The organism is Pseudomonas sp. JL27(2026) (assembly GCF_056933555.1).
The window spans coordinates 5,312,501-5,537,359 of record NZ_CM167794.1 but is presented as its reverse complement, the minus strand read 5'-3'; the positions used below and the strand labels follow the sequence as shown (position 1 = coordinate 5,537,359).

The window sequence follows — 224,859 nt, the reverse complement described above, 5'->3', positions numbered from 1 at the left end:
TTCTGGCGCAGTGCCTGGGAGGTGCGGCCGGCGGATAGGCTCGCGGTCGGTGGCGGTAGCTGGCTCGCCCTGATCGGCGTCATCGTCCAGTGGGCGCGAAGAGTCCCGAGACGTTTTGCCCGGCTCGCGGATGTCGAGCTTGCGCGACGCGTCGGTACGGCGTTTTTCGCCCGCATCGGGTTTGCTGTTCAGCGCCTGTTCGAACTCGGCCTGGCTGGTTTTATCGGCAGCCAGGCGTGCCGGGGCCGGTGAACGTGCAAGGACATCTTGCGTGATGTCCGGTGGGGGAATTCTGTTCATGAAACGGCCTCGACACGACGGAACTCTTCGAGCTCCTGTTCTTCTTTGAACTCAAGCAACATCCGCTCCTCGGCGAGGGCGTGACGGTTCAATTCGTTGAATTTTTCGACCTGCTGCTGAGCCTCCAACAACTGACGCCGGCTCAGGCGAAGGCGTTCGCGTTCCTGGGTCAGGTGCTGGGCGTGCTCGGCAATGGTCTGTTCCAGCGCGGCTTCCTTTTCCCGCAGGCGGGCAACCTGCTGCTGCCATTGCTCAAGCTTTTTGCGGTTCATGGGTTCAGCCTTGCAGAGGTCGAACAAACGGCTTTCTTCTGCCTGGCGCCACTGCCGGTATTCATGGTGTGCAGCTCTCGCGGATTCATGGGCGCGGTGTGCCTCGGCGACCCGCAGCTCCTGGCGTTGCAGTTCCTGTTCGGCGCGCTCGACACGCAAGCTCTTGATGCGCAGCAAGGTGGGCAGGGTCATCGGGTCAGGCTCGCGAGTTGTTCAAGGCAGCGCGGCAGGTCGCTGGGTTCGTGCGTGCCTTGGCGCAGCCAGGCGCGGATCGCGTCCATCTTTTCGATGGCACGGTCGGCCACGGGGTCCTGGCCTTTCTGGTATTCGCCGATCTTGAGCAGCAACTCGACCTCTTCGTACCGGGCCAGCCACTCGCGCAACTGGCTGGCGGCGTTGCGGTGTTCTGGGGTCACAATCTGGTTCATCACCCGGCTGACTGAGCGCAGCACGTCGATGGCCGGGTAATGGTTGGACGCGGCCAGCTTGCGCGACAGGATGATGTGCCCGTCGAGAATCGAACGGGTTTCATCCGCCACCGGCTCGGTCATGTCATCGCCCTCGACCAGCACCGTGTACAGCGCGGTGATGGAGCCTTTGTCCGATTGGCCGGCGCGCTCCATCAACCGGGGCAGGGCCGCGAACACGGAGGGCGGATAGCCGCGTCGGGTCGGCGGTTCGCCCGCGGCCAGGCCGATCTCGCGCTGGGCCCTGGCAAACCGGGTGACCGAGTCCATCAGCAGCAGCACGCGTTTGCCCTGGTCGCGGAAATACTCGGCAATCGTGGTGGCGACAAACCCGGCCTTGGCGCGTTCCATGGCCGGCCGGTCAGAGGTGGCGACCACCAGCACCGAGCGTTTGAGGCCTTGCTCCCCGAGGTCGGACTCGATGAATTCGCGGACTTCACGTCCCCGCTCACCCACTAGCGCCAGCACGATGACGTCGACGTCCGCGCTGCGCATCAAGGTCGCCAGCAATGTACTTTTACCGCCGCCGGCCGCCGCAAAAATCCCCATGCGCTGGCCTTCACCGCAGGTCAGCAGACCATCGATGGTGCGCACACCGAGGGAAATCGGCCGCTCGATCAGGTTACGGCTCATGGGGTCGGGCGCATCGCGGTACACCGGGTACCAGGCGGCGGGCTCACCCAGGCTGATGCCGTTGAGCGGCTGGCCGAGGCCATCAAGCACCTGCCCCAGCAAGTGATCACCGACGCCAACCTGGTGCATGGTGCCGGTCGGGCTGACTTCGGTGTTCGAGGAAATGCCGAGCATTTCACCCAGCGGGGTCAAGAGCGCCTGGTGCTGCTGGAAACCAATGACTTCAGCCATCAGCGACAGCGAATGATCCGGGTTACGCAGTTGGCACAGTTCACCCACGCGCACACCCGGCACCACTGCCTTGAGCAGTGTGCCGGTGACTTGGGTGACCCGGCCGCGAATTTGAATCAGCCGACATTTATCGATGGCCTGCTGCATCTGGCCGGTGATGTGTTCGAGTGAGAGGTGCATGGTCGGCTTGGGTGTAGGACTGGTGGCCACTATAGATAAAGGCCCGCTTCGGTAATTTCAGTCCCGGTCGCAAGTTTTTAGAAATTGGTTGGTGCAAGGCCTAAAAAAATGCGACCGATTTTGGCAGAGGCCCCGGCGGACGAATTTCTACAATGGCACCCACACCACCGTTGTCTGCAAGTGAGTGCCCCTATGGCCAATATTCAGAGTGTCGTCCCTGCGGCGTCGTTGCCGGATCGACAGACCGAACCGACCATTGCGCGCGACAGCCGGCTGACCGGCAGTTTCCAGGGCGAGCGTGTGCAGTACATTTCCACCAGCCAGTCCATGGCCGACTCCGCGGAAGAGCTGACGTTCGTGTTCTCCGAGCGGGTCGAGAAGTCGCTGGCCAAGCGTAGCGTCAGCGATGGCCAGGCGCGGCTGAGTGAAATCCTCGAGATGCTCGAGGAGTACCTCAAGAAAGTCCCGGATCTTGAGTCCCAACAAAAACTCGAAGCCCTGGTCGCGCACCTCGGCAGTGGCCAGTTGAACAACCTGGCGCAGCTCAAGGCTTACCTCAAGGGGTTCTCCCGCGAGATCAGCCACCAATTTGTTGCCCTCTCTCATGCGCGCCAGGAACTGGCCGGCAAGACCGACGCTCGCGCAATGGTCGAACTGATTGACCAGGCGCTGTTGGAAATGGCCCAGGAACATGGCCACGCCATTGAGCTGGGCTTGCAGATCGGGCCGTTGGCCAAGGAAGCGGCAGAGCAGGGTATCGGCGACATCCAGTCGCTGCGCGACACCTACCGCGATGCCGTCATGGACTATCGCGGCCTGGCTGCCGCCTGGAACGACATTCATGCGCGCTTCGGCAGTTCGACGCTCGAAGGCGTGACGGGATTCCTGATGAAAGCCTTGAGCGCCGACCTCGACAGTCAACAGACCCGGCTCGACCCGATCAAGCTCGAACGGGTGATGAGCGACATGCACAAGCTGCGGGTGCTGACGGGCATGTCGGATCAGGTCAATGCATTGTGGCAGGCGCTGGTAACGGGGGAACGAGGCCATGGCATACGGGCCTTCTGACCTGATGGGCGGGCTGATCGGCCTGATCGACAAGCGCTGGGCCAATGTTCAGGACGTGCAGCGACTGATCGTGCCGCTGGCGATCAAGGACGCTGCACGCCAGATCCATTTCTTTCGCGAGATCAAACGCCTGATCCGGCTGATCCCCACGGAAATTTTTACCGATGAGGAGCAGCGTCAAAACCTGCTCAATGCCTGTCAGCTCGCGCTGGACCTGGCCATCGACCAGGAAGAAGACGAATGGCGAGCACAATGAGTAAACGACATGCACTGGATTGACCAAGCACTGGCGCAGTTTTGTCAGGACCTGGGGGTGGCCGTACCGGCTCCGGCGGGGGCGCTGATTCAGCTGGAGTTTGAGGAAACCGGCACGCTGCAACTCGAACAGCATGATCGCAAACTGACCCTGTGGTTGGCCGTGGACCTGGAGTGGCATCAGGTTCACCAGGGCGCGATTCGAGCCCTGGCGCTGACGTTCAGCCGCACCGGGCCGGAGCTGCCGCTGCGTTGCGGGTGGGCAGCCGACACGCGCCTGTTGCTGCTGATTACCCTGGATGAGCGTCGTGTCACCGCCCCGGTGTTGCACCAGGCGTTCCGCACCTTGAGCTCGGCGCGCCACGCGGTGCTTGAGCAGTGAGTCGGATCAGCGCCCCGCACATTGGTATCGAGCACCTGACCGAGGTCGGCGATCAGCATCAGGCATCGGGCCTGCCCGAGCGCTATGTGCTGCCGCCCGACGGCCATTCCATCGAGGCCCACCTCGACAATCTCTACCCGGCAGACCTCGCCGGGCGTCGCCTGCTGGCGTTTGCCTGTCCCCACGAAAGCTTTCACGAGTTGCTCCGGCCACAGGCATTTCGCCAGGCCCTGACAGACCTCAAGCAGCAGGTCTCTTCATCCGATGCGCCCGAGTTTCAGGCGGTGTCGGCGCTGCTGCAAGCGCGCAGCGAAGATGAGTACTTGCTGCAGATGGCCCTCCATTTGCTGCACAAGGTATGACCCCCATGATGTTGAAACCGGTACAGCAAAATGTGCTGCTACTGCTCGGCTGGCTACAGCTGCAGTGCGCCCAGCCAGGTCGTGCGCGGATATTCCTTGAAGCCTTGCTGGCCGTTGAACCAGCTCACCGCCAGGCGCGTCGGGCGCTGGTGGTGGCGTTGTTGCAACTGGAGGAGGGCGAACTGGCCGAGCGTCAGTGCGACCGGTTGCTGGCCGAAGGCGAGGACGACCTTGCGCTGTGGGGCTGTGTCAGCCGTGCGTGCCAGTTACAGGGGCGAATTGCCGATGCGCGCCTCGCTTACGAACGATTCTTGAGCCAGCGGGAGTCCCATGAAGGAGCTCTCTGATTTTCTGAGGCGGGTGGGCGAGCGCCAGGACATCATGCTGGCGGTGATGCTGCTGGCCGTCGTGTTCATGATGATCCTGCCGCTGCCGCCGTTCCTGCTGGACATCCTGATTGCGATCAACATCACGGTTTCCGTGGTGTTGATGATGATGTCGGTCTACATCAGCTCGCCGTTGCAGTTCTCGGTGTTCCCGGCCGTGTTGTTGATTACCACGTTGTTCCGGCTGGCGTTGTCGGTCAGTACCACGCGGATGATTTTGCTGGAGGCCGACGCCGGCCAGATCGTCTACACGTTCGGCAACTTTGTCGTGGGCGGCAACCTGGTGGTGGGCTGCATCATCTTCCTGATCATCACTATCGTGCAGTTCCTGGTGATCACCAAAGGTGCCGAGCGTGTCGCCGAGGTGAGTGCGCGGTTCTCCCTGGACGCCATGCCCGGCAAGCAGATGAGTATCGACGGCGACATGCGGGCCGGCGTCATCGACGTCAACGAGGCGCGTGACCGGCGGGCGGTGATCGAGAAAGAGAGCCAGATGTTCGGTTCGATGGACGGCGCGATGAAGTTCGTCAAAGGCGATGCGATTGCCGGCCTGATCATCATCTTCATCAACATTCTGGCGGGTATCACCATCGGCGTGACCCAGAAGGGCCTGAGCGCCGGCGATGCGTTGCAGCTCTATTCGGTGCTGACCATCGGCGATGGCATGGTCAGCCAGGTGCCGGCCCTGTTGATCGCCATCACGGCCGGGATCATCGTGACCCGTGACTCCTCGGACGGCACCTCGGACCTGGGCAATGACATCGGCGACCAGGTCGTGGCGCAACCCAAGGCGTTGCTGATCGGCGGTGTGCTGCTGGTGTTGTTCGGGCTGATCCCGGGGTTTCCGACCGTGACCTTCATGCTGCTGGCGGCGCTGGTGGGCGGGGGCGGTTACTTCATGCTGTTGCGTCAGCGCGGGCTGGCGGCCGAGGACAACCCCAGGGATTTGCCGACCTTGTTGGCGCAAGGCGCGGGTGCTGCATCTTCGGCCAAGCCCAAAGCCAAGCCGTCGGGCGGTAAGCCCAAGGGCACGCGGCTGGGGGACAAGGAAGAGTTCGCCATGACCGTGCCCCTGCTGATCGATGTGGATGCGAGCATGCAGCAGGAACTGGAGGCGTTCGCCCTCAATGATGAACTGGTGCGGGTGCGACGTGCACTCTACCTGGACTTTGGCGTGCCGTTTCCGGGTATCCACCTGCGCTTCAATGAAGGTTTGAAGGACGGCGAGTACCTGATTCAGTTGCAAGAGGTGCCGGTGGCCCGTGGGCGTTTGCGCAGTGCGCGGTTGCTGGTGCAGGAGCGGGCCAGCCAGTTGGAACTGATTGGCGTGCCGTTCGAAGAAGGCGAACCGGTGCTGCCGGGCCAGCCTACTTTGTGGGTTGGTGCCGAGCACGAAGGGCGGCTGGAGCGATCCGGTTGCGCGTTCCTGAGCATGGACCAGGTGCTGACCTGGCACCTGTCCCATGTGTTGCGCGAGTACGCCGAGGACTTCATCGGCATCCAGGAAACCCGTTACCTGCTGGAGCAGATGGAGCACAGCTACTCGGAGCTGGTGAAGGAAGCCCAGCGCATCATTCCATTGCAGCGCATGACCGAAATTCTCCAGCGCCTGGTGGGCGAGGACATCTCGATCCGCAACCTGCGCGCGATTCTGGAGGCCATGGTGGAGTGGGGCCAGAAAGAGAAGGACGTGGTGCAACTGACCGAGTACATCCGCAGCAGCCTCAAGCGCTACATCTGTTACAAATATTCGAGTGGCAACAACATCCTGCCGGCCTATCTGCTGGACCAGTTGGTGGAAGAGCAGATCCGTGGCGGCATCCGCCAGACCAGTGCCGGCAGTTACCTGGCGCTGGACCCGGCCGTTACCCAATCCTTCCTTGAACAAGTCCGGCAGACCGTCGGCGACCTCTCGCAGATGCAGAGCAAACCGGTGCTGATCGTTTCGATGGACATCCGCCGCTACGTGCGCAAGTTGATTGAAGGCGACTACTACGGCTTGCCGGTGCTCTCGTACCAGGAGCTGACCCAGCAGATCAACATTCAGCCATTGGGCCGGGTTTCGTTATGACCCACGACCCGTTGACCGGCTGGCTGCAAGCGCGGGGTTATGACATCCATCCACATTTTCTGCGCCAGAGCGCGCTGCCGCTGGGCTGGAAGTTCGTGCATGGCGGCTGCGAACTGGCCTGGCGCTGTGAAGGCGCGCGGGTCTGGATCGTCATGCTGCGCCGTGCCGATGGGCGCCATGGCCTGGGCAATTCCTTTGCGGCGCTGTATGTGCTGGCCGAGGCGGTCCTCGCGGTGCTGGGGCCGCAGGCCTGTCTGTACGGCCAGGTGCAGGCCATGGCGGACAGTCCGTTGGAGGGGGCACGGATGGAGCGCTTCTATCGCCACTGGACTGGCGCCGCCGAACCGCAATCAGGTTGGTTCGAATTGGCGGCCGGTCGAGTGTGTTCGCTGCAATCAATGAGAAAACGACAAAAAATCGACCGTACCTGACAGGAAGCCAGGCGCCCTGTCCCTACTATAGGAGCCATGGACATGTACGACGAAACCTACGCCAAAACCCTACAGGCTGCCGAGCAGGCCATTGATGACAACGATCATCGGGCGCGCTTGCTCACGGAAATGTGGGAGGGCCTCGGGCTGCCCGATGAGGTCTGTGACCGGGTCTTTCGGTCACGGGATCAGGCGCTGGTCCAGGTAGCGGAACAGGAACTGTTGCAGGAAGTGCAACGGATGCGGATCAACCGTCCACCGGTTGCCGATGAAGGAAAACGACTGCGTCGTCCAGCGTCGATGCGTGGACTTCTGGTGTAAGGAACCCTTATGGATATCAGGCTTTACCGGCAAGACTTGTCGGCTTTTCTGAACGAATTGCAGACACTTCCCAAAGACCAACTGCGCGGCAGCGGGACCCCTGCCCTGGCAGAGCTTCAGGCGTTGATCAAAAAGCACAACATCACGTTTACCCATGCCACGCAGACCTTGTCGCAAGCCCAGGTCGAAAAGCTGTTGGCCTACTTTCTGCCGCCTACCCCAAACACCACGGGCGGGTTGTATGAGCTGCAGGTCAAGTCCGGGATCGAGTCAGCCAAGCAACTGATCACCCAGTACGCCGATGCGAAACCGGGGCAGCCCTGGCCGCTGAAAGAGTTCTTGGCCAAGGCGCATTTCGGGTTGACCGGTGACCGGATCGACGATGACGTCCGGGGCGTTTATGAAGAGGTTCTGCTGATACAGGACGGCAAGCGCACCGCGCTGCGTGACGACCTCAAGGCACTGACCGCCGAGCTCAACATCTACAGCAAGATCCAGTCGCAGATCAACGCGAAGCTGTCCGCTAAAAAAGAGATCGAGATCGAGCCGGGGCTCAATCTGTTTGACCGCACCTTGTACGGCTACCCCGACGACAAGAGCTGGCAGGCCAGCGCGGAGTACAAACTGCTGACAGGGCTCGACACCTACCGCGCTGGCAACCCGCTGAGCATCAAGAGTTTCCTCAGTGGCGCACCGAAGGAAAGTGGTGCGATGAAACCCGGTGACTTGCTCAACAAGTACGAGTTCAAGGACGAGAACAATCCCATTGCCAACTTCGCCACGACGGTGGGCGACCGCTCCCGCCCGATCAACGACAAAGTCAGTGAAAAAACCACGCTGTTGAACGATGTCAGCTCTCGCTACAACTCGGCCATCGAGGCTTTGAATCGCTTCGTTCAGAAGTACGACAGCATGATGCGCGACATTTTAAATGCCATATAGGAACGGTTGATGAGCCAGCAAGAACACGATGTGTCTGAGGAATACGAGAAGGAACTGGAAGCGTTTTTGCGCGATGGCGGCACGCTGGCCATGCTCAAGAACATCTCCAGCGACAGCCTGGAGCAGCTCTATTCCCTGGCGTTCAATCAATACCAGGCCGGCAAGTGGGATGACGCCCACAAGATCTTTCAATCGCTGTGCATGCTCGATCACTACGACGTTCGGTTTTTCCTGGGGTTGGGCGCATGCCGGCAGTCCATGGGGCAGCTTGAGCAGGCATTGCAGAGTTTCAGTTATGGCGCGCTGATCGATATCAACGAGCCCAGATTTCCGTTTCATGCTGGCGAGTGTCACCTGCAACTGGGTGATCTCGACGGGGCCGAGAGTGGCTTCTACTCGGCTCGGGCCTTGGCCGCAGCACAGCCGGCGCACGCGGTTTTGGCCGAGCGTGCCGGCGCCATGTTGGAAGCCGTATTAGCGAGAAAGGATCAACACAATGAATCCGATAACGTTTGATCGCGTTGCGCTGACCACAGGGAATGTTCTTGCGAACGACCCGGTGGTCCGCCCACGCAATGACCGGGGGGACGCGCTTACGGTCACCCGGGTCGAGGCGGATGGCCGACCGGCCGCCCCGTCTCAGGGTGTGCAACTGACAGCGCCACTGGCGGCCAGTCAGCAGCGTCTGGACGCCAGCAGTCGGGCGGACATCAACCGCCTGGTGCAGTCCGTGCGTCAGGACAGTGTCCTGGCCCAGCGCTTTATCGCCGAAACCTCGAGGCTTGGGGTGGCACGGCTCAGCTCGGTCGAGGATTTCGAAATCGAGCTGGCCAAGCTGACCGGCGAACTGGAGTCCACGCAGAAGAAGCTCAAGCTCGAAGAAATCACCCGGGCGCGTGAGCAGAACCTGCAAAAGATGGACGAAAACCAGAAGAAGATCAAAGAGTCGACCGAGGCTGCGAAAGAAGCCCAGAAGTCCGGTCTTGTGGGCAAGATTTTTGGCTGGATCAGCGCCATTGCATCGATCATCGTCGGCGCAATCATGATCGCGACGGGCGTCGGTGCGGCCGTCGGTGCACTGATGATCGCTGGTGGCCTCATGGGCATCGTTTCCCAGTCGGTACAGCAAGCGGCAAAAGACGGATTGATCAGCAAAGAAATGATGGAAAAGCTCGGACCGGCTCTGATGGGGATTGAAATCGCCATCGCCGTGATCGCTGCAGTAGCCAGTTTTGGGGGGGCTGCCGTCGGGGCAGTCGCCAAGTTGGGGGCGAAAATCGGTGGCAAGGCCGCCGAACTCACTGCCAGCGTCGCCAGCAAAGTGGCGGAGTACGGCAGCAAGTTCGGCAGCGTCGCGAGCCAGTCGATTTCCCATGGCGCCAAGCTTGGGGTGCAGATTTCCGATGTGACCCTGGATGTCGCCAACGGTGTGGCGCAAACCGCCAACTCGGCGCTGCAAGCCAAGGCTGCGGACAAACAGGCCGATGCCCTGGAGGCGCGTTCCCAGCTCACCCAGTTCCAGGCGGTCCTGGACAAACTCAAGGAAGAGCTCAGCCGCATGATCGAGTCCTTTTTGCAGGTCATGGAGCTGATATTCCAGATGATCAATGCCAAGGGCGACAGCCTGCATAACCTATCCAGCCGTCCTGCGGCTATCTGAGGAATACACCAATGATGATTGAAACACGGAATGGCACTCAGGGCCCGGGGCAGATCGACAACGTTCAGCCGCTGGAAAAAACCAAAGTGAATGTGCCGGCTGAAACGCCCCACGCTCCAGGCAAGACGACGCTCGGCGAACAGAAAAAAAGCTCGGGTGTCGACCTGGTTGAACCGCGCCAGCTGTTCAAGCCCGATGGCCTGGGCAAGGTCAACAGTGAGCTCAATGGCAGCGTGGAACTGATGGTGTTGCTGTTTCGCATCGCGCAGAAGGCCCGCGAGTTGGGGATCATGCAGCGTGACAGTGAAAACACCTCGATCATCAATGCGCAGCAATCCCAGGTGGACGAAATGCGCAGCGGCTCCAAGCTGATGATCGCCATGGCGGTGATCTCCGGGGTGATGGCCGTGGCTTCGGCGGTTACCGGTGCTATTGGCGCGGTCAAGAATGGCAAGGCGATCAGCCAGGAGAAGATGCTGGAGAAAAACATCGCCGGACGTAACGAGCTGATCGACGCGAAGATGCAGTCGCTGGGCAAAACCTCTGACGCCGACCGCATCGAAATTGGCAAGGTCTGGGCCAAGGACCAGACTGCGGACACCAGTACGCTCAAGTTGGCCGGTCAGGGTGTGGATAACCGCAATGCCAAGCTGCAAAGCATCAACGGTGTGAATCAGGCACTTGGGCAGATGGCCAACACCTCGGTGCAAGTCAAGCAAACGGCGATCCAGGCCGATGCCAAGGAAGATGAAGTCAACGCGTCGGTTGCCCAGAGCGAAAAGCAAAAGGTCGAAGACCAGTTGAGCTACAACGCCAACTTCATGAAAGAGATGCTGCAGTTGCTCCAGCAGTACACCCAGAACCACAACCAGGCGTGGCGTGCCGCCGCCGGCGTCGCCTGATGTGATTTTGTTGTAGGAAAAAAGCCGCAGTGATGTGGCTTTTTTCTTAAAAGAAAAGCCCGTCAGTGACAAAACCCCAGCATGGCCGGGTGCTAGCATTCGCCTAGCTCGAGGAGACATGCATGGATTTGAGTATCAGGGTCAATCGGCTGCTTGCCGAATTTGCCAACCGCAGTGGCCTTCCCGCTTTGTCGCTGGATGAAGAGGGGGTAGCAAGCCTGCTGTTTGATGATCAGTTGGGTGTGACGCTGGTATTGCTGGCCGGACGTGAGCGACTGGTCATGGAGGCGGACGTGGCGGGAATCGAAACCTTCGGCGACGGAATCTTCCGGCAACTGGCGAGTTTCAATCGACGCTGGTATCGCTTCGACCTGCATTTTGGTTTTGACGAGGCATCGGGCCTGGTGCAGCTGTACGCCCAGATTCCAGCGGCCGAGTTGACCCTGGAAAGCTTCGAAACCACCTTGGCCAACTTGCTCGATCACGCCGAGTTTTGGCAGCAATTGCTGCCCGGACATGACAGTGCCGCCCAGGCGACATCCAGACCCGCCGGTATGAGGGTTTAAGCAGAGCCATGAAGATAGACAGCGCTGGCATTTCACCAGCAGCCACGATCGACTGCGCGCAAGTGCCTGGAAACTTTGCCGGACGCTCGCTCAGTCAGGTGCCCAGTCGTCAGGAAGGGGTTGCCAGTGTCGCAGAGCTGGGTCGCTGGCTGGCGACGCAGGTCGATGCGGGTCAACAGAGTGAGCGACAGTTGCAACGATTGGTCGATGGCGACACCGCGCCTCTTTATGAGCGTCAGGTTCGTCAACCATGATGAGGGCGCTGCTTTGCAGCGTTTTTTTGGCCGTGGGCGGCTGTGTCAGTGTGCCGCCAACGCCCGTGAACAAGATTGATGTCAGGGGGCAGGTGCGTACGCCATCGCCGGTCACGCGCCCGGCCTATGTCAGTGTGCGGCTCTATGCCTTGGCCGGGGGGCAGCCGCGGCTGATTGCCCAGGCCCGCTACCGGGTGACGGCGCTGCCGTTGCACTTTGCTTTTCGTTTGACGCCGACGCAGGTGGCCGGTGACGGGTTGTTGCTGCGCAGCGAACTGGCTTGGTCCGATGACGGTCCTGTCCAGGCGCGCAGTTGGCAACCTGCGGTACCTGGTAACGATATGAATGTGCGTCTTGGACAGTTGTCCTGTTATCCGAAGTGCACTGTTTCGGCGACGCCGGAACACCTCTGAAATACTTTGTATCAATATTTGGCTTATTGATTTTGGTGAGTGTTCCGATACTTCGGCGGCTATATAAGAATATCGAGGGTTTCATTAAATAAGAGTAATTAACCTAATTTCAGGTCAATCATTCTCGTTAATGATAACTGTCGTTGAATTAATCATCGTTCATAGCGTCACGCAGTAGTACGTAGAGGGTGCGTTTTCGTACGGCGCCTGCCTGGGCGGCGTACAAACGGTATGTGCAGGTTCGGGGTCACTATAATATGCAAGGTGCCAGCACACTTGGCCGGAAACAGATAAAGCTGTGCCGATGGTCTATCCCAACGTTTGAGTTTGTATCGAACTGCGAAGAAGGGATTTATATCCTTATCGAGGGACAGCTCACGGTTCAGGATTGTAATGCGACACTTTGTCTCATGCCGGGCGAACTAATGTTTGCGCGCAGAGGTAACTATGTCGTGAGCACGGGTGAACATGATTGTCGTTTACTTTGGATCCCATTATCCGTTGGTTTTTTGCAAAACTTCATTCAGCGTTTCGGCGCGCTGTTGAGTGAGGTTGAGCGTTGGGAGGAGCCTGGGGTCAGCCTCATCGCGTTCGCCAGTACGCCGTTGTTGGCCAATTGCGTCAAAGGGCTTGAAGGGTTGCTGGTGCATGAGCACCCTCCCATGCTGGCGTTGTTGCGGATCGAAGAGTTGTTGATGTTGTTTGCCTTCAGCCCCCAGGGGCCGGCGCTGATGTCGGTGTTGCGTCAACAGGGCAGCCGGCATGTCGAGCGATTGCAGGCTTTCATGGAGCAGCACTATCTCAAGGAGTGGCGGCTCAGCGAGTTTTCTCGGGAGTTCGGCATGGGATTGACGACGTTCAAAGAGTTGTTTGGTTCGGTCTACGGCGTTTCTCCTCGTGCGTGGATCAGCGAGCGGCGTATCCTGTACGCCCACCATTTACTGCTTAACAGTGAGATGAGCATCGTGGACATCGCGATGGAAAGCGGCTTCTCCAGTCAGTCCTACTTTACCCAGAGCTATCGTCGCCGTTTCGGGTGTACGCCCAGCCGTTCCAGACAAGGAAAAGAATAGCGTCGGACTAAAAAAAAAAGACGTTTTTTGCAAGTTTGGTCCGTTGCCCCTCAGTAAGATTGGTCGCAGTGAAAGACGCTGACGGGTGTGCTACGAAACGAGATAGTCAAGGCAGAGAATGAGCCAGGAAGACCATAATCAAACCCCTCAAGCAGGCATTTTTGCTGGCCGTCGGGTATCCGTAGTGGGTCAGGACGCCCGCTCTCGGGGCAGAGCCGCAGGTTGCATATCAGGCAGTTTGTATCGTGAATCGGGAATCATCAGCGCGCGACAGTTGAGCTTGTTGCAGCGCCTGCTGCCGCGTGTGCAACTGGAGCAGTTGTTCCAGTCCAGCTGGCTGCAACAGCGCCTGGCGCGCGGAATGGCGCTTGAGCGTGGGGACCTTCAACTGGTGCTGCGCCAGGCCGCCGCACAGGGTAACGACTGGTGCAACTGGCTGGGCGACCGAATCAACCTGGCTTCGCCCCAGGCCATGATCGACTGGGTCCTGCTGCCCGTATACAGCTGGTGGGAAAGCCTGTTCGACGAAGCGATCCCCAACTGGCGTTCTGCGCTGATCGAGTACGAAACCCAGGCCCGCCAATTGCGGATCAAGGCCGAGTTCTGGCGTCAGGTAGGCGAAGCGGATTCGCAGCTGGTGCAGCAGGAGTTGGCCAACATCGTCCGCTGCCAGGCAAAGACTGAAGCGGACACCGCGAACATGGTCCGCACGCTGAGTGCCATCTCCGAACGGGCCAGAGAAGCCTGGCCCAATTGGCATCAGGGCATGGCTGTGTTGCTGGCCGACGGCAAGCTCGACGGTTTCGCGCCCGTGCCGGTGGTGCTGGCTTCCCTGTGGGAGCCGCTGGCCAAACTTGACGAGGACGCGCACGCCGCGGACGCCGTACAGCATTGGTTGCATGAACGCAGCCTGTGCCAGGCCCACGACCACTTTTACTGGCAGAGCCCCTGACTGCCGGATACGCCGAGGAATCATGGAACATTTACTGACTGGATTGGCCGCACGAACGGGCCAAGGGCCTTTTGTGGCCGATCAAACAGGTCGCTATCACCTGCGGATCGACGGCCATAGCCTGTTTTTACAGCGCCAGGGTGCAGACCTTGTGCTGTCCAGCCCGCTGAACTGGCAGGTTCAGGGCCAATCCCCGGCGGATCGCGAGGTGTTGCTGAACCTGCTGGGGCAGGTCACCCGTTGGAGTCGGCGTCATCCCCAGGCGCTGGCGACCGATGAACAGTCAAACCTGATGCTTGAGGCGCGCCTGGAGCTGGGCGCCCTTGAACTCGACGAACTTGAGCGGGCGCTGGCGGCTCAGGTCGGGATTCTGGAAACGATCAAGCCAGAGCTGCTGCGTGCAGGCCTGGAACCGCAGTGGAAACAAACTTTATGGCGTCCCTGAGAGTCTCGCGGTGCTTGAGCCTGGTCTTTGCGTTGGCGCTGACCGGGACGGTTCAAGGCCAGGATCTGGACTGGCCCGTCATCCCCTACAACTACGTCGCCCAAGGCGAAAACCTGCGTGATGTATTGGCCAACTTCGGCGCCAACTACGACGGTTCGGTGATTGTCAGTGACAAGGTCAATGACCAGGTCAGCGGGCGTTTCGACCTCAAGGACCCCCAGTCCTTTCTGCAACTGATGGCCTCGCTCTACAACCTCATCTGGTACTACGACGGGGCTGTTCTGTATGTGTTCAAGTCCACCGAAATGCAGTCGCGGCTGGTCAAGCTGGAACAGGTCAGCGAAACCGAGTTGAGGCAGGCGCTGGAAGCGGCAGGCGTCTGGGAGCCACGTTTTGGCTGGCGACCGGACATGAGCGGGCGGCTGGTGTATGTCTCCGGCCCTTCGCGTTATCTGGAGCTGGTGGAACAAACCGCCATGGCCCTTGAGCAGCAACACGCGCTGCGCAGTGAGAAAACCGGCGACCTGGCCGTGGAAATCTTTCCGCTCAAGTACGCGGTCGCCGAGGATCGGCGGATCAAGTACCGCGAAGACGATATCGACGCGCCGGGCGTGGCGACTATCCTGGCCCGAGTGCTGGGTGACGCCAATGTGGTGTCGGTCGACGGCGGGCAGGACAGCCCACGGTTACCGGCGCAGTCCGGGCGTGCGGTGGTCCAGGCCGAGCCCTCGCTCAATGCCATTATCGTGCGCGATACCAAGGACCGCATGCCGATGTACCGGCGCTTGATCACGGCACTGGACCGTCCTTCGGCGCGAATCGAAGTCGGGTTGTCGATTGTCGACATCAACGCAGAAAACCTGGCCGAACTGGGGGTGGACTGGCGCGTCGGCATCAGCGTTGGCCCGCGCCAGTTGATCGACATCCGCACCACCAGCCAGAACCTCGGCGGCCAGGGCAACGCCAGCCCCGGTACCACGCGCGAGGCCGGCGCCAGTCTGGTGGACAGTCGCGGCCTGGATTACCTGTTGGCCCGAATCACCTTGCTGCAGAGCCAGGGCCGCGCCCAGGTCGGCTCGCGGCCGACCGTGCTGACCCAGGAAAATACCCTGGCGGTGATCGACCACAGCGAAACCTACTACGTCAAAGTCGTCGGTGAGCGGGTGGCGGAACTCAAACCCATCACCTACGGCACCATGCTGAAGCTGACACCGCGCGTCATCCAGTTGGGCGACAAACCGGAAATCAGTCTCAGCCTGCACATCGAAGACGGTAACCAGAAACCCAACAGTACGGGGGTGGATGGAATTCCCACCATCGCCCGCACCGTGGTCGATACCGTGGCGCGTGTGGGGCATGGCCAGAGCCTGTTGATCGGCGGTATCTACCGCGACGAGCTCAACGAGTCGATGCGCAAGGTGCCGTTGCTCGGCGACATTCCGTACCTGGGCGCGCTGTTTCGCTTCAAGTCCAACTTCACCCGCCGTTCGGTGCGGCTGTTTCTGATCGAGCCGCGGCTGATCGACAACGGCGTTGGCCACTTCGTGGCGTTGGGCAGCAAGCGTGGCTACATGGATGGGTTGCTCCAGGTGGATGAGCTGTCGAACCAGAGCCTTTCGTTGCAGAAATTGCTCGGCACTTCGCAGTGTCAGGTTCTGGGCCAGGCCCGCGAGCTCCAGCAAATACTGGCGCAGACCGGCAAGGATTCTTCGCTGACGGCGTGCAGCCTGGGCAATGACACCACTGGCTGGCGCATTTCCGAAGGTGCCTGCGTCGAAGGCGTTGACCAGTGCGTCCGCGCGCCGAAGAAGCCCTGACATGAGCTGGAAAATCCGTTTTTACAGTGGCCTCAACCAAGGGGTCGAAGTGCCGCTGGCCGAAGGCCGGGTGGTGATCGGCTCCGACCCCTTGCAAGCCGATCTGGTGCTGGTCGATGAAGGTATTGCGCCGGTCCACCTGGTGCTGGATGTCGACCCGCAAGGCGTACGCCTGTTGGAGTGGGCCGAGGGCAACCAGCCACTTCAGGAAGGTCAGCCATTGACCGGCGGCAGCGCGTTGCAGGCGCTGGTCCGGCAGGCCTGTGGGCCGTTGCTGTGGGCCTATTGTGCCCAGGAGCGACAGTTTTCCGAGCAGTTGCCGCTGGCTGCCGGCCCTCAGGAGCGCCGCACGGCGGTGCCTCGGGCCCATTGGGGTGGGCGACTGATGCTCGGGGTCAGCGTGTTGTTGCTGATCGGTGTGGTCGGTTTGCTCGGCGCCCCGTGGTCGGGCGGCAGCGGCGGCATGACCGGCGAGGACCCGGTCGTGGCTTTGCGCAGCTTTCTGCGTGATCGCCAGTTTCAGCATGTGCAAGTCGGCGAACGGCAGGGCAACGGCAATGTTCCGCTCACCGGTTACCTGGAAGACAACCGCACGCGGTTGGCGTTGCAGCAGTACCTGGAGCGCAGCGGCCTGACCTATCGGCTCGACGTTCGCAGCATGGAAGAGATTCGCCAGGGGGTGGAATTCATCCTGCAGAAATTCGGCTACCGCCAGGTGCGTACCGCTAATGCGGATCAACCCGGCTGGATTCGCCTGACCGGCGAACTGGCGCTGGAGGATGAACACTGGTTGCAGATTGAAAGCCTGCTCAAGGCCGACGTGCCGGGGTTGCTGGGCGTGGAAAACCGCGTTCGGCTGGCCGGCTCGCACCTCAAGCGGCTCGACCAGATGCTCGCCGATTTCGGGCTCGAGGCCGTGCTGGCCTACCAGGACAAAGGCGAGCGTATCGAGTTGCGCGGGCAACTCGATGAGGCCCAGCTCAATGAGTTCTATAAGTTGCAGCGCGAATTCCGTCAGGAGTTCGGTGCTCGTCCGGCACTGGATCTGGTGAGTCGCAACAAGCGCGGCAGCACCGATGAGCTGGAGTTCGTGGTGCGTTCGGTGTCCTTCGGCAAAGTGCCGTATGTGGTGCTGGGCGACGGTCAGAAGTACCCGGTCGACGCGTCGACCCCGCAGGGCGTGAGGGTGCTGGCAATCAATGCCGACGCGGTGATCGTCAGCCGCGGCAAACAACAATTCATCATCAATCTCAAGGGAGAGCCACTCAATGATGACGGCTTTGGAGGAGCGTCTGTGCGCCGCTGACGTGGACTTTGAACGGCAGGTGCGCGCGCAACTGGAACAGGCCCAGGCCAGCGGCAAGCGTCGCTTGATGGGCGGCGGTGATCCGCAGCAGTACCGACAATGGCAGATGGAAGCCCAGGCAGTCGAGGCCGCCATCAGCATTCTCAACACCCTCAAGGGAGCTTCGTGATGGCATCGATCTTTACCAATGACAGCAGCGTCAACACCCTCGACAAAGTCGCGGAAAACCTCAAGGAACAGGCCAACAACGCCAACAAAGAAGTCGGCGACGCCATCGCGGCCCTCAAGGACTCCGCAGACAACCCGGCGCTGTTGGCCGAACTGCAACACAAACTCAACAAGTGGTCGGTGATCTACAACATCAACTCGACCGTCACCCGTTCGATGAGAGACCTGATGCAGGGCATCCTGCAGAAAATCTGATGATGGACAGTTCACTGAAAGGGCTGATGGCAGAACTAGCCCTGGCCGGTAGCGGCCATCACTGCCACGAAGAAGCCCAGCAGATTGCGAACTGGCTGGAACAAGTCGAGGGGCAGGAGGAAGCCGCGTGCCTGATCCGGCTCTCCAGCCTGATGAACCAGGGGCACTATCAACAGGCACTGGTGCTGGGCGAAGGCAAGCCGTGGCCGGCACTTGCGCCCTGGTTGGCGCTGTGCGAATGGCGGTTGGGGCTTGGTACGGCGCTGGACCGTCGGCTGGCCGAACTGGCTGCGAGCGAGGACCCTCGGCTGGTGCAGTTTGCCCACGGCATGCGTGACCCGGAGGGGCCATGAACCGGATCGACTCGTCGCCTTCGGATCTGCCGCTGCGCCATGGTCTGGATGCACGGCCCATGGCGCCGGTCGAGCCCGGTCAGACACAAGCCTTCGAGGCGGCGATGAAAAGCCCGCCGGTGTCGCCCAAAGCGGCACCGACCGACGCACCCTTGCAGCTCTGGTTGCAGGGTGCGGACCTGACGACGGCCCTGGCGGGCATGGACCCGCGCCAACAGCGTGACACCGTCTGGAAGTGGTATCGCCAGGACCTGCCGGAGTCGGCCGAGGGGCGTCGTGATGAGTTGCGCAACTGGCTGATGCAAGGCCTGTCGGACCGCTTGCTGGTGCGTTTCCCGGAGCAGCAACTGGGGCTTGAGCAGGATCGCCTGGCGCTCAAGGACCTGCTCAGGGAACAGGCGCCGTTTGGCAAGCAACAGGAAACGCTGTTGCTCAACGTGCTGGGCGAGATCAAGGGGGTTGAGGGCAGTGATTACCTGGCGAGCATCGTGCGCCGCGAGTTGCAGGTCCTGATCCCCACGAACGCCATGATCGAAAACTTGATGCGCTTCACCCACTCACCCGATTTGGAGTCGTGATGGACGTTAGTCAGATAAGTCAGGCCGCTGTCACCAGTCTCGATGAGCTCAAGGCACCCCAGGCCAGTGCCGGGCAAATCGCCGATTTCGAGCAGGCGATGGGCAAGGGCACCGAGAGCCTGGGGGGCAACCTGCTCAATGAAATCGGACAGATCAAAGAACGTTTTTCCCAGGCCAAGCATGACCTTGAGGTCGAGCTTTCGACCCCCGGCGATGACCCCGGCAGCCTGATGCAGATGCAGTGGTCGTTGATGCGCATCAGCATGCAGGAGGAACTGATAGCCAAGACGGTCGGGCGAATGAGTCAGAACGTCGAAACGCTGATGAAAACCCAATAAGGTGTTGCGTGAAGAGACTCAATCCAATCCTGATGTTGTTGGTCGTGTTGCTGCTCGCCGGTTGCAAGGTCGAACTCTATGCCGGCATCAGCCAGAAAGAAGGCAACGAAATGCTCGCGTTGCTACGCACCGAAGGGATCTGGGCGGCCAAGCAACCCGATAAGGACGGCAAGATCAAATTGCTGGTCGAGGAGTCCGATATCGCCGAGGCCATTGATGCGCTCAAGCGCAAGGGCTATCCACGCGAGAGCTTTTCCACGCTCAAGGATGTGTTCCCCAAGGAAGGCCTGATCTCCTCGCCGGTCGAGGAGCGAGCCAGGCTCAATTACGCCAAAGCCCAGGAAATTTCCCGGACCCTGTCGGAAATCGACGGCGTACTGGTGGCCCGCGTCCATGTGGTGTTGCCCGAAGACCGCGATGGTCTGGGCAAGAAGTCTTCGCCAGCCTCGGCGTCGGTGTTTATCAAACACGCGGCTGACATCCAGCTCGACGCCTACATTCCACAAATCAAGCAACTGGTGAACAACGGTATCGAGGGCCTCAGTTACGACCGCATCAGCGTGGTGCTGGTGCCTTCGGCCGATGTCCGGCAAGTCCCGCTCGCCCCGCGTTACGACACGGTGTTCTCGATTCAGGTGACTGAAGAATCCCGGGGTCGGTTGCTGGGGTTGTTCGGGTTGCTGGTCGCGCTGTTGTTGGTCAGCAACCTCGGCCAGTACTTGTGGCAGCGCAGCAGGCTTTCGTGATGACGTTGTTGCTGACGCCGTATCAATTGAGGTTTTGCCCGGCCCGTTACATCCACCCCACGCACGTCCCGCCCTCGCTGACGGGGCTGGCCGACACGCTGGGCCATTGGCGTCGGCACAGCGGGATCAATGCCTGGTTACTGGCTGAGTGCAAGCTGGATATCGAGTATGAGCTGCCGCCGACACTTGGTGGCCTGGCGTTCTTTGAACAGGCCGCGCTGGAGAAAACACTCGGTTACCTGGGCGCGTTGCTGCATGGCCACGCCATTCGCCAGGTGCTGGACGCGACACACCTGCGGCGGGTTCACGCCGCGATTGGCGAGGCTGGGCATCGCTACTGCCTGGAACAACTGGAGCTGATCATTGGTGCCTGGCCGGACGGCTGGCAGCAAGCGTTGCCTGAGGGCGAACTCGGTGATTGCTTGCGCCAACGTGCGTTGGCCTTCTGGCTGCTGGCCTGCGGTGACGCGCCACCGGGATTTGCCCGCCGCCTCGCCTTGCGCCTGACGCATTCCGAATCCCGGCTGTCCGAGCCTCCGGTGCAGTGGACGGTGAGCAGCAACCAGCGTCCATTGGCCCAGGCGTTGTGCCTGAAAATCGCCCGACAAGTGAGCCCGCAATGCTTCCATTTATTGAAATAAAAGCCAGTGAAGTCCGACTGGCGCCCGACCAGGTCCTGCTGCGCAGTGCCGACTATCAGGACTACCTGACGGCGGGCGAACTGGTCGAGGTAGCCCGCAAGCGTGCCGAGGAGATCGAGCAGGCGGCCCACGATGTCTATGAGCAACAGAAGGCGTTGGGCTGGCAGGCCGGCATCGAAGAAGCGCGCAAGCGTCAGGCCACGTTGATTCAGGAGACGCTGTTGCAGTGTCATCAGTATTACCGCGAGGTCGAGCAGCAGATGAGCGACGTGGTGCTGCAAGCGGTGCGCAAGATCCTCCAGCACTACGACAATATCGAGCTGACGTTACAGGTGACGCAACAGGCGCTGTCGCTGGTCAGCAACCAGAAACAGGTGATCCTGCATGTGCAACCCGATCAGGTGATTGAGGTGCGCGAGCAGATTTCCCGGGTGCTCAAGGACTTCCCGGAAGTGGGCTATGTCGAGGTCATCGCCGACGCGCGGCTGGATCAGGGCGGGTGCATCCTGGAAACCGAGATCGGCATCATCGATGCCAGTGTCGATGGCCAGTTGGGTGCCCTGGAAGCGGCCTTGAAGCAAACGTGGATGCAGGGTGGCCGAGCCTCTGCGCCATTGATTGGCAGCGCAACCGGGGAGCAATCGCTTGAAGTTCTAAATTGATAAAAATGCGCCCGATACTGGAAAAGCCAAAAAACCGATTCCCTTAGTATTTGCTCCAGGAAAGAACCTACGTTCTACAGGAGCCTTTTATGCACATTCAGTCGTCAGTCAACCCGCTTGCCAGTGCCAGCCAGCCGCAGGAAATCACCCCGCCGAAGGATCAACAACCGGCCAAGGGCGCGTTGTCCACGGACCCTGTGGGTCAGGGTTTGACGGCGGCGCTCAAGAGCACGATCGGCATCGCGGTCAGCGCGCAACTGCCGGACATCGGCCGTGCGAGCCTGGTGAAACCGCAGCCCGAAGGTGCGTCGCAGTTGATCGCCGAAGGGGCGGGACAGCGGCAAGTCACACTGCGCAGTTTCGAGAATGGCGTCACTGAGGTGCAACTGACCCGGCCACCCCTGACCAGCCTGGTCCTCAGCGGCGGGGGGGCCAAAGGCGCGGCGTATCCGGGGGCGATTTCTGCACTTGAAAACAAGGGCGCACTGGAAGGCATCAAAAGCATTTCCGGTTCTTCGGCCGGGGCTATCACTGCTGCATTGCTGTCGTCCGGCATGAACGCCGGCTCGTTCAAGAATCTGTCGGACGGCATGGACCTGATCTCCCTGCTCGACAGCGGCAACAGCTTCCATAAGAAAATCCAGCATGCGGTTTCCGGCTACGGCAACCTGATTACCGGGGGCAAGTTGGGGGTGATCGGCAGCATCATTCGCTTGCTCCATAACATCCTCCCGCGCCTGGGGTCCGAAGCTGCGCCGTTGGAGAAAGTCCTGCGCACCGAGTCCAGCAAGTCCGTGCTGAACCAGATCGCGGCTCATCCCGAGATCGCTCGGCAACCCGCCGTCAGTGCCATTTCGCAAAAACTGGAAAAGGGCGGCGTGGTGACCTTCGGTGACCTGGCCGTGCTCAGCAAGCAGATCCCGCAGATCAAGGAACTGAACATCACCGCCACGGCGATGTTTGAAGGGCGTCCGCAGTTGGTGGTATTCAACGCCGAACTGACCCCCGACATGGACATCGCTCGCGCCGCGCACATCTCCGGCTCGTTCCCGATTGTCTTCAAGCAGATGGGTGAAACCAGCCATCCGTTTCAGGAGAAGGGCGAGCGTACGTTCTTCCAGGATGGCGGCGTCATGCTCAACGTCCCGGTGCCGGAGATGATCAACCGGCAGTTCGCGAGCAGCCCGTTGCGCCAGGCCGACAACCTCATTCTCAAGTTTCCCGAGGAAGCGGCCGCCGAGCGCGGTCCCGGCGCGGGCTCCCTGAATTTGAAGGAGTGGCTCGTGGGGGCTCCGCTGGGGGCGCAAGCGGCGTTGCAGGAGCGCGGGCTCGCCGCGTTCGAAGACCAGACCGTGGTGGTGCCGCTCAAGACCGAGTCGGGCGATTACAGTGGCATGCTCAGCGGAACCCTGAACTTCACCATGCCCGATGACGTCAAGAACGAGCTGCAAGCGTTGTTGCAGGACGAAGTCGGCAACCACCTCGACAACCGTTTGCAGGCCCGCGAGGCCCACACGTTTGCGACGATGGAAGGCGCGCTGCTGGCGCTGGACGACGAAATGCTGGCCAGCGTCGCGGCACAGGACCCGGTTCGCACGGCGGACGTGGTGCAGTTTCGGCGAGCGGCGGCCGACGTATTGTCCGAGCTGACGGTGGCCATCGTCTCGGCCGACGAGATGAAGCTGACGGGCGACATGAATTCGGCCTTCGCGCGCCTGGATGCGTTGGCGTCGACCCCGGATCGTCAGGAATGGCTGACCCACACGTTGAACAAGACGGATAACGTCGATCATCAACGCTTGCTCGGCGCCCTGCGCAATACGCCCGTGGAGTCGCCGGTGTTGAAGGCAGCGGTCGACGAGATGCGCAAGCGTGACGTCGCGGTGATTGCCGACAACATCCGCAAGGAAGTGATTCTGCCGTCCCTCTACCGTGTCGGGCAGCCGGACTCCAACCTGGCATTGCTGCGTCGCGTCGAGCATAGCCTGATGCGTGCCGCTACCCCGGCCCAGATTAATCAGGCGCTGGACGACCTTGCCGACAACTACGGTGCGCGCAACAAACCCTGGAGCAAGCCGCTGAACTCCACCACCATTGAAATGGCCAAGGCCTGGCGAATCACGGAGTAAGCCCCATGACGTTGAAAACCTGGCTGGACCAATGGGACCTGGCGTTGCCGTCAGAGGATCAGCACACCTGCCGTCTGCGCATTGGCGAAGGCCCGGAGTTGCTGTTGGAGCGGATGCCGGACGGCTGGTTGATTGCCTTGCGCCTGGGCGCGTTGCCCAAGACCCTGCTTCAGGGCGTGGTGCTGCAGTTGTTGCAGGTCAACAGTCCATTCTCGCCGCTTGCTCCCGTGCGGCTGACGGCTGATGTCGCGGGCGACTTGGTGCTGTGGGTCGAGGCGCTTGAAGGGCGGGCGGATGTTGAGGCCTTGAACGCCTGGTACGGCAAGTTGCTACAAGGCCATGCCTTGTTCAACTCGTTGACAGCGCAAGGGGCGACCCTGTCCGAGGCACCCGCACGGGGCGGGATTTTTGTCTGAGCTGACGGCGCCGAGTGATCGCTGTCACGTGTGAAACGTACCGGGCCCTTGAGGGGCCCGGTGTCATTTCAGGGCTGCGGCAATTCAGTTCGAGGCCGTGGCGGCGACGCTGCGGCTTCGCTGCAGGTAGATGAAAAACAGCGCGGTCAGCACTGTCAGGCCACTGACCAGTGCACCGGTCCACGGCAGGTCCGCGAGGTCCGCCCCGCTGGCCACCACCAACCCGCCGATCCAGGCCCCCGCCGCGTTGCCGAGGTTGAAGGCGCTTTGGTTCAGCGTCGAGCCCAGGTTCGGTGCCTCAAAGGCCTGATCAATGATCAGCAGTTGCAGGATCGGGCACAGCGCGAACGCGAACACGCCCCACAACACCAGCGTAATCGCCGCCGGAATCACCGAATGGCTGGTCTGCGTGAAGGCCGCCAGCACCAGCACAACCGCCAGTGCCATGCCCACCAGCGAGGGCAGCAAACGACTGTCGGCCAGGCGCCCGCCGAGCATGCTGCCGACGGTCAGGCCGACGCCGAACAGCAATAGCATGAGGGTCACGCCATGTGGGCTGACGCCAGTGATGTCTTGCAGGATTGGCGCGATGTAGGTGAACACACTGAACAGGCTGGTGGACGCCAGTACGCTCATGCCCAGTGCCAAAAGTACGTTGGCTTTGCCCAGTACTTTGAACTCGCTGGCCAGGTTGGCCTTGTCCATGGCGATCTCTTTGGGCAGCCACAGCCATTGTGCGATGGCCGCAATCACGCCGATCACCGACACCGCCCAGAACGTCGAGCGCCAGCCGGCGTATTGCCCGAGCGCAGTGCCCAGCGGAACACCGAGCACGTTGGCCAGGGTCAGGCCGGTGAACATCATTGCAATCGCCTGGGCCCGTTTGTTCGGCGCGACCAGCCCAGCCGCCACCACCGAACCAATGCCGAAGAACGCGCCGTGGCACAGGGCGGTGATCACCCGTGCGGCCATCAGCGTGGCGTAGTTGGGCGCCAGGGCGCAGAGGATGTTACCGAGGATGAACATTAGCGTCATGCCCAGCAGTGTGGCTTTGCGCGGCATGTTGGCGGTGCCGATGGCGAGGACCGGCGCACCGAACACCACGCCCAGGGCGTAGCCGGTAATCAGCAGCCCGGCGTCGGGAATGCTCACGGCCAGGTCGCGGGCGACATCGGGCAGCAGACCCATGATGACGAATTCAGTGGTGCCGATGCCGAAGGCGGCAACAGCCAGTGCAAGCAAGGCGAGTGGCATGCGCAAGGTCTCTGTCGATGGTCTTGACGCTCTGATCAGGCATACGCATGCCGGCGCCCGAATTCGAAGGGTCGGGTCGCAGCATATTTTTTTGGAATAAGTATGTGCGCAACTGAGTGCGGCGTGGTCGGTTGCAGTATAAACAGCTGCTGACATATGGCGAATCAATTCGATTGATGTGAACAAGGAGAGTTTTAGTGCTCGCGACGGCTCTGGTGTTGGTGGCGGCGTTGTTGCACGCGGCGTGGAATACGCTGATCAAGTTCAGTGCCGAGCGGTTGCTGGTGGTGGCGTGCATGGACAGCGTGGCCATGCTGTTTGTCGTGCTGATGCTGGGTTTCGTCGAGCTGCCGCCCCTGGAGATCTGGCCATGGATTCTGGCCTCGGCGGCGTTCGAGTTGCTCTATCGCTACCTGCTGATTCAGGCCTACCGGGTCGGTGACCTGGGTTTGGTCTATCCGTTGATGCGCGGCCTGTCACCCTTGGTGGTGTTGGCGTTGACGCTGATCTTTGCCGGTGAAGTGCTGACGACCCAGCAGATCCTCGGCATTTTGTTGATCCCGCTCGGCATGTTGTGCCTGCTCTGGCAGGGTGGCGGCGGAGATCGCTTGCCCTGGTCGATGTTGCCGGTGGTGGCGCTGATCGGCTTGTGCATCGGCTGCTACACCTTCATCGATGGTCAGGCGTTGCGGCGCTGGTCGCACCCGATCGATTACCTGGTCTGGGTCACGCTGCTCAGTGCCTGGCCCTTCCCGCTGCTGGCGCTGGTGCGCAAGCGGCCGGCATTCATGCGGTTCTGGCGCGAGCAGTGGCGGCTGGGATTGAGCGTCGGATTTTGCGTGTTATTCAGCTACGCTCTGGTGCTTTGGGCCATGCAAATCGGGTCGATTGCCGAAGCGGCGGCGTTGCGCGAAATCAGCGTGATACTGGTGGTGCTGTTCGGCATGCGTTATCTGAAAGAACCCTTCGGCAGACCACGGCTCTTAGCCTGTGGGTTGGTGCTGGTTGGTATGCTCGTGATGAAACTCTAAAAAAGGAACCTGCAATGACTGTCGCTTTCTGGTGTGTATTGATCGCTATTTTTCTGCCCTACCTGTGCATCGCCATCGCCAAGTTCAGCGGCGGCACGTTCGGGCCGAAGCAGAACCACGACCCGCGAGCCTTCCTCGCCACCCTGGAAGGTTTTGCCAAGCGGGCTCACTCGGCTCAACTGAACAGCTTTGAAGTGACCCCGGCCTTTGCGGCGGCGGTGATCATCGCGCACCTGGCAGGCAACGCCGAACTGGTGACGATTAACGTGCTGGCGGTGTTGTTCATCACCAGTCGCCTGCTCTTCATCATTTGCTACCTGGCCGACTGGGCGATGTTGCGGTCGCTGGTGTGGTTTGTCGGCATGGGGCTGATTGCCAGCTTCTTTTTTGTGTCGATCTGAGGCGCTTTAGCCAGAGTCTGCGGTGCTTGTTCTGGCTTCTTCGCGAGCAGGCTCGCTTCCACATTGGAATGCATTCTCCTGTGGGAGCGGGCTTGCTCGCGAAGGCTATCTATCAGCCGAAGCAGGACTCACGGATTGGCTTTAACCGCATCGGTCACCTGCGGCAGTTGCGGCAACGCCGCGCCTTTTGGCCATAGCATCCAGATCTGCCCTTGCTGCTTCATATCACCTGCCAGTTGCCCGGCGGCATCGCCGGTGCCCCAGAACAGGTCGACGCGAACTTCGCCGGTAATCGCGCCCCCGGTATCTTGCGCGGCCACCGGACGAACCAGAGCGCTGCCGTCGGGTCGTGTGGTGGACAGCCACAGCAGGCTGCCCAGCGGAATCACCTTGCGATCCACCGCCACGCTGTAGCCAGAGGTCAGCGGGACGTTGAGCGAGCCGCGCGGGCCTTCGTTGCTGTCGGGGTTGCGGGTGAAGAACACATAGCTCGGGTTGCTGCCCAGCAGTTCGGGGATGCGCGTGGGGTGAGCCTTGGCCCAGGCGCTGATGGCGCCCATGGTCACGTCTTCTTTTTTCAGCTCGCCCTGATCCACCAGCCAGCGGCCAATAGGACGGTACGGGTGACCGTTCTGGTCCGCATAAGCGATGCGCAGTTGCCGGCCGTTTTCCAATTGAATGCGGCCCGAGCCCTGGATCTGCAGAAATTGCAGGTCCATCGGGTCGGTCAACCATGCCATCACCGGTGCCTTGACCCCTTTGGTCTCGATGGTGGCAGCGTCGTCGTAGGGTTTGAGTACGCGACCTTCGAGCCGGCCTCGCAGGCGTTTGCCTTTGAGTTCCGGGTAAATGCTGTCCAGCGAGACGATGATCATGTCATCGGGCACGCCATACACCGGCACTGTCGCCGCGTTAGTCTGCGTGAGGCTGCCGGGGTAGACCGGTTCGTAGTAACCGGTGATCAGCCCATTGGCATTGCCACCTGAAGACCGCAGGCCATAGACCTGAAGGTTGTCCTTGAGAAACCCGCGCACCTCGTCGGCGCTCAGCGGCACGTTGGCGGCTGCGGCGCAGGTGCCACCCCAGACCGGGTCGGCCTTGAGTCGGGTGCAGGCACTGCGCCATGAACCGAAACCGGCCAGCAGGTCGTTGTCGGCCACGGCCGGCAGGTTCTCCCAGGTCGCATTGGCGTAGGTGGCGATGGCGTGGGTCTGCGGTTGTGTGTTGTCGCCCCCGTTGCAACCGGCAAGCAGGGCAACAAGTGGCAGGGTCCAGGTCAGGCTCGGGCGCCAGGCCTTGAAACGGCTGTTCATGCGGTACTTCCTTTGCGGGGTGTTGGGGCGCTTCCAGCGTTCCAGCAACCCTTATTGTTAATAGGGCTATTGGTCTTGGCGGATAACGCGAGGATACTGGCCGCCGTTTCCCGTGACCTGAAGCCACCATGACTCTTAAAAGACTTTCTGTTGTATTGCTGGCCTGCCTGACACTGTCCGCCTGTGGCGGCGTCGATCCGAACTCGCCGCTGGGTCAGCGCAAGGCGATTTTCAAGCAAATGCTCAAGACCGGCGAAGATCTGGGCGGCATGTTGCGCGGTCGGATCCCGTTCGACGGTGCACGTTTTACCGAGGGTGCGGTCAAGCTTGACGCCTTGTCCCATGAGCCGTGGAAGCATTTCCCACAGATTCGTGAAGAAGACCATACCAGCGCCAAGGATGATGTCTGGCAGCAGCAGGCGCGTTTCCAGGAAATGGCCCGTACCCTGGAAACGGCCACCGGTGAACTGGTGATCGCCAGCCAGGTTCAGCCGTACAAGGCCAGCAACCTGGGGCCTGCCGTGCAGAAAGTCGAAGACGCGTGCAGTGCGTGCCATAAACAGTTTCGGGATCATTGATTCTCAGATTCAACTGATAACGCTGTGGCGAGGGAGCTTGCTCCCGCTCGGCTGCGCAGCAGTCGTAAAGTCAGCCGTCGTGCAAGTGCTGACACTGCGCGGCGGTCGGCTTGGGGCTACTTCGTAGCCCAGCGGGAGCAAGCTCCCTCGCCACAATGAGTGTCGGGTTGTAACGGTCTTACTTATCCAACTCATCCAGCGCCTGCTGCAACTCCTTGCGGGACTCGGCGAGTTTGTCTTTGCGTTTGTTGATCTTCTCGGCATCGCCCTTTTTCATGGCCTTCTCGAGGTCTGCCTGACGGCGGCTGACTTCGTGCTTGGCATCCAGAACGTTGTTCTCGCGTTCTTTCTTCAGGGAGGCGTCGGTGCAATGGGCGGTGACTTCGCTCAGGGCTTTTTCCAGGCCTGCCTGTTGTTCGGCATTGCCGTGGGCCTTGGCTTGTTCGATCTGGGCGCTGATGGACTGGCGCTTGGCGGCGCAACCGGTGAGTTCCGGGGCTGTTTCGGCGGCCATCAGCGGTGCAGCCATGACACTGCACAGGGTCAACAGGGCGAGCGGTGAAAGAAATTTCATAAAGGCTCCGGGTAAATAGGCAATCGTGTCGAGGTGCAGATAGGCTGTTGGAGCGCCTCTGCCACCTTCAGGTTCAACCCTGCCGGGCATGGGCCTAAAACCCCTCGATCCCGGCAGCGCGTAATTGTTCACTCAGAGCCAGTACCTGCGGGTCGCGGAAAAAAGCGCTCAGTTGCGTGGCGCGACCCGGGCCGACTCCGGCCTCGTTTTGCCAGTGTTCGGTGTCTCTTTGTGCCAGCGCCTGCCATGAATCACCGAGGCTGGCCGAGCCGGTCGGCGGCAATCCCAGGGCTTTGAGCCAGCGTACGAAAGGGCGCTGCCTGGCGGTATGCAAACTGTCGAGCAGGCGCGCGCTGCTGCGCGGGCCGAAGCCGTCAATGTTAGCAAGCTCTTGCGCATCGAGGGTCAACCAATCGAGCAGACCATTGAGATGCCCGGCGCTGATGAGCTTTTCCCAGGTGCCGGGGCCGACATGGTGCAGGGCCAGCCCCTGTTTGCCACTGAGCCAGGTCAAGCGCGCAAGAAACTGGCCCTCGCAACCGGTGGTCGGTTGCCAACAGCTCAGCGGATGAAAACTATGTGCTTGTGGTGCGATCACTTCTGGCCGGTCGGTGGCGCGTAACACCACGCTGTCGAGGCGCGGGATGGTCAGGCCGGCGAGGCTGATGGCAACCTGGTCGCCGGGGCGGATGTCCATGGCTTGCCAGCGTTGCAGCGAGCTGACGCTGACCCGTTTGATCTGCCGGTCATCCAGTGTGACCGGGACAAGTTCCAGAACCGGGGTGATACGTCCGGTGCGGCCGATCTTGAAGTGAACCTTGCGGACCTCGGCCAGTGCCTGGGCGAAGGGGTATTTCCAGGCCACGGTCCAGTAAGGCGGTTTGGCCTGCCAGCGCTCGGCGGACGGGCGCTGGCCTTGGCGCAAGACGATGCCATCGCTGGCGAACGGCAGGGGTGAGCGATACCAGTGCTCACGCCAGCGCTCGGCGTCGGCAAAACCTGTAATCGGCTGGCTGTAGCGTGCGCTGTCGGGGAAACCTGACTCCTTTAGAAAGGCCAGGCGTGCCGGCAAACTGGCCGGCCCCTTTGGCCAGTCCCAAATGAACAGGCCAATCCCGCTGGCATCTTTTTCATCGAGCGCTTTGCGTGCCATCAAGCCCGCCACGGTGCTGCGCGCGTTGAGGCTGCCTGCCTCGGCCTGCACGTGCTCGTCCAGTCGCCAATAGAGCTCGCCTTGCAACAGGAGATCCAGCGGCTGCGGCAGGTGCTGGGGAATCGCCGCAATCCTGCGCGCCGAGGGCGTCCAGTCATGGCCATGGAGGCCGTCGCCACGGCTGATCACCTGCTGCAACTGCCCGTTGCGGTAAATCAGCGTGACGGCGACACCGCCGACTTTGGGCTGAACCCAGACGTCGCTGCGGCTGTTGAGCCAGGTTTTGACTTTGTCGCCATCGGGGAGTTTGCCCAGACCGGTGTGGGCAATCGGATGGGCGACCGTACCGCCCGCCGTGCGCAGTGGGTTGCCAGGTGTCGAGGCTGGGTTGAAGCAGGTGCGCCAGGCGCCGAGACGAGCGCGGGACTGGTCGTAGAGTTCGTCGGTAACCAGTGCGTGGCCCTGTCGATGGTAGCTGTCGTCCCAGCGGTCGATTTGCTGTTGCAGGGCGCTGATCTCGCTCAAGGCACGGGCGGGCGGCCAGTCGGGGCACTCGGCGGCCTGGGTGCCCAGGCTGGCAGATGCCAACAGAAAACCGAGTAACAGGCGCAGGTAGGGCAGCATCGTGAGCGTCCTTGCTCAAGGGGGTGTGTGAAGGCTAGGACGGATTTCAGAGGCGAGGAGAGTGGCTGTTTTTCAGCGTGTGTCGACGAACGCCAGCAGGCGTCAATCGAAGGCAATAAAAAGCCCCGCACGGCGAACCGGGCGGGGCTTTGTGTGCAGCCAGGAAAGGCTTACAGGCCGGCAGCAGCGCGCAGGGCGTCGGCGCGGTCGGTTTTTTCCCAGGTGAAGGTGGTGAAGGTATCGCCACCCACAGTCTTGGTTTGCGGCGTACGACCGAAGTGGCCGTAGGCTGCGGTTTCCTGGTACATCGGGTGCAGCAGGTCGAGCATGGTGGTGATCGCGTATGGACGCAGGTCGAACACTTCGCGGACCAGTTTGATGATCTTGTCATCGCTGATCTTGCCGGTGCCGAAGGTGTTCAACGAGATCGAAGTCGGTTGAGCGACGCCGATGGCGTAGGAAACCTGAATCTCGCAACGCTCGGCCAGGCCAGCCGCGACGATGTTCTTGGCGACATAACGACCAGCGTAGGCGGCCGAACGGTCAACCTTCGATGGGTCCTTGCCGGAGAACGCGCCACCACCGTGACGGGCCATGCCGCCGTAGGTGTCGACGATGATCTTGCGACCGGTCAGGCCGCAGTCGCCCACCGGGCCACCGATGATGAACTGGCCGGTCGGGTTGATGTGGTACTGGGTGTCTTTGTGCAGCAGTTCGGCAGGCAGTACGTGCTTGACGATCAGCTCCATCACGCCTTCGCGCAGGTCTTTGTACGACACTTCCGGGTTGTGCTGGGTCGACAGAACGATGGCGTCGATACCCACAACCTTGCCGTTTTCGTAGCGGCAGGTGACCTGGGACTTGGCGTCCGGACGCAGCCATGGCAGCAGGCCGGATTTACGGGCTTCGGCCTGGCGCTGCACCAGTTGGTGCGAGAAGGTGATCGGTGCCGGCATCAGTACGTCGGTTTCGTTGCTGGCGTAGCCGAACATCAGGCCCTGGTCGCCGGCGCCCTGATCTTCAGGCTTGGCGCGGTCGACGCCCTGGTTGATGTCGGGGGACTGCTTGCCGATGATGTTCATCACGCCGCAGGTCGCGCCGTCGAAACCAACGTCGGAGCTGGTGTAGCCGATGTCGGTGATCACGTCCCGAACGATCTGCTCCAGGTCAACCCAGGCCGAGGTGGTGACTTCGCCAGCGATGATTGCCACGCCCGTTTTCACCAGAGTCTCGCACGCCACACGGGCGAACTTGTCTTCAGCAATGATGGCGTCCAGCACCGCATCAGAAATCTGGTCGGCGATTTTGTCCGGATGCCCTTCAGACACGGACTCGGAGGTGAAAAGGGAGTATTCGCTCATCTCGATTTTTTCCTGAATTTACCGATGGTGAGTGTCGCCAGCCGGTCGCTGAAAGTGGCGGACCTGGATCTGGAAACCATTACGTAAGCCTACATAGAGGCTTTCCCCGGGAACGAGTCCCGCAGCGGTGGCCCAACGGGCCAAATCGTCCTGTTCAAACCCCAACCAAAGATCACCGCAGGCCTCCCTGGCCCAACTTTGGTTGTGGCTACATAACTCTGTCACGAGCAGGCTACCGCCCGGTTGCAGCAAACTGGCCATGTGCTTGAGCGCATCGGCCGGTGCGGCAAAATGGTGCAAGACCATGTTCAGTACAACGCAATCGGCCGCAAGGCTCACGCCATTCAATGCATCGGCCAATTGCAGGCTGACGTTAGCCAGCTTTTCACGCACGCAAACCTGACGCGCCAGTTCGAGCATCGCCGGGCTGTTGTCCAGCGCCGTGACCTGAGTGAAGCGGCTTGCCAGTTCCGGCAGGAAACTGCCGTCGCCGGGGCCGACTTCGATGGCCGTGGCACCTTCGTTGAAACTTAACTTGTCGAGCAGCGCCAACACGCTTTCGCGGTACTGGGGCAGGCCGGCGATCAAGTCCTGCTGGGCGCGAAACTTCTCCGCAACCCGTGAAAAAAAGTCCTGGCTGGCCGCGGCTCGTTGCCCATGGACCTGACCGATCCGCGTCTGCACATCGCCGGGCAGGGTCAGGTTATCCACTTCTTCGAGCAGTGCAGCGTGCAGCTTGCCCCCCAGCAACTCGGTGTGGGGCAGGGCGCGACGGTAAAAAATCGCATTGCCTTCGCGGCGAGTTGCCACCAGATCGGCCTGGGCCAGCACCTTCAAGTGGTGGCTCATGCCTGACTGGCCGATGGCGAAAATCTGCGCCAGCTCCAGTACACCAAACGAATCGTTGGCCAGCGCGCGCAGAACATTCAGCCGCAAGGGATCGCCGCCGGCCTTGCACAGGGCCGCCAGCTCATCGCAATCGTCATGTCGAATGGAAGGCACGCGTAAATTCATAAGGCCAGCAGTCTAGTGAGGCGTCGAAATACCCGCAAGGGCAATATCAAAAAGTTTTGATATTGCTCGATAGATGGCACTTATCAGGCCTGGCTTCACTCTACAAACGAAGCGCGGAAAGGTTTCACCCGCCGAAACCGCCACTAACCATGGGAAAAACGTCCTCAGATGACTATCTGTCATTGCCCCGAGGCCGGTCGGTGAGGGAAAATGCTCGCCTTTTTTCCGTTTCGTTTTATTCACTCTCGATTCAATATCCGCAGGAGAACAGCGATGCCCAGCCGTCGTGAGCGTGCCAACGCCATTCGTGCCCTCAGCATGGATGCCGTGCAAAAAGCCAACAGCGGCCATCCCGGTGCCCCTATGGGTATGGCGGATATCGCCGAAGTACTTTGGCGTGACTACCTGAAGCACAACCCGAGTAATCCATCGTTTGCCGACCGCGACCGGTTCATCCTGTCTAACGGTCACGGTTCGATGTTGATCTACTCGCTGCTGCACCTGACCGGCTATGACCTGTCGATCGATGACCTGAAAAGCTTCCGCCAACTGCACAGCCGTACCCCGGGCCACCCGGAACTCGGTTACACCCCGGGTGTTGAAACCACGACTGGCCCGTTGGGTCAGGGCCTGGCCAACGCTGTGGGTTTTGCCCTGGCAGAAAAAGTCCTGGCGGCGCAGTTCAACCGTCCAGGTCACAACATTGTCGACCACCACACCTATGTGTTCCTGGGTGATGGCTGCATGATGGAAGGCATTTCCCACGAAGTCAGCTCCCTGGCCGGTACCTTGGGCCTGGGCAAACTGATCGCCTTCTACGATGACAACGGTATCTCCATCGACGGCGAAGTCGAAGGCTGGTTCACCGATGACACCCCGAAGCGTTTCGAAGCCTACAACTGGCAGGTGATCCGCAACGTTGACGGTCATGACCCTGAAGAAATCAAGACCGCGATCGACACTGCACGCAAAAGCGAGCAACCGACGCTGATCTGCTGCAAAACCACCATCGGTTTCGGCTCGCCGAACAAGCAAGGCAAGGAAGACTGCCACGGTGCCCCACTGGGTGACGCGGAAATCGCCCTGACCCGCGCTGCGCTGAAGTGGAACCACGGTCCGTTCGAAATCCCGGCCGATATCTACGCCGAGTGGGACGCCAAGGAAGCCGGTCGCGCTGTCGAAGCCGAATGGGACCAGCGTTTCGCTGCCTACTCCGCCGCGTTCCCTGAGCTTGCCAATGAGCTGGTGCGTCGTCTGAGCGGTGATCTGCCAGCGGACTTCTCTGAAAAAGCCGCTGCCTACATCGCTGAAGTCGCGGCCAAAGGTGAAACCATTGCCAGCCGTAAAGCCAGCCAGAACGCCCTGAACGCGTTCGGTCCGTTGCTGCCGGAAATGCTCGGCGGTTCGGCTGACCTGGCCGGTTCCAACCTGACCCTGTGGAAAGGTTGCAAAGGCGTCAGCGCTGAAGATGCCAGCGGCAACTACATGTATTACGGCGTTCGTGAGTTCGGCATGACCGCCATCATGAACGGCGTTGCCCTGCACGGCGGCCTGGTGCCTTACGGCGCGACCTTCCTGATGTTCATGGAATACGCCCGCAACGCCGTGCGCATGTCGGCCCTGATGAAGCAGCGTGTGATCCACGTCTACACCCACGACTCCATCGGTCTGGGCGAAGACGGCCCGACGCACCAGCCAATCGAGCAATTGGCCAGCCTGCGCTGCACGCCGAACCTCGACACCTGGCGTCCAGCCGATGCCGTTGAATCGGCCGTGGCCTGGAAGTGCGCCCTGGAGCGTAAGGACGGTCCTTCGGCCCTGATCTTCTCGCGTCAGAACCTGCAGCACCAGACCCGTGACGCGGTGCAGATCGAACTCATCAACCGTGGTGGTTACGTGCTCAAGGATTGCGCAGACGAGCCTGAGCTGATCTTGATCGCGACCGGTTCGGAAGTTGGCCTGGCGGTTCAAGCCTTCGACAAACTGACCGAGCAGGGCCGTAAGGTGCGTGTGGTTTCCATGCCGTGCACCAGCGTGTTCGATGCCCAGGATGCCGGCTACAAGCAAGCGGTTCTGCCGTTGCAGGTCAGCGCCCGTATCGCCATCGAAGCCGCGCACGCGGACTACTGGTACAAGTACGTGGGCCTGGAAGGTCGCGTCATCGGCATGACCACCTACGGCGAGTCGGCGCCTGCGCCAGCCTTGTTCGAAGAGTTCGGTTTCACCCTGGAAAACATCCTGGGTCAGGCTGAAGAGCTGCTGGAAGACTGATCCAGAAGTTGTTTTGTCTGGACTGCCGTCTTCGCGAGCAAGCCCGCTCCCACATTGGAATGCATTCTCCTGTGGGAGCGGGCTTGCTCGCGAAGGCGGTGGTCCAGTCAACGCTGCAATAACGGATTCACCCAGGTATCGAGAACCCCATGCCTCAACCGCGTCCTTACAAAGTTGCACTCAACGGCTATGGCCGGATTGGTCGTTGCGTCTTGCGTGCATTGTTCGAGCGAGGGGCGGCTGCCGGGTTTGAAATTGTTGCAATCAACGATCTGGCCGACATGGCCAGCGTCGAATACCTGACACGCTTCGACTCCACCCACGGGCGTTTTCCCGGTGAGGTGAAGGTCGATGGCGATTGTCTGCACATTAATGGCGACTGCGTGAAGGTCCTGCGCAGTGCCACCCCCGAAGGCATTGATTGGGCGTCGCTTGGCGTCGATCTGGTGCTTGAATGCTCCGGTGCCTATAACACCCGCGTAGACGGCCAGCGGTTCCTCGACGCCGGCGCGCCGCGCGTGCTGTTTTCCCAGCCGATGGCCAGCGAGGCGGATGTCGACGCCACCATCGTCTATGGCGTCAATCAGGATTGCCTGACCGGCGATGAGCTGCTGGTGTCCAACGCGTCCTGCACCACCAACTGCGGCGTGCCGCTGTTGCGTCTGCTGGACCAGGCCTTTGGTCTGGATTACGTGTCGATCACCACCATTCACTCGGCGATGAACGACCAGCCGGTGATCGACGCCTATCATCACGAAGACCTGCGCCGCACCCGTTCGGCGTTCCAGTCGGTGATTCCGGTGTCCACCGGTCTGGCGCGGGGTATCGAACGCCTGTTGCCGGAACTTGCCGGGCGAATTCAGGCCAAAGCCGTACGCGTGCCGACGGTTAACGTGTCTTGCCTCGACATCACGATGCAGACCGTGACCGACACCGATGCGGGCGAGGTCAACCGGATACTGCGCGAGGCCGCCACCAGCGGCCCGCTCAAAGGTCTGCTGGCCTACACCGAGTTGCCACACGCCAGTTGTGATTTTAACCATGACCCGCATTCGGCCATCGTCGATGCCAGTCAGACCCGCGTTTCCGGCCCGAGGCTGGTGAACGTGCTGGCCTGGTTCGACAACGAATGGGGGTTTGCCAACCGAATGCTCGACGTTGCAGAGCACTATCTGCGCGCAGCCTCACCACTTGCTGTCTCTAAAAAACCTGCTCTCTAAAACAGTACAACCAGGAAATGCGACCCATGACCGTGTTGAAGATGACCGACCTCGATCTGCAAGGTAAGCGCGTATTGATCCGCGAAGACCTCAACGTCCCAGTCAAGGACGGTGTTGTCACCAGCGATGCGCGAATCCTGGCCTCGCTGCCGACCATCAAGCTGGCCCTGGAAAAAGGCGCGGCCGTGATGGTCTGCTCGCACTTGGGCCGCCCGACCGAAGGCGAATTTTCGGCCGAGAACAGCCTCAAGCCCGTTGCCGACTACCTGAGCAAGGCCCTGGGCCGTGAAGTGCCGCTGGTGGCCGACTACCTGGGCGGCGTTGCCGTGAAAGCGGGCGACATCGTGCTGTTCGAGAACGTGCGCTTCAACAAGGGCGAGAAAAAGAACGCTGACGAACTGGCCCAGCAATACGCCGCCCTGTGCGACGTGTTCGTGATGGACGCCTTCGGCACCGCTCACCGCGCCGAAGGTTCGACCCACGGCGTGGCCAAGTTCGCCAAAGTCGCGGCGGCTGGCCCGCTGCTGGCGGCTGAACTGGACGCATTGGGCAAGGCTCTCGGTGCCCCGGCCCAGCCAATGGCGGCCATCGTTGCTGGCTCCAAGGTTTCGACCAAGCTCGACGTACTGAACAGCCTGAGCCAGATCTGCAACCAGTTGATCGTTGGCGGCGGTATCGCCAATACCTTCCTGGCCGCTGCCGGTCACCCGGTTGGCAAGTCGCTGTACGAACCTGACCTGCTGGACACTGCCCGCGCCATCGCCGCCAAAGTCAGCGTGCCGCTGCCGGTCGATGTGGTAGTTGCCAAGGAGTTTGCTGAAAATGCTACCGCGACCGTGAAGTTGATCGCCGACGTGGCGGCAGACGACATGATCCTGGACATCGGTCCACAGACTGCAGCGAATTTCGCTGAGCTGCTCAAGTCGTCGAAAACCATCCTGTGGAACGGCCCGGTCGGTGTGTTTGAATTCGACCAGTTCGGCAACGGCACCAAGGTCCTGGCCCAGGCCATTGCAGAAAGTTCGGCGTTCTCCATCGCGGGCGGCGGCGACACCTTGGCTGCCATTGATAAATATGGTGTTGGGGAACAAATCTCCTACATTTCTACCGGCGGTGGCGCGTTCCTCGAATTCGTCGAGGGCAAAGTGCTGCCTGCCGTTGAAGTCCTGGAAAATCGGGCCAAGGCGTAAGCCACCCATTGACCAGGCAAAGGAGTGTTTTCATGGTCAAGACGTTACCGCTGTTGATCGTCGCGGCGTTGTTGGGCGGCTGCGGGAGCACCCCGAATGCCGCGTCGGCGCCCGGGACGGCGACGCCTGAAAACGGTTGCTACCAGGCCGAGTGGCAGGCAGAAACCAACCCGGTGCTCAACAAGCGTTCCGGGCCTGATGGCCTGGATAAATACGAGACGCGGACCCCAGCCAAGGAACAGGGTTGCCCTTGACGGGTCTGACTCACTAACTCCCAGGGCTGGCGGCGTGTGCCGTCAGCCGAGGAACACCGATGAAAGGCTTTATCGCCGTTGCGGCACTGGCATTGCTGGCAGGTTGCACCAACTTGAACCTGCTTCAGTCGCCCAAAACGGACAACTGGACGACCTGGACCTGTGACAGTGAGGCCAAAGTGGTCTGGCGCTTTACCGATGACAGCCGCAAGGAAGTCGACGTGCGTCTGGGCGGGGCCGATCAGGTCTATCGCTTGAAGCTGGAGCCAAGCGGCTCGGGTTCGCTGTACAGCAACGACATGCTGGCGTTTCACGTAAAGGGTGAGGAAGGCCTGGTGTACTGGGTCGCCACCAATGATTTGATCGGCCGCGGCTGTAAAGCGCAGTAAGCATACGAAATTGATACACCACAGATCGACTGTGGGAACAGATCCAAATGTGGGAGCGGGCTTGCTCGCGAAAGCGGCGGGTCAGCTTGCCTCAACGTTGAATGTTAAACCGCATTCGCGAGCAAGCCCGCTCCCACAGTGGGTCTGTGTCGTTCTTGAGATTTATGTTGTACCGAATTCGCAGCCCGGCCTTACCCCCGATCTGCAATAACTTGAATAGCAGCCGCCGCTACGGCAGGCTTGCACGATTAACGACCCTCAACCGGGAGAGACACACACAATGGCACTCATCAGCATGCGCCAGATGTTGGACCACGCAGCCGAATTCGGCTACGGCGTTCCAGCTTTCAACGTCAACAACCTTGAACAGATGCGCGCCATCATGGAAGCCGCTGACAAGACTGACTCCCCGGTGATCGTCCAGGCTTCGGCCGGCGCCCGTAAATACGCAGGCGCGCCATTCCTGCGTCACCTGATTCTGGCGGCAATCGAAGAGTTCCCGCACATCCCGGTGTGCATGCACCAGGACCACGGCACCAGCCCTGACGTCTGCCAGCGCTCGATCCAGCTGGGCTTCAGCTCGGTGATGATGGACGGCTCCCTGGGCGAAGACGGCAAGACCCCGACCGACTACGACTACAACGTGCGCGTCACCCAACAAACCGTAGCCCTGGCTCACGCCTGTGGCGTATCGGTAGAAGGCGAGCTGGGTTGCCTGGGTTCGCTGGAGACCGGCATGGCCGGTGAAGAAGACGGCATCGGCGCCGAAGGCGTTCTGGATCACAGCCAGATGCTGACCGACCCGGAAGAAGCTGCTGACTTCGTCAAGCGCACTCAGGTCGACGCCCTGGCCATCGCCATCGGCACCAGCCACGGCGCGTACAAGTTCACCAAGCCACCTACCGGCGACGTGTTGGCCATCGACCGCATCAAGGAAATCCACAAACGCATCCCGAACACCCACCTGGTGATGCACGGTTCTTCTTCGGTTCCGCAAGAGTGGTTGGCGATCATCAACCAGTACGGCGGCGACATCAAAGAAACCTACGGCGTGCCGGTTGAAGAAATCGTCGAAGGCATCAAGCACGGCGTGCGCAAGGTCAACATCGACACTGACCTGCGCCTGGCGTCCACCGGTGCAATGCGCCGCCTGATGGCCACCAACCCGAGTGAGTTCGACCCGCGTAAATTCTTCGGTGCCACCGTAACGGCCATGCGCGACGTGTGCATCGCACGTTACGAAGCTTTCGGTACGGCGGGCAACGCTTCGAAGATCAAGCCGATCTCCCTGGAAGCGATGTACCAGCGTTACCTCAAAGGTGAGTTGAACGCCAAGGTCAACTAAGCCTGTCAGCGTATTAGTCGCATGAAAAACCCGCAGAAATGCGGGTTTTTCATGGGTGAAGAATTTGTAGTCACCAAGGTCATTGTGGGTGCGGGCTTGTCGTCACTTGTCGTGATCAATGTCCAGCTTGCTGAACGTGACTTTCCCGCCCTCATTGGTGTAACCAGTGTTGTCCTGCACATACACCCCGGCCTTGAAGTACAGCGGCTTGTCGCGCCAGGTGGCGCTGATTTTCGTGTCCCACTGGTAGCCGGCGGCGCTGATGCCCAGGTTTCCGCCGGGGCTGAGGTGGATCAGGTAGGAAAAGCTCTGGTCCAGTTTTACCCCGCTGGCAATGGTGATCACTCGGCCTTCATCGTCATCCGGGCGCATGCGCACCTTGGCGACGATGTTGCCGGTCAGCGTGCTGGCCTTGTACTGGTACTCGACCTTCACCAGCGGCTTTTGACTGTTGTAGGCATGGATCTGGCCGATGACGATCTTGCCGGAGCTGGGCACCTGGTTCACTGACAGGGTCGCGCGCAACAAGTTATCGGCTTCGGGGTAGAGCCAGTTGCGCAGGGTGCCGTCGCTGTAGGTTTCGCGCAATTCGCTACGCGGGTAAATCGCATTTTCGGTCCGTGAGCCGGTCACCGGGGACCAGAAAAACAACGTGCCGGTGTCGGAATGAAAGTACTGATCCTTGAAGCCGCTCACCAGTTTCGGGGTGTCGATGGTTGCTGGTGGGCTGCCGACGGGAACGCTCAGGTTCCAGGTTGCCAGATCGATCATGTTCAAGCCTTCCGCGGTTTTTTGCCGTGCGAAGTGAGCCAGAGGCTTTAGTCCGCACGTTAGAGGGCGGTCTTTATAAGCGTAGAAGGCTTCCTTGTTAACGCCCGTCCGGCGGACGGCTGACGTCAACCTTCTGTCGAATGGCCATCCTTCCCGGTTTCACGGGGCTTGATGAGTGACCGTTAGTCGGTTGGCCGTGGCTTTGGCAGGGTGATGGCGTCCTGATGCCTACTGCTTTCGCAGAACCGGGTCTAGAGTGAAGGCTCAGTAATTGTCCGGTTTTTCACGGCAGCCGGCCTGACGTTCCCGACAAGAGAAGCAGCATGGAATGCGCGCAACCGAAGCCAGGTGAAGGCAGCTCAGTCCTATTGATCGTCGATGATTACCCTGAAAACCTGCTCAGCATGCGCGCCTTGTTACAGCGCCAGGACTGGCAGGTGATGACCGCGGCCTCGGGTATCGAGGCACTGAGTCTGCTGCTTGAACATGAAGTCGACCTGGTGCTGCTGGATGTGCAGATGCCCGGCATGGACGGTTTTGAAGTCGCCCGCTTGATGCGCGGCAGCCAACGGACCCGCCTCACCCCGATCATCTTCCTGACCGCCAACGAGCAGTCCCAGGATGCCGTGATCAAGGGGTATGCCAGTGGTGCGGTGGATTACCTGTTCAAACCCTTCGACCCGCAAATCCTCAAACCCAAAGTCCAGGCGCTGCTTGAACACCAGCGCAATCGTCGGGCGCTGCAACGCCTGAGTCATGATCTGGAGGTGGCGCGAGCCTTCAATGCCTCGGTGCTTGATAACGCCGCCGAAGGCATTCTGGTAGTGGGCGAGGACGGGGTGATACGGTTCGCCAACCCGGCCATGTCGCGCCTGCTCAATGCGCCAGTTGCGCAACTGCAAGGTGCGCCGTTTCTGGAGTTCCTGCAAAAACCTCATATTCCCCAGTGGAGTGACTCGCCGATCAATGCCAGTTACCGCCGCGGTGAAACCTGGCGCATGCATGACGCACTGCTGCGCACGGTACCCGGCCAACAGGTGCCCGTGGCGTTGTCTTGTGCGCCGCTGCCCTCTGAGCAGAAGGCCATGGTGGTGACCGTGCTGGACATGTCGGTGGTGCGCCACTTGCACCAGCAACTGGAGTTCCAGGCCGTCACCGATCCGTTGACCGGGCTGCTCAACCGGCGCGGGTTTTACCAGACCGTCGAAAACCTGCTGTTGCGCGGCGAACGTTCGGACAGTTCATGGGTGTTGCTTTACCTGGACCTGGACGGCTTCAAGCGGGTCAATGATTCCCTTGGGCACGACGCGGGTGACCGCGTGTTGCGTTGGGTTTCCGAGCAGTTGAAGGCGTGTTTGCGGCCCTTCGATATCCTGGCGCGAATGGGCGGCGACGAGTTCACCGCGTTGCTGGACCTGGAGTTTGCAGAGCAGGCGGCCAAGATTGCCGAGAAGCTCATCGAGCGGCTGTCGATCTGTCAGCAGATCGAAGGAATGGACGTGGTGCTGGGCGCCAGCATCGGCATTGCCACCTATCCCGATTGTGGTTCCAACCTCGACGGTCTGCTGCGCGCGTCTGACATCGCCATGTATGAAGCCAAGCGAGCAGGGCGTCAGCAGTATCGCTTTTACGACCATGAAATGAATGGCCGTGCGCGTTCACGCCTGATGCTCGAAGAGAGCGTGCGCACGGCCATTGAAAACAAGGATTTCAACCTCGTCTATCAACCTCAGGTGTCGATTGCCGACGGCCGTCTGCGCGGTTTTGAAGCGCTGTTGCGCTGGCAGCATCCCAGCGTGGGCGATGTGCCGCCGGGGTTGTTTTTACCTTTGCTGGAAGAGGTGCGGTTGATCAGCCGCCTGGGCAGCTGGATTTACCATCGCGGCGCGGGCCAGCGAAAAGCCTGGGAGGGGGTGTTCGCCGATGACCTGGTGCTGGGCGTGAGCCTGAGCAGCACCCAGTTCGGCATGCCGAACCTGGTGACGGAGTTGCGCCAGGTACTGGAGCGCCATGCGTTGCAGCCGCGTCAGCTTGAGGTCGAGATCACCGAAGATGCCCTGATGCAGAACCTCGATGAGTCCCGCAAGCAACTGCGTTTGTTGCGCAACCTGGGGGTGCGGGTAGCGCTGGACGATTTTGGCTCCGGGCCGTGTTCGTTGGCGTATTTGCGCGACCTTGAGTTCGACACCCTCAAGCTGGACCGGCACTTGATCGCCCGGTTGCTGGAGTCGCCACGGGATGCGGCGATCGCCCGCAGCGTGATCGATTTGTGCAAGGAGTTCAGTGTGTTGGTGATCGCCGAAGGGGTGGAGACTGTCGCACAGTATCAGTGGTTGCAGGCCAACGGCTGCGAGCATGTGCAAGGGTTCCTGGTGGCGCGGCCATTGATGGCCGAGGACGCCGACAAGTTTGCGCAGCCTTTCGACTGGAGCGCGCTGGGCACCTGAATTCGTTACACTGGCGGCCTTTTGTGACTCTGCTGCCGCCCCATGACCGCGCTCAAATACCTCCAGGCTTATCCCCACGCATTGCAAGAGCAGGTTCAACAGCTGATTGCTCAAGGTCGGCTGGGTGACTACCTCACTCAGCGCTATCCAGAGAAACATGCGGTGCAGAGCGACAAGGCGCTGTACAGCTACGCTCTGGATCTCAAGCAGGAGTATTTGCGCAATGCGCCGGCCATCGACAAGGTGTTGTTCGACAACCGCCTCGATCTGACCCACCGCGCGTTAGGCCTGCACACGGCGATATCCCGGGTGCAGGGTGGCAAGCTCAAGGCCAAGAAGGAAATTCGCATCGCGTCATTGTTCAAGGACGCGGCGCCCGAGTTTCTGAAAATGATCGTGGTGCATGAGTTGGCGCATTTCAAAGAGTCGGATCACAACAAGGCGTTCTACAAGTTGTGCGAGCACATGCTGCCGGGGTATCACCAGGTGGAGTTCGATCTGCGGGTGTACCTGACCTGGCGGGATATGCAGTAGACATTGCAACAAGGAGTGTGTGGATGGACGTGAGCAAGACCAAAAGCAGCTTTTACCGCCGATTGTACGTGGCGTACCTGATCGACAGCGGGCTGGCCAGCAGTGTCCCGGCGTTGACCGAAGTGACCGGCATGCCCCGGCGCACGGCCCAGGACACCATCGCGGCATTGGCGGACCTGGATATTGTCTGCGAGTTCGAACAGCAAGACGGTGCGCGCAACCATGCAGGCCGTTATCGGATTCGCGAGTGGGGGGCAATTGACCGGGGATGGATCGAGCGCAACCTTCGGCAGATCAAAGCGGTGCTCGAGTATCCCTGACGTTTTGTGGCGCCTGTACTGGCGCCTTCGACGTGCTCGCGAAAGGGCCCTCAGGCCCGGCGCATACCGATGTGCGGAATGTCGTCCTCCAGGTATTCTTCGCCCGCCACCACAAAACCGTACCGTGCGTAGTACGCCTGCAAATGTGCCTGGGCGGACAAGTAGATCGATATCTCCGGCCAATGTTTTTCGGCCTGTTTCAGGCCCTGGCTCAGCAACTCGTGGCCCAACCCGGTGCCCCGCGCTTGCGGTGCGACGATGACCCGGCCAATCACCACGTCACCACCCTGTGAGGTCGGGTCGAGCAGGCGCAAGTACGCCACCAGCCGATCACCGTCCCAGCCCATCAAATGACAGGTGTCGCCATCCAGGTCCTGTTCATCGAGGTCTTGATAGGCGCATTTCTGCTCGACCACGAACACTTCGGCGCGCAAGCGCAAAATGGCGTAGAGCTGTTCCTTGCCCAGATCGCTATGATGTTTGCAGACCCAATCGATTGTCATTCTTTTCGTCCTGTCAGAAGTCTGGTTTCGATACTAAGCGTCCTGCCGTCGGAAGTCTTGCCTGCATTGGCGACGCAATGTGTGATAGAGGCCAAAATGCCATCATTCATTTCTCGCCAGATTGTCTTCTTTGTGTAATCTGCGAGGTAGCTCCGTGCACTGGCTTCAATGAGCTAATGTTAGGACCGGGCTTGTGACCGTTTGTCGGTACACCGGCCTTTGGGAATTGGCTAAAAACACGCTGGGCTTCCCGCCCGCTAAGGATTTTTTAGCATGCCGCGATTGCATCGAGCCTGTGCTTTGATTGGATTGCTGTTGCTGACCCAGAGCGCTGCAGCGGAAAAATTGCGTCTGGTTGCCGATGCCTGGCCGCCGTTCACCGACGCGACGCTGGTTAATGGGGGGCTGGCCACCGATATCGTCAGTACCGCGCTGGCGCGAGCGGGGTACGCCAGCGAGTTCGAGCAGGTGCCTTGGGCACGGGCATTGCTGGGCGTGGGCGAGGGGCGCTACGACGTGCTGGTCAACGCCTGGTACGACAAGGCGCGCACACAACTGGGGCAGTTCTCCAGTGAGTACCTGCTGAACCGCATACGGTTCATCAAGCGCAAAGATGCACCGCTGGAGTACAACACCTTGCAGCAACTGCACATGTACCCGATTGCGGTCGTGCGGGGGTACGCCTATTCGGCGGAGTTCGACGCCGATGCGGCGCTGCAGAAAGTCCCGGTGCATAACTTCGCGATGGCCGTGCGCATGCTGGCGGCTGACCGCGTGAAGCTAACCCTGGAAGACGAATACGTGGCCCGTTATTACCTGGCCCGGGAATCATCCAAGGTACGCAACGCGGTGGAGTTCCTGCCCAAGCCCTTGAGCGAAAACAGCCTGCACATCCTGGTCAGCCTGAAGAACCCCGAGCATGCGCAAATCGTTGCGGGTTTTGACCGCGAGATTGCCAAGATGAAGGCGGACGGCAGCTATGACCGGTTGCTCAAGCAGCACGGGATGTGAGGCTTGCTGTTGTGGCGAGGGAGCTTGCTCGCGCTGGGTTGCGAAGCGGCCCAATACAAACCACTCGATGTGTCAGGTAGAAAACCATTTACCGGTTTACGGTTGCTGCGCACCCGAGCGCGAGCAAGCTCGCTCGCCACAGGGGCGCGCGCGAGCCCTCAATCCTCGCTCGTATCCTTGATCAGGTGCGCCGCCAAGGTCCGCAACGGTCCCAATTGCCGGCAGATCAGCGCCAGTTGGGTTTGCACCAAACGTTGGCCTTCATCGATTTCATCGGGCATCTGCTCCAGCGTCGTGGCCAGTGCCTCTTCCTCATCGCTCTGAATCGCAATCGGCAGTTTGCTCGCCAGCCCTTGGGCGATTTCGTCGATGCTGGCCGCCAGGCTCACCCCGGCACCGTCGATCAACTGTTCACGCACATCGGGCGGTAGCTGGGTTTCGCGGTGTGCACCCAGGCCCGACAAGTAGCTGAGCAAGGTGTGGGAGAGCACCAGGAAGCGGAACCCGACATCGGCCTCTTTACGAAAGTGTCCCGGCTCCATGAGCATGTTGGCCAGGGTAGTCGACAGCGCCGCGTCGGCGTTATGGGCATTGCGTCGTGCCAGTCGATACGCCAGGTCATCACTTTTACCCGCTGCGTATTGCAGCATGATTTGCCGCAGGTAAATGCTGTTGCACGTCAGGGTGTTGGCGAGCACTTTGTTCAACCGACGGCCCTGCCAGTCCGGCAGGAACAGGAACACCGCGAGCCCCGCAATCAAACTGCCGAGCAAGGTATCGAACAGCCGTGGCAGGAACAGCCCGTAACCGTCGCCGACCTGGTTGAAGCAGAACAGCACCATCAAGGTGATTGCCGCCGTGGCCAGGGTGTAGCGAGTGGTGCGGTTGATAAAGAACACTACACCGGCGGCGATGGCGAAACACGACTGCACCAGTGGGTTGGGGAACAGGTCGAACAGCGCCCACGCCACCGTCAGGCCGATGGCCGTGCCGACAATCCGCTGGCCGAGTTTGCGCCGTGTAGCACCGTAGTTTGGCTGGCAGACAAACAGTGTGGTGAGGATGATCCAGTAGCCTTGCGACGGGTGGATCAAATGCACCATGCCGTAGCCGATGGTCAGTGCAAGGGGCAAGCGCAGGGCATGCCGGAACAGCAATGAGGTCGGCGTCAGTTGGGTGCGCAAGCGGCTCCAGACATCCTTGAGGTTGCGCGGCGAGCGGTCGAGCAGGCTGCTGTCGGTGGCGTCGGCGAGGCTGTCGGGGTTGCTGGCATCGCTGAGCAACCGGTCGAGGGTGCCGAGGTTTGCCGCCAGGGCCCGCAACGAGCGCAGCAATCCGCGCCAGGCCGGGTTGCTCTGGATGCGCAGGTGTTCGAGGGAGGCGTGCAGGTCGTTCAGGGCTTCGGCGAACGTGGCGTCGTAAACGAACGGTTGGCGCATCTGGATCGACTCGGCCAGCGCTCGGCAGGCCTTGCCTTGCTGGCGCAGCAGGCGTTGGCAGCGGAACAGCACGTCGCTGTGGAAGAAGGCTTCAGCCAGGGCGTTGTAAGGGTAGTGCGAGGAACTGGCGCGTTCGTGGATGTCTTGCGCCAGGAAGTACAGCTTCAGGTAGCGGCTGACTTTCGATCCCGGCCGGCCATTGCCGACCCGGTGCAGGATGATTTCCTTGGCCGCATTGAGCGCGGCGACTACCCGGCCATTCTGCTGCGCCAGTTCCAGTCGACGGGCTTCGACGTCCATCTGCCGGATCGGTTCGAACAATGACGATTTGAGCTTCAGGTAAAAACCCAGTTCGCGGAACAACCGCGCCAGGCTCTGTTGCACCGGCTGGTTGGAAAACAACGCCTGCCAGAGTACCGAAAGCAAGCCGTACCAGGCGGCGCCGGCCACCAGCAGCACCGGTTCATGCCAGAGGTCGGTGACCGCGCCACCGCGCTGGTCCACGCCAATCATGGTGTAGACCGAGAGGATCAGCGTCGCCGAAGCAATCGCCCCATAGCGTTCGCCCAAGGCGCCGAGCATGGTCAGGCCGAAACTGGCAAGGGCCAGGGCGAAAACGAAGACGTACGGGTAGGGGAATAACAGCTCGACCGAGAAGGCGGCGACGCTGAAACACACCAGCGTCACGGCGAGTGCATTGAGGCGGCCCTGCCAACTGTCGTCGGTCTCGGCCAGGGCGCTGGCGATAATCCCCAGGAACAATGGGATCAACAGGCCCATTTCATCCTGATACCAGCACAGCGCCATGCTGCCGGTCAGGGCGATGAACACCCGCACGCTGTAACTGAATTTATCCAGTGCCCAGAGGCGACGCAGAGACTGACGAAATGGGGTCGATGGCATGAAGTGCGAAGGCCTTCCGGGGCAATGCAGCTAAATTGAGCCAGTAATGACGACGGCGCAATGGCGCCGATCACATCTGACAGCAAAAACTGTTCCTTATGGATCAACACATAACCAATGTGGGAGCGGACTTGCTCGCGAAGAGGGAGTGTCAGTTGGCATCAAGTTGCCTGACACACCGCTTTCGCGAGCAAGCCCGCTCCCACATTTTGTTTTGTGTACGACTTTGGATCAGACGTACTGCGCAGCCGCATAGCCCGAGGCCCAGGCCCATTGGAAGTTGAAGCCGCCCAGATGGCCGGTGACGTCCAGCACTTCGCCGACAAAGTACAAGCCGGGGCTTTTCAGAGATTCCATGGTCTTGGACGAGACCTCATGGGTATCGACGCCACCCAGCGTCACTTCGGCGGTGCGGTAGCCTTCGGTGCCGGCCGGCACGACTGTCCAGCTCGAGAGTTTTTCGGCAATGTCCGCCAGCTCTGCGTGGGTGTACTGCTTCATCGGTTTGGAGGCGAACCAGTTGTCGGCCAACAGGTTGGCCATCTTCTTGGTGAAAATCTCGCCCAGCAGGGTTTTCAGCTCGCTGTTCGGGCGCTCTGCCTGCTGCTGTTGCAGCCAGCCGGGTACGTCGTGGTCGGGCAGCAGGTTGATTTCAACCGTGTCGCCGGATTGCCAGAACGAGGAAATCTGCAAAATCGCCGGGCCGCTAAGGCCACGGTGAGTGAACAGGATGTTCTCGCGGAAACTCTGGTCGTTGCAGCTCACCAGGCAATCGACCGATGTACCGGACAACTCGCCACACAGTTCTTTGAGCTGATCGGTGATGGTGAACGGCACCAGGCCGGCACGGGTCGGCAACAAGGTGTGGCCGAACTGCTTGGCCACTTGATAACCGAAACCTGTGGCGCCCAGGGTCGGAATCGATAAACCGCCCGTGGCGATCACCAGCGACTCGCAGGTCACCTGGCCCAACGTGGTTTCCAGCAGATAGCCGTGTTCGAGTTTTTCGATCTGCTGGATCGAGGTGTCGAGGTGCAGGCTGACGCCGACCTGATCGCACTCGTTGAGCAGCATCTCGAGGATGTCGCTGGATTTGTTATCGCAGAACAACTGGCCGAGTTTCTTTTCGTGGTACGGCACGCCGTGTTTGGCGACCATCCCGATGAAATCCCACTGGGTGTAGCGCGCTAGCGCGGATTTGCAGAAGTGCGCGTTTTGCGAGAGGAAATTGCCAGGCTCGGTATACATGTTGGTGAAATTGCAGCGCCCACCGCCGGACATGAGGATTTTCTTGCCGGCCTTGTTCGCGTGGTCGAGCAACATCACCTTGCGCCCACGCCCGGCGGCGGTCAGCGCACACATCAACCCTGCGGCGCCAGCGCCAATGATCACGACTTCGGTAGAGCGCAAAACGGTGTCCTCATACAAATTTTAAATTCACCGGTGGACCAATGTGGGAGCGGGCTTGCTCGCGAAAGCGGTGTGTCAGGCAACTTGATGCCAGCTGACACTCCCTCTTCGCGAGCAAGCCCGCTCCCACATTTGATCTCTGTCAGCCAGACGATCCTTTACAAAATCCGAACGCGCAGCGAGCGGCCCTTGATCTTGCCGTCGCTCAAACGCTGGACAGCCTGTTTGGCGACGCTGCGGTCGACAGCCACATACGCCTGGAAGTCGAAAATTGCGATTTTGCCGACCTGGGCGCCTGGAATACCGGCATCGCCGGTCAGTGCGCCAAGGATGTCGCCCGGGCGAACCTTGTCTTTACGACCAGCGCCGATGCACAGGGTGCTCATGGCCGGCAGCAGCGGACCACCGCCCTGGGACGTCAGGTTGCTCAGTTGATCCCAGCTCAGCGGCGACTTCTGCAGTTGTTCGATGGCTTGGGCGCGGTGGGCTTCGGACGGAGCAACCAGGCTGATGGCGATGCCTTTCTCACCGGCGCGACCCGTACGGCCTACACGGTGAATGTGAATTTCCGAGTCGCGGGCCAGTTCAACGTTGATCACCATGTCCAGTGCATCGATGTCCAGACCACGGGCGGCGACGTCAGTGGCCACCAGCACCGAGGTGCTGCGGTTGGCAAACATCGCCAGGACCTGGTCGCGGTCACGCTGTTCCAGGTCACCGTGCAGGCCAACGGCCGAGATGCCTTTGGCGGTCAGGTGGTCGACGGTTTCCTGGACCTGCTGCTTGGTGAAGCAGAAGGCCACGCAGGAGGCCGGGCGGAAGTGGCCGAGTACCTTGGTCACCGCGCTCATGCGCTCTTCCGGGGAGATTTCGTAGAAGCGCTGCTCGATCTGCGTGTCGTCGTGGAACGCCTCGGCCTTCACTTGCTGCGGGTTGCGCATGAACTTCGACGCCAACTGCTTGATGCCCACCGGGTAGGTGGCGGAGAACAGCAGGGTCTGGCGACGTTCCGGGCACTGGGCGATGATTTCTTCGATGGAGTCGTAGAAACCCATGTCGAGCATGCGGTCGGCTTCGTCGAGGATCAGCGTGTTCAGGCCGTGGAGCACCAGCGAACCCTTGCGCAGGTGCTGCTGGATACGCCCCGGGGTGCCGACGATGATGTGCGCGCCGTGTTCCAGCGAGCCGATCTGCGGGCCGAAGGACACGCCGCCGCACAGGGTCAGGACCTTGATGTTGTCTTCGGCACGGGCCAGACGACGGATTTCCTTGGCCACCTGGTCGGCCAGCTCACGCGTTGGGCAGATGACCAGCGCCTGGCAACCGAAGAAGCGCGGATTGATCGGGTTCAACAGGCCGATACCGAAAGCCGCGGTCTTGCCGCTGCCGGTCTTGGCCTGGGCGATCAGGTCCATCCCCTTGAGGATCACCGGCAAGCTTTGCGCCTGAATCGGCGTCATCTGGGCATAACCGAGGGAGTCGAGGTTAGCCAGCATGGCGGCGGACAGCGGCAAAGTATTAAAAGCGGTGGCGATGGTGGTCACGGGACTGGCCTGCAAAACAAAATGTCGCGCAGTGTACCAGTCCTGTGGCCATTCGCCCGCAGTTTCCAGACGAGAAGCCGCCGAGCGACGACCAGGCAAGGCGAAGGGAGGTGAGAAAGCGGAGTTGACTTTAGTCAATGAGCATTTCGAACCTCTTTTCAACGCAGCATGGGCAAGCGGAGGCACTTATCGTCTGGAAACTAAGGCTCGATGTGTTGTTCCGGGCTCTGGACCCGCCGTCCGTCTTTTGGTGAGAGCTGCAAAAAGATTGCCGCCGCCAGCATCGCCATGATGCCGACTGTCAGAAAGGTCAGTTGGAAGGCTCCGAGGACGCTGCCCACGCCATTGCTTCCGATCTCTGCCGTGAAGCCGCCGAGCAGGGCGCCAGCGCAGGCAACACCCAGGCTCAGCGACAATTGCGCGACCACCGACAACAGGCTGTTGCCGCTGCTGGCACTGGCATCGTCGAGGTCGATGAGTGTGACCGTGTTCATTGCAGTGAACTGCAAGGAGTTGATTGCTCCCAGGATGGCGAGTTGCGCCAGCAACAGCCAGTAAGGTGTTTGTTCGCTGACCAGGCCCATGCTCGCCAGCATGATGCCCAGCGCCAGGGTATTGCCGGTCAGGATGATGCGATATCCCAGGCGTTCGATCAGCGGCCGGGCGACGGACTTGGCGAGCATGGCGGCCGCAGCGAGTGGCAACATGCTCATCCCGGCCTGCGACGGCGAATACCCCAGCGCCACTTGCAGCAACAACGGCACCAGAAACGGCAGGGCGCCGCTGCCCAGTCGGGCGAACAGATTGCCCAGAATGCCAACGGCAAAGGTCCGGGTCTTGAACAGCGCTGGCGGGAACAATGGATTATCGGTGTGCACTGCCCGCAGCCAGTACGCCGCCAGGCACGCCATGCCACCGAACAGCAGCAACATCACGCGCAAGTGCGGCAGGTGCAATTCGCCCAGGCCTTCCATGGCAATGGTGATCAGCACCATTGCTGCGCCGAACATTAGAAAACCCGGCCCATCGAAACGGGTGCGCTCGGTGCCGCGCAGGTCCGGGATGAATTTCCACACGGCGTAGCAACCGATCAGGCCGACCGGCAGGTTGATCAGGAAGATCCAGTGCCACGACAGGTACTGAACCATCCAGCCGCCCGTGGTCGGGCCGAGCAAGGGGCCGAGCAGGCCGGGAATGGTGATGAAACCCATGGTGCGCACCAGTTCCGAGCGCGGGTAGGCGCGCAACACCACCAGCCGCCCGACCGGCAGCATCAGCGCGCCGCCCAGGCCCTGAATGACCCGGGCGCCGATCAGCAAGCTCAAGGTGCTCGATAACGCGCAGAGCAATGAGCCGATGCTGAACAGCAGAATTGCGCCGAAGAAGATTTTCCGGGTGCCAAAACGGTCGGCAATCCAGCCCGACGCCGGAATCAGCAAGGCCACGGTGAGCATGTAGGCGATGATGACGCCCTGCATGCGCAACGGGTTTTCCGCCAGGTCCCTGGCCATGGCGGGCAGGGCGGTATTGAGAATCGTGCCATCGAGGGACTGCATGAAAAACGCAATGGCCACCACCCACGGCAACCAGCGGGCAGTGGTGGCATCGAGCGCAGGGCGATTGGGCATGGGGCCTCTGAGGTTTGGAGTTAACGCAAGGTCATGGCTGGCACTGACCCCTGTGGCGAGGGAGCTTGCTCCCGCTCGGCTGCGCAGCAGTCCTAAACCGGGAAAATGCAGTCTGTCCGATGAACCGCGTTTGCCGGTATTGGGGCCGCTTTGCGACCCAGCGGGAGCAAGCTCCCTCGCCACAGGGTTTTGTGTTTACAGGGTCAGGGTCAATTGACTGACCAGTGCTCCCGGCAGTAGCGCGGACGCGGTGGCCCGTTGGCTGTAGGTGCTGGCCGACAGCATCAGCTCTCGTTCACTCGTCAATGCTTCCAGCTGTGAACCCAGCAGGCTGTAGGCGCTGTCATCAAACCGCATGGTGCTGACCGGGGCCTGAATCTCGCCGTTCTCGACCCAGAAGGTCGCGAAACGGGTCATGCCGGTCATGCGCGCTGCCGGTTGGTCCGAGTAGTTCAAATACCACAGGTTGCTGATGTACAGACCGGTGCCCAGTTGCTTGAGAATCTGCGCATCAGGCAACGTGCCAGCCGCCATATTCAACGCACTCGGCGACTCACCGCCCCCCGCGCCGTTGGCCGTCAGGCCGTATTCGGCCGCACTGCGCGAATTCACCAACCGTTCGCCTGCCTTGCCTTCAACGATCAGTTTCAGGTCGCTGCGTGGGTAACCTTCGCCGGAGAACGTCGGGCTCAGGGAGCCGCTGACCTTTTCATCCAGCGAGACAAGAGGGCTGAACGTGTTGTCGCCCGCGTAGAGCTTTTGCAGCGGGCTGTTTTTGCTGGCAATCGACTGCGCCGAAAAGCCACCCCAACAGAGCATGCCGACAATCTCTTCGAGCGCCGCCGGTGCCAGGTACGCGCGGTACTGACCCGGCGCCAGGGTGCGCAGCGGCCGCCCCAGAAACGCCAGTTGCTCGCGTGCTTGCTGGAAGCGTTTGGCAAAACCTTCGCTGTTCCAGTCGTGCCCGGCGTAGCTGGCCTTTACGGCCTGGCCGTTGGCGTGGAACAGGCTGAAGTCGAAGTTGAAACTGTTGGCCTGATGCCAGCCGAACGCGCCGCAGGCACTGGCAAAGCCCCGGCTGATCGGACCGGCCGCGTAGAAGCCGACCAAATCCAGACCTTCGGCGGCACGGGCAATCTCGGCGACCACGCGCTCGGTGTCCGGCAGCGGATGGTCCTGCACGTTCTTGCTTTGCCAGTCGTCATGGTTAAGCAGCAGGTAAGGATCCTGCGGCAGCAACGGCAGGGTTTCGCGCAGCTGTTGCAGGCCTTCGGCCAGGCGCTGCCGGTCAACCTCAGGGTCGCCGGCGAGGGTGATGTTCAGGTCGGCATGCCGACCGTCATTGATCAGTTTGAAACCCAGGCTGGCCTGTTGAACCTGACCCGCCTGGCGGACCTTGGCGTGGTTGAAACGTACGAACGCCGACGATTCGGCGGCGTAGCTCAAGGTGAACTGCTCAGGCTCGCGCACTGCATCACGCAGCCACGCCACCAGTCCTTTGAATTGTTCGACCTGACTCAAGACCGTCCCCATCAGGCGTCTCCTCCGAATACGTCAATGTTGCTGAAAACGCAGGCTGGCGAGGCGTGGCCGACGCGAATGACCTGGTTCGGCTCGCCCTTGCCGCAATTGGGCGTCCCCAGGACCTTGAAGGTGCTGGCGTCGCCGACTGCGCTGAGGTTGCGCCAGAAGTGGGAGGAAACCCCGCGGTAGTTGGGGTTTTTCACCACGCCCTTGAGCTCGCCGTTTTCGATCAACTGGCCCCATTCGCAACCGAACTGGAATTTGTTGCGCGCATCGTCAATCGACCATGAGCGGTTGGTAGACATCAGCACCCCGTGTTCGATGTTGCCGATCATGCGCTCGAGCGGTTGGTCGCCGGGCTCGATGTTCAGGTTGGCCATGCGGTCGATGGGCGGACGGTTCCAGCCACAGGCGCGGCTGTTGGCGACACCGTCCAGGCCTGCGCGAAATTGCGAGAGCGCGCCGCCCAAAGGACGCTGAAGCACGCCTTCGCGGATCAGGAATTGCTTGCTCGCGGCGGTGCCGTCGTCGTCATGGCCGTAGCTGGCGAGTTCTTCCGCAATGCCCGGATCGAAGGTCACGTTGAGCAGGCTGGAGCCGTATTGCAGGCTGCCGAAGTCACTGGTTTTGACGAAACTGGTGCCGGCGTAGTTACGCTCGTCGCCGAGGATGCGGTCCAGTTCCAGCGGATGGCCGATGGACTCGTGAATTTGCAGCATCATCTGGTCGGGCATCAGCAGCAGGTCGCGTTTGCCTGGCGGAGTGTTCGGTGCCAGCAGCAGTTGCAGCGCCTGATCGGCGACATTCGGCGCGGCGCCGATCAAGCCGCAGCGGCTGATCACATCGCCACTGCCTTGCTGGCCGAAGTTCTCGCGGCCCAGGCTACGGGTCTGGCTGTCGTTGCCGTCGTAGGCGGTGACGTCCAGCCCCGGATAGACAAAGCGTTGCGCCTGGCGCAGTTCGGCACCGGCACTGTTGAGGTAGATCTGCTCGAGGTGAGTGATGCCGATGCTGACTTCCCAGTTCACCAGCCGCTCATCCTTGGGCACGGCGGCCGATTCGGCGCCGAGCAGTTGATAGCAGTCGCTCAGGGATGGGAAGGGTTGTTCCAGGTTCGGCGAAAAGTAGTCGGCGCGGTCGCTGGACACCGGTTGCTGGCGTAGGTCGAGCAGGGCGTGGGCGGCGATCGAGCGGGCCTGTTGTTCGGCGCGGTCGAGGGCGGCTTGCAGACCGGATGGCGACAGGTCGTTGGTCGCGGCGTAGGCTTCGACGCCGTTGACCCGGGCGGTCAGCATTGCGCCTTCGTCACGGCTCAGGCTTGGCGGTTCTGCGACGTTCTTGCGCACCGACAGGTACTGGCCGGATTCACGGACATAACGCAGCGAAAAGAATTCAGCGCCCGTGCGCAAGGCGGCAAAACGCTGCTTGAGCTGGGGGTGGAAATCGAACATGCGGGGACCTCCTTGTTATGGAGTGGCGGCGGATGGGACCACCCCTCACCCTAGCCCTCTCCCCAGAGGGGCGAGGGGACTGACCGTTGTGTACTCGCGAAATATTGCGACCTGAAAGATCCGGTCGAACTCAGGTTTTGAACAGCATGAAGATCGGCCCCCTCTTCCCCCCTGGGGAGAGGGTTGGGGTGAGGGGGCGATCTCAAGTCTTACCAATTCAGACCGGGCAACCCTTGGCGCGCAATATGGCGTCGAAACGGTCCGGGTCCAGCGTACCGGCCTCGATAGCCGCAAGCGTAGCCTTTTCTCGTGCCAGCAGGTCGTGGCAACGCACCAGCAGTTCTGGCAGTTCGCTGCGCGAGGCAGCCACCACGCCGTCACCGTCGCCGATCATCAAGTCACCCGGTGCCACCAGCATGCCGGCGCAGGAAATCGGGACGTTGATTTCGCCGCCGCCGTCGGTGCTCGGGCCACGGTGTACGCCGCCAATGGCGTAGGCCGGCAGCTCACCGGTTTGCCATTCATCGAGGTCGCGCAGGGCGCCGTTGATCACCACGCCAACAATCCCGGCCTTGAGGGCCATGGCGCGCATGATGCCGCCGAACACGGCACGGGTCAGGTCGGCGCTGCCGTCGATCACCAGCACATCGCCGGGGCGGGCCATCTGCATGGCTTTGAGGATCATCAGGTTGTCGCCGGGGCGCACGCGCACGGTCAGCGCGCTGCCGAGCATCGGTGCATTGCCGTGGAAAGCTTTCAGGCCCAGGCCGCCGACGTTGCGCCCCAGGCAGTCGCTGACAGCGGCGGCGGGGATCTCGCTGAATTCTTTCAGCCATTTCGGATCGAGGGGTTCAACGTTGGGATTGATCAGGTAGCCGGTGGGCCATTTGCTCGAAGAGACGACATCAAACATGAGAAAGCCTCGTGGCCAGCCAGGTGGCGGCGTGTCGGTTGGGGCGGGGAGGTGAAACGTTTGCGCGGTGACTAGAGTAGGCCGGTGCGGGGGGTAGGATCAAGGGTGAAGCGGGTTACAGCCGGAAGTGATGTGTTGTTTGGTCGGGCGCCATTCGCGAGCAAGCCCGCTCCCACATTGGATTTGCGTCGAATCACTATTCAGCGTTCAACACAGATCAAGTGTGGGAGCGGGCTTGCTCGCGAAGGCAGCGCCGCGGTGTAGCGATTACTGCGCGGTTGGGCCCACTTCACGCAGCGGCTTGCCACGTACCGGGGCTTGGCCTGCGACGTAGTACTTGGCCTGGCTGCGTGGCAGTGGCTGACGGCCGCGGATCTTGTCGGCGATTTTCTCGGCGATCATGATCGTTGGGGCGTTCAGGTTGCCGGTGGTGATCAGCGGCATGATCGAGGCATCGATCACACGCAGGTTCTGCATCCCGTGGACGCGACCCTGGCCATCGACCACGGCCATCTCGTCGGTGCCCATCTTGCACGAGCAGGACGGGTGGAACGCGGTTTCAGCGTGTTCGCGGATGAACGTGTCCAGTTGCTCGTCGGTTTGCACGTCGATGCCCGGGCTCAGTTCACGACCACGGAACGCGTCGAGTGCCGGCTGCTGCATGATTTCACGGGTCAGGCGGATGCCGTCACGGAATTCCTGCCAGTCTTGCTCGGTGGCCATGTAGTTGAACAGGATGCTCGGGTGCTGGCGCGGATCCTTGGATTTGACCTGGATGCGGCCGCGGCTTGGCGAACGCATGGAGCCCATGTGCGCCTGGAAACCGTGCTCTTTCACACCGTTGCTGCCGTTGTAGTTAATCGCGACCGGCAGGAAGTGGTACTGAATGTTCGGCCATTCGAAATCCGGACGCGTGCGGATGAAACCGCCGGCTTCGAACTGGTTGCTGGCGCCGATGCCAGTGCCGTTGAACAGCCACTCGGCACCAATGGCCGGCTGGTTGTACCAGAGCAGCGACGGGTACAGCGAAACCGGCTGGGTGCACGCGTATTGCAGGTACAGCTCCAGGTGGTCTTGCAGGTTCTCGCCTACACCCGGCAGGTCGTGAACCACTGGGATGTCCAGGCTCTCCAGCAGCTTGGCCGGACCCACGCCGGAGCGTTGCAGGATTTGCGGCGAAGCAATCGCGCCGCTGCACAGCAACACTTCTTTGCGCGCACGGGCTTCAACGCGTTCCTCAGCGCTGCCCACCAGGTAACGCACGCCAACGGCACGCTTGCCGTCGAACAGAATCTTGTCGGTCAGGGCGTGGGTGACGATGTTCAGGGTCGAACGCTTTTTGGCCGTGTCCAGGTAACCGCGAGCGGTGCTGGAGCGACGGCCTTTAGGCGTTACGGTACGGTCCATCGGGCCGAAACCTTCCTGCTGATAGCCGTTCAGGTCTTCGGTACGTGGGTAACCGGCCTGTACGCCTGCTTCAACCATCGCGTGGAACAGCGGGTTGTTGCCAGCTTTAGGGGTGGTCACGCTGACCGGGCCTTCGCCGCCGTGGTAGTCGTTCGGGCCGATGTCACGGGTTTCTGCCTTGCGGAAATACGGCAGGCAATCCAGATACGTCCAGTCTTCCAGCCCCGGGTTTTTCGCCCAGCCGTCGTAGTCCATGGCGTTACCGCGGATGTAGCACATGCCGTTGATCAAGGACGAACCGCCCAGGCCCTTGCCACGACCGCATTCCATGCGGCGGCCGTTCATGTGTGGCTCTGGATCGGTCTCGTAGGCCCAGTTGTAGCGACGGCCTTGCAGCGGGAACGCCAGCGCCGCAGGCATTTGCGTGCGGAAGTCGAAACGGTAGTCCGGGCCGCCGGCTTCGAGCAGCAGGACGGTGACGCCTTCGTCTTCAGTCAGACGGGTCGCCAGGGTGTTACCGGCAGAGCCGGCACCGATGATGATGTAATCGTATTCTTGGGACATTGAATGCACCCTCTTGAAAAGTGGTCAGGTCGCGGTGGCCGAGCTGCCACTGACTTGTGGCGAGGGAGCTTGCTCCCGTTCGGCTGCACGGCAGTCGCAAAATCTGCGACCGAGTTCTGTCTGAATGAGTGCGGTGCCTGGAGTTGGGGCCGCTTCGCAGCCCAGCGGGAGCAAGCTCCCTCGCCACAAAGGGCGGCAACTCCAGAACCGCGCCAGATCAGAAAACCGAAGCGTAATCGCCCAGTTCGACCTGTACCGATTTGATGCGAGTGAAGTTGTTCAGCGAGCTGATGCCGTTTTCACGACCCACGCCCGACTGCTTGTAGCCGCCGACCGGCATCTTGGCGTCGGACTCGCCCCAGGCGTTGATCCAGCAGATACCGGCTTCCAGTTGATGAATCACGCGGTGAGCGCGGTTCAGATCCTTGGTGACGACGCCAGCGGCCAGGCCGAAGTCGGTGTCGTTGGCACGACGGATCACTTCTTCTTCGGTTTCATAGGTCAGGATGCTCATCACCGGGCCGAAGATTTCTTCGCGCACGATGGTCATCTCGTCGGTGCAGTCGGTGAACACGGTCGGTGCCACGAATGCGCCTTTGGCGAATTCGCCTTCGGTCAGACGGCTGCCGCCACACAGAACGCGAGCGCCTTCTTCTTTACCCTTGGCGATGTAACCCAGCACGCTCTCCATGTGAGCGAAGCTGACCAGCGGGCCGAAGTTGGTGTTTTCGTCTTCCGGGTTGCCAACGCGGATGCGCGCAACGCGTTCAACAATCTTGGCTTCGAAAGCGGCTTTCAGGTGGCTCGGTACGAACACGCGAGTGCCGTTGGTGCAGACCTGACCGGAGCTGTAGAAGTTGGCCATCATGGCGGTGTCGGCGGCGCGATCCAGATCGGCGTCGTCGAAAATGATCAGCGGGGACTTGCCGCCCAGTTCCATGGTCACGTCTTTCAGGGACGAGGCAGAAGCGCTGGCCATGACCTTCTTGCCAGTGTCGGTGCCGCCGGTGAAGGAGATTTTTTCGATGCGCGGGTGCTCGGTCAACCAGGTGCCGACTTCACGGCCGCTGCCGGTCAGTACGTTGAACACGCCTGCTGGCAGGCCGGCTTCGGTGTAGATTTCAGCCAGTTTCAAGGTGGTCAGGGAAGTGACTTCGCTTGGCTTGAAGATCATCGCGTTACCGGCCGCCAGGGCTGGAGCGGATTTCCACAGGGCGATCTGGATCGGGTAGTTCCATGCGCCGATACCGGCCACGACGCCTAGTGGCTCGCGACGGGTGTAGACGAAAGAGGTGGTGCGCAGAGGAATCTGCTCACCTTCGATGGCCGGAACCAGGCCCGCGTAATATTCCAGCACGTCAGCGCCGGTCACGATGTCAACGTAACGGGTTTCGGAGTACGCCTTGCCGGTGTCCAGGGTTTCCAGGGCGGCCAGTTCATCGTTGCGCTCGCGCAGGATATCCACGGCACGACGCAGGATGCGCGAACGTTCCATGGCGGTCATCGCGGCCCAGATTTTCTGGCCTTTTTCGGCGCTGACGACAGCGCGCTCAACGTCTTCTTTTGTTGCACGTTGCACCTTGGCGAGAACTTCACCGTTAGCCGGGTTGATGGCTTCGAAGGTGGCATCGCTGCCAGCGTCGGTGTAGCCGCCGTCAATGTAGAGTTTTTGCAGTTCGAAACGGGCCATAAAGTCCTCGCAAGTGCATAAGTAGTGGGCGTTGACCACCGGGCGTGCCGTAAAACCTGGGCAACGCTGATCAGTGGCCGTTCAGGGGCCGAGCGTTATAGGTGCTCTAGCGCTCCTGCTTAGCCAGTTGGAAATCCATGTATTCGTAAGCGATCCGTTGCGCCTGCTCGGTGTCGAAAGCGTCTCCCGACAGCGCGCCGCGCAACCACAAACCGTCGATCAGGGCTGCCAGGCCGCGTGCGGCACTGCGTGCTTGATCAAGCGGCAGCACTCGGCGGAACTCGCAGCACAGGTTGGAATACAGGCGGTGATCGTTGATCCGCTGCAACCTGTGTAAAGACGGCTGGTGCATGCTGGTGGCCCAGAAGGCCAGCCAGGTTTTCATTGCCGGGCCATTGACCTGGCTGGCGTCGAAGTTGCCTTCGATAATCACCTGAAGATGAGCCCGTGGGCTGTTATCCCCCAGCGCCTGGCGGCGCGCGGTGACGTTCTCGCTGAGGACGTTCATCAGGTACCGCATCGTGGCGGCGATCAGGCCGTTCTTGTCCTGAAAATAATGACTGATGATGCCATTCGAGACACCGGCCAAACGGGCGATCAGCGCAATGCTGGCGTCCCCCATACCGACCTGATCGACCGCCTGCAACGTGGCTTCGATCAATTGCTGGCGGCGGATGGGTTGCATACCGACCTTGGGCATCTTGCACATCTCCTTAGGCCTTCCGGAGGTCGACAATGCGGCTTCCGGATTGAGGGCCAGTCTATTTTGTTTTGATTGAACGTTCAATCAACAAAGAATAAGATCTGCGACAAATCGTCGCTGCTTACAGATTTTTCCTACGTGTAACTGGCGAAAGACGACATCTGAAAATACTCGAAACCCACGCGGGGCATGGCGTGGATCGACGTAACCAAGGTCGCGAACGGACGTGTTGAATGGGCAAGACGCTTGAGGTCCTGTGTCGCGGTACCCCCGCGCGCAAGGCTTGCGGCCCTGGTTTTCAACGCAATCCCTGTGGTTTCGGGCTTTTTTCGGGGTGTCTTTATATCACCCGCTGGTCGGCTGCCAACTAACCGATTGGTCGGGTACTGCTTTGCCTTGTGTCCTTCTCTCGCACTGCCTGGAGCATCTGTGCAATGAGTTCTGCCTCTCTTATAAAGACCCCACCCGAGAAGGTGACGGTCAACGGTTGGGTGTTCTACACCTCGACCGCACTGATCCTGCTGTTGACCGTTATTCTCATCACCGCGCCGCAAGAAGCCGGGAGAATTCTGGGGATAGCGCAAGCCTGGTTGTCGCGCAGCTTCGGCTGGTACTACATGGTGGTGATTGCCGCCTACCTGGTGTTTGTCGTCGGCCTGGCGTTTTCGTCCTACGGCAAACTCAAGCTGGGTAGCAAGGACGACACCCCGGACTTCAGTTATGGCGCCTGGGCCGGGATGCTGTTCTCGTCCGGTATCGGCATCTCGCTGCTGTACTTCGGTGCTTCCGAGCCGCTTGACCACTTTTTCAACCCGCCGGAAGGCGTGGCCGGCACCAACCTGGCGGCACGTCAGGCGGTGCAGCTGACTTTCCTGCACTGGGGCCTGCATGGCTGGGCGATCTACGCATTGGTCGGCCTGGCCGTGGCGTACTTTGCCTACCGTCATAACCAGCCGCTGGCACTGCGTTCGGCGTTGTACCCGCTGGTGGGCGAGCGCTGGGTCAAAGGTGCGGCCGGTCATGCGGTCGACGGCTTTGGCATGTTCGTGACTCTGCTGGGCCTGGTGACCAACCTGGGCATCGGTGCGTTGCAGGTACGTTCGGGGCTGGAAAACCTGTTCGGCATGGATCACACCGACACTAACCTGTTGATCGTGATCATCGTGATGAGCACCGTGGCGACCATCGCTGCCGTGTCGGGTGTGGAAAACGGCATCCGCCGTCTGTCCAACCTGAACATCGTGCTGTTCAGCGGTCTGCTGATTTTCGTGCTGCTGTTCGGCCCGACCCTGCACCTGCTCAACGGCTTCGTGCAGAACATCGGCGACTACCTGAACGGCGTGGTGCTGAAAACCTTCGACCTTTATGTGTACGTGGGCGACAACGAAAAATCCGAGCGCTGGTTGGGTCTGTGGACCCTGTTCTACTGGGCCTGGTGGATTTCCTGGGCCCCATTCGTCGGCATGTTCATCGCGCGTATTTCCCGCGGTCGTACCGTGCGTGAACTGGTGGCCGGCGTGCTGTTGATTCCGTTGGGCTTCACCCTGGCCTGGCTGTCGATCTTCGGTAACTCGGCCCTGGACCTGGTGATGAACCAGGGAGCAGTGGAACTCGGGAAGACGGCGCTCGAGCAGCCGTCCATGGCGATCTACCAGTTGCTCGAGCATTACCCTGCGTCGAAAATTGTGATCGGCGTGTCGATCTTTGTTGGTTTCGTGTTGTTCCTGACCCCGGCCGACTCCGGCGCGGTGATGATGGCCAATCTGTCCTGCAAGGGCGGTAACGTCGACGAAGATGCGCCGCACTGGTTGCGGATCTTCTGGTCGGTGGTGATCACCCTGGTGACCATTGGTCTGCTGCTTGCCGGTAACTTCGAAGCCATGCAAACCATGGTGGTGCTGGCCGGCCTGCCATTCTCGGTGGTGCTGGTGTTCTTTATGTTCGGCTTGCACAAGGCCATGCGCCAGGACGTGCAGATCGAGCAGGAGCAAGCCGAACTGGCGGCCCGTGGTCGTCGTGGTTTCAGCGAGCGGCTGTCGGCGCAGGACCTGCAACCGACTCAGTCGATTGTTCAGCGCTTCATGGACAAACACGTCAGCCCGGCACTGGAAGATGCGGCTGCACAGCTGCGCACTCAGGGTCTGGATGTTCAGACGTTGCTGGGGAAAGCCAAGCGTTGCATGGGCGTGCGGATCGAGATGGAAGAGGGCAACCCTTTTGTCTACGAAGTGAGCCTGGACGGCTACCTGGCCGCGCCAAGCGAATCGCCGAATGCCGATGAAGAGCGCAGCCGCTACTATCGCGCCGAGGTGTATCTGCACAACGGCAGCCAGGAATATGACCTGATGGGCTTCACTCAAGAGCAGATCACGCGTGATGTGATCGATCAGTTTGAAAGCCATCGGCAGCTCCTGGGCCGTGTCTATAGCTAAGGTTTGAAGGACGCGGTGTTTCAGTCTGAAGCACCGCGCTGACTTCTTCGCGAGCAAGCCCGCTCCCACAGGATGTTCACCGTACATGTGGGAGCGGGCTTGCCCGCGAAGGGGTCATCAGCCTCAAAGTGGCTTACCCCGTTGTCCCGATAAACAAAAACGCCGCGATCCTCTCGCGGCGTTTTTGTGTCTGCGGTCTTACCCCAGGTTCTTGCCGAGCAGTGCGTGATACAACTCGCTGTCGCCCAGAATCCCCACCACATGGTTGTTGTCGTGCAGCACCAGTTTGTTGCCGGTCTGATAGCGAATCTGCAACGCATCGCGCATCCCGATGTTCGAATCCACCAGCGTTGGACGACGGCCAAGGCCTTCGACCGCTTGCCCCGGAGCCCAGTTTTGCAGGTCCAGGCTTGAGCCGTTCTGCCGGGCACCCTTGATGGTGTTGCCTTCGGCCAGGTCCAGCCACGAGTCGCCACCCGGATCCAGACACACCGAACCGTTGATGCGTTTGCACTTGTCCAGGGTGCGCATCAGGCTGCGGCCGCACAGCACGTTGAGCGGGTTGGTGTGCGCGACGAAGGTGCGCACATAGTCATCGGCCGGGTTGAGGACGATTTCTTCCGGCTTGCTGTACTGGATGATCCGGCCGTCTTTCATGATCGCGATACGGCTGCCGAGTTTCAGTGCCTCATCAAGGTCGTGGCTCACGAACACGATGGTCTTGCTCAGTTTGTTCTGCAGTTCCAGCAACTCGTCTTGCAGGCCCTGGCGGATCAACGGGTCGAGTGCCGAGAACGGTTCGTCCATCAGCAGGATGTCGGCGTCCATCGCCAGCGCGCGGGCCAGGCCCACACGCTGCTGCATACCGCCGGAAAGCTCGTCGGGTTTCTTGTTGCGCCATTGGGTCAGGCCCACCAGTTCGAGTTTTTCATCGACCAGTTTTTTCCGTTCCTTCTCCGGCCGACCCTGCATCTCAAGGCCGAAGCTGATGTTTTCACGCACCGTCAGCCACGGCATCAGGGCGAACTTCTGGAAGACCATGGCGATGCGCTTGGTGCGCATCATTTTCAGTTCGGCCGGGGTGCAGGAGGCGATGTCGATCTGCTTGCCTTCATGTTCTACGAACAACTTGCCACGGCTGACGGTGTTCAAGCCGTTGATGCAGCGCAGCAGGCTGGATTTTCCAGAGCCGGAAAGGCCCATCAGCACGCAGATTTCGCCTTTCTCGATATCCAGGCTGGCTTTTTCAACGCCAACGATCTGCCCGGTCTGTTTCAGAATCTGGTCACGGGTCATGCCCTGGTCGAGCAGTTTCAGGGCTTCACGCGGGTCTTTGGAGAAGACCACGTCGACCTGATCGAAGCGGATTATGCTCATGCGTCACCCCCTACTTTGGCGTCGGGTTGTTTGCAGATTCGGTCGAGCATGATCGCCAGCAGTACGATCGCCAGGCCTGCTTCGAAGCCCAGGGCGATATCGGCAGTGTTCAGTGCGTTGACCACGGGTTTGCCCAGGCCGTCGGCGCCCACCAGTGCCGCGATCACCACCATCGACAGCGACAGCATGATGCACTGGGTGATACCGGCCGCGATGCTTGGCATGGCGTGGGGCAGTTCGATCCGTGAAAGCAGTTGACGGCGCGAGCAGCCGAAGGCTTTGCCGGCATCCATCAGTTCTTGCGGGACATCGCGGATGCCCAGGTAAGTCAGGCGGATGGGCGCGGCAATCGCGAACACCACCGTGGAGATCAGACCGGGGACCACGCCCAGACCAAACAGGGTCAGGGTTGGAATGAGGTACACGAACGTCGGCACGGTCTGCATCAGATCGAGCACCGGACGCATCATGGTGTAGAACATCGGCTTGTGCGCGGCGACGATGCCCAACGGCACGCCGATCACTACGCACACCAGGGTGGCGAACAGCACCTGGGCGAGGGTTTCCATGGTTTCCTGCCAGTACCCCAGGTTGAGGATCAGCAGGAAGGAGGCGATGACAAAAACGGTGAGCCCCCATTTGCGTTGAATGAAATGAGCCAGCAAGGCGATTAACCCGATCAATGCAAAAGGATTGAACCAGGTCAGCGCGAACGTCACGCCGTGGATCATCGTTTCCAGTGTCACGGCGATTGCGTCAAACGTGCTGGCGCCATGTTGCGTCAACCATTCAACGAAGCCCGCGATGTAGTGGCCTAAAGGGATTTTCTGATCAATCAGCATGGTAGTGAACGTCCGCATGCAAGGAAATGAACAGCCAGGCGGGCGAACCCGCCCGGCGTCAGCGATGTTACTGTTTCAAGGGTTCGGCAAGCTTGGCTTTCACGGCGTCCAGGCCTGGTTTTCCGTCAATGGTGGTCACGCCAGCGAGCCAGGTGTCGAGCACCTGTGGATTCTTTTTCAGCCAGGCCCGTGCGGCGGCATCAGGCTTCATCTTGTCGTCCAGGATATTGCCCATCAATGAGCTTTCCATGTCGACGGTGAACTCCAGGTTTTTCAGCAACTGGCCCACGTTGCTGCATTCCTGGGTGTACCCCTTGCGGGTGTTGGTCAGGACGGTGGCTGCACCGAAATCCGGACCGAAGAAGTCATCGCCACCGGTGAGGTACTGGATCTTGAAGCGCTTGTTCATCGGGTGCGGTGCCCAGCCCAGGAACACCACGGCGGTATCACGCTTCTGGGCGCGGTCGACTTGCGAGAGCATGCCGGCTTCGCTGGACTCGACCACTTTGAAGCCAGCGTCCTTAAGGCCGAAGGCGTTCTTGTCGATCATGCTCTGGATCAGACGGTTACCGTCGTTGCCCGGTTCGATACCGTAGATTTTGCCGTCGAGTTCTTTCTTGAATTTGGGGATGTCGGCGAAGTCATGCAGCCCTTTGTCGTACAGCGCTTGTGGCACCGCCAGGGTGTACTTGGCGCCCTTGAGGTTGATGCGCACGGTTTCGACGGTACCGGCGTCGCGGTAGGCCTTGATGTCGTTTTCCATGGTCGGCATCCAGTTGCCGAGGAAGACGTCCATGTTCTTGCCGTCGGCCAGCGACTTGTACGTCACAGGTACGGAAATCATGGTGGTCTTGGTTTTGTAGCCCAGAGCGTTGAGCACGACACTGGTGGTGGCGGTCGTGGCGGTGATGTCGGTCCAGCCGACATCGGAGAAGTTTACGGTGCTGCATTGTGCCGGTTCTGCGGCGTGAGCCAGAACCGGCAGACTCAGCAGGGCGGCCAACAACAACGAGGGGGAACCTTTCATGGGTGGACTCCTGAGTGTTTTTTTTTGGCGGTGTTCTAGCCGCACTTATGAGTGTTGCGGTTGGTGGGCGTGTGGGGGACAGCTCTGCCACGGTGCCTTGCAATCGAGTCGAGACTGATCATGGACCAGTGAAAATCTGACGCCTACAGGGTGCGTCGTATCCAGTACAGGGATGGTCGCATCCAGTGTCAGTGAGGTCGTTTACAGCTTTATTCCGACCTTTTTAGTCCTCTGAGCCGCAAAAAAACGGCCAAAACGAATCGTCTTGAGCCAGCGGCGTTGGTGGGCATGGGTGCGTCGGTGTGAGACGTCGAACGACCTTATAAAAGCCTGATGATGCGGCCATCTCGGCGGATTGCACTTTGAGCGTAGCAGCTCCGTCACCGGGTGTTTCTATGCCTGGAATGTGCTCGTTCTGGAGGTTTGCAGTTATGGCAATCAGTGTGTTCGACCTGTTCAAAATCGGTATTGGCCCATCCAGCTCCCACACCGTCGGCCCTATGCGCGCTGCGGCGCTGTTCGTAGAGTCGCTGCGTGAAAAGGTGCTGCTGGAGCAGGTGCACCGGGTTGAAGTTCAGTTGTTCGGGTCGTTGTCGGCCACCGGCATCGGCCACGGCAGCGACAACGCGGTGATCATGGGCTTGATGGGCGAATGGCCGGACGCGATAGACCCGTCGCAAATCGGCCCGCGCATCGACACCCTGCGTGAAACCCATACCCTGTTACTCGACGGTCGCCTGCCGGTGCCTTTCATCTGGGCGAGGGACATGCGCCTGATCGACGAGAACCTGCCGTTCCACCCCAACGCCATGACGCTGGTGGTCTTCGGTGAGCGCGGTGAGCTGCATCGCGACACCTACTATTCGGTTGGCGGCGGTTTTGTCGTGGACCAGGCGCAGGCGTCAAGCGGTGTGGTGGACCTGGACCGCACGGTGTTGCCGTACGACTTTTCCAGTGCGGTGGAACTGCTGGCGCTGTGTCGCAAGCACAACCTGCGTGTGGCCGAACTGATGCTGGCGAACGAGAAAGTCTGGCGTTCGGAGGAAGAAATTCGCGCCGGGCTGATGAAGCTCTGGCGGGCCATGCAAGATTGCGTCGAGCAGGGCCTCAAGCACGAAGGCATCCTGCCCGGCGGCCTGAATGTGCGGCGCCGCGCGGCCAGATTGCACCGCAGCCTGCAAGAACTGAACAAACCCAACGTGATCGGCTCGACCTTGAGCGCCATGGAGTGGGTCAACCTGTTCGCCCTGGCGGTGAATGAAGAAAACGCGGCGGGCGGGCGAATGGTCACGGCGCCCACCAACGGCGCGGCGGGGATCATTCCGGCGGTGCTGCATTACTTCATGAAGTTCAGCGAAGTGGTGACTGACGCGAATGTCGTCGACTACTTCCTTGGTGCGGCAGCCGTCGGGATTCTGTGTAAAAAGAACGCCTCGATTTCCGGAGCCGAAGTCGGCTGCCAGGGCGAAGTCGGTTCGGCGTGCGCCATGGCGGCGGCCGGGTTGGCGGAAATTCTCGGCGCCACCCCGGAGCAATTGTGCAACGCGGCAGAAATCGGCCTGGAGCACAACCTCGGCCTGACCTGTGATCCGGTTGGCGGGCTGGTGCAGGTGCCGTGCATCGAGCGCAATGCGATTGCTGCGGTGAAGGCTATAAATGCTGCACAAATGGCCTTGCGCGGTGACGGCCAGCATTTCATCTCGCTGGACCGAGTGATCCGCACCATGCGCGACACCGGCGCCGACATGCACGACAAATACAAAGAGACCTCGCGGGGTGGGTTGGCGGTCAGCGCGGTGGAGTGCTGAAACCGCAGAGACCTGTGGCGAGGGAGCTTGCTCCCGTTCGGCTGCGCAGCAGTCGTAAGGATCCAGGGCCGCTTCGCGTCTCAGCGGGAGCAAGCTCCCTCGCCACAGCAGACCAGTCAAATCTGCGCTCTGAACGAACACCCGATTCAAACCGCGCCACCTTTTGGCGCGTCGCAATCAGGTAGCCAATGTCCTCTCGGTCGGGCGTCACCCCAGGCCCCGACCACCCGTCACCCGTGCTTGGGGTGACACTTCTCGCCCAGCCCTTTTTAATGCGCTTCCCACAAGTGCTACCGATTTGCTCACACGCACCGGGGCGAGGGGCTTGCCGTCGTTGACGGCACTGAGGGTCCCCACTTGACGCGAGTCACATCCAGACACATCGCGACGTCGTTTTCAGGAGTTATTGAATGCTCATTCAACTTTAGGCATGGCAATTGCTCTGTCATATAAAAGCCCCGTCTCACGCAGAGAACGATGGCAATAAGAAGAGCCTCCGCCTGAGGCCATCACCCGCTTTGTGTGAGGAGATACCGCGATGACGTCGTTCAACTCCGGGGCTCAACCCCAGAACCGTGCGCCTCAATCCATCGGCTTTTTGCTGCTGGACAATTTCACGCTGATTTCCCTGGCTTCCGCAGTAGAACCCCTGCGCATGGCCAACCAATTGTCCGGTCGCGAGCTGTATCGCTGGACCACCCTCACCGTTGACGGTGGCCAGGTCTGGGCCAGTGACGGCCTGCAAATCACCCCCGACGCCTCCATGCACAAAGCCCCCGCCCTGGACACCGTGATTGTCTGTGGCGGCATCGGCATCCAACGCACCGTGACCCGTGAACACGTGTCATGGCTGCAAAGCCAGGCCCGTCAGTCCCGTCGCCTCGGTGCGGTCTGCACGGGTAGCTGGGCGTTGGCCTGCGCAGGTTTGCTGGACGGTTTCGATTGCAGCGTGCACTGGGAATGCCTGGCCTCGATGCAGGAAGCCTTTCCACGCGTGGTCATGAGTACGCGCCTGTTTACCCTCGACCGTAACCGTTTCACCAGCTCTGGTGGCACCGCGCCGCTGGACATGATGCTGCACCTGATCAGTCGCGATCACGGCCGTGAACTGTCGGCCGCAATCTCCGAAATGTTTGTCTATGAGCGTATTCGTAACGAACAGGATCACCAGCGCGTGCCGCTCAAGCACATGCTGGGCACCAATCAGCCGAAGTTGCAGGAAATCGTCGCGCTGATGGAAGCCAACCTTGAAGAGCCGATCGACCTTGATGAACTCGCGGTGTACGTCGCCGTGTCCCGCCGACAGCTGGAGCGGCTGTTCCAGAAATACCTGCACTGCTCGCCATCACGTTACTACCTGAAACTGCGCCTGATCCGTGCCCGGCAGTTGCTCAAGCAAACGCCGATGTCGATCATCGAAGTGGCGTCGGTGTGTGGGTTCGTGTCCACGCCGCACTTCTCCAAGTGCTACCGCGAATACTTCGGCATTCCACCGCGTGACGAACGCGTCGGTTCCAACACCACGCAACAAGTGGCGATGATGCCGCTGCCACAAGCACTGGTGCTGTCGCCGTTGTCCGGGCCGCTGTCGGCGTTGAGCCAGGCGCGTAACGAGTCGACTTTCGCCAGCGTAAGGCTCTAACTGAGCACGCTTTTGTGGCGAGGGAGCTTGCTCCCGCTGGGCTGCGTAGCAGCCCCAAATTGAAGAACGCGCAATGTCAGTCAAAACGCGGTTACCGGATTTGCGACCGCTTCGCGGTCGAGCGGGAGCAAGCTCCCTCGCCACAGAGAATGATCAGGCGCTACGGCTTTGCTGGTACTGCGCCAATGCCGGCAGCAATTGCTTGTCTATCGCCTGGCGCACGGCCGGCAGGATGGTTGCGCTGCTGGTGTACATCTGCTTGACCATGGTCCTCAAGGTCGAGGCCCGCACATCGTTCAAGCCGCGCACCGCGCACTCACAGGCCTGCTCTGCAGTAGCGCCACTGGGCACTTCAAATCCCAAAGCCTTGAGCTGGCCCAGCAGGTCTTCCTGGTCAATCAAATCGGCGTGCATCATGACGCAATCCTTCTTCAGGGAACGGTGTCGTGGCTCGATTCTGGTAGGGGTGAGGGGCATGGGCAAGGGCGAATTGTCGCAATGGCCGCGATACCTATGAACAGGTCGTTTTCGGCTAACTTGCGTGAGTGGGGAGTGGGCACACTGGATTTCGCTGGCTTCACGAAGGTTTGGTCACCCTCGCGCAACGGCTCCTCAACAGTAAATTCTGCCTCGATCCTGTCACGGCTTGATCGGGGTTTTTTTTGCCTGTGAATCAGGGAGGTGCGAGGTGTCTGGGCTTGCTCGCGATGAACGATGACGCGGTTTAGCGTTGCAGCACGAGGATCCGTGAGAGCAATTCATCACGGTCGATGTAGCAACCCTGGAAATGCCGGGCGCCGCTGGCGGGGTCGAAGGCGTTGCGGGCGTGGAGGGTGCGGCGGTTGTCGAAGCACCACAGCTCGCCGGGGTTGAGCCGCTGGGTCAGCCGAAAACGTGCTTCGCGGGTCATGGCAATAAAGCGTCGATAGGCGCGATACAGCCTGGGCATTTGCTCCACCGAGGCATCGAACGGCCCGCGCAGGAAGTTTGCCATGCGGATTTCCGACACCTGCCCCAGTGCATTGAGGGCGATGATTGGCGCCAGGCAGCGGTAGTCGCTGTGACGGTCCTTGTTGCGAAACTCCACGGGGATCTCGCACAGCGCGCAGAAGGCATCCGGGTCTTCCTGGCGCAGGGCATCGGCGATGGCAAAGCCGTCGACGAAAATGCTCTCGCCACCGTCAGCGTCATTGACCAGGCAATGCAGAAACTGCAGCCCCGGTTGCAACTCCCGTGTTGGCAGGTCGCTGTGCAGCGGCAGGTTGAAGGCGGTGTAGGCGTTGCTGTCGGCGTCGGCCTTGGACTGTACGTTGAACAGCACGCCGAAATTGCTCTCGCGGATAAACGAAATCCGCTGGGCGATGTGCGTCAGCGAACCGGGCTCTGTGGGCACTCCCCGAATCTGGGTCAGGCCAATGTCCCTCAGCGCCAACAGCCATTGCAGCAGGGCCTTGGGATCATCCATCACCGCTTGATAATCAAACACCGGCAGCGTCAGCTGGTTGTTCCACAACTGACTTTGGGGTTTGCCCGCACGGCGTTCGGCGCGGGACTCGTCGTCATAGGCGTGGGCTCGCAGCCAGCCGGGATCAAAGCGGCTGACGTGGCCGTCCAGCCAATCAATGGACAGACAGCCTTCGGCATCCACCTGGCTGACAACGGGGAACAGATCCTCTACGACATCGACGATTTCCAGCACCTGCTCGCGGGTCACGCTGTACACGCATACCGGACACGGGCAGTTGTCGCGCAGCCATGTGTGATGAAAGGGGCTGACCCGGCCATCGGCCCATTTCACCAGCACACGATCTGCCAAGGTTTGCACGGCAGTCAGGGCGCTGATCAGCGGGTAACGGCGAAAGTCGGCAACAGCGGTGGCGGTGTTCATGGGGGGTTCCTTTGAGCTGTTACTTCTCTGTTGGCAGTGCGATCACCCGGCCGATGTAGGCAGGTACGGGAAGGTCCGATTGCAGTGCGGTCATGGCCAGCAGTTTGTTCGCGACGGGCTCACTGAACGGTGCCGAACGTGGGCCTGCGAGGTCGACATGCAGCAGCATTTGTTCGTTACCCGCCAGTTCCTGCGCGTCGCCCACCCGGTGCAGGCTGTGATAGAGGTGCAGGCGCTTGCGGTCGTGGCCGATGATCTGGGTGTGTACCTCGACTTCGGCACCGAGCTTCACTTCGTGCAGGTAATTGAGGTGCAGCTCGAGGGTGAACAGCGAGTTGCCGCTGGCTTCACGGTTGTGGCTGTCCATGCCCAACTGGTCCATCAGCGCGTCGGTGGCGTAGCTGAAAATCAGCAAGTAGAAGGCATCGCGCAAATGGCCGTTGTAGTCGACCCAGTCGGGGATGATGGTGGTTTGATAGGTGGTGAGGGCTGGCATGGTTCAGGTTCCGACGTTGGTAGTGACTGGACTGCCGCTTTCGCGAGCAAGCCCGATCCCACAAGGACACTGCAAAACCTGTGGGAGCGGGCTTGCTCGCGAAGGGGCCAGACCTGCTGGCGAGTTATTCGCTGAAGGTCATGCCATGCTTTTCCTTGGTGGTTTTCACCGCTTCAAGCACCGCCAGCAGGCAGTCATCACGATAGCGCTCCAGCGCCGAAATGCTGTGGTTGCCCAGTTGATCGCTGGTGCCATCGACCACATCGTCGATCAGCTTGTCGGTCAGTTCCGGCGCGGGCAGGTAAGTCCACGGCAATTGCAGCGCCGGACCGAACTGCGCCATGAAGTGCCGCATGCCGGCATCGCCACCGGCCAGGGTGTAGGTGAGGAACGTGCCCATGAACGACCAGCGCAACCCGGCGCCAAAACGAATCGCATCGTCGATTTCGCCGGTGGTCGCCACGCCGTCGTTGACCAGGTGCAGCGCCTCACGCCACAGCGCTTCAAGCAGGCGGTCGGCGATAAACCCCGGGACTTCCTTGCGCACATGCAGTGGGCGCATGCCCAGCGATTCGTAGACCTTCATCGCCGCCTGCACCGCTTCGGGGGCAGTGTTCTTGCCGCCGACCACTTCCACCAACGGCAACAGGTAAACCGGGTTGAACGGGTGGCCGACCACGCAGCGCTCCGGGTGGGTCGAACTCTCGTAGAACTCGCTCGGCAACAGGCCCGAGGTGCTGGAACCGATCAGTGCATTGGGCTTGGCCGCCGCGCTGATTTTGCTGTGCAGTTCGAGTTTCAGCTCCAGGCGTTCCGGGGCGCTTTCCTGAATGAAGTCGGCATCACGCACGCACTCTTCGATGGTCGCGACAAAGCGCAGCCGATCCTGCGAAGCTCCGGGCGCCAGGCCTTGTTTTTCTAACGCGCCCCATGCGTTGGCGACGCGTTTGCGCAAGGCTGCTTCGGCACCGGGCGCCGGGTCCCAGGCCACCACATCCAGGCCATGGGCGAGGGCGCGAGATACCCAACCGCTGCCGATGACACCACTGCCCAAGGCTGCGAAGGTTTTGATTTCGGTGATAAAGCTCATGGTGAATTCCTGAGTAAATTTGGTGATTCCATGTGCAAGTGACGGTCAACCGCGCTTGGTCAGGCCCATTTTCTTGCGACCTTCAGCCGGGGTCAGGACGCGGGCGCCGAGGCGGCTGAGAATTTCCGAGGCGCGTTCGACCAGTTGGCCGTTGGTCGCCAGCACGCCTTTGTCCAGCCAGAGGTTGTCTTCCAGCCCGACCCGCACGTTGCCGCCCAGCAGCACCGCTTGAGCGGCCATCGGCATTTGCATGCGGCCGATACCGAAACCGGCCCACACCGCATTGGCGGGCAGGTTGTCGACCATGGCTTTCATGGTGGTGGTGTCGGCCGGGGCGCCCCACGGGATGCCCAGGCACAGCTGGAACAACGGGTCGTCGAGCAGGCCTTCCTTGATCATCTGCTTGGCAAACCACAAGTGACCGGTGTCGAAAATTTCCAGCTCGGCCTTCACGCCCAGCTCTTGAATGCGTTTGGCGCCAGCGCGCAGCTGGGCAGGGGTGGAGACGTAAATGGTGTCACCGTCGCCGAAGTTCAGGGTGCCGCAGTCGAGTGTGCAGATTTCCGGCAGCAGCTCTTCAACGTGGGCCAGGCGGGTCAGCGGGCCGACCAGGTCGGTGTTCGGGCCGAACTCCATCGGGTTTTCGCCGGCGCCGATTTCCAGGTCGCCGCCCATGCCGGCGGTCAGATTGACGATGATGTCGACGTCCGCCTCGCGGATGCGCTCCATCACCTCGCGATACAGCGCCACGTCACGGCTGAACTTGCCGGTTTCAGGGTTGCGCACATGGCAGTGGACCACGGTGGCGCCAGCCTTGGCGGCCTCCACCGCGGCGGCGGCAATCTGTTTTGGGGTGACCGGCACGTGGGGGCTCCTGGCGGTCGTGTCGCCAGCACCGGTGAGTGCGCAGGTGATGATGACGTCGTGGTTCATGGTGCGATTTCCTTCAGGCCGTTTTTCTGGGGCGTGGTTTTTGGGCGTAGTGAGCCCGTTCGCAGCATGGGTCGGCTGCGAAGATCGGGGGCTCAGTGCTACTGGCTGGTCAGTTGCAGGTTTTCGGCGGCCGGTTTGCCGTCGAAGGTGGTCACGCCTTCAAGCCAGCGTTGCTTGTCTTGCGGGTGATCCTTGAGCCACTGTTTGGCCGACTCGATAGCGTCCTTGTGATCCAGCAGCGGCTGCATCATCCGGCTCTCGTCTTCGGCGGTGAAGGTCAGGTTGCTCAGCAAGCGGCTGACGTTCGGGCACTGGCTGGCGTAGTTCGGGGCGGTCACGGTCCAGACAGTGGCCGAGCCTTCGTTCGGCCCGAGGGCGTTCTCGCTGCCGGTGAGATAGGTCATTTTCACGTTGACGTTCATCGGGTGCGGCGCCCAGCCGAAGAACACCACGGCTTCCTTGCGCCGCACGGCGCGATCCACCGCCGAGAGCATGCCGGCTTCACTGGACTCCACCAGTTGGAACTTGCCCAGGCCGAACTGGTTCTTGGCGATCATTTCCTTGATCTGGGTGTTGGCGCCCGAACCAGGTTCGATGCCGTAGATCTTGCCGCCCAGTTCTTTTTCGAATTTGGCGATGTCGGCGAAGGTTTTCAGGCCCTTGTCCGCCAGGTAAGTCGGTACGGCCAGGGTGGCGCGGGCGTCTTTGAGGCTCGGCTCCTGCAGGACGGTGACTTGTTTGCCGTCGATGAACGGGGTAATGGTCTGGGTCATCAACGGGTTCCAGTAGCCCAGGAACATATCCAGGCGCTGATCGCGGATACCGGCGAAGATGATTTGCTGGGAGGCACTGGTCTGTTTGGTCTTGTAGCCGAGGCCATCGAGCAGCACTTGGGTCATGGCGCTGGTGGCAATCACGTCGGTCCAGTTCACCACACCCATGCGCACGTTCTGGCACGCGGCGGGGTCGGCGGCCATCGCGCCGGAACTCAAGAAAGCGGTACCGCTGAGTGCAAGAACACAGCTGCTGATCAGTCGTTTCATGGTGGGATCCTCGGCAGGTCGTTATTGTGGGTTCCGGTGTCTGTGCGCCGGTAATGTCACGTTACGCAGCTAAGTCCCCGTGAAAGCGCACAGCGGCGACCTGCTCTTGCACAGTGGCGACCTGTGCCCTTGCCTGGCGCTTGCAAGTGGCGTATCAACGTCCACAGGCTACCCGTCATCCGAGTGCGTTCCATGCCCCAGGATTTCTACTTTCTGCTGATGCCGGGTTTCTCGGCGATCGGTTTCATCTCGGCGATTGAACCGCTGCGGGTGGCCAACCGTTTTCGCGGCGGGCTGTACCGCTGGCATGTGCTGAGTGCCGACGGCGGGCCGGTGTTGGCGAGCAATGGCATGTCGCTCAACGCGGATGCGGCGCTGGAGCCGCTGAAGAAGGGCGCGACTTTGTTGGTGGTCGCAGGCTTCGAACCGTTGAAGTTCGTCAATCCGGTGCTGGAGCACTGGCTGCGCCGCCTCGACCACGACGGCGTGACCCTCGGCGGCATCGACACCGGCAGTGTTGTCCTCGCCGAAGCGGGCCTGCTCGACGGCCATCGCGTGACCCTGCACTGGGAGGCCATCGACGCTTTCAAGGAATCTTATCCACAGCTCAGCGTCACCCAGGAACTGTTCGAAATCGACCGCCGCCGCATCACCTCGGCCGGTGGCACGGCGTCCATCGACCTGATGCTCGACCTGATCGGCCAGGCCCACGGCCCGGCGCTGGCGATTCAGGTCAGCGAACAGTTCGTACTGGGGCGTATCCGCCCGCGCAAAGACCACCAGCGCATGGAAGTTGCCAGCCGCTACGGCATCAGCAACAAGAAACTGGTGCAAGTGATTGGCGAGATGGAACAGCACAGCGAACCGCCGCTCAGCACCCTGGAACTGGCGGACTCAATCAAGGTGACGCGCCGCCAGCTAGAGCGCCTTTTCCGCTTGCACCTCAACGACACACCGAGCAATTTTTACCTGGGATTACGCCTGGAAAAGGCCCGGCAACTGCTGCGCCAGACCGACATGAGCGTGCTGGAAGTGAGCATCGCCTGCGGCTTCGAATCGCCGTCGTATTTTACCCGCAGTTACCGAACGCGCTTTGCGCGCTGCCCGCGGGAAGACCGACGACGGTTAGAGGATGGGCGGGAGGTGGTTTGATGGTGGTCTTGGGCTAGACACAAAACTACTGTGGGAGCGGGCTTGCTCGCGAATGCGGTGGGTCAGTCGACATCTATGCTGACTGACCCACCGCATTCGCGAGCAAGCCCGCTCCCACATTTGATCCTCTTTGTCTGGAGGGCTGGGTTACTTCTTCATAAGGGCAGAACACGCCGCTTTGAAGGCTTCATGCTGATACTTGTTCAGCGTCGCCGGCAGGGCGAAGTCGTGTTTTTTGTTCTGGGCGTTGATCGTCTGCGGTGACAGCAGCGTCACCTCACAATTCTCCAGCAACTGGAAAACCCCTTCGATCTTGAAGGTAGTCGGGCCACCGGCGAATTCGCCCTTTTTGCTGCGCTTTTTGATCGCGATGCGCTCAATGCCGTTGTCGCGTACAAACGCACTGACCTGTGTGGCAAAGGCTTTGACGTTGGCGGCTTCATCGTCATCGTCCAGGGCGATTTTCTTGGTGGCCAAGGGAATGTGGCTTAACGCCTGAGCGTCCAGGGAGGCAACAGCAATGATCGCTTCGCTGCCTTTGATTTCAATACCGCACGTCTTCATGCCAATGCCCTTGGTGAGTGTCTCGCGCCGAACGTCGCGAAAAACGGGCATCTTACCGGCCAGCGTGCGACGCGTGCTGATCAACCTTCGTGAATGCGATTGGCAGAGGCTGTTTCATTGGCATTGCGGATCGCGGCTTTGATCTGCTCGACCTGTTCCGTGCTTCGGGAGAAGGAGGCCCGGATCTCCAGCGCTGCACGGGGTGAGGCCAGTTCCGAGGACCGTGCGCCTAGCACTTCGAGGGTTCTTTTGGCAGCGCCGGTGTCGAGTTCCTGAACGGTGGTGATCAACTGTTTGCGTTGGGGCACCGTGCCGTCGAGCCAATTGGCAAAGTAGGCTTGCTTGCCCTTGCTGTCATCCAGGGACCAAGTACCCTGAGTACTGGCCTGGGCAATCGCGTCAGTCTTTTTCGACGCGGTCACACCCACCTGATTGGCGCCCAGGGCAAAACTGAAGATGAACAGCGAATTGAGCACGAAGAGCACAACGCGTTGCCACAGCACGGTCGCGGTCGCGGCGAACACCACCAGCCCGAACAGAAGGCTGATGCCCAGCCCGGTGTAGTTGGGGGGGACACCAAACTGGTTGACCAGGGTGTTGGTGATGAACATGGTCAGGGAGCCTGCTATCCCTGGGGTCAGCATCGACTTGGGGTTCAGAAACTCCTCATGGGGTTTTTTCTCGGACATGACCGTGGCCTGCTTTGCCTGCGATCAACAAAGCTTAGGCGTTGGCGCGCCGTTGGGGCGTCACTCTTGCCCGATTGACTCCAAAAACTCCGACCGCTCGTCGCTCATCCGCGCGATACAGTCATTCAGCGCAATGGTGTGGGCCTTGCTGCCGGCCGTGGCGGGGAAGGCTTCTACCGCGCAATCGGCGTCGCGGGTCTTCAGCCACTGCTGTTGCGCGGCCTTGAGCTTGCCGGTGATGTCCGTCAGTTGCGCCTTGTTGTTGCCGTAGAGCGTTTGCATGCGTTCGGTCAGGCCCTGGAAGTTGTCGTTCAAGAGCTGTTCGGCGGTGTTCTTGCTATAGGCCGAGCATTCCAGGGTCTGGACGTCGTTTTCGACTGCATCGCAGGGGTTGTTGTCAGCCTCTTCAGCCGCCTGTACGCCGGTCGCTATCAGTGCCAAAGCCAGGAAGATCGTTTTCATTGCGTTGCCGCCCTTGTTCCAGTGATGCAGCGAATTCTGGCCCAAGCGCCGGCCAAAGAACAGACGGGCAAATAGCCCTTGGCGAGACCCTTTGTCGTGGATTGACGCTTTCGGCAATTGCGCTGTCGTTTTTGCACCCGGCTGCCCTGTCCCTCAGGCATATGCTGGCCCCAAAGCGCCGGCACACGATTCGGCGCATGAATCGCCAATAGGGGACAGCCTGATGAGCCCAGCCGAATTGCACGCCGACAGCATCGTTATCGACGGGCTGATCATTGCCAAGTGGAACCGTGAGCTGTTCGAAGACATGCGCAAGGGCGGCCTGACGGCGGCCAACTGCACCGTGTCGGTGTGGGAGGGCTTTCAGGCGACCATCAACAACATCGCCGCCAGCCAGAAGCTGATCCGCGAGAACAGCGACCTGGTGATTCCGGTCAAGACCACCGCCGACATCCGTCGCGCCAAAGAACAGGGCAAGACCGGGATCATCTTCGGCTTCCAGAATGCCCATGCGTTTGAAGACCAGCTCGGCTACATCGAGATCTTCAAGCAGCTCGGCGTGGGGGTGGTGCAGATGTGCTACAACACCCAGAACCTGGTGGGCACCGGTTGCTACGAGCGTGACGGCGGCCTGTCGGGTTTCGGCCGCGAAGTGGTGGCCGAGATGAACCGCGTCGGCATCATGTGCGACCTGTCCCACGTCGGTTCCAAGACCTCTGAAGAAGTCATCCTCGAATCGAAAAAACCAGTCTGCTATTCCCACTGCCTGCCGTCGGGGCTCAAGGAGCACCCGCGCAACAAGTCCGATGAAGAACTGAAGTTCATTGCCGATCACGGCGGTTTTGTCGGCGTGACCATGTTCGCGCCGTTCCTCGCCAAAGGCATTGATTCGACCATCGACGACTACGCCGAAGCCATCGAATACACCATGAACATCGTTGGTGAAGACGCCATCGGTATCGGCACCGACTTCACCCAGGGCCATGGCCAGGACTTCTTCGAAATGCTGACCCACGACAAGGGCTACGCCCGCCGTCTGACCAGCTTCGGCAAGATCATCAACCCGCTGGGCATCCGCACCGTGGGCGAGTTCCCGAACCTGACCGAGACGCTGCTCAAGCGCGGCCACTCCGAGCACGTGGTGCGCAAGATCATGGGCGAAAACTGGGTGAGCATCCTCAAAGACGTCTGGGGCGAATAACGCTTTCCACAGACCGCCGCCGATCTGCCCCCTCTCCCTCTGGGAGAGGGCTGGGGTGAGGGCCGCGGCCACCACCGAACCGAATATTTTCTGGAGTTAAGTTTCCATGGCCAAAATCGCCCCGCAATTGCCTATTGAAGTCGACAGCGAAACCGGTGTCTGGACCTCTGACGCCCTGCCGATGCTGTATGTGCCGCGCCACTTCTTCGTCAACAACCACATGGGCATCGAAGAAGTCCTGGGCGCTGAGGCTTACGCGGAGATTCTCTACAAGGCTGGCTACAAATCCGCCTGGCACTGGTGCGAAAAAGAAGCTGAATGCCATGGCCTGGAAGGCGTCGCGGTGTTCGAACACTACATGAAGCGCCTGTCTCAACGCGGCTGGGGCCTGTTCAAGATCCAGGACATCGACCTCGACAAAGGCACTGCCAGCGTCAAGCTCGAACACTCGGCGTTCGTCTACGTGTACGGCAAGGTCGGGCGCAAGGTCGACTACATGTTCACCGGCTGGTTTGCCGGTGCCATGGACCAGATCCTGCAAGCGCGCGGCAGCAAGATCCGCACCGTCGCCGAACAGGTTTACGGTGGCTCCGAAGAAGGCCACGACGACGGTTTGTTCACCGTCAAGCCGTTGTAAGTCGAGGACCCCGCCATGGCTTTCGAAGCAATGTTCCAGCCGATCCAGATCGGCAAACTGACGATCCGCAACCGCGTGCTCAGCACCGCGCACGCGGAGGTTTACGCCACCGATGGTGGGATGACCACCGACCGGTACGTGAAGTATTACGAAGAGAAAGCCAAGGGCGGGATCGGCCTGGCGATTTGCGGCGGTTCCTCCAGCGTGGCCATCGACAGCCCGCAGGGCTGGTGGAAGTCGGTCAACCTGGCCGACGACCGGATCATCCCGCACTTCCAGAACCTGGCCGACGCCATGCACAAGCATGGCGCCAAGATCATGATCCAGATTACCCACATGGGCCGCCGCTCGCGCTGGGACGGCGAGCATTGGCCGACCCTGCTGTCGCCGTCGGGCATCCGTGAGCCGGTGCACCGCGCGACCTGCAAAACCATCGAGCCGGAAGAAATCTGGCGGGTGATCGGCAACTACGCCACCGCGGCTGGCCGTGCCAAGGCCGGTGGCCTGGACGGTGTTGAACTGTCGGCGGTGCACCAGCACATGATCGACCAGTTCTGGAGCCCACGCGTCAACAAACGTACCGACGAATGGGGCGGCAGCTTCGAGAACCGCATGCGTTTCGGCCTGGAAGTACTGAAGGCAGTACGCAAGGAAGTCGGCCCGGATTTCTGCGTCGGCATCCGCCTGTGCGGTGACGAGTTCCACCCGGACGGCTTGTCCCACGAGGACATGAAGCAGATCGCCAAGTATTACGACGATACCGGCATGATCGACTTCATCGGCGTCGTAGGCTCGGGTTGCGACACCCACAACACCCTGGCCAACGTGATCCCCAACATGAGTTATCCACCGGAGCCGTTCCTGCACCTGGCGGCCGGTATCAAGGAAGTGGTCAAGGCCCCGGTGCTGCACGCGCAGAACATCAAGGACCCGAACCAGGCAACCCGCATTCTGGAGGGCGGCTACGTGGACATGGTCGGTATGACCCGCGCCCACATCGCCGACCCGCACCTGATCGCCAAGATCAAAATGGGCCAGGTCGACCAGATCAAACAATGCGTCGGTGCCAACTATTGCATCGACCGCCAGTACCAAGGCCTGGACGTGCTGTGCATCCAGAACGCCGCGACCTCCCGTGAATACATGGGCGTGCCGCACATCATCGAGAAATCGACCGGTGTGAAGCGCAAGGTCGTGGTGGTCGGTGCCGGCCCTGCCGGGATGGAAGCTGCACGCGTGGCGGCCGAACGGGGCCACGACGTGACCCTGTTTGAGAAGAAAGAATTCATCGGCGGGCAGATCACCACCGCCTCGAAAGCCCCGCAACGGGACCAGATTGCCGGCATCACTCGCTGGTTCCAGCTTGAGCTGGCACGGTTGAAAGTCGACCTGCGCCTGGGCGTAGCGGCGGATGCGGCGACCATTCTCGACCTGCGTCCGGACGTGGTGGTGCTCGCCGTCGGCGGTCATCCATTCCTGGAGCAGAACGAACACTGGGGCGCGGCTGAAGGCCTGGTGGTCAGCAGCTGGGACATCCTCGACGGCAAAGTGGCGCCGGGCAAGAACGTGCTGGTCTACGACACCATTTGCGAATTCACCGGCATGTCGGCTGCAGACTTCCTAGCCGACAAGGGCAGCCAGGTCGAGATCGTCACCGACGACATCAAGCCGGGTGTGGCCATCGGCGGTACGTCGTTCCCGACTTACTACCGCAGCATGTACCCCAAAGAAGTGATCATGACCGGGGACATGATGCTGGAGAAGGTCTATCGCGAAGGCGACAAGCTGATTGCCGTGCTGGAAAACGAATACACCGGCGCCAAAGAGGAGCGGGTGGTGGACCAGGTGGTAGTGGAAAACGGCGTGCGGCCGGACGAAGAAATCTACTACGCGCTGAAGGAGGGCTCGCGCAACAAAGGCCAGATGGACATCGAAGCCTTGTTCGCGATCAAGCCGCAGCCTTGTCTGAGCGAAGCCGGTGATGGCTATCTGCTGTTCCGCATCGGCGACTGCGTGGCCCAGCGCAACACCCACGCGGCGATCTATGACGCGTTGCGGTTGTGCAAAGACTTCTAACGGCTTGCACATAACCCTGTGGGAGCGGGCTTGCTCGCGAAAGCGGTGGATCAGTCGACATCAATATTGAATGTCAGTCCGCCTTCGCGAGCAAGCCCGCTCCCACAGGAACCGAGTAAGGCATCTCGACCTGCAAGACCCCGAGGTCTTTGGGAGCAACACCTATGTTGAACACCCTTCTTCCCATCCTGCTGTTTGCTGCCCTGGGCCTGGCTGTCCTGGGCGCACTGCGGCGGGTGGCTATGTGGCGCCGGGGCCGGGCCTCCAAAGTCGACCTGATCGGCGGCCTGCTGGCCATGCCCAAGCGCTACATGGTCGACCTGCACCACGTCGTCGCGCGGGACAAATACATCGCCAATACCCACGTCGCTACGGCCGGTGGCGCGGTGGCATCCGTCGTGCTGGCGATCCTGGTTCACGGGTTTGGCTTGCATAACCGCTTCCTCGGTTATGCACTGTTGTTGATGACTGCGGTGATGTTCGTCGGTGCGATCTTTGTGTACCTGCGCCGGCGCAACCCACCGGCCCGTTTGTCCAAAGGCCCGTGGATGCGCCTGCCGAAAAGCTTGCTGGCGTTCTCTGCGTCGTTCTTCCTGGTGACCCTGCCGGTGGCAGGCATCCTCCCGGAGAACTTCGGCGGTTGGGTGGTGGCGGTGATCCTCGGTATCGGTGTGCTGTGGGGCGTCTCGGAGCTGTTCTTCGGCATGACTTGGGGCGGGCCGATGAAGCACGCCTTCGCCGGCGCCTTGCACCTGGCCTGGCACCGCCGCGCCGAACGTTTTGGCGGTGGTCGTTCCACCGGTTTGAAACCGCTGGATCTCAACGATCCAAACGCACCGCTCGGCGTGGAAAAACCCAAGGATTTCACTTGGAACCAACTGCTGGGTTTTGACGCCTGTGTGCAGTGCGGTAAATGCGAAGCCGCGTGCCCGGCGTTCGCCGCCGGCCAGCCGCTGAACCCGAAAAAACTGATTCAGGACATGGTCGTCGGCCTGGCCGGTGGTACTGATGCCAAGTTCGCCGGCAGTGCCTATCCGGGCAAGGCTATCGGCGAGCACGCCGGTAACCCGCATCAACCGATCGTCAACGGTCTGGTGGACGCCGAGACCCTCTGGTCCTGCACCACGTGCCGGGCATGCGTTGAAGAATGCCCGATGATGATCGAGCACGTGGACGCCATCGTCGACATGCGCCGTTACCTGACCCTGGAAAAAGGCGCGACGCCGAACAAAGGCGCCGAAGTCCTGGAAAACCTGATCGCCACTGACAACCCTGGCGGTTTCGCGCCGGGCGGGCGGATGAACTGGGCGGCGGACTTGAACCTGAGCCTGCTCAGCGAGAAGAAGTCCGTCGACGTGCTGTTTTGGGTCGGCGACGGGGCGTTCGACATGCGCAACCAGCGTACCTTGCGCGCTTTCGTCAAAGTGCTGAAAGCCGCGAACGTCGACTTTGCGGTACTGGGCCTTGAAGAGCGTGACAGTGGCGACGTGGCCCGACGCCTGGGCGACGAAGCGACCTTCCAGCTGTTGGCCAAACGCAACATCCAGACCCTGGCCAAATACAGCTTCAACCGCATCGTCACCTGCGACCCGCACAGCTTCCACGTGCTGAAAAACGAATACGGCGCCTTCGACGGCAACTACCTGGTGCAGCACCACAGCACCTATATGGCGGAAATCATCGTCGCGGGCGCGCTGAACCTCGGCCAGCACAAAGGCAGCAGCGTGACCTATCACGACCCGTGCTACCTGGGCCGCTACAACGGCGAATACGAGGCGCCGCGCCAAGTGCTGCGGGCGCTGGGGATCGAGGTCAAGGAAATGCAACGCTCCGGTTTCCGCTCGCGCTGCTGCGGCGGTGGTGGCGGTGCGCCAATCACCGACATCCCGGGCAAGCAACGGATTCCCGACATGCGCATGGAAGACATCCGCGAAACCGGTGCCGAACTGGTGGCGGTGGGTTGCCCACAGTGCACCGCGATGCTCGAAGGTGTGGTCGAGCCACGCCCCTTGATCAAAGACATCGCCGAACTGGTGGCCGATGCGTTGCTTGAAGACGCGGCGCCCAGCAAGTCACCGGCACCGATCAAACGTGAACCTGCGGAGGCCCACTGATGAGTGACATTATCCGCCGCGATCCGCGAGCCGAATGGATCGCCCGCAACCGATTGCATCCGCTGCACGCGGCCATGCAACCGGTGCAACACAGCTGGATGGGCCCCAACGGCGTCATTCGCAAGAACCCTCACGGCATTGGTTTCATCGGCCCCAACGGCATCAAGCGGATTGACCGCAGTGGTGCGCAGCAAGGTGGGGCGGCCAAACGTACGGCGGCGGTTGAAGTGCAATTGCCGCTGCATCAGGTGGCTGCACCTGCGTTCTACATCAGTGTGGTGCCGGACATGGTCGGCGGCCGCTTGAGCAGCCACGACCGGGATTTGCTCGGGCTGGCCCATCAGTTGGCCGGCAAGGACGGCGCTGTGTTGGCAGTGGTTTTCGGAGAACACAAAGAAAATGCCTTCGCCACTGCGGGTGTTGACCGCCTGTTGGTGCTCGATGGCGACGAATTCTCAGGTTATGCACCGGAACAACGGGTGCAGGGGCTGCGAGCTGTGGATAACCAGTTCAGCCCTCGTCACTGGCTGCTGCCGGACAGCCGCAGCGGTGGCGGTGAGCTGGGTCGACGCTTTGCCGCCGCCCTGGGCGAGCGCCCGGCCACGCGGGTCTGGCAGGTCAAGGATCAGGCGTGCATCGGCCGCGCCGGTGCTGGTCTGCAAGACCTCGCGCGCCCGGTCGCACGGTTGATTCTGGCAGCGGTGGAGTGCGCCGAGCCGGTCAGCGAAACCCGTCACGAAGCCTTGCCGGTGGAGTTATCCACAACCGTGGCGCGCAGCCTGTCGCGCATCGAAGATTTGGGCGCGGTGGCGGTGGACCCGGCGGCGATCCCCATGGCCGAGGCCGAGTTCATTTTCTCGGGCGGCAACGGGGTCAAGGACTGGGGACTTTTCCACAGGACCGCCGAGGCGTTGGGCGCAACCGAAGGTGCCTCGCGGGTCGCGGTGGATGACGGCTTCATGGCCCGCGACCGTCAGGTCGGTGCGTCCGGCACCTGGGTCACCGCTCGAGTGTACGTGGCGGTGGGGATTTCCGGGGCGATCCAGCACCTGCAAGGCATCGGTGCCTGCGACAAAGTGGTGGCGATCAACCTCGATCCTGGTTGCGACATGATCAAACGCGCCGACTTGTCGGTGATTGGTGAGAGCGCCGAAATTCTTCAAGCCTTGATCGCGGCGGTAGCGGCTTACCGCAACGAGGCCAAGCGCGATGCGGCTTAAGGGAAGGAAAGGGTTATGAGTACTCATGTCATCAGCCTGGTGTCCATCGGTGCCCACCCGACGTCCGGTCGGCCCCGGCGCGCCGAGCAGGATGCGCGGGCGGTTGAACTCGGCCTGCAGCTGGCCGGGGATAACCTGCAAGTGCTGCACGCAGGCGACGTCGCAGAACCTGCGCTGCGCGCATACCTGGGCATGGGCCTGGAACAACTGCACGTGCTGGAGCAACCGGAAGGCGCGGATGCGCTGCCAGCGCTGACCGCGTACTTGCGCGATGCCGGGGCGCAGGTGGTGCTGACCGGCAGCCAGGCGGAAACCGGTGAAGGCTCGGGCATGTTGCCGTTTTTGCTGGCGGAAAGCCTGGGCTGGCCGCTGGTGGTCGGGCTGGCGCAGGTTGAATCCATCGACGGTGGTTCGGCCCTGGTGCTGCAAGCCTTGCCCCGTGGCCAGCGTCGACGCCTGAAAGTGCGCCTGCCGTTTCTCGCCACTGTGGATAACGCTGCGCCCAAGCCTCGGCAAAGCGCGTTCGGCCCGGCCCGGCGCGGGGTGTTGCAGGCGGAAGACGTGGAAGTGGTCGAAGACGACTTGCTCATAGTCTCCACGCTGCAACCGGCCAAACCACGACCCAAGCGCTTGAAAGTGATCAAGGCCAAAAGCGGCGCTGACCGCATGAAAGCAGCGACGGCCAAAGCCAGTGGCGGCGGCGGACAAGTGCTCAAAGGCGTGACCGCGCAAGCGGGCGCCGAAGCGATTCTCAAGTTGTTGATCGAAGAAGGTGTCGTCCGCTGACAGACAACCAATACAGATCTAAATGTGGGAGTCCGGGCCTGATCGCAGGAAAACCTATTAGAACTGCTAGTGTCGGTTTTATTGATGGTTTGTTAGGGTACTGAACAGTTGGTACCCGCTTATGCCTTCAGGGCTGCTCAGTGTCCAGACTCCGAAGCAGACGTGAAACGGCGGGTTGCTCAGGACTCTTCAAGGACGCTGCTGATGCCCATCGCCCACCCGGCTCGACGTACGGAACAGCTGTTTCCCCGGACCTTATTGCTGGCTACGGACCTGCAACAAAGCGTTCTCGCCGAACTGGACCGCAGTGGCCCGAATCCCTTCGCGTATTCCCCCTATGGCTTGCAAAGCGGTCTGAAGCAATCCCGAACCCACCTTGGTTTCAATGGGCAGCTCAAAGAGCGTTCTACCGGCCGTTATCACCTGGGCAATGGTTATCGAGTCTATAACCCAGTGTTGATGCGCTTTCACAGCCCTGATCGGCTGAGTCCTTTTGGTAAGGGGGGGATCAATGCGTATGCCTATTGCAACGGGGACCCTCTCAACTTCACGGATCCGACAGGTCAGTACCTGGTGGCTATTTTTTCGATCGTTCAGCGAGGTTTGACCGTAGCACTGCACTCCGTGGTTCAGGCTGCCATGATCTTCGGGCCCAAGGTTTCCGGGGTTGAATTACATGCCACGCGTTTCAGTCTGGCCGGGTCTGTTGGTAGTGTTGTCGGGGTAACCATGCAGTTAGCGGGATTCCAGAGCGGACAATTCGTCAGTACCGCAGGGACAACGGTCTTGTTGGCGGGCGCTGCAACGCGCGGTGTTGTTGCGCTCAAGAGCGCCTACCAAAGCAACGTACTGTGGAAAACAGTCAAGGCTAACGTCAAAAACATAGTGGGATTACCTGATTCGGCAACGCCCGTTATACCTCCATCTTCGTTGGAGATGGTGACGTCGGTAGCGGCTTCCAGGATCAGGAATTCCTAGGGAGCATCTACCGCCAGATGGATCTTGGTCGTATTGCCCGCTCGGCTTTTTCCGATAGCCTTGGTTTCACCACTGGCAGCCCCGGCGCTGTGCTGATGGGCTTTGACGTAACGGCCATCAATGAACGCCCACTCAAGGTCTGGCTCGTTCACCACCCGAAAGTCTCGGGCAGGTCTCGCCAGGGACAACCGACGCGCATGCGATAGAGCATGCCTTCTACCGTCATCCGTAAATCGCGCTTGTTATAGATGGACTCTTGAAGCCACGTCAGCGAAAAGCAGCGCTGGCGAAGCGACAGGGGCGAGTTGAGCCTGTCGGGACATACCCGGTTGATCACCTACAGGGACTACCCGGACTTTACGATCCCGCCATCCATGCTGCTCGGGCGGTACGTGCCGTCGCTTTTGCTCGGGTGGCGGGGATTCAGTGATTATGAGTTGAATCAGGATATCGCCTCGGGTCGGTCGTGTTTCAACGGGCGTTGATCGTGGTTACCCACAATCCCTGTTAGCGCTTCTGTGGATAACATGTTCGCCCTTCGCTACACCCCATACAAACCAGGCCCTGCAAGCCTTCGTACAAAAAACAACCAGTCTAACCTACGGTTTTTACACGCTTTTAACGGTGGATAAGGTTTGGCGCTGGCCAATACTTGCCCCCAATCTCTGTTGGCGCTTCTGTGGATAAGATGTTCGCTAACTGCTGTAAGCCATACAGAACGGGGCTTTCAAGATTTTGGTTAATAACTGACCAAATGCTGTGTTCTGTCCCTGTTCTGTCACTCAAACCCGCGAAATATGCAGCCTGGACGCAGTTTTCCACAAAGCAGGGCAGGTGCTGTGGAGTTGCCCCCAAAGTCTGTTGGCGCTTCTGTGGATAAGGTGTTTGCGATCCGCTACGAGCCATACGAAACGTGGCTCTCACGGGGTTGATCAAAAAACATCCAGCTGCTGCCTAAAACCCTGCTTCTGGATAAGTCACGGTTTTTCTTCAGTTTCTGTTGAGAAAACTTCCGGCCTTTCCACAGTTGTCCCCATTAGCTGTGGGTGGAGGTGTGGATAACTTGTTCGCTAAAGGCTGCAAGCCACGCGCAGCATAGGCCTGAACGCAATAGATCATATTTCGTACAGTTCTAAAGACCAGGAGAGTGTATTCAGGGGAGGGATGTGGTGACTGGTAGGACGCTTTCGCGAGCAAGCCCGCTCCCACACTTGACCGGTTCGTTCACTGAGTTTGTGAACACCTCCGATCCAATGTGGGAGCGGGCTTGCTCGCGAAGCTTTGGATCTTAGCCGTGAACCGGCACGCCCTTGAGGTAAGGCGCAGGCTCGGCCCCGAGGTTGTTCAGCAGGCGTTCGCTGTACCAGTCCACGAAGTTCACCACGCCAAACTCATAAGTCTTGGAGTACGGGCCTGGCTGGTACGCGGTGGAGTTGATCCCGCGCTGGTTCTCTTCGGCCAGGCGACGGTCCTCGTTGTTGGTCGCATCCCAGACTTCACGCATGCGGTCGACGTCGTAATCCACGCCTTCGACCGCGTCCTTGTGCACCAGCCATTTGGTGGTGACCATGGTTTCCTGTGCGCTGATCGGCCACACGGTGAACACAATGATGTGATCGCCCATGCAGTGGTTCCACGAGTGTGGCAGGTGCAGGATGCGCATCGAGCCCAGGTCTGGGTTCTGAATGCGGCCCATGAGCTTTTTGCAGGCTTGCTTGCCGTCCAGGGTCATCGACACGGTGCCCTTGAGCAGCGGCATGCGCACGATGCGGTTGCGCAGGCCGAAGCTTGCGTGAGCGTAAGGAATCTTCTCGGCTTCCCAGGCAGCGGCAGACGCAGCGACGTGGTCCTTGAATGCCTGGTCGGCGCGCGGGTCGGTCACGTCGTCCCATTCCAGCAGGGTTTTGAGCAGGGCCGGGTGCGAGGCGTTGCAGTGATAGCACTCGCGGTTGTTTTCCAGCACCAGTTTCCAGTTGGCCTGTTCTACCAGGGTGGTTTGCACCGCCACCTTGGTGTTCTCCATGTCGTACGGTTCCATGTAATGGTTCAGTGTCGCCAGGAAGTCATCGATGGCCGGTGGGTTTTGCGCCAGGCTGATGAAGATGTAGCCGCCGGCCGTCTTCACGTTCACCGGTTTGAGGCCGTACTGCTTCATGTCGAAGTCGTCGCCCATCTCGCTGCCGGCGAACAGCAGGCGACCGTCCAGCTCGTAGGTCCACTGGTGGTAATGGCAGACCAGTTTGGCGACTTTGCCTTTTTCGCTGGTGCACAGCCGTGAGCCCCGATGGCGGCAGACGTTATGGAACGCATGCACCACGCCTTCGGCACCGCGAATCACGATGATCGGGTTTTTGCCGATCTGCAGGGTCAGGTAATTGCCCTTGGTCGGGATTTCGCAGGTCATGCCGGCGATCAGCCACTCTTTCTGGAAGATCTCCTGCATGTCGATATCGAACAGGCGCTCATCAGAGTAGAACGGCTGTGGCAGCGAGAAGGTGCGCTCGCGCTCTTGCAGCATCCGGGCGGTGGCCTTGCGTGCGGGTTCCAGTGGATCGCCCAGGCTCAGGGTAGTGGTGACGTCCATCGATTCAGTCCTCATGGCCATTCTGTGTGGCCGGCGAAAGTGGCTACGGTTAGTGCAACGCAAGGCATAAAAACAGCGTTTGTCTGTTGAGCCGAGTGTGGGGCCGCTGTCGGCCAGAACCTTATCCATGGGCGACATGGCCCAATCTGTTCCCGACGCCCAACCCCCGGTGGTTGGGGGCTGGTCGCGATAAGCATGTGAATGTCGCAGATAGGTAAACGGGTGTTCTGCGCTATACGCAGAATCGGCAACATGAGGCCGACAGTCGGCCGTGGAGATCAGCATGTCCAACAGCTTCCTGAACCCGGTAACCACCCAGACCTGGGCCAATGGCCGACACATCGTCCGTTGCGTCAAAGTCATCCAGGAAACCTGGGACGTGCGCACCTTCTGCTTCATGGCCGACCAGCCGATCATGTTCTTCTTTAAACCAGGGCAGTTCGTCACCCTGGAACTGGAGATCGAAGGCCAGCCGATCATGCGCTCGTACACGATTTCCAGCTCGCCATCGGTGCCTTACAGTTTTTCGGTGACCATCAAGCGCGTGCCGGGCGGCAAGGTTTCCAACTGGCTGCATGACACCCTGCACGAAGGCCAGGAGCTGGCGGTGCACGGGCCGGTCGGGCTGTTCAACGCGATGGATTTCACCGCGCCGAAAGTGCTCTACCTCAGCGGCGGCGTCGGGATCACCCCGGTCATGTCCATGGCGCGCTGGTTCTACGACACCAACGGCAACGTCGACATGGTGTTTATCCACAGCGCCCGTTCGCCCAAAGACATCATTTATCACCGCGAGCTGGAGCATATGGCTTCGCGGATCGACAACTTCAGCCTGCACCTGATCTGCGAAAAACACGGCTTGGGTGAACCCTGGGCCGGGTATCGCGGCTACCTGAACCACAAAATGCTTGAGCTGATGGCGCCGGACTTCCTGGAACGGGAAGTCTTCTGCTGCGGCCCGACGCCGTACATGCACGCGGTCAAACGCCTGCTCGAAGCCGCCGGTTTCGACATGACGCGTTATCACGAGGAGTCCTTCGGCGCCACGCCGCCCGAGGCCCGTGCCGATGCCGTCGAACAAGCCGAACAAGCGGCCGATGCCCCGGAGATCGACGTGGCCGACCTGCATCAGGTGGAATTCACCGCGTCCGGCAAGAGCATCCGCGTGGCGCCGGGCGAAACCGTCCACGCCGCTGCGGCCAAGCTTGGGCTGCTGATTCCCAAAGCGTGCGGGATGGGCATCTGCGGCACCTGCAAGGTGATGAAACTGGGTGGGGAGGTCGAGATGGACCACAACGGCGGGATCACCGAGGAAGACGAAGCCGAAGGGTTCATCCTGTCGTGCTGCAGCGTGCCGAAGGGGGATGTGCGGATCGAGTTTTGAGCCGCGCCAATGCCTTGTGGGAGCGGGCTTGCTCGCGAAGGCGTCAGGTCAGTCAACATCTGTGTTGGATGACACACCGCATTCGCGAGCAAGCCCGCTCCCACAGGGTTCGCATTTCAGTCGACAAACAGGTCGGGCATCAGTTTATCGGTGGAGTCCGGTTCAAATCGATAGTGTTCGAACTCCGTGGCACCGTGTTCGCGAAGTATTTCCTCATCAATCAGCAACCGCCCGGTGATGCTGCGACCAGTGCTATCAAGAATGATGTGCGCCGCATCCGCCATAATCGCTGGCGTGCGCGCATGCTTGAACGACTCCCGCGAACCGAGCTGAAACTCGATGGCAGCGGTGGCGATCATGGTTTGCGGCCATAACGAATTGACACTGATGCCGTAAGCCTTGAATTCCTCGCTCATGCCCAGGGTCAGCATGCTCATGCCGTACTTGGTCACGGTGTAGGGGCTGTATTGGGCGAACCATTTGCTTGCCAGGTTCAACGGCGGGGAAAGGTTGAGGATGTGCCCGCCGGTCTTCTTCAGATAGGGCAGGGCAGCCTGACTGCACAGCAGCACGGCGCGAGTGTTGATCTGGTGCATCAGGTCGAAACGCTTGAGTTCGATGTGCGCAACCCCGGTCAACTTGATCGCCCCGGCATTATTGACCAGTGCATCGATGCCGCCAAAATGCTCGTTGGCCTTGACCATCGCCTGATGTACGGCGGCCTCGTCGCGCACATCCACCTGCAAGGCCAGGGCTTTGCCTCCCGCGTCTTCGACTTCCTTCGCGACGCTGAAGATGGTGCCGGGCAGCTTGGCGTGCGGTTCGGCGCTCTTGGCCGCAATCACGATGTTGGCCCCGTCCCGCGCTGCTCGCAGCGCAATCTCACGACCGATCCCACGGCTGGCGCCGGTAATGAACAGGGTTTTGCCTTGTAAGGACATGCGTGCGCTCCTGATTATTATTGTCTGAGCGAATGGAACGGCTCGTCAGTCAATGTAGACCAAGACGCTGTGGTGAGTGGTGAGTGAGCTTTTGTGGCGAGGGAGCTTGCTCCCGCTGGGCTGCGAAGCGGCCCCAACTACTGAAAATGCGGTCTGTCAGGCAGACCGCATTGGCTGGTTTTACGACGGCTGCGCCCCAGCGGGAGCAAGCTCCCTCGCCACAGGAGGATGCAGATAGATATCAGTGGGACATCACTTCCCGGATATCCGCCGCCAATTCGCGCACGCGGTCTTCTTCGGTGTCCCATGAACACATGAAGCGTGCACCGCCGTCGCCGATGAAGGTGTAGAAGCGCCAGTTGCGGGCAGTCAGTGCGGCGATGGCCGGTTCCGAGAGTTGCAGGAACACGCCGTTGGCTTGCACCGGGAACATCAGTTCAACGCCAGGGATGTCGCTCACCAGCTCAGCCAGCAACTGCGCGCAGTGGTTGGCGTGGCGGGCGTATTTGAGCCAGGCGTCGTTTTCCAGGATGCCGACCCACGGCGCCGACAGAAAGCGCATCTTTGACGCAAGCTGCCCGGCCTGCTTGCAGCGGTAGTCGAAGTCTTCGGCCAGTTTCTGGTTGAAGAACAGAATCGCTTCCCCCACCGCCATGCCGTTTTTCGTACCGCCGAAGCACAACACGTCGACCCCGGCCTTCCAGGTCAGGTCGGCCGGCGAGCAGCCAAGGAATGCACAGGCGTTGGAAAAACGCGCGCCGTCCATGTGCAGGTTCAGGCCCAGCTCTTTACAGGTGGCGCTGATGGCGCGGATTTCTTGCGGGGTGTAGACGCTGCCGACTTCCGTCGCTTGGGTCAGGGTCACGACGCGTGGTTTCGGGTAGTGGATGTCCTGGCGCTTGAGGGCGACCTCGCGGATCGACTCCGGCGTCAGCTTGCCGTTTACGGTGCGGGCGGTGAGCAGCTTGGAGCCGTTGGAGAAGAATTCCGGCGCGCCGCATTCGTCGGTTTCGACGTGGGCGGTTTCCGAGCAGATCACGCTGTGGTAACTCTGGCACAGCGACGACAGGGCCAGGGAGTTGGCGGCGGTGCCGTTGAAGGCGAAGAACACTTCGCAGTCGGTTTCGAACAGTTTGCGAAAATCGTCCGAGGCGCGTGCGGTCCACTCATCGTCGCCATAGGCGCGTTGGTGGCCATGGTTGGCCTGTTCCATGGCAGCCCAGGCTTCAGGGCAGATACCGGAGTAGTTGTCGCTGGCGAATTGTTGGCTCTTGTCGGTCATGGCCTGCTTCCGTGGTCGATGATGGTGCGCACTGTACCCAAGATTGCCGGGAGAACACACGCGATGTGTCTGTCAGAAAAATACAAAGTCTGTGGGCAATTATGCACATGACGACACGCGACGGCGCGCTGGATCTGCTCAAGTGGCTGGCGCTGCTGTGCATGGTGCTCGATCACCTGCGTTATGTCGGTTTTTCGCTGGAGGTGCTGTATGTGCCCGGCAGGCTGGCCTTTCCCTGGTTCTGCCTGGCCATGGCGGCCAATCTGTCGCGGGCACGCACGGCGACCACCGGCAGTCAGTGGCGTTACCTGGGCTGGTTGTTGCTGTTTAGTGCGCTGAGCGAAATCCCCTACCGGCTGTACATTCCTGATCCCGACACCTTAAACGTGTTGCCCACCCTGGCGCTGGGCCTATTGGTGGCACGTGGCTGGCAGGATCGAACGCTGGCATCGCGACTGTTGGCCGTGGTTGCCCTGGTGATAGGCGGACTGTTCTCGCCGCGACTGATGTTCGGTTTTTTCGGGGTGCTGCTGCCGTTGGCCCTGCTGCTGGTGATCAGGCGTCCCTGGTATTTCAGCCTGTTGCCGGGGCTGCTGTGCCTGGCGGCGAACCAGTGGCAGGTGCTGTATTACGCGAGCCGGCTGGGCAACAGCATTGCGGTCTTCGGGGTTGGCGCCTGTCTGATTGCGCCATTACTGGGTCTGTTGCTGTTACGACACGCCGGCCGGCTCAAGCCACCACCGATGCGCCGCTGGGCGTATGCGCTCTATCCCGCGCATTTCCTCATGTTATTGGCCATACGCCAGCTCATCGCCTGACCCTTTCCCTGTGGGAGCGGGCTTGCTCGCGAAGGTGTCAGGTCAGTCAACACCCGTGTCGGATGACACACCGCATTCGCGAGCAAGCCCGCTCCCACAGGGGGATCTCTGCTGGTTCGAGGACCGTGTCTGGTCAGCCATTTCGGCCCATGTCGTAAACGCACCTTTGCGTGGCGTCCATAGGCATTTGACTACTCGAAGCCGGTCATACCATCGCATCCAAAGGGCACTGCCTTAGTGCAGAGGCCTCACCGAGACGAATGGCGCACCGCCGCCGCTGGGAGAGACGCGATGTTCAGCAAGCAAGACCAGATCCAGGGTTACGACGATGCACTGCTGGCGGCGATGAATGCCGAGGAGCAACGCCAGGAAGATCACATCGAGCTGATCGCGTCAGAGAACTACACCAGCAAACGCGTGATGGAAGCGCAAGGCAGCGGCCTGACCAACAAATACGCCGAAGGTTATCCGGGCAAGCGTTACTACGGCGGCTGCGAGCACGTCGACAAAGTCGAGGCGCTGGCCATCGAACGCGCCAAGCAGCTGTTCGGTGCCGATTACGCCAACGTCCAGCCGCACTCCGGCTCGTCGGCCAACAGCGCCGTTTACCTGGCCCTGCTGCAAGCCGGCGACACCATTCTCGGCATGAGCCTGGCCCATGGGGGTCACCTGACCCACGGCGCCAAGGTGTCGTCCTCGGGCAAGCTGTACAACGCCGTGCAGTACGGCATCGACACCAAAACCGGCCTGATCGACTACGACGAAGTCGAGCGTCTGGCCGTCGAATGCAAGCCGAAAATGATCGTCGCCGGCTTCTCGGCTTACTCCAAGACTCTGGACTTCCCACGTTTCCGTCAGATCGCCGACAAGGTGGGTGCGCTGCTGTTCGTCGACATGGCGCACGTTGCCGGTCTGGTCGCTGCCGGCCTGTACCCGAACCCGCTGCCGTATGCCGACGTGGTGACCACCACCACCCACAAGACCCTGCGCGGTCCGCGTGGCGGCCTGATCCTCGCCAAGGCTAACGAAGAAATCGAGAAAAAGCTCAACGCGGCAGTCTTCCCCGGTGCCCAGGGCGGCCCGCTGATGCACGTGATCGCCGGTAAGGCGGTGTGCTTCAAGGAAGCGTTGGAACCAGGCTTCAAGGTTTATCAGCAACAGGTGATCGACAACGCCCAGGCGATGGCCAGCGTGTTTATCAAACGTGGCTACGATGTAGTGTCCGGCGGTACCGATAACCACTTGTTCCTGGTGAGCCTGATTCGTCAGGGCCTGACCGGCAAAGAAGCGGACGCAGCACTCGGTCGCGCCCACATCACCGTGAACAAAAACGCCGTGCCGAACGATCCACAGTCGCCGTTCGTGACCTCGGGCCTGCGCATCGGCACCCCGGCGGTCACCTCGCGAGGCTTCAAGGTCACCCAGTGCATTGAACTGGCCGGCTGGATCTGCGACATCCTCGACAACCTCGGCGACGCCGACGTCGAGGCCAACGTTGCCAAGCACGTAGCGGCCCTGTGCGCGGACTTTCCGGTTTATCGCTGAGCGCGGTTTTGGAGTAAATGACTATGCAACGCTACTCAGGCTTCGGCCTCTTCAAACACTCCCTCAGCCACCACGAAAACTGGCAGCGGATGTGGCGCACGCCGACTCCGAAGAAAGTCTACGACGTGGTCATCGTTGGCGGCGGCGGGCATGGTCTGGCGACCGCCTATTACCTGGCCAAGGAGCACGGCATCACCAACGTGGCCGTGGTCGAAAAAGGCTGGCTGGGCGGCGGTAACACTGCGCGCAACACCACCATCGTGCGTTCCAACTACCTCTGGGACGAGTCGGCGCACCTGTATGAACACGCGATGAAACTCTGGGAAGGCCTGTCCCAGGACCTGAACTACAACGTGATGTTCTCCCAGCGCGGCGTCTACAACCTGTGCCACACGCTGCAGGACATCCGTGATTCCGAGCGTCGGGTCAGCGCCAACCGCCTCAACGGCGTCGACGGCGAACTGCTCACCGCCCAACAAGTGGCCGACGAGATTCCGTACCTCGACTGCTCGAAAAACACCCGCTACCCGGTGATGGGTGCGACCGTCCAGCGTCGCGGTGGCGTGGCCCGTCACGATGCCGTGGCGTGGGGCTTTGCCCGTGCGGCAGACGCCTTGGGCGTGGACCTGATCCAGCAGACCGAAGTGATTGGTTTTCGCAAGGAAAACGGCGTGTGCATCGGTGTCGAGACCAACAAGGGCTTCATCGGCGCCAAGCGCGTCGGCGTGGTCACGGCCGGTAACTCCGGGCACATGGCCAAACTGGCCGGGTTCCGTCTGCCGATCGAATCCCACCCGCTGCAAGCGCTGGTGTCCGAGCCGATCAAGCCGATTATCGACAGCGTGATCATGTCCAACGCCGTGCACGGTTACATCAGCCAGTCCGACAAGGGCGACCTGGTGATCGGCGCGGGTATCGACGGCTACAACGGCTACGGCCAGCGTGGTTCGTACCCGGTGATCGAACACACCATTCAGGCCATCGTCGAGATGTTCCCGGTCTTGTCCCGCGTACGCATGAACCGCCAGTGGGGCGGCATCGTCGACACCACGCCGGACGCGTGCCCGATCATCTCGAAAACCCCGGTGCCGAACATGTTCTTCAACTGCGGTTGGGGCACCGGTGGCTTCAAGGCAACACCTGGCTCGGGCAACGTGTTTGCCGCAAGCCTGGCCAAGGGTGAAATGCACCCGTTGGCGGCACCTTTCTCCATCGACCGTTTCCACAACGGTGCGTTGATCGACGAACACGGCGCTGCTGCCGTCGCCCACTAACAGGAGACCTTTCCTATGTTGCATATCTTCTGTCCTCACTGCGGCGAACTGCGCTCCGAAGAGGAATTCCATGCTTCCGGCCAGGCGCATATCCCGCGCCCGCTGGACCCGAATGCCTGCACCGACGAGGAGTGGGGCGACTACATGTTCTTCCGTGACAACCCGCGCGGGTTGCACCACGAACTGTGGATTCACGCCACCGGTTGCCGCCAGTACTTCAACGCGACCCGCGACACCGTGACCTATGAAATTCTCGAAACCTACCTGATCGGCACCAAGCCACAGTTCACCGACAAGGCAGACAGTCCGAAAGTGGCCGCGCAGGCTCTGGGAGCGAAGGTATGAGCCAGATCAATCGCCTGTCCAACGGTGGACGGATCGACCGCAACAAAGTTCTCAGCTTCACCTTCAATGGCCAGAGCTACAAAGGCTTTGAAGGCGACTCCCTGGCCGCTGCACTGCTGGCCAATGGTGTCGACATCATCGGTCGCAGCTTCAAGTATTCCCGGCCACGCGGCATTTTTGCGGCCGGCGCCGAAGAACCGAACGCGGTGCTGCAGATCGGCGCCACCGAAGCCACGCAGATTCCCAACGTACGCGCCACGCAACAAGCGCTGTATCAGGGGTTGGTCGCCACCAGCACCAACGGCTGGCCAAGCGTGAACAACGACATGATGGGGATTCTCGGCAAGGTCGGCGGCAAGTTGATGCCGCCGGGTTTCTACTACAAAACCTTCATGTACCCGCAATCGTTCTGGATGACCTACGAGAAGTACATTCGCAAGGCCGCAGGTTTAGGCCGTTCGCCGACCGAGAACGATCCGGACACCTACGACTACATGAACCACCACTGCGACGTGCTGATCGTCGGCGCTGGCCCGGCTGGCCTGGCGGCGGCACTGGCGGCTGCGCGCAGCGGCGCCCGGGTGATCCTGGCCGATGAGCAGGAAGAGTTCGGCGGCAGCCTGCTCGATTCCCGCGAAAGCCTCGACGGCAAGCCCGCCACCGAGTGGGTCGCCAATGTCATCGCTGAACTGAAAGACACCCCGGACGTGCTGCTGTTGCCGCGTGCGACCGTCAACGGTTACCACGACCACAACTTCCTGACTATTCACGAGCGCCTCACCGATCACCTCGGCGACCGCGCCCCGATTGGCCAGGTGCGCCAGCGTATCCACCGGGTGCGCGCCAAACGCGTGGTCCTGGCGACCGGCGCCTGTGAGCGTCCGCTGGTCTACGGCAACAACGATGTGCCGGGCAACATGCTGGCCGGTGCGGTCTCCACCTACGTGCGTCGCTACGGCGTAGCACCGGGTAAAAAACTGGTGCTGTCGACCAACAACGACCATGCCTACCGCGTGGCGCTGGACTGGCTCGACGCCAGCCAGCAAGTGGTGGCCATTGCCGATGCGCGGAGCAACCCACGCGGTGCGCTGGTGGAAGAAGCACGGGCCAAAGGCATCCGCATCCTGACCGGCAGCGCGGTAATCGAAACCCGTGGCAGCAAACACGTGACGGCGGCCCGCGTGGCGGCCATCGACGTCAAGGCGCACACCGTCACCAGCCCAGGCGAATGGCTGGACTGCGACCTAGTGGCCAGTTCCGGCGGCTACAGCCCGGTGGTTCACCTGGCCTCACACCTGGGCGGCAAACCGACCTGGCGCGAAGACATCCTCGGTTTTGTGCCGGGCGAAGCACCGCAGAAGCGCGTGTGCGTTGGTGGTATCAATGGCGTCTACGGCCTCGGCGACTCGCTGGCCGACGGTTTCGAAGGCGGCGCACGTGCCGCTGCCGAAGCCGGGTTCAAAACGGTCGAAGGCGTGCTGCCCAAAGCCCTGAGCCGTCATGAAGAACCAACGCTGGCGCTGTTCCAGGTGCCGCATGAAAAGAGCACTGCACGGGCACCGAAGCAATTCGTCGACCTGCAGAACGACGTCACCGCAGCCGCCATCGAACTGGCGACCCGCGAAGGCTTCGAGTCGGTCGAACACGTCAAGCGCTACACCGCGCTGGGCTTTGGCACCGATCAGGGCAAACTCGGTAACGTCAACGGCCTGGCCATTGCCGCCCGTTCGCTGAACGTGACCATCCCGCAGATGGGCACCACCATGTTCCGCCCGAACTACACGCCGGTCACATTTGGCGCGGTAGCCGGCCGTCACTGTGGGCATATCTTCGAGCCGGTGCGTTACACCGCGCTGCACGCCTGGCATGTGAAGAGCGGCGCCGAGTTCGAAGACGTCGGCCAGTGGAAACGCCCTTGGTACTTCCCGAAAAACGGCGAAGACCTGCATGCCGCCGTCAAGCGCGAATGCCTGGCCGTGCGTGAAAGCGTCGGCCTGCTGGATGCTTCCACCCTCGGCAAGATCGACATTCAAGGGCCCGATGCCCGTGAGTTCCTCAACCGCATCTACTCCAACGCCTGGACCAAGCTCGACGTGGGCAAGGCCCGCTACGGCCTGATGTGCAAGGAAGACGGGATGGTCTTCGATGACGGCGTAACCGCCTGCATCGGCGACAACCATTTCCTGATGACCACCACCACGGGCGGCGCGGCACGCGTGCTGCAGTGGCTGGAAATCTACCAACAGACCGAATGGCCAGACCTGAAGGTGTACTTCACCTCGGTCACCGACCACTGGGCAACCATGACCCTGTCGGGGCCGAACAGCCGCAAGCTGCTCAGTGAAGTCACCGACATCGACCTGGACAAGGACGGCTTCCCGTTCATGACCTGGAAAGAGGGGCTGGTGGGTGGTGTGCCGGCGCGGGTGTTCCGGATTTCGTTTACCGGTGAGCTGTCGTACGAAATCAACGTGCAGGCCGACTATGCGATGGGCGTGCTGGAAAAAATCGCCGAGGCCGGCAAGAAGTACAACCTGACGCCGTACGGCACCGAAACCATGCACATCCTGCGGGCAGAGAAGGGGTTCATCATCGTCGGCCAGGACACCGACGGCTCGATGACCCCGGACGACCTGAACATGGGCTGGTGTGTGGGCCGCACCAAACCGTTCTCGTGGATCGGCTGGCGTGGTATGAACCGCGAAGACTGCGTGCGTGATCAGCGCAAACAGTTGGTCGGCCTGAAGCCAATCGACCCGACCAAGTGGCTACCGGAAGGCGCGCAACTGGTGTTCAACACCAAACAAGCGATCCCGATGAGCATGGTCGGCCACGTGACGTCCAGTTACGCCCACAACTCCCTCGGCTATTCGTTTGCCATGGGCGTGGTCAAGGGTGGCTTGAAGCGCATCGGCGAGCGGGTGTTCGCACCGCTGGCCGACGGCAGCGTGATCGAGGCGGAAATCGTTTCTTCGGTGTTCTTCGATCCGAAGGGTGATCGCCAGAGCATCTAGTGGCTCTAGATCTTGTGGATGGGCAATGACATCGAGTCGGCCCATTCGCGAGCAAGCCCGCTCCCACAGGGAAACGCGGTCGAATGTGGGAGCGGGCTTGCTCGCGAAGACGGCAGCCCAGTCACCACAAGGGTTGAGACCAACCGCACAACAGAATTCAAGACAGGTGTTCTATGACCACAGTCAACGTTTACCAACAACGCCCAACCACCGGGGCCAAGGCCGAGTCGTCGCTGCATCATGCAGACCTCGCCAGCCTGGTGGGCAAGGGCCGTAAGAACGCCGGTGTCACCGTGCGCGAGAAGAAACTCCTGGGCCACCTGACCATTCGTGGCGATGGCCACGATGCCGCGTTCGCCGCTGGCGTACACAAGGCCCTGGGCATTGAGTTGCCAGGTGCACTGACCGTCGTAGTCAAAGGCGAAACCAGCCTGCAATGGCTGGGGCCGGACGAGTGGCTGCTGATCGTGCCCACCGGTGAAGAGTTCGCCGCCGAGCAAAAACTGCGTGAAGCCCTGGGCGACCTGCACATCCAGATCGTCAACGTCAGCGGTGGCCAGCAGATTCTTGAGCTGAGCGGCCCGAAAGTCCGCGAAGTGCTGATGAAGTCCACCAGTTACGACGTGCACCCCAACAACTTCCCGGTGGGCAAGGCCGTGGGCACGGTGTTCGCCAAGTCGCAACTGGTGATCCGCCATACCGCTGAAGACACCTGGGAACTGCTGATCCGCCGCAGCTTCTCTGATTACTGGTGGCTGTGGTTGCAGGATGCGGCAGCGGAATACGGGCTTAACGTTCAGGCTTAAGCGCTCCGACGGTGGTGGTCTTGCGGTTTGTGTTCGACCTGCAAAACCACCCTTCACCCTAACCCTTTCCCCAGGGGGGACTGGTCGGTGGTGCTGTTGCTATCTCCAGTCGAGGCGGATTTTCAGGTCGCAGTAATACCCGAGAACAACTCGGTCAGTCCCCTCGCCCTCCGGGAGAGGGCTAGGGTGAGGGGCTGCAATCTCCCTGACACCCTAAACAACGAACAGGAGTCACCACACGATGAGCCGCGCCCCAGACACATGGATCCTGACCGCCGATTGCCCGAGCGTCCTGGGCACGGTCGATGCGGTGACCCGCTTTCTGTTCGAGCAGGGCTGCTACGTCACGGAGCACCATTCCTTCGATGACCGGCTCTCGGGCCGCTTCTTCATTCGGGTTGAATTCCGTCAACCCGAGGATTTCAACGAGCAGGCGTTCCGCGCAGGGCTGGCCGAGCGGACCGATGCCTTCGGCATGATCTTCGAGCTGACGCCGCCGCACCACCGGCCCAAAGTGGTGATCATGGTTTCCAAGGCGGATCACTGCCTCAACGACTTGCTCTATCGCCAGCGCATCGGCCAATTGTCGATGGACGTGGTGGCAGTGGTGTCCAACCACCCGGACCTCAAGCCGTTGGCCGACTGGCACGGGATTCCCTATTACCACTTCCCCCTGGACCCGAACGACAAGCCCTCGCAAGAGCGCCAGGTCTGGCAAGTGATTGAAGACTCTGGCGCCGAACTGGTGATCCTCGCCCGTTACATGCAGGTGCTGTCGCCAGAGCTGTGCCGCAAACTCGATGGCAAGGCGATCAACATTCATCACTCGTTGCTGCCCGGTTTCAAAGGGGCCAAGCCGTATCACCAGGCCTACAACAAAGGCGTGAAACTGGTCGGCGCCACGGCGCATTACATCAACAACGACCTGGACGAAGGCCCGATCATCGCCCAGGGCGTGGAAGCGGTGGATCACAGCCATTACCCCGAAGACTTGATCGCCAAGGGGCGGGACATCGAAGGGCTGACGCTGGCCCGGGCGGTGGGGTATCACATTGAACGGCGGGTGTTTCTCAACGCCAACAGAACAGTAGTTCTTTAGATTTTTGGGGCCGCTTCGCGACCCATTCGCGAGCTAGCCCGCTCCCACAGGGGATTTGTGTCAGTACACAGATCCCGGACACATCCCAGATCCAATGTGGGAGCGGGCTTGCTCGCGAAGAGGCCCTCCCAAACAACACAAAAGCACACAGGCAATAAACCCGAGCAATCAACGCGCCGCCGATCCAGGGCGACGCGACCGCTACATAAAAACAACAGCGAGGTGAAAGCATGTCTGGCAATCGTGGTGTGGTGTATCTCGGCAACGGTAAGGTCGAGGTACAGAAAATCGACTATCCGAAAATGCAGGACCCGCGCGGCAGGAAGATCGAACACGGTGTCATCCTGCGTGTGGTCTCCACCAATATCTGCGGCTCCGATCAGCACATGGTGCGCGGTCGCACCACGGCCCAGACCGGTCTGGTGCTGGGCCATGAGATCACCGGAGAAGTGATCGAGAAGGGCAGCGATGTCGAGAACCTGAAGATCGGCGACCTGGTATCGGTGCCGTTCAACGTTGCATGCGGCCGTTGCCGTTCGTGCAAAGAAATGCACACCGGCGTGTGCCTGAGCGTCAACCCGGCCCGCCCGGGCGGTGCCTACGGTTACGTTGACATGGGCGACTGGACCGGTGGCCAGGCCGAATACGCGATGGTGCCGTACGCGGACTTCAACCTGCTGAAACTGCCGGACCGCGACCGGGCCATGGAGAAAATCCGCGACCTGACCTGCCTCTCCGACATCCTGCCAACCGGTTATCACGGCGCGGTCACTGCGGGCGTTGGCCCAGGCAGCACGGTGTACATTGCCGGTGCTGGCCCGGTGGGCCTGGCGGCTGCCGCGTCCGCTCGCCTGCTGGGCGCGGCGGTGGTGATCATCGGTGACGTCAACCCGATCCGCCTGGCTCACGCCAAGGCCCAGGGGTTTGAAATCGCCGACCTATCGACAGATACCCCACTGCACGAACAAATCGCTGCGCTACTGGGCGAGCCGGAAGTCGATTGCGCCGTCGATGCGGTGGGCTTCGAAGCCCGTGGTCATGGCCATGCCGGTGTGAAACACGAAGCGCCGGCCACCGTGCTCAACTCGCTGATGGGCGTGGTTCGGGTGGCGGGCAAAATCGGTATTCCGGGCCTGTACGTCACTGAAGATCCGGGTGCTGTGGACGCCGCTGCAAAAATGGGCAGCCTGAGCATCCGTTTCGGTCTGGGCTGGGCCAAATCCCACAGCTTCCACACCGGGCAGACGCCGGTCATGAAGTACAACCGCCAACTGATGCAGGCGATCATGTGGGACCGCATTCACATTGCTGACATCGTCGGGGTCGAGGTGATCAGCCTGGACGATGCTCCGCGTGGTTATGGTGAATTCGATGCGGGCGTGCCGAAGAAGTTTGTGATTGATCCGCATAAGCTGTTCAGCGCGGCGTAAAAGTTTAAGGTGAGAGAAGGGCGACGTGGTGTCGCCCTTTTTTAGCGCTGAGATACATTAGGGAACACGTATCGATATCCCGGCTCGGAAGGGAGATTTGCAAGTCCGCGGACTACTGATGATTCTATATCAGGGGGGGTGTTGAAGTTTGTTTTGGCTACCATCCTGATGTCTGCCATTGCGCTGTCACTGATCTCTATGAAGGTTATCTCTCCAGTTGCTATGTTTACTTTTCGAACAGCTGAGTCCGGATACCGCGTCTGCCGAGAATTGTTGGTAATGGCTGTACTCAATGAACGGTTAGTCGACGAAGCGTGGTTTTGTGTATGTGTGGCTATGTCTGTAGGCGGACTATTAGCAGTAACTTGTGCTTCGGCGGCTGGCAGAGGCAGGGCATTAGTATCTTGTACATGCTGAGCGTTTAGGGTTTTAACTGGAGTATTGTCCGGCACTACACGCGACGACTTCCTAAGCCCAAGTTTTCTTCCTATCAGTTTTAATAGTCCCCAAACCCCCACCTGTCCAGTAGGATCCACCCGATTCAGCGGATCCCCCAAGCAATACGCATACGCATTCAACCCACCCTTCCCAAACGGACTCCAACTGTCCGGGCTGTTAAACCGCATCAACACCGGGTTAAACGCCCGATAGCCATTACCCAACAAGTAATGCCCGGTCACCGGGTCTGGCCGTTCACCGTTGAAGCCGAGCAGGCTGAGCAAACCGCCTCCGGGAGCGCGATGGCCGTAGGGCGCGTAGGCGAGGGGATGAGGCTGCGTCATGTCGAGTACGTTCACTACCGAGCGTTGTTGATCGGTGGCGAGCAAGGAGGTTTGCGCTGTGCCGTTTTGACGCTGTTGTTGTGCGAGCAGTTGATCCTCGTGCTGCATGATCGAACGTTGCACCGCGCCTTGAACCTCGGTGGCCAGGCGATCTTTCTGATAGAAGCGCAGGGTGCTCGTCTGCACCGATGGCGTGCAAGCGGTCAGGCGATCCAATGGGTCATAGCGGTAGCGGCAGAGCAGGGTTTCGCGGTTTGTCGGCATGGGGCGGGCTCCCTGAAAGGTCTGTCGATTCAGGCTCTCACTCTCGCGCAATTGGCCGAAGTTGCCTACTAGCAGAACTGCTAGGGGCGTGAAGCACGAAGCGCCGGCCACCGTGCTCAACTCGCTGATGGGCGTGGTTCGGGTGGCGGGCAAAATCGGTATTCCGGACCTGTACGTCACTGAAGATCCGGGTGCTGTGGACGCCGCCGCAAAAATGGGCAGCCTGAGCATCCGCTTTGGTCTGGGCTGGGCCAAATCCCACAGCTTCCACACTGGCCAGACCCCAGTGATGAAGTACAACCGCCAACTGATGCAGGCGATCATGTGGGACCGCATCAAGATTGCCGACATCGTGGGCGTCGAGGTCATCAGCCTTGATGATGCACCGCGTGGTTACGGTGAATTCGATGCGGGCGTGCCGAAGAAGTTTGTGATTGATCCGCATAAGCTGTTTAGTGCGGCGTAAGATATAATATATCGCTCGCTTACTTAGTGAGTGAGCGATATGTGTCTTCGCTTTAAGTATGCCCGCCTACTTGTCGAATTATGACGTTTTTGCCCTCTACTGAATACATGACTCGCTCGCCTTGACTAAGGCGTATTTGAAATATTTCAACTTTTGACTGTTGAATTTTTTTTGGATTGCTATCACCTGCTAATCTAGCGGCATCTAAGTGGGATAGTCCAGAGTTGTAGATTGCATTCTGAAAAGTATCAAATTTTTCTTGAGCGGCCTTAGACAGTCCGCTTTTTGAAAAACTTGCGCTGCCCTTGGAGTAGGTCCATTCATTCTGAGTTTCAGGCGTTGTATTTGTTTGTAAGGGTGGCTGCTGTTTTTTGTTCTTTTTGAAGTTGTGAGTGATTGAGTTATTGTTTAATTTTGTTTTCGATGTGTTTGATATTTTTGTCGGTTTTAATGTGGTAGGTGCTGTGCTTGAACGTGCCTCTAATAATGTCTTTGGGGCAGAGCGTGATGTACCGAGAATATCTATTTGTTTTGATTTTGAAACAACTGCTACAGCTCTAGGGAAGTGTTTCTGCATTAGGGAAAACCAGTGTGAATGCCCTGTAGGATCAATCCGATTCACCGGATCCCCTACACAATACGCATACGCATTCAACCCACCCTCCCCAAACGGACTCCAGCTGTCCGGGCTGTTGAAGCGCATCAACACCGGGTTAAACGCCCGATAGCCATTACCCAGCAAATAGTGCCCGGTTACCGGGTCTGGCCGTTCACCGTTGAACCCGAGCAGGCTGAGCAAACCGTTCTTCGCTGGGCGATGGCCATAAGGCATGTAGGCGATGGGATGGGGCTGAGTCGCGTCGAGCAGGTTCAACACCGAGCGCTGTTGATCGGTGGCGAGCAGGCGGGTTTGCACGGTGCCGGTCTGGTGCTGTTGCTGCGCCAGCAGTTGATCGTCGTGTTGCATGATCGAGTGTTGCACCGCGCCCTGGAGCTCGGTGGCGAGGCGGTCTTTGCAGTAGAAGCGCTGGGCGGTGGCCTGTGTGGTTTCGGTGCTGGCGGACAAGCGGTCCAGTGGGTCGTAGGTGTAGTTGCAGAGTGGGGCTGGGCGTTGGGTCGACATGGGCGGGCTCTCTGATAGAGGCGTAACTCAGGGTTTACTGTCGTCCAATTGTTTTGGTTTGCCTACTAGCAGAACTGCTAGTTCAAGCTCGCTCCCACAGGTTTTGTGCCGTGATTTAGCGCCCCGCCAATGCCCCTTGATACAACACCGGCCCGGTCGGTTGTCCGGTTGGCGAACCGCCCTTGGGTTCAAGGCTGACCGCCAGTGCGATCGGTTTGCCCAGCAGTGCCTGTTGTTCAGTGTTCAACGCGACCCTGCCCTTGCCTCCGGCCGGGATCACGCCCAGCGAGATCGGTTTGCCATCGGCCGGAACCGCCCACAATTCAAGGCTGCGTCCGGGATCGACGGCGGCCAGGGTCAGTGGATCGACTTGCAGGTAGTCGTCGTGGGCCTTGATCCTCAAGGCCGGTTGCGCGCTGGCGCTGAGCAAGGTCGCGCTGTAATGGGCGCTGTCACGGTTGTAGAGGATGCCCAGCGTCACCGCCACCAGCAGCGAGCAAATCGCCACGGTCATGCGCAACCAGTTCCAGAACGGCCGCTTGGCCGGCACATGCAAGTGTTGCGGCTCGATCCGTGCGTTGATGGCCGTCCACACCCGGTCGGGCACGGGGACTTCCACCAGTGGTTCATTGAGGCTGACCAGGCTTTCCTGCCATTTAGCCAGCTCCATGCGCAGTTCGGCGTCGTCCAGCAACAGCTGTTCGAAACGGCGGCGGGCCGCAGAGGGCATCAGGCCAATGGCGTAGTCGGCGGCCAGGGCGCGGCGCAGGCGTCGGGTTTGGTAGTTCATGATTCAAGGCACCTGCGCAGCCGCTCCATGCCACGGCGAATCCAGGATTTGACCGAGCCCAGGGGCGCGGCCAGGTACTCGGCCAGTTCAGAGCAGGTCAACCCCTGAAAATAGGCGACAGTTATCGACTGGCGCTGCATGCCTTCAAGGGTGTTCAGGCAGCGGTTCAACGCGCTGGTTTCGCGGTCGTTGCTGAGCAGTTCGTGGGCCGATGGGGCCTCGTCCACCAGGGCTTGTTCTTCCATATCCGTGAGGGGGCGGTCGCGGTGTCTGCGTAACTGATCGATGGCCTGGTTACGGGTGATGTTGATCATCCAGGTCATGGGGGCCGACAAATGGGCCTGATAACGCGAGGCGTTGTTCCAGATGCGCACGAAGCTTTCCTGCAGGACTTCTTCGGCCAGGTCGTTGCGCCCCATGAAACGCAGAGCCACCCCGTGCAGGCGCGGTGCAGCGCTGCGGTAGAGCGTCTCGAACGCACGGCGATCGCCCAGTGAACATTGGGCCAGGAGTTGTCTGAGTGGGTCGGCGTCGGCGATGGAAATGACCGTTCTCCAGGCAATCAGGGGGGCGGCAATCAGCGGTGTGTGGTGCCAGTAGCAGGCAGAGGTTAGTTCACGGCGCGCAGTTGTTCCATTCACGGCGAAATACCTCCAGGCCAACGCCGGCCCTGATGCGCAGGGCCGGCGTCAGGGCTCAGCTTTTAGGCATCAGCACTTTGTCGATGACCTGAATCACGCCGTTGGACTGGTACACGTCATAGGTGGTGATGTCGGCGGTAGCGCCTTTTTCATCCTTGATCGTGATGTTGTGCGGGCCGTTCATCATCACCCACAGCTTGCCGCCGCTGACGGTGGTGAGCTCGGCCTTGCCGCCACCCGCCTTGATCTTGTCGGCCAGGGCCGTCATGTCGAGCTTACCGGCGACCACGTGGTAGGTGAGGATGTGGGTCAGCGTGGCCTTGTTGGCGGGTTTGAGCAGGGTGTCGACGGTGCCGGCGGGCAGGGCGGCGAAGGCCGAGTTGACCGGGGCGAACACGGTGAACGGGCCTTTGCCCTTGAGGGTATCGACCAGGCCTGCGGCTTTCACGGCGGCGACCAGGGTGGTGTGATCCGCTGAGTTCACGGCGTTATCGATGATGTCTTTGCCCGGCATCATTGCCTGACCGCCGACCATGACGCCATCGTGGCTCAGGGAGGCCGCTTGCACGGTGTTCAAGGCAAAACCGCAAGTCACGGCCAGGCTCAGCAGGCTGGCGATCAACGGGGCTTTAATCGAGGTGCGCTTCATGGTGATGATCCTTGTAGAGAGAATCGGCCAGCAATGTCTGTCCGTGCTTGATATACGCACTCGTGCCAATATCGGATGCAGCGCAGGGCGTTCTTTTTCGACTGGATTGCTAACAGGCCGATGTTGCTAGGGAGGGCTGGGAACAATTGTTGTCATGGCCAGTCAAACGGCTGGTTTCCACCACCTGCTTGCGGGTGGCTTTCAGGGTTCAGGAGTTAGTCTCGATGAAGATTTCCCGTGGTTTTGCTTTGGCTTCACTCATGACCCTGGCGACTGGCCCGGTTTTCGCGGGTGGTTTCAGCCTGAACGACGTAGCCGGTGCCGTGGCCGGCATGCAGGGTGGCGATAAAGCGGCAGCCACAGCACCGACCTCGCAGACAGCCGGTTTGCTGAACGCGCTGAGTGCGCTGGACGTGACCCCGGAACAGGCCATTGGTGGCACGGGTGCCATGCTGGGTCTGGCGAAGAACCAGTTGAGTTCGACCGACTATTCACAGTTGACCAAAGACGCGCCGGGGTTGGGCATGCTGTCGGGTAACGGTGGTATGGGTATGCTTGGCGGACTGCTCGGTGGCTCGTCCGGCAAGTCGTCGCCTCTGGACAGCGTCTTGGGCAACCTGGACAACGTGAAGAACACCAATGACCTGAACAGCGCCTTCAGCGCGTTGGGCATGGACGGCGGCATGATCGGCCAGTTTGCCCCGATCCTGCTGCAATACCTCGGTCAGCAGGGTGTCGGCAGTTCGCTACTCAATAGCCTCGGCGGGATCTGGGGCGCCGGCGGCTGATTCAGCCCGCTCGGCGCGCAAGGCGTCGATGCGTGAGTCCTTCTCGGTCCAGAGCTGGTTGACCCAGTTCTGGACACTCTGGCGGAACGCCGGATCGTTTTCGTAATCCCCCTGCCACAACGCCGGGTTCAGCTCTCGGGTCTTGATGTCGATGATTACGCGCGGCACCGCGCCGCTGATCAAGTCCCAGAAACCCGGGATTTTCGCCTGTGGATAAACCACCGTCACATCCAGCACGCCGTCCAGTTGTTCGCCCATCGCCGCCAGGACAAACGCCACGCCGCCCGCCTTGGGCTTGAGCAGGTGTTTGAAGGGGGATTGTTGGTGGGTGCGTTTGGCCGGGGTGAAACGGGTGCCTTCCAGATAATTGACCACCGTCACCGGTTGGCGCTTGAACAGTTCGCACGTGGCTTTGGTGATGCCCAGGTCCTTGCCTTGCAGCTCCGGGTGCCGGGCCAGAAACGCTTTGCTGTAGCGCTTCATGAACGGGTAATCCAGCGCCCACCAGGCCAGGCCCAGGAACGGCACCCAGATCAATTCCTTCTTCAGGAAAAACTTGAAGAACGGCGTACGGCGGTTGAGGGTCTGGATCAGGGCGGGGATGTCGACCCAGGACTGGTGATTACTGATGACCAGGTACGAGGTGTCGAGCCGCAGGCCTTCGCCGCCGCGAATGTCCCATCGGGTCGGGATGCACAGGGCAAAGATCAGCTTGTCGATCTCGGCCCAGGTCTCGGCGATCCACATCACCGCTGCACTGGCGTGATCACGCAAACGCCCGGGCAGGAGCAGTTTGAGCAGGGCAAACACCATCAGCGGGCCAAACAGCACCAGGGTGTTGAGTAACAGCAGCAGGATGACGAAACAGCCGGTGAGCAGGCGGCGCATAAATGACTCTTGGAAACCTTTGGGCGCGCCATGATAAGCAGCTTCGGCCAGCAGGCCAAATCCGGGTGCCGACGAATGTTTCACTTCTGCAGCGATACTCTTTCGGCGCATTGAGACCACTTGTGGCGAGGGAGCTTGCTCCCGCTGGGCTGCGAAGCGGCCCCAAAACCCTGCACCGAGATTTCTCAGGTAGACCGCATCAGCCGGTATTACGACTGCTGCGCAGCCGAGCGGGAGCAAGCTCCCTCGCCACTGAGGTGGTGCTCTAACTTACGATGCTTTTCGCGGTCTAGAATTCAGCGTCAACGCCCATTCTTTCTCAAGGGAATCCACTACGTGAAATCCGTCCTCGCACTGTTATCCCTTCTGGCCCTGCCGGTCATGGCCGCCGAGCCGACCCTGTATGGCCGTTACGAATACATCAAGTTGCCGGAAATCGGCGGCGAAGTGCTCAAGTCCAAGATGGACACGGGCGCCCTGACGGCGTCGCTGTCGGCCAAGGACATCGAAACCTTCACCCGTGACGGCGAAGAATGGGTACGTTTCCGCCTCGGCACCAAAGATGCGAGCAACAAGGTCTACGAACACAAAGTCTCGCGCATCAGCAAAATCAAAAGCCGCGCCGATGAAGAGGACGAGAAGGACGTGGCCGACGTCGCCAAGCGCCCGGTGGTCGAGCTGGAACTGTGCCTGGGCAGCATCAAGCGCACGGTCGAGGTCAACCTGACCGACCGCAGCACGTTCAACTACCCCTTGCTGATCGGCGCCAAGGCGTTGCGCGAGTTTGGCGCGGCGGTGAACCCGGCCCGGCGCTTCACCGCTGACAAGCCGGACTGCTGAATTGAAGTGGTCTCATTGACGTGGGGTATGGCTTGGGGCACCGTTCGCGCACCTAACTGTCGGGCTCGGACGCCATGCCTCATATCCTGATTGTCGAAGACGAAGCGGCGATTGCCGATACGCTGATTTTTGCCTTGCAGGGCGAGGGCTTCACCACGACCTGGTTGAGCCTGGGCGCCGTGGCGCTTGAGCACCAGCGCGCCACCCCGGCGGACTTGATCATCCTGGACATCGGCCTGCCAGACATCAGTGGCTTTGAAACCTGCAAGCAACTGCGCCGTTTCAGCGATGTGCCGGTGATGTTCCTCAGCGCCCGCGACGGTGAAATCGACCGGGTGGTGGGGCTGGAGATCGGTGCCGACGATTATGTGGTCAAACCGTTCAGCCCACGGGAAGTGGCCGCGCGGGTCCGGGCGATTCTCAAGCGCATGGCGCCGCGTGCGGTGGTGGAGATCAGCAGCACGCTGTTTCAGGTCGACAACGAGCGTGTGCAGATCAGCTATCGCGGCCAACTCCTGAGCCTTACCCGCCACGAATTTCGCCTGCTGAACTGTTTGCTCGAACAACCCGAACGAGTCTTCAGCCGCGAGCAATTGCTTGATGCGCTGGGCGTCGCCGCTGACGCCGGTTATGAGCGCAGCATCGACAGCCATATCAAAAGCGTGCGAGCCAAGTTGCGTCTGGTCGCGGCTGATGCCGAACCGATCCAGACCCATCGCGGTCTTGGCTACAGCTACAGCCCAGGGCGCAGCTGATGCCACTGGGGATCCGGATTTTCCTGGTCTACGTGTTCTTCATCGCCTTGACCGGGTATTTCGTGCTCAACACGGTCATGGAGGAAATCCGCCCCGGCGTGCGTCAATCCACCGAAGAAACCCTGGTGGACACCGCGAACCTGATGGCCGAAATCCTGCGCGATGATTTCAAGGCCGGCACCCTTAACCAGAACCGCTGGCCCGAGCTGCTCAAAGCCTACGGCGAGCGGCAACCGGCGGCGACCATCTGGGGCCTGCCGAAGAATCAGGTCAACCACCGCATCTACGTCACCGACGCCAAAGGCATCGTCCTGCTGGACTCCAATGGCACGGCGGTCGGCCAGGATTACTCGCGCTGGAATGATGTGTACCTGACCCTGCGCGGCGAGTACGGCGCACGCTCGACCCGTAGCCAGCCTGACGATCCCAACTCCTCGGTGATGCACGTCGGTGCACCGATTCGCGACAACGGGCACATCATCGGCGTGGTCACCGTGGCCAAACCCAACAGCTCATTGCAACCTTACGTCGACCGCACCGAGCACCGGTTGCTCTGGTACGGCGCGGGCCTGATCGGCCTCGGTTTGCTGTTGGGCGCGTTGTTGTCCTGGTGGCTCAGCGCGGCGTTGCGACGACTGACGGCGTACGCCCAGGCGGTCAGCGAAGGTCGGCGGGCCGAGCTGCCGCACTATCGCGGTGGCGAGCTGGAGCAACTGGCCACGACTGTGGAGCACATGCGCACACAGTTGGAGGGCAAGGCTTACGTCGAGCGTTATGTGCACACCTTGACTCACGAATTGAAGAGCCCGTTGGCGGCGATTCGTGGCGCGGCGGAGTTGTTGCAAGGCGAGATGCCGGTGGCGCAGCAACAGCGTTTCGTCAGCAATATCGACAGTGAAAGTGCGCGCATGCAGCAGTTGATCGAGCGCTTGCTGGACCTGGCGCAGGTCGAGCAGCGTCAGGGCCTGGAGGAACGTGTGCCGGTGCCGCTGGCGGCATTGGTCGATGAGTTGCTTGGCGCTCAGCACGCACGGATCGAACGCAAGCAGTTGCAAGTCGAGCAGCAGATTGCTGCTGACCTGCACCTGACGGGCGAGCCGTTTCTGTTGCGCCAGGCCTTGGGCAACCTGCTGGAAAATGCCCTGGACTTCACCCCGGCCCACGGGGTTTTACGGTTCAGCGCGCAACGGCGTGGCGCGTTCATCGACGTGATGCTGTTCAATCAGGCCGCGCCGATTCCCGACTACGCCCTGCCACGTTTGAGTGAGCGCTTCTATTCACTGCCACGGCCCGACAGTGGGCGTAAAAGCACCGGCCTGGGGCTGAACTTTGTTGAAGAAGTGGTGCAGTTGCATGGCGGAACGCTGACCATCGGCAATGTCGAGGGCGGCGTCGCCGTGACGCTGCGTTTGCCTTAGGCCACTCTCCACACACTCTCCACATTTCCCCCATAAACCCCTCACACCCGCGCGCCAGACTCTCCACCATTGAAAAAAGGGAGAGAACCCATGAACCGCAGCTTGACCATAAAACTGGGGGCGATTGCCCTGTTGATCCTGTTGTTGCTGATCCCGTTGATGATGATCAGCGGCGTGATCCAGGACCGTCAGCAGTTGCGCGACGGGGTCCTGGAAGACATCGCCCGCAGTGCCAGTTTCAGTCAGCAGATCAGCGGACCGGTCATGGTGGTGCCGTATCGCAAGGTGGTGCGCACCTGGGTCAGCAACGCCCAGACTCACGAACGTCAGCAGGAGCTGAGTGAGGAGCGCGGACGCCTGTACTTCCTGCCGGAGCGTTTCGAACTCGATGGCAAGGTGCAGACCGAAGTGCGTGCGCGGGGTATTTATGAGGCGCGGCTGTTCCACGCCGACAACCGCATCAGCGGTCAATTCTCGATTCCCGAGCGCTTGGGCATCACCGAGAACTTCGCTGATTACAAGTTCGACGCGCCCTTCCTGGCGGTCGGTATCAGTGACATACGGGGCATTGAAAACGCGCTGACGCTGGAACTCGACAGCCAGCGACTGGACTTTGTGCCCGGTACGCAGGTCGGCTGGCTGGGCGAGGGTGTACGGGTGACGTTACCGGCGCTGGATGCGCAAAAGGCCACGCAATTGACGTTTGGTTTTGACCTGCGCCTGCAAGGCACCGGGCATTTGCAGATCACCCCGGTGGGCAAGACCAGCAAAGTGCATCTGGCGGCCAACTGGCCTCATCCGAGTTTCGTCGGCAATTACCTGCCGGCCCAGCGTGAAGTCAACAGCGAGGGGTTCAGTGCCCATTGGCAGACGTCGTTCTTTTCCACCAACTTGCAGGACGTCATGTCCAGTTGCGTCTACGACACGCTGTGCGAAGCGTTCACGAGCCGCAGCTTCGGGGTGAGTTTCATTGATCCGGTGGATCAGTACCTCAAGAGCGATCGTGCGATCAAATACGCACTGCTGTTTATCGTGCTGACATTCGCCGGGTTCTTCCTGTTCGAAGTGCTCAAGAGCATGGCGGTTCACCCGGTGCAATATGCGCTGGTGGGTGTGGCGCTGGCGTTCTTCTACCTGCTGTTGCTATCGCTGTCCGAACACATCGGCTTCTCACTGGCTTACCTGCTGTCGGCCAGCGGCTGTGTGCTGCTGATTGGTTTCTATGTCTGCCATGTGCTGCGCAGCGTGAGCCACGGGCTGTTCTTTTCGGCTGGGTTGGCGGCGTTGTACGGCTTGCTTTATGGCTTGCTGAGTGCCGAGGACTACGCACTGTTGATGGGCTCGCTGCTGCTGTTCGGCTTGCTGGGCGTGTTCATGGTGCTGACCCGCAAACTGGATTGGTATGGCGTCGGTTTGAACCGTACCGCCAAGCCCGAGGTGGCTCATGAGTAGGTCGTTGGGGTTGCGCGAGGATCAGCGGGTGGGGGAGGTGTTGGCGGCGCGGATTGTCGGGTTGTTTCCGTTAGATCCATTGTGGTGCCATCGTCGGGTCGCCGCCCGGAGCAGGCTCCCACAAGGGATCTCCAGTGAACACAAGGTTTGTGTGCATCACCGATCAACTGTGTGAGCGAGCCTGCTCGCGATGAGGTCGGTGCCGTCAGCGAAGATTCAGGCCTTCGGCATTGTCGCCAGCATCGAAGGCCGTTGGCTCACCTCGAAGTACCACTCTGCCAACTGCGGATTAGCGTCGCGCCATTTCAGGTCCGGATGGCGAAAATCCAGATAACCCAGCGCACACGCAACGCTGATCGCCGCGATATCAAAATGGCTGGTCAGCTCGGCAATCGCATCCTTTTCCAACAAGGCTAATGCGCGGCGGATCTTGTCGCGCTGGCCGTTGAGCCATTCGTTCCAGTGTTTTTCCACAGGACGCAGGGCCAGTTCGTAACGGATCATCACTGAGGCGTCCATGATCCCGTCGGCCATCGAGGCCAGGGTCAGGCGCCGCCAGCGAGCGTGGCCTTCGCGGGGGATCAGCGGGTTGCCGACGTGTTGCTGGTCAAGGTAGTCGAGGATCACCCGGCTGTCGTGCAGCACCGTGCCGTCGGCCAGGCGCAGGGCGGGGATCTTGCCCAGCGGGTTGTCCCGGTTCAGTGCGGCGTCCGGGCTGACGGGGCTGAGTTGGCTGTGTTGCAGGGCCACGCGGTCCTGTTGGCCGGTCTCGTGCAAGAGCACCATGACTTTACGTACGAAGGGCGACGCCGGGCTGTGGAACAGGGTCATGCTGGGGGCGGACATGGACATTCCTCGCGATAAGGGACCGGGCCAGTGTAGTCGTTGTGAGCACTTCTGATACCCTGCGCGCCCCTTCAAGGAGCACGTTATGCCAAGGATCTATTTCAAACACTTGCTATTGAGCATTGCGCTGATGGCGCTGGGCTGGCTGGTGGTTTATCTGTGTCTCTACTTCGAACTGCGCCCGGTCAGACAGCCAGGTGAGGGGGGCCTGACCTTGCTCGTCTTCTCTGGTGCTACGTTGATGCTCAGCTCTGTCGCAGGGGGGATTGCCGTGGCGGGTCTGGGGCTCTTCTGGTTCTTGACCCGCCGTGGGGTGACAGCGCGTTTGCGCCTGATGCTGGTGGTGACCTATGTACCGCTGCTGGGAATCATCTGGGCGAACCTGTGGTTCAGTTTCAGGCATCTGTCGGACAACCTTTACATGCTGTCGGCGATTTTCGTTGAACTGGGCTTCCTGGCCTACCTGGTGCTGGGCTTCCCCCGAGGCCCGAAAGCGTTCGCTAGCGTGCCGACCGCCGGCTGAACAGCCCGCGCAGGCCGAGCACGGCTGGCACCCCCAGACCGATCCAGCTCAAACCATCCCACACACCGTCCCCGAGCAGCGCCGCGAACAACCCCGCGGCGCTGAGCAGGGCAATCACGGTGGGAACCGTAAAGACCTTCCAGAAACTCGACTGCCGCGGCTTCATGACGTTGCTCCCTCTTGCGTGATCACCGGTTTGGCGGAGGCCTTGCGGCGTACCACCCACAAATACACGCCACTGCCGAGCACGATGATGGTCAGCACATCGAGCACCGCCCAGAGGACTTTCATCGGCATGGCGCCGTAATCACCGAAATGCAGCGGTTGTGACATGCCCATGGCGTCCATGTACCACGGCCGTTCTGCGATGGCCGTGACCTGCAAGGTGCTGGCGTCGATCAGGACCGGCGTCAGCAGGTGCGAGGTCAGGTGGGTGCTGCCTTTCATGAACACCGCGTAATGGTGTTCGCTGGAGAACCGCGTACCGGGGAACGCAATGAAGTCCGGCTGCATGTCCGGGGCGACTTCGGCGGCGATGTCGAGCAAACGGCTGGCCGGCGCCAATTGGGTCAGCGGCGGCGCGTCGCGGTAAGGTTCGATCATCGCGCTCAGGCTTTCATTGCGCCATGCCGCGATGATCAGGTCAGCGCAGGCGCTGATCACCCCGGTGACCCCGACGACCAAGGCCCAGGTCAGGGTGACCACGCCGATCAGGTTGTGCAGGTCGAGCCAGCGCAGGCGGGTGGATTTGTCGTGGCGCACGGTGGCGAAGGTCTGCCGGCGCATGAATGGCAGGTAGAGCACTGTCCCGGAAACAATTGCGACCACAAACAAAATCCCCATGAACGCCAGCAGCAGTTTGCCCGCCAGCCCGGCAAACATGTCCACGTGCAGGCGCAGGATGAACAGCATCAGGCCACCGTTCGCTGACGGCACTTCCAGCGCCTCGCCGGTGCGGGCGTCGAGCATGAAGGTGTGGGACGAGTTGGGTTCGGTGCCGGCCGTCTTGGCCATGATCGCAATCACGCCATTCTGGTCGTCCTCATCCCAGGCCAGGTATTGCATGACATCGCCAGGGCGATGGGCCTCGGCCTTCACGACCAGTTGCTGCAGGTTCAGTTGCGGGGTGTCGGCCGGCATCGTTCGCAGTTGCGGCGCGTCGCCCAGCAGGTGATCGATCTCGTGATGAAAGATCAACGGCAGGCCGGTCAGCGCCAGCATCAGCAGGAACCCCGTACAGATCAGGCTGGTCCAGGTGTGCACGAAGGACCAGCGGCGGATGGTTTTGCTTTTCATGAGTCATCCAGATGCAAAAGGGCCACGGCTGTGCCGTGACCCTTGTTTACCGCAGGGGTGGGTGAATCACCACGTGTAGTTGACGCTGGCCATCACGTTACGACGGTCGCCGTAGTAGCAGTAGAAGCCGTCGCAGGTGGACAGGTATTGCTTGTCGAATACGTTGTTGGCGTTGAGGGCGACACTGGCGCCCTTGAGCGAGTTGCCCAGGCGACCGAGGTCGTAATGCACGGCGGCATCGTAGACGGTGTAGGCGTCGGTATGACCGTCGGACTTCTTGCTGACGTAGCTCAGGTTGCCCGGCGCAATATTGTCGGTCTCGCCGATGTAACGCACGCCGAAGCCCAGGCCGAAACCGTCCAGTACGCCGGTGTGCCAGGTGTAGTCAGCCCAGACCGATGCCTGGTTTTCCGGGGTCAGTGGCAACGGACGGTTCTTGTCCTGCGGGTCGCCGACCTTGGTCATTTTGCTGTTGGCGTAGGTGTAGGCGGCGGTGAGCTTGAGGTTCTCGGTGACGTTGCCCACGGCTTCCAGTTCAAAGCCGCGCACTTGTGCTTCGCCCAGTGGCCGGTTGACGCCGAGGCTGTCGGTGAGCACGATTTTTTTACGCGTCAGGTCGTACACGGCAGCGCTCAGCAGCATGTCGGTGCCGGGCGGCTGGTACTTGATGCCCAGTTCATATTGCTGGCCGGTACTCGGTTCGAAGGCCTGGCCCTTGGCGTTGCCGCCACCTTCTGCCTGGAACGACTCGGCATAGGAGAGGTACGGCGTGAAGCCCGAGTCAAAGACGTAACTGAGGGCAGCGTTGCCGGTGAACGCGTGGTCGTCGCGTTTGTCGTGGGGTTGATTGGCGATGTTGTAGAACGTCGTGTCGGTGTGCAGCCAGTCCTGACGCCCGCCGAGGGTCAGGCGCCAGTTGTCCAGGGCCATCTGGTCCTGGAGGTAGACGCCGGTGCCCTGGCGCTTCTGGTTGTAGTCGTTGTAGGCGAAGTAGTTGACCTTGCTGAAGTCCTGGCCGTACACCGGTTTGATGATGTTGCTGGTTGGGGCTTCGCCGAACAGCCATTTGTAGTTCGTGTTGACCCGTTGGTGATCCAGGCCCAGCAACAGGGTGTGGGCGACTGCGCCCGTATTGAAGTCCGCCTGGAAGTGGTTGTCCACGGCGAACTGGCTGATGTCTTCGTCGACGATGTTGGCGCCGCGACGCACGGTGCCGTCATCGCTGACTGCCTGGTCCGGCTTGTTCGGCCAGAAGCTGCCACCCGCGGTAATGCCCTGGAAGGACAGGTCGCTCTTGGTGTAGCGCAGGTTCTGACGGAACTGCCACACGTCGTTCAGGCGATGTTCGAAGGCATAACCGAGCGCGTAATACGTCTTGTCGTAGAACTCCCAGCTCGGGTCGCCGAGGTTCTTGTGGTACTTCACTTCGCCGGCCGGCGTCGACAGCTTGGTGCCCTGCAATGGCAGGAACTGGCTGGTGATGCCGGTATCGTCACGGTTGAACTGGCTGAGGAAGGTCAGCCTGGTGTCTTCGTCGATGTTCCAGGTCAGGCTCGGTGCGATGTTGTAGCGCTTGTCTTCGCTGTGATCGATGGCGGTGTTGCTGTCGCGGACCACACCGCTGACGCGGTACAGGAACTGGCCTTCATCATCGAGGGGGCCGGTGCTGTCGAAACTGATTTGCTTGCGCTGGTTGCTGCCGACCTGCACTTGCACTTCGTGGCTGCCGAGGGCTTGCGGGCGACGGCTGACCATGTCCAGCAGGCCGCCGGGCGGGGTTTGGCCGTAGACCGATGATGCCGGGCCGCGCAGCAGTGCCACGCGCTCCAGGTCCCAGGTTTCGAGCTTGGGCATGGTGTAGGTGCCCTTGGGCAGCGGCAACCCGTCGAGGAACTGGGTCGGTTCAAAGCCGCGGACTTTCAGCCATTCGGCGCGGCTGTCGCTGCCGTAGCTGCTGGCGACCACGCCCGGCATGTAGCGCACGGCGTCGTCGAGGTTCTGCACGGCGCGGTCGGTCATCTGCTCGCGGGTGGCGATCGAGATTGAGCGCGGTACTTCTCGCAGCGCGGTATCGGTTTTGGTTCCGGAGGCAGTGCGGGTGGCGACGTAGCCATCCACCGGGCCCCAGGCGCTTTCGCTGTTTTCCTGACCCGTGATGCTGGTGGCCGGCAGGGCCAGAGAGCCCTCGGGCACGGCGACCAGGCTGAAGGTGCCGGCACTGCTTTGCTCCAGTTGCAGACCGGTGCCGCGCAGGGCTTCGCGAAGGGCTCCGGTGGCGTCGAACTGACCGTTGACCGGTGCTGAGGTTTTGCCCGAGGCCAGAGACGGGTTGAGGCTCAGGGCAAGGCCGGCCTGGCTGGCGATCTGGTTCAGGGTGCTGGCCAACGGGGCCGCGGGCAGGTTGTAGGCGCGTACGCTGGACGCCTGTTCGGCGGCGATCAGCGGGCTGCTGGCCAGCGGGGTGCACAGGGCAATGGCCACGGCCAACAGGCTGGGGCGCAACAAGGTGTCTAGCGAACGGGACATACGGCGGCTCCGAATGGAAATATTTCTCAATTGCCTACGTGCCGAACGAGATTCGAAAAGTGATAGGGCAAGATGAAAATAGTTTCGATTCAGGGAAAGTCCGGTCACAAATTGCAGGTTCTTTGGCGAGGCTGATGGCCCCCTCGCCGGATCGCTGCGCGGAGCAAGCTCGCACACATTTAATTGCGGGTGTTCACAAGAAGTGTGTTCACAGGAGATCCATTGTGGGAGCGAGTCTGCTCGCGAAGGCGGCTTATCAGACGCCGCAGGACTCAGGGTTTTGTATCGGCCTTCGCGACCACCGTCACCCACCACGGCGTGCGCTGTTCGATCTGCACGGGCAGGGTCGGCAGCAGGGCGGTCAGGGCCAGGTCGGTGTTGTTCAGCGGGAAGCTGCCGGTGATGCGCAAGTCCGCGACTTGCGCGGAGACGCCCAGATAACCGCGCCGGTAGCGACCCAGTTCATGCACCAGGTCTTCCAGCCGCGCGTTGTCCACCACCAGCATGCCGCGCGTCCAGGCATCGGCGCCAGGGTTCAGCACCAGCATCGGGCCGAGGCCATTGCCGTGCATCAGCACCTGCTGGCCTTCGTGGAGAATCTGTTCGTCGGCACTGCCTTGCGGGCGTGCCGCCACCGCCGACTTGAGTACGCCGAGGCGCGTGCCGTCGTCCTCGCGTTTGACCAGGAACCGCGTCCCGAGCGCACGCATCTGACCGTCGCGGGTTTCGACGATGAATGGTCGAGTGTCGTTGTGGCCCGTCTCGATGAGGATTTCGCCCTCCTGCAGAACGATCCGTCGCTGCTTTTCATCAAACCGTACATCCAGCGCGCTGTGGGTGTTCAGGTTGATGACCGTGCCGTCGGCCAGGCGCAAGGTACGTTGTTCGCCGGTGGCGGTGCGTTGATCGGCCAGCCAGTAATCGAGCGGCATGTAGCGGTCGCCGACGAACAACGCGAGCCCGACCACCAGCAGCACGCTGGCGACTCCGCTGCCCAGTGTGCGGACCCGCCGGCGAATGCCTTCGCGTGACTGCAACAACGCCGTGCGGGCCGGCCCGCTGGCGACGGCGAAGCGCTGATCAAGCATGCCCAGTTGTCGCCAGGCGCGAGCGTGTTCTTCATCGGCGGCGTGCCATTTGGCGAACTCTTCGCGCTCCACCGGGCTGCCGCTGCCGGCATCCAGCGACAACTGCCAGGCGATGGCCGCATCGAGTACCCGTGCCGAAACCGGTTTTGAGCTGACCTGATTCATAGCGGCTCGCCGTACAGCGCCACATAGCACTGGCGAATGCCTTGCGCCAGGTATTGCCGAACGCGTGGCACCGAGACGCCAAGGCGTTCGGCAATCTCGGCGTGGCCGAGACCGTCGAGGCGGTTATAGAGGAACGCCGCACGGGCCTTGCTTGAGAGTTTGCCGAGCAAGCGGTCGATGGCCTTGAGGTCTTCGAGAATCAGTTGCTGCTCTTCGACCGAAGGGTGTTGCGCTTCGGGAATCAGCATCAGTTCGGTGAGGTAGGCCTGTTCCAGCGCGGCGCGACGGAAATAGTCGAACAACAGGCCCTTGGCGATGGCTACCAGAAACGCCCGGGGTTCACGGGGCTCCTTCAGTTCGTCACGCCCCAGCAAACGCACGAAGGTGTCCTGGCTGAGGTCTTCGGCCCGTGACGGGCATGCCACATTGCGTCGCAACCAGGCCAGCAGCCAGCCGCGATGGTCGCGATACAACGCACCAACGAGCTCACTGTGAGGGCTTTGGACTGACGACAAGGGGTTTCACCGAATGGATGTTTAAACTAACGAGAATTATTCGCGATTGTGTCAGAGGCAATGGATGGGCGCAATTGACGTTGGTCGGGGGACCGCGTCATCGTTTTCGCGAGCAAGCCCGCTCCCACAAGAGCTCCGCATTACCTGTGGGAGCGGGCTTGCTCGCGAAGGCGTCGGAACAGGCGCTGAAAACCTAGAATGAATGACGCTGTTGCCGACGTTTCCATTGGCTCAATCGCTGTTGCAGGTTCAGTGGGCTGTGAATCTGTTGGGCCCGCGCCCGGCTGAACAGGATCAAGGCCATCTCCGCCGTGGCCAGGGCGTCGGCGCTGGCGTTATGGCGATCGAAGACCTCTAACTTGAACCAGTCGACCCAGTCATCCAGCCCGGCTTCACGGATGTGTGCCTGCGGGCAGAGCAGTGGCGCCATGTCGGCAACGTCGAGAAACGGGTGCTGCAAGCGGTAACCCAGGCTGTCCTTCAAGGCACGCCCGAGCATGTGCTGATCGAATGGCGCATGAAACGCCAGCACCGGGCTGTCACCGACGAACTCCATGAAGTCGAGCAACGCTTCCCGCGGATCACAACCGGCGGCAATCGCACTTGGCCCCAGCTCATGAAGTAATACGCTGGGCCCCAGTTTATGTTCGTTGCGATGCAAGGTCCGCTCGAACTGTTGGCTGAAATCGATGGCACCGTCCTCGATCACCACGGCGCCGATGGACAGCACCACATCTTTATTCAGGTTCAACCCGGTGGTTTCCAGGTCGAGCACCACCCAGCGCTGCTCGCGTAGGCTGCATTCGCTCAGGCTGGGCGCTGGCGGCAGGCGTTCCAGACGCTGTTGCTGTTCGCGGCTCAAGGTCGGTGCGGCCGGGCGCAGCCAGGAAAACAGGCTCATAGCTGATACCGCAGGGTCAGGCTGCTTTGCAGGCGTTGGGCTTGACGCAGGGATTCACGCAGGATCCGCCGATCCAGATGATTAAGGCTGTCGGGATCGACCCGGTTGGAGTAGGGCAGGTTCTCGCGGGTCTGTCGCTGATGTTGCTGCATACGGGTTTGTTGAATGAAGTGGTAGGCCTCTTCATACGCCGCGCCGTCCAGGCGTTCAATCACCTCTTTGGCGACCAGTTGGCGCAAGCGCTCCAGGGTATTGTTGGCTTCGATGCCATTGGCCAGCGCGAGTAGCCGGGCGCCATCGACGAAGGGCGTGAGGCCCTGGACTTTCAGGTCGAGGGTGGCTTTCTCACCGTTCTTTTTAGCCAGTACGAACTCGCGCAAACGTCCCACGGGCGGGCGCTGACGCAAGGCATTCTCGGCGAGCATGCGCTGGAACAGTCGGTTGTCGGCGACCTGATCGAGGATCCCGCGTCGCAACTGCTCGCAGCTGTGTTCATCGCCCCAGACCACCCTCAGGTCGAAATAGATGCTGGAGGCCAGCAGGTTTTCCGGTGTGGCCTCGCGGATAAACGCGGCGAAACGCCGGGCCCATTCGGCGCGGGACAAACACAGCTCGGGGTTGCCGGCCATGATGTTGCCCTTGCACAGGGTGAAGCCGCAAAGCGCCAGGCTCTGGTTGACCTGTTGGGCGATGGGCAACAGCTTGCCGCGAATCTCGGCGGCGTGGGCCGCGTCCCGCGCTTGGAAAAGGATGCCGTTGTCCTGGTCGGTGTGCAGGGTTTGTTCGCGACGACCTTCGCTGCCGAAACACAGCCAGCTAAACGACACGCCAGGGTCGCCGCGCTCGGCGAGGGTCAGTTCGATCACCCGGCACACGGTGTGGTCGTTGAGCAACGTGATGATGTGGGTGATCTGCGTCGAAGAAGCACCGTGGGCCAGCATGCGCTCCACCAGTTGACCGATCTCGCCGCGCAGTGCCACCAGGTTTTCCACGCGGGGTGCATTGCGGATGGTGCGAGCCAGGTGCACCAGGTCGATCCGCTGCAGGGAAAACAGGTCGCGCTCGGAGACGACGCCACACAGCCGCTGGTCTTTCACCAGGCATACGTGGGCGATGTGTCGCTCGGTCATGGCGATGGCTGCGTCGAAGGCGCTGTGATCCGGCGACAGGGAAAACGGCGCCTGGGTCATGTGATGTTCAATGGCCTGGTTGAAGTCGCGGGTGCCGTCGGCGACCACCTGACGCAAATCGCGCAGGGTAAAAATGCCGATCGGGGCCCTGCGCTCGTCGACCACCACGATGCTGCCCACTTGTTGCTCGTGCATCTGGGTCACCGCTTCGCGCAGCGGGGTCGTCGGGCTACAGGTCACCGGGTGGCGCATGGCCAGCTCACCGAGCTGGGTGTTGAGCGAGTACTGGGTGCCGAGGGACTCCACGGCTTTTTGCTGGACTTGCTGGTTGACCTGATCCAGCAGGCTGCTGACGCCCCGTAGGGAAAAGTCGCGAAAGGCGTTGGACAACGCGAACAGTTTGATGAACGCCAGCTTGTTCAGTTGTAGGCAAAAAGTATCTTCGGCCGCCAGGTGCTCGGTGCGTGTGGCGCGTTCACCCAGCAGCGCGGCCAGCGGAAAACACTCACCGGTGGCAATTTCGAAGGTGGTTTCGGTGCCACCCTTGGCGGTGTGCGGACGTTCGCCCACGACCCGGCCTTGCTTGACGATGTAGAAGTGTTCCACCGGGCCATCGGCAGGTTTGATGATGCTCTCGCCAGGGCTATAGAAACGCAGCTGGCATTGTTCGACCAGATAGATCAGGTGCGCGTTTTCCATCTGGTTGAATGGCGGGAAACGCTGAAGAAACTGCAAGGTGCCCTGGATGTTCTGCAACACCGCGGTTTTCCCGGCCTGGGTGAATGCGTCCGTTTTGCTCATAACCATTACCGCAGTCTTTTTTGAATTGTTGTTGTCGGATCATCGGCTATCGTCAGCTCGTGCGCGCAGTGTGCCCATTGGACGTAAGTCTAGGTGGCCGAGTGCCAGTCACGATTTCGGAAATACCCTACGCAGTAACTGCGTAAACCGCGTGCTGACCTCTTGGAAAACTATCGGACGACATGCACATTTAAGCGCTGCTCAGCGATGTCTGATGGTTGTGCCAAGGGATTGAACCAAACATGTAGAGAAGCTTATGTCCGAGCACGATATTTTGAGCGAAGCCGAGCGTGAGGCGCTGCATGCGATCATGCTCGAACCGGATCTACCGCCGCAGCGCGTACTGATCGTTGACGATGACAAGGACGCGCGGGAGTTGTTGTCCCAGGTGCTTGCCCTTGACGGCATCCGCTGCATGACCGCCGCCAGCGGCGAAACCGCACTCAAACTGTTGAACTCGAACAAATCGATTGGCCTGATCATCACCGATCTGCGCATGCACGGCCTCAACGGCCTGGAGCTGGCGCGCGAGGTGCGCAAATCCGCGGGGGCCGCGCTGCCGATCATCATGGTTTCCGGTGACGCCGAAGCGAGTGACGTTATCGCGGCCATGCATTTGAACGTGGTGGATTTCCTGCTCAAGCCCATCGACACCGACAAGCTGCTGGCATTGGTCAAGCATGAACTGGGGGTCTGATCTGCCACCAACGCGTGCAAAACGAAAAAAGCCCTGATCTTTCGATCAGGGCTTTTTCTTGTTCGGCGCTAGCGCTGACTCACAGGCCGTTTTTGGCCTTGAACTCGCGGCGGCGACGGTGCAGGACCGGCTCGGTGTAGCCGTTTGGCTGTTTCGTGCCTTCGATCACCAGTTCGACGGCCGCCTGGAAGGCGATGTTGCTGTCGAAATTCGGTGCCAGCGGACGGTACAACGCGTCGTTGGCATTCTGGCGGTCAACCACCGGCGCCATGCGCTTGAGGCTTTCGAGCACCTGATCCTGAGTCACGATGCCATGGCGTAGCCAGTTGGCGATGTGCTGGCTGGAAATCCGCAGGGTGGCACGGTCTTCCATCAGGCCGATGTCATTGATGTCCGGCACTTTCGAGCAGCCCACACCCTGGTCGATCCAGCGCACCACGTAACCGAGAATGCCCTGGGCGTTGTTGTCCAGCTCGTTCTTGATCTGTTCTGCGGTCCACTGCGGGTTGACTGCCAGCGGAATCGTCAGGATGTCGTCCACCGAAGCACGAGCGCGTTTGGCCAGTTCGGCCTGACGGGCGAACACATCAACCTTGTGATAGTGCAGGGCGTGCAGCGCAGCGGCGGTCGGCGACGGGACCCACGCTGTGTTGGCGCCGGCCAGTGGGTGCGCGATTTTTTGCTCAAGCATCGCGGCCATCAGGTCGGGCATGGCCCACATGCCTTTACCGATTTGCGCACGACCTTGCAGGCCGGTGCTCAAGCCGATGTCGACGTTCCAGTTCTCATAGGCGCCGATCCATTTTTCAGCCTTCATGTCGGCCTTGCGCACCATCGCGCCGGCTTCCATGGAGGTGTGGATTTCGTCGCCCGTGCGGTCGAGGAAACCGGTGTTGATGAACACCACGCGCTCGCTGGCTGCCTTGATACAGGCCTTGAGGTTGACGGTCGTACGCCGCTCTTCGTCCATGATGCCGACTTTGAGGGTGTTGCGCGGCAACTCAAGCACGTCTTCGATGCGCCCGAACAGCTCGTTGGTGAACGCGGCTTCTTCGGGGCCATGCATCTTCGGTTTGACGATGTAGACCGAACCGCTGCGGCTGTTCTTGCGCGAAGTGTTGCCATTGAGGCTGTGGATCGCCGCGAGGCTGGTGATCAGGCCGTCGAGGATGCCTTCCGGCACTTCGTTGCCGTGGCTGTCGAGGATCGCGTCGATGGTCATCAGGTGCCCGACGTTACGCACGAACAACAACGAGCGGCCGTGCAGGCTCAACTCGTGGCCATCGACACCGGTATAGGTGCGGTCGGCGTTCATGGTTCGGGTAAAGGTCTTGCCACCCTTGGAGACTTCTTCCGACAGGTCGCCCTTCATCAGGCCGAGCCAGTTGCGGTAGATCACCACTTTGTCGTCGGCATCGACCGCGGCAACCGAGTCTTCGCAGTCCATGATGGTGGTCAGCGCAGCTTCCATCAGCACGTCTTTGACGCCGGCAGCGTCGGTCTGGCCGACCGGGGTGCTGGCATCGATCTGGATTTCGAAGTGCAGGCCATTGTTTTTCAGCAGGATCGCGGTTGGTGCCGCAGTTTCGCCGTGGAAGCCAATCAGTTGAGCCTCATTGCGCAGGCCGGCCTTGCTGCCTGCCTTAAGGCTAACGACCAGTTTGCCGCCAACGATGGCGTAACCGGTGGCGTCGACGTGGGAGCCGGCCGCCAAGGGCACGGCTTCGTCGAGGAAGGCACGGGCGAAGGCGATCACCTTGTCGCCGCGAACCTTGTTGTAGCCTTTGCCTTTTTCCGCGCCATCCGCTTCGCTGATGGCGTCGGTGCCGTAGAGCGCGTCATACAGCGAGCCCCAGCGGGCGTTCGAGGCGTTGAGGGCGAAGCGGGCGTTCATCACCGGGACCACCAGTTGTGGGCCGGCCATGCGGGCGATTTCGTCGTCGACGTTTTGCGTCGTGGCCTGGAAATCAGCCGCTTCTGGCAGCAGATAACCGATGTCTTGCAGGAAGGCTTTGTAGGCTTGCGCATCATGCGCCAGGCCTGCGCGGGACTGGTGCCAGGCATCGATGCGCGCCTGGAAGTCGTCGCGTTTGGCGAGTAGGGCTTTGTTCTTCGGCGCCAGGTCGTGAATGACCTTGTCGGCACCGGCCCAGAACTTATCGGCGGTGAGGCCGGTACCGGGAATGGCTTCGTTGTTCACGAAGTCGAACAGGACTTTGGCGACCTGCAGGCCACCGACTTGAACGTGTTCAGTCATTGCTTGCCTCACTCTGCTCAGCTATTTCGCTTTTCAGCTCTTCAAATTGACAATGAAGCCTCTGGCCATTTAAACCACAAACCCCTGCACCAGTACATGCCATTACTGGCGGCTGGGTGTTTCCAATCAAGGCCTTGGGCCTTGCTGACGGGGATTTGGGGGTCGTGACGGCGCCTTGGCAGACATCGATCCAACGTTATGTAGTGCGCGCTGCGGCATACTACATGATGAATTGCGGTTGTGAAAATTAGACTAATTACGTCGTTTAGCGACCCGCTAACGCTATCTGGTCACCGCGGGGAACGGGATGTTCTCAAAAAACTATTGGATTGTTCCAGTTAAATATAAAAACTTGTACACATAATCTTCGATGCACTGCTATGGGGCCTGAATTTGTTGGCTATGGAATTCAGTGTGTAGGGCTTTCCTGTGGCGAGGGAGCTTGCTCCCGTTCGGCTGCGAAGCCGTCGCAAAATCAGCGAATGCGTTCTGTCTGAATATTTGAAGGGGCCGCTTTGCGACCCAGCGGGAGCAAGCTCCCTCGCCACACAAAAGCAGTGCCGCGCTGAATTTAGTCCCTTGCCTATACTTGTTTTTCTATAACAAAAGTCATGACAAGAGGGCTGCGCCATGGACCACCTCGTACTCACCGTATTCGCCCCGGATAAGCCCGGTCAGGTCGAGCGCATTGCTCAATGTATAGCCGAACATGGCGGCAATTGGCTGGAAAGTCGTATGTCGCGGATGGCCGGGCAGTTTGCCGGGATCCTGCGGGTAGGTGTGCCGGCCGAGGCCTACGACGAATTGGTAGACGCCCTGCAGGCGTTGTCCGCCCAGGGCATTCGCGTATTGATTGCTGAAAGTGGCATCGAGCAGTCCTGCACCTGGAAGCCGATCGCCATGGAACTGGTGGGCAACGACCGTCCGGGGATCGTGCGCGACATCACCCGACTGCTGAGTGAGCAGGGCGTCAACCTCGAACGGCTGGTGACGGATGTGCGGCCGGCGCCGATGAGCAGTGAGCCGCTGTTCCACGCCGAAGCGATTCTCGCCGTGCCGCTGACTCTGTCGCTGGACGTGTTGCAGTCACGGCTGGAAACCCTGGCCGATGACCTGATGGTGGAATTGGTGCTGCGCAGCGACCCGTAGGGCGGGGAAAGGTTATCCCAGTAAAACGTGCACCTGCCTGTGGATAACCTGTAGAGACTCGCCGCCAGCCCATGCCGTTCGGGGCTCTTCAGTTCTTGATCAAAAAACCAGCAGTTTCAAGGGCTTGTGCACAAACGGCGGGGATCACGCTGTGGATAACCTTGGGAAGGATGCTTGCAGGCTACGATGGCCGTGGCCTGCAAGGCTTTGTGCGTTTTTTGATCAGCTGCGGCGGCGCAAACTCATCCAGGCATCGATGCTGTAAACCGCCAGGCCGGCCCAGATAAACATGAAGGCCACCAACGTGCTGGACGACAGGTGTTCACCAAACAACAGCACGGCTTGTAGCAGCACCAGGGTCGGCGCCAGGTATTGCAGGAAACCGATGGTGGTGTAGGGCAAATGCCGTGTAGCGGCGTTGAAACAGACCAGCGGCACCAGCGTTACCGGGCCGGCGGCCACCAGCCACCAGGCTTGGGACGTGGTCCAGAACTCGGCTTGTGCGCTGCTCGCGGTCGGGTTGAACAGCAACCAGGCAACGGCAATCGGCACCAGCATCCAGGTTTCCACCACCAGCCCCGGCAGTGCCTTGACCGGCGCCTGTTTACGGATCAGCCCGTAGAAACCGAAGGTCAACGCCAGTACCAGCGACACCCACGGCAGGCTGCCGACTTGCCAGACTTGCTGCGCCACACCGATGGCGGCCAGCCCGACGGCCACCCACTGCATGCGTCGCAACCGTTCGCCGAGAATCAGCATCCCGAGCAATACGTTCACCAGCGGGTTGATGTAGTAACCGAGGCTGGCTTCGAGCATGCGCCCGTTGTTCACCGACCAGACATACGTCAACCAGTTGGCCGCGATCAGCGTGCCGCTCAGGGCCAGGATCGCCAGCCGCCGCGGGTTTTCGCGCAGCTCGCGCCACCAGCCCGGATGCTTCCAGACCATCAGCAGCAACGCGCCGAACAGCGCCGACCACAGCACCCGGTGGACGATGATCTCCACGGCGGGCACGGAGGCGATGGCTTTGAAGTAGATCGGGAACAATCCCCAGATGATGTAGGCGCTCAGGCCCAGGATGTACCCGCGACGCGGGTTGGCAGCTTGCATGCAGAATCCTTGCTTAGGCAGCTAACAAAGAGGGGGATTGTAAGGAGATTTTTCGGAACTTGTCGCGAACCTTGTGGGAGCGCGCCGGGCGGCGTTCCGATGCTCGCGATGGCATCACCGCGGTCATCCAGATGCACGGCGGTGTTCGCATCGCGAGCAGGCTCACTCCCACATTGGATCTGTGTGTGTCAGAACAGCTTCAATGGTTCTTCATTGAGCGCAGAAAGTTGCTCGCGCAACGCCAGCACCTGGTCGCCCCAATACCGCTCGGTGCCGAACCACGGGAAGCTGCGGGGGAACGCCGGGTCATCCCAGCGGCGGGCCAACCAGGCGCTGTAGTGCATCAGGCGCAGGGCGCGCAACGGTTCGATCAGCGCCAGTTCCCGTGGGTCGAAGTCGTGGAACTCGCTGTAGCCGTCCATCAATTCCGACAACTGCCCCAGACATTCCTGACGATCCCCGGCGAGCATCATCCACAAGTCCTGCACGGCAGGGCCCATGCGGCAGTCGTCCAGGTCGACGATGTGGAACATCTCGTCGCGGCACATCATGTTGCCGGGGTGGCAATCGCCGTGCATACGGATGTTCTGGTGCGGGGTGACGCTGTAAACCTCTTCCACTCGCTTGAGCAGGTCGCGGGCGACTGACTCGTAGGCTGGCAGCAGGCTGCGCGGGATGAAGTTGCCTTCCAGCAGGGTGGTCAGCGAATCGTGGCCGAAGTTCTTCACGCCCAGCGCTTCACGGTGTTCAAAGGGCCGGGTGGCACCCACGGCGTGCAAGCGCCCGAGCAACTGCCCAAGGCGATAGAGCTGGTCGAGATTGCCTGGCTCCGGCGCGCGGCCGCCACGGCGCGGGAACAGGGTGAAGCGAAACCCGGCGTGTTCGAACAGGCTTTCGCCGTTGTGGATCATTGGCGCCACCACCGGCACGTCGCACTCGGCGAGTTCGAAGGTGAAGCGGTGTTCTTCGAGGATGGCTTCGTTGGTCCAGCGCTGCGGACGGTAGAACTTGGCGATCAGCGGTTCGCCATCTTCGATGCCGACTTGATAGACGCGGTTTTCGTAACTGTTGAGCGCCAGCACGCGGGCATCACTGAGAAAACCGATGCTTTCGACGGCATCGAGGACCAGGTCGGGGGTAAGTGTTTCAAACGGATGGGACATGCTGACTCCTGCGCGCAGCAGGCTGCCGCGTCCGGCCAAGCATGGTAGCGCAAAGCAGTCTGAATTGATCGTTGTGGCTTGAGCGCATTACCTGTGGCGAGGAAGCTTGCTCCCGTTCGGCCTCGAAGCGGTCGCACAACATTCAACCGAGTTCAGTCAGGCAAACGGAATTTGCCGGACTGTGACCGCTTCGCGCTCAAGCGGGAGCAAGCTCCCTCGCCACAGTAGGAGTCAGGCGCCGACGATCCCGCCGTCTTCGCGGGTAATGGCCATTACCGAGGAGCGCGGTTTGCCGTTCGGCAGGTGCTCGGGGAATGTCGAACCGCCGTTTTCACCCGGATGCTGAATCCCGACAAACAAGGTCTTCTGATCCGGCGAGAAGCTGATGCCAGTGACTTCGCAGCCCACGGGGCCGACCATGAAACGACGAATTTCACCGGTGTCGGGGTCGGCACAGAGCATCTGATTGTTGCCCATGCCCGCGAAATCGCCTGCGTTGCTGGAGTCGCCGTCGGTGAGGATCCACAGCCGACCGGCCTTGTCGAAGCCCAAGCCGTCGGGGCTGTTGAACATGTTTTGCGGGGTGATATTCGACGAGCCACCCTTGGGTTTGCCGGCGTGTACGGCCGGGTTGCCGGCGACCACGAACAGGTCCCAGGCGAATGTTGGCGAGGCGTGGTCATCGCGCTCGGTGCGCCAGCGCAGGATCTGGCCGTAGACGTTCTTCTCCCGAGGGTTGGGGCCGCCCACCGGTTGCCCGTCTTCGCCGCGCTTGGCGTTGTTGGTCAGCGTGCAATAGACCTGGCCGTCCTTGGGGCTGACCACGATCCATTCCGGACGGTCCATGCGCGTGGCGCCGACGAGACTGGCGGCCAGGCGTGCGTGGATCAACACCTGGGCCTGATCGGCAAAACCGCTGCTGGCGTCGATGCCGTTTTTGCCGTGGGTCAGCTCGACCCACTGGCCGCGGCCCTTGGGGTGGTCGGGGTTGCTGTCACCGGCGTCGAAGCGTGCGACATACAGCGTGCCGTGGTCCAGCAGGTCGCGGTTGGCCTTGGGGTTACGGTGATTGATTTTGTCGCGGCTGATGAACTTGTAGATGAACTCGCCGCGTTCGTCGTCGCCCATGTACACCACGGCGCGACCATCGTCGGTCTCGGCCAGCGCAGCGTTTTCATGCTTGAAGCGGCCCAGGGCGGTGCGCTTGACCGGTGTCGATTGCGGGTCGAACGGGTCGATTTCCACGACCCAGCCGTGGCGGTTGAGTTCGTTGGGGTTCTTTGCCAGGTCAAAACGCGGGTCGTGTTGATGCCAGTTGATCTCGCGGCTGGCGGCGGATGCGCCGTAGCGCTTTTGCGCGGCGTCGAATGTCTGTTCGGCGTTGCTGCTGCCGAAGCAGTCGGTGAAGTTTTCTTCACAGGTCAGGTAGGTGCCCCACGGCGTTTTACCGTTGGCGCAGTTCTGGAACGTGCCGAGGACTTTCTTGCCGCGCTTGTCGGCACTGGTTTTCATCAGTTCATGGCCGGCGGCGGGGCCGCTCAGGCGCAACGGCGAATTACCGTGGATGCGGCGGTTGTAGCGTGAACCCTGGACGAATTGCCACTGGCCGTTTTTACGTTGCACTTCGATCACCGACACGCCTTCGCAGGCCAGCGCCTTGCGCACGTCTTCGGGCGACTGCGGCATGCCGCCATGCGGGTAGAGGTAGCGGTAGTTGGTGTATTCGTTGTTGATGGCCATCAGTGCACGGTCGCGCTCGCCGGGGAACGCGAACAAACTCATGCCGTCGTTGTTGTCGCCAAACTGCACTTCCTGGGCCTGGGCGGTACCGTTGCCGCTGGGGTCAAAGGCCGGACCATTTTTTTGCAGCGGCTGGCCCCAACTGATCAGCACTGAAGAGGTGTAGCCCGCAGGCAAACTGATGGTGTCCGTGGTGGCCGCCGCGATGCTGTTGAACCCCAGCAGTTTGCTGGTGCCGGCGCTGACACTGGCGGCCAGTGCGCTGCGGCTGAGCAGGTTGCCGCCCAAAAACATCGCCGCGCCGCACAGGGCACCGGCACTGATAAAGCCACGACGGCTGAGGCCGACGATTTTTTCGAGGTCGGTGGCTTGGTTTTCTTCTAATAGGTTCACATCAGGCTCCCTGCGGGTTTTTGCAGTCACCTTAAAGAGCGCCGATGAAGGAAATGTTGCAGTGGTGTTCGGCGCTGCGTAGCGGCCATCAATCAGAGCGGCGTGCCGAGCAACACATTGGAGGGCGAAAACTGCACCTGTACGGCTTTTTCAGCGCTCAAGCCCAGCGCTTTCAGATGCAGCGGCTCCGCCAGGGCGCACAACGTCTGACCATTGGGCAGGGCGATTCGCACTTCACTGGGGCCGTCTTCGGCGTCGAGAATTGCCTCGATGGTGCCCTTGAGGCAATTGTGTCCAGGTGTTGCGGATTGATCGGCGGCCAGCAGTTCCAGCCAACCGGCCTTGATCAGCGCCACGACTTCGGTGCCGGTTTCCAGCTCCAGGCGCCGCGTGCTGTCGTGGGTGATCTGCGCCTGGAGGATCAGCCCTTCGGCCAGTTCCAGGCTGATCAAATCATTGCGGCCTTGGGTGTCGATGGTTGCAACCTTGCCGTGCAGTTGATTGCGCGCGCTGGTCCTGAGCATCAGGCGCCCGAGCAGGTCGAGGTCGCTGGCATCCTCGGCGGCTTCCAGCACTTGTGCTTGCAGTGCTTGCAGCCGTTGATAAAGCCGCAGCACTCGCTCGCCTTCGGCCGAGAGCTTCGCACCGCCGCCGCCCTTGCCGCCGACGCTGCGCTCCACCAAGGGTTTTTGCGCCAGGTTGTTCAGCTCGTCGATGGCATCCCAGGCCGCTTTGTAGCTTAGCCCCGCGCTTTTTGCGGCGCGGGTGATCGAGCCTTGCTCGGCAATGTGTTGCAGCAAGGCAATGCGCTGCGGGCGACGGACGATGTGTTGGGACAACAAGGTAGGCAAGGACATGGCAAGGCGCTGCACGCAAGGGCTGACGGGGTTGGACGTTGGCGGCTTGGCGCGCGGGAGTCAAGTCAGGCGCCAAACCGTCTGGTTGCAATCCCTGTGGGAGCGGGCTTGCTCGCGAAAGCGATCTGTCAGTCACATCGTCGCAGGATGTGCCGCCGTCTTCGCGAGCAAGCCCGCTCCCACAGGGTCAGGTGGTGTTACCGGGTTTGGGTGTCCGGGCCAGGCAATAGACATCGACCCGGGCCGCACCTGCGTCCATCAACAACCTCGCCAGGGTTTGCGCGGTGGCGCCGGTGGTCAGCACGTCGTCGATCAGCGCCAGATGACGGCCAGCGACAGACGCCCCGGGCGCGAGGGCGAAGGCGTTGCGCAGGTTTCGCCGGCGGCCTTCGGCCTTCAGGTCCTGCTGGGCGCTGGTGTCCTGAATCCTCAGCAGCAGCGATTCGTCGCAAGGAATGTCCAGGCTTTCACTGAGCCAGCGTGCGAGCATCGCCGCTTGGTTGAAACCCCGTTGGCGCAGGCGTTTGGTCGCCAGCGGCACCGGGACCAGCAGATCGGGTCGCTCCAGGCCCTCATCGAAGCGATGTTGCAGCGATTGCGCAAGAAGTTCGCCGAGCAGGCGGCCATAGGGCCACTTGGCGTTGTGCTTGAACCGGGTGATCAGGCTGTCCACTGGAAAGCTGTAGGCCCAAGGGGCGATAACCTGTTCGAAGGCCGGTGGTTGCTTCAGGCACTGGCCGCAGGTCATGCCCGCCACGGGCAGTGGCAGGGCGCAGGTCTGGCAATGATCCCCGAGCCAGGGCAGTTCGGTTTCGCAGGCTGTGCATATCGCTTGAGGGGTATCGGACGGTTCTTTGCACAACAAACAGGATTGTTTGTTTTTTAACCAGATGTAAACCGCACCTTTGTATCGTGGTTGACAGCGCATAACTCTTCCTTAAATATGCCGAACATCCGTGTCGCGGCTGTGGATATTCCCTTTCCACCCCCGCAAGCCAAGCATAAACAAGGAAACGCCCATGAGCGCCAGCACCACTGCAACCCTGCGTCATGACTGGTCTTTGGCCGAAGTCAAAGCACTCTTCGTTCAGCCATTCAATGACCTGTTGTTCCAGGCGCAGACGGTGCACCGTGCACACTTCGACGCCAACCGCGTCCAGGTCTCGACCCTGCTGTCGATCAAGACCGGCGCCTGCCCGGAAGATTGCAAATATTGCCCACAGTCCGGTCACTACAACACCGGTCTTGAAAAAGAAAAACTGATGGAAGTGCAGAAGGTCCTTGAAGAGGCCGCGCGCGCCAAGGCCATCGGTTCGACCCGTTTCTGCATGGGCGCGGCGTGGAAACACCCGTCGGCCAAAGACATGCCCTACGTGCTGGAGATGGTCAAAGGCGTGAAGGCCATGGGCCTGGAAACCTGCATGACCCTCGGCCGCCTCGATCAGGACCAGACCGAAGCCCTGGCCCAGGCTGGCCTCGACTACTACAACCACAACCTCGATACCTCGCCGGAGTTCTACGGCAGCATCATCACCACCCGCACCTACAGCGAGCGCCTGCAAACCCTGGCGTATGTACGTGATTCAGGGATGAAGATCTGCTCGGGCGGCATCCTGGGCATGGGCGAGTCGCTGGATGACCGCGCCAACCTGCTGATCCAGTTGGCCAACCTGCCGGAGCACCCGGAGTCGGTGCCGATCAACATGCTGGTGAAAGTCGCCGGTACGCCGCTGGAAAACGCTGAAGAAATCGACCCGTTCGACTTCATCCGCATGCTCGCCGTCGCCCGTATCCTGATGCCGCAATCCCACGTGCGTCTGTCTGCAGGCCGCGAGGCGATGAACGAACAGATGCAGGCGCTGGCGTTCTTCGCCGGTGCCAACTCGATTTTCTACGGCGAAAAACTGCTGACCACCGCCAACCCGCAGGCCGACAAGGACATGCAGTTGTTCGGGCGCTTAGGCATCCTGCCGGAAGCCCGCGAAGAGCACGCCGACGAAGTGCATCAGGCGGCCATCGAGCAAGCGCTGGTGGAGCAGAAGAGCAGCGAGCAGTTCTATAACGCCGCGGTTTAAGCAATCACAGTTTCCTCTGGACGAATGCAAAACCCTGTGGGAGCGGGCTTGCTCGCGAATGCGGCCTGAGATTCAACATAGACGTTGACTGATACACCGCTTTCGCGAGCAAGCCCGCTCCCACAAAGGTTCATGTCACTTGAAAGTCGAGGCCTGCATGTCTTTTGATCTCGCCGCACGCCTTGCTGCCCGTCGTGCCGAAAATCTTTATCGCCAGCGCCCCTTGCTCGACAGCCCTCAGGGGCCGCACGTGGTGGTCGACGGTCAGCCGTTGCTGGCGTTCTGCAACAACGATTACCTCGGTCTGGCCAATCACCCTCAAGTGATAGAAGCCTGGCGTGCCGGTGCCTCTCGTTGGGGTGTCGGGGGCGGTGCTTCCCATCTGGTGATCGGCCACAGCGGCCCGCATCACGCATTGGAAGAAGCGCTGGCCGATTTGACCGGGCGCCCGCGTGCGCTGCTGTTCACCACCGGTTACATGGCCAACCTCGGCGCTGTGACGGCGCTGGTCGGGCAGGGTGACACGGTGCTGGAAGACCGGCTCAACCATGCCTCGCTGTTGGACGCGGGCCTGTTGTCGGGTGCGCGTTTCAATCGTTACCTGCACAACGACGCGGTCAGTCTGGCCAAGCGTCTGGAGAAAGCCACCGGCAATACGCTGGTGGTTACCGATGGCGTGTTCAGCATGGACGGTGATATCGCCGACCTGCCGGCGCTGGCCCAGGAAGCGAAAGCCAGGGGCGCGTGGCTGATGGTCGATGATGCCCACGGTTTTGGTCCGCTGGGTGCCAACGGTGGCGGGGTGGTCGAGCACTTTGGCCTGAGCCAGGACGAGGTGCCGGTGCTGGTCGGCACGCTGGGCAAGGCGTTCGGTACGGCGGGCGCGTTTGTCGCCGGCAGTGAAGACCTGATCGAAAGCCTGATCCAGTTTGCTCGTCCCTACATTTACACCACCAGCCAGCCACCTGCGCTGGCCTGCGCGACGCTGAAAAGTCTTGAACTGCTGCGCAGCGAACACTGGCGCCGTGAGCATTTGAACACGCTGATCCGCCAGTTCCGTCAAGGCGCGCAGCAGATAGGCCTGACGTTGATGGAAAGCTTCACGCCAATCCAGCCGATCATGATCGGTGACGCCGGGCTGGCCATGCGCTGGTCGCAGCAATTGCGTGAGCGCGGCTTGATGGTGACGGCGATTCGCCCGCCCACCGTGCCGGCCGGCAGCGCCCGTCTGCGCGTGACCCTGACCGCCGCCCACAGCGAAGCGCAGGTCCAGCTATTGTTAGAAGGTCTGGCCGATTGTTTTCAACACCTGAAACCGGAGCCAAACCATGCGTGATCGACTGATTCTGCTACCTGGTTGGGGCCTGGGCATTTCACCGCTGGAACCTTTGGCGGCGGCACTGCAAGGGTTGGATGAACACCTGCGGGTCGAGATCGAGCCACTGCCGGAGCTTGAGTCCTGTGACCTTGAAGACTGGCTCGATGAGCTGGATTCGAGCGTGCCTCAGGACGCCTGGCTGGGTGGCTGGTCCTTGGGCGGGATGTTGGCCTGCGAGTTGGCGGCCCGTCGCGGCGAGCATTGCTGCGGTGTGTTGACCCTGGCCAGTAATCCGTCGTTCGTGGCCCATGCCCAATGGCCAAGCGCCATGGCGGGGGAGACCTTCGATGCGTTCCTCGCAGGATGCGCCGCCGACCCGCGCCTGACCCTCAAACGCTTCAGCCTGCTGTGCGCCCAGGGCGCTGCCGACCCGCGAGGGCTCGCGCGCCTGCTGCTGGGTGGTGCGCCGAACACACCGGCGCCGGTCTTGATGGCCGGCCTGGAGTTACTCGCACAACTGGACACACGCCAGGCGTTGCAGGCTTTTCGTGGCCCGCAGTTTCACGTGTTTGCCGGCCTCGACGGGCTGGTCCCGGCCGAGGCGGCCAGTGATTTGCTGACGTTGTTGCCGGATGTTGAAATCGGTCTGATTGAACAGGCCAGCCACGCGTTTCTTCTGGAAGACCCTCACGGTGTGGCGGGGGCGATCCAGGCTTTTTTGCATGAGTGCGGTGATGACTGATTTATCCCTTCCCAACCTGCCCGGTGCCTTGCCCGACAAACGTCAGGTGGCGGCGTCATTCTCCCGAGCAGCGTCTAGTTACGACAGTGTCGCCGAGTTGCAACGCGCTGTTGGCAGTGAGCTGCTGAGCCGTTTGCCGGCCGGTTCTGCACCCAGCCGTTGGCTGGATCTGGGCTGCGGTACGGGGTATTTCAGTCGTGTACTGGGCGAGCGCTTTTCCAGCAGCGAAGGGCTGGCATTGGACATCGCCGAAGGCATGCTCAATCACGCCCGGCCGCTGGGTGGCGCGACGCACTTCGTGGCCGGTGACGCTGAACGTTTGCCGTTGCGGGCGCAGAGCTGCGATCTGATTTTCTCCAGCCTGGCGGTGCAGTGGTGCGCCGATTTCGCCTCGGTGTTGAGCGAAGCTCAGCGCGTGCTCAAACCTGGCGGCGTGTTGGCGTTCGCCAGTTTGTGTGTGGGCACGCTGTATGAACTGCGCGACAGTTGGCGTCAGGTTGATGGTCTGGTCCACGTCAACCGTTTCCGAGAGTTCGGCACGTATGAACAGCTGTGTGCCGACAGTGGCTTGAAGGTCATCAGCCTGGAAAACGCCCCCCATGTGTTGCATTACCCGGATGTGCGCAGCCTGACCCATGAATTGAAGGCGCTGGGCGCGCATAATCTGAACCCTGGGCGGCCGGGTGGCTTGACCGGGCGGGCGCGCATCCGAGGGTTGGTCGACGCGTACGAGCATTATCGAGAAGATCACGGCCTGCCTGCGACGTATCAGGTGGTCTATGCCGTTTTGGAGAAACCGCGATGAGTGCAGCCTATTTCATCACCGGCACCGACACCGATGTTGGCAAGACCACCATTGCGGCCGGTTTGCTGCATGCGGCGCGGTTGGCCGGATTGAGCACGGCGGCCGGCAAACCGGTGGCGTCCGGTTGCGATGTGACGCCCAAAGGTCTGCGCAATGCCGATGCCCTGGCACTGATGGCGCAATGCTCGTTGCCACTGATGTATACCGAGGTCAACCCGGTGGCTTTCGAGCCGGCCATCGCACCGCATCTCGCGGCGCGTGAGGCGGGTGTGGCGCTGACGGTCCAGTCGTTGTTGGCGCCGATGCGGCACATTCTGGATCAGCAGGCTGATTTCACCCTGATCGAGGGCGCGGGTGGCTGGCGAGTGCCGCTGGCTGGCCAGGACAATCTCTCGGACCTGGCGATGGCACTCGGTCTGCCGGTGATTCTGGTGGTCGGGGTGCGCCTGGGGTGCATCAATCATGCGCTGCTGACGGCCGAGGCGATTGCCCAGGACGGTTTGCAACTGGCCGGTTGGGTGGCCAACATCATTGAGCCCAAGACTGCGCGCCTGGAAGAAAACCTCGCCACCTTGGCCGAGCGCCTGCCGGCGCCGTGCCTGGGACGGGTGCCGAAACTCAAACTGGTCACAGCAGAAGCGGTGGCCGAGTATCTGCAGCTGGACTTGCTTGACTAGATTTTGCCTATGACAAGGCACTGTGCCATTAGTGTTTTTGTCGGGTGTTTTGCCGGTGCCTCTGCTTCAATGAGCGCTGTTTATCCTTTGCAGGGTTGAGTTCTCCCATGGAAATCTCAGGGAATACCGCTTTCTACGCCGGTCTGAGCACTATTCAGACAGGGCAGAACCGCGTCGATCAAGCGGCCAGCCAGATCGCCAGCACCACCATTGAACGTTCGGTCACCAGCCAGTCTTCCGAGGCCCAGGTGGATCGATTGCGTTCCGTGGACCGCAGTCAGCAATCGGACCTGGCCAGCAGCATGGTCGACATGTCCCAGGGCAAGATTCAGGTAGAGCTGGGCGTCAAAGTCGCCAAGGCTGCCGATGAAATGCTCGGTACGCTGATCGATACCTTCGCTTGATCCCTCGCTGAACCTGCTGCCCGAACGCCGCGCTGAGTGCGGCGTTCTGTCGGGCATGCCCTACCCCTTTTACTAATCTTTCATACACGACACGGCTTTTTGCTTCACGCAAGGGCTGCGGGCGTTCGCGTGCGCGTTGTGATGCCTGCTATGACGAACGGCAAAGGATCGATGCTTGACAAGATTTGGGCGTAAACGTATGTTTCAAACAACTGTTTGACCGTCACAACAATTCAACACGGTCGTCCATTCCCGGTTACATCAGCAGAGGTTTATCGCTATGCCTGACTACAAGGCCCCCTTGCGTGATATTCGCTTCGTTCGTGACGAACTGCTCGGCTACGAAGCGCATTATCAGAGCCTTCCGTCATGCCAGGACGCTACTCCTGACATGGTTGACGCCATTCTTGAGGAAGGCGCCAAGTTTTGTGAGCAGGTGCTGGCACCGCTGAACCGCGTGGGCGATACCGAAGGCTGCACCTGGAGCGAGTCTGGTGTTAAGACCCCGACTGGCTTTAAAGAAGCCTACAAACAATTCGTTGAAGGCGGCTGGCCAAGCCTGGCCCACGACGTAGAGCACGGCGGCCAAGGCCTGCCGGAGTCTCTGGGGCTGGCTGTCAGCGAAATGGTTGGCGAAGCCAACTGGTCGTGGGGCATGTACCCAGGCCTGTCCCATGGTGCGATGAACACCATTTCCGAGCACGGCACGCCTGAGCAACAAGAGGCTTACCTGACCAAACTGGTGTCCGGCGAATGGACCGGCACCATGTGCCTGACCGAACCGCACTGCGGCACCGACCTGGGCATGCTGCGCACCAAGGCCGAACCTCAGGCCGACGGTTCCTACAAAGTTTCCGGCACCAAGATCTTCATCTCGGCCGGTGAACACGACATGGCCGACAACATCGTCCACATCGTTCTGGCACGTCTGCCGGATGCGCCGGCAGGCACCAAAGGCATTTCGCTGTTCATCGTTCCCAAGTTCATGCCGAACGCTGACGGCAGCCTCGGTGTACGCAACGCAGTGACCTGTGGTTCCCTGGAACACAAAATGGGCATCCACGGTAACGCCACCTGCGTGATGAACTTCGACGCGGCCACCGGTTTCCTGATCGGCCCGGCGAACAAAGGCCTGAACTGCATGTTCACCTTTATGAACACCGCGCGTCTGGGTACTGCCCTGCAAGGTCTGGCTCACGCGGAGATCGGCTTCCAGGGCGGCCTGAAATACGCTCGCGATCGTCTGCAAATGCGCTCCCTGACTGGCCCGAAAGCGCCGGACAAAGCTGCTGACCCGATCATCGTGCACCCTGACGTACGCCGCATGCTGTTGACCATGAAGGCCTTCGCTGAAGGTAACCGTGCGATGGTTTACTTCACGGCCAAGCAGGTCGACATCGTCAAGTACGGCGTGGATGAGGAAGAGAAGAAGAAAGCTGACGCGTTGCTGGCGTTCATGACGCCGATCGCCAAGGCCTTCATGACTGAAGTCGGTTTTGAATCGGCCAACCACGGCGTTCAAATCTACGGCGGCCACGGCTTCATCGCCGAGTGGGGCATGGAGCAGAACGTGCGCGACAGCCGCATTTCCATGCTGTACGAAGGCACCACCGGCATCCAGGCACTCGACTTGCTGGGTCGCAAAGTGTTGATGACTCAAGGCGAGGCTCTGAAAGGCTTCACCAAGATCGTCCACAAGTTCTGCCAGACCAACGAAGGCAACGAAGCGGTCAAAGAGTTCGTCGCACCGTTGGCTGCATTGAACAAAGAGTGGGGCGAGTTGACCATGAAGGTCGGCATGGCCGCGATGAAAGACCGCGAGGAAGTGGGCGCGGCGTCCGTGGACTACCTGATGTACTCCGGTTACGCCTGCCTGGCCTACTTCTGGGCTGACATGGCGCGTCTGGCTGCCGAGAAACTGGCTGCCGGTACCACCGAAGCGGCGTTCTACACTGCCAAGCTGCAGACGGCGCGCTTCTACTTCCAGCGTATCCTGCCGCGTACCCGCACTCACGTTGCAACCATGCTGTCGGGCGCCAACAACCTGATGGACATGAAAGAAGAAGACTTCGCACTGGGCTACTAAGCCTTACGCGGTCTTTCAATAAGCCGCTGCTTCCCGGGAAGCAGCGGCTTTTTTATGCCTGCCAGGAAGGTGTCCGCGACGCTGAAAAAATTCCCGACTAAAACGCTAAGTAGAACACTCTTGCTGCCGTTAAAGAGTGTGCGATGTGATGCCGGTCACATCGCATGTGCTTAACTGTCCGAAATGCAGGCACAATGCCATCTATTGATTTGCCGGGTCGGAGCTTTACCCTTGTTGCGTTCTTCCGCTGTACGTTTCAGTCATTTCCTACCATCACTGCTGTTGTTGCTTGCAGGGCTTGCGGCTGCCTACGTCAAGGATCTCAACGTCTTCTTCACTTCGCTGTTCAACGTGTTGCCAACCTTGGTGCTGTTGCTCGGCGGTGCGTACTGTGCGGTTTACCGACGTCAGCGTGAACTGTTTCTGATGGTCACGGTGTACATCGCCTACTTCCTGCTGGATACCCAGACCGATTACTACCGCGACAACGGCAAAGTCCGTGATGACGCGGCGGTGGTTTTTCATCTCTGTTGTCTGCTGTTGCCGCTGCTGTACGGACTGTTCGGTGCCTGGCAGGAACGTACCCATTTGTTTCAAGACATGGTGGCGCGCTTCGCCGTGCTGCTGGCCTTCGGCAGCGTGGCCCTGGGCCTGGAACAAAGTTACCCGCATGCCTTGCTGAACTGGTTGGCCGAGATCCGCTGGCCGGCATTGCACGGCTCGTGGATGAGCCTGATCCAGTTGTCCTACCCGGTGTTTTTCGCCGCGTTCCTGTTGCTGGCGATTCAGTACTGGCGCAACCCGCGCCCCTTGCACGCCGCCCAGTTGGTGGGGTTGCTCGGGTTGTTCTGGATGCTGCCCAAGACCTTCATCCTGCCGTTCACCCTGAACATCATGTGCAGTCAGGTGATGTTGATGATTGCCGCGGCGGTGGCTCACGAAGCCTATCAAATGGCTTTTCGCGATGAGCTGACCGGTTTGCCGGGTCGCCGAGCCCTGAACGAGCGCATGCAGCGTCTGGGGCGCAATTACGTGCTGGCAATGAGCGACGTCGATCACTTCAAGAAATTCAACGACACCCACGGCCACGATGTGGGTGACCAGGTGCTGCGGCTGGTGGCCAGCAAACTCTCGAAAATCAGCGGGGGTGGCCGGGCCTATCGTTATGGTGGCGAGGAGTTCGCCCTGGTGTTTGCCGGAAAAACCCTCGAAGAATGCATGCCGCACCTGGAAGTCATCCGCGAGTCCATCGCCAGCTACCTCATCCAGTTGCGCAACCAGGACAGTCGCCCGCAAGACGACCAGCAAGGGCGTCAGCGGCGTGCCGGTTCTGGTGCGTCCGCCGTTTCGGTCACGGTCAGCATCGGGGTGGCCGAGCGTCTCGAACAGCGCACGCCCGAAGAAGTCCTCAAGTCCGCCGACCAGGCGCTCTACAGTGCCAAGGGTGCGGGGCGTAATTGTGTGATGGCGTTCGGTCAGAACCGCCGTGGCGCAGTGCGCATGGACAGCGCTGCGGGTTGAGGGCTGATTGCGCTGAAATCTTCAGATAAATCGTCAGTGACTAAAAATTACAAACAAGTCACTAGCTGACCCTATGTGTCGTAAAAGTTGTTCGGTTACACTCAGGGTCTTGTTGAATTCCGATCCCACGAATCACTTTTCACGTTCTCACGAGGTTTGCCATGGCTGACTACAAAGCGCCCCTGCGCGATATGCGCTTCGTCCTCAATGAAGTTTTCGAGGTCGCCAAACTCTGGGCCGAGCTGCCTGCCCTGGCCGACACCGTCGATGCCGAGACCGTCGAGGCAATCCTTGAGGAAGCTGGCAAAGTCACCAGCAAAAGCATTGCACCGCTCAGCCGTGCTGCCGATGAAGAAGGCTGCCACTGGAGCGACGGTGCCGTCACCACGCCAGCAGGTTTCCCACAGGCTTATCAGACCTACGCTGAAGGCGGTTGGGTCGGTGTTGGTGGCGATCCGGCCTACGGCGGCATGGGCATGCCCAAAGCCGTCTCGGCGCAGGTCGAAGAAATGGTCAACTCCGCCAGCCTGTCGTTTGGCCTGTACCCGATGCTCACTGCCGGTGCCTGCCTGTCGATCAACGCCCACGCCAGTGAAGAACTGAAGGCCGCTTACCTGCCGAACATGTACGCCGGCGTGTGGGCCGGTTCCATGTGCCTGACCGAGCCGCACGCGGGCACCGACCTGGGGATCATCCGCACCAAGGCTGAACCGCAGGCAGACGGTTCCTACAAAGTCAGCGGGACCAAGATATTCATCACCGGTGGCGAACACGACCTCACCGAAAACATCATTCACCTGGTGCTGGCCAAGCTGCCAGACGCGCCAGCCGGGCCGAAGGGCATCTCGCTGTTCCTGGTGCCGAAGTTCATGGTCAATGCCGATGGCAGCCTGGGGGCGCGTAACCCGGCAAACTGTGGCTCGATCGAACACAAAATGGGCATTCAGGCGTCCGCGACTTGTGTGATGAATTTCGACGACGCCGTTGGTTACCTGGTGGGTGAGCCGAACAAAGGCCTGGCGGCGATGTTCACCATGATGAACTACGAGCGTCTGGGCGTGGGTATCCAGGGCCTGGCGACGGGCGAGCGCTCGTACCAGAACGCTGTCGAGTACGCTCGTGACCGTCTGCAAAGCCGTTCGCCGACCGGCGCGCAGAACAAGGACAAAGTGGCTGACCCGATCATCGTCCACCCGGATGTGCGGCGCATGCTGCTGACCATGAAAGCCTCGAACGAAGGCGGTCGTGCGTTCTCCACCTACGTGGCGATGCAACTGGACACCGCCAAGTTCAGCGAAGATCCGACCACCCGCAAACGAGCGGAAGACCTGGTCGCGCTGCTGACTCCGGTGGCCAAGGCATTCCTGACCGACCTGGGCCTGGAAACCACGGTTCATGGTCAGCAGGTGTTTGGCGGCCACGGCTACATCCGCGAGTGGGGCCAGGAACAACTGGTGCGCGACGTGCGGATCACGCAGATCTACGAAGGTACCAACGGCATTCAGGCGCTGGACCTGGTCGGGCGCAAGATCGTCGGCAGCGGCGGGGCGTACTACAAGCTGTTCGCCGACGAGATTCGCCACTTCACGGCCACCGCGAGTGCCGATCTGACCGAGTTCACTCAACCGTTGAACGACGCTGTCGGCACGCTGGACGAACTGACGGCCTGGCTGCTGGACCGTGTGAAAAATAACCCGAACGAAATCGGCGCGGCTTCTGTCGAGTATCTGCAAGTGTTCGGCTACGTTTCCTACGCCTACATGTGGGCACTGATGGCCAAGGCATCCTTGGGCAAAGAAGCCCAGGACGACTTCTACGCCAGCAAACTCGGTACTGCGCGCTTCTACTTTGCTCGCTTGCTGCCGCGGATTCACTCGCTGGGCGCGTCGGTCAAGGCCGGTAGTGAATCACTGTTTCTGTTGGACGCGACGCAGTTTTGAGGGATGTAACGTCATGTAAGCAATGTCTTACATGACGTGCTGCTGTTCGCTGCTACCCCAGAATTGGATCCACAGCTAATCTACTGTTCATGGACGTAGCGCAGGAAGCGCAAAGCAATAACAGGGACACGTAGGATTCTGCCAGGATGGCGGAGTGAAATGGATGTCAGGGAAACAGTCTGCAAAGCCCCGCTTCGGCGGGGTTTTCTTTTGCCTGCGATTTGTGTTTTTGCGGCTCAGCCCTGCACATCCAGGACTGTGGGGTGCGTCATCCGCCCGTCCGGGCCATTCATCACGTCTTCCAGCAAATTGCGCAACAGCTCCAGTGTTGCTTGCTGGCGTTGCACGTCGCGACATACCAACCCTACTTTCAGTGGCACCCGTGGCTCACTCAGTGGTTTCCACAGCAGTGCCTTGTTCCCGTGTTCCTGCTGCGAACGCCCCGGTAGCACCGTCACCAATTTGGTATGAGGCAGGCTGTCCAGAATCCCTGCCATGTTGTTCAGTTCGGCCTGCACCTGAGGCCGGCGCCCGAGACTGGCCAGTTGGGCCTGCCAGATCTGCCGCACCTGAAACTCTTCCCCAAGCAGCAACATCGGCAGTTCGGCGGCCTGGCTCATGGAAACTTTCTTGAATTCACGCAGCGGGTGGTCAGCGGGGATGACCAGTGTCAGTTCATCTTCGTACAACAGTACGCCGTGCAGGCCAGGTTGGCGCGGTGGCAGGTAGCTGATACCGATGTCCAGCGAGCCGTTGAGCAAGCGTCGCTCGATTTCCAAACCCGTCAGCTCATAGATCTGCACCACCAGATGGGGCTGGGCGGTGCGTACGCGCTCAAGCATCTGCGGCACCAGGCTGGTGTGAACGGTTTGCAGCACGCCGATGGCCAGCGTGCGCAACGCCTGGCCCTTGAAGTTGCCCAGCGCCTCACGCGCCCGCTGCATGCCGTCGAGCAAGGGCAGGGCGTGGTTGTACAAGGTGTGAGCGGCGAGGGTGGGCAACAGGCGTTTGCTGCTGCGCTCGAACAGGCTTACATCGAGGTTTTGCTCCAGATGGCGGATCTGCTGCGAGAGCGCCGGTTGAGAGATCGACAGGCGTTCGGCGGCCCGGCCGACGTGGCCTTCTTCGTACACCGCGACGAAATAACGCAGTTGTTTGAAATCCATAAGTAATACTTATCGAAAATGCTGGAAAATCGAAATGGCCCGAGGCCTCGCGGAAGCCTAGTCTAACCGCATTCACAAGGCTTACAGGGCCAGAGAGCGCGATGAATACCGTTTACGTCGATGGTGTTTACATAGGTAAGGCAAAAAACCTCGGGCAGGGTTTGATCAGCGACATCGACAAACAGCGAATTGCCAATCGGCTCTGGTTGTGGCCACAAGGCCTGGGCAGCGATGAGCACGGCGATCCGCGCTTTCATACCGGCCCCGAACGCGCCCTGCATCATTACCCCGCCGAGCACTACGCCTACTGGAGCAAACGTTATCCACAGATCGACTGGAGCGCACCGGCCTTCGGTGAAAACCTCTCCACTCACGGCCTGACTGAAGAACACGTATGCCTGGGCGACATGTTTCGCTGGGGTGGCGCTTTGTTGCAGGTCAGCCAGCCGCGTTCGCCGTGCTATCGCCTGAGCCATCGCTGGGGCGTACCGATCCTGCCACAACTGGCGCAGGACACTGGCCGCTGTGGCTGGTTCTACCGTGTGCTCAAACCCGGTTTTGTCAGCGCCGATCAACCGTTCGAACTGATTCAGCGCAGTTACCCCGGCCTCACCGTGGCCTGGGCCTTGCGCAGCTTTTATCGCGAACCGCTGGAGCATGCAGGCTTGAAAAAACTGGTGGACTGCCCGGCGCTCTCTTCGCGCTGGCGTGATATCGCGATCAAACGCATGCGCAGCGGGCGCGTCGAGGACTGGTCCGCACGTTTGCTGGGTCTGCCGCTGGAGGGCTTGCGCGCATGAATCTGTTCAACCTGCGCCGTCCTCAGCCGAGTCTGGATGATCTGACGGTGGAGCCTGTGCCTGTCCGGTGCGATAACCCGAACCACGAGTGCTTGATGCCCAGCGTCGAGCGTCCGCAGCAAACTTTCGTACGCGGCCAGGGTTCCTGGCTGTGGGACAGCGACGACCGTGCCTACCTCGATTTCACACAGGGTGGTGCAGCCAACAGCCTCGGCCACAGCCCTTCGGCGCTGGTCAACGCCATCAGTGCCCAAGCGCAGGCGTTGATCAATCCGGGGTTTGGCTTGCACAACCGTGCACAGCTCACCCTTGCCGAACGGTTGTGCCAGAGTACCGGCAGCGATCAGGCGTACCTGCTCAACAGCGGCACCGAAGCCTGTGAGGCGGCGATCAAACTGGCGCGCAAGTGGGGTCAGCTGCATCGCGGCGGAGCATCGCGAATCATCACCGCCAGTGGCAGTTGCCATGGCCACGGGTTTGCGGCGATGTCTGCCTCGGACTGTCAGAGCAATCGCTTTGAACCGCAGCTCCCCGGCTTCAGCCGTATCCCGTTCAATGACTTGCCGGCCCTGCACGCTGCCGTTGATGCCCGGACGGTGGCGATCATGCTCGAGCCGATCCAGAGCGAGGCCGGGGTGATTCCCGCCACCGAGCATTATCTCAAGGGTGTTGAACGGTTGTGCCGTGAGCTGGGCATCCTGTTGATCCTCGACGAAGTGCAAACCGGTGTCGGACGTTGCGGCACCTTGTTGGCCGAGCAAACCTATGGCGTGCGTGCCGACATCACCGTGCTGGGCAAAGGGCTGGGTGGCGGGGTGCCGGTGGCGGCGTTGCTGGCGCGGGGCTCGGCGTGTTGTTTCGCACCGGGCGAGCTGCACGGCACCCATCACGGAAACGCACTGATGAGCGCCGCCGGGCTGGCGGTACTCGATAGCGTGCTTGATCACGGCTTTCTCGAACACGTTCGCGAAAGTGCTCAACACCTGCGCGAAGGCTTGGCTCGGCTGGCCAACCGTTACGGCCACGGCGAGTTACGCGGACAGGGCTTGCTCTGGGGGCTGACGCTGAGCGACGACTCGGCTGACGCGGTAGTGAAAGCTGCACTGTACGAAGGTTTACTGCTGAACGCTCCACAAGCCAATTGCCTGCGCTTCACTCCGGCGCTGACGGTCAGCAAAGCCAACATCGACGAAATGCTCCTGCGCCTGACCCGGGCCTTTTCCCGGGTACGCACCGCCCAGTTCCAGTGTCGTAAAGGCATCGCGGTCTGAACCGACCGCCACCTCTCAAATTCCCGAACCGTCTCGCGGTATAACGCATCGCCTCCTGTCTGATTTTTTTGGCAGGGGGCGTTTTTTTGTCGATGAGAGGGGTTTGGCTAGAAGATGACGCAAGGTTTGTGCTCGTAATTGCACTGAACCCTCACGCCCGCCACGGGTCGACTGAGGGTGTGGCTCTCCCGAGCCAACCCCGATCCGGAGCAGACCCTATGGATTTCATTCGTATTATCATCGCCATTCTGTTGCCGCCACTGGGGGTGTTCCTGCAAGTGGGATTCGGCGGCGCGTTCTGGCTGAATATTCTGCTGACCTTGTGCGGTTACATCCCGGGGATCGTGCACGCGGTGTACATCATCGCCAAGCGCTGATCAGCGGTTCATCAGGCTTTCGTAAAACAACCATTCCTGTTCCAGTGCGTGGGCCTGATTGCCGGCCTTGCGAAAACCGTGGCGTTCGTCGGCGTAGTAGTGGGCCTGAACCGGAATATGATTGGCCTTTAGCGCTTCGACCATGTCGCGGGTCTGTTGCGGCACCACCACGGCGTCGAGTTCGCCCTGGAAGAAGATCACCGGCACGCGGATGTTGTCGGCATGCAACAGGGGCGTACGGGCGTGGTAGCGCTCGGCGTCCCGCTCAGGGTCGCCGATCAGCCAATCCAGGTAGTCGCCTTCGAACTTGTGCGTGACGCGGCCCAGGGCAACCGGATCGCTGACGCCATAGAGGCTGGTCCCGGCACTGAAGACATCGTGAAAGGCCAGCGCGCACAGCGTGGTGTAGCCGCCTGCACTGCCGCCGCGAATGAACGCGTGATCGCCGTTGATCAGGCCTTGTCCGGCGAGGTAGGCGACTACCGCGCAGGCGTCCTCGACGTCCACGTGGCCCCAGTTCAGGTGCAGCGCTTGTCGATAGGCCCGGCCATAACCGCTGCTGCCGCGATAGTTGAGGTCGGCGACGGCAAAGCCGCGTTGCGCCCAATACTGGATGCGCGGGTCGAGCATCGGGTAGCACGCCGATGTTGGCCCGCCATGAATGAACACCACCAGCGGCGGTTGGGCGACATCGGTCATGGCCGGATAAAAGAAGCCATGGGCCTCGCCCACTCCGCTGGGATAACGCAGGGTTTGCGGTTGGCTGATCATTTCGACGGGCAACAGCGCAGTGCCCCCGGCCAGTACCTGGACCTGAAGGCTGGTGCGGTCGATGGCAATCACCGCCGAAGGCCGGACCGGTGATGCGGCGATGCAATAAACGAATTGCTCATCCAGTGCCAGATTGCGAAAACGGCTGAATTCGCCGGTGAGGTCCTGAAGTGCCGCGCCGGTACGCAGGCCCAAACGTGCGAAGCCTTCCAGCGTCCAACTGGCCAGATACGCCTCGTCACCCAGCGGCAGCCAGGTAGCGCCGCCGAGTTGCCACGGTGCGGGTGCGTGATCGGCCTGTGCGCTGGGCAATGCCCGTAAACCCGATTCGCTCTCGACCCATGGCTGCCAGAATCCTGCGCGGTCCGTCAGGCAATACAGGCGACCGGCGTCATCAAAACGCGGCTGTTGCAGGGACTCTTCACCCGCGTCACCGGCTACGCAACGCGGCAGGCCGAAATCACCCTCGGCGTTGCGCTCGGCAACCATCAACCGCGTCGAGGTCCAGGGCTGATGTGGGCGGCTCCACTCGATCCAGGCCAGGCGTCGGGCATCCGGGCTCAAGGTGGGCGCGGCATAGAAGTCGGCGCCTTCCACCAGCAGATGCCGTTGCCCGTCAGCCAGGTCAATCGCAACCAGGCGATGCCGGTCGCGTTGCTCTTCAACGGCGAGCACCCGGCCATCGGCATATTGCACGTCGCCGTATCGGCATTCACTGGACGTCAGCGCTTCAGGTTCTTCATCTGACAGCGACTGGCGATACAGCTGCTGATCCGCCTCGTTGACGAAAACCACCCCCTCATCGCTCAGGCAGAATGCCCCGCCGCCGTACTCATAGACCCGACTGCGCACACTGAACCCGAGCGGCGTCAGGCAGCGGGCGGCCCCGTCGTGCCAGTGCCAGATCCGGCAAGCAGCGTCATCCGGGCGGTATTCGTTCCAGAACAGGCCGTGCGGGCCGACGCGCAAGTCTGCGAAGTCGATGCCCGCCGCAACAGCCTTGAGGGCGCTCAAAGGGTCAGCCTTTGGCGATGAGGCGTGAGTTTCGTTCATTGCGAAAGGCCAGTAGTTCGATGGTCTGGGTGGCGTGCCTGGCTTCTTCGCGGGCCTTGAGGATCACACCGTGATGTTCGGATTTGCTGCATACCGGGTCGGCATTGCTGGCGTCGCCCGTGAGCATGAACGCCTGGCAACGGCAGCCGCCGAAGTCCTTTTCTTTCTCATCGCACGAGCGGCAGGGTTCGGGCATCCAGTCGTAACCGCGAAAGCGGTTGAAACCGAACGAGTCGTACCAGATGTGCTGCATGCTGTGATCGCGCACGTTCGGGAATTGCACCGGCATCTGCCGCGCGCCGTGGCACGGCAGGGCGGTGCCGTCCGGTGTGACGGTCAGGAAGATACTGCCCCAGCCGTTCATGCAGGCTTTGGGGCGTTCTTCGTAGTAGTCCGGGGTGACGAAGATCAGCTTGCACGGATGCCCTTCGGCTTGCAGCTTGGCGCGGTATTCGTTGGTAATGCGTTCGGCGCGCACCAGTTGTTCCCGGGTCGGCAGCAAACCGACACGGTTGAGCTGGGCCCAGCCGTAGAACTGGCAGGTGGCGAGTTCGACGAAGTCCGCCTCAAGGGCAATGCACAGCTCGATGATGCGGTCGATCTTGTCGATGTTGTGCCGGTGGGTGACGAAGTTCAGCACCATCGGGTAGCCGTGGGCTTTCACTGCGCGGGCCATTTCGAGCTTCTGCGCGAAGGCTTTTTTCGAGCCGGCCAACAAATTGTTCACCTGTTCGTCGCTGGCCTGGAAACTGATCTGGATGTGATCGAGCCCGGCCTGCTTGAAGTCGCTGATTTTCTGTTCGGTCAGGCCGATGCCGGAGGTGATCAGGTTGGTGTAGAAGCCCAGTTTGCGCGCCTCGCCAATCAGCTCGGCGAGGTCCTGGCGCACCAGCGGCTCGCCACCGGAAAACCCCAGTTGCGCTGCGCCCATCTCCCGCGCCTCGCGAAACACCTTGATCCACTGTTCGGTGCTCAGCTCCTTGCCTTGCTCGGCAAAGTCCAGCGGGTTCGAGCAATAAGGGCATTGCAGCGGGCAGCGGTAGGTCAGCTCGGCGAGCAGCCATAGCGGCAGGCCGGTTTCAGGCTTGGGCGGGATGACCAAGGCCTCAGCCGAGTTCGATCCAGTGTTCTGCACGGGCGACCTCCATGAATTGCTCGATGTCGTCACCAAGCTCGGGTACGCCGGGGAACCGGGTATCGAGTTCGGCAATGATGGCCGCGACATCACGTTTGCCGTCGATCAGGCTGCCAATCAGCGCGGCGCTTTCATTGAGTTTGATCATGCCTTCGGGGTACAGCAGCACATGGCCTTTTTGTGCCGGTTCGTACTGGAAGCGGTAGCCGGGGCGCCAGGTCGGGGTTTTGCTGCGGTCGAAACTCATAACGCGATTCCTTTATGCCAGACCCGTTGCGCGGTCACGCTGTGGTAGGGCGGGCGCTTCAGTTCGTAGGCCATGCTCATGGCATCGAGCATGCTCCAAAGGATGTCCAGTTTGAACTGGAGAATTTCCAGCATGCGCTGCTGGCCTTCATAGGTGGTGTAGTGCTGCAGGGTGATCGCCAGACCGTGCTCGACATCACGCCGCGCCTGGCCCAGCCGGGTGCGGAAATATTCGTAACCGGCCGGGTCAATCCATGGGTAATGTTGCGGCCAGCTGTCCAGGCGCGACTGGTGGATTTGCGGGGCGAACAGTTCGGTCAGCGAGCTGCTGGCGGCTTCCTGCCAACTGGCGCGGCGGGCGAAGTTGACGTAGGCGTCCACAGCGAAACGCACGCCCGGCAACACCAGCTCCTGGGAACGCAGTTGATCCGGGTCCAGGCCCACCGCTTGGCCGAGGCGCAACCAGGCCTCGATGCCGCCGTCTTCACCGGGGGCGCCGTCGTGGTCGAGCAGGCGTTGAATCCACTCGCGGCGAATCTCGCGGTCCGGGCAGTTGGCCAGAATCGCGGCGTCCTTGAGCGGGATGTTCACCTGATAGTAGAAGCGGTTGGCAACCCAGCCCTGGATCTGCTCACGGGTCGCCCGGCCTTCGTACATCGCCACGTGATAGGGGTGGTGGATGTGGTAGTAGGCGCCTTTGGCCCGCAGGGCGTGCTCGAACTCGGCGGGGGACAGCGGTGTGTCAGTCATTTCGGTTCTCCGGGGAATAACCGGTGGATTCTCGGGTGTCTGCACTGGCCTCTTCGCGAGCAAGCCCGCTCCCACATTGGATCTTCAATATTTACGAAGTCCATGTGGGAGCGAGCCTGCTCGCGAAGGGGCCCTGCGTCACAACACAATACTCATGCCGTCGTAGGCCACTTCAACATTGCGCCGAACCAGCTCGGCGCGCTCGGCCGAGTCTTCATCAAGGATCGGATTGGTGTTGTTGATGTGGATAAGCACTTTGCGCTGATCGGGCAGTTGTTCCAGCACTTCAAGCATGCCGCCAGGGCCGTTCTGCGCCAGGTGCCCCATCTCCCGCCCAGTGCGGGTGCCGACGCCACGGCGCTGCATTTCGTCGTCGTCCCACATTGTGCCGTCCACCAACAGGCAGTCGCTGCTCGCCATGATGTCCAGCAACGGCCCATCGACCTTGCCCAGCCCCGGTGCGTAGAACAGCTTGCCGCCCGTGCGCAGGTCTTCGACGATCAGACCGATGTTGTCGCCCGGATGCGGGTCGAAACGGTGCGGCGAGTAGGGCGGTGCGGCGCTGCGCAGTGGTAATGGCGTGAAGCGCAGGTTCGGGCAGGCCGGGACGGTGAAGCGCTGGTCGAGTTCGATACGGTTCCAGTTCAGCCCGCCGTTCCAGTGGGTGAGCATGGTGAACAGCGGGAACCCGGTGCTCAGGTCCTCGTGAACCATGTCGGTGCACCAGACCTGGTGCGGGCAACCTTCGCGCAGGCTCAGCAGGCCGGTGGTGTGGTCGATCTGGCTGTCCATCAGGATGATCGCGCGGATGCCGGTGTCACGCAGGGCCCGGCCAGGTTGCATTGGGGCAAAGCTCTGGAGTTGCGCGCGGATGTCCGGCGAGGCGTTGCACAGCACCCAGTTCACGCCGTCATCGGAAATTGCGATGGACGATTGCGTGCGTGCCTTGGCCCGGAGACTGCCGTCGCGAAAACCTGCGCAGTTCACGCAGTTGCAGTTCCACTGCGGAAACCCGCCGCCGGCGGCGGAACCTAGAATCTGGACAAACATGGCTGCTCCATCACTCGTGAACTGAAAATAAAAACGCCCCGGACGGGCCGAGGCGTTGTGCTGCGCAACAAATCAACGGCTGGCGAAGTACATGGTGACTTCAAAGCCGATACGCAGGTCGGTGTAGGCAGGTTTGGACCAGGTCATAAAAACGCTCCTTCAGATTGGGCTGTATACATATACTCCACCTCCGGCAGGAGATGTTCAGGTGCTTGGCCGGCTATGTTACTGAAACGTTTCCGCTAATTGGAGACATCTGCCGAAGAAAGCCCGTTACAGCCCCGGTAAAGATCAGTCTGTCGGTTGCCAGGTTTCATCCGGGCGAGCACCGCTGGCCAGGCATCTGCGGCCTCCTTCTGCGTGAATCAAGCGCCTTGCCGCGTCGAGCAACGCTGTACGGTCCAGTCGCAACACAGCCTGTTGCAGCTCAAGCAGGTAATCCGACGAATGGCCACCCAGTTTGCCCTGCCACAACACTTCAAAGGCTTGGGCAAGCGGCATGGCATTGCCGTCCAGCTGTTCGGCCAGGGCCTGTTGCTGATGGATCAACGCTTCATCATCGAGCGTCGATATCAGATCCGGCAGTTGCGTGAGGAACAACTCCACCTGATCGAGCAGTTCTTTCACCAGCGTCTTCGGCGATTGCACCCCGAACAACAACCCGGTTTGCCCGTTGATCTGTCGGACACCACTGAACACCGCGTAGCCCAGTTGCAGTTCGACCCGCAGGCGTTGGTAGAACGGCGCTTGGCAGACGTGGGCGAACATTCGCCATGCGGCCTCGTCGGCCAGTTCCTGAGAGGGTGTAGGGCAAAACAGCAACAAGGCGTGTTCGTTGGCCGCGCAGGGCTGCTCAGACCAGAGACGTTGACCGGCAATAGAAGTCGGTGCGCTCATCTCGCTGTCGGGAATGCCGGGCGCGCGGCTCAAGGCGCGAGTGATTGCGGTTTGAGCGGCGGCAGGCAGGCCGGCAGCCAGGCCTTCCCAGCGTGCACTGGCCCAGATTTGCTGGAGATTATCCGCTGTGCCCGGCTGAGCGGTCGGGTTCGACGGTTGCCCATGACACTGCGCGGGGAGTGCCTTGAGCAATTGGCGAATTGCAATCAGCGGCTCGGGTGCCTCAGTGTCGAGCCAGGCCTTGGCAGCGGGGTTGGCCAGGCACTGCAACGCCTGTTCAAGAATCGCCGGCATCGGCTCATGCCATCCGCTCATCTTCAGCAACCATTGGTTGCCGGTTTCACTGAAAGACAGCTCGACGCCCGCCTGAAGCGCGTCGTCGCACAGGCTTTGCAGGCTGCGAGCGAGCGTTGGCTGAACGTTGGCCGGTGCAGCCGGGTCGAGACGCCAGCGCAGGCAGAGTGCCGCTTCGCCATTGGCATTCGCCTGCGCGGAACTGAACTGCATGGACGAGCGTTCACGCCGGCCCCGCGTGCGATCCTGAGCGAATGTACGCAAGCCGCGGTGGGCGCTGGTTTGCCCGCGAATCAGCCCGGCTGGCGCGGGTTCTTCAGCGCTGTGCAGGAATGGATTGGCCGGTGGCAGTTGCCAGGCGACGCTCACGTTATCCACAGGCGTCGGGTTGATATGTTGCAGGATCACGCCGAGGGCAACGACGCCTGCGTCCGACAGCCGGGGTTCCCGTTGTTCGCTGTCCAGCCGGGACAGTGCCAAGGCGTTGCTGGTCTGGCGTTTTCGCTGTTGCAGCAAGGCATATTCTTCGCGCAACTCAGCCCCTTTGGCATGCCCGGCAAAGAAACCCAGCCAATCGTTGAACAGCTCACGGAGAATCTCGGCCTGTGGGGTGGCGTTGGCGCTCAGTTTGAACTCGACCTGCAACAGCGCTTGTCCGGCGAACTGGTACAGCGGCGCGGCCTTCAGGCTCTCGATCAACTGGCGCTGGCGTAACTCGGCGAACAAGCCTCCGGGCTTCGCGGCGTTGAGCCAGGTGCACAGAAAATCCAGCGCCTCGGGGGATGAATCCGGCAGGGCTTCAAGCGCAAACAGCAGGTTCAGCCGGCGTTCGCCAGCCTGTTGATAAGTTGTTTGCGAGGCCGTCATCAATGCTGGCGGCGTGCTTTGAGGCTGATGATCCGCAACGGCGAAGTCGGCGCTCAAGCGTTGCGCCAGGCTGCGCAGTTCATCCATCGGCTGCGGGCCGGCGAGGCTCAAGGTCATTTGGCCGGTGTGATAAAAACGCTGATAGAACCCGCACAGTGCTTCTTGGAACTCAGGGTTGGACACCGCCAGGCTCGCACGATTGCCCGCGTGAAAACCCCGCAACGGGTGGTTCGGCGCCAGTCCATTGAACAACGCCTGTTGTTGCTGCGCCGACACATCCAGGGACCAGGCGTGGTACTCCGCCTCCAGCACTTCGCGTTCACGCAGTTGATCGTCTGTGTTCAGGCGCGGGTGGGCGAGCATGTCGCACAAGCGCTCCAGCCCACCGGCGAAGGTTTTGGGTGGCAGTTCGAAGAAGAAGTCAGTGGCGCGTTCACGGGTTTGTGCATTCACCAGCCCACCGTGACGTTGCACGTAGGCCATCAGCCCTTCGCTTGCAGGAAAACGCTCGGTGCCGAGAAACAGCATGTGCTCAAGAAAATGCGCCAGCCCAGGCCAGGCCAACGGGGCGTCGTGGCTGCCTGCCGCGACCCGCAACGTGGCGGCGCAACGCTTCAAACCGGGAGCATGACGAAGCGAAACCCGCAGGCCGTTGGCCAGGGTTTCGGTGTGGGGGTGAAGGTGGGTCGGCGCAGGCATGAGCACTTCCGCTACTGAGGAAGCGCTCATGCTAGCGAAAACCTGGGGTCAACGCTTGTTCAGTACATCGTACAGTTCGGGGCGACGGTCGAGAAAATAGCGGTTGGCGGCCCGGGAGTCCTGCATCAACTGCCGGTCCAGCGTGCCCGCGATCAACGCTTCATCCAGACCTGCCTGGGCGATACGGCTGCCGTCCGGTGCGGCAATGCTGCTTTGCCCGCAGTAGTGGATGTCGCCTTCGTGCCCGCAATAGTTGGCATAGGCCACGTAACACTGGTTTTCGAAGGCCCGCGAGCGCACGGTCACGTCGGCAATGAAGTCGTAGGGAATCATGTTTGCCGTGGGCACCAGAATCAGCTCGGCACCGGCCAGGGCCAGGCGTCGGGCGTTTTCCGGGAACTCCAGGTCATAGCAGATCAAAAAGCCGAGCTTCCAGCCATTGAGCTCCACAATCGGAAACTCATCCTGGCCGGCGCTGAACATCGAGTGGTCGAGATCGCCGAACAGGTGAGTCTTGCGGTAGTTGCACACGCGCTCGCCTTGCGCGTCGATCAACTGCACGGCGTTGTAGATCTGCCCGTCCTCGGCGCGCTCGGGGTAGCCATACAGAATGGCGACGCCCGAGATTTTGGCGATGCGTGCGATCTGCCGCGCCGATTCACCGTTGTGCGCCTCGGCCAGGACGCTGACCGCGTCGACGCCGATGTTGTAGCCGGTCAGGAACATTTCCGGGAACACCAGCAGGTCGGCGCCCTTGGCTTCTGTCGCGAGCTGTTGCAGGCGTTGCAGGTTACCGGCAACGTCAAGCGGCAGCGGCGGGCATTGGTAAAGGGCTACGCGCATTTCAGACTCCTCTTACTCGGGCAGGGCAATCGGCCCGATCTCATGGAATACATCACCTGGCCCCGGGTTTTCGGCGTGAGTTTCACCGCCGAAGTGATTCATGATGCCCCACACCGCGTTGAGCGAAGTCTGCACCGCGCCTTCGACCCAGGCCGGCGTCCATGAAACGTCGTCGCCGGCGATAAAGATCCCGCGCTGTTCGCTGGGCATGTCCTGCTGCATGAAATGCGCATACATCCGCTGGTTGTAGCGGTAATGTCCGGGCAGGGCGCCTTTGAACGCACCGAGGAAATGCGGGTCGGCTTCCCACGACACAGTGATCGGGTCGCCGATGATACGGGCGGCGATGTCGACTTTCGGGTAGATCTTTTTCAGGGCATCCAGGGCCAGTTTCACGCGTTTTTCGATGGGTTGCGGGAGCATTTTCAGCGCGTCGCTCATCCACGAGTACGATAGGCAAATCACGCCGGGTTTGTCGTCACCATTGTCGAAGAGGTACGTGCCACGGGTCAGGCGATCGGTGAGCGTCATGCTCATCAGGTCGCGGCCGGTTTCCGGGTCTTTGTCTTTCCAGAACGGGCGGTCGACCATCACGAAGGTTTTCGAGGACTGCATGTAGCGCGTGCGGTCCAGGGCCATCCACATTTTCTGCGAGAACAGCGACTCTTCGCATTCGATCTGCGTGGTCAGCAACCAGCTCTGGCAGGTGGTCAGCACGGCGGCGTATTCGCGGGTGTCACCCCAGTTGTCGGTCACGCTGAAGCGGCCATCGGCGGCACGCGAGATGCGTTTGACCCCGGTCCGCGGCGCGCCGTTGTGCAGCGAACTCAGGCTGGTGCCTTCCGGCCAGTGGGCGCAGCGCTCCGGCACATGGCGCCAGATGCCCAGCGGCACTTGTTCCACACCGCCGACTACCAGGTGTTGGTGGTCGTCGCAGTTGGTCATCACCACACGGAAGATTTCCAGCATCGAGTTCGGGAAGTCCGAATCCCAGCCGCCTGTGCCGAAACCGACCTGGCCAAACACTTCGCGGTGATGGAACGACAGCTTGGCGAAGGCTTTGGAGGTGGCGACGAAGTCGTAGAACGTCCGGTCATCCCACAGCGGAACCAGGGTGTTCCACAGCTCTTTAAGGCGTGGCACGTCGCGGTCGCGGATCGCTTGCTGGATCTCGCCGAAGCGCGAACCGTCTTCCAGAGCGTCGGCCCACGCGTCGGCCACTTCCTGGAACAGTGCAGGAAGGTCGGCGAGTTTCTGTGCGTAATGGGTTTGGCCTTCCAGGTCGATCACGGTGCTGCCGGATGCCAGCGTCAGCGGGTTGGGGAAGGGTTTGGTCTCAAGGCCGAGCTTGTCGACGTAGTGATAGAACGCGGTGGACGACACCGGGAAACGCATGCCGCCCAATTCGGCGATGATCCCTTCGGCGCCTTCAAAGGCTTGGGAACGCAGGCGTCCGCCCATTTTCGAGGCTTCATAGACGACCGGTTTCAGGCCCAGTTTCATCAGTTCATAAGCGGCCACCAGACCGGCGATACCCGCGCCGACAATCGCCACCTCCGCACCATGGTTGTGCGCAGGAATGCTGCCCAGCCCTGCCGGGTGCTCGATCCAGTCGTCGAAGGCGAATGGAAAGTCCGGGCCGAAAATGGTGACTGGTTTTTTACCGTCTGCAGGATGGCGATTATTCTTGTTCATGGCTGACCTTGCTGGCGACTCGCACGGGGTGCTGAGTATAGAAAAAGACAGCCGTCATTCTAGGGAGCGTAGCGCACGTTAATAAGACGCAATGTGTCGTCGTTTTGCAGGCTATTGATACGATATGACGATTGCGCTGGTCAGACTGGCTGGCCGCGATCGATCTTGCTGCTGAGGATGATCGAGGTGGTGGTCTTCTCGACGCCGTCCACACTGCCGATCTGGTCGAGCAACTGGTCGAGCTGTTCCGGTGAGTCGGTGCGCAGCCACGCCACGTAATCGAACTCGCCGCTCACGGCACACAACTGCTGAACCTGGGCCATGGCGCTCAGGCGGCGCAGCACTTCCTTGCCGGAGCGCGGCTGCACCTTGATGCCGACGTAGGCCTGCAAACCGCCGTCGACCACGCGTTGCCCGAGGCGAACGCCATAACCGGTGATCACCCGGGCCTTTTCCAGCCGTGCCAGGCGCGATGTCACGGTGGTACGGGCGATGCCCAGTTGCCGGGCGAGCATGGCCACGCTTTCGCGGGCATTGATCTGCAACGCGGCGATCAACTGCCGGTCGATTTCATCGAGAACGGGAGGGCGAGTGTCAGGCAAGGTTTTCTCCGGCGGCACGCATCAGTGGTCGAGCATGTTAGCGCCTCGCGGGCTGCGATGCTTGCAACCGCCAGGGGCGTTTCAGGTACAAAAAAGCCACGCAGTACGTGGCTTTCTCACAGGGCGGGGTGGGGTTAGCGCATTGCAGCGTTCACCGCATCCCAGACAATGGCGGCCATTTCGTCAACGGTGCGTCGGCGTCCGCTACTGTCCTTGATGGCGATTTTTGCCAAGGCAGGGTCATCCGGCAGCTCGCGGAAGTAACGGTTTACGGCCTGTTGCAGGTCCAACGAGGCTTCGTGAATGTCGGCTTCGCCTTCGGCATAGGCCCGGTTGGGGTCTTCTGCGCGGTTAAGGTGGTGGCCATCGCGATAGTAGTCGTCGTCCGAAGACAGCACGATTTCCAGGTCTGGACGCGGCAGGTCATACACGTCGTATTCCAGCCAGCGCAGCAATTCGTCCAACTCTTTACGGCGCTGATCGTCTTCGATCTTCGCGCCCTGAAAAGCGATGTTGGAGGCCACAAAGCGGTCGCAGATCACCACCGAACCGTTGTCCAGTGCGTCCCGAATGCTCTGGCGTGCCACCAGCCGATCTGCCGCAAACGCCAGCCCAAGGAACTCGGGCGTCACCTGCCCGAAGTTCCCGCGCAGGAAGTTACCGATCAACTTGCCGATGGGCGTGCCCGACTTGTTGGGAAAGTCGAAGGTCACGATGTGCCGACCTTGCGACTCGAGTCGGCGCTTTAGAATCTCGAATTGGGTAGACTTGCCGAGCCCATCGCCGCCTTCGATGATGATCAAGTAACCAGACTGGGAATTGGGAAGGGATGCCATTGAAAACTACTCCGGATAAATACTCATACGCCGATGCTCTTAGCCTGTTTTTCAGGTCTAAATTTTACTTCGTCGGCGCATTTTCAGTCTTTTTCTTTGGAGGCATCTATTTGGCCTCTCAGGAAGATGCAATGTGGATCTCTATCGGGACGTCGTTCATCGCAGGTGCGTTGATTTCTATAACGACGCTTTGGATAGGTTACGTAAAAGATGGTGAACAGCTCAGAATGACAGAGCTCATCAATACAGGGATATTGGCCGCTTATCGCCGACGAGACTTGGTGGAAGAATACGGTGTGCTGGTCGCTAGCGCCAAGAAAATCGATGTCGCAGGTTACACGTTGAGGGCCTTTAGTGAGCAGAACAAAGAGCATTTCATCGCGTGTGTGAAGGCGAAAAAGCCGATTAAGGCGCGAATACTGCTGGTCGATCCCCGCTCAGAGGCTTCCGCGATCATGGCTGCCGCTGAGAACAAAGACATCGACCAGTATCTCGCTTCGCACAGAACGCTCATCAAGAATCTTTCAGGCCTCAAGTACATAGAGATCAAACTCACCAAACGGCCTCTGTCCATGATGATTTATCGGATTGACGATGTGCTGTTTACCGGTCCCTATCCATTTACCGCCAACAGCACCACGGCGATCACCTTGAAGGTGGGCCGTGGCTGGATGTTTGATCGGCAGATAGAGGATTTCAACGAACTATGGAAAGAAGCCACCCCTTACACGCTGGATGAGCCTCAACCGATCGTTGCCGCGCCCGCGAGCGCCCCAACGGCAACCCCTGCCGCCTGACCGTAGATTACCGCCAGTGCGTCGCCTTGCTTGACCTGCGCCCCGTCGCGGTGCAGCAACTCGATGCCGCCACCGGCCACCACTCGTACACCAGGGGACGGCTCCAACCGGACGTTCACCTGGTTGTTCGCAACATCTGCGAGTGCAATGGCGTCCCACGTCAGGTGGCCTGAGCGTTCGGCCCGCAATGTCGCCTGGGGCAAATCGCCAAGGATTGCCTGGCGCGGGTCGCGGGCGAAGGCGCGCAGGAACGTGCTTTCGGCCCCGTGATCTGCCCACAACGCCACCATTGCCTGGAACGCTTCACCGCTGGCAATCACCTGTTTAGCGCGTTGGGTGACGGCGTCCGGGTCGAGTTCAAGCTGACGGGCAAAGGTACGCAGGAATCCCAGCGCAGTGGTCAGCTCCAGCTGACCCGCCTCGTCAGGCGTCTTGCCGCACAACAGCTCGGCAATTTCCACGACTTCGGTACTGGCACCGATCGAGCGGCCCAGCAGGCTGGGGGACTCTCGCAACTGCGCCACGATGGTGATGCCATTGCTGCGGCCAATGTCTTCGCACAACGTCCCGAAAGCCACCGCTTCATCGGCGGTATGCAGAAACGCTGTCGGGCCGTGAAGAATGTCGAGGATGATCACGTCGGCCGGCAAGGCAATTTGCTTGGACATGATGCTGGCAGCCATCAGGCCGGTGTCGGCGACGGTACCGGTTTCTCCCCGGATCCGGTACATCATGGCGTCGCGGGGGCACAGTTGGGCATCGGCTGCAAAATAGCGCACCGGTTTGTCCAGCCCCTCCCAGTGTGCCAGCTCGCTGACACTGGACACTTCAAAGCCCGGTATCACCGAGAGCTTGTCGCGGGTTCCGCCGGTATGGGCCAGTCGGGGCGCGACCAGAAACGGTGAGCACCAATGGAAGTCCCCGGCCAGGGCTCTCATCAGCGGTGGCAGTAACAGTGCCTGTTTCTCCGATATGCCTCCAGTCGGGTAGCGGCGGGCGGACACCACGGCATGTCGGTGAGTCCGAGGTGTGTCCCCGGCGAGAAAGCGTGTGAGGTGTTGCGCCTCCTCGCTTTCGATCCCGCGAATGAACGCATCGGCTAGCCAGTAACCGGCGGCAATTTCAGTGTCGTCGCTCGATTCCTGCGGATCAAACCAGTGCGAGGCGACGCGTTCGAATACCTGCGGCGAGGGCGTTTGGCCAATGAACGTTGCCGCCTCAGTGCCAGGTTCGAACAGCTCCCGGACGACGGCTTCTGCCTGCTCGACCGCCAGCGCGGCCTCTGCGGTTACTGTCAGGCCACCGGCTTGCTTGAGCCGCAACGCACTGCCCGATTGCGCCGGGGTCAAGGGACTTGAGAGCACCGGGTTTGCCGGCGCCCCATTGCGGACAGCGGCGATAGCCTTGGCGAGGGTCAGGGCGGCTGATTCGTTCATAGCTCGACCCCGATGGCAGCGGCGACCCGACGTGCAGTGTCCTCGGGTGTCGAAGAGGTCTGGTTCACAACAATCAGGCTTGAGCCATGCGCTTGTTCTGCGGCCTTGCACGCCAGCAGCATCTTTTCCTGCATCTCGAAGTGCTTGTTGAGTTCGGCGTTGCGGTCAAAGTCCCGGTCGCGCCTGCTCATGAACTCAATCCAGGTCGCTTCGTTCAGATTCAGAAACACAATCACGTCAGCTTTAGGGAGCGTCTCCCAGTCAGCGTCCACCATCGCTTTGGCTGCGGGAAAGTAGGGGTCCTGACGAGAAACCAGCCATTCGAAGGCGCTATCACCGAGGTAGCGGGCGATCAGGACGTCGTAATAGCTGTCGATAATGGCGGTCTTGTTGGCCTTTCGGGTTGCGTCGGCCTTGAACAGCTGAGGCACGCGAACCGTTCGGAACCAGCTCAGCGCGGTAAAGGCGCCGCTGGTTTCTCTTTCCCTGACCAGATCAGGCCAGGCGGATTCCTCGGGCTCAAGATGAACCTCGACGTCCATCAACCGGGCCAGCGCCTTGGCGGTAGACGATTTTCCGGAGCTGGGCAGCCCTGCAAACGCAATCAGCATCAGTCATTTCCCTGTTTTTGCGGGTTCCTGGAGAAGTCACCATCATGGTGTTCTCGCGTTATGAGGGCCCATACATAAAGAAACTGACGACAAAAGGCCATCATTCATTGGTCCAATCTTTCCGAGAATCGGTATTGGCCGCGAACGTGGGAGGCGAGCCGCTTCAGCGCTTTCCTAGGGTTTAAAGGATGCTCTGACTTCGCCGTGTTTATCTACGATGCCTATTATTTTTCTGACGATATTATAGCTACCCCCCATCGTCATTGGTTCTTTTATCATCAAGAACAATCGTAATCTTTTCTCCTGGTGTATAACCACTTGTTTTAATGAGGAACCCCACGGTGTCCCCAGAGGATGCACTTTTAAGTTCGGTAGAGAAGTCACTTGCCATCCATGTCGCCGATATGATTTCTTTACCATCATCGTATGATGAAGTGGTCGCGCTTCCTGTGCGCTCCATCGTTTTGATCGGGGTAGGATAAACCATATTGCTGCAAGCCGTTGTCAGGAGGCTCAATGCGCAAATTACTACGAAGGATGTAAATTTCATTGCTTGCTCACTGTATGGTTTTCACAGGTTAACGTGCTTAATGTCTTTGCCTCAAAGCTATCATATTTAAGCAACATGAGAATGGGTTAACTGATTTTGGGTGTGGCCGAGAAAGGCGCGATACGACAAGGTCTACAGTCTTTGTATATAGCGTCCGGATCATGGTGTCACTGGCGCTGGGTCGGCTTTTCAGCGTGGCCTTACTATAATATTGATGGCCAATTGATGCATTTAAATGGTTGTTTTCGCTTGATGAGATAAAGATTGTCATTGGCTGAAAATAGAGAATATTTTAAATTTGGATTTGTGTAATAGGCAAAGTTTACGAGTAGGCTCTCTTTCGGTGGGAAAGTTTTACCCTTGAAGTCAGTGCGGGACAGACTACCGTTGTTTTTAAATTTCAGACTGCTTTCACCCACCGTGACTTGATAGTAACCCACGCCATCCCAGCGGTAAGACATGTGGCAGCCAACCTGATCTGGGGCGCAGAATTCACTGTGCGTTTGTTTTTCAAAATAAGGAATCGTAATGTTGCTTGGCGGTATATATCGTCCAAAGCCACGTTCAATATCAGTGAAGTTTGTGAACAAGGTATTGATGCTCGACATGCCTTTGCCAGAATGATCAGAGTCTAATGAATTTCCGTACAGGATGTACCACTCGCCCGTTGAGTTAAGATAATATATTTTTCGAATTCGTCGCTTGTTTTCTTGCTCGCTGATCTTTTCCCAAACGTCAACGTTATCCAGTCGTGCGCTTTTTCTTACGACCTCTTTATAGTAAGCGTCGACCTGTTCTGTACTCCAGGCTAACGCTTGGTTGACGGGAATAAACGGTTTATTTGTATGGTCACCGTTGAATGGCCAGGTGGAGTAGTAAGCCTTCTCTTTGTTTACCAGAAAAACACCGTCAACCATTTCTTCATTGCCCGTTTTTTCCTTTATCAGGAGGCTTCTTGTAAAGTGATGTCTGTCAATGATATTTCCAGAGGTGTCCAGTTTGTAGGATTCGTACAGGCGGGTACTGTCGTCAATATCTGTTGCGACTTTAATGATGACGTTGTTTGTGACCTTATTGATGTTGTGTTCGACGGTAGCTCGCGGTGGAGTTTTAAACCTTTCAATGGTGTGATTCTCGAACTCTGTGATTTCGTCGATATATTTATAATCTGCGAATTCAGTGGGTGGATTTTCTATTTTTTCGCTGAAAAAAAGCGGGGGAGAGTCTTGATAGCCGCAGCCCGCAAATACGGAGAGTGCGAAAATGCTAACAAATGAGATGATTAGGTTCATATACGATTTTGATCCGTCAAGGAGGCTCGTTACTTATGCCGTAATCCTGCTAACTGCTCAGCCGCGCAGCTATCGACCAGATTGTTTCCCGTTCCGCATGCTTCGATTGTTTGGCAGCATCAGTGTAGCCCGCATCGACAGAGACGTACGTTCCTCCACCATAAGGCCGCCGGTGCAGGAGTGTCGTGCTGCGCGTATCTCAAACGTAGCCGCTGCGAGGCGGAAAAGGCGCTTGTAGAGTGTCTTCCTATTGTTGCCGGCGTCGGTCTTTACGGCTTCAGTAGCTCATGCGCGCTGGTTTCGAAGGCTTTCCCCATCGTTTCCGGCGTGCGATATGCGGCAGTGTGATCCAGGCATCCAAGTGGGCTTGATCTGGCCGCGGGCTGGTAAATCGCATCTGCGTAGGTCGCTGAGTGTAGATTTCGGCGCGTTGGAGGTACAGAACTGGCCTGGCTGCTTTTGCCGCGGACATGAAAAAGCCGCGCAATGCGCGGCTTTCGAATTGGTGGGCCCACACGGACTTGAACCGTGGACCAAAGGATTATGAGTCCTCTGCTCTAACCAACTGAGCTATAGGCCCTCAGTAGGCCGCGGATTATAGCGACGGTTTCTCGGCTGTGCTATCCGAAAAGTTTGAAAGCGTTATACGAAGGAAGGTCGCGGCGAATTCTTCGGCCGGCAGCGGTAGGCTGACGATGTAGCCCTGGATCTGTTCGCAGCCTTCTGCGGCGAGGAAAATTTGCTGGGCCTGGGTTTCGACGCCCTCGGCGATCACCGTGAATTGCATGCTACGGCCCAGGGCGATGATCGCGCGGACGATGGCGGCATCGTGTGGGTCGTCGGGCAGTCCACGGACGAAGGACTGGTCGATTTTCAGGAAGTCCAGCGGCAGGCGTTTGAGGTAGCTCAGGGACGAGTAACCGGTGCCAAAGTCGTCGATGGCCAGTTGCACGCCCAGGTGCTTGAGCTGGTGCAGCACTGCAAGCGCCTCTTCGGCCTGGCTCATGATGAAGTTTTCAGTGATTTCCAGTTGCAGGAAACCTGGCTCGAGGCGGTTGTCCCTGAGCAGTTGTTCAATGCGCCCCAGCAGGTTTGGCTGGCGCAACTGCGCGCCCGCGAGGTTGACCGAGAGCGGACCAAAACTGTCATAAAGCCGATTCCAGGCATGCAGCTGCTGGCAGGCCTGCTCCAGGACCCAGTCGCCTATTTGCAGGATCATGCCGTTTTCTTCGGCCAGCGGGATGAAATGCTCGGGCGGTACGTCGCCAAAGGTCGGGTGATGCCAGCGGATCAAGGCTTCGGCGCCGACCAGTGCATGGCTGACCAGGCTGATTTTCGGTTGATAAAACAGGCTCAGTTCATTGCGCTCGATGGCCCGGCGCAGTTCGTGCTCCAGGGCAATGCGCTCGCTGGCCTGGGCGGTCAGGTCGCGGGTATAGCTCTCGACCCGGTTGCGGCCCTTGGCCTTGGAGCGGTACATGGCGGCATCGGCATTCTTGACCAGCGTAGCGACGTCGCAGCCGTCCTTGGGGTAGAGGCTGGTGCCAATGCTCGCGCTGATAAAGAACTCATGCTCACCGGCCTGGAACGGCGCGGTGAAGCAGTGCAGCAGTTTGGTGGCGATGTGTTCGGCGTCGCTGGGTTGTTGCAGGCCGGGCAGCAGAATGATGAACTCGTCACCACCCAGCCGGGCAACGGTATCGATGTCGCGCAGCTGTTCTTTCAAGCGCACGGCGATGCCTTTGAGCAGCAGGTCGCCGACCGGGTGGCCGAGGCTGTCGTTGATGTGTTTGAAGCGGTCCAGGTCCAGAAACAGGACAGCGCCCTGGCCGCCGTTGTCCTGTTGGGCATTGAGCGCTGCCAGCAGGCGGCTTTCGAACAGGCTGCGGTTGGGCAGGCCGGTCAGGGGGTCATGGTGCGCCTGATAGTCGAGCTTGGCCTGGGCATGCTTGAGGCTGGAGATATCTGCGAATACGGCCACAAAGTGGGTGATGAACCGATCGCGGTTGCGCACAGCGCTGATGGTCAGCCAACTGGGGTACAGCTCGCCGTTCTTGCGCCGGTTGGAGATCTCGCCTTGCCAATGCCCTTCGGCGGTCAGTTGATGCCACATGGCCGCGTAGAAGGCGCTGTCGTGCAGGCCTGAGGCGAGCAACCGGGGTGTGTGGCCCAACGCTTCGGTTTCGCTGTAGCCGGTGATCTCGGTAAACGCGCGGTTCACCGCGCTGATGTGTTGCTGGGTGTCGGTGATCAAGACGCCTTCTGCAGTGCTCTCGAACACGGTGGCGGCCTGTTGCAGTTTTTCCTGCATCAGGTGCCGCTCGGTGATGTCGCGCACAATGGTCAGCATGCAGTCGTCTTCACCGATGGGCAGTGGTCGGCTGGACATTTCGCAGAGGCGGATCTGCCCGTCATTGCGCCGAATGTGGCAACTGAAGTCCCGCACGAAACCGTCGCGCTGGAGCAGGTCGAGCATTTGCTTGCGTTCGTTGAGGTTGACCCAGATGCCAAGGTCGAAGGTGGAGCGGTCCACCGACATGGCGGTATTGAAGCCGGTGATGCGACTGAACCCCTCGTTGATCTCGAGCAGCAGGCCATCGCGTTGTCGGGACAGCAGCAAGCCATCCGGGGAGGCGTGGAAGGCCTTGGCGAACTTTTCTTCCGAGGTTTGCAGCAGTTGCTGGGTTTCCTTGAGCGGGCTGATGTCGCGCACGACCACCACCAGCGCCGGGGTGGTGTCCAGGTCGAAAGGCTCGGCGGATATCAGTCCGGTAAACACCTGGCCGTTGTTTCGGCGAAAGGGCATCTCCAGGTTACGAATGCTGCCGGCCTGCAAGCGTTGCAGCAGGTTGGGGCCGACGTCAGGAATACCCCAGATGTTCAGCTCGGTGGCTGTTTGGCCGATCACGTCCTGCGCATTCAGGCCGATCTGCTCCTCGAACGCTTCGTTGACCTCCAGCAAACATCCATCGGACAACCGCGCGATGACCAGAATGTCGGGGCATTGCTGGAACACCGAGGCGAACTTCTGCTCGGACAGGCGCAGAGCCTCCTCGATGTGCTTTGTTTCGCTGATGTCGATCATCAGGCCGCGCATCACCGGCTCATGGCCGTGTTCGATCAGGCTGACGATATCGCGCACCCACAGGCAGCGCCCGTCGGCGGTGATGACACGGTAGTCGAGGCTGTGATCGCGTCCGGCCAGGACCTCATGGTCGCAAAATGCCTGGGCGCGGATCAGGTCGGCCGGGTGGATGATGTTGCGCCAGAAGCCTGGAATCAGCCATTGGGACAGGGGGTAGCCGAGCAGGGCCTCGGCGTGGGGCGACACGTAGCTGTACGTGAAATCGCTGATGCGCGCCTCCCAGGCAATCGCCGAAAGGCTCTCCACCAGCCCGCGATAGTGGTACTCGCTGCTGCGCAGTTCCTGTTCGAGGGCGATGCGTCGCGAAATCTCCGAACTCAGACGACGGTTGATGCGGATCACCACTGCCAGCACCGCGACCAGCAGCAGCACCCCCGGCAGGCCGTATAGCAGCAGATCGGACCAGAAGGTGCGGTGATCAAGAACGTTTCCGACCCAACGCTCCTGGATCGCACTGATTTCGGCGGGGGTCATGTCTGCCAGGGCTTTATCCAGTATGCCCACGAGCATTTTGTTGTCGCGTGGGACGGCCATCGCCAGTTGGTAGCGGTAGGGAGTTTCACCACTGACGTAAAGCCCTTCCAGCTTGAGTTGCCGCAGGCTCCAGACGCTTGAAGCGAGGTCGCCCACCACGGCATCCACTTCGTCGGTCGCCAGTGCCTGCAAGGTCGAGCTGACATTGGGCATCGGGACGAGGTTCAGATCCGGGTGGTGGGTACGCAGCAATTCATGAGGCGCGTAGTTTTCCACCACGGCTATCTTCAACCCGTACAGGTCGTCGATTTTATGCGGCTGCGCGCCCCCCACGTGGGCGAGGATGACGATCGGGAAGTCCAGATAAGGACGGGTGAACGAAAGGTAGGCCTGCCGTTCGGGTGTCGACATGATGCCTGGCAGCAGGTCCAGCTTGCCGTGTTTGATCTGCTCCAGGACTTCGGTCCAACTGGCGGGCTCCACGGGGGTGAACTTGATCGCCAGGCGATCACGGATCAGGTTGATGTAATCCGCCGCCAGGCCCTGATAGCGACCCTGCTCGTCACGAAACTCAAATGGTGGCCATGAGGCGTCTACGCCCAGGCGCAATTCCGGATGGGCCGTCAGCCAGCCGCGTTCCTCATCGGTCAGAGTCAGCGCACCAGCCGTTGCGGTCCAGGCAAGCAGCGACAGCAACAGCACGGTCGGCAGTCTGGGCATAACGGTCTCGTTATGGCTCAAGGGGAATGGTTCGAGTGTAGACGGGCAATGCGGCGGGGGTGAGGCGAGGGGGATTTAATCTCTAGAAAGCAAAACCCCCGGCAGGGCCGGGGGGTTTGTGATCACTCGTCGAGGAAGGAGCGCAAATGCTCGCTTCTCGTCGGGTGGCGCAGCTTGCGCAACGCCTTGGCTTCGATCTGACGAATCCGTTCACGGGTAACGTCGAACTGCTTACCAACCTCCTCAAGGGTGTGGTCGGTATTCATGTCGATGCCGAAGCGCATGCGCAGAACCTTGGCTTCACGGGCAGTGAGGCCGGAGAGAACTTCGCGAGTCGCTTCTTTAAGGCTCTCAACGGTAGCAACATCGATTGGCGACTGCATGGTCGAGTCTTCGATGAAGTCACCCAGATGGGAGTCTTCGTCATCACCGATCGGGGTTTCCATGGAGATCGGCTCTTTAGCGATCTTCAATACCTTGCGGATCTTGTCCTCAGGCATTTCCATGCGTTCGCCCAGCTCTTCCGGGGTCGGTTCGCGACCCATTTCCTGCAACATCTGACGGGAAATACGGTTGAGCTTGTTGATCGTCTCGATCATGTGCACCGGAATACGGATGGTGCGGGCCTGGTCGGCGATCGAGCGAGTGATCGCCTGACGGATCCACCAGGTGGCATAAGTCGAGAATTTGTAGCCGCGGCGGTATTCAAACTTGTCTACCGCTTTCATCAAGCCGATGTTGCCTTCCTGGATCAGATCGAGGAATTGCAGGCCACGGTTGGTGTACTTCTTGGCGATGGAGATCACCAGACGCAAGTTCGCTTCGACCATCTCTTTCTTCGCGCGGCGGGCCTTGGCCTCACCGATCGACATGCGACGGTTGATGTCCTTGATCTCGGCAATCTTCAAGCCGGTTTCGGCTTCAAGTGCGGTCAGCTTCTGCTGGCAACGAACGATATCGGCCTGCAGGCGACCAATGGCTTCAGCGTATTTGCTTTTGCCTTTGGCCAGTGCGTCGGTCCAGCTTTCGTCAACTTCGTTGCCCGGGAACTGGCGCAGGAAGTCGGCACGCGGCATGCGTGCATCACGAACGCAGAGCTGCATGATCGCGCGCTCTTGCTGACGCAGGCGATCCAGGGCACTGCGAACACGCTCAACCAGGCCTTCGAATTGCTTCGGAACCAGTTTGATCGGCATGAACAGCTCAGCCAGCGCCAACATTTCGGCAATCGCCTGCTTGTTTTCGCGACCGTGCTTTTTCAGCGCCTTGCGGGTGATTTCCATCTGGTCGGCCACAGCGCCAAAACGCTGCGCTGCGATGACCGGGTCCGGACCGCTTTCGGCTTCTTCTTCGTCGTCACTGGCTTCAGCGTCGTCGTCTTCGGCGTCGTCATCCGCTTTCACGGCTTTCGGGTCGACAGGCGGCGGTACTTCTGCAGCAGGCGGCGCAATGCCATCGTCCGGGTCGATATAACCGCTCAGGACGTCGGACAGGCGGCCACCTTCGGTGGTGACGCGAGTGTACTCGGAGAGAATATGGTCAACCGTGCCAGGGAAGTGCGCAATTGCGCCCATCACTTCACGGATGCCTTCTTCAATACGCTTGGCGATTTCGATTTCGCCTTCACGTGTGAGGAGCTCTACGGTACCCATCTCACGCATATACATGCGCACAGGGTCGGTAGTGCGACCAATGTCGGTCTCAACCGCTGCCAACGCCGCGGCCGCTTCTTCCGCGGCTGCCTCGTCGGTATCGGCGTCGGCCAGCATAAGGGCGTCCGCATCCGGAGCACTCTCGTGTACGGGGATCCCCATGTCATTAATCATGCGGATGATGTCTTCCACCTGTTCCGGATCTGAAATATCCTCCGGCAGGTGGTCGTTGACCTCTGCGTAAGTCAGATACTTCTGCTCACGACCAAGGGTGATCAACTCTTTGATACGAGACTGCTGTTGCGCTTTTCCGGACATAACACCCTATCCACTGAAGGTCTTGGCGGGCAAAAAACAAGCCGAGGATTATACCTGAGCTATGACCTCACGCGCCAGTTGAGGTCGGGCTTGATGCGCAAACCTTTTGACGCAGGAGGTCGCGCATCTGGTTTGCTTCCTCTGGACTGAGTCCAGACTGGTTTGCTTTGTTGATAAGTTTTTCCAGGTTTCGTTCACGTTGACGTGTCGCTAGCGTAGTAATGGTGTCGAAAAACTGTTGTTCAAGGTTATCACCCTCAATCAGCCATTCCTTTTCTGCCAATGCCTTGAGCAGGCGCCCTTGTTCGGTGCCATGCCAGCGCGCGATCAGTTGAAATGAGTTTAGCTTAGGATTCTTCTGCACGGCTTCGAGCAGTGCTACCAGCAGTTGCGTGGTGGAGTGGTCTTCGGCGGCGAAGTGCCCGGCGTCCTCCACTTTTCCCGCCAGTTGCGGGTGGTGCAGCAGGGTGCGCAGGGCCGTCAGCGTGGGCGGTTCAACAGATGTGGGGATGCGTGGGGCATAAGCCTGATCGCGATCACCGCCGCGCTTGCCTTTTTTGTCCCAGGGTTTGTTTTCCCACTTCTTGGAGCCACTTCCCGGCTTTTTCGGCGTCCACTCCTGCTGGGGCGCGTAGGCCTCCTGTGGCTGGTGGTAGTCGGAATAATCCGGCATGGCGTCGTAATCGATGCCAGGGTCGTAAGCGGGTGGCGCATCCTGTGGGGCGCTGTGCACCAGTTGGCTGACGGTTTCGCTGTTGAGTCCGGTGATTTCCGTCAGGCGCTGGCGCATCAATGTGCGCAAGTTGGCCCCTGGGACTTTGTCGATCAACGGCGCGGCGAGGGTGGCCATGTGGGCCTTGCCTTCGAGCGAGCGCGGGTCGGACTCTTCGGTTAGCTGCTGAAAAAAGTAGTCAGCCAGTGGCTGAGCGTGCTGATTGATGCGGGCGCGGAAGGCGTCGGTGCCTTCGGAGCGCACCAGCGTATCCGGGTCTTCACCTTCGGGCAGGAACAGAAAGCGTGCGCGCCGTCCGTCTTGCAGGCTCGAAAGCGTTGATTCCAGTGCGCGCCATGCGGCGTTGCGGCCAGCCTGGTCGCCGTCGAAGCAGAACAGTACGTTGGGTACGACGCGAAACAGTCGCTTCAGATGTTCTTCGCTGGTGGCGGTGCCGAGCGTGGCGACGGCGTTGCGCAGGCCTTGTTGGGCGAGGGCGATGACGTCCATGTAGCCCTCGACGACGATGATCTCGTCGAGGTTGCGATTGTTTTTGCGTGCTTCGTAAAGGCCGTAGAGTTCCTGGCCTTTATGGAATACCGGGGTTTCCGGGGAGTTCAGGTATTTAGGTTTGTCGTCGCCCAGTACCCGGCCACCAAATGCGATGATGCGCCCGCGGCTGTCGCGGATCGGGAACATTACGCGATCGCGGAAGCGGTCATAGCGTTTGCCGGTTTCGGCGTTCTCGATCAGCAGGCCTGCGTCGATCATGGCTTTTTGTTGCAGGGTGTCGCTGCTCAGGTGCTTGAACAGGTTGTCCCAGCCTGGAGGTGCGAAGCCGAGGCCGAAGTCGCGGGCAATCTCGCCGGTCAGGCCGCGGCCTTTCAGGTAGTCGACGGCAGCTTTGCGTGCCGGGTGGCTTTTCAGCGCTTGCCGGTAAAAATCGGCGGCAGCGGTGAGCAGCGGGTACAGCGGCGAGTCGGTCGGCTGCCGTGGTTTGTGCGGGCGGCCGCTTTCTTCGCGGGGTATTTCCATGCCAGCGGCTTTGGCCAGTTCTTCGACGGCCTGGGGGAAATCCAGGTTGTCGTGGTCCATGATGAAGCCGAGGGCGTTGCCGCCAGCGCCGCAGCCAAAGCAGTAATAGAACTGTTTGTCCGGGCTGACGCTGAATGACGGGGTTTTCTCTTTGTGAAACGGGCAGCAGGCAGTGTAGTTCTTGCCGGCTTTTTTCATTTGCAGGCGCGAGCTGACCACATCGACGATGTCGGTGCGGTTCAGAAGGTCGTCAATAAAGCTCTGGGGAATTAGCCCGGCCATGGCGTTCTCGTCATCACTGCGCTGAAAATTTGATCCGCGCGAGGAGCGGCCCGATGCCGGTCATTGTCTTGAGGCGCGGCAGATGTGCGGCTCGACCAGGTATCGTCTGCGTATTCGCTGTCGGGAAGTGTATCTGCCGAAAAACCACCGACGTTAGTGCTCATCAGTATTCGACTGTTTGAAAGTGTTGCGCCAATCCGGTGGTGGCCAAAGACAGGCCTCGGATAGCTCATGTAAGTGGGCACGCATAATAGTGCCTTGCGCTGATCGTCGTGAGAGGATCAGTAAAAAGGGTGTGCTCGTCAGTAGCCTTGGAAGGCTCGTCAGAAGAGACGTGCACCGCTGGCAAAAGAGCCAGGTCTGACGTTTAAAGCAAATTTGTCTCGGTCGCGTCTGCGGCTTTGACGGTGAAGCATCAAGCGATGTCCGCAAATGCCATTAGCCCGGCTGAGGGCCGGGCTTGGCAGAAGCTTGCTACGAACGTCTGTGTATTAGTACAGACGAACGGCGCGGCGCTGTTCGCGCTGAACTTTCTTGGCGTGACGCTTAACAGCAGCAGCTGCTTTGCGCTTACGCTCAGAAGTCGGCTTCTCGTAAAATTCGCGGCTACGAACTTCAGCCAGTACACCGGCTTTTTCGCAGGAGCGCTTGAAACGACGCAGAGCTACGTCGAAGGGTTCGTTCTCTTTAACTTTGACGGCTGGCATCCAGAGCTACCTTCATTCATTACCGGGGTCAACATCCTCGCGGCAAAAATGCACTTGAAGACGTCGGTTTTTAAGGGTTGCGGATGTTAACCCCTCATCGCTCGGAATGCAAAGCCTCTGATCGAAAACCGCTGGTCGGGGCACCACGTGGCGACTATTATGCGCGCCTTCGAATTCAGCCTAAACAAGGCGCAAACCCATGCTAGTACTGGGATTAGAAACCTCCTGCGACGAAACCGGTGTCGCACTTTACGACAGTGAAAGAGGCTTGCTGGCCGACGCACTGTTCAGTCAGATCGACCTGCATCGCGCCTATGGCGGCGTAGTGCCGGAGCTGGCTTCGCGTGACCACGTCAAGCGCATGCTGCCCTTGATTCGTCAGGTGTTGGCTGAAGCCGACTGCGTGCCAACCGAGATCGATGCGATCGCCTACACCGCAGGTCCGGGCCTGGTGGGCGCTCTTCTGGTGGGGGCTTCCTGTGCACAGGCGTTGGCTTTTGCCTGGGGCATTCCGGCCTTGGGCGTGCACCACATGGAAGGCCATTTGCTGGCGCCGATGCTGGAGCCGCAACCGCCCGAATTTCCGTTCGTCGCTTTGTTGGTGTCCGGGGGGCATACGCAACTGGTTCGGGTCGATGGCATTGGCCAATACGAGCTGTTGGGCGAGACCCTTGATGACGCAGCAGGTGAGGCGTTCGACAAGACGGCCAAGATGATGGGGATGAATTACCCCGGTGGTCCGGAAATCGCACGACTGGCTGCGCAAGGCGTTGCCGGACGTTTCGTCTTCCCGCGTCCGATGTGTGATCGTCCGGGGCTGGCCTTCAGCTTCAGCGGCTTGAAAACCTTTGCCTTGAACACCTGGCAGCAATGCGTCAGTGCCGGGGACGACAGTGAGCAAACCCGCAGCGACATCTCGCTGGCCTTCCAGCAGGCAGTGGTGGAGACTTTGACCATCAAGTGCAAGCGTGCCCTCAAACAGGCGGGTCTCAAGCGTCTGGTGATCGCTGGTGGCGTCAGCGCCAACAAGGCGTTGCGGGAGTCGCTGGAGAAGATGCTCGGCGACATGAAGGGCGACGTTTACTACGCACGGCCGGAGTTCTGCACCGATAACGGTGCGATGATTGCTTTTGCCGGTTGCCAGCGTTTACAGGCAGGTCAGCAGGAAAGCCTGGCCATCAGCGTGCAGGCACGCTGGCCGATGGAGCAGTTGTCGCCCCTGTAATGAGCGTTGCTCATGGCGGGTATTTAAAAATGCCGTTCGCGCCCGGCAAACAGGTCGCGTAGATTGCCGCGATGCCGCCACACGATCAGCCCTGTCAGGGCGCTCATGGGCAACAAGGCCGCAGGCTCTTGCCAGGCCAGCAGTGGCAGGGTCAGGGGCGTGGCGATCAGCGCAGCCAGCGAGCTGGTGCGGGTGAGGTAGAAGGTCAGTAGCCAGGCACCGATGGCCAGGAGTGCGGCGGGCGGGTAAAGCCCCAGCAGCATGCCGGCCGCGGTGGCGACACCTTTGCCACCGCGAAAGCGGAAGTACAGCGGGAACAGATGGCCTATGACGGCGCAGACGCCGACCCAGGCCTGTTGTTGCACTGAAAGGCCTGCAAGCGCGGCGATCAGTACGGGCAACAAGCCTTTGCAGAGGTCGCCGAGCAAGGTCAGGATGGCGAGTTTTTTGCCGGCCAGACGCAACATGTTGGTGGCGCCGGCATTGCCGGAGCCACTCATTCGCGGATCGGGATTACCGGTCAGGCGGCTGAGCAAAATGGCGAAGGACAGCGAGCCGAGCAGGTAGGCGAGAATCGCCAGTAACCAAAACATGCTAACCATTCCGGGCGAGGACGCCCTGATTCTAACGGCGCATTGCGCCCTTGTCGTGCTGCGGAGAAGAGTGCTTGGACAGAGTGTTTATCGAGGGCCTGGAAGTCGACACGGTGATCGGTGCCTACGACTGGGAGCGCGGCATCCGTCAGTGCCTGCGGCTTGATCTGAGCTTCGCCTGGGACAATCGCCCGGCAGCGGCCGGTGATGACCTGACCCTGGCGCTCGATTACGCCAGCGTTTCGGCGCGTATTCAGGCGTTTGCCGAACAGGCGCAGTTTCAACTGGTTGAAACCTTTGCCGAGCGTCTGGCCGAAGTCTTGATGAGTGAGTTCAAGATTACCTGGCTGCGTCTCAAACTGACCAAGCCCGGGGCTGTTCCGGCGGCTACGGGTGTGGGCGTGGAGATTGAGCGCGGATGTCGCTGACTCAGGTTTTCCTTGGCCTCGGCAGTAATGTCGAGCGTGAAGCCCATTTGCAGGCGGGGCTGGAAGCGCTTGCCGGTTTTCTGGTGGATATTCGCTGTTCGGCGGTGTTCGAGAGCCAGCCGGTGGGCATCAAGAGCGAGCCGTTTTTCAATTTTGTGGTGTCGGCCTACACCAATCTGCCACTGATGGAGCTGGACCGGCGCTTGAAGTTCATTGAGGCGGATAATGGTCGCTATGCGCCGGACCGCAAAGGTTTGCCGCTGGACATCGACGTGCTGCTGTATGGCGAGTTGGCAGGCAACTTCGATGGGCTGATCCTGCCGCGTGCGGAAATTCTGAAAAACGCCTTCGTGCTGTGGCCGTTGTCGCTGATTGCGCCGGACAGGGTGCATCCGGGCGTAGGCAAGAGCTTTTCGACGTTGTGGAGTGAGGCGCAGATTGATCAGGTGCTGGCGCCGGTTGCGTTTGAGTGGCGTGGTGAGCAGTTGACCCCTTCAAATTTGTTGTGAGACGGATGACGTCTTCGCGGGCAAGCCTGCCCCCACAAGTTCTATGCAAAACCCTGTGGGGGCGAGCCTGCTCGCGATGCTTTCAAACTACCGCCGCGTCTTTGTAGGATTTCAATGCTTTCAGGCGCTCACGCTTGATTGCCTCGCCCAACCCTGGCCCCTTGAATCCCTTCTCCAGCAACGGCTGAACGGCAATGCCTCGCGCTACGGCGGCCGCCCCACGCAAATAATCCGCTTGTGGATAACTTCTCTGCTCCAGTCCTTTGCGGCCTCGTGCGTCCATCTCGCAGGCGGCAATGAACTCTTCAAAGCGCTGAGGCCGACGGTAAACGTCGAAACTCTGTAGCAGCTCCAGCAAGGTGGATGCTTTCAGTTCCAGCGCCCGGTGACCATGGGTGTGGTATTCGCCCACCAGCAACGCCAATTCCTGACAGTCTTTCGGTGCCTTGAAGCGTTCGTTGACCGCTTTGATCAGCTTCAAACCCTTGTGTTCATGGGCGATGTGCCGAGGCCATTCTTCTTCTGGTGTCAGGCCTTTGCCCAGGTCATGCAGTAAGCAAGCCCAGCGTACGGTCAGCGGTTGTTGGTGCAACGCAGCCTGCTCCAGCACGCTCAGCGTATGGATACCGGTGTCTATCTCCGGGTGGTGGGCTTCAGGCTGTGGCACGCCAAACAGTGCATCAATCTCTGGCATCAGGACTTTCAGCGCGCCGCAGTCACGCAGCACCTGGATAAACACCTGTGGCTGATCTTCCATCAGGGCGCGGGAGATTTCTTTCCAACTGCGCTCGGCTGTCAGGGCTTCAAGTTCGCCTGATTCGCTGAGTTGGCGCATCAGTTCCAGGGTTTCAGGGGCGACAGTAAAACCCAGCTCGGCATAACGAGCAGCGAAGCGGGCGACGCGTAGTACTCGTAGGGGATCTTCGGCGAACGCGGGAGAAACATGACGAAGTAGGCGGGCATCGAGGTCGCGCTGGCCGTGGTAGGGGTCGGTCAGGTTGCCGTGATCGTCCTCGGCCATGGCATTGATTGTCAGGTCGCGGCGGATCAGGTCTTCTTCCAGTGTGACTTCGGGGCTGGCATGGAAGGTGAACCCGCCATAACCCCGTCCGCTCTTGCGTTCGGTGCGCGCGAGGGCGTATTCCTCGCCACTTTTTGGATGAAGAAACACCGGAAAATCCGCGCCGACCGGGCGGAAGCCTTTGGCAAGCATCTCTTCGGTGGTCGCGCCCACCACGACCCAGTCGATATCGGTCACCGGCTTGCCGAGCAAGCGATCACGAACCGCACCGCCGACTTTATAAATCTGCATAAAAAACCTCCGTAAGCCCGACAGGATAACCCTTGCGTCGAACTTTCGGAGGTCGGGCTTGCATCACAGGTGAATGACTGCCAGGTCCAGTCGGCCGTAATCCCCTTCGTTGTGATCACCTCTGGGCGGTACATGGTGGGTTTTCATGAGCTGGTCGCCTTGCAGCGTCTCCAGGTGTATGTCGAACCCCCACAGCCGGTGCAGGTGCTTGAGGACTTCATCAGTGGAGTCGCCCAACGGTTTACGGTCATGTTGTTGGTGGCGCAGGGTCAGCGAGCGGTCGCCACGGCGGTCGATGCTGTAGATCTGCACGTTGGGTTCGCGGTTACCGAGGTTGTACTGCGCCGCCAGGGTTTCACGAATGATCCGGTAGCCTTCTTCATCGTGAATCGCAGGCACCAGCAGGTCGTCCTTTTGATCGTCATCGAGAATGCTGAACAGTTTCAGGTCGCGGATCACTTTGGGTGACAGGTACTGCAGGATGAAACTCTCATCCTTGAAGCTGCTCATGGCGAACTTGATACTCGACAGCCAGTCGGTCCCGGCGATTTCCGGGAACCAGCGGTAGTCCTCTTCGGTGGGTTCTTCGCACATGCGCCGGATGTCGCGGTACATGGCGAAACCGAGGGTGTAGGGGTTGATTCCGTTGTAGTAAGGGCTGTCGAAGCCGGGCTGGAAGACCACGCTGGTGTGTGATGTCAGAAATTCCATCATGAAGCCGTCGGTTACCAGGCCCTCGTCGTACAAGTCGTTCATCAGTGTGTAGTGCCAGAACGTTGCCCAGCCTTCGTTCATGACCTGGGTCTGGCGCTGAGGGTAAAAGTACTGGGCGATCTTGCGCACGATCCGCACGATTTCCCGTTGCCATGGCTCCAGCAGCGGGGCGTGTTTTTCGATGAAGTAGAGGATGTTCTCCTGCGGCTCGGCGGGAAAACGGGCGTTGTCCTTCTCGTTGTACTTGTCGGCGCCTTTGGGGATGGTTCGCCACAGGTCGTTGATCTGCTTTTGCAGGTGTTCTTCACGGTCCTTTTGCCGGCGCCGCTCTTCTTCGGCGGAAATCGGATACGGGCGTTTGTAGCGGTCGACACCGTAGTTCATCAAGGCATGGCAGGAGTCCAGCAGGTCTTCTACCGCGTCGATGCCATGGCGCTCTTCGCATTGCATGATGTACTGCTTGGCGAATACCAGGTAATCGATGATCGAGCTGGCATCGGTCCAGGTGCGGAACAGGTAGTTGCCCTTGAAGAAGCTGTTGTGGCCATAGCAGGCGTGGGCAACCACCAGGGCCTGCATGCAGATGGTGTTTTCTTCCATCAGGTAGGCAATGCACGGGTCCGAGTTGATCACAATCTCGTAGGCCAGCCCCATCTGGCCGCGACTGTAGGATTTTTCGGTGCTGAGGAAGTGTTTGCCATAGGACCAATGGTGATAGCCCAGTGGCATGCCGACAGACGCATAGGCGTCCATCATCTGTTCGGCGGTGATCACCTCGATCTGGTTGGGGTAGGTATCCAGCGCATAGCGGTTCGCGATACGGCTGATTTCGCGGTCGTAGGCCTGGATCAGCTCGAATGTCCATTCGGAGCCGGTGGAAATGGGTTGGCGCTTCTGCTCTTTGGCGGTCATGTCACTAACCTGCGCTGGAAGAGTTCACGGAAGACCGGATAGATATCGCCGGCCGAAACCAGTTGCTGCTGGGCGAACGTGTCGGAGAACGCTTCGCTGATACGCTCGTATTCGTACCACAAGGCCTGGTGTTCGCGCGGGGTGATCTCCACATAAGTGTAGTACTGCACGAATGGCATGATCTGGTTGATCAGGATGTCGCGGCAGATCGGCGAGTCGTCGTTCCAGTTGTCCCCGTCGGACGCCTGTGCGGCGTAAATGTTCCAGTCGTTGCTGGGATAACGCTCGGCCATGATCTCCTGCATCAGTTTCAGGGCGCTGGACACGATGGTGCCGCCGGTTTCGCGAGAGTAGAAGAACTCTTCTTCGTCGACTTCGCGGGCACTGGTGTGGTGACGAATGAACACCACATCGATTTTCTCGTAGTTACGCTTGAGGAACAGGTACAGCAGGATGAAAAACCGCTTGGCGATGTCTTTGGTGGCCTGGGTCATGGAGCCGGAAACGTCCATCAGGCAGAACATCACGGCTTTCGAGCTGGGGTTTGGCTGCTTGATCAGCAGGTTGTACTTGAGGTCGAACGTGTCGAGAAACGGCACGCGATGGATTCGCGCACTCAAGCGTTCAATTTCTGCTTCGATGGTCTGAATATCGCCGAAGTTGTCGGGCTCTTCCCGTTTAAGTCGGGCCAGTTCATCTTTGGCATCCTTGAGCTTTGCCCGGCTGCTGCCAGACAGCGCGATACGCCGTGCATGGGCCGAGCGCAACGTGCGGATGATGTTGATCCGAGACGGGTTGCCCTCGTTGCTGATACCGGCGCGCACGGTTTTGAAGGTGTCGGTGCCACTCAGGTTGCGCTTGACCAGGTTCGGCAATTCCAGGTCCTCGAACATGAACTCAAGGAATTCTTCCTGGGTGATCTGGAAGACGAACTCGTCCATGCCCTCGCCGGAGTTGCCGGCCTTGCCCGGACCTTTTCCCCCGCCACCACCTGGTGGGCGGGCGATATGCTCGCCGCTGGTGAATTCCTTGTTGCCCGGATGCACGACAGTCTGCTTGCCGCCGCGACCATGGTGAAGCACCGGCTCATCGATATCCCGGCCGGGAATGCTGATTTGCTCGCCGTGCTCCATATCCGTGATGGAGCGCCGGCTGACCGCCTCTTCGACGGCCTTTTTGATGTGGTCACGGTAACGCCGCAGAAACCGCTGACGGTTTACCGTGCTCTTGTTCTTGCCATTGAGACGTCGGTCGATCACATAGCTCATGACTGCTCCTTAGAAGCTGTCTTGAGAAATCGCGAGCAAGTCTGGCTGTAAGGGGCGCAGGGTAGGGCCGCGCGGTTATGCGCCTTCCGTACCTGTTGCGCGTTGCCTGGGCTTCGCTGTCGATTTCCAAACACCTTCCAGAAACCTGTGTAACAGAAATTGTGTACACAGGCTCCGGGCTAACGACAACCGGTCTGACCGGCAGCGGGTTACTGCGATTTCCTGACTCGCAGATACCACTCGGACAGCAGTCGTACCTGTTTGTCGGTGTAACCGCGCTCGACCATCCGTGTAACGAAGTCGTTGTGTTTTTGCTGGTCCTCTTTGCTGGCCTTGGCGTTGAAGCTGATGACCGGCAGCAGATCCTCGGTGTTCGAGAACATTTTCTTCTCGATGACCACCCGCAGCTTCTCGTAGCTGAGCCAGGTTGGATTCTTGCCGTTGTTGTTGGCCCGGGCACGCAGGACGAAGTTGACGATTTCGTTGCGGAAATCCTTCGGATTGCTGATGCCTGCCGGTTTTTCGATTTTTTCCAGCTCTTCGTTGAGGGCTACACGATTGAGGATCTCACCGGTTTCCGGGTCGCGGTATTCCTGATCCTGAATCCAGAAGTCCGCGTAAAGCACATAGCGGTCGAAGATGTTTTGACCGTATTCGCTGTAGGACTCCAGGTAGGCGGTCTGAATCTCTTTGCCGATGAACTCGATGTAACGCGGCGCCAGATACTCTTTGAGGAAGCGCAGATACCGCTCGCGGGTTTCCGCCTGGAATTGTTCCTGCTCAATCTGTTGTTCCAGCACATACAGCAGGTGTACCGGGTTCGCGGCGATCTCGTGCGGGTCGAAGTTGAAGACTTTCGACAGGATCTTGAAGGCGAACCGGGTCGACAGGCCGTTCATGCCTTCGTCGACGCCCGCCGTGTCGCGGTACTCCTGGATCGACTTGGCCTTTGGATCGGTGTCCTTGAGGTTTTCGCCGTCATACACGCGCATCTTCGAATAGATGTTCGAGTTTTCCGGCTCCTTGAGGCGTGAGAGCACGGTGAACTGGGCGAGCATCTTCAAGGTGTCGGGTGCGCAATGAGCCTTGGCCAGGGAGCTGTTGAACAACAGCTTGTCGTAGATCTTCACTTCGTCGCTGACCCGCAGGCAGTACGGTACTTTGACGATGTAGATCCGGTCGATGAACGCTTCGTTGTTCTTGTTGTTGCGGAAGGTGTGCCACTCCGATTCGTTGGAGTGGGCCAGCAGGATACCGGTGAACGGGATCGCGCCCAGACCCTCGGTGCTGTTGTAGTTGCCTTCCTGGGTGGCCGTCAGTAATGGGTGCAGCACCTTGATCGGTGCCTTGAACATTTCGACGAACTCCATCAGGCCCTGGTTGGAGCGGCAGAGTGCACCCGAGTAGCTATAGGCATCGGCATCGTTCTGCGGGAATTCTTCGAGCTTGCGGATATCGACCTTACCCACCAGCGCGGAGATGTCCTGGTTGTTTTCGTCACCCGGCTCGGTCTTGGCCACGGCGATCTGGTTAAGGATCGACGGGTAGAGTTTGACCACGCGGAACTGGCTGATGTCGCCGCCGAATTCGGCCAGGCGCTTGGTTGCCCAGGGCGACATGATGGTGTTCAGGTAGCGCCGTGGAATGCCGAAATCCTCTTCGAGGATCGCGCCATCTTCTGTGGCGTTGAACAGCCCCAGGGGCGACTCGAATACCGGCGAACCCTTGATGGCATAGAAGGGCACTTTTTCGATCAGCTGTTTGAGTTTCTCGGCCAGGGACGATTTGCCGCCACCGACAGGGCCCAGCAGGTAGAGGATCTGTTTCTTCTCTTCCAGGCCCTGCGCAGCATGGCGGAAGTAGGAGACGATCTGGTCGATGCACTCTTCCATCCCATGGAAGTCTTCAAAGGCCGGATAGCGACGGATCACCTTGTTGGAAAAAATGCGCGACAGTCTCGAGTTGGTCGAGGTGTCGAGCAGTTCCGGTTCGCCGATTGCCAGTAGCAGACGTTCGGCGGACGAGGCATAGGCGCTGCGGTCCTTTTTGCACAGTTCCAGATACTCTTGCAGCGTGAGTTCTTCCTGGCGCGTGGACTCGAAGCGTTGTTGGAAGTGGCTAAAAATACTCATGACGTCACCTCGCTCGATACGTGGAGCCGACGTCGGATCAGTCAGTCGATGCTGGCAAGCAGCTGAAATGCAGCTGCTGTCTACCCCCCAGAACACCTTCAAAGCTATCGACCTTGAAAGCTACTCCCGATGATCCGCATGCCGGTGTACCGGCTCTCCCCTGTTTTGGATGGCCTGAGGCTAAGGATAGTTCGGAATCCGGGAGGCAAAGAGGCAATGCGTAATTTGTTGTGACGGACCGTTCGTCAGCCCACGGCGGGCGTGGGCTGGCGCGTGTAAAAAAATTTATTCGGCAGGGGTTTGCGAGATTTCTGAAGGAAAAGTCGTACGCCACAGCTCGAAACCACCGTCCATGCTGTAGACGTCGCAGAAGCCCTGGCTGACCAGATAGGCTGCCGCACCCTGGCTGGAATTGCCGTGATAGCAGACCACGACGGTTGGTGCATCAAGGTCGGCGGCGCTGATGAAGGCGTGCAGTGAGTGGTTGTCCAGGTGCTTTGAGCCGCTGATGTGGTTCAAGGCGAAAGTCTGGGGATCACGGACGTCGACCACGACGGCGCCTTTTTCGCGCAGGGCCTGGACCTGCTCTGGGGGGATGCGTTTGAATTCGCTCATGGCGGGCTCCTGAGCCTAGCGCTTGGCGCTGGCTGACAATTGATTGGGGGTGGCGGGTGCGATGGTCGGCATGAGGCGGCCTTCGTCATCGCATTCGCAATTGAGGCGCTGGCCGGTGTCGACGTTCATCAAGGTCAACGAGCCTCCCCAGACACAGCCGGTGTCGAGGGCAAAAACGCCGGGTTCGTTGCATTGGCCTTCCAGGGCTGCCCAGTGACCGAAGATGATCTTCAGCCCCTTGGTCTTGCGCTCCTTGTGCTTGAACCAGGGGGCATAGCCGGGGCGCGCGGTCTCGGCGCCTTCCTTGCCCTTGAGGTCAAGCTTGCCTTCGCTGGTGCAGAAGCGCATGCGGGTGAAATAGTTGGTAATGACCCGCAGGCGGGTAACGCCCTTGAGGTCGTTATCCCATTTCGCCGGCTCGTTGCCGTACATGCCATCCAGGTAAGGTGCGATAAGGTTATCGTCGCGCAGGGCGGCCTCGACTTCGGATGCACACTTTAAAGCTTTGCGCAGGGACCATTGCGGCGGGATGCCGGCATGCACCAGCGCCATGTCGCGTTGTTCGTCGTAGTGCATGAGCTTTTGCTGGCGCAACCACTCAAGCAGCTCCCTGGCGTCCGGGGCTTCGAGGATTTCGTGCAGGGTATCAGCTTTCTTCAGGCGTTCGATGTTGTGGCCGGCGGCCAGCAGGTGCAGGTCATGGTTACCCAATACGCACACCAGCGATTCGCGGATGCTATAGAGATAGCGCAGGGTTTCGAGCGACTGCGGGCCGCGGTTGACCAGATCGCCGACCAGCCACAAACGATCCTTTGCAGGGTCGAATGCCACCTGTTTGAGCAGGCATTGCAGGGGGGCAAGACAACCTTGCAGGTCGCCCACGGCGTACGTTGTCATTAATGCAGGGCTCCGGGCACCGCCAGACGGAACGGCGCGATGACGGCGTCGAAGTGTTTTCCGTCTTCAGCGAGCATCTGGTAAGTGCCTTGCATGGTGCCGACTCGCGTGGTCATCACAGTGCCGCTGCTGTAAGTGTGGCTTTTGCCAACGTCGATCAGCGGTTGCTGACCCACGACACCGGCACCGCGAACCTCTTCGACATGCCCGTCGCCATCGGTGATGACCCAGTGCCGGGAGAGCAACTTGGCCGGGACCTGGCCGTTGTTCTGTACGGTAATGGTGTAGGCGAAGGCAAAGCGGTTGTGCTCGGGTTGCGACTGTTCTGCCAGAAAGCGGGTGACGACGCTGACGTCGACCTGATAACGAGGATCGGACATGCAAAAGGCCTTTAGAGCGAAGCGCGGGGCGTAACTGATTGAGGTCAGTCTAGGCCAGGTATCGGGTAGTAAACCAGACTGTGCGCCTGGTGTCCTACCCGATAACGCTCAAGGGCTGTCAGTCGGCGGCGGGCGTCGTGTTGACTTGTTCGCTGAGCTTGTCGGCCAGGCGAACGAACGCTGCCAGATCGAGCTGCTCGGGACGCAGGCCGCCATCGACGCCAGCGGCTTCGATTTCAGCGTTGCTCAGCAGCAACTTGAGGGTGTTGCGCAGGGTTTTGCGGCGCTGGTTGAAGGCTTCGCGAACGACGCGTTCCAGCAGGCGATGATCCTTGGCCGGGTGTGGCAGCACGTCGTGTGGCACCAGGCGGACGATTGCCGAGTCGACTTTGGGTGGCGGGTTGAATGCGCCGGGGCCAACGTTGAACAGGTGTTCAACCCGGCAGTGGTACTGAACCATGATCGACAGACGACCCCAATCACCACCGCCAGGACCGGCGGCCAGGCGCTCGACCACTTCCTTTTGCAGCATGAAGTGCATGTCGCGGATGATGGCTGCGTTGCTCAGCAGGTGGAAAATCAGCGGCGTGGAGATGTTGTACGGCAGGTTGCCGACGACGCGCAGGCTGTTAGGGGCCGCATTCAGGCTGTTGAAGTCGAACTTCAGCGCATCGCCCTGGTGCAGGTTGAAATTGCTCTTGCCGGCGAACTGCTGGTTGAGGATCGGGATCAGGTCCTTGTCCAGTTCCACCACGTCCAGTTGGGCGCCGCTGTTGAGCAGGCCTTCGGTGAGCGCACCCTGGCCCGGGCCGATTTCCAGCAGGCGGTCTTCAGGCTTGGCGCGGATAGCGCGCAGGATACGGTCGATAACGCCGGCATCGTGCAGGAAGTTCTGGCCGAAGCGCTTGCGCGCCCGGTGTTGATAATGCTCGGTCATAAACGGGTCTCGGCCATCTGATAGGCGGTTTCCAGGGCGACGTGCAGGCTGCCGGTGTCGATTTTGCCGCTGCCAGCCAGGTCCAGGGCAGTGCCGTGGTCGACTGAAGTGCGGATGATCGGCAAGCCCAGGGTCACGTTGACTGCCGCGCCGAAGCCTTTGTATTTCAGCACGGGCAAGCCCTGGTCGTGGTACATCGCCAGCACTGCATCGCAGTGCTCCAGATATTTGGGGGTAAACAGAGTGTCGGCGGGCAGGGGGCCACGCAGGTCCATGCCTTCGCCGCGCAGACGCTCCAGGGTGGGTTCGATGATATCGATTTCTTCATGGCCCAGGTGTCCGCCTTCACCTGCATGCGGGTTGAGCCCGCAGACAAGGATACGCGGCCGGGCGATGCCGAATTTTTGTTGCAGGTCGGCGTGCAGAATCCGTGTGACCCGCTCCAGTCGCTCCACGGTGATTGCATCGGCAACTTCGCGCAGCGGCAGGTGAGTGGTGACCAGGGCTACGCGCAAACCGCGGGTAGCCAGCATCATCACCACTTGTTGGGTGTGGGTCAGGTCGGCAAGAAACTCGGTGTGGCCGGAAAAGGCGATCCCGGATTCGTTGATCACGCCCTTGTGCACCGGGGCGGTGATCATGCCGGCAAAGTGCCCATCCAGGCAGCCCTGGCCTGCACGGGTAAGGGTTTCCAGGACAAACGCGGCATTGGCCTTGTCCAGCTGACCGGCCGTGACCGTGGTGTTGAGCGGCGTATCCCAGACATACAGGCTGTTGGCGGGTGCCGGAACGTCCGGCCAATGGTCGGGGGTGACCGTCAGCAGGTCGACGACCACGCCCAGCTGCGCGGCCCGCTCAAGGAGCAGGTCACGGCTGGTAATGGCAATCAGGGGGTGTGGCTGGGCTTGCGAGGCGAGCAGCAGGCACAGGTCAGGACCTATGCCGGCCGGTTCACCGGGTGTCAGCGCGAAACGCTTGGGTTTCACTGCTTTGCCTGGTCTGCACCAGGGAGTTTGATCTCTACATAGGCTTCGTCGCGGATCTGACGCAGCCAGGTTTGCAGCTCTTCGTCGTATTTGCGGTTACGCAGTACGGTCATCGCTTGCTGTTCGCGGGCCTGGGTGGTGCTGTCGGTGGCGCGGCGGCCAAGGACTTCCAGTACGTGCCAGCCGTAAGGGCTCTTGAAGGGCTTGGACAGTTGCCCTTGCGGGGTCTTGGCCATTACTTCGCGGAATTCCGGTACGAGCGAGTTCGGGTCGATCCAGTTCAGGTCGCCACCGTTAAGGGCGGAGCCTGGATCTTCCGAGTAGCTTTTTGCCAGGTCGGCAAAGTCTTCGCCCGCTTCGATGCGGTCGTAGAGCTTCTGTGCCAGGCGCTTGGTTTCTTCTTCGCTGCGGATTTCGCTTGGTTTGATCAGGATGTGGCGAACGTGGACTTCGTCACGTACCTGATTGCCGCCGCCGCGCTTTTCCAGCACTTTCAGAATAATGAAGCCGCCAGGTGTGCGTGCCGGTTGAGTGATCTCACCCACGGACATGGCGCTCAGCTCACGATCGAAAGGAGGTGGCAGTTGAGCAGCTTTACGCCAGCCCATGTCGCCGCCTTCCAGTGCGTTGTCGCTCGCGGATTTGGCAATGGCCAATTGAGCGAAGTCTGCACCTTGCTTGAGCTGCTGATAGATCTCCATTGCCTGACGAGCGGCATTCTGAATCGCTTCAGAGTTGGCGCTTTCGGGCGTCGGAATCAGGATGTTGGCCAGGTGCAGCTCTTCAGAGAGCTGAACTTTGCCAAGGTCGGAGGCGAGGAAGTTCTTCACTTCCTGCTCGGACACCTGAATGCGCTCGGCTACACGGCGTTGACGAACACGGCTGATGATCATTTCACGGCGAACCTGGTCACGGGCGTCGTCGTAAGACAGGCCGTCGTGTGCCAGGGCGGCGCGGAACTGATCCACGGTCATGTTGTTGCGCTGGGCAATGGTGCCGATCGCCTGGTTCAGTTCTTCATCGGTGATGCGGATGCCGGAACGTTCGCCGATCTGCAGTTGCAGGTTTTCGACGATCAGGCGCTCCAGCACCTGTTGGTCCAGTACGCCGGGCGGCGGAGTGCCGCCGCCGCGCTTGGCGATGGTTTGCTGAACTTCATGCACCCGTTGGTCCAATTGGCTCTGCATGACCACGTCGTTGTCGACGATGGCCACCACTTTGTCGATGGACTGTACTGCGGCATTGGCCGCAGTACCCAGGAACAACGCGCCCAGCATCAGCGGGCGCAGACAATCAGAAAGCTTGGTCTTCACGTTCACGATAACCCTTGATGCCTTGGTCGAGGAAACTCTCTACTTTCTGGCCAACAACGCCACCAAGTCCCTTCAGCACAATTTGGAGGAAAATGCCGCGGTCGCCGCTTTCGTTTTGCGGAGCCTGCTGGCTGAACTCGTCATACTTGATCCAGTAACGGCTGATCAGGCGCAGCTTCCAGCAGCAGTTGTCGTACTCGAAACCACCAATAGCGTCGAGCGTGCGGTTGCGGCTGTAGTCGTATTGCCAACGGCTGATGGCGTTCCATTGCGGCACGATCGGCCAGATCACGGAGAAGTCGTGCTGCTGGATCTTGTAGTAGTCCTTCACGAAACCAGGAGTGCCCGGGGTGCCATAGTCGCCGCCACCCACAATCCACTTACCGGTAGATTCGTCGTAACGAATCTGGTCGTTGCGATAGCGATAGCCGGCGTTGATGATTTTGTTCGGGTTATCTTCAGGCTGGTAATGGAACATCGCGCTGCCCGAACGAGTGCTGCGGCTGTCAGGGTCCCAGTTGTAGTCGGCCGTGGCGCGCCAGTCGCGGTTGAAGCGATAGGCGTATTCCAGTGCGTATGGAGACACGTTGGAATGTGCGTCGGCGCGCGTTTTGGCATCGATACCTGGCAGTTGTACTTCGCGGTCCTTGAAGTACAGGGCCTGGCCAACACTGATAGTTTGACGTTCGAAGCCATTGTCTTCGATCCAGCGGTTGGTCACGCCCAGGGACAGTTTGTTCTCATCCCCTACGCGGTCGGAGCCGGTGAAGCGATTATCGCGAAACAGCGACGAATAGTTGAACGTGCTCTCGCCAGAGTCGAATACCGGGATGTCTTCCTGATTGGTCTCTGGGACGTACAGGTAGTACAAGCGTGGTTCAAGCGTCTGCCGGTAGTTTTTGCCGAACCATGACGTATTACGGTCGAAGTAAAGACCACTGTCGATGCTGGCAATAGGGACGCTACGGTTCTGGGAGCCACTGAAGTTGCCGCCGATGTAATCGGTGCCGTTTCGTGCTGCGGCTGCGCGTGCATCGTCAATCTGGACCTTGCCCAGATTATCGAGGCTGAGGTCGTATTGGGTGTACTTGTACTTGAGCGACGGCTTCACGAAGCCGTAGGTCCAGTTCAGTGGCAGGCTGACGGTCGGTTCAAGATCCAGGCGATTACCGTTGGCCCGTGCCAGGCCGGTAACGTTTCTGTCCAGTCGACCTTGATCGACGCCATCCTTGTCGAAGTAGCTACCGGTTAGCAGGTCGCGATCAAAACGCACGATTTCCGTGTTGTACGAGAAATCCAGACCGCCCGGATGTTGCGGCAGTTCACCTACGAAGGTGATCTGTGGCAGGCGGTTGTACGGCGTAATGTTGGAGACCGTTGCCAGCTCATAAGCCTGGGCATTGATGCGTGCGCGGTAGGTATCGCCACGGTAAGTAACGACGCCCTGCTGGTTAACGTATTCGTGGGAAGCCTTGATCCCGATTTGATCACTTTCCAGATCCTGGAAGTAGTACGGGTCGCTGATCTTGGTGTAGTCGACCTCTGTCATCAGGCGCGAATCAAGCCCACCCTTGTGCTGCCAGTTGAGCATGTAGCGGTTTTTTTCGTAGTCGCTCTGCTTGCTGCGATCGGTATTGTCGTCGTTGAGGTACGCCGCGCCGAACTGACCTTCGCTGGACTTGGTCAGGTAGCGGAACTCGCCTTCCATCAGCAGGCCACGCTTGCTCATATAGCGCGGGTACAACGTGGCATCGTAGTTCGGCGCCAGGTTGAAGTAGTACGGGGTGACCAGCAACATGCCGGTGTCGGTACCGGTGCCGATGGTTGGCGGCAGGAAGCCGGACTGGCGACGGTCGTCGATCGGGAAATAGATGTACGGGGTGTAGAGCACCGGAATGTCTTTGACCCGCAGCGTCACGTTGGTCGCGGTGCCGAAGCCGGTCGCCGGGTTCAGGGTGATGTTGTTACCCTTGAGCTGCCAGGCGTTGCTGTTCGGTTCGCACGTGGTGTACGTGCCGTCCTTGAGACGGATGATCGCGTTTTCAGCACGCTTGGCGTACAGCGCGTTACCGCGGATGCGTGACTTGTGCATCACGTATTCGGCGTTGTCGACCTTGGCTTCACCCGTGTCGAGCTGTACGTCGGCATGGTCGCCAACGAGCAGCGCGCCGTTATCGCGGATCCGCACGTTGCCGCTGAGTTCGCCACGGTTCTCGGCCTGATACAGGTTGGCCTCGTCGGCCTCGACCTGCATGCTGCCCTGGCGCATGACGACGTCACCGGCCAGGGTCGCGACCTGTTGCTCTTGCTGGTAGCGCGACGCCTTGGCACCGATGAAGGTCGGCGCGTCACTTTTATTCGTCTTGTCATTCATGCCAGGACGAATCGGTTCGATATAGGAACCAGAGCAATAAGGACCGGTTTCAGCCAATTGCGCAGCGGTGAGCTTGTCGCGCGGAACCCAGTCGAGGTGACTGTAGTCTTCGCTGCGCGATTTCAGGCCACGACCTTTGGATTCGGTGACCAGGACCGGTTTGGGCCCCGAGTCGTCGCTGGCACTGGTGCCCGCTGCCGATTCGTTGTTCGATGTGACGGCGCTCCCGTCATGCACGGGGCGCGGCGGCAATTGGGCTGCGCTGGTTTTCGGCGCGCAGTCCCAGGCACCCGAAGCAGAGACTGAGCAGTCATACTGTTCGGCGGCGACCACATACGAAGTGGCTAGAGGTTGCATGGCCAGCAAACTGCCGGTTACCAGCAACGGAAATTTTTTACGAAACGCGGGGGATTTCAATGCCATCTTATTAGTCCGGGCTTCCTGCGTGCCATCTGCCCGCGGTGGTGGGCCGCACGCCTCTCGATGGTCTGAAAAAGATGCTGGATAATAAAGCATGACCCGCTTGACGGCTAGCGCCGTCGGAGACCCTTGCAATGCCTGACCAAGATGTACGCTTGCAACACCTGAAAGTTTGGCTCGATGAGCAGTTGGCAATTGTGTTCGCCGATCAGGGCTGGGGCGCCGTGCCCCCGGCCACGTTGACTTCGGCCAGTAGTGACGCGAGTTTTCGACGCTACTTCCGGTGGGAGGGCGGCGGTAAAAGCTTTGTCGTGATGGACGCTCCGCCGCCACAGGAGAACTGCAAACCCTTCGTGGATATCGCCTTTTTGCTGGCGCAGGCGCATGTAAACGTGCCGAAAATATACGCAGAAGACCTCGAGCGCGGGTTTCTTTTGCTCAATGACCTGGGCACCCAGACCTATCTGGACGTGATCGACAGCAGCAATGCCGATGATTTGTTCGATAAAGCGCTGCAGGCGTTGCTGGCTTTTCAGCAGTTGCCGATGGTCGCGCCGCTGCCCAGTTATGACGTGGCGTTGCTGCGCCGTGAGCTGGAATTGTTCCCCGAGTGGTATGTGGGGCGCGAGTTGGGCGTGAAATTCGATGCCGGGCAACAGGCCTTGTGGCAACGCGTGAGCGATCAACTGATCGACAGCGCACTGGCCCAACCCAAGGTGCTGGTGCATCGCGACTATATGCCGCGCAACCTGATGATCAGCGAGCCAAACCCCGGCGTGCTGGACTTCCAGGACGCGGTCTACGGCCCGGTGACCTATGACGTGACGTGCCTGTTCAAGGACGCGTTTCTCAGTTGGCCCGATGAGCGGGTGCGCGGCTGGATGGCCGACTACTGGCAGCAGGCCGGTGCGCTGGGGATCCCCGTGCAGCCGGATTTCGACGAGTTCCTGCGGGCCAGTGACCTGATGGGTGTGCAGCGTCACCTGAAAGTCATCGGGATTTTCGCCCGCATCTGTCACCGTGACGGCAAACCGCGTTACCTGGCCGATGTGCCGCGCTTCTTTGCTTATATAGAAGCCGTCCTGGCCCGGCGTCCAGAACTGGCCGACCTGGGCGAGTTGCTTGCAAGCCTGCGGGCTGCGGTTGGAGTCTGCGCATGAAGGCAATCATTCTCGCGGCAGGCAAGGGCGAGCGAATGCGGCCCTTGACCCTGACCACGCCCAAGCCGCTGGTGCGCGTCGGCGGTGTACCGCTGATCGAGTATCACCTGCGGGCGCTGGCGGCGGCGGGCTTCACCGACATCGTCATCAACCACGCCTGGTTGGGCCAGCAGATCGAGGATTACCTGGGCGACGGCTCGCGCTTTGGCTTGAGCATCCAGTATTCGCCTGAAGAGGCGCCGCTGGAGACGGGTGGCGGGATCTTCCGGGCCTTGCCGCTGCTGGGAGATGAGCCGTTTGTGGTGGTCAACGGTGATATCTGGACCGACTACGACTTTGCAACACTGCGCCAACCCCTCGCAGGCGAGGCGCACCTGGTGCTTGCGGACAACCCGGAGCATCACCCGACAGGTGATTTCAGCCTGGTCGACGGCCAGGTGCAAGAGGGTCAACTTGCTGCCGATACGCTGACCTACAGTGGTATTGCGGTGTTGCACCCGAAACTCTTCGCGGCCTGTACCGATGGTGCTTTCAAACTGGCCCCGCTGCTGCGCGCCGCGATAACGAAAGGTCAGGTGAGCGGTGAGCACTTGTCTGGGCACTGGGTCGATGTGGGCACTCACGAACGTTTGGCGCAAGTCGAAAAATTGTTAGAAGCGAGCTACTGATATGTTGTGGCCAGGGACTCTGATCGGAGCCGGAGCGGGCTTTGCCATAGCCAGCATTCCGGGGGCCATGCTCGGCGCATTGTTGGGGCAGGCGTTGGACCGACGCCTGCAACTGCAAAGCCTCGCGCATTTGCGGGAACGTTTGGGCGGTCGTGCGCAGTTGCGTAACGACGAGCTGTTGTTTGTGTTGTTGGGGCGATTGGCCAAAAGCGATGGCCGGGTAGTCGACGGGCACATCCAGCAGGCGCGTCAGGAAATGCGCTCGCTGGAGATGACGGAGTCGGCGCAAAAGCGTGCCATTGCGGCGTTCAATCGAGGTAAGTCCGGGAACGACCGGTTACGTGGATACCTGCGGCGTTTGAAGGCGCAGCCTTTTGCGGCGGAAGGTGTGTTACGTGCCTGTTGGCGGATGATCTGGGCCGATGGCCGCATTGGCGCCAGTGAGCGCGAGCTGATTGCACAATGGGGCCGCTGGCTCGGCTGGACGCCGGAGCAGGTGCAGTCGTTGTCCGCTGAATACGAACCCCATCGGAAACCCTTGGTCAGCAGCGCTACCGCTTACAAAGAAGCGATGTTGCTGCTGGGGGTGACGGCGAACAGTGAGCCGTCGCAGATCAAGCGCGCCTATCGGCGGCTGCTCAGTCGCCATCACCCGGACAAAGTGGCGGGTTCGGGCGCCAATCTGATACAGGTGCGTGAAGCCACTGAAAGAACCCGAGAGTTGCATAGCGCCTACACATTGATTCGCGAGCGACGGGATTTTCGGTAGAGCAATAGATTGTGTTGTCTCTTAAGCCGCCATCGCGAGCAAGCCCGCTCCCACATTAGATCTTCAGTAGACACAACATGTGTGTATGACCGCGATCAACTGTGGGAGCGGGCCTGCTCGCGATGGGGGCGACGCGGTCTATCAATCCGCGGCGGGCTGCGGGCTCAACCAGCCGCGTACGCGGCGAAACAGTTGTTCCTGTTCAGCGGCGCTGTTGCCGGGCAGGGCCTTGAGGGGGATTTGGCTGAACCGCGAGGCTTTCAGGCGTTTGCTGGCTTGTAAGCGTTCGAGGGCTGCGGCGCGCGTCAGCGGTTTGTCCTTGTAGAAAATATCCGCAGTGGCCAGCTTCAGGGTCGGCGTCAGTTCGGCCAGTTCAGGCTTGGCACCGACTGGCGTTTGCGCCGCCACCATCACGAACTTCTCGATTTGCGCAGGCTGTTTTTCGCTCAGGTAGCGTGCGGCCCAGTAGGCACCGGTGCCATGCCCCAGCAGTACGACGCTGCGCGCGCTTTGCTGTTCGGCAAAGGCAATCGCGGCATCGATGCGCGCAAAGATCCGCTCGGCGTCGGCCTTGGCTTTCTCTTCAACGGTGTCGACGGTCGGCCGGTCAGTGACTTCGCCTTCGCCGCCGGCCACCTGCTCGATGGGGGCTGCGGTGCTGGCGTCTTTGCTGGCAGGGTCGGTTTTGACGGGCGCCGGTGCGGCCTCGACAGCGCGTGCCTGGGCGGCGTCGCTTTGCAGGTCCGGCAGCGTCAGGCTCAGGCTGCCCCAGTCGGCATCCGGCAGTTTGTGGCGCAATGGGCTGATTGCCTGAGGCCAGTCCGCCGTTTCACCCGCCCCCGGAATGATGATGACCGCGCCTTTGGGCTCGCTGGTGTTCGCCGGTTTCCACAGGGCCAGGAAGCTGTCGCTGCCGGTTTGCAGCTGCTGTTGTTCCTGGGCGGGAACAATTCGCTCAAGGGCCGTAGCTTCTTCCTGACTACGCTCAAGCAATGGCTGGCGTTCGGCCGGTTTGTCTTCTGTAGGTTTTTCCGTGGCGGCGGGTGCCGGGTCGGCAGCCTGAACGGAAAACGCACAAGGCAGGATCAACGACAGGCACAATGCTGGCAGTGCCAGGCGGTAAACAGGGGGCATCGGATATTCCAGGCCAGAAGTAATCCCGGCAGCCTAATGGGTTGGTCAGTATTTGTCAGTGTGTGAGAGTTCGATGATGCGTTTTCGCTGCCTGTGGGTTATCGGCTGTTTATGGCTTCCCTTGATGGGGTGGGCGGCGCCCGCACCGGTGGCGGCGGGCGCGCCGTTGACGGTCGAACAGCGCCAATGGCTGGCGCAGCACGCGCAACTGCGGGTCGGCCTGGTGCTGCAAGCCCCTTACGCGCAGTACGACCGGCGTTTGCAGCGCTTGTCTGGCGCCAATGTCGAATTGATGCAATGGCTGGGCAAGACGCTCAACGTCGAACTGAGCTGGCGCCACTTCGCCGACCTGGCGCAACTGGAGGCGGCGTTGCGCGACGGCGAGATCGACCTCGCCCCCGGCCTGACACAAACCCCGGCGAGCCTGCGCCTCTGGCAATTCTCCGACCCGTACATGCGGGTCCCGCAACTGGTGGTTGGCGAGCAGAAAGGTGCCGGCGCCGTGGAACTGGAAAAGCTCGACAGCCAATCCCGGGTAGTGGTGCGGATGCCCAGCGCCATTGCGGACTATCTGCGGGCCACTTATCCCAACTTGAACTTGCAAGGTGTGCCGCAGGAGCGTCAGGCCTTGCAACTGTTGCTGAGCCAGCAGGCGCGTTACGCGGTGATCGATGAGGCGCAGCTCAGCCGTTTGTCGGCCGAACCCGAGTTCGTCGGGCTGGCGGTGGTGGGCGATATCGGTTTGCCGCAATTGCTGCGAGTGGCGACCCGGCGCGACTGGCCGCAACTGGCCGATATCGTCGAGCGCGCCTTGCATGCGATCCCCGGCAAGGACCTGGAGCAACTGCACACCCGTTGGCTGCAACCCAAGTACCCTCGGTTGGCCGAGTCCCGGGGCTTTTGGCAGAACCTGTGCCTGCTGTTGGCGGTGTTGTTGCTCGCCAGCATGGCCTTCATGTTGTGGCAGCGGCGCCAGCAGCGTGCGCTGGAACTGCTGCTGGTGGCTGCCCGGGAAGACATTGCCCTGCGCGCGGCCAGCGAAGAATCCCTGCGCCTGACGCAGTTCTCCATCGATCAAAGTACGGTCGGGATCCTCTGGGTCAACTGGGACAGCCATGTCCGCTACGCCAACCCGGCCGCTGAGGCCATGCTCGGTTACGCGCCGGGCGAGGTCATTGACCGGCCGTTGATCGATTTTGAGCCGGGCCTGCACATGGACCGCTGGCTGAACCTGTGGAAAAGCGCCCGGACGAGCGAGGACGCGCCGCAAAGTTTCGAAACCCACTGCGTGCGGGCCGACGGCAGCATCCTGCCGGCAGACGTGTCCTTGAGTTTTCTGCGCTTTCGCGACGGTGAGTATTTGGTGGTTTACCTCAACGATGTCACCGAACGTCGACGAGCACTGGCGGCCCTGCAAGAAAGTGAGGCGCGATTGCAGGGCATTGCTGCCAACGTGCCGGGTTTGGTCTTTCGTCTGGAAAGGGCACCACTGACCGGGCAAATCGACTTTGCCTACATCAGTGAGGGCAGCGAGGGCCTGGTGGGTTATTCACCGGCTACCTTGAGTCATCGCGACAAGGGCCTGCGCAGTCTGGTGCACCCGGACGACAAGGCCAGCTACCACCAGACCCAGGATCATGCACTGGACACCGACAGCGACTGGTCATGGCAAGGACGGATTCTTACGCGTCAGGGCGAGCAGCGCTGGGCCGAGATCAAGGCCATTACCCGTCGGCTGGAGGACGGTACGTCGGTGTGGGACGGGATTGTCTGGGACATCAGCGAAAGCAAGCGCATTGAACTGGAACTGGCCAGCTCCCGCGAGCAATTACGCGAATTGTCGGCGCACCTGGAAAGCGTTCGCGAGGAGGAAAAGGCCCGCATTGCCCGAGAGGTTCACGATGAGCTGGGGCAGATGCTCACGGTGTTGAAGCTCGAAACCTCGATGTGTGAGTTGGCCTACGCCGAGTTGGACCCAGGGTTGAGCGAGCGCCTCAACAGCATGAAACGCCTGATTGCCCAGTTGTTCCAGTTGGTGCGGGACGTGGCCACAGCCTTGCGTCCGCCGATTCTCGATGCCGGGATCGCCTCGGCCATCGAATGGCAGGCCCGACGTTTCGAGGCGCGTACGCAGATTCCGTGCCTGGTGCAAGTCCCCGACAACCTGCCGGCGTTGAGCGATGCCAAGGCCATCGGCCTGTTCCGGATTCTTCAGGAGGCGCTGACCAATGTCATGCGCCATGCCCAGGCGCATACTGTCGAATTGACGCTGGTGCTGGAAGGTGGCGAGTTATGCCTGACCATCAGTGATGATGGTGTAGGGTTTGTCCCTTCCACCGGCAGGCCGACGTCCTTTGGCGTGGTCGGCATGCGCGAGCGGGTGTTGATCATGGGCGGGCAGTTGTCCCTTGACAGTGAGGTAGGGGAGGGGACGACGTTGAGTGTGCGAGTGCCGCTTGATGAGACCTGAAACGCTTGGAGTGTCTGTACTGGCGCTTCGCGAGCAGGCTCGCTCCCACAGGGGATTTGTGTACGCCGCCTATCAAATGTGGGAGCGAGCCTGCTCGCGAATGATCTTGGCTCTGGATAACAAAAGTGGAGAAAAACGTGATCCGTGTACTGGTAGCCGAAGACCACACCATCGTTCGCGAAGGCATCAAGCAGTTGATCGGCCTGGCCAAGGATTTGCGGGTGGTGGGGGAGGCGAGCAACGGCGAGCAATTGCTGGAGACCTTGCGTCATGTGCCCTGTGAGGTGGTGCTGCTCGACATCTCGATGCCCGGCGTCAACGGGTTGGAGGCGATCCCCAGAATCCGTGCGCTGAACAATCCGCCCGCGATTCTGGTGCTGTCGATGCACGACGAAGCCCAGATGGCCGCCCGGGCATTGAAGGTTGGCGCGGCCGGCTATGCCACCAAGGACAGCGACCCGGCGCTGCTGCTGACGGCGATCCGCAAAGTCGCAGCGGGCGGGCGTTACATCGACCCCGAGCTGGCGGACCGCATGGTCTTCGAAGTCGGCCTGACGGATTCCCGGCCCCTGCATTCGTTGCTCTCGGAGCGCGAGTTTTCGGTGTTCGAGCGCCTGGCACAGGGCGCCAACGTCAACGATATCGCCCAGCAACTGGCCCTGAGCAGCAAAACCATCAGCACCCACAAGGCGCGGTTGATGCAGAAACTCAACATCACCTCCCTGGCCGATCTGGTGAAATACGCGATGGAACACAAACTCCTCTGAATTCCCCGACCTTCCCTGTAGGTCCTGATACCACAAGTCAAAGGTGGGAGCGGGCTTGCTCGCGAAAGCAGTCTGCCAGTTGACATATGTGCTGAATGTTACGCCGCCTTCGCGAGCAAGCCCGCTCCCACAGGGGATGACGTATCCATTTACGACATCCCTCCAGAACTGCTTTTGCCGGCTTTTGTGGCTTGCAGCCTGATGCTGGCCACTATCGCTTATCGACATACCCAATCCCGCCATCCTTGTAGGGCAATCCCTACGCTCGACCTTCCATCCGGCTGAGGCGATTCTCTCCTGCACCCCGATTTGCACGGTTGGAACCAGCCACTAGGCTTAATCCACAGCCGTCAAAACAACAAAGGTGTGGGTATGAGCGAGGTCGATTCAAGCGTTGGGGCCAGTGATGTCCTGGTCAGCTTTCGTGGTGTGCAAAAGAGCTACGACGGCGAGAACCTCATCGTCAAAGACCTCAACCTGGAAATTCGCAAAGGCGAATTTCTCACCTTGCTCGGGCCGTCCGGCTCCGGCAAGACCACCAGCCTGATGATGCTCGCCGGTTTCGAAACCCCGACCGCGGGCGAAATTCTGCTGGCCGGGCGCTCGATCAACAACGTGCCGCCGCACAAACGCGATATCGGCATGGTGTTCCAGAACTACGCGTTGTTCCCGCACATGACCGTCGCCGAGAACCTGGCGTTCCCGCTGAGCGTGCGCGGGCTGAACAAAAGCGACGTGAGTGACCGGGTCAAGCGTGTGCTGAGCATGGTTCAGCTCGACGCGTTCGCCCAGCGCTACCCGGCGCAGCTTTCCGGTGGTCAGCAGCAGCGAGTGGCGCTGGCCCGGGCGCTGGTGTTCGAGCCGCAACTGGTGCTGATGGACGAACCGTTGGGCGCCCTGGATAAACAGCTGCGTGAACACATGCAGATGGAGATCAAGCACCTGCACCAGCGCCTCGGCGTGACGGTGGTCTACGTGACCCACGACCAGGGCGAAGCCCTGACCATGTCCGACCGTGTGGCGGTGTTCCACCAGGGCGAGATCCAGCAGATCGCGCCACCGCGCGAACTCTATGAAAACCCCCGCAATACCTTCGTCGCCAACTTCATTGGCGAGAACAACCGGCTCAATGGCCGTTTGCACAGCCACGATGGCGACCGCTGCGTGGTCGAGCTGGGGCGCGGTGAGAAGGTCGAGGCGCTGGCGGTGAACGTCGGCAAGACCGGCGAGCCGGTGACCTTGTCCATTCGTCCGGAGCGCGTGAGCCTCAACGGCGCCAGCGATCAATGCATTAACCGCTTCTCAGGGAGGGTGGCGGAATTCATCTATCTGGGCGACCACGTCCGGGTTCGCCTGGAGGTCTGCGGCAAGACCGATTTCTTCGTGAAACAGCCCATCGCCGAGCTGGATCCGGCGCTGGCGGTCGGAGACGTGGTTCCGCTTGGCTGGCAGGTCGAACACGTTCGCGCGCTCGATCCGCTTTTAGAGGCGAATTGATCGCCCCCGCAACACCAACACCAACCCTGCACGTGGAGAGAATAATAAATGTTGAGATCCCTGAAATTCACCGCCCTCGTTATGGGCATGATGGGTGCGGCTCACGCAATGGCGGCCGGCCCCGACCTGACCGTGGTGTCGTTTGGCGGCGCGAACAAGGCCGCGCAGGTCAAGGCGTTCTACGCACCGTGGGAAGCGGCGGGCAACGGCAAGATCGTCGCCGGCGAGTACAACGGTGAAATGGCCAAGGTCAAAGCCATGGTCGACACCAAGAGCGTGTCCTGGGACCTGGTTGAAGTGGAGTCGCCGGAACTGTCCCGTGGTTGCGACGAAGACATGTTCGAACAACTCGACCCGGCGCTGTTCGGCAAATCCGAAGACTACGTGAAGGGCGCGATCCAGCCGTGCGGCGTGGGTTTCTTCGTCTGGTCGACTGTGCTGGCGTACAACGCCGACAAACTCAAAAGCGCCCCGACCAGTTGGGTGGATTTCTGGGATACCAAGAAATTCCCGGGCAAGCGTGGCCTGCGTAAAGGCGCCAAGTACACCCTTGAATTTGCTTTGATGGCCGACGGCGTAGCGCCGAAAGACGTCTACAAAGTGCTGGCCAGCAAGGATGGCCAGGACCGCGCGTTCAAGAAACTCGACGAGCTCAAGCCAAGTATTCAGTGGTGGGAAGCGGGCGCCCAGCCGCCGCAGTATCTGGCTTCCGGCGATGTGGTCATGAGCTCGGCCTACAACGGCCGGATCGCGGCCGTGCAGAAAGAAAGCAACCTGAAAGTCGTCTGGAACGGCGGTATCTACGACTTTGATGCCTGGGCGATTCCAAAAGGTCTGGATAAAGCGCGCGCCGAAGCGGCGAAGAAATTCATCGCCTTCTCGGTCATGCCACAACAGCAAAAAACCTACTCGGAAAACATCGCCTACGGCCCGGCCAATACCCAAGCCGTACCGCTGCTGGCCAAAGACATCCTGAAGGACATGCCGACCACCCCGGAAAACATCGCCAACCAGGTACAGATCGACGTCAGCTTCTGGGCTGACAACGGCGAGCAACTGGAACAGCGCTTCAATTCCTGGGCCGCGAAGTAACCACAACATTTCAAGGGCAAGCTTGCCTGTGTGGGAGCGGGCTTGCTCGCGAAGAGGGCATTACATTCAACATCTATGTTGACTGATTTACCGCTTTCGCGAGCAAGCCCGCTCCCACAGGTTACTGGTTCGACTAAAAGTTTGAGGCGGCTCGCCACCTCTGAAACGATCAAAGATTTCCGGAGTTCGCCATGGCCATCGCCGTTCCCTTGAACGAGGGCGCCAGCCCCACCTTGAAGCAGCGCCTTGCGCGTGCCGAGCGGGTCAACCGCTGGAAGGCCCAGGCCTTGATCGCGCCGTTGGTGTTGTTTCTGCTGTTGGTGTTCCTGGTGCCCATCGTGGCGCTGCTCTACAAAAGCGTCGGCAACCCTGAAGTGGTCGGCGGCATGCCGCGCACCGTGGCGGCCATTGCCACCTGGGACGGCCGAGGTTTGCCGGCAGACCCGGTCTACAAGGCTGCCAGTGAAGACCTGGCCGAGGCCCGCAAGAATCAAACCCTGGGCGATCTGTCCAAGCGCCTGAACATGGAGTTGGCCGGCTACCGCAGCCTGCTGACCAAAACGGCGCGCGGATTGCCGTTCGCCACCGAGCCTGCCTCTTATAAAGAAGCCCTTGAAGCGCTCGACGAGCGTTGGGGCGACCCTGCGTACTGGCAAGCGGTGCGCCGCAACACCAGCAGCCTGACGCCGTTCTACCTGCTGGCGGCGGTCGATCACCGGATCGATGACCTCGGCGAAGTGGCCCCGGCCACGCCCGACCAGGCGATCTACCTCGATATTTTTGCCCGGACCTTCTGGATGGGTCTGATCATCACCGCGATCTGCCTGGTGCTGGCCTATCCGTTGGCGTACCTGCTGGCCAACCTGCCATCGCGTCAAAGTAACCTGCTGATGATTCTGGTGCTGCTGCCATTCTGGACCTCGATTCTGGTGCGGGTGGCGGCGTGGATTGTGCTGCTGCAATCGGGTGGCCTGATCAACAGCGGGCTGATGGCCATGGGGGTTATCGATAAGCCGCTGGAGCTGGTGTTCAACCGCACCGGGGTCTACATCTCGATGGTGCACATCCTGCTGCCGTTCATGATCCTGCCGATCTACAGCGTGATGAAAGGCATCTCGCCCACGTACATGCGCGCGGCGATTTCCCTGGGCTGCCATCCGTTCGCCAGCTTCTGGCGGGTGTACTTCCCGCAGACCTATGCCGGTGTCGGTGCCGGTTGCCTGTTGGTGTTCATTCTGGCGATTGGTTACTACATCACCCCGGCGCTGCTCGGCAGCCCGAACGACCAGATGGTCAGCTACTTCGTCGCCTTCTACACCAACACCAGCATCAACTGGGGCATGGCGACCGCGCTCGGCGGGCTGTTGCTCCTGGCGACCATCGTGCTCTATCTGATTTACAGCTGGCTGGTGGGCGCAAGCCGCCTGCGCTTGAGCTAAGGGGAGAATCGAAATGCTCAGTCCGTATATGTCGCCCGTTGAGCGGGTGTGGTTCTACAGCTTGCGCATTCTTTGCGGGCTGATCCTGTTGTTCCTGATTTTGCCGGTGCTGGTGATCATCCCGCTGTCGTTTAACTCGGGGAGTTTTCTGGTGTATCCGTTGCAAGGGTTCTCGTTGCATTGGTATCAGGACTTCTTTGCGTCAGCCGAATGGATGCGCTCGCTGAAGAACAGCATGATAGTGGCCCCGGCGGCGACAGCGCTGGCGATGGTGTTCGGTACACTGGCGGCGATTGGCCTGACCCGTGGCGACTTCCCCGGCAAGGCGCTGGTGATGGCGCTGGTGATTTCGCCGATGGTGGTGCCAGTGGTAATCATTGGCGTGGCCAGTTACCTGACCTTCGCCCCACTGGGATTTGGCAACAGCTATATCTCGCTGATCGTTGTGCATGCGGTGTTGGGTGTGCCGTTCGTCATCATCACGGTGTCGGCGACCTTGCAGGGGTTTAACCAGAACCTGGTGCGGGCGGCGGCCAGCCTTGGCGCCTCGCCACTGACGGCGTTCCGTCGGGTGACCTTGCCGTTGATTGCTCCCGGTGTGATCTCCGGTGCACTGTTTGCCTTTGCCACCTCGTTCGATGAAGTGGTGGTGACGTTGTTCCTTGCCGGCCCCCAGCAGGCGACGTTGCCTCGGCAGATGTTCAGCGGTATCCGCGAAAACCTCAGCCCGACCATCGCCGCCGCTGCGACGCTGCTGATCGCCTTCTCGGTGATCCTGCTGCTGACCCTGGAATGGCTGCGTGGGCGCAGCGAGAAACTGCGTACGGCGCAGGTGTAAGGATCTGCTTTTGTGGTGAGGGAGCTTGCTCCCTCGCCACAGCTTTTAGGGGCGGCCCGCTCATTCACAGACTCAATAGCAGACAAACGCCAATCTACAGCTACTCTTGTGCCCAGCTCCCCCACCTATAAGAGGCTGCGTACATGAGTATTTCCTCTTTCAAAATTGCTCACAAATTGCTCACCGGCACCGGCGCCATCGAGCAACTGGCCGCCGAGCTGACCCGTCTGGATGTCGATAACCCGCTGATTGTCACGGATGCCGCGCTGGTCAAATCCGGCACGGTGGAGCTGGTGTTGGCGCAGTTGGGCGAGCGCACTTACGAAATATTCGACCGGGTGCTGCCCGACCCGGAAATCGCCATCGTCGAAGACTGCATGCGCGCCTATCGCGAGGGCGGGCATGACGGGTTGATTGGCCTGGGCGGCGGCAGTGCCATCGACATTGCCAAAAGTGTTGCCGCGTATGCCGGTTATCACGGCGCGCTGGAGGACCTGTTCGGCGTCGATCAGGTGCCGCGCAAAGGCCCGCCGCTGATCGCCATTCCGACCACGGCGGGCACCGGCTCGGAGGTCACCAATGTGGCGATACTTTCCGACAAGGCCGCGCAGTTGAAAAAAGGCATTGTCAGCGATTACCTGCTGCCGGACGTTGCCCTGGTCTGCCCGCAAATGACCCTGACCTGCCCACGCAGCGTGACCGCGTCCAGCGGCGTCGATGCGCTGGTGCACGCCGTCGAGTCCTATCTGTCGCTCAATGCCTCGGCGATTACCGACGCGCTGGCCATCGGTGCCATCAAGTTGATCGCCCGGTCGTTGCCCAAGGCTTACGCCAACCCGCTGAACCTGCAAGCCCGCGAAGACATGGCCACCGCCAGCCTGATGGCCGGCATGGCGTTCGGCAATGCCGGCGTGGGTGCGGTGCATGCGCTGGCCTATCCGCTGGGCGGGCGTTTCAATATTGCGCATGGGGTCAGCAATGCCTTGCTGTTGCCACATGTCATGCACTGGAACAAGTTGGCGTGCGCCGAGCGCCTGCAGGACATCGCCGAGGCCCTGGGTGTAAAAACGGCAGGGTTGAGCGCGGAGGAGGCGGCAGATAAAGCCGTCGAGGCGATGGCGCGACTCTGTGCCGCAGTGGAAATCCCGCAAGGCCTGCACAGCGTTGGCGTACCGCAGGAGGCAATCCCGGCCATGGCCCTGGAGGCCGCGGGAATCGAGCGGTTGATGCGCAACAACCCGCGCACACTGAGCGCCATCGATATCGAGAAGATCTACCAAGCGGCTTACTGATCATCGCCGTCACGGTGCGCGCGCTAAAGCATGAGGTATACAATGCGCGCCATCGTGATTTTGCTCAGAAAAGGTGCGTCATGCAGCCCTTCGTAATTGCTCCGTCGATTCTCTCCGCCGACTTCGCCCGCCTGGGTGAAGAAGTGGACAACGTCCTGGCCGCTGGCGCCGACTTCGTGCACTTCGATGTCATGGACAACCACTACGTGCCGAACCTGACCATCGGTCCGATGGTCTGCTCGGCATTGCGCAAGTACGGCGTTACTGCACCGATCGACGCCCACCTGATGGTCAGCCCGGTAGACCGCATCATCGGTGACTTCATCGAGGCCGGCGCGACCTACATCACCTTTCACCCCGAAGCCACTCTGCACGTCGACCGCTCCCTGCAAATGATCCGCGAAGGCGGTTGCAAGGCGGGCCTGGTGTTCAACCCGGCCACCCCGCTGGACGTACTCAAGTACGTGATGGACAAGGTCGACATGATCCTGCTCATGAGCGTCAACCCGGGCTTTGGCGGGCAGAAGTTCATCCCCGGCACCCTCGACAAGCTGCGCGAAGCGCGTGCGCTGATCGATGCGTCGGGCCGTGACATTCGCCTGGAAATCGACGGTGGCGTGAACGTGAACAACATCCGCGAAATCGCTGAGGCGGGCGCCGACACCTTCGTCGCCGGCTCGGCGATCTTCAATACACCGAACTACCAAGAGGTGATTGAAAAGATGCGTTGCGAACTGGCACTGGCTCGCCCATGAGTGGTTTTGAGCAGCTGTTCCCGGGGTGTCTGCCGCGGCTGGTAATGTTCGATCTGGATGGCACGTTGATCGATTCGGTTCCGGACCTCGCGGCGGCTGTGGATAACATGCTGCTCAAACTGGGGCGCGAACCGGCCGGCATCGAGTCGGTGCGCGACTGGGTTGGTAACGGCGTGCACATGCTGGTGCGTCGGGCCCTGGCCAACAACATCGACCCGCAAGGCGTCGATGAGGAAGAAGCGGCGCAGGCGCTGGAACTGTTCAACGTCGCCTATGAAGACGGCCATGAACTGACCGTGGTTTATCCCGGCGTGCGTGACACCCTCAAGTGGCTGAACAAGCAGGGTGTCGAGATGGCGCTGATCACCAATAAGCCGGAGCGCTTCGTCGCGCCGTTGCTGGATCAAATGAAAATCGGCCGTTACTTCAAGTGGATCATCGGCGGCGATACCCTGCCGCAGAAAAAACCCGACCCGGCCGCGCTGTTTTTCGTCATGAAAATGGCGAATATTCCGGCGTCCCAGTCACTGTTCGTCGGTGACTCGCGCAGTGATGTACTGGCCGCGAAAGCGGCGGGCGTGAAGTGCGTGGCCCTGAGCTACGGTTACAACCACGGCCGGCCGATTGCCGAGGAATCCCCGGCGCTGGTGATCGACGATCTGCGCACGCTAATTCCCGGTTGCCTGGATCCAGCCGCTGAGCTAACGTTGCCCGACGTTGCTCAACCTCCTTCTGGAAACGCCATCGTGGTGGTTACTCGCAAACTCTGGATGAAAGTCATCAAGGCCCTGGCCCGCTGGCGTTGGCGCGCCTGACTTGTTCCTGGCCGGTTATCCGGCACGTTTGCCTACCTGACCGTTAGACCCTCAAGCCACGAGGCACCTCATGATCCGCGAAGAATTCCTGCGTTTGGCCGCTGCCGGCTACAACCGTATCCCGCTTGCCTGCGAAACCCTTGCCGACTTCGACACACCGCTGTCGATCTACCTGAAGCTGGCTGACCAGCCTAACTCCTACTTGTTGGAGTCGGTGCAGGGCGGCGAGAAATGGGGTCGGTACTCGATCATCGGTTTGCCATGCCGTACCGTGCTGCGCGTGCATGACCATCACATCAGCGTGACCCACGACGGTGTCGAGATCGAAACCGCTGACGTTGACGACCCGCTGGCCTTTGTCGAAGCTTTCAAAGCTCGTTACAACGTGCCGACCATCGCCGGTCTGCCGCGTTTCAATGGTGGCCTGGTGGGGTACTTCGGTTATGACTGCGTGCGGTATGTGGAAAAGCGTCTGGGCAAGTGCCCGAACCCCGATCCGCTGGGCGTGCCGGACATTCTGCTGATGGTTTCCGACGCGGTGGTGGTTTTCGACAACCTCGCCGGCAAGATGCACGCCATCGTGCTGGCCGATCCGTCGCAGGACAACGCCTTCGAGCAAGGTCAGGCGCGTCTGGAAGCGTTGCTGGAAACGCTCCGTCAGCCCATCGCGCCACGCCGTGGCCTGGATTTGAGCCAGCAGCCCGCGGCTGATCCAGTGTTCCGTTCCAGCTTCACCCAAGGCGATTACGAAAAAGCGGTCGATACCATCAAGGAGTACATCCTGGCGGGCGATTGCATGCAGGTCGTGCCGTCGCAACGCATGTCGATCGACTTCACGGCGGCGCCCATTGACCTGTACCGGGCGCTGCGGTGCTTCAACCCGACGCCTTATATGTACTTCTTCAACTTCGGCGACTTCCATGTCGTCGGCAGTTCGCCGGAAGTACTGGTGCGGGTTGAAGACAACCTGATCACCGTTCGCCCGATTGCCGGTACCCGTCCACGGGGTGCGACCGAAGAAGCCGACCGGGCGCTTGAAGAGGACCTGTTGTCGGATGACAAGGAAATCGCCGAGCACCTGATGCTGATCGACCTGGGCCGCAACGACACCGGCCGGGTCTCGGAAATCGGTTCGGTGAAGCTCACCGAGAAAATGGTCATCGAGCGCTATTCCAACGTGATGCACATCGTTTCCAACGTTACTGGCCAGTTGAAGGCCGGACTGACGGCAATGGACGCACTACGGGCGATTCTGCCGGCCGGCACCTTGTCGGGTGCGCCGAAAATTCGTGCGATGGAAATCATCGACGAACTGGAACCGGTTAAACGCGGCGTTTACGGGGGGGCGGTCGGTTACTTCGCCTGGAACGGCAACATGGATACCGCGATTGCGATCCGTACTGCCGTGATCAAGAACGGCGAACTGCACGTGCAGGCTGGTGGCGGCATCGTCGCGGACTCGGTACCGGCGCTGGAGTGGGAAGAAACCCTGAACAAGCGTCGCGCCATGTTCCGCGCCGTGGCTTTGGCCGAGCAAACCCCACAAAACTGACCTGTGGCGAGCGAGCTTGCTCGCGCTCGGCTGCGAAGCAGTCGTAATCGGGCCTGCTTCGCAGGCCAGCGGGAGCAAGCTCCCTCGCCACAAGAGCGGTGGCCATAAAAAAACGCGGCGCCTGTGAGGGCGCCGCGTTTTTTATTGCCTGCGGTTTAGAAGTCCAGGCTGACACCCACATTGATGCCTTGTTGGGTGAAGTCGTCATCCTTGCGGATGTTGTAGCTGGCACGCAGCGCCAGGTCCGTGGTGAGTTTGTGGCTGACGCCCAGGTTCAGGCGGTTCAGATTGGTCTGCGGGGTGTAACCCTCCAGCGTGAAGTCGTTGGCGGGCAGGCTGTTGAGTGCAATCTTTAGCTTTTGCGTGTCGTCGTTGTATTCGCGCTCATGCGCCACTTCGCCAAACACTTGGGTTTGCGGCGTGATCTGGTACTTGCCCTGCAAGCCGACGCCCAGGCGTTTGGAGGTGCGTGTCTGGTCATCGTATGTCAGCGCGGTGGAATGGGCGCCGTTCTCCGAGTAACCATCGACTTCCACCCGTGCGTAATCGGCGCTGACGAACGGTGACAGGTGCCATGGGCTGCTCGCCTGTTGCGCGATGTCGTAGCCCAGTCGGCCGCTGAAGGCCCAGAGGCTGCCGTCGGTATCGCCTTTTTCCGCACCTTCACTGACGCCCAGGTCGAATTTGCGCTTGAGGTTGTCGTAGTCCAGTTTGCCACCGGTCAGCGCGGCATCCGCCCACCAGCGGTTTTGCTGGAATTGGGCGAATGCGGTGCCCAGGTAACTGTTGAGTTTGTAGTCCGAATCGTTGTGGCCCGCTTCAAGGGTCTGACGATAGAACCCCGCCGCGACACCGACCCGCCAGGCCTCATTGAGGCGATAGCTGCCGCCGACATTCAGGTTGTAGCCGCTACCATCACCACTCGCGCCGCTGGCTTGATCATCAAAGTCCAGATGCTGGCCACCCCCGGCAACGATGGCGCGCCATTGACCCACCGCTTGCCAGTTTTCCCAATCGGCTTGCCATTGGTTACGCAGTTCGTCCTGATGCGCACGTAAGGTGCCGTGGGCCATTTCTGGTAATAGAGTCAGTTCCCACGGCGCAGACAGTAAGGAGTAGGCGTAATCGGCAATCAGCCGTTGCCCGGCTTCGGTGGGGTGGACCGAATCGTTGTAAATCAGCTTGGTCGGGTCCGGTGTTGCGCTGTTGATGCCGTATCTGGCGTTTTCCGTACAGCCGTCGCCGCTGAAGCAGGTGGCGGTGAGGTTCTGGTCGGCGGCCAGGCCGAATCGGGCCGGGTCGGCGAAGCTTTCCTTCAAGAGCACAGGAATGTTCAGCGGAATGACTTCGGCATTGACCGTCTGGAGTTGGCGCACCAGCTCGGTATTGAACTGGCCGCTGAGCTGGGACGTGAACGCCTGCAGTGGGCTGCCGTTGATCGCCGGGGTCAGGCCCAAGTCCGGCAGCAACCAGACCATGATGTACTTGGCGCCGGCCTGTTGCAGCGTTTGTACGCTATCGACCAGCCGACCGGCGGCGGCGTTGGCCTGGTCGAGGCTGACGACCCGGCCCTGAAGGAAGTCGTTACCGCCACCGGAAAGGTAATACAGGGCGTTCGGATCGGCGCGAAAGTTGTTACTCGGCAGATAGCCGGGGCGGCTGCGGTCGCCGGTGTCCGAGGTGGTGGTGATCGAATCGAGGATCTGGTCGGTCCGGTAACCGCCTACGGCCCAGTTGTTGCCGTCCGGCAGGCCCTGGCTGGCGCGGGTCGCCGAGGTGGAGGCGGCGGTGTCGTTAGCGGAGAACCCTAGTTTTGCGCCCAGCAACTGCGTCGAGTTGGCCGCGCGAACTTCGCCGCTGCCATCCTTGTAGTTCGGCCCGACGCGGTTGGTGAACCGCTCGGTCGCGCCCGCCGGCCCGCCCGGATCAGCAAACTGTCCGGCATCGTTCAGGCTGTCGCCAAAGACGATGAATTTTGAATAGGGGGCGGGCGATGCGATCGCCTGGGCACAGGCCATCGCGAGAAGACAACCAGCAAGCGGCACAAACAACGTCTGTCTGATCATGAGCAAGTCCGTTTATTTATTGTTGTAGGGAACGAAACGACAGTACCAAAAACTTTTGCGCTTTAGCTATGGCTAAAGGCTGCTTCGATTGCCAGTGTCGAGCCATATTGCACCCCGCGCCCTGCTAAGTTACTGTGCCGGAACGTATGAATGAGACCTTCCCCGTGTTGATCGTCAGCAAACTCTTGAATCAAGTGATCAAGGCCCACGCCCGTTGGCGTTGGCGTTGGCGTGCCTGATTTTCTCTGCCGGCCTGGCCGGACCTGTACCGATTTGCCTTCTTTACCCGTATGAAATGTCGCTGTTGCTGGTTCTGTTCCAGCAACCGACTGCGCAGCACGCTGCGGGTAAATCATTCGAAGGCCGTAATACATTCAGTGAATTCAAGAGGTTTTAACCACCATGTTGCTGATGATCGATAACTACGACTCTTTTACCTACAACGTTGTGCAGTACCTCGGCGAGCTGGGCTCGGAGGTCAAAGTGGTTCGCAATGACGAACTGACCGTCGCCGAAATCGCGGCCCTCAAGCCTGAGCGCATCGTCGTATCGCCCGGCCCGTGCACTCCGACCGAGGCCGGGGTGTCTATCGAGGCCATCAAATACTTCGCCGGCAAGCTGCCGATTCTCGGCGTGTGCCTGGGGCATCAGTCCATCGGCCAGGCATTTGGCGGCGATGTCGTGCGTGCCCGCCAAGTCATGCACGGTAAGACTAGCCCGGTATTTCACGAGGACAAGGGTGTGTTTGCCGGGTTGAACCGCCCATTGACCGTCACCCGCTATCATTCCTTGATCGTCAAGCGCGACACCCTGCCCGATTGCCTTGAGTTGACCGCCTGGACACAGCTTGAAGATGGCTCCATCGACGAAATCATGGGCCTGCGTCACAAGACGCTGAACATCGAAGGGGTACAGTTCCACCCCGAATCGATTCTCACCGAGCAGGGCCACGAATTGTTCGCCAACTTCCTCAAACAAACCGGCGGCACGCGCTAAGGACTTTCCATGGATATCAAGACTGCCCTGAGCCGTATTGTCGGCCACCTCGACCTGAGCACTGATGAAATGCGCGATGTCATGCGCGAAATCATGACCGGGCAATGCAGCGACGCGCAGATCGGCGCGTTCATGATGGCCATGCGCATGAAGAGCGAGAGCATCGACGAGATCGTCGGCGCTGTTTCGGTCATGCGCGAACTGGCCGACAAGGTCGAACTCAAGACCCTCGACGGTGTGGTCGACGTGGTCGGCACCGGCGGCGACGGTGCAAACATTTTCAACGTCTCGACCGCTTCGTCGTTTGTCGTCGCGGCGGCCGGTTGCACCGTGGCCAAACACGGCAACCGTGCGGTGTCGGGCAAAAGCGGCAGCGCCGATTTGCTGGAAGCGGCCGGGATCTACCTGAACCTGACGCCGGTTCAGGTGGCGCGCTGCATCGATAACGTCGGCATCGGCTTCATGTTTGCCCAGTCTCACCACAGTGCAATGAAGTACGCTGCCGGCCCGCGTCGCGACCTGGGCCTGCGGACCCTGTTCAACATGCTCGGCCCGCTTACGAATCCGGCCGGCGTGAAACATCAGGTGGTGGGTGTGTTCAGTCAGGCGTTGTGCCGGCCATTGGCTGAAGTCTTGCAGCGTCTGGGCAGCAAGCACGTGCTGGTGGTGCATTCCAAGGATGGGCTGGACGAGTTCAGCCTGGCGGCACCGACCTTCGTGGCGGAGCTGAAGAATGACCAGATCACCGAGTATTGGGTCGAGCCGGAAGACCTGGGCATGAAGAGCCAGAGCCTGCATGGCCTGGCGGTGGACAGCCCGGCCGCCTCGCTTGAACTGATTCGCGATGCCCTGGGGCGCCGCAAGACCGAGAACGGGCAGAAAGCGGCAGAAATGATTGTGCTCAATGCCGGTGCCGCGCTGTACGCCGCCGACCATGCGAGTAGCCTGAGAGAGGGTGTTGCCTTGGCACACGATGCACTGCACACCGGTCTTGCGAGGGAAAAACTCGAAGAGCTGGGTGCCTTTACCGCGGTATTCAAAGTGGAGAATGAGGCATGAGTGTGCCGACGGTTCTGGAAAAGATCCTGGCCCGTAAAGCCGAAGAAGTCGCTGAGCGCAGTGCTCGTGTGAGCCTCGCGGAGCTGGAAAGTCTGGCCAGGGTGGCCGATGCACCCCGTGGTTTTGCCAAGGCATTGTTGGCTCAGGCCAAGCTCAAGCAGCCAGCGGTTATCGCGGAAATCAAGAAAGCGTCGCCGAGCAAAGGCGTGATCCGCGAGCACTTCGTGCCGGCCGAGATCGCCAGGAGTTACGAGAAGGGCGGTGCGACCTGTCTGTCGGTGCTGACAGATATCGACTACTTCCAAGGCGCCGATATTTACCTGCAGCAGGCCCGCGCAGCATGCAAGTTGCCGGTGATCCGCAAGGACTTCATGGTCGATCCGTATCAGATCGTTGAAGCCCGTGCGCTGGGCGCCGACTGCGTGCTGTTGATCGTGGCGGCACTGGATGACGTGAGAATGGCCGAGCTTGCGGCTGTAGCCAAAAGCGTAGGCCTGGATGTGCTGGTGGAAGTCCACGACGGCGACGAACTGGAGCGGGCCTTGAAAACCCTCGACACGCCACTGGTTGGCGTGAATAACCGCAATCTGCACACCTTCGACGTTAATCTGGAAACCACCCTCGACCTGTTGCCGCGCATCCCTCGTGATCGTCTGGTTATCACCGAAAGTGGCATTTTCAACCGGGCCGACGTCGAGTTGATGGAAATCAGCGACGTCTATTCGTTCCTGGTCGGCGAGGCGTTCATGCGTGCCGAGAGTCCGGGCGCCGAGCTGCAACGGCTGTTCTTCCCGGAACGCGGCGTTGCGGTGAGCGGTTCGACACTCGACTGAGTGCAGGCAGGCAAACCGAGGCGCGCCTTTCGCGAGCAAGCCCGCTCCCACATTGGAATGCATTTCAAATGTGGGAGCGGGCTTGCTCGCGAAGGGGCACTCAAATCCCCCAAAATCTCATACCTTGCGGAGTCGTCCATGACCCGGCCGACCATTCTGACCACCGAAGCCGGCCTGCTCGCCGAACAGGATCTGTTGGCCCATGTCTGCACCGGCGATTCGGACTTCGGTTTATTGTTCTGGCAGCCCAGTGATCGGGCATTGGTCATGCCGCGACGCTTGAGCCGGTTACCCGGTTTCGAGACTGCATGTGAAGTCTCGGCAGCGGCCGGCTGGCCGGTGTTGCTAAGGGAAACGGGGGGCGAGCCGGTGCCTCAATCTGCCGCGACCATCAATATCGCATTGGTGTATGCACCACCGCGCAGCGAAGGCGATCATGGGCGGATTGAAACGGCCTACAGGCGCTTATGCGATCCGATCTGCGCGTTGCTGACGGAGCTGGGTGGCGTGGCGTCTCTGGGGGAGGTTGAGGGGGCTTTTTGTGACGGTCGTTTCAACGTCAACCTCGACGGCCGCAAAATGGTGGGTACCGCTCAGCGCTGGCGCCAGAGCAAGGGAGGTCAACGGCCGGTGGGGCTGGTGCATGGCGCGTTGTTGCTCGATGACGAACGAGCGTCGATGGTCGCGGCGGTCAACCGCTTCAATGAAGCCTGTGGCCTGGAGGCGCGGGTGCGCGCTGAAAGCCACATCGCCTTGCATGAGCAGTTTGCCGCCCCGGATGCCATCGGGCGGCTGGACACCTTGTATCGGCAAATGCTGGCCGGAGTGATGCAGGCTTAGCGGGTGCCGAACACCACCATGGTCTTGCCTTTGACATTCACCAGGTTGCGTTCCTCAAGGTCCTTGAGAACACGACCGACCATCTCCCGCGAGCAGCCGACGATGCGGCCGATTTCCTGACGGGTCACCTTGATCTGCATGCCGTCCGGGTGCGTCATCGCATCGGGTTGCTTGCACAGCTCAAGCAGGCAACGCGCTACGCGGCCGGTGACGTCGAAAAACGCCAGGTCGCCGACCTTGCGCGTGGTGTTACGCAGCCGCTGTGCGATCTGTCCGCTGAGTACGTAAAGAATGTCCGGATCTTGCTGGGACAGCTCGCGGAACTTGCTGTAGCTGATTTCCGCGACTTCGCATTCCACCTTGGCCCGCACCCAGGCACTGCGCTCCTGTTCCTGGCCGGCTTGCTCAAACAGGCCAAGCTCGCCGAAGAAGTCTCCCGGGTTCAGGTAGGCAATGATCATTTCCCGCCCATCGTCATCCTCGATCAGGATGGTGACTGACCCCTTGATGATGAAGAACAGCGTGTCCGAGCGATCACCGGCACAGATGATGTTGCTCTTGGCCTGATAGCGTTTGCGCTGGCAATGCATCAACAGCTTGTCGAGGTTCTTGATCTTGGGTATGGGGGTAATAGCAACCATGGTTGTATCCCGATAAGACTGCACGGTGTGGTTTGGCTTTTTTTATGTGTGGCTGATGACGGTCGCTGGAGCGCTGGCCATGCGCCATTGAATTGGCGCCAGCTTAACAGACGCATTCCTTTAAGATTCGAGAATTTACCTACACTGTGGGTGCTTCCGTCCTAGGCAGGGGAGGCGCTGCCCGACGGGGCCCCTGTGCTAAGCTGGCGACCCTTTTTTTACAGTGGAGTCTTGGCGATGAAGGCACGCATCCAATGGGCTGGTGAAGCCATGTTCCTCGGCGAATCCGGCAGTGGCCATGTGGTGGTCATGGACGGTCCGCCAGAAGCGGGTGGTCGGAACCTGGGCGTTCGTCCGATGGAAATGCTCCTGCTGGGTGTAGGCGGTTGCAGCAATTTCGACGTGGTCAGCATTCTGAAGAAATCCCGTCAGGCCGTTGAGAGCTGCGAAGCCTTCCTTGAAGCCGAACGCGCGACGGAAGATCCCAAGGTCTTCACCAAAATCCACATGCACTTCGTGGTCAAGGGCCGTGCGCTGAAAGAAGCCCAGGTCAAACGGGCCATCGAGCTGTCGGCCGAGAAGTATTGCTCGGCGTCGATCATGCTCGGCGCGGCGGGTGTCGTTATCACCCACGACTACGAGATCATCGAGCTCGGTTGAATCGACATTCAACTATCATAAAAGCAGTGCAGACTCTGGCGATCCCACGCTGACGTCTGCATAATGCGCCACTTTTTTCAGGGTCGTGGCCGGTCAACCGGCAGGTCACTCACCCGAACAGATAACCAAAATCGCCATCGCGAAGAGGTGTTAACCGTCCTACGCAGGTGCGTTGTTCGCATCTGACGGGCATGCTTGATCACGCGGCCGGGCCGCAATACATAGAGAGTTTTTAAACGGTGAAAAGCAAACTCAAGCTCCATGGGTTCAATAACCTGACAAAGACCTTGAGCTTCAACATCTATGACATCTGCTATGCGGAAACCCCGCAAGACCAGCAGGCGTACGTCGAATACATCAACCAGATGTACGACGCTGAACGCCTCACGCAGATCCTCACGGAAGTTGTCGATATCATTGGTGCCAACATCCTGAACATCGCCCGTCAGGATTACGATCCCCAAGGCGCCAGCGTGACCATTCTGATTTCTGAGGAGCCGGTGACCCCCACCGAGAGCCAGATCGAAGAGTCACCGGGTCCTATACCCGAAATCATCCTGGCCCACCTCGACAAGAGCCACATCACGGTGCACACCTACCCGGAAATCCATCCGGTGGACGGTATCGCAACGTTCCGTGTGGATATCGATGTGTCGACGTGCGGGGTCATTTCACCGCTTAAAGCGCTCAACTTCCTGATTCACCAGTTCGAGTCGGATATCGTCACCGTGGATTACCGCGTCCGTGGCTTTACCCGTGATGTTGAAGGCAAGAAGCACTTCATCGATCACGAGATCAACTCGATCCAGAACTACCTCTCCGAAGACACTCGCGACGGTTACCAGATGACTGACGTGAACGTGTACCAGGAAAACATGTTCCACACCAAGATGCTGCTCAAGGACTTCGAACTGGACAACTACCTGTTCGGCGATGCCACCAGCAACTTGTCCGCCGAACAGCGGGTTCAAGTGACTGATCGTGTGAAGCACGAAATGCTCGAAATCTTCTACGCACGCAACATGCCGACCTAAGTTTTCCGTGTACAAAAAAGGCGACTACTTTGCGGTAGTCGCCTTTTTTATGTCTGTTTGTCTGATGTACCGTGCGAGGCCTATCGCGAACCTGCTCGCGATAGGCCCTACAGAACGACGCAAACTTCAGATTCGATAAGTACTCTTGGTCATGACCTTGGCCATCAAACTCATGCCGAACTTCACCGGTGCCGGGAAGCGGAAACCGCCGGCCTCCAGCGCGCTTTCGGCGTGGTGTTCTTCGTCGATGCGCATTTGTTCAAGAATGGCCCGGGACTTTTCGTCTTCGGCTGGCAATTGCTCAAGATGATCGTTCAGGTGCTTGCACACCTGATCTTCAGTTGCGGCAACAAACCCCAGGCTGACTTTGTCGCTGATCAGCCCGGCAACCGCGCCGATGCCGAAAGACAAACCGTAGAACAATGGGTTGAGTACGCTGGTGTGACTACCCAATTGATGGATGCGTTGTTCGCACCAGACCAGGTGGTCGATCTCTTCTTCGGCGGCATGTTCCATGGCGGCGCGCACATGCGGCAGCTTGGCGGTCAAGGCCTGGCCTTGATACAGCGCCTGGGCACAGACTTCGCCGGTATGGTTGATGCGCATCAGGCCGGCTACGTGCCGGGTGTCTTCATCGCTCATTTGCGCTTCGGGTTGCACGATGGCCGGCGACGGGCGATACGGCTGGCCGCTGAACGGCAGCAGGGTGCGCATGGCGGTGTCGGCCTGCAACAGAAGACGGTCAATTGGCGAGTAGTGACGTTGGGTAGTCATGCTGACCTCCGGGAGGAATCTCGATGGCCAGTTTACCCCAATCGGCCGGGTAAGGTTTGCGCTGGGTCATTGCAGAAGACCATCAGGCATTGGCAGATACTGGCTTTGTGGCGAGGGAGCTTGCTCCCGCTCGGCCGTGAAGCGGTCGTAAAGTCAGCCGGTCGGGTGAAGGGTCGCGGTGAATGACCTTAGGGCTGCTGTGCAGCCCAGCGGGAGCAAGCTCCCTCGTCACGGAAAATCCGAGCCAGTCTGGCAATCAGCCCGGCGGCCAGTTCATCTGGCGTTGACCGAGTACGTGCATATGAATGTGGTAGACGGTCTGTCCACCCAGCTCATTGCAGTTCATGACCACCCGAAAGCCTTCTTCGCAACCCAATTCCAGGGCCAGGCGCTGAGCGGTGAACAGAAGGTGCCCGGCCAATGCCTTGTCGTCTTCGGTAAGGTCATTGAGCGTACGGACTGCTTTCTTCGGGATAACCAGAAAGTGTACCGGTGCCTGTGGGGAGATGTCGTGGAAGGCCAGTACCTGGTCGTCCTCGTAAATGATCTTGGCGGGTATTTCTCTGTTGATGATCTTGGTGAACAGAGTATCCACAGCTGTTTCTCCGTTGAGTGGGTCCGGACCGAGTGTACTCAGGCAGCGCGCCCGCGCCCAGTCCCTTGTCCGAGATGGGTTAGCGCGGGCAGTAGGCTTTGTTGACCATGCCGACGATGGTTCGGGTCAGCCAGCGGGAACCAAGCCGAGGCAAAAACGCGAACCAGCGATTCCGGCGTCCGGGAATGATGATTGCGCGGTTCTTTTCCAGCGCCCGTACGGTGTAGAGGGCAACTTCCTCGGGACTCATCAGCAAGTTGCTGTGGGTGAGCTTTTCGGTGTCCAGTTGAGCGGTGCGAAAAAACGCGGTGCGCGTCGGGCCAGGGCAAAGTACCGAAACCTTGACCGCACATTTTTTCAGCTCGACCCGCAAACCTTCAGAGAAGTGCAGTACATAGGCTTTGCTGGCGTAGTAGGTGCTCATCCAGGGGCCGGGATTGAAGGCCGCAACCGAGGCGACATTCAGGATCTGCCCACCACCCTGTAGCGCCATGCTGTTGCCGATGGAGTGGCACAGGCGGGTGAGAGCCAGGATATTCACCTCGATCAGGTCTTGCTCGGTCATCCAGTCCTGAGCCAGGAACGGGCCGCAGGTGCCGATGCCAGCGCAGTTGACCAGCAGATCGATCTGCCGGTCACCTTCTTCGAGTTCCAGCAGAAAGCCGGACAGGCGCAGCGGTTCGCCCAGATCGCACGCACGAAACAGCACCTCGACGCCAAAACGCTGGGTCAGTTCGATCGCAATGCTTTCCAGCTGATCACGCTGGCGGGCCAGCAGGATCAGGCTGCGACCGCGCCGCGCCAGCGCTTCGGCCATGGCCAGGCCTATGCCGCTGGAGGCGCCAGTGATCAGAGCGTAACGGGTCATGCAGTTCTCCATCGCAACGGCTCACAGCTTGCGGACAACGATGCCGCAGGCGAAACGCGTTTATTCTTTCTCATAGTCTACAGGGGGCTGGGCAGCTTGCGCCTCGGCGTCTGGCTCAACAGGTTGTGCGGCGGCACTGTACTCGTATTCATGCCTGAAGGCCGCTATGCCACCCGCGATTGTGCCAATGACACCCAGCGCTACCAATCCCAGCCAGACCCCGCACAGCGCTTTGACGGCAAGGCTGTTCGGTGGCGCAGGGGCACCATAACGGTTGGGCCCCGACGTACCGGGAAGCGCCGCTAGCAGCAGTGGCAAAATGCTGCCGATCACCGGCACCAGATACAAAAACCACAACCAGCCAGACCAGTCCAGGTCGTGCAGGCGTTGCACGGTAATCGTGATGGTCGCGTAAAGGAAGGCCAGCGTCAGGGCGAACAGCAGCAGGCTGCCCGGTATAAGCAGGTCAGCGCTGAATATGATGAGGAAAATCACTGAAGAAAGGCTGGAAGCGACCAGCAGCATCACCAGCACCCAGGCCAGAAAACGCAGGCGACCAATGCGGCCCTGCAGGCCGAAAATGTTGAGTTCGCAAAACTCCGGCAAGGTTTCGCCGACCGCGGAGCGTGGAGGGCTGTAAGGGGATTCATCGTCTGGGGCGGGTGTAACGGTTTTGAGCTTCTGCAGGCTCGGCTCGGGGACGGGCTCAGGTTCCAGGCGGGCCTCAATGCCGGTTTTCGACAGCGCAGCCAGGTAAGTCTGAGCCTCTGCATGCGATACGTCACGTTTCAGCGCAACCGGTTTGCCTGTAAACAGCCGATCAACCGCGCGGACATCGCACTTGAACAGCTCGGCCAGGTTGAGCCTGGCGGTTGTGACATCAACGCCTGGCAACAGAGTCCCGTCGAAGACGATCTTGTATCGGCGTTCGTTCATCGGGCCTCCGTGTCGCCCATCGTAGGTGTAGCCAACCGCAAGGGTTGGCCCCCTTCGGTGGGTCAGCGCGGCCAGCGTTTTGGCAGTTGTGCTGCGTGTTCCTGTGCCTTGCGGTACTCAGCGTCCAGTCGAGCCACCAGTTCATCGACGCTTGGCAGGTCGTCAATTTCACCGACGCCCTGGCCGGCAGACCATACGGTTTTCCAGGCTTTGGCTTCGTCGCTCAGCGGTTTGAGTTTCGAGCCGAAGTCGACCTTGCCTTTGCCTTGCAGCGCGTCGACGTCAAAACCGGCGTTCAACAGGCTTTGGCGCATGAAGCTTGCAGGTACGCCGGACACTGCTGGAGTATGGACGATGTCGGCCGCTCTGGAGGTCAGCAGCATCTCTTTGTAGGCGTCAGGTGCGCGGCTTTCGGTGGTGCCGATGAAGCGCGTACCGAAGTAGGCCAGGTCCGCGCCGAGCAGTTGTGCGGCGAGAATCTCGTGCCCGTGGTTCAGGCAACCGGCCAGCAGCAGGGTTTTGTCGAAGAACTGACGAATCTCGGCAATCAGTGAGAACGGGCTCCAGGTTCCGGCGTGACCGCCGGCTCCCGCGGCGACGGCGATCAAGCCGTCGACCCCGGCCTCGGCGGCTTTTTCCGCATGGCGACGGGTTGTCACGTCATGAAACACCAGCCCACCATAGTTGTGCACCGCATCGACCAGCTCTTTCACCGCGCCGAGGCTGGTGATCACGATCGGCACTTTATGCTCGACGCAGATCGCGAGGTCAGCTTCCAGTCGCGGGTTGCTGTGGTGCACGATCAGGTTCACCGCATACGGCGCCGGGTTTTCCAGTGTGGCCAGGCCCGCTTCGATTTCCTCAAGCCACGCCTTGAAACCGCTGCTTTCGCGTTGGTTCAAGGCTGGAAAACTCCCCACCACGCCATTGCGGCAACAGGCGAGCACCAGTTGCGGGTTGGAAATCAGGAACATCGGCGCGGCCACCACGGGCAGGCGCAAACGTTGTTCGAGCAAAGCGGGCAGCGACATTGGAAGTACCCCGATAAATGGCGACTAGTAAGATTTAGAACGGCCGTACTACAACCAGAATTACAATAGCCAGCAATATCAGAACCGGCACTTCATTGAACCAGCGATAAAAGACATGGCTGCGGGTGTTTTCGCCACGGGCGAAACGCTTCACCTGCGCACCGCACATATGGTGGTAACCGATCAGGATCACCACCAGCGTCAGCTTGGCGTGCATCCAGCCACCCTGGCCGAAGTAGGCGCTGGGGTTAAGGCTGATCAGCCAGCCGCCGAAGATCAGGGTAGCGATCATTGCCGGGCCCATGATCGCGCGATACAGCTTGCGCTCCATGAGGCTGAAGCGCTCCTTGCTGATGCTGTCTTCGCTTTGAGCGTGGTAAACGAACAGGCGCGGCAGGTAAAACAGGCCGGCAAACCAGCAGACAACACTGATGATGTGAAAAGCTTTGAGCCACAGATAAAGCATTTTTAGTTATTCCCAGGTTCACGGTAGTCCGAATAGTAGAGGCTTGAGCCTGCGTACGTCATCTTGACGGTTGTCGCAGGGCAGAGCGCACCCTATTATCGACGGCTTTCCAGTGGGTTCGTTGAGGGCAGGTTTATGGTCAAGGTCGGTATCGTCGGCGGCACGGGTTACACCGGTGTCGAACTGCTGCGTCTGTTGGCACAGCATCCGCAAGCTGAAGTGGTTGTCATCACTTCCCGATCCGAGGCTGGCCTGCCAGTCGCTGACCTGTACCCGAACCTGCGAGGCCACTACGACGGCCTGGCATTCAGCGTTCCAGACATCAAGACCCTGGGCGCTTGCGATGTGGTGTTCTTCGCCACCCCTCACGGCGTTGCACATTCGCTGGCCGGCGAACTGCTCGCGGCCGGAACCAAGGTCATCGACCTGTCGGCAGACTTCCGTCTGCAGGACGCTGACGAATGGGCTAAATGGTACGGTCAGCCGCACGGCGCGCCAGAGCTGCTGGAGGAGGCGGTTTACGGCTTGCCGGAAGTCAATCGCGAGCAGATCAGGCAAGCGCGGCTGATCGCGGTTCCGGGTTGCTACCCAACCGCCACCCAGCTGGGTTTCCTGCCGTTGCTCGAAGCCGGTCTGGCCGATACGTCGCGCCTGATTGCGGACTGCAAGTCGGGCGTCAGCGGCGCCGGTCGGGGCGCCAGCGTGGGTTCGCTGTACTCTGAAACCTCCGAGAGCATGAAAGCCTATGCCGTCAAAGGGCATCGCCACTTGCCGGAGATTCGCCAGGGGCTGCGTCGTGCGGCGGGCAAGGACGTTGGTTTGACTTTCGTCCCGCACCTGACGCCGATGATTCGCGGCATTCACTCCACGCTGTACGCGACTGTTGTCGACCGTTCTGTGGATTTGCAGGCGCTGTTCGAAAAGCGTTACGCCAATGAACCGTTCGTCGACGTGATGCCAGCCGGCAGCCATCCGGAAACCCGCAGCGTGCGTGGCGCCAACGTTTGCCGTATCGCGGTTCATCGTCCACAGGATGGCGACCTGGTCGTCGTACTGTCAGTCATCGACAACCTGGTCAAAGGGGCGTCGGGGCAGGCGGTACAGAACCTGAACATCCTGTTTGGTCTGGATGAGCGCCTGGGCCTGTCCCACGCCGGTATGTTGCCGTAAGTATTATTCCTTGCAGCAAATAGGCCCGTTATTCGGGCCTTTTTGCTTTCTGTGAGAGTGCTTCTGCTGATTGCTATACCGTAACAATAGTTGACCGATTTTCTGGGAGAAGCGGATAATGCGCGTCATCACGCATTATGGCGGCGTAACGCCGGGAGATAGTCAGCATGAGCGTCGAATCCTTCACCCCCACGGCTTTGCAATTCACCCAAGGTGCCGCGCACAAGGTGAAGAGCCTGGTCGATGAAGAGGGTAATGATCGCTTGAAGCTGCGCGTATTCGTTACGGGCGGCGGTTGTTCAGGGTTTCAGTACGGCTTCACCTTCGATGAGGATGTGGCCGATGACGACACGATCGTCGAGCGCGAAGGCGTGAGCCTGGTGGTCGACCCGATGAGCTACCAGTACCTGGCAGGTGCCGAGGTGGATTATCAGGAAGGTCTGGAAGGTTCGCGTTTCGTGATCAAGAACCCGAATGCCACCACGACATGTGGTTGCGGCTCTTCGTTCTCGATCTGATCGCACTTCACCGCATAACAGAACGCCGCATTGCCTCACGGCTTTGCGGCGTTTTGCTGTCTGGCGATCAAGCGGGGTAGATGGCGCCGAGTACACGCAAGCCACGAGCGCCAGTGACGCTTGGGCGGTTGGCCGGGATGCTTTCAAGGCAGCAATGTGCCAGCCAGGCGAAGGCCATGGCTTCGACCCAGTCCGGGTCTACACCATAAGCGGCTGTGCTACTGACTTTCGCGTTGGGCAACAGGCTGGCAAGGCGGCCCATCAGTGTGGCGTTGTGGGCGCCACCGCCGCAGACCAGCAGCTCTTGCGTGTCGGCTTGTGCGTCTTGCAACGACTCGACGATGGTCTGGGCGGTCAGCTCAAGCAGCGTGGCTTGTACGTCTTGTGCGGCAAATGCAGGCAGATTGGCCAGGTGATGTGTCAGCCAGTGCAGGTTGAACACTTCACGACCTGTGCTTTTAGGGCCCTTTGTCAGGAAGAACGGGTCGCTGAGCAAGGCGTTCAGCAGAACAGGTTCTACCCTGCCACTGGCTGCCCACTGGCCGTCGCGGTCGAAGGTTTCACCGCGTTGCTGGTGAATCCAGGCATCCAGCAAGACGTTGCCGGGGCCGCAGTCAAAGCCTGAAACAGGCTTGCCGGTCTCAATCAGGCTCAGATTGCTGAAGCCGCCGACATTCAAGACTGCGCGGTTGCCCCTACGCTCTTCAAACAAGGCTTCATGAAAGGCTGGAACCAGTGGGGCACCTTGCCCGCCAGCAGCGACGTCCCGGCTACGGAAGTCACTGACGACGGTGATCCCGGTCAGTTCGGTCAGTAGCGCGGGATTGCCGATCTGCACTGTGAAGCCGCGTGCAGGCTCGTGGCGAATGGTTTGGCCATGGCTGCCAATCGCGCGAATGTCATTGGGTTTGAGGTGTTGCTCGACGAGAAGGCTGTTGATGCCTTGTGCGGCCAGTTTCACCCAGTTCTGCTGGGCGATGGCGGAGCGGGCAATCTCGTCGGGGCCGCTGGCGCACAAGCCAAGCAGCTCGGCGCGCAGGGTGTCAGGCATGGGAATGTAATGCGTGGCGATCAGCTCGATCGCCGGGGCCTGCTCGATGAGCGCAATGTCCAGGCCGTCGAGGCTGGTCCCGGACATCACACCTATATAGAGCGCCATGGCTTAACGTTTGCTCGAGGCCAGCAGGGTGGCCTTCTCTTGATCCATGCGTGCCATCAGTGGTTGGCTCTGTTGCAGGAAACGTGAGCGTTCGGCCTTGGCAATCGGGTCTGCCATCGGCAGCTTCTGGCCCAGCGGGTCAACGTGTACGCCGTTTACCTGGAACTCATAGTGCAAGTGCGGGCCTGTGGAGAGGCCGGTGGTGCCGATGTAGCCGATAACCTGGCCTTGCTTGACGTTGCCGCCAGTCTGCACGCCTTTGGCAAAGCCTTGCATGTGGCCGTACAGGGTGCGGTAGGTGTTGCCGTGCTGAATGATCACGGTGTTGCCATAACCACCGCGACGACCGGCCAGCAGTACTTTGCCGTCGCCGGCTGCCTTGATCGGCGTGCCGCGTGGCGCTGCATAGTCGACGCCTTTGTGGGCGCGGATCTTGTTCAGAATCGGGTGTTTGCGGCCCATGGAAAAGCGCGAGCTGATACGGGCAAAGTCCACGGGGGTGCGAATGAACGCCTTGCGCATGCTGTTGCCGTCAGCAGTGTAGTAGCTGCTGTTGCCTTGTTTGTTGGTGTAACGCACGGCGGTGTAGGTCTTGCCGCGGTTGGTGAAGCGGGCGGACAGAATCGGGCCGTTGCCGACGGCTTTGCCGTTTACGACTTTCTGTTCGTAGATCACATCGAACTCGTCACCCTGGCGAATATCCTGGGCGAAGTCGACGTCGTAGCCAAACACGCTGGCCATGTCCATGGTCAGGCTGTGAGACAGGCCGGCTCGGGCGGCGGACTGCGAGAGCGAGCTGTTGATCACGCCGTGAACATAAGCAGAGCGTACGGTGGGCTTGGCGGTAATGCGGTTGAACGCAAAGCCTTTGGCGCCTTTGGTAAGGGTGATGCTTTCAAGGTCGCTGACTTTGCTGTGCAGGTTGTTCAACTGGCCGTCGGGGGTGAGTTCGAACTCGAGTTTTTGACCGTGTTTCAGTTGAGTGAATTGCTTGGCCTGCTTGTCGCTGGCCAGCACCTCATGCACGGCGGTAGCCGGCAGCCCAACCTTTTCAAACAGGGTGGAAAGCGTATCGCCCTTGGCAACAATCACTTCGCGGTGGCCTGGCGCTTTCTTCTCTTCAATGGCTGGCGCAGCAGGTGCTTGAGCTGTTTTCTGGGTCTCGTCGGCGCTGTTTTCGATCTGTGCGAAGGGTGACTCTACCGGCTCATTTGTGGCTTGTGCGGCGTCGGCAGCGTCTTGATCTTGTGTCAGTTGTTCAGCAGGGCTTTCCAGTTCAAGGCTCAGCGTCGTCTTTTTGGCTTCTACATCACTGGAAGGGAATACCAGGAGCGCCAGGCTGAGGAGGGCGGCGATACCACTTGCAGCGAGCAGGTGGGTCTTCGGATAAAGCGGCGGCGCTTTAGACGGTTCAGTGGTCATAGGTAATTTGACTTTGAAAAAGATGAATTGGAAAAGATGAATGACATGATGAAGATGAAATAACTGTATAAAATATAACCAAATCATTCTTGAAGCAAGTCTGCGGACGTTCTGTGCGTGGATTGGCGTCCGTACGCCGGGCAAAACTTGTAATTGGGCTGCGTTCTTGTATGGTT

207 protein-coding genes, 1 tRNA gene and 5 pseudogenes (1 of these 213 running past the window's edge) are annotated in these 224,859 nt (G+C 60.4%); 111 read left to right on the top strand and 102 right to left on the bottom strand.

Features of this window, described 5'->3' with window-relative positions; all coding sequences use genetic code 11:
* The 3 genes in view from AC1Z1G_RS25365 to sctN are tightly spaced (each overlapping or abutting the next) and all read right to left on the bottom strand, a layout consistent with a single transcriptional unit that may run on beyond the window.
* Window positions 1–300: the start of a type III secretion system needle length determinant gene (locus AC1Z1G_RS25365; RefSeq protein ID WP_483623147.1), read on the bottom strand. It extends 762 nt beyond the left edge of the window; 300 of the gene's 1,062 nt are visible here — the first part of the coding sequence; it begins with the start codon at window positions 298–300; its stop codon lies off the left edge, out of view.
* Window positions 297–764, bottom strand: coding sequence for a type III secretion system stalk subunit SctO (gene sctO, locus AC1Z1G_RS25360; RefSeq protein WP_483623145.1), 468 nt, complete (start codon window positions 762–764; stop codon window positions 297–299). The genes AC1Z1G_RS25365 and sctO overlap by 4 nt, the downstream gene beginning before the upstream one ends.
* Window positions 761–2,083 carry a type III secretion system ATPase SctN gene (sctN, locus tag AC1Z1G_RS25355; RefSeq protein ID WP_483623143.1) on the bottom strand — a complete coding sequence of 441 codons (1,323 nt, stop codon included), beginning with the start codon at window positions 2,081–2,083 and terminating at the stop codon, window positions 761–763. Before sctN ends, sctO begins: the two co-directional genes overlap by 4 nt.
* 192 nt (window positions 2,084–2,275) lie before the next feature.
* Here sctN and sctW point away from each other — a divergent pair, with 192 nt between their 5' ends.
* The 30 genes from sctW to AC1Z1G_RS25205 all read left to right on the top strand — a co-directional run bounded on the left by sctW (window position 2,276) and on the right by AC1Z1G_RS25205 (window position 23,975).
* Window positions 2,276–3,151 carry a type III secretion system gatekeeper subunit SctW gene (gene sctW, locus AC1Z1G_RS25350; protein ID WP_347902482.1) on the top strand — a complete coding sequence of 292 codons (876 nt, stop codon included), beginning with the start codon at window positions 2,276–2,278 and terminating at the stop codon, window positions 3,149–3,151.
* Window positions 3,132–3,407, top strand: coding sequence for a TyeA family type III secretion system gatekeeper subunit (locus AC1Z1G_RS25345; RefSeq protein WP_347902481.1), 276 nt, complete (start codon window positions 3,132–3,134; stop codon window positions 3,405–3,407). The genes sctW and AC1Z1G_RS25345 overlap by 20 nt, the downstream gene beginning before the upstream one ends.
* A 9-nt stretch (window positions 3,408–3,416) precedes the next feature.
* Window positions 3,417–3,788 (top strand): type III secretion chaperone SycN, encoded by a 372-nt coding sequence (gene sycN, locus AC1Z1G_RS25340; RefSeq protein WP_483623142.1) that lies wholly within the window; start codon window positions 3,417–3,419, stop codon window positions 3,786–3,788.
* Window positions 3,785–4,150, top strand: a complete 366-nt coding sequence (sctX, locus tag AC1Z1G_RS25335) for a type III secretion apparatus assembly protein SctX (RefSeq protein ID WP_483623140.1) — start codon at window positions 3,785–3,787, stop codon at window positions 4,148–4,150. Before sycN ends, sctX begins: the two co-directional genes overlap by 4 nt.
* Window positions 4,151–4,155: 5 nt before the next feature.
* A complete protein-coding gene (sctY, locus tag AC1Z1G_RS25330) occupies window positions 4,156–4,497 on the top strand; it encodes a type III secretion apparatus assembly chaperone SctY (protein ID WP_483623139.1) in 342 nt (113 codons plus the stop codon).
* Window positions 4,481–6,607 (top strand): type III secretion system export apparatus subunit SctV, encoded by a 2,127-nt coding sequence (gene sctV / locus AC1Z1G_RS25325; protein WP_483623138.1) that lies wholly within the window; start codon window positions 4,481–4,483, stop codon window positions 6,605–6,607. Before sctY ends, sctV begins: the two co-directional genes overlap by 17 nt.
* A complete protein-coding gene (locus AC1Z1G_RS25320; protein WP_483623136.1) occupies window positions 6,604–7,038 on the top strand; it encodes an LcrR family type III secretion system chaperone in 435 nt (144 codons plus the stop codon). Before sctV ends, AC1Z1G_RS25320 begins: the two co-directional genes overlap by 4 nt.
* 42 nt (window positions 7,039–7,080) lie before the next feature.
* Window positions 7,081–7,359: an LcrG family type III secretion system chaperone gene (locus AC1Z1G_RS25315; protein ID WP_483623134.1), complete on the top strand. Its 279-nt coding sequence runs from the start codon at window positions 7,081–7,083 to the stop codon at window positions 7,357–7,359.
* Between the two features lie 9 nt (window positions 7,360–7,368).
* The gene (locus AC1Z1G_RS25310; protein WP_483623132.1) at window positions 7,369–8,301 is read left to right on the top strand and encodes a virulence-associated V antigen; all 933 of its coding nucleotides are present in this window, start codon (window positions 7,369–7,371) and stop codon (window positions 8,299–8,301) included.
* A gap of 9 nt (window positions 8,302–8,310) precedes the next feature.
* On the top strand, window positions 8,311–8,817 hold the full coding sequence (locus AC1Z1G_RS25305; RefSeq protein WP_483623130.1) for a SycD/LcrH family type III secretion system chaperone: 507 nt from the start codon (window positions 8,311–8,313) through the stop codon (window positions 8,815–8,817).
* Window positions 8,798–9,961, top strand: a complete 1,164-nt coding sequence (sctE, locus tag AC1Z1G_RS25300; protein WP_483623129.1) for a type III secretion system translocon subunit SseC family protein — start codon at window positions 8,798–8,800, stop codon at window positions 9,959–9,961. The genes AC1Z1G_RS25305 and sctE overlap by 20 nt, the downstream gene beginning before the upstream one ends.
* A gap of 11 nt (window positions 9,962–9,972) precedes the next feature.
* Entirely contained in the window at window positions 9,973–10,863 is an 891-nt protein-coding gene (locus AC1Z1G_RS25295) for a YopD family type III secretion system translocon subunit (RefSeq protein ID WP_483623127.1), read from the top strand.
* Between the two features lie 122 nt (window positions 10,864–10,985).
* Window positions 10,986–11,429 (top strand): type III secretion system chaperone, encoded by a 444-nt coding sequence (locus tag AC1Z1G_RS25290; protein WP_483623125.1) that lies wholly within the window; start codon window positions 10,986–10,988, stop codon window positions 11,427–11,429.
* Window positions 11,430–11,437: 8 nt separating this feature from the next.
* On the top strand, window positions 11,438–11,683 hold the full coding sequence (locus tag AC1Z1G_RS25285) for a T3SS regulon translocated regulator ExsE family protein (RefSeq protein WP_483623123.1): 246 nt from the start codon (window positions 11,438–11,440) through the stop codon (window positions 11,681–11,683).
* Window positions 11,680–12,096, top strand: a complete 417-nt coding sequence (locus AC1Z1G_RS25280; RefSeq protein WP_483623122.1) for a YscW family type III secretion system pilotin — start codon at window positions 11,680–11,682, stop codon at window positions 12,094–12,096. Before AC1Z1G_RS25285 ends, AC1Z1G_RS25280 begins: the two co-directional genes overlap by 4 nt.
* Before the next feature lie 257 nt (window positions 12,097–12,353).
* Window positions 12,354–13,169 (top strand): helix-turn-helix transcriptional regulator, encoded by an 816-nt coding sequence (locus AC1Z1G_RS25275; RefSeq protein WP_483623121.1) that lies wholly within the window; start codon window positions 12,354–12,356, stop codon window positions 13,167–13,169.
* Window positions 13,170–13,287: 118 nt separating this feature from the next.
* Window positions 13,288–14,121 (top strand): T3SS regulon anti-activator ExsD domain-containing protein, encoded by an 834-nt coding sequence (locus AC1Z1G_RS25270; RefSeq protein ID WP_483623119.1) that lies wholly within the window; start codon window positions 13,288–13,290, stop codon window positions 14,119–14,121.
* 22 nt (window positions 14,122–14,143) lie between these two features.
* Entirely contained in the window at window positions 14,144–14,566 is a 423-nt protein-coding gene (locus tag AC1Z1G_RS25265; RefSeq protein WP_483623118.1) for a YscB family type III secretion system chaperone, read from the top strand.
* A complete protein-coding gene (gene sctC / locus AC1Z1G_RS25260) occupies window positions 14,554–16,383 on the top strand; it encodes a type III secretion system outer membrane ring subunit SctC (RefSeq protein WP_483623117.1) in 1,830 nt (609 codons plus the stop codon). Before AC1Z1G_RS25265 ends, sctC begins: the two co-directional genes overlap by 13 nt.
* Before the next feature lies 1 nt (window position 16,384).
* Entirely contained in the window at window positions 16,385–17,689 is a 1,305-nt protein-coding gene (gene sctD, locus AC1Z1G_RS25255) for a type III secretion system inner membrane ring subunit SctD (RefSeq protein WP_483623116.1), read from the top strand.
* On the top strand, window positions 17,652–17,858 hold the full coding sequence (locus tag AC1Z1G_RS25250) for an EscE/YscE/SsaE family type III secretion system needle protein co-chaperone (RefSeq protein ID WP_347902463.1): 207 nt from the start codon (window positions 17,652–17,654) through the stop codon (window positions 17,856–17,858). Before sctD ends, AC1Z1G_RS25250 begins: the two co-directional genes overlap by 38 nt.
* Window positions 17,858–18,112 (top strand): type III secretion system needle filament subunit SctF, encoded by a 255-nt coding sequence (sctF, locus tag AC1Z1G_RS25245; RefSeq protein WP_347902462.1) that lies wholly within the window; start codon window positions 17,858–17,860, stop codon window positions 18,110–18,112. The genes AC1Z1G_RS25250 and sctF overlap by 1 nt, the downstream gene beginning before the upstream one ends.
* Window positions 18,112–18,465 (top strand): YscG family type III secretion system chaperone, encoded by a 354-nt coding sequence (locus AC1Z1G_RS25240; protein ID WP_317988375.1) that lies wholly within the window; start codon window positions 18,112–18,114, stop codon window positions 18,463–18,465. Before sctF ends, AC1Z1G_RS25240 begins: the two co-directional genes overlap by 1 nt.
* The gene (locus AC1Z1G_RS25235; RefSeq protein ID WP_483623114.1) at window positions 18,462–19,043 is read left to right on the top strand and encodes a YopR/YscH family type III secretion effector; all 582 of its coding nucleotides are present in this window, start codon (window positions 18,462–18,464) and stop codon (window positions 19,041–19,043) included. Before AC1Z1G_RS25240 ends, AC1Z1G_RS25235 begins: the two co-directional genes overlap by 4 nt.
* The gene (sctI, locus tag AC1Z1G_RS25230; RefSeq protein WP_483623112.1) at window positions 19,043–19,381 is read left to right on the top strand and encodes a type III secretion system inner rod subunit SctI; all 339 of its coding nucleotides are present in this window, start codon (window positions 19,043–19,045) and stop codon (window positions 19,379–19,381) included. The genes AC1Z1G_RS25235 and sctI overlap by 1 nt, the downstream gene beginning before the upstream one ends.
* Entirely contained in the window at window positions 19,378–20,127 is a 750-nt protein-coding gene (gene sctJ, locus AC1Z1G_RS25225) for a type III secretion system inner membrane ring lipoprotein SctJ (RefSeq protein ID WP_483627989.1), read from the top strand. Before sctI ends, sctJ begins: the two co-directional genes overlap by 4 nt.
* The gene (locus AC1Z1G_RS25220; RefSeq protein ID WP_483623110.1) at window positions 20,127–20,768 is read left to right on the top strand and encodes a Yop proteins translocation protein K; all 642 of its coding nucleotides are present in this window, start codon (window positions 20,127–20,129) and stop codon (window positions 20,766–20,768) included. Before sctJ ends, AC1Z1G_RS25220 begins: the two co-directional genes overlap by 1 nt.
* On the top strand, window positions 20,747–21,430 hold the full coding sequence (locus AC1Z1G_RS25215; protein WP_483623109.1) for an HrpE/YscL family type III secretion apparatus protein: 684 nt from the start codon (window positions 20,747–20,749) through the stop codon (window positions 21,428–21,430). Before AC1Z1G_RS25220 ends, AC1Z1G_RS25215 begins: the two co-directional genes overlap by 22 nt.
* Before the next feature lie 89 nt (window positions 21,431–21,519).
* Complete coding sequence (locus tag AC1Z1G_RS25210; protein WP_483623107.1) at window positions 21,520–23,559, top strand: patatin-like phospholipase family protein; 2,040 nt, start codon at window positions 21,520–21,522, stop codon at window positions 23,557–23,559.
* Window positions 23,560–23,564: 5 nt separating this feature from the next.
* The gene (locus AC1Z1G_RS25205) at window positions 23,565–23,975 is read left to right on the top strand and encodes a CesT family type III secretion system chaperone (protein ID WP_483623105.1); all 411 of its coding nucleotides are present in this window, start codon (window positions 23,565–23,567) and stop codon (window positions 23,973–23,975) included.
* A gap of 84 nt (window positions 23,976–24,059) precedes the next feature.
* Here the strand turns inward: AC1Z1G_RS25205 and AC1Z1G_RS25200 are convergent, their stop codons facing one another.
* A complete protein-coding gene (locus AC1Z1G_RS25200; RefSeq protein WP_483623103.1) occupies window positions 24,060–25,229 on the bottom strand; it encodes an MFS transporter in 1,170 nt (389 codons plus the stop codon).
* A 197-nt stretch (window positions 25,230–25,426) separates the two neighbouring features.
* Here AC1Z1G_RS25200 and AC1Z1G_RS25195 point away from each other — a divergent pair, with 197 nt between their 5' ends.
* Window positions 25,427–26,260, top strand: coding sequence for an EamA family transporter (locus AC1Z1G_RS25195; protein WP_483623101.1), 834 nt, complete (start codon window positions 25,427–25,429; stop codon window positions 26,258–26,260).
* 14 nt (window positions 26,261–26,274) lie between these two features.
* Window positions 26,275–26,661: an MAPEG family protein gene (locus AC1Z1G_RS25190; RefSeq protein WP_483623099.1), complete on the top strand. Its 387-nt coding sequence runs from the start codon at window positions 26,275–26,277 to the stop codon at window positions 26,659–26,661.
* Between the two features lie 128 nt (window positions 26,662–26,789).
* On the opposite strand, the gene mltA is transcribed toward AC1Z1G_RS25190, so the two are convergent.
* The gene (mltA, locus tag AC1Z1G_RS25185) at window positions 26,790–27,974 is read right to left on the bottom strand and encodes a murein transglycosylase A (protein WP_483623097.1); all 1,185 of its coding nucleotides are present in this window, start codon (window positions 27,972–27,974) and stop codon (window positions 26,790–26,792) included.
* 128 nt (window positions 27,975–28,102) lie between these two features.
* Here mltA and AC1Z1G_RS25180 point away from each other — a divergent pair, with 128 nt between their 5' ends.
* On the top strand, window positions 28,103–28,552 hold the full coding sequence (locus AC1Z1G_RS25180) for a c-type cytochrome (protein WP_483623095.1): 450 nt from the start codon (window positions 28,103–28,105) through the stop codon (window positions 28,550–28,552).
* A 178-nt stretch (window positions 28,553–28,730) separates the two neighbouring features.
* Here AC1Z1G_RS25180 and AC1Z1G_RS25175 read toward each other — a convergent pair whose 3' ends face one another.
* The 4 genes from AC1Z1G_RS25175 to AC1Z1G_RS25160 all read right to left on the bottom strand — a co-directional run bounded on the left by AC1Z1G_RS25175 (window position 28,731) and on the right by AC1Z1G_RS25160 (window position 33,278).
* Window positions 28,731–29,126: a DUF1090 domain-containing protein gene (locus tag AC1Z1G_RS25175; RefSeq protein ID WP_483623094.1), complete on the bottom strand. Its 396-nt coding sequence runs from the start codon at window positions 29,124–29,126 to the stop codon at window positions 28,731–28,733.
* Between the two features lie 94 nt (window positions 29,127–29,220).
* Window positions 29,221–30,903 carry an NAD-dependent DNA ligase LigB gene (gene ligB / locus AC1Z1G_RS25170; protein ID WP_483623092.1) on the bottom strand — a complete coding sequence of 561 codons (1,683 nt, stop codon included), beginning with the start codon at window positions 30,901–30,903 and terminating at the stop codon, window positions 29,221–29,223.
* A 170-nt stretch (window positions 30,904–31,073) separates the two neighbouring features.
* Window positions 31,074–32,264, bottom strand: coding sequence for a methionine adenosyltransferase (metK, locus tag AC1Z1G_RS25165; protein WP_347902448.1), 1,191 nt, complete (start codon window positions 32,262–32,264; stop codon window positions 31,074–31,076).
* A gap of 18 nt (window positions 32,265–32,282) precedes the next feature.
* Entirely contained in the window at window positions 32,283–33,278 is a 996-nt protein-coding gene (locus AC1Z1G_RS25160) for an ArsR/SmtB family transcription factor (RefSeq protein ID WP_483623090.1), read from the bottom strand.
* A gap of 273 nt (window positions 33,279–33,551) precedes the next feature.
* On the opposite strand from AC1Z1G_RS25160, the gene tkt reads away from it, so the two are divergent.
* The 6 genes from tkt to fba all read left to right on the top strand — a co-directional run bounded on the left by tkt (window position 33,552) and on the right by fba (window position 39,947).
* On the top strand, window positions 33,552–35,549 hold the full coding sequence (gene tkt / locus AC1Z1G_RS25155; RefSeq protein ID WP_483623088.1) for a transketolase: 1,998 nt from the start codon (window positions 33,552–33,554) through the stop codon (window positions 35,547–35,549).
* 149 nt (window positions 35,550–35,698) lie between these two features.
* Complete coding sequence (gene epd / locus AC1Z1G_RS25150) at window positions 35,699–36,769, top strand: erythrose-4-phosphate dehydrogenase (RefSeq protein WP_483623087.1); 1,071 nt, start codon at window positions 35,699–35,701, stop codon at window positions 36,767–36,769.
* 26 nt (window positions 36,770–36,795) lie between these two features.
* Window positions 36,796–37,959, top strand: a complete 1,164-nt coding sequence (locus AC1Z1G_RS25145) for a phosphoglycerate kinase (RefSeq protein ID WP_483623085.1) — start codon at window positions 36,796–36,798, stop codon at window positions 37,957–37,959.
* A 32-nt stretch (window positions 37,960–37,991) separates the two neighbouring features.
* On the top strand, window positions 37,992–38,213 hold the full coding sequence (locus AC1Z1G_RS25140) for a hypothetical protein (RefSeq protein WP_483623083.1): 222 nt from the start codon (window positions 37,992–37,994) through the stop codon (window positions 38,211–38,213).
* Between the two features lie 59 nt (window positions 38,214–38,272).
* A complete protein-coding gene (locus AC1Z1G_RS25135; RefSeq protein WP_483623082.1) occupies window positions 38,273–38,602 on the top strand; it encodes an MliC family protein in 330 nt (109 codons plus the stop codon).
* Window positions 38,603–38,882: 280 nt separating this feature from the next.
* The gene (gene fba, locus AC1Z1G_RS25130) at window positions 38,883–39,947 is read left to right on the top strand and encodes a class II fructose-bisphosphate aldolase (RefSeq protein ID WP_027617054.1); all 1,065 of its coding nucleotides are present in this window, start codon (window positions 38,883–38,885) and stop codon (window positions 39,945–39,947) included.
* 102 nt (window positions 39,948–40,049) lie between these two features.
* On the opposite strand, the gene AC1Z1G_RS25125 is transcribed toward fba, so the two are convergent.
* Complete coding sequence (locus AC1Z1G_RS25125) at window positions 40,050–40,718, bottom strand: polysaccharide lyase family 7 protein (RefSeq protein ID WP_483623080.1); 669 nt, start codon at window positions 40,716–40,718, stop codon at window positions 40,050–40,052.
* Window positions 40,719–41,041: 323 nt separating this feature from the next.
* Between AC1Z1G_RS25125 and AC1Z1G_RS25120 the strand changes: the two genes are divergently transcribed.
* The 3 genes from AC1Z1G_RS25120 to AC1Z1G_RS25110 are packed head-to-tail and all read left to right on the top strand — an operon-like array spanning window position 41,042 to window position 44,019.
* On the top strand, window positions 41,042–43,165 hold the full coding sequence (locus tag AC1Z1G_RS25120) for a putative bifunctional diguanylate cyclase/phosphodiesterase (protein ID WP_483623079.1): 2,124 nt from the start codon (window positions 41,042–41,044) through the stop codon (window positions 43,163–43,165).
* Window positions 43,166–43,207: 42 nt separating this feature from the next.
* The gene (locus tag AC1Z1G_RS25115; RefSeq protein ID WP_483623077.1) at window positions 43,208–43,699 is read left to right on the top strand and encodes a M48 metallopeptidase family protein; all 492 of its coding nucleotides are present in this window, start codon (window positions 43,208–43,210) and stop codon (window positions 43,697–43,699) included.
* A 23-nt stretch (window positions 43,700–43,722) separates the two neighbouring features.
* Window positions 43,723–44,019, top strand: coding sequence for a winged helix-turn-helix domain-containing protein (locus AC1Z1G_RS25110; protein ID WP_483623075.1), 297 nt, complete (start codon window positions 43,723–43,725; stop codon window positions 44,017–44,019).
* A gap of 50 nt (window positions 44,020–44,069) precedes the next feature.
* Here AC1Z1G_RS25110 and AC1Z1G_RS25105 read toward each other — a convergent pair whose 3' ends face one another.
* Window positions 44,070–44,522, bottom strand: a complete 453-nt coding sequence (locus tag AC1Z1G_RS25105) for a GNAT family N-acetyltransferase (RefSeq protein WP_483623073.1) — start codon at window positions 44,520–44,522, stop codon at window positions 44,070–44,072.
* A gap of 273 nt (window positions 44,523–44,795) precedes the next feature.
* Between AC1Z1G_RS25105 and AC1Z1G_RS25100 the strand changes: the two genes are divergently transcribed.
* Window positions 44,796–45,533, top strand: coding sequence for a substrate-binding periplasmic protein (locus AC1Z1G_RS25100; RefSeq protein WP_483623071.1), 738 nt, complete (start codon window positions 44,796–44,798; stop codon window positions 45,531–45,533).
* A 158-nt stretch (window positions 45,534–45,691) separates the two neighbouring features.
* On the opposite strand, the gene yccS is transcribed toward AC1Z1G_RS25100, so the two are convergent.
* From yccS to betI, 10 genes are all read right to left on the bottom strand, one after another.
* Complete coding sequence (gene yccS, locus AC1Z1G_RS25095) at window positions 45,692–47,875, bottom strand: YccS family putative transporter (RefSeq protein WP_483623069.1); 2,184 nt, start codon at window positions 47,873–47,875, stop codon at window positions 45,692–45,694.
* A gap of 231 nt (window positions 47,876–48,106) precedes the next feature.
* A complete protein-coding gene (locus AC1Z1G_RS25090) occupies window positions 48,107–49,285 on the bottom strand; it encodes a BaiN/RdsA family NAD(P)/FAD-dependent oxidoreductase (RefSeq protein ID WP_483623067.1) in 1,179 nt (392 codons plus the stop codon).
* A 158-nt stretch (window positions 49,286–49,443) separates the two neighbouring features.
* The gene (gene dbpA, locus AC1Z1G_RS25085; protein WP_483627987.1) at window positions 49,444–50,781 is read right to left on the bottom strand and encodes an ATP-dependent RNA helicase DbpA; all 1,338 of its coding nucleotides are present in this window, start codon (window positions 50,779–50,781) and stop codon (window positions 49,444–49,446) included.
* 248 nt (window positions 50,782–51,029) lie between these two features.
* The gene (gene mdtD / locus AC1Z1G_RS25080; RefSeq protein ID WP_483623065.1) at window positions 51,030–52,457 is read right to left on the bottom strand and encodes a multidrug transporter subunit MdtD; all 1,428 of its coding nucleotides are present in this window, start codon (window positions 52,455–52,457) and stop codon (window positions 51,030–51,032) included.
* A gap of 195 nt (window positions 52,458–52,652) precedes the next feature.
* Window positions 52,653–53,990, bottom strand: coding sequence for a TldD/PmbA family protein (locus AC1Z1G_RS25075; protein WP_483623064.1), 1,338 nt, complete (start codon window positions 53,988–53,990; stop codon window positions 52,653–52,655).
* Window positions 53,990–55,432, bottom strand: a complete 1,443-nt coding sequence (locus AC1Z1G_RS25070) for a TldD/PmbA family protein (RefSeq protein WP_483623062.1) — start codon at window positions 55,430–55,432, stop codon at window positions 53,990–53,992. The genes AC1Z1G_RS25075 and AC1Z1G_RS25070 overlap by 1 nt, the downstream gene beginning before the upstream one ends.
* A gap of 217 nt (window positions 55,433–55,649) precedes the next feature.
* A complete protein-coding gene (locus tag AC1Z1G_RS25065; protein WP_347902431.1) occupies window positions 55,650–56,345 on the bottom strand; it encodes an RraA family protein in 696 nt (231 codons plus the stop codon).
* Window positions 56,346–56,612: 267 nt separating this feature from the next.
* Window positions 56,613–58,316: a choline dehydrogenase gene (gene betA, locus AC1Z1G_RS25060; protein WP_483623059.1), complete on the bottom strand. Its 1,704-nt coding sequence runs from the start codon at window positions 58,314–58,316 to the stop codon at window positions 56,613–56,615.
* 217 nt (window positions 58,317–58,533) lie between these two features.
* Complete coding sequence (betB, locus tag AC1Z1G_RS25055; protein ID WP_347902429.1) at window positions 58,534–60,006, bottom strand: betaine-aldehyde dehydrogenase; 1,473 nt, start codon at window positions 60,004–60,006, stop codon at window positions 58,534–58,536.
* A 106-nt stretch (window positions 60,007–60,112) separates the two neighbouring features.
* On the bottom strand, window positions 60,113–60,706 hold the full coding sequence (gene betI / locus AC1Z1G_RS25050) for a transcriptional regulator BetI (RefSeq protein ID WP_347902428.1): 594 nt from the start codon (window positions 60,704–60,706) through the stop codon (window positions 60,113–60,115).
* Window positions 60,707–61,200: 494 nt separating this feature from the next.
* Between betI and AC1Z1G_RS25045 the strand changes: the two genes are divergently transcribed.
* Complete coding sequence (locus AC1Z1G_RS25045) at window positions 61,201–63,141, top strand: BCCT family transporter (protein ID WP_347906289.1); 1,941 nt, start codon at window positions 61,201–61,203, stop codon at window positions 63,139–63,141.
* A 198-nt stretch (window positions 63,142–63,339) separates the two neighbouring features.
* Here the strand turns inward: AC1Z1G_RS25045 and choV are convergent, their stop codons facing one another.
* The 3 genes from choV to AC1Z1G_RS25030 form a co-directional block, all read right to left on the bottom strand.
* A complete protein-coding gene (choV, locus tag AC1Z1G_RS25040; RefSeq protein WP_483623056.1) occupies window positions 63,340–64,518 on the bottom strand; it encodes a choline ABC transporter ATP-binding protein in 1,179 nt (392 codons plus the stop codon).
* Complete coding sequence (gene choW / locus AC1Z1G_RS25035) at window positions 64,515–65,360, bottom strand: choline ABC transporter permease subunit (RefSeq protein WP_483623055.1); 846 nt, start codon at window positions 65,358–65,360, stop codon at window positions 64,515–64,517. Before choW ends, choV begins: the two co-directional genes overlap by 4 nt.
* Before the next feature lie 67 nt (window positions 65,361–65,427).
* Window positions 65,428–66,387, bottom strand: a complete 960-nt coding sequence (locus AC1Z1G_RS25030) for a choline ABC transporter substrate-binding protein (protein ID WP_483623053.1) — start codon at window positions 66,385–66,387, stop codon at window positions 65,428–65,430.
* A gap of 431 nt (window positions 66,388–66,818) precedes the next feature.
* Between AC1Z1G_RS25030 and AC1Z1G_RS25025 the strand changes: the two genes are divergently transcribed.
* Both AC1Z1G_RS25025 and gbdR read left to right on the top strand, forming a co-directional pair.
* The gene (locus AC1Z1G_RS25025; RefSeq protein ID WP_483623051.1) at window positions 66,819–68,195 is read left to right on the top strand and encodes an L-serine ammonia-lyase; all 1,377 of its coding nucleotides are present in this window, start codon (window positions 66,819–66,821) and stop codon (window positions 68,193–68,195) included.
* Window positions 68,196–68,733: 538 nt separating this feature from the next.
* Window positions 68,734–69,837, top strand: coding sequence for a choline metabolism transcriptional regulator GbdR (gene gbdR / locus AC1Z1G_RS25020; protein WP_483623050.1), 1,104 nt, complete (start codon window positions 68,734–68,736; stop codon window positions 69,835–69,837).
* A 153-nt stretch (window positions 69,838–69,990) separates the two neighbouring features.
* Here gbdR and AC1Z1G_RS25015 read toward each other — a convergent pair whose 3' ends face one another.
* The 6 genes from AC1Z1G_RS25015 to AC1Z1G_RS24990 all read right to left on the bottom strand — a co-directional run bounded on the left by AC1Z1G_RS25015 (window position 69,991) and on the right by AC1Z1G_RS24990 (window position 75,287).
* Entirely contained in the window at window positions 69,991–70,254 is a 264-nt protein-coding gene (locus AC1Z1G_RS25015; protein WP_123426496.1) for a hypothetical protein, read from the bottom strand.
* A 307-nt stretch (window positions 70,255–70,561) separates the two neighbouring features.
* Entirely contained in the window at window positions 70,562–71,725 is a 1,164-nt protein-coding gene (locus tag AC1Z1G_RS25010; protein ID WP_483623047.1) for a gamma-butyrobetaine dioxygenase, read from the bottom strand.
* A 19-nt stretch (window positions 71,726–71,744) separates the two neighbouring features.
* Window positions 71,745–72,221 (bottom strand): thioesterase family protein, encoded by a 477-nt coding sequence (locus AC1Z1G_RS25005; protein WP_483623045.1) that lies wholly within the window; start codon window positions 72,219–72,221, stop codon window positions 71,745–71,747.
* A gap of 124 nt (window positions 72,222–72,345) precedes the next feature.
* Window positions 72,346–73,311 carry an L-carnitine dehydrogenase gene (locus tag AC1Z1G_RS25000; protein ID WP_483623043.1) on the bottom strand — a complete coding sequence of 322 codons (966 nt, stop codon included), beginning with the start codon at window positions 73,309–73,311 and terminating at the stop codon, window positions 72,346–72,348.
* Window positions 73,312–73,356: 45 nt separating this feature from the next.
* Window positions 73,357–74,244, bottom strand: coding sequence for a 3-dehydrocarnitine:acetyl-CoA trimethylamine transferase CdhC (gene cdhC / locus AC1Z1G_RS24995; RefSeq protein WP_483623041.1), 888 nt, complete (start codon window positions 74,242–74,244; stop codon window positions 73,357–73,359).
* Between the two features lie 98 nt (window positions 74,245–74,342).
* Window positions 74,343–75,287 carry a choline ABC transporter substrate-binding protein gene (locus AC1Z1G_RS24990; protein WP_483623039.1) on the bottom strand — a complete coding sequence of 315 codons (945 nt, stop codon included), beginning with the start codon at window positions 75,285–75,287 and terminating at the stop codon, window positions 74,343–74,345.
* 192 nt (window positions 75,288–75,479) lie between these two features.
* On the opposite strand from AC1Z1G_RS24990, the gene AC1Z1G_RS24985 reads away from it, so the two are divergent.
* Window positions 75,480–76,439, top strand: a complete 960-nt coding sequence (locus AC1Z1G_RS24985) for a GlxA family transcriptional regulator (RefSeq protein ID WP_483623037.1) — start codon at window positions 75,480–75,482, stop codon at window positions 76,437–76,439.
* A 147-nt stretch (window positions 76,440–76,586) separates the two neighbouring features.
* On the opposite strand, the gene AC1Z1G_RS24980 is transcribed toward AC1Z1G_RS24985, so the two are convergent.
* From AC1Z1G_RS24980 to AC1Z1G_RS24970, 3 genes are all read right to left on the bottom strand, one after another.
* Window positions 76,587–77,003 (bottom strand): DUF3010 family protein, encoded by a 417-nt coding sequence (locus AC1Z1G_RS24980; protein ID WP_483627985.1) that lies wholly within the window; start codon window positions 77,001–77,003, stop codon window positions 76,587–76,589.
* An 80-nt stretch (window positions 77,004–77,083) separates the two neighbouring features.
* Complete coding sequence (locus AC1Z1G_RS24975) at window positions 77,084–77,692, bottom strand: hypothetical protein (protein WP_483623036.1); 609 nt, start codon at window positions 77,690–77,692, stop codon at window positions 77,084–77,086.
* A 60-nt stretch (window positions 77,693–77,752) separates the two neighbouring features.
* A complete protein-coding gene (locus AC1Z1G_RS24970; protein WP_483623034.1) occupies window positions 77,753–78,154 on the bottom strand; it encodes a lysozyme inhibitor LprI family protein in 402 nt (133 codons plus the stop codon).
* A 223-nt stretch (window positions 78,155–78,377) separates the two neighbouring features.
* Between AC1Z1G_RS24970 and AC1Z1G_RS24965 the strand changes: the two genes are divergently transcribed.
* The 7 genes from AC1Z1G_RS24965 to AC1Z1G_RS24935 all read left to right on the top strand — a co-directional run bounded on the left by AC1Z1G_RS24965 (window position 78,378) and on the right by AC1Z1G_RS24935 (window position 87,166).
* Entirely contained in the window at window positions 78,378–79,355 is a 978-nt protein-coding gene (locus AC1Z1G_RS24965) for a dipeptidase (protein WP_483623032.1), read from the top strand.
* A gap of 106 nt (window positions 79,356–79,461) precedes the next feature.
* Complete coding sequence (locus AC1Z1G_RS24960) at window positions 79,462–79,992, top strand: DUF5943 domain-containing protein (protein WP_007947752.1); 531 nt, start codon at window positions 79,462–79,464, stop codon at window positions 79,990–79,992.
* A gap of 15 nt (window positions 79,993–80,007) precedes the next feature.
* Entirely contained in the window at window positions 80,008–82,068 is a 2,061-nt protein-coding gene (gene dgcA, locus AC1Z1G_RS24955) for a dimethylglycine demethylation protein DgcA (RefSeq protein ID WP_483623030.1), read from the top strand.
* Window positions 82,069–82,232: 164 nt separating this feature from the next.
* The gene (dgcB, locus tag AC1Z1G_RS24950; RefSeq protein ID WP_483623028.1) at window positions 82,233–84,182 is read left to right on the top strand and encodes a dimethylglycine demethylation protein DgcB; all 1,950 of its coding nucleotides are present in this window, start codon (window positions 82,233–82,235) and stop codon (window positions 84,180–84,182) included.
* A complete protein-coding gene (etfA, locus tag AC1Z1G_RS24945) occupies window positions 84,182–85,402 on the top strand; it encodes an electron transfer flavoprotein subunit alpha (protein WP_483623026.1) in 1,221 nt (406 codons plus the stop codon). Before dgcB ends, etfA begins: the two co-directional genes overlap by 1 nt.
* Window positions 85,403–85,417: 15 nt before the next feature.
* Entirely contained in the window at window positions 85,418–86,188 is a 771-nt protein-coding gene (etfB, locus tag AC1Z1G_RS24940; RefSeq protein ID WP_483623024.1) for an electron transfer flavoprotein subunit beta, read from the top strand.
* A gap of 204 nt (window positions 86,189–86,392) precedes the next feature.
* Window positions 86,393–87,166, top strand: coding sequence for an RHS repeat-associated core domain-containing protein (locus tag AC1Z1G_RS24935; protein WP_483623022.1), 774 nt, complete (start codon window positions 86,393–86,395; stop codon window positions 87,164–87,166).
* 2 nt (window positions 87,167–87,168) lie between these two features.
* Here the strand turns inward: AC1Z1G_RS24935 and AC1Z1G_RS24930 are convergent.
* Window positions 87,169–87,464 (bottom strand): annotated as a pseudogene (locus AC1Z1G_RS24930) (transposase); the annotation flags it as partial.
* Here AC1Z1G_RS24930 and AC1Z1G_RS24925 point away from each other — a divergent pair.
* A pseudogene (locus AC1Z1G_RS24925) lies at window positions 87,463–87,651 on the top strand (hypothetical protein); the annotation flags it as partial. The pseudogenes AC1Z1G_RS24930 and AC1Z1G_RS24925 overlap by 2 nt on opposite strands.
* A gap of 803 nt (window positions 87,652–88,454) precedes the next feature.
* Here AC1Z1G_RS24925 and gbcA read toward each other — a convergent pair.
* Window positions 88,455–89,750 carry a glycine-betaine demethylase subunit GbcA gene (gbcA, locus tag AC1Z1G_RS24920; RefSeq protein WP_483623021.1) on the bottom strand — a complete coding sequence of 432 codons (1,296 nt, stop codon included), beginning with the start codon at window positions 89,748–89,750 and terminating at the stop codon, window positions 88,455–88,457.
* Window positions 89,751–90,033: 283 nt separating this feature from the next.
* Here gbcA and gbcB point away from each other — a divergent pair, with 283 nt between their 5' ends.
* Both gbcB and AC1Z1G_RS24910 read left to right on the top strand, forming a co-directional pair.
* Window positions 90,034–91,134, top strand: coding sequence for a glycine-betaine demethylase subunit GbcB (gene gbcB, locus AC1Z1G_RS24915; protein ID WP_347902406.1), 1,101 nt, complete (start codon window positions 90,034–90,036; stop codon window positions 91,132–91,134).
* Window positions 91,115–91,246 (top strand): annotated as a pseudogene (locus tag AC1Z1G_RS24910) (metal ABC transporter ATP-binding protein); the annotation flags it as partial. The gene gbcB and the pseudogene AC1Z1G_RS24910, both read left to right, overlap by 20 nt.
* A gap of 4 nt (window positions 91,247–91,250) precedes the next feature.
* Here AC1Z1G_RS24910 and AC1Z1G_RS24905 read toward each other — a convergent pair.
* Both AC1Z1G_RS24905 and AC1Z1G_RS24900 read right to left on the bottom strand, forming a co-directional pair.
* On the bottom strand, window positions 91,251–92,075 hold the full coding sequence (locus AC1Z1G_RS24905) for an SDR family oxidoreductase (protein WP_483623020.1): 825 nt from the start codon (window positions 92,073–92,075) through the stop codon (window positions 91,251–91,253).
* A 241-nt stretch (window positions 92,076–92,316) separates the two neighbouring features.
* Window positions 92,317–93,357: a threonine aldolase family protein gene (locus tag AC1Z1G_RS24900; protein ID WP_483623019.1), complete on the bottom strand. Its 1,041-nt coding sequence runs from the start codon at window positions 93,355–93,357 to the stop codon at window positions 92,317–92,319.
* Window positions 93,358–93,458: 101 nt separating this feature from the next.
* Here AC1Z1G_RS24900 and AC1Z1G_RS24895 point away from each other — a divergent pair, with 101 nt between their 5' ends.
* The 8 genes from AC1Z1G_RS24895 to fdhA all read left to right on the top strand — a co-directional run bounded on the left by AC1Z1G_RS24895 (window position 93,459) and on the right by fdhA (window position 103,688).
* A complete protein-coding gene (locus AC1Z1G_RS24895; protein ID WP_483623017.1) occupies window positions 93,459–94,175 on the top strand; it encodes a TraX family protein in 717 nt (238 codons plus the stop codon).
* A gap of 291 nt (window positions 94,176–94,466) precedes the next feature.
* Complete coding sequence (gene glyA / locus AC1Z1G_RS24890; protein WP_483623016.1) at window positions 94,467–95,720, top strand: serine hydroxymethyltransferase; 1,254 nt, start codon at window positions 94,467–94,469, stop codon at window positions 95,718–95,720.
* A 23-nt stretch (window positions 95,721–95,743) separates the two neighbouring features.
* The gene (locus AC1Z1G_RS24885; protein WP_071553033.1) at window positions 95,744–96,994 is read left to right on the top strand and encodes a sarcosine oxidase subunit beta; all 1,251 of its coding nucleotides are present in this window, start codon (window positions 95,744–95,746) and stop codon (window positions 96,992–96,994) included.
* Window positions 96,995–97,009: 15 nt separating this feature from the next.
* A complete protein-coding gene (locus tag AC1Z1G_RS24880; RefSeq protein WP_483623015.1) occupies window positions 97,010–97,339 on the top strand; it encodes a sarcosine oxidase subunit delta in 330 nt (109 codons plus the stop codon).
* Complete coding sequence (locus AC1Z1G_RS24875; RefSeq protein ID WP_483623014.1) at window positions 97,336–100,353, top strand: sarcosine oxidase subunit alpha; 3,018 nt, start codon at window positions 97,336–97,338, stop codon at window positions 100,351–100,353. Before AC1Z1G_RS24880 ends, AC1Z1G_RS24875 begins: the two co-directional genes overlap by 4 nt.
* 173 nt (window positions 100,354–100,526) lie before the next feature.
* On the top strand, window positions 100,527–101,159 hold the full coding sequence (locus AC1Z1G_RS24870; RefSeq protein ID WP_483623012.1) for a sarcosine oxidase subunit gamma: 633 nt from the start codon (window positions 100,527–100,529) through the stop codon (window positions 101,157–101,159).
* 241 nt (window positions 101,160–101,400) lie between these two features.
* Complete coding sequence (gene purU / locus AC1Z1G_RS24865; RefSeq protein ID WP_483623011.1) at window positions 101,401–102,258, top strand: formyltetrahydrofolate deformylase; 858 nt, start codon at window positions 101,401–101,403, stop codon at window positions 102,256–102,258.
* Between the two features lie 230 nt (window positions 102,259–102,488).
* A complete protein-coding gene (gene fdhA / locus AC1Z1G_RS24860) occupies window positions 102,489–103,688 on the top strand; it encodes a formaldehyde dehydrogenase, glutathione-independent (protein WP_483623009.1) in 1,200 nt (399 codons plus the stop codon).
* 41 nt (window positions 103,689–103,729) lie between these two features.
* Here the strand turns inward: fdhA and AC1Z1G_RS24855 are convergent, their stop codons facing one another.
* Window positions 103,730–104,734, bottom strand: coding sequence for an RHS repeat-associated core domain-containing protein (locus tag AC1Z1G_RS24855; RefSeq protein WP_483623007.1), 1,005 nt, complete (start codon window positions 104,732–104,734; stop codon window positions 103,730–103,732).
* 85 nt (window positions 104,735–104,819) lie between these two features.
* Between AC1Z1G_RS24855 and AC1Z1G_RS24850 the strand changes: the two are divergent.
* Window positions 104,820–105,200: pseudogene (locus AC1Z1G_RS24850) on the top strand (formaldehyde dehydrogenase, glutathione-independent); the annotation flags it as partial.
* Between the two features lie 52 nt (window positions 105,201–105,252).
* On the opposite strand, the gene AC1Z1G_RS24845 reads toward AC1Z1G_RS24850, so the two are convergent.
* The 4 genes from AC1Z1G_RS24845 to AC1Z1G_RS24830 form a co-directional block, all read right to left on the bottom strand.
* Window positions 105,253–106,323, bottom strand: a complete 1,071-nt coding sequence (locus AC1Z1G_RS24845; RefSeq protein ID WP_483623005.1) for an RHS repeat-associated core domain-containing protein — start codon at window positions 106,321–106,323, stop codon at window positions 105,253–105,255.
* A gap of 115 nt (window positions 106,324–106,438) precedes the next feature.
* Complete coding sequence (locus AC1Z1G_RS24840) at window positions 106,439–107,113, bottom strand: anti-sigma factor (protein ID WP_483623003.1); 675 nt, start codon at window positions 107,111–107,113, stop codon at window positions 106,439–106,441.
* Window positions 107,110–107,754: an RNA polymerase sigma factor gene (locus AC1Z1G_RS24835; RefSeq protein WP_483623001.1), complete on the bottom strand. Its 645-nt coding sequence runs from the start codon at window positions 107,752–107,754 to the stop codon at window positions 107,110–107,112. The genes AC1Z1G_RS24840 and AC1Z1G_RS24835 overlap by 4 nt, the downstream gene beginning before the upstream one ends.
* A gap of 55 nt (window positions 107,755–107,809) precedes the next feature.
* Window positions 107,810–108,403 carry a fasciclin domain-containing protein gene (locus AC1Z1G_RS24830; protein ID WP_483622999.1) on the bottom strand — a complete coding sequence of 198 codons (594 nt, stop codon included), beginning with the start codon at window positions 108,401–108,403 and terminating at the stop codon, window positions 107,810–107,812.
* A 224-nt stretch (window positions 108,404–108,627) separates the two neighbouring features.
* Here AC1Z1G_RS24830 and AC1Z1G_RS24825 point away from each other — a divergent pair, with 224 nt between their 5' ends.
* Window positions 108,628–109,191, top strand: coding sequence for a DUF2780 domain-containing protein (locus AC1Z1G_RS24825; protein ID WP_483622997.1), 564 nt, complete (start codon window positions 108,628–108,630; stop codon window positions 109,189–109,191).
* On the opposite strand, the gene AC1Z1G_RS24820 is transcribed toward AC1Z1G_RS24825, so the two are convergent.
* The gene (locus AC1Z1G_RS24820) at window positions 109,150–110,079 is read right to left on the bottom strand and encodes an acyltransferase (RefSeq protein WP_483622995.1); all 930 of its coding nucleotides are present in this window, start codon (window positions 110,077–110,079) and stop codon (window positions 109,150–109,152) included. The genes AC1Z1G_RS24825 and AC1Z1G_RS24820 overlap by 42 nt on opposite strands.
* Before the next feature lie 336 nt (window positions 110,080–110,415).
* On the opposite strand from AC1Z1G_RS24820, the gene rloA2 reads away from it, so the two are divergent.
* The 4 genes from rloA2 to creD all read left to right on the top strand — a co-directional run bounded on the left by rloA2 (window position 110,416) and on the right by creD (window position 114,544).
* On the top strand, window positions 110,416–110,919 hold the full coding sequence (gene rloA2 / locus AC1Z1G_RS24815; protein ID WP_483622994.1) for a retropepsin-like aspartic peptidase RloA2: 504 nt from the start codon (window positions 110,416–110,418) through the stop codon (window positions 110,917–110,919).
* Window positions 110,920–110,993: 74 nt separating this feature from the next.
* Window positions 110,994–111,674, top strand: a complete 681-nt coding sequence (creB, locus tag AC1Z1G_RS24810) for a two-component system response regulator CreB (protein ID WP_483622993.1) — start codon at window positions 110,994–110,996, stop codon at window positions 111,672–111,674.
* Window positions 111,674–113,092 (top strand): two-component system sensor histidine kinase CreC, encoded by a 1,419-nt coding sequence (creC, locus tag AC1Z1G_RS24805; protein WP_483622991.1) that lies wholly within the window; start codon window positions 111,674–111,676, stop codon window positions 113,090–113,092. The genes creB and creC overlap by 1 nt, the downstream gene beginning before the upstream one ends.
* 90 nt (window positions 113,093–113,182) lie before the next feature.
* On the top strand, window positions 113,183–114,544 hold the full coding sequence (gene creD, locus AC1Z1G_RS24800) for a cell envelope integrity protein CreD (protein ID WP_483622989.1): 1,362 nt from the start codon (window positions 113,183–113,185) through the stop codon (window positions 114,542–114,544).
* A gap of 216 nt (window positions 114,545–114,760) precedes the next feature.
* Here the strand turns inward: creD and AC1Z1G_RS24795 are convergent, their stop codons facing one another.
* Window positions 114,761–115,390 carry a glutathione S-transferase gene (locus tag AC1Z1G_RS24795; RefSeq protein ID WP_483622987.1) on the bottom strand — a complete coding sequence of 210 codons (630 nt, stop codon included), beginning with the start codon at window positions 115,388–115,390 and terminating at the stop codon, window positions 114,761–114,763.
* 85 nt (window positions 115,391–115,475) lie between these two features.
* Here AC1Z1G_RS24795 and AC1Z1G_RS24790 point away from each other — a divergent pair, with 85 nt between their 5' ends.
* Window positions 115,476–115,913 (top strand): hypothetical protein, encoded by a 438-nt coding sequence (locus AC1Z1G_RS24790; protein WP_483622986.1) that lies wholly within the window; start codon window positions 115,476–115,478, stop codon window positions 115,911–115,913.
* Here AC1Z1G_RS24790 and AC1Z1G_RS24785 read toward each other — a convergent pair.
* From AC1Z1G_RS24785 to AC1Z1G_RS24755, 7 genes are all read right to left on the bottom strand, one after another.
* Window positions 115,891–116,079, bottom strand: a complete 189-nt coding sequence (locus AC1Z1G_RS24785; RefSeq protein WP_483622985.1) for a hypothetical protein — start codon at window positions 116,077–116,079, stop codon at window positions 115,891–115,893. The genes AC1Z1G_RS24790 and AC1Z1G_RS24785 overlap by 23 nt on opposite strands.
* On the bottom strand, window positions 116,076–117,209 hold the full coding sequence (locus AC1Z1G_RS24780; RefSeq protein ID WP_483622984.1) for a PepSY-associated TM helix domain-containing protein: 1,134 nt from the start codon (window positions 117,207–117,209) through the stop codon (window positions 116,076–116,078). Before AC1Z1G_RS24780 ends, AC1Z1G_RS24785 begins: the two co-directional genes overlap by 4 nt.
* 66 nt (window positions 117,210–117,275) lie before the next feature.
* Window positions 117,276–119,735: a TonB-dependent siderophore receptor gene (locus AC1Z1G_RS24775; protein ID WP_483622981.1), complete on the bottom strand. Its 2,460-nt coding sequence runs from the start codon at window positions 119,733–119,735 to the stop codon at window positions 117,276–117,278.
* 272 nt (window positions 119,736–120,007) lie between these two features.
* Window positions 120,008–120,988 (bottom strand): FecR domain-containing protein, encoded by a 981-nt coding sequence (locus tag AC1Z1G_RS24770; protein WP_483622980.1) that lies wholly within the window; start codon window positions 120,986–120,988, stop codon window positions 120,008–120,010.
* The gene (locus AC1Z1G_RS24765; protein ID WP_483622978.1) at window positions 120,985–121,503 is read right to left on the bottom strand and encodes an RNA polymerase sigma factor; all 519 of its coding nucleotides are present in this window, start codon (window positions 121,501–121,503) and stop codon (window positions 120,985–120,987) included. The genes AC1Z1G_RS24770 and AC1Z1G_RS24765 overlap by 4 nt, the downstream gene beginning before the upstream one ends.
* Before the next feature lie 193 nt (window positions 121,504–121,696).
* Window positions 121,697–122,404 (bottom strand): 3'-5' exonuclease, encoded by a 708-nt coding sequence (locus AC1Z1G_RS24760; protein ID WP_483622976.1) that lies wholly within the window; start codon window positions 122,402–122,404, stop codon window positions 121,697–121,699.
* Window positions 122,401–124,341, bottom strand: a complete 1,941-nt coding sequence (locus AC1Z1G_RS24755) for a putative nucleotidyltransferase substrate binding domain-containing protein (protein WP_483622975.1) — start codon at window positions 124,339–124,341, stop codon at window positions 122,401–122,403. The genes AC1Z1G_RS24760 and AC1Z1G_RS24755 overlap by 4 nt, the downstream gene beginning before the upstream one ends.
* Window positions 124,342–124,591: 250 nt before the next feature.
* Here AC1Z1G_RS24755 and AC1Z1G_RS24750 point away from each other — a divergent pair, with 250 nt between their 5' ends.
* The gene (locus tag AC1Z1G_RS24750) at window positions 124,592–125,032 is read left to right on the top strand and encodes a response regulator (protein WP_483622973.1); all 441 of its coding nucleotides are present in this window, start codon (window positions 124,592–124,594) and stop codon (window positions 125,030–125,032) included.
* A 79-nt stretch (window positions 125,033–125,111) separates the two neighbouring features.
* On the opposite strand, the gene AC1Z1G_RS24745 is transcribed toward AC1Z1G_RS24750, so the two are convergent.
* Window positions 125,112–127,289 (bottom strand): malate synthase G, encoded by a 2,178-nt coding sequence (locus AC1Z1G_RS24745; protein WP_483622971.1) that lies wholly within the window; start codon window positions 127,287–127,289, stop codon window positions 125,112–125,114.
* Window positions 127,290–127,919: 630 nt separating this feature from the next.
* Between AC1Z1G_RS24745 and AC1Z1G_RS24740 the strand changes: the two genes are divergently transcribed.
* On the top strand, window positions 127,920–128,438 hold the full coding sequence (locus AC1Z1G_RS24740; protein ID WP_483622970.1) for a glycine cleavage system transcriptional repressor: 519 nt from the start codon (window positions 127,920–127,922) through the stop codon (window positions 128,436–128,438).
* A gap of 222 nt (window positions 128,439–128,660) precedes the next feature.
* On the opposite strand, the gene rarD is transcribed toward AC1Z1G_RS24740, so the two are convergent.
* From rarD to AC1Z1G_RS24715, 5 genes are all read right to left on the bottom strand, one after another.
* Window positions 128,661–129,548: an EamA family transporter RarD gene (rarD, locus tag AC1Z1G_RS24735; RefSeq protein ID WP_483622968.1), complete on the bottom strand. Its 888-nt coding sequence runs from the start codon at window positions 129,546–129,548 to the stop codon at window positions 128,661–128,663.
* Window positions 129,549–129,736: 188 nt separating this feature from the next.
* Window positions 129,737–130,711, bottom strand: a complete 975-nt coding sequence (locus AC1Z1G_RS24730) for a serine/threonine protein kinase (RefSeq protein ID WP_483622967.1) — start codon at window positions 130,709–130,711, stop codon at window positions 129,737–129,739.
* 231 nt (window positions 130,712–130,942) lie between these two features.
* Window positions 130,943–132,844 (bottom strand): PhoX family protein, encoded by a 1,902-nt coding sequence (locus AC1Z1G_RS24725; protein WP_483622965.1) that lies wholly within the window; start codon window positions 132,842–132,844, stop codon window positions 130,943–130,945.
* Between the two features lie 92 nt (window positions 132,845–132,936).
* Window positions 132,937–133,701 (bottom strand): TOBE domain-containing protein, encoded by a 765-nt coding sequence (locus tag AC1Z1G_RS24720; protein WP_483622964.1) that lies wholly within the window; start codon window positions 133,699–133,701, stop codon window positions 132,937–132,939.
* 187 nt (window positions 133,702–133,888) lie between these two features.
* Entirely contained in the window at window positions 133,889–134,629 is a 741-nt protein-coding gene (locus AC1Z1G_RS24715; RefSeq protein ID WP_483622962.1) for a double zinc ribbon domain-containing protein, read from the bottom strand.
* 91 nt (window positions 134,630–134,720) lie between these two features.
* Here AC1Z1G_RS24715 and bioB point away from each other — a divergent pair, with 91 nt between their 5' ends.
* From bioB to AC1Z1G_RS24670, 9 genes are all read left to right on the top strand, one after another.
* Window positions 134,721–135,776 carry a biotin synthase BioB gene (bioB, locus tag AC1Z1G_RS24710; RefSeq protein WP_347902372.1) on the top strand — a complete coding sequence of 352 codons (1,056 nt, stop codon included), beginning with the start codon at window positions 134,721–134,723 and terminating at the stop codon, window positions 135,774–135,776.
* Window positions 135,777–135,933: 157 nt separating this feature from the next.
* On the top strand, window positions 135,934–137,112 hold the full coding sequence (gene bioF, locus AC1Z1G_RS24705) for an 8-amino-7-oxononanoate synthase (protein WP_483622959.1): 1,179 nt from the start codon (window positions 135,934–135,936) through the stop codon (window positions 137,110–137,112).
* Entirely contained in the window at window positions 137,105–137,836 is a 732-nt protein-coding gene (locus tag AC1Z1G_RS24700; RefSeq protein WP_483622957.1) for an alpha/beta fold hydrolase, read from the top strand. The genes bioF and AC1Z1G_RS24700 overlap by 8 nt, the downstream gene beginning before the upstream one ends.
* On the top strand, window positions 137,829–138,641 hold the full coding sequence (bioC, locus tag AC1Z1G_RS24695; protein WP_483622955.1) for a malonyl-ACP O-methyltransferase BioC: 813 nt from the start codon (window positions 137,829–137,831) through the stop codon (window positions 138,639–138,641). The genes AC1Z1G_RS24700 and bioC overlap by 8 nt, the downstream gene beginning before the upstream one ends.
* Complete coding sequence (gene bioD, locus AC1Z1G_RS24690; protein ID WP_483622953.1) at window positions 138,638–139,318, top strand: dethiobiotin synthase; 681 nt, start codon at window positions 138,638–138,640, stop codon at window positions 139,316–139,318. The genes bioC and bioD overlap by 4 nt, the downstream gene beginning before the upstream one ends.
* Window positions 139,319–139,425: 107 nt before the next feature.
* Window positions 139,426–139,722, top strand: coding sequence for a pyrroloquinoline quinone biosynthesis protein PqqE (locus AC1Z1G_RS24685; protein ID WP_483622951.1), 297 nt, complete (start codon window positions 139,426–139,428; stop codon window positions 139,720–139,722).
* Between the two features lie 280 nt (window positions 139,723–140,002).
* Complete coding sequence (locus AC1Z1G_RS24680) at window positions 140,003–141,808, top strand: phenylacyl-CoA dehydrogenase (protein WP_483622949.1); 1,806 nt, start codon at window positions 140,003–140,005, stop codon at window positions 141,806–141,808.
* A gap of 231 nt (window positions 141,809–142,039) precedes the next feature.
* Complete coding sequence (locus AC1Z1G_RS24675) at window positions 142,040–143,329, top strand: GGDEF domain-containing protein (protein ID WP_347902366.1); 1,290 nt, start codon at window positions 142,040–142,042, stop codon at window positions 143,327–143,329.
* 161 nt (window positions 143,330–143,490) lie between these two features.
* The gene (locus AC1Z1G_RS24670; protein ID WP_483622947.1) at window positions 143,491–145,269 is read left to right on the top strand and encodes an acyl-CoA dehydrogenase C-terminal domain-containing protein; all 1,779 of its coding nucleotides are present in this window, start codon (window positions 143,491–143,493) and stop codon (window positions 145,267–145,269) included.
* A gap of 236 nt (window positions 145,270–145,505) precedes the next feature.
* Here AC1Z1G_RS24670 and AC1Z1G_RS24665 read toward each other — a convergent pair whose 3' ends face one another.
* A complete protein-coding gene (locus tag AC1Z1G_RS24665) occupies window positions 145,506–146,435 on the bottom strand; it encodes a LysR family transcriptional regulator (protein WP_483622945.1) in 930 nt (309 codons plus the stop codon).
* A 101-nt stretch (window positions 146,436–146,536) separates the two neighbouring features.
* Between AC1Z1G_RS24665 and AC1Z1G_RS24660 the strand changes: the two genes are divergently transcribed.
* The 3 genes from AC1Z1G_RS24660 to AC1Z1G_RS24650 all read left to right on the top strand — a co-directional run bounded on the left by AC1Z1G_RS24660 (window position 146,537) and on the right by AC1Z1G_RS24650 (window position 148,883).
* Complete coding sequence (locus AC1Z1G_RS24660) at window positions 146,537–147,235, top strand: MOSC domain-containing protein (RefSeq protein ID WP_483622943.1); 699 nt, start codon at window positions 146,537–146,539, stop codon at window positions 147,233–147,235.
* Window positions 147,232–148,506, top strand: coding sequence for an aspartate aminotransferase family protein (locus tag AC1Z1G_RS24655; protein ID WP_483622941.1), 1,275 nt, complete (start codon window positions 147,232–147,234; stop codon window positions 148,504–148,506). Before AC1Z1G_RS24660 ends, AC1Z1G_RS24655 begins: the two co-directional genes overlap by 4 nt.
* Before the next feature lie 218 nt (window positions 148,507–148,724).
* The gene (locus AC1Z1G_RS24650; RefSeq protein WP_003228885.1) at window positions 148,725–148,883 is read left to right on the top strand and encodes a YqaE/Pmp3 family membrane protein; all 159 of its coding nucleotides are present in this window, start codon (window positions 148,725–148,727) and stop codon (window positions 148,881–148,883) included.
* Here the strand turns inward: AC1Z1G_RS24650 and AC1Z1G_RS24645 are convergent, their stop codons facing one another.
* From AC1Z1G_RS24645 to AC1Z1G_RS24595, 11 genes are all read right to left on the bottom strand, one after another.
* The gene (locus AC1Z1G_RS24645) at window positions 148,884–150,707 is read right to left on the bottom strand and encodes a S9 family peptidase (RefSeq protein ID WP_483622939.1); all 1,824 of its coding nucleotides are present in this window, start codon (window positions 150,705–150,707) and stop codon (window positions 148,884–148,886) included.
* Window positions 150,673–151,842, bottom strand: a complete 1,170-nt coding sequence (pqqE, locus tag AC1Z1G_RS24640) for a pyrroloquinoline quinone biosynthesis protein PqqE (protein ID WP_483622937.1) — start codon at window positions 151,840–151,842, stop codon at window positions 150,673–150,675. Before pqqE ends, AC1Z1G_RS24645 begins: the two co-directional genes overlap by 35 nt.
* Window positions 151,814–152,089 carry a pyrroloquinoline quinone biosynthesis peptide chaperone PqqD gene (gene pqqD / locus AC1Z1G_RS24635; protein ID WP_483622935.1) on the bottom strand — a complete coding sequence of 92 codons (276 nt, stop codon included), beginning with the start codon at window positions 152,087–152,089 and terminating at the stop codon, window positions 151,814–151,816. The genes pqqE and pqqD overlap by 29 nt, the downstream gene beginning before the upstream one ends.
* Complete coding sequence (gene pqqC, locus AC1Z1G_RS24630; RefSeq protein WP_483622933.1) at window positions 152,086–152,838, bottom strand: pyrroloquinoline-quinone synthase PqqC; 753 nt, start codon at window positions 152,836–152,838, stop codon at window positions 152,086–152,088. The genes pqqD and pqqC overlap by 4 nt, the downstream gene beginning before the upstream one ends.
* A gap of 138 nt (window positions 152,839–152,976) precedes the next feature.
* Window positions 152,977–153,888 (bottom strand): pyrroloquinoline quinone biosynthesis protein PqqB, encoded by a 912-nt coding sequence (pqqB, locus tag AC1Z1G_RS24625; protein WP_483622931.1) that lies wholly within the window; start codon window positions 153,886–153,888, stop codon window positions 152,977–152,979.
* 72 nt (window positions 153,889–153,960) lie between these two features.
* Window positions 153,961–154,035 (bottom strand): pyrroloquinoline quinone precursor peptide PqqA, encoded by a 75-nt coding sequence (gene pqqA / locus AC1Z1G_RS24620; RefSeq protein WP_003194766.1) that lies wholly within the window; start codon window positions 154,033–154,035, stop codon window positions 153,961–153,963.
* A 144-nt stretch (window positions 154,036–154,179) separates the two neighbouring features.
* Window positions 154,180–156,645 (bottom strand): pyrroloquinoline quinone biosynthesis protein PqqF, encoded by a 2,466-nt coding sequence (gene pqqF / locus AC1Z1G_RS24615; protein WP_483627983.1) that lies wholly within the window; start codon window positions 156,643–156,645, stop codon window positions 154,180–154,182.
* A gap of 48 nt (window positions 156,646–156,693) precedes the next feature.
* Complete coding sequence (locus AC1Z1G_RS24610; RefSeq protein WP_483622929.1) at window positions 156,694–157,488, bottom strand: carbon-nitrogen hydrolase family protein; 795 nt, start codon at window positions 157,486–157,488, stop codon at window positions 156,694–156,696.
* Between the two features lie 12 nt (window positions 157,489–157,500).
* Window positions 157,501–159,183: a flavin monoamine oxidase family protein gene (locus tag AC1Z1G_RS24605; protein ID WP_483622927.1), complete on the bottom strand. Its 1,683-nt coding sequence runs from the start codon at window positions 159,181–159,183 to the stop codon at window positions 157,501–157,503.
* Between the two features lie 140 nt (window positions 159,184–159,323).
* Window positions 159,324–159,785 (bottom strand): Lrp/AsnC family transcriptional regulator, encoded by a 462-nt coding sequence (locus tag AC1Z1G_RS24600; RefSeq protein ID WP_150708514.1) that lies wholly within the window; start codon window positions 159,783–159,785, stop codon window positions 159,324–159,326.
* 134 nt (window positions 159,786–159,919) lie between these two features.
* Window positions 159,920–160,621, bottom strand: coding sequence for a dTMP kinase (locus tag AC1Z1G_RS24595; RefSeq protein WP_483622925.1), 702 nt, complete (start codon window positions 160,619–160,621; stop codon window positions 159,920–159,922).
* On the opposite strand from AC1Z1G_RS24595, the gene AC1Z1G_RS24590 reads away from it, so the two are divergent.
* Complete coding sequence (locus tag AC1Z1G_RS24590; RefSeq protein ID WP_483622924.1) at window positions 160,615–161,418, top strand: hypothetical protein; 804 nt, start codon at window positions 160,615–160,617, stop codon at window positions 161,416–161,418. The genes AC1Z1G_RS24595 and AC1Z1G_RS24590 overlap by 7 nt on opposite strands.
* Here AC1Z1G_RS24590 and AC1Z1G_RS24585 read toward each other — a convergent pair.
* The 10 genes and pseudogenes from AC1Z1G_RS24585 to rpsU form a co-directional block, all read right to left on the bottom strand.
* Window positions 161,364–162,854 (bottom strand): hypothetical protein, encoded by a 1,491-nt coding sequence (locus AC1Z1G_RS24585; RefSeq protein ID WP_483622922.1) that lies wholly within the window; start codon window positions 162,852–162,854, stop codon window positions 161,364–161,366. The genes AC1Z1G_RS24590 and AC1Z1G_RS24585 overlap by 55 nt on opposite strands.
* A complete protein-coding gene (locus AC1Z1G_RS24580; RefSeq protein ID WP_483622920.1) occupies window positions 162,851–163,465 on the bottom strand; it encodes a DEAD/DEAH box helicase family protein in 615 nt (204 codons plus the stop codon). The genes AC1Z1G_RS24585 and AC1Z1G_RS24580 overlap by 4 nt, the downstream gene beginning before the upstream one ends.
* Before the next feature lie 247 nt (window positions 163,466–163,712).
* Window positions 163,713–164,015: a hypothetical protein gene (locus tag AC1Z1G_RS24575; RefSeq protein ID WP_483622919.1), complete on the bottom strand. Its 303-nt coding sequence runs from the start codon at window positions 164,013–164,015 to the stop codon at window positions 163,713–163,715.
* A gap of 203 nt (window positions 164,016–164,218) precedes the next feature.
* Entirely contained in the window at window positions 164,219–165,307 is a 1,089-nt protein-coding gene (locus AC1Z1G_RS24570) for a hypothetical protein (protein WP_483622917.1), read from the bottom strand.
* A 52-nt stretch (window positions 165,308–165,359) separates the two neighbouring features.
* Window positions 165,360–165,470: pseudogene (locus AC1Z1G_RS24565) on the bottom strand (IS5/IS1182 family transposase); the annotation flags it as partial.
* 340 nt (window positions 165,471–165,810) lie between these two features.
* Window positions 165,811–165,887: transfer RNA gene (locus AC1Z1G_RS24560), tRNA-Ile, on the bottom strand.
* A 15-nt stretch (window positions 165,888–165,902) separates the two neighbouring features.
* Window positions 165,903–169,646, bottom strand: coding sequence for an EAL domain-containing protein (locus AC1Z1G_RS24555; protein WP_483622915.1), 3,744 nt, complete (start codon window positions 169,644–169,646; stop codon window positions 165,903–165,905).
* Between the two features lie 122 nt (window positions 169,647–169,768).
* Window positions 169,769–171,616, bottom strand: a complete 1,848-nt coding sequence (gene rpoD / locus AC1Z1G_RS24550) for an RNA polymerase sigma factor RpoD (protein WP_483622913.1) — start codon at window positions 171,614–171,616, stop codon at window positions 169,769–169,771.
* A 67-nt stretch (window positions 171,617–171,683) separates the two neighbouring features.
* Entirely contained in the window at window positions 171,684–173,645 is a 1,962-nt protein-coding gene (dnaG, locus tag AC1Z1G_RS24545; protein WP_483622911.1) for a DNA primase, read from the bottom strand.
* Between the two features lie 491 nt (window positions 173,646–174,136).
* Complete coding sequence (gene rpsU / locus AC1Z1G_RS24540; protein WP_002551877.1) at window positions 174,137–174,352, bottom strand: 30S ribosomal protein S21; 216 nt, start codon at window positions 174,350–174,352, stop codon at window positions 174,137–174,139.
* A 199-nt stretch (window positions 174,353–174,551) separates the two neighbouring features.
* Here rpsU and tsaD point away from each other — a divergent pair, with 199 nt between their 5' ends.
* Window positions 174,552–175,577: a tRNA (adenosine(37)-N6)-threonylcarbamoyltransferase complex transferase subunit TsaD gene (tsaD, locus tag AC1Z1G_RS24535; RefSeq protein WP_347902340.1), complete on the top strand. Its 1,026-nt coding sequence runs from the start codon at window positions 174,552–174,554 to the stop codon at window positions 175,575–175,577.
* Between the two features lie 23 nt (window positions 175,578–175,600).
* Here the strand turns inward: tsaD and plsY are convergent, their stop codons facing one another.
* The gene (plsY, locus tag AC1Z1G_RS24530) at window positions 175,601–176,170 is read right to left on the bottom strand and encodes a glycerol-3-phosphate 1-O-acyltransferase PlsY (protein WP_483622910.1); all 570 of its coding nucleotides are present in this window, start codon (window positions 176,168–176,170) and stop codon (window positions 175,601–175,603) included.
* 74 nt (window positions 176,171–176,244) lie between these two features.
* Between plsY and folB the strand changes: the two genes are divergently transcribed.
* Window positions 176,245–176,598, top strand: coding sequence for a dihydroneopterin aldolase (gene folB, locus AC1Z1G_RS24525; RefSeq protein WP_347902338.1), 354 nt, complete (start codon window positions 176,245–176,247; stop codon window positions 176,596–176,598).
* Window positions 176,589–177,107 (top strand): 2-amino-4-hydroxy-6-hydroxymethyldihydropteridine diphosphokinase, encoded by a 519-nt coding sequence (gene folK / locus AC1Z1G_RS24520; protein ID WP_483622908.1) that lies wholly within the window; start codon window positions 176,589–176,591, stop codon window positions 177,105–177,107. The genes folB and folK overlap by 10 nt, the downstream gene beginning before the upstream one ends.
* An 82-nt stretch (window positions 177,108–177,189) precedes the next feature.
* Here the strand turns inward: folK and AC1Z1G_RS24515 are convergent, their stop codons facing one another.
* The 11 genes from AC1Z1G_RS24515 to AC1Z1G_RS24465 all read right to left on the bottom strand — a co-directional run bounded on the left by AC1Z1G_RS24515 (window position 177,190) and on the right by AC1Z1G_RS24465 (window position 191,370).
* Complete coding sequence (locus AC1Z1G_RS24515; RefSeq protein WP_483622906.1) at window positions 177,190–178,419, bottom strand: multifunctional CCA addition/repair protein; 1,230 nt, start codon at window positions 178,417–178,419, stop codon at window positions 177,190–177,192.
* Window positions 178,420–178,482: 63 nt separating this feature from the next.
* The gene (locus AC1Z1G_RS24510) at window positions 178,483–180,045 is read right to left on the bottom strand and encodes a SpoVR family protein (protein WP_347902336.1); all 1,563 of its coding nucleotides are present in this window, start codon (window positions 180,043–180,045) and stop codon (window positions 178,483–178,485) included.
* Window positions 180,042–181,313 carry a YeaH/YhbH family protein gene (locus tag AC1Z1G_RS24505; RefSeq protein WP_483622904.1) on the bottom strand — a complete coding sequence of 424 codons (1,272 nt, stop codon included), beginning with the start codon at window positions 181,311–181,313 and terminating at the stop codon, window positions 180,042–180,044. The genes AC1Z1G_RS24510 and AC1Z1G_RS24505 overlap by 4 nt, the downstream gene beginning before the upstream one ends.
* Before the next feature lie 209 nt (window positions 181,314–181,522).
* Window positions 181,523–183,445, bottom strand: a complete 1,923-nt coding sequence (locus AC1Z1G_RS24500; RefSeq protein ID WP_145014440.1) for a PrkA family serine protein kinase — start codon at window positions 183,443–183,445, stop codon at window positions 181,523–181,525.
* Window positions 183,446–183,730: 285 nt separating this feature from the next.
* Window positions 183,731–184,060, bottom strand: a complete 330-nt coding sequence (gene glpE / locus AC1Z1G_RS24495; RefSeq protein WP_483622902.1) for a thiosulfate sulfurtransferase GlpE — start codon at window positions 184,058–184,060, stop codon at window positions 183,731–183,733.
* 15 nt (window positions 184,061–184,075) lie between these two features.
* Complete coding sequence (locus AC1Z1G_RS24490; RefSeq protein ID WP_483622900.1) at window positions 184,076–184,957, bottom strand: symmetrical bis(5'-nucleosyl)-tetraphosphatase; 882 nt, start codon at window positions 184,955–184,957, stop codon at window positions 184,076–184,078.
* Window positions 184,957–185,337 (bottom strand): Co2+/Mg2+ efflux protein ApaG, encoded by a 381-nt coding sequence (apaG, locus tag AC1Z1G_RS24485; protein WP_347902332.1) that lies wholly within the window; start codon window positions 185,335–185,337, stop codon window positions 184,957–184,959. Before apaG ends, AC1Z1G_RS24490 begins: the two co-directional genes overlap by 1 nt.
* 118 nt (window positions 185,338–185,455) lie before the next feature.
* Window positions 185,456–186,274: a 16S rRNA (adenine(1518)-N(6)/adenine(1519)-N(6))-dimethyltransferase RsmA gene (gene rsmA / locus AC1Z1G_RS24480; protein WP_483622898.1), complete on the bottom strand. Its 819-nt coding sequence runs from the start codon at window positions 186,272–186,274 to the stop codon at window positions 185,456–185,458.
* A complete protein-coding gene (pdxA, locus tag AC1Z1G_RS24475) occupies window positions 186,271–187,260 on the bottom strand; it encodes a 4-hydroxythreonine-4-phosphate dehydrogenase PdxA (protein ID WP_483622896.1) in 990 nt (329 codons plus the stop codon). The genes rsmA and pdxA overlap by 4 nt, the downstream gene beginning before the upstream one ends.
* Window positions 187,257–188,579 carry a peptidylprolyl isomerase SurA gene (gene surA / locus AC1Z1G_RS24470; RefSeq protein WP_483622894.1) on the bottom strand — a complete coding sequence of 441 codons (1,323 nt, stop codon included), beginning with the start codon at window positions 188,577–188,579 and terminating at the stop codon, window positions 187,257–187,259. The genes pdxA and surA overlap by 4 nt, the downstream gene beginning before the upstream one ends.
* On the bottom strand, window positions 188,554–191,370 hold the full coding sequence (locus AC1Z1G_RS24465; RefSeq protein ID WP_483622892.1) for an LPS-assembly protein LptD: 2,817 nt from the start codon (window positions 191,368–191,370) through the stop codon (window positions 188,554–188,556). Before AC1Z1G_RS24465 ends, surA begins: the two co-directional genes overlap by 26 nt.
* A gap of 131 nt (window positions 191,371–191,501) precedes the next feature.
* On the opposite strand from AC1Z1G_RS24465, the gene AC1Z1G_RS24460 reads away from it, so the two are divergent.
* From AC1Z1G_RS24460 to AC1Z1G_RS24450, 3 genes are read left to right on the top strand one after another with little or no spacing between them, the layout of a single operon-like run.
* The gene (locus tag AC1Z1G_RS24460; protein ID WP_483622891.1) at window positions 191,502–192,527 is read left to right on the top strand and encodes an aminoglycoside phosphotransferase family protein; all 1,026 of its coding nucleotides are present in this window, start codon (window positions 191,502–191,504) and stop codon (window positions 192,525–192,527) included.
* Window positions 192,524–193,195, top strand: coding sequence for an N-acetylmuramate alpha-1-phosphate uridylyltransferase MurU (gene murU / locus AC1Z1G_RS24455; RefSeq protein WP_483622889.1), 672 nt, complete (start codon window positions 192,524–192,526; stop codon window positions 193,193–193,195). The genes AC1Z1G_RS24460 and murU overlap by 4 nt, the downstream gene beginning before the upstream one ends.
* A 1-nt stretch (window position 193,196) precedes the next feature.
* Complete coding sequence (locus tag AC1Z1G_RS24450; RefSeq protein ID WP_483622887.1) at window positions 193,197–193,964, top strand: TerB family tellurite resistance protein; 768 nt, start codon at window positions 193,197–193,199, stop codon at window positions 193,962–193,964.
* Window positions 193,965–194,105: 141 nt separating this feature from the next.
* Here the strand turns inward: AC1Z1G_RS24450 and AC1Z1G_RS24445 are convergent, their stop codons facing one another.
* Entirely contained in the window at window positions 194,106–195,098 is a 993-nt protein-coding gene (locus tag AC1Z1G_RS24445; RefSeq protein ID WP_483622885.1) for an alpha/beta hydrolase family protein, read from the bottom strand.
* A 73-nt stretch (window positions 195,099–195,171) separates the two neighbouring features.
* On the opposite strand from AC1Z1G_RS24445, the gene AC1Z1G_RS24440 reads away from it, so the two are divergent.
* From AC1Z1G_RS24440 to trpE, 10 genes are all read left to right on the top strand, one after another.
* Window positions 195,172–197,568, top strand: a complete 2,397-nt coding sequence (locus tag AC1Z1G_RS24440) for a PAS domain-containing sensor histidine kinase (RefSeq protein ID WP_483622883.1) — start codon at window positions 195,172–195,174, stop codon at window positions 197,566–197,568.
* Window positions 197,569–197,705: 137 nt separating this feature from the next.
* Entirely contained in the window at window positions 197,706–198,335 is a 630-nt protein-coding gene (locus AC1Z1G_RS24435; RefSeq protein ID WP_483622882.1) for a response regulator, read from the top strand.
* A 372-nt stretch (window positions 198,336–198,707) separates the two neighbouring features.
* The gene (locus AC1Z1G_RS24430; protein WP_483622880.1) at window positions 198,708–199,832 is read left to right on the top strand and encodes an ABC transporter ATP-binding protein; all 1,125 of its coding nucleotides are present in this window, start codon (window positions 198,708–198,710) and stop codon (window positions 199,830–199,832) included.
* 48 nt (window positions 199,833–199,880) lie between these two features.
* Entirely contained in the window at window positions 199,881–200,924 is a 1,044-nt protein-coding gene (locus AC1Z1G_RS24425) for an ABC transporter substrate-binding protein (protein ID WP_483622878.1), read from the top strand.
* 191 nt (window positions 200,925–201,115) lie between these two features.
* Window positions 201,116–202,363 (top strand): ABC transporter permease, encoded by a 1,248-nt coding sequence (locus AC1Z1G_RS24420; RefSeq protein ID WP_483622876.1) that lies wholly within the window; start codon window positions 201,116–201,118, stop codon window positions 202,361–202,363.
* A gap of 13 nt (window positions 202,364–202,376) precedes the next feature.
* Window positions 202,377–203,201, top strand: a complete 825-nt coding sequence (locus AC1Z1G_RS24415; RefSeq protein WP_483622874.1) for an ABC transporter permease — start codon at window positions 202,377–202,379, stop codon at window positions 203,199–203,201.
* 143 nt (window positions 203,202–203,344) lie between these two features.
* Window positions 203,345–204,493 (top strand): iron-containing alcohol dehydrogenase, encoded by a 1,149-nt coding sequence (locus AC1Z1G_RS24410; protein ID WP_483622872.1) that lies wholly within the window; start codon window positions 203,345–203,347, stop codon window positions 204,491–204,493.
* Between the two features lie 80 nt (window positions 204,494–204,573).
* Window positions 204,574–205,248, top strand: a complete 675-nt coding sequence (rpe, locus tag AC1Z1G_RS24405; RefSeq protein ID WP_483622870.1) for a ribulose-phosphate 3-epimerase — start codon at window positions 204,574–204,576, stop codon at window positions 205,246–205,248.
* Window positions 205,245–206,063 carry a phosphoglycolate phosphatase gene (locus tag AC1Z1G_RS24400; protein ID WP_483622868.1) on the top strand — a complete coding sequence of 273 codons (819 nt, stop codon included), beginning with the start codon at window positions 205,245–205,247 and terminating at the stop codon, window positions 206,061–206,063. The genes rpe and AC1Z1G_RS24400 overlap by 4 nt, the downstream gene beginning before the upstream one ends.
* A gap of 70 nt (window positions 206,064–206,133) precedes the next feature.
* A complete protein-coding gene (trpE, locus tag AC1Z1G_RS24395) occupies window positions 206,134–207,615 on the top strand; it encodes an anthranilate synthase component I (protein WP_483622866.1) in 1,482 nt (493 codons plus the stop codon).
* Between the two features lie 155 nt (window positions 207,616–207,770).
* Here trpE and estP read toward each other — a convergent pair whose 3' ends face one another.
* On the bottom strand, window positions 207,771–209,681 hold the full coding sequence (estP, locus tag AC1Z1G_RS24390; protein ID WP_483622864.1) for an esterase EstP: 1,911 nt from the start codon (window positions 209,679–209,681) through the stop codon (window positions 207,771–207,773).
* Between the two features lie 402 nt (window positions 209,682–210,083).
* Between estP and AC1Z1G_RS24385 the strand changes: the two genes are divergently transcribed.
* The 4 genes from AC1Z1G_RS24385 to AC1Z1G_RS24370 all read left to right on the top strand — a co-directional run bounded on the left by AC1Z1G_RS24385 (window position 210,084) and on the right by AC1Z1G_RS24370 (window position 213,409).
* Entirely contained in the window at window positions 210,084–210,677 is a 594-nt protein-coding gene (locus AC1Z1G_RS24385) for an aminodeoxychorismate/anthranilate synthase component II (protein WP_483622862.1), read from the top strand.
* 9 nt (window positions 210,678–210,686) lie between these two features.
* Window positions 210,687–211,736: an anthranilate phosphoribosyltransferase gene (trpD, locus tag AC1Z1G_RS24380; protein WP_483622860.1), complete on the top strand. Its 1,050-nt coding sequence runs from the start codon at window positions 210,687–210,689 to the stop codon at window positions 211,734–211,736.
* The gene (gene trpC, locus AC1Z1G_RS24375; protein WP_483622858.1) at window positions 211,733–212,569 is read left to right on the top strand and encodes an indole-3-glycerol phosphate synthase TrpC; all 837 of its coding nucleotides are present in this window, start codon (window positions 211,733–211,735) and stop codon (window positions 212,567–212,569) included. Before trpD ends, trpC begins: the two co-directional genes overlap by 4 nt.
* 138 nt (window positions 212,570–212,707) lie before the next feature.
* Window positions 212,708–213,409: a lipoate--protein ligase family protein gene (locus tag AC1Z1G_RS24370; protein WP_483622856.1), complete on the top strand. Its 702-nt coding sequence runs from the start codon at window positions 212,708–212,710 to the stop codon at window positions 213,407–213,409.
* Here AC1Z1G_RS24370 and crp read toward each other — a convergent pair.
* A complete protein-coding gene (crp, locus tag AC1Z1G_RS24365) occupies window positions 213,406–214,050 on the bottom strand; it encodes a cAMP-activated global transcriptional regulator CRP (protein ID WP_483622854.1) in 645 nt (214 codons plus the stop codon). The two genes, AC1Z1G_RS24370 and crp, sit on opposite strands and share 4 nt — an antisense overlap.
* 237 nt (window positions 214,051–214,287) lie before the next feature.
* On the opposite strand from crp, the gene AC1Z1G_RS24360 reads away from it, so the two are divergent.
* Both AC1Z1G_RS24360 and speD read left to right on the top strand, forming a co-directional pair.
* Entirely contained in the window at window positions 214,288–214,710 is a 423-nt protein-coding gene (locus AC1Z1G_RS24360) for an OsmC family protein (RefSeq protein WP_003194686.1), read from the top strand.
* 239 nt (window positions 214,711–214,949) lie between these two features.
* Window positions 214,950–215,744 (top strand): adenosylmethionine decarboxylase, encoded by a 795-nt coding sequence (gene speD, locus AC1Z1G_RS24355; RefSeq protein WP_347902304.1) that lies wholly within the window; start codon window positions 214,950–214,952, stop codon window positions 215,742–215,744.
* 126 nt (window positions 215,745–215,870) lie between these two features.
* Here the strand turns inward: speD and coq7 are convergent, their stop codons facing one another.
* The 6 genes from coq7 to hemJ all read right to left on the bottom strand — a co-directional run bounded on the left by coq7 (window position 215,871) and on the right by hemJ (window position 220,414).
* Window positions 215,871–216,518 carry a 2-polyprenyl-3-methyl-6-methoxy-1,4-benzoquinone monooxygenase gene (gene coq7, locus AC1Z1G_RS24350; RefSeq protein ID WP_483622853.1) on the bottom strand — a complete coding sequence of 216 codons (648 nt, stop codon included), beginning with the start codon at window positions 216,516–216,518 and terminating at the stop codon, window positions 215,871–215,873.
* A 256-nt stretch (window positions 216,519–216,774) separates the two neighbouring features.
* Window positions 216,775–217,113 (bottom strand): histidine triad nucleotide-binding protein, encoded by a 339-nt coding sequence (locus AC1Z1G_RS24345; protein WP_483622851.1) that lies wholly within the window; start codon window positions 217,111–217,113, stop codon window positions 216,775–216,777.
* Between the two features lie 79 nt (window positions 217,114–217,192).
* A complete protein-coding gene (locus tag AC1Z1G_RS24340) occupies window positions 217,193–217,981 on the bottom strand; it encodes an SDR family NAD(P)-dependent oxidoreductase (RefSeq protein ID WP_483622850.1) in 789 nt (262 codons plus the stop codon).
* 60 nt (window positions 217,982–218,041) lie between these two features.
* Window positions 218,042–218,917 carry a DUF805 domain-containing protein gene (locus AC1Z1G_RS24335; RefSeq protein WP_483622848.1) on the bottom strand — a complete coding sequence of 292 codons (876 nt, stop codon included), beginning with the start codon at window positions 218,915–218,917 and terminating at the stop codon, window positions 218,042–218,044.
* 62 nt (window positions 218,918–218,979) lie between these two features.
* On the bottom strand, window positions 218,980–219,948 hold the full coding sequence (locus AC1Z1G_RS24330) for an NAD(P)H-dependent flavin oxidoreductase (protein WP_483622846.1): 969 nt from the start codon (window positions 219,946–219,948) through the stop codon (window positions 218,980–218,982).
* A gap of 34 nt (window positions 219,949–219,982) precedes the next feature.
* Window positions 219,983–220,414, bottom strand: a complete 432-nt coding sequence (hemJ, locus tag AC1Z1G_RS24325) for a protoporphyrinogen oxidase HemJ (protein ID WP_483622844.1) — start codon at window positions 220,412–220,414, stop codon at window positions 219,983–219,985.
* A 135-nt stretch (window positions 220,415–220,549) separates the two neighbouring features.
* On the opposite strand from hemJ, the gene argC reads away from it, so the two are divergent.
* Window positions 220,550–221,584: an N-acetyl-gamma-glutamyl-phosphate reductase gene (gene argC, locus AC1Z1G_RS24320; RefSeq protein WP_483622842.1), complete on the top strand. Its 1,035-nt coding sequence runs from the start codon at window positions 220,550–220,552 to the stop codon at window positions 221,582–221,584.
* A gap of 167 nt (window positions 221,585–221,751) precedes the next feature.
* Window positions 221,752–222,102 carry an iron-sulfur cluster insertion protein ErpA gene (gene erpA / locus AC1Z1G_RS24315; protein ID WP_347902294.1) on the top strand — a complete coding sequence of 117 codons (351 nt, stop codon included), beginning with the start codon at window positions 221,752–221,754 and terminating at the stop codon, window positions 222,100–222,102.
* A gap of 67 nt (window positions 222,103–222,169) precedes the next feature.
* On the opposite strand, the gene AC1Z1G_RS24310 is transcribed toward erpA, so the two are convergent.
* Entirely contained in the window at window positions 222,170–223,261 is a 1,092-nt protein-coding gene (locus AC1Z1G_RS24310) for an anhydro-N-acetylmuramic acid kinase (protein WP_483622840.1), read from the bottom strand.
* Window positions 223,262–223,264: 3 nt separating this feature from the next.
* The gene (locus AC1Z1G_RS24305; protein ID WP_483622838.1) at window positions 223,265–224,683 is read right to left on the bottom strand and encodes a peptidoglycan DD-metalloendopeptidase family protein; all 1,419 of its coding nucleotides are present in this window, start codon (window positions 224,681–224,683) and stop codon (window positions 223,265–223,267) included.
* Window positions 224,684–224,859: the final 176 nt, after the last annotated feature.

Bases quoted from the DNA above. Each gene is read 5' to 3' on its own strand.
- AC1Z1G_RS24845 (WP_483623005.1), bottom strand. From the start codon at position 106,323: ATGTCGACCCAACGCCCAGCCCCACTCTGCAACTACACCTACGACCCA.
- AC1Z1G_RS25120 (WP_483623079.1), top strand. From the start codon at position 41,042: ATGGAATGCGCGCAACCGAAGCCAGGTGAAGGCAGCTCAGTCCTATTG.
- AC1Z1G_RS24830 (WP_483622999.1), bottom strand. From the start codon at position 108,403: ATGAAGCGCACCTCGATTAAAGCCCCGTTGATCGCCAGCCTGCTGAGC.
- tsaD (WP_347902340.1), top strand. From the start codon at position 174,552: ATGCTAGTACTGGGATTAGAAACCTCCTGCGACGAAACCGGTGTCGCA.
- sctV (WP_483623138.1), top strand. From the start codon at position 4,481: ATGAAGGAGCTCTCTGATTTTCTGAGGCGGGTGGGCGAGCGCCAGGAC.
- AC1Z1G_RS24720 (WP_483622964.1), bottom strand. From the start codon at position 133,701: ATGTCCTTGCCTACCTTGTTGTCCCAACACATCGTCCGTCGCCCGCAG.
- pqqF (WP_483627983.1), bottom strand. From the start codon at position 156,645: ATGCCTGCGCCGACCCACCTTCACCCCCACACCGAAACCCTGGCCAAC.
- sctI (WP_483623112.1), top strand. From the start codon at position 19,043: ATGGACGTTAGTCAGATAAGTCAGGCCGCTGTCACCAGTCTCGATGAG.
- AC1Z1G_RS24880 (WP_483623015.1), top strand. From the start codon at position 97,010: ATGTTGCATATCTTCTGTCCTCACTGCGGCGAACTGCGCTCCGAAGAG.
- yccS (WP_483623069.1), bottom strand. From the start codon at position 47,875: ATGCCATCGACCCCATTTCGTCAGTCTCTGCGTCGCCTCTGGGCACTG.
- AC1Z1G_RS24870 (WP_483623012.1), top strand. From the start codon at position 100,527: ATGACCACAGTCAACGTTTACCAACAACGCCCAACCACCGGGGCCAAG.
- sctO (WP_483623145.1), bottom strand. From the start codon at position 764: ATGACCCTGCCCACCTTGCTGCGCATCAAGAGCTTGCGTGTCGAGCGC.
- sctD (WP_483623116.1), top strand. From the start codon at position 16,385: ATGAGCTGGAAAATCCGTTTTTACAGTGGCCTCAACCAAGGGGTCGAA.
- rpoD (WP_483622913.1), bottom strand. From the start codon at position 171,616: ATGTCCGGAAAAGCGCAACAGCAGTCTCGTATCAAAGAGTTGATCACC.
- AC1Z1G_RS25025 (WP_483623051.1), top strand. From the start codon at position 66,819: ATGGCAATCAGTGTGTTCGACCTGTTCAAAATCGGTATTGGCCCATCC.
- AC1Z1G_RS24420 (WP_483622876.1), top strand. From the start codon at position 201,116: ATGGCCATCGCCGTTCCCTTGAACGAGGGCGCCAGCCCCACCTTGAAG.
- AC1Z1G_RS25305 (WP_483623130.1), top strand. From the start codon at position 8,311: ATGAGCCAGCAAGAACACGATGTGTCTGAGGAATACGAGAAGGAACTG.
- pqqC (WP_483622933.1), bottom strand. From the start codon at position 152,838: ATGACTGACACACCGCTGTCCCCCGCCGAGTTCGAGCACGCCCTGCGG.
- erpA (WP_347902294.1), top strand. From the start codon at position 221,752: ATGAGCGTCGAATCCTTCACCCCCACGGCTTTGCAATTCACCCAAGGT.
- AC1Z1G_RS24745 (WP_483622971.1), bottom strand. From the start codon at position 127,289: ATGACTGAACACGTTCAAGTCGGTGGCCTGCAGGTCGCCAAAGTCCTG.
- estP (WP_483622864.1), bottom strand. From the start codon at position 209,681: ATGATCAGACAGACGTTGTTTGTGCCGCTTGCTGGTTGTCTTCTCGCG.
- AC1Z1G_RS25265 (WP_483623118.1), top strand. From the start codon at position 14,144: ATGGAACATTTACTGACTGGATTGGCCGCACGAACGGGCCAAGGGCCT.
- AC1Z1G_RS24580 (WP_483622920.1), bottom strand. From the start codon at position 163,465: ATGCTGATTGCGTTTGCAGGGCTGCCCAGCTCCGGAAAATCGTCTACC.
- AC1Z1G_RS25065 (WP_347902431.1), bottom strand. From the start codon at position 56,345: ATGTTTGATGTCGTCTCTTCGAGCAAATGGCCCACCGGCTACCTGATC.
- betA (WP_483623059.1), bottom strand. From the start codon at position 58,316: ATGTCCCAAGAATACGATTACATCATCATCGGTGCCGGCTCTGCCGGT.
- creC (WP_483622991.1), top strand. From the start codon at position 111,674: ATGCCACTGGGGATCCGGATTTTCCTGGTCTACGTGTTCTTCATCGCC.
- AC1Z1G_RS24875 (WP_483623014.1), top strand. From the start codon at position 97,336: ATGAGCCAGATCAATCGCCTGTCCAACGGTGGACGGATCGACCGCAAC.
- etfA (WP_483623026.1), top strand. From the start codon at position 84,182: ATGAGTGACATTATCCGCCGCGATCCGCGAGCCGAATGGATCGCCCGC.
- dgcA (WP_483623030.1), top strand. From the start codon at position 80,008: ATGGCTTTCGAAGCAATGTTCCAGCCGATCCAGATCGGCAAACTGACG.
- AC1Z1G_RS24340 (WP_483622850.1), bottom strand. From the start codon at position 217,981: ATGACCCGTTACGCTCTGATCACTGGCGCCTCCAGCGGCATAGGCCTG.
- AC1Z1G_RS24415 (WP_483622874.1), top strand. From the start codon at position 202,377: ATGCTCAGTCCGTATATGTCGCCCGTTGAGCGGGTGTGGTTCTACAGC.
- AC1Z1G_RS24505 (WP_483622904.1), bottom strand. From the start codon at position 181,313: ATGAGCTATGTGATCGACCGACGTCTCAATGGCAAGAACAAGAGCACG.
- AC1Z1G_RS24790 (WP_483622986.1), top strand. From the start codon at position 115,476: ATGCCAAGGATCTATTTCAAACACTTGCTATTGAGCATTGCGCTGATG.
- AC1Z1G_RS24370 (WP_483622856.1), top strand. From the start codon at position 212,708: ATGACCCGGCCGACCATTCTGACCACCGAAGCCGGCCTGCTCGCCGAA.
- AC1Z1G_RS25075 (WP_483623064.1), bottom strand. From the start codon at position 53,990: ATGGGGACGGTCTTGAGTCAGGTCGAACAATTCAAAGGACTGGTGGCG.
- AC1Z1G_RS25140 (WP_483623083.1), top strand. From the start codon at position 37,992: ATGGTCAAGACGTTACCGCTGTTGATCGTCGCGGCGTTGTTGGGCGGC.
- AC1Z1G_RS24935 (WP_483623022.1), top strand. From the start codon at position 86,393: ATGCCCATCGCCCACCCGGCTCGACGTACGGAACAGCTGTTTCCCCGG.
- crp (WP_483622854.1), bottom strand. From the start codon at position 214,050: ATGGTTGCTATTACCCCCATACCCAAGATCAAGAACCTCGACAAGCTG.
- AC1Z1G_RS25190 (WP_483623099.1), top strand. From the start codon at position 26,275: ATGACTGTCGCTTTCTGGTGTGTATTGATCGCTATTTTTCTGCCCTAC.
- AC1Z1G_RS25175 (WP_483623094.1), bottom strand. From the start codon at position 29,126: ATGAAATTTCTTTCACCGCTCGCCCTGTTGACCCTGTGCAGTGTCATG.
- sycN (WP_483623142.1), top strand. From the start codon at position 3,417: ATGCACTGGATTGACCAAGCACTGGCGCAGTTTTGTCAGGACCTGGGG.
- AC1Z1G_RS25125 (WP_483623080.1), bottom strand. From the start codon at position 40,718: ATGATCGATCTGGCAACCTGGAACCTGAGCGTTCCCGTCGGCAGCCCA.
- epd (WP_483623087.1), top strand. From the start codon at position 35,699: ATGCCTCAACCGCGTCCTTACAAAGTTGCACTCAACGGCTATGGCCGG.
- AC1Z1G_RS24855 (WP_483623007.1), bottom strand. From the start codon at position 104,734: ATGCCGACAAACCGCGAAACCCTGCTCTGCCGCTACCGCTATGACCCA.
- betI (WP_347902428.1), bottom strand. From the start codon at position 60,706: ATGCCCAAGGTCGGTATGCAACCCATCCGCCGCCAGCAATTGATCGAA.
- AC1Z1G_RS24825 (WP_483622997.1), top strand. From the start codon at position 108,628: ATGAAGATTTCCCGTGGTTTTGCTTTGGCTTCACTCATGACCCTGGCG.
- AC1Z1G_RS24665 (WP_483622945.1), bottom strand. From the start codon at position 146,435: ATGGATTTCAAACAACTGCGTTATTTCGTCGCGGTGTACGAAGAAGGC.
- bioD (WP_483622953.1), top strand. From the start codon at position 138,638: ATGAGTGCAGCCTATTTCATCACCGGCACCGACACCGATGTTGGCAAG.
- AC1Z1G_RS24490 (WP_483622900.1), bottom strand. From the start codon at position 184,957: ATGACAACGTACGCCGTGGGCGACCTGCAAGGTTGTCTTGCCCCCCTG.
- AC1Z1G_RS24335 (WP_483622848.1), bottom strand. From the start codon at position 218,917: ATGAACGAACGCCGATACAAGATCGTCTTCGACGGGACTCTGTTGCCA.
- argC (WP_483622842.1), top strand. From the start codon at position 220,550: ATGGTCAAGGTCGGTATCGTCGGCGGCACGGGTTACACCGGTGTCGAA.
- AC1Z1G_RS24895 (WP_483623017.1), top strand. From the start codon at position 93,459: ATGCACATGACGACACGCGACGGCGCGCTGGATCTGCTCAAGTGGCTG.
- choW (WP_483623055.1), bottom strand. From the start codon at position 65,360: ATGCTGATTGATCAGAAAATCCCTTTAGGCCACTACATCGCGGGCTTC.
- sctC (WP_483623117.1), top strand. From the start codon at position 14,554: ATGGCGTCCCTGAGAGTCTCGCGGTGCTTGAGCCTGGTCTTTGCGTTG.
- folK (WP_483622908.1), top strand. From the start codon at position 176,589: ATGTCGCTGACTCAGGTTTTCCTTGGCCTCGGCAGTAATGTCGAGCGT.
- metK (WP_347902448.1), bottom strand. From the start codon at position 32,264: ATGAGCGAATACTCCCTTTTCACCTCCGAGTCCGTGTCTGAAGGGCAT.
- creB (WP_483622993.1), top strand. From the start codon at position 110,994: ATGCCTCATATCCTGATTGTCGAAGACGAAGCGGCGATTGCCGATACG.
- AC1Z1G_RS24900 (WP_483623019.1), bottom strand. From the start codon at position 93,357: ATGACCGACAAGAGCCAACAATTCGCCAGCGACAACTACTCCGGTATC.
- AC1Z1G_RS25345 (WP_347902481.1), top strand. From the start codon at position 3,132: ATGGCATACGGGCCTTCTGACCTGATGGGCGGGCTGATCGGCCTGATC.
- sctE (WP_483623129.1), top strand. From the start codon at position 8,798: ATGAATCCGATAACGTTTGATCGCGTTGCGCTGACCACAGGGAATGTT.
- AC1Z1G_RS25015 (WP_123426496.1), bottom strand. From the start codon at position 70,254: ATGATGCACGCCGATTTGATTGACCAGGAAGACCTGCTGGGCCAGCTC.
- etfB (WP_483623024.1), top strand. From the start codon at position 85,418: ATGAGTACTCATGTCATCAGCCTGGTGTCCATCGGTGCCCACCCGACG.
- sctF (WP_347902462.1), top strand. From the start codon at position 17,858: ATGGCATCGATCTTTACCAATGACAGCAGCGTCAACACCCTCGACAAA.
- AC1Z1G_RS24445 (WP_483622885.1), bottom strand. From the start codon at position 195,098: ATGCCCCCTGTTTACCGCCTGGCACTGCCAGCATTGTGCCTGTCGTTG.
- tkt (WP_483623088.1), top strand. From the start codon at position 33,552: ATGCCCAGCCGTCGTGAGCGTGCCAACGCCATTCGTGCCCTCAGCATG.
- trpD (WP_483622860.1), top strand. From the start codon at position 210,687: ATGGATATCAAGACTGCCCTGAGCCGTATTGTCGGCCACCTCGACCTG.
- AC1Z1G_RS25295 (WP_483623127.1), top strand. From the start codon at position 9,973: ATGATGATTGAAACACGGAATGGCACTCAGGGCCCGGGGCAGATCGAC.
- AC1Z1G_RS25270 (WP_483623119.1), top strand. From the start codon at position 13,288: ATGAGCCAGGAAGACCATAATCAAACCCCTCAAGCAGGCATTTTTGCT.
- AC1Z1G_RS24970 (WP_483623034.1), bottom strand. From the start codon at position 78,154: ATGAAAACGATCTTCCTGGCTTTGGCACTGATAGCGACCGGCGTACAG.
- AC1Z1G_RS24715 (WP_483622962.1), bottom strand. From the start codon at position 134,629: ATGCGCTGTCAACCACGATACAAAGGTGCGGTTTACATCTGGTTAAAA.
- bioC (WP_483622955.1), top strand. From the start codon at position 137,829: ATGACTGATTTATCCCTTCCCAACCTGCCCGGTGCCTTGCCCGACAAA.
- AC1Z1G_RS24440 (WP_483622883.1), top strand. From the start codon at position 195,172: ATGATGCGTTTTCGCTGCCTGTGGGTTATCGGCTGTTTATGGCTTCCC.
- AC1Z1G_RS24400 (WP_483622868.1), top strand. From the start codon at position 205,245: ATGAGTGGTTTTGAGCAGCTGTTCCCGGGGTGTCTGCCGCGGCTGGTA.
- AC1Z1G_RS24785 (WP_483622985.1), bottom strand. From the start codon at position 116,079: ATGAAGCCGCGGCAGTCGAGTTTCTGGAAGGTCTTTACGGTTCCCACC.
- creD (WP_483622989.1), top strand. From the start codon at position 113,183: ATGAACCGCAGCTTGACCATAAAACTGGGGGCGATTGCCCTGTTGATC.
- fba (WP_027617054.1), top strand. From the start codon at position 38,883: ATGGCACTCATCAGCATGCGCCAGATGTTGGACCACGCAGCCGAATTC.
- AC1Z1G_RS24655 (WP_483622941.1), top strand. From the start codon at position 147,232: ATGAATCTGTTCAACCTGCGCCGTCCTCAGCCGAGTCTGGATGATCTG.
- mdtD (WP_483623065.1), bottom strand. From the start codon at position 52,457: ATGCCCAATCGCCCTGCGCTCGATGCCACCACTGCCCGCTGGTTGCCG.
- AC1Z1G_RS24575 (WP_483622919.1), bottom strand. From the start codon at position 164,015: ATGAAATTTACATCCTTCGTAGTAATTTGCGCATTGAGCCTCCTGACA.
- gbcA (WP_483623021.1), bottom strand. From the start codon at position 89,750: ATGGACGTCACCACTACCCTGAGCCTGGGCGATCCACTGGAACCCGCA.
- rpsU (WP_002551877.1), bottom strand. From the start codon at position 174,352: ATGCCAGCCGTCAAAGTTAAAGAGAACGAACCCTTCGACGTAGCTCTG.
- AC1Z1G_RS25240 (WP_317988375.1), top strand. From the start codon at position 18,112: ATGATGGACAGTTCACTGAAAGGGCTGATGGCAGAACTAGCCCTGGCC.
- AC1Z1G_RS24330 (WP_483622846.1), bottom strand. From the start codon at position 219,948: ATGTCGCTGCCCGCTTTGCTCGAACAACGTTTGCGCCTGCCCGTGGTG.
- fdhA (WP_483623009.1), top strand. From the start codon at position 102,489: ATGTCTGGCAATCGTGGTGTGGTGTATCTCGGCAACGGTAAGGTCGAG.
- AC1Z1G_RS24510 (WP_347902336.1), bottom strand. From the start codon at position 180,045: ATGACCGCCAAAGAGCAGAAGCGCCAACCCATTTCCACCGGCTCCGAA.
- AC1Z1G_RS25160 (WP_483623090.1), bottom strand. From the start codon at position 33,278: ATGAATTTACGCGTGCCTTCCATTCGACATGACGATTGCGATGAGCTG.
- AC1Z1G_RS24515 (WP_483622906.1), bottom strand. From the start codon at position 178,419: ATGCAGATTTATAAAGTCGGCGGTGCGGTTCGTGATCGCTTGCTCGGC.
- AC1Z1G_RS24460 (WP_483622891.1), top strand. From the start codon at position 191,502: ATGCCTGACCAAGATGTACGCTTGCAACACCTGAAAGTTTGGCTCGAT.
- rsmA (WP_483622898.1), bottom strand. From the start codon at position 186,274: ATGACCGAGCATTATCAACACCGGGCGCGCAAGCGCTTCGGCCAGAAC.
- sctN (WP_483623143.1), bottom strand. From the start codon at position 2,083: ATGCACCTCTCACTCGAACACATCACCGGCCAGATGCAGCAGGCCATC.
- AC1Z1G_RS24500 (WP_145014440.1), bottom strand. From the start codon at position 183,445: ATGAGTATTTTTAGCCACTTCCAACAACGCTTCGAGTCCACGCGCCAG.
- AC1Z1G_RS24680 (WP_483622949.1), top strand. From the start codon at position 140,003: ATGCCTGACTACAAGGCCCCCTTGCGTGATATTCGCTTCGTTCGTGAC.
- AC1Z1G_RS25000 (WP_483623043.1), bottom strand. From the start codon at position 73,311: ATGAGCTTTATCACCGAAATCAAAACCTTCGCAGCCTTGGGCAGTGGT.
- AC1Z1G_RS25010 (WP_483623047.1), bottom strand. From the start codon at position 71,725: ATGAACACCGCCACCGCTGTTGCCGACTTTCGCCGTTACCCGCTGATC.
- AC1Z1G_RS25210 (WP_483623107.1), top strand. From the start codon at position 21,520: ATGCACATTCAGTCGTCAGTCAACCCGCTTGCCAGTGCCAGCCAGCCG.
- AC1Z1G_RS24730 (WP_483622967.1), bottom strand. From the start codon at position 130,711: ATGTCCCATCCGTTTGAAACACTTACCCCCGACCTGGTCCTCGATGCC.
- AC1Z1G_RS24980 (WP_483627985.1), bottom strand. From the start codon at position 77,003: ATGAAGACGTGCGGTATTGAAATCAAAGGCAGCGAAGCGATCATTGCT.
- AC1Z1G_RS24820 (WP_483622995.1), bottom strand. From the start codon at position 110,079: ATGCGCCGCCTGCTCACCGGCTGTTTCGTCATCCTGCTGCTGTTACTC.
- AC1Z1G_RS25280 (WP_483623122.1), top strand. From the start codon at position 11,680: ATGATGAGGGCGCTGCTTTGCAGCGTTTTTTTGGCCGTGGGCGGCTGT.
- coq7 (WP_483622853.1), bottom strand. From the start codon at position 216,518: ATGACTACCCAACGTCACTACTCGCCAATTGACCGTCTTCTGTTGCAG.
- AC1Z1G_RS24425 (WP_483622878.1), top strand. From the start codon at position 199,881: ATGTTGAGATCCCTGAAATTCACCGCCCTCGTTATGGGCATGATGGGT.
- AC1Z1G_RS25105 (WP_483623073.1), bottom strand. From the start codon at position 44,522: ATGACAATCGATTGGGTCTGCAAACATCATAGCGATCTGGGCAAGGAA.
- dnaG (WP_483622911.1), bottom strand. From the start codon at position 173,645: ATGGCCGGGCTAATTCCCCAGAGCTTTATTGACGACCTTCTGAACCGC.
- AC1Z1G_RS24780 (WP_483622984.1), bottom strand. From the start codon at position 117,209: ATGAAAAGCAAAACCATCCGCCGCTGGTCCTTCGTGCACACCTGGACC.
- AC1Z1G_RS25030 (WP_483623053.1), bottom strand. From the start codon at position 66,387: ATGAAAGGTTCCCCCTCGTTGTTGTTGGCCGCCCTGCTGAGTCTGCCG.
- cdhC (WP_483623041.1), bottom strand. From the start codon at position 74,244: ATGAACCACGACGTCATCATCACCTGCGCACTCACCGGTGCTGGCGAC.
- AC1Z1G_RS24310 (WP_483622840.1), bottom strand. From the start codon at position 223,261: ATGGCGCTCTATATAGGTGTGATGTCCGGGACCAGCCTCGACGGCCTG.
- dbpA (WP_483627987.1), bottom strand. From the start codon at position 50,781: ATGCTGGCTAACCTCGACTCCCTCGGTTATGCCCAGATGACGCCGATT.
- AC1Z1G_RS24770 (WP_483622980.1), bottom strand. From the start codon at position 120,988: ATGAATCAGGTCAGCTCAAAACCGGTTTCGGCACGGGTACTCGATGCG.
- AC1Z1G_RS24360 (WP_003194686.1), top strand. From the start codon at position 214,288: ATGAAGGCACGCATCCAATGGGCTGGTGAAGCCATGTTCCTCGGCGAA.
- rarD (WP_483622968.1), bottom strand. From the start codon at position 129,548: ATGCAAGCTGCCAACCCGCGTCGCGGGTACATCCTGGGCCTGAGCGCC.
- ligB (WP_483623092.1), bottom strand. From the start codon at position 30,903: ATGCTGCCCTACCTGCGCCTGTTACTCGGTTTTCTGTTGGCATCTGCC.
- dgcB (WP_483623028.1), top strand. From the start codon at position 82,233: ATGTTGAACACCCTTCTTCCCATCCTGCTGTTTGCTGCCCTGGGCCTG.
- AC1Z1G_RS24555 (WP_483622915.1), bottom strand. From the start codon at position 169,646: ATGCCCAGACTGCCGACCGTGCTGTTGCTGTCGCTGCTTGCCTGGACC.
- AC1Z1G_RS24960 (WP_007947752.1), top strand. From the start codon at position 79,462: ATGGCCAAAATCGCCCCGCAATTGCCTATTGAAGTCGACAGCGAAACC.
- purU (WP_483623011.1), top strand. From the start codon at position 101,401: ATGAGCCGCGCCCCAGACACATGGATCCTGACCGCCGATTGCCCGAGC.
- pqqB (WP_483622931.1), bottom strand. From the start codon at position 153,888: ATGTTTGTCCAGATTCTAGGTTCCGCCGCCGGCGGCGGGTTTCCGCAG.
- AC1Z1G_RS25205 (WP_483623105.1), top strand. From the start codon at position 23,565: ATGACGTTGAAAACCTGGCTGGACCAATGGGACCTGGCGTTGCCGTCA.
- AC1Z1G_RS24595 (WP_483622925.1), bottom strand. From the start codon at position 160,621: ATGGCATCCCTTCCCAATTCCCAGTCTGGTTACTTGATCATCATCGAA.
- AC1Z1G_RS25145 (WP_483623085.1), top strand. From the start codon at position 36,796: ATGACCGTGTTGAAGATGACCGACCTCGATCTGCAAGGTAAGCGCGTA.
- AC1Z1G_RS24750 (WP_483622973.1), top strand. From the start codon at position 124,592: ATGTCCGAGCACGATATTTTGAGCGAAGCCGAGCGTGAGGCGCTGCAT.
- AC1Z1G_RS24650 (WP_003228885.1), top strand. From the start codon at position 148,725: ATGGATTTCATTCGTATTATCATCGCCATTCTGTTGCCGCCACTGGGG.
- mltA (WP_483623097.1), bottom strand. From the start codon at position 27,974: ATGAACAGCCGTTTCAAGGCCTGGCGCCCGAGCCTGACCTGGACCCTG.
- AC1Z1G_RS25310 (WP_483623132.1), top strand. From the start codon at position 7,369: ATGGATATCAGGCTTTACCGGCAAGACTTGTCGGCTTTTCTGAACGAA.
- choV (WP_483623056.1), bottom strand. From the start codon at position 64,518: ATGAGCATAATCCGCTTCGATCAGGTCGACGTGGTCTTCTCCAAAGAC.
- AC1Z1G_RS24840 (WP_483623003.1), bottom strand. From the start codon at position 107,113: ATGAACTACCAAACCCGACGCCTGCGCCGCGCCCTGGCCGCCGACTAC.
- AC1Z1G_RS25320 (WP_483623136.1), top strand. From the start codon at position 6,604: ATGACCCACGACCCGTTGACCGGCTGGCTGCAAGCGCGGGGTTATGAC.
- AC1Z1G_RS24585 (WP_483622922.1), bottom strand. From the start codon at position 162,854: ATGAACGAATCAGCCGCCCTGACCCTCGCCAAGGCTATCGCCGCTGTC.
- apaG (WP_347902332.1), bottom strand. From the start codon at position 185,337: ATGTCCGATCCTCGTTATCAGGTCGACGTCAGCGTCGTCACCCGCTTT.
- trpE (WP_483622866.1), top strand. From the start codon at position 206,134: ATGATCCGCGAAGAATTCCTGCGTTTGGCCGCTGCCGGCTACAACCGT.
- trpC (WP_483622858.1), top strand. From the start codon at position 211,733: ATGAGTGTGCCGACGGTTCTGGAAAAGATCCTGGCCCGTAAAGCCGAA.
- AC1Z1G_RS25235 (WP_483623114.1), top strand. From the start codon at position 18,462: ATGAACCGGATCGACTCGTCGCCTTCGGATCTGCCGCTGCGCCATGGT.
- AC1Z1G_RS25005 (WP_483623045.1), bottom strand. From the start codon at position 72,221: ATGCCAGCCCTCACCACCTATCAAACCACCATCATCCCCGACTGGGTC.
- AC1Z1G_RS24755 (WP_483622975.1), bottom strand. From the start codon at position 124,341: ATGGTTATGAGCAAAACGGACGCATTCACCCAGGCCGGGAAAACCGCG.
- AC1Z1G_RS24965 (WP_483623032.1), top strand. From the start codon at position 78,378: ATGAGCCCAGCCGAATTGCACGCCGACAGCATCGTTATCGACGGGCTG.
- bioF (WP_483622959.1), top strand. From the start codon at position 135,934: ATGTCTTTTGATCTCGCCGCACGCCTTGCTGCCCGTCGTGCCGAAAAT.
- AC1Z1G_RS24985 (WP_483623037.1), top strand. From the start codon at position 75,480: ATGCCCCAGGATTTCTACTTTCTGCTGATGCCGGGTTTCTCGGCGATC.
- AC1Z1G_RS25070 (WP_483623062.1), bottom strand. From the start codon at position 55,432: ATGTTCGATTTCCACCCCCAGCTCAAGCAGCGTTTTGCCGCCTTGCGC.
- AC1Z1G_RS24590 (WP_483622924.1), top strand. From the start codon at position 160,615: ATGCCATTGAAAACTACTCCGGATAAATACTCATACGCCGATGCTCTT.
- AC1Z1G_RS24465 (WP_483622892.1), bottom strand. From the start codon at position 191,370: ATGGCATTGAAATCCCCCGCGTTTCGTAAAAAATTTCCGTTGCTGGTA.
- rpe (WP_483622870.1), top strand. From the start codon at position 204,574: ATGCAGCCCTTCGTAATTGCTCCGTCGATTCTCTCCGCCGACTTCGCC.
- gbdR (WP_483623050.1), top strand. From the start codon at position 68,734: ATGACGTCGTTCAACTCCGGGGCTCAACCCCAGAACCGTGCGCCTCAA.
- AC1Z1G_RS24775 (WP_483622981.1), bottom strand. From the start codon at position 119,735: ATGTCCCGTTCGCTAGACACCTTGTTGCGCCCCAGCCTGTTGGCCGTG.
- sctY (WP_483623139.1), top strand. From the start codon at position 4,156: ATGATGTTGAAACCGGTACAGCAAAATGTGCTGCTACTGCTCGGCTGG.
- AC1Z1G_RS24410 (WP_483622872.1), top strand. From the start codon at position 203,345: ATGAGTATTTCCTCTTTCAAAATTGCTCACAAATTGCTCACCGGCACC.
- AC1Z1G_RS24975 (WP_483623036.1), bottom strand. From the start codon at position 77,692: ATGTCCGAGAAAAAACCCCATGAGGAGTTTCTGAACCCCAAGTCGATG.
- pqqD (WP_483622935.1), bottom strand. From the start codon at position 152,089: ATGAGTTTCGACCGCAGCAAAACCCCGACCTGGCGCCCCGGCTACCGC.
- bioB (WP_347902372.1), top strand. From the start codon at position 134,721: ATGAGCGCCAGCACCACTGCAACCCTGCGTCATGACTGGTCTTTGGCC.
- AC1Z1G_RS25215 (WP_483623109.1), top strand. From the start codon at position 20,747: ATGCTTCCATTTATTGAAATAAAAGCCAGTGAAGTCCGACTGGCGCCC.
- AC1Z1G_RS24385 (WP_483622862.1), top strand. From the start codon at position 210,084: ATGTTGCTGATGATCGATAACTACGACTCTTTTACCTACAACGTTGTG.
- glyA (WP_483623016.1), top strand. From the start codon at position 94,467: ATGTTCAGCAAGCAAGACCAGATCCAGGGTTACGACGATGCACTGCTG.
- murU (WP_483622889.1), top strand. From the start codon at position 192,524: ATGAAGGCAATCATTCTCGCGGCAGGCAAGGGCGAGCGAATGCGGCCC.
- AC1Z1G_RS25315 (WP_483623134.1), top strand. From the start codon at position 7,081: ATGTACGACGAAACCTACGCCAAAACCCTACAGGCTGCCGAGCAGGCC.
- glpE (WP_483622902.1), bottom strand. From the start codon at position 184,060: ATGAGCGAATTCAAACGCATCCCCCCAGAGCAGGTCCAGGCCCTGCGC.
- AC1Z1G_RS24700 (WP_483622957.1), top strand. From the start codon at position 137,105: ATGCGTGATCGACTGATTCTGCTACCTGGTTGGGGCCTGGGCATTTCA.
- AC1Z1G_RS24610 (WP_483622929.1), bottom strand. From the start codon at position 157,488: ATGCGCGTAGCCCTTTACCAATGCCCGCCGCTGCCGCTTGACGTTGCC.
- AC1Z1G_RS25285 (WP_483623123.1), top strand. From the start codon at position 11,438: ATGAAGATAGACAGCGCTGGCATTTCACCAGCAGCCACGATCGACTGC.
- AC1Z1G_RS24905 (WP_483623020.1), bottom strand. From the start codon at position 92,075: ATGTCCTTACAAGGCAAAACCCTGTTCATTACCGGCGCCAGCCGTGGG.
- gbcB (WP_347902406.1), top strand. From the start codon at position 90,034: ATGTCCAACAGCTTCCTGAACCCGGTAACCACCCAGACCTGGGCCAAT.
- plsY (WP_483622910.1), bottom strand. From the start codon at position 176,170: ATGTTTTGGTTACTGGCGATTCTCGCCTACCTGCTCGGCTCGCTGTCC.
- AC1Z1G_RS24430 (WP_483622880.1), top strand. From the start codon at position 198,708: ATGAGCGAGGTCGATTCAAGCGTTGGGGCCAGTGATGTCCTGGTCAGC.
- AC1Z1G_RS24685 (WP_483622951.1), top strand. From the start codon at position 139,426: ATGGAAATCTCAGGGAATACCGCTTTCTACGCCGGTCTGAGCACTATT.
- AC1Z1G_RS24885 (WP_071553033.1), top strand. From the start codon at position 95,744: ATGCAACGCTACTCAGGCTTCGGCCTCTTCAAACACTCCCTCAGCCAC.
- AC1Z1G_RS24660 (WP_483622943.1), top strand. From the start codon at position 146,537: ATGAATACCGTTTACGTCGATGGTGTTTACATAGGTAAGGCAAAAAAC.
- AC1Z1G_RS25250 (WP_347902463.1), top strand. From the start codon at position 17,652: ATGATGACGGCTTTGGAGGAGCGTCTGTGCGCCGCTGACGTGGACTTT.
- AC1Z1G_RS24450 (WP_483622887.1), top strand. From the start codon at position 193,197: ATGTTGTGGCCAGGGACTCTGATCGGAGCCGGAGCGGGCTTTGCCATA.
- AC1Z1G_RS24740 (WP_483622970.1), top strand. From the start codon at position 127,920: ATGGACCACCTCGTACTCACCGTATTCGCCCCGGATAAGCCCGGTCAG.
- AC1Z1G_RS24605 (WP_483622927.1), bottom strand. From the start codon at position 159,183: ATGAACAAGAATAATCGCCATCCTGCAGACGGTAAAAAACCAGTCACC.
- AC1Z1G_RS25220 (WP_483623110.1), top strand. From the start codon at position 20,127: ATGACGTTGTTGCTGACGCCGTATCAATTGAGGTTTTGCCCGGCCCGT.
- betB (WP_347902429.1), bottom strand. From the start codon at position 60,006: ATGGCCCGTTTCGAACTGCAAAAACTCTACATTGACGGCGGCTACACC.
- hemJ (WP_483622844.1), bottom strand. From the start codon at position 220,414: ATGCTTTATCTGTGGCTCAAAGCTTTTCACATCATCAGTGTTGTCTGC.
- AC1Z1G_RS24305 (WP_483622838.1), bottom strand. From the start codon at position 224,683: ATGACCACTGAACCGTCTAAAGCGCCGCCGCTTTATCCGAAGACCCAC.
- AC1Z1G_RS25290 (WP_483623125.1), top strand. From the start codon at position 10,986: ATGGATTTGAGTATCAGGGTCAATCGGCTGCTTGCCGAATTTGCCAAC.
- AC1Z1G_RS25275 (WP_483623121.1), top strand. From the start codon at position 12,354: ATGCAAGGTGCCAGCACACTTGGCCGGAAACAGATAAAGCTGTGCCGA.
- AC1Z1G_RS25115 (WP_483623077.1), top strand. From the start codon at position 43,208: ATGACCGCGCTCAAATACCTCCAGGCTTATCCCCACGCATTGCAAGAG.
- AC1Z1G_RS25200 (WP_483623103.1), bottom strand. From the start codon at position 25,229: ATGCCACTCGCCTTGCTTGCACTGGCTGTTGCCGCCTTCGGCATCGGC.
- AC1Z1G_RS24760 (WP_483622976.1), bottom strand. From the start codon at position 122,404: ATGAGCCTGTTTTCCTGGCTGCGCCCGGCCGCACCGACCTTGAGCCGC.
- AC1Z1G_RS24795 (WP_483622987.1), bottom strand. From the start codon at position 115,390: ATGTCCGCCCCCAGCATGACCCTGTTCCACAGCCCGGCGTCGCCCTTC.
- AC1Z1G_RS24645 (WP_483622939.1), bottom strand. From the start codon at position 150,707: ATGAACGAAACTCACGCCTCATCGCCAAAGGCTGACCCTTTGAGCGCC.
- AC1Z1G_RS25135 (WP_483623082.1), top strand. From the start codon at position 38,273: ATGAAAGGCTTTATCGCCGTTGCGGCACTGGCATTGCTGGCAGGTTGC.
- AC1Z1G_RS25100 (WP_483623071.1), top strand. From the start codon at position 44,796: ATGCCGCGATTGCATCGAGCCTGTGCTTTGATTGGATTGCTGTTGCTG.
- AC1Z1G_RS24570 (WP_483622917.1), bottom strand. From the start codon at position 165,307: ATGAACCTAATCATCTCATTTGTTAGCATTTTCGCACTCTCCGTATTT.
- AC1Z1G_RS25110 (WP_483623075.1), top strand. From the start codon at position 43,723: ATGGACGTGAGCAAGACCAAAAGCAGCTTTTACCGCCGATTGTACGTG.
- AC1Z1G_RS25180 (WP_483623095.1), top strand. From the start codon at position 28,103: ATGACTCTTAAAAGACTTTCTGTTGTATTGCTGGCCTGCCTGACACTG.
- AC1Z1G_RS24990 (WP_483623039.1), bottom strand. From the start codon at position 75,287: ATGAAACGACTGATCAGCAGCTGTGTTCTTGCACTCAGCGGTACCGCT.
- AC1Z1G_RS24670 (WP_483622947.1), top strand. From the start codon at position 143,491: ATGGCTGACTACAAAGCGCCCCTGCGCGATATGCGCTTCGTCCTCAAT.
- sctW (WP_347902482.1), top strand. From the start codon at position 2,276: ATGGCCAATATTCAGAGTGTCGTCCCTGCGGCGTCGTTGCCGGATCGA.